Source organism: Cellulomonas sp. SLBN-39 (genome assembly GCF_006715865.1).
Classification (GTDB): domain Bacteria; phylum Actinomycetota; class Actinomycetes; order Actinomycetales; family Cellulomonadaceae; genus Cellulomonas.
On record NZ_VFOA01000001.1, the window covers coordinates 1,035,534 to 1,263,147 of the forward strand.

At 75.2% G+C, this 227,614-nt stretch carries 212 protein-coding genes, 2 tRNA genes, 1 pseudogene and 2 riboswitches (2 of these 217 only partly in view); of the genes and pseudogenes, 120 read left to right on the forward strand and 95 right to left on the reverse strand.

The genetic code is table 11. From position 1 onward, the window contains the following. Both FBY24_RS04675 and FBY24_RS19095 read right to left on the reverse strand, forming a co-directional pair. A protein-coding gene (locus FBY24_RS04675; RefSeq protein WP_142158499.1) for a DUF2188 domain-containing protein crosses the window boundary here: on the reverse strand, positions 1-62 show its 5' end (the start). The gene continues 160 nt to the left of window position 1, outside the view; the window shows 62 of its 222 coding nt (coding positions 1-62); it begins with the start codon at positions 60-62; its stop codon lies off the left edge, out of view. A 1-nt stretch (position 63) separates the two neighbouring features. Then, a complete protein-coding gene (locus tag FBY24_RS19095) occupies positions 64-231 on the reverse strand; it encodes a hypothetical protein (RefSeq protein ID WP_174243465.1) in 168 nt (55 codons plus the stop codon). A gap of 120 nt (positions 232-351) precedes the next feature. Here FBY24_RS19095 and FBY24_RS04680 point away from each other — a divergent pair, with 120 nt between their 5' ends. Together FBY24_RS04680 and FBY24_RS04685 are read left to right on the forward strand one after the other, a co-directional pair. Continuing rightward, the gene (locus FBY24_RS04680; protein WP_142158501.1) at positions 352-729 is read left to right on the forward strand and encodes a helix-turn-helix transcriptional regulator; all 378 of its coding nucleotides are present in this window, start codon (positions 352-354) and stop codon (positions 727-729) included. 3 nt (positions 730-732) lie between these two features. Further along, positions 733-1,305: an ImmA/IrrE family metallo-endopeptidase gene (locus FBY24_RS04685; protein WP_142158503.1), complete on the forward strand. Its 573-nt coding sequence runs from the start codon at positions 733-735 to the stop codon at positions 1,303-1,305. A gap of 258 nt (positions 1,306-1,563) precedes the next feature. On the opposite strand, the gene FBY24_RS04695 is transcribed toward FBY24_RS04685, so the two are convergent. Then, positions 1,564-1,653, reverse strand: a tRNA-Ser gene (locus FBY24_RS04695). A 77-nt stretch (positions 1,654-1,730) separates the two neighbouring features. Continuing rightward, positions 1,731-2,999, reverse strand: coding sequence for a threonine/serine exporter ThrE family protein (locus FBY24_RS04700; protein ID WP_142158505.1), 1,269 nt, complete (start codon positions 2,997-2,999; stop codon positions 1,731-1,733). Positions 3,000-3,195: 196 nt separating this feature from the next. On the opposite strand from FBY24_RS04700, the gene FBY24_RS04705 reads away from it, so the two are divergent. The 4 genes from FBY24_RS04705 to FBY24_RS04720 are packed head-to-tail and all read left to right on the forward strand — an operon-like array spanning position 3,196 to position 6,701. After that, positions 3,196-4,014 (forward strand): SDR family oxidoreductase, encoded by an 819-nt coding sequence (locus tag FBY24_RS04705; protein ID WP_142158507.1) that lies wholly within the window; start codon positions 3,196-3,198, stop codon positions 4,012-4,014. Next, complete coding sequence (locus FBY24_RS04710; RefSeq protein ID WP_160158429.1) at positions 4,011-4,649, forward strand: TetR/AcrR family transcriptional regulator; 639 nt, start codon at positions 4,011-4,013, stop codon at positions 4,647-4,649. The genes FBY24_RS04705 and FBY24_RS04710 overlap by 4 nt, the downstream gene beginning before the upstream one ends. After that, the gene (locus FBY24_RS04715) at positions 4,639-5,427 is read left to right on the forward strand and encodes a hypothetical protein (protein ID WP_142158511.1); all 789 of its coding nucleotides are present in this window, start codon (positions 4,639-4,641) and stop codon (positions 5,425-5,427) included. The genes FBY24_RS04710 and FBY24_RS04715 overlap by 11 nt, the downstream gene beginning before the upstream one ends. A gap of 8 nt (positions 5,428-5,435) precedes the next feature. Then, entirely contained in the window at positions 5,436-6,701 is a 1,266-nt protein-coding gene (locus FBY24_RS04720; RefSeq protein ID WP_142158513.1) for an aminotransferase class III-fold pyridoxal phosphate-dependent enzyme, read from the forward strand. Between the two features lie 18 nt (positions 6,702-6,719). Here FBY24_RS04720 and FBY24_RS04725 read toward each other — a convergent pair whose 3' ends face one another. Then, the gene (locus FBY24_RS04725; protein ID WP_142158516.1) at positions 6,720-7,796 is read right to left on the reverse strand and encodes a hypothetical protein; all 1,077 of its coding nucleotides are present in this window, start codon (positions 7,794-7,796) and stop codon (positions 6,720-6,722) included. Positions 7,797-7,856: 60 nt separating this feature from the next. Between FBY24_RS04725 and FBY24_RS04730 the strand changes: the two genes are divergently transcribed. Continuing rightward, positions 7,857-8,246, forward strand: coding sequence for a YchJ family protein (locus FBY24_RS04730; RefSeq protein ID WP_140459457.1), 390 nt, complete (start codon positions 7,857-7,859; stop codon positions 8,244-8,246). A gap of 12 nt (positions 8,247-8,258) precedes the next feature. On the opposite strand, the gene FBY24_RS04735 is transcribed toward FBY24_RS04730, so the two are convergent. Continuing rightward, positions 8,259-8,561 (reverse strand): hypothetical protein, encoded by a 303-nt coding sequence (locus FBY24_RS04735; RefSeq protein WP_140459456.1) that lies wholly within the window; start codon positions 8,559-8,561, stop codon positions 8,259-8,261. 273 nt (positions 8,562-8,834) lie between these two features. Here FBY24_RS04735 and FBY24_RS04740 point away from each other — a divergent pair, with 273 nt between their 5' ends. The 5 genes from FBY24_RS04740 (at position 8,835) to FBY24_RS04760 (ending at position 12,974) form a co-directional block, all read left to right on the forward strand. Further along, entirely contained in the window at positions 8,835-9,656 is an 822-nt protein-coding gene (locus tag FBY24_RS04740) for an amino acid ABC transporter substrate-binding protein (protein WP_142158518.1), read from the forward strand. Between the two features lie 51 nt (positions 9,657-9,707). Continuing rightward, positions 9,708-10,331 carry an amino acid ABC transporter permease gene (locus FBY24_RS04745; RefSeq protein WP_142163178.1) on the forward strand — a complete coding sequence of 208 codons (624 nt, stop codon included), beginning with the start codon at positions 9,708-9,710 and terminating at the stop codon, positions 10,329-10,331. Continuing rightward, positions 10,318-11,118 (forward strand): amino acid ABC transporter ATP-binding protein, encoded by an 801-nt coding sequence (locus FBY24_RS04750; RefSeq protein WP_142158520.1) that lies wholly within the window; start codon positions 10,318-10,320, stop codon positions 11,116-11,118. The genes FBY24_RS04745 and FBY24_RS04750 overlap by 14 nt, the downstream gene beginning before the upstream one ends. Before the next feature lie 193 nt (positions 11,119-11,311). Next, positions 11,312-12,058: a DUF6338 family protein gene (locus tag FBY24_RS04755; protein ID WP_142158522.1), complete on the forward strand. Its 747-nt coding sequence runs from the start codon at positions 11,312-11,314 to the stop codon at positions 12,056-12,058. Positions 12,059-12,098: 40 nt separating this feature from the next. After that, positions 12,099-12,974 (forward strand): alpha/beta hydrolase, encoded by an 876-nt coding sequence (locus tag FBY24_RS04760; RefSeq protein WP_142158524.1) that lies wholly within the window; start codon positions 12,099-12,101, stop codon positions 12,972-12,974. Positions 12,975-12,984: 10 nt separating this feature from the next. Here the strand turns inward: FBY24_RS04760 and FBY24_RS04765 are convergent. Then, positions 12,985-13,077: transfer RNA gene (locus FBY24_RS04765), tRNA-Ser, on the reverse strand. Between the two features lie 165 nt (positions 13,078-13,242). On the opposite strand from FBY24_RS04765, the gene FBY24_RS04770 reads away from it, so the two are divergent. The 5 genes from FBY24_RS04770 (at position 13,243) to FBY24_RS04790 (ending at position 19,261) form a co-directional block, all read left to right on the forward strand. Continuing rightward, a complete protein-coding gene (locus tag FBY24_RS04770) occupies positions 13,243-14,367 on the forward strand; it encodes a right-handed parallel beta-helix repeat-containing protein (RefSeq protein ID WP_142158526.1) in 1,125 nt (374 codons plus the stop codon). Positions 14,368-14,461: 94 nt separating this feature from the next. Then, positions 14,462-15,577 carry a hypothetical protein gene (locus tag FBY24_RS04775; protein ID WP_142158528.1) on the forward strand — a complete coding sequence of 372 codons (1,116 nt, stop codon included), beginning with the start codon at positions 14,462-14,464 and terminating at the stop codon, positions 15,575-15,577. Positions 15,578-15,693: 116 nt separating this feature from the next. Further along, positions 15,694-16,818 carry a hypothetical protein gene (locus FBY24_RS04780; RefSeq protein WP_142158530.1) on the forward strand — a complete coding sequence of 375 codons (1,125 nt, stop codon included), beginning with the start codon at positions 15,694-15,696 and terminating at the stop codon, positions 16,816-16,818. A 115-nt stretch (positions 16,819-16,933) separates the two neighbouring features. Continuing rightward, a complete protein-coding gene (locus FBY24_RS04785; protein ID WP_142158532.1) occupies positions 16,934-18,067 on the forward strand; it encodes a hypothetical protein in 1,134 nt (377 codons plus the stop codon). Between the two features lie 66 nt (positions 18,068-18,133). Beyond that, positions 18,134-19,261 (forward strand): hypothetical protein, encoded by a 1,128-nt coding sequence (locus FBY24_RS04790; RefSeq protein WP_142158534.1) that lies wholly within the window; start codon positions 18,134-18,136, stop codon positions 19,259-19,261. Positions 19,262-19,309: 48 nt separating this feature from the next. On the opposite strand, the gene FBY24_RS04795 is transcribed toward FBY24_RS04790, so the two are convergent. From FBY24_RS04795 to FBY24_RS04825, 7 genes are all read right to left on the reverse strand, one after another. Continuing rightward, a complete protein-coding gene (locus tag FBY24_RS04795; RefSeq protein ID WP_142158536.1) occupies positions 19,310-19,639 on the reverse strand; it encodes a hypothetical protein in 330 nt (109 codons plus the stop codon). Between the two features lie 74 nt (positions 19,640-19,713). Further along, positions 19,714-20,082: a thioredoxin gene (trxA, locus tag FBY24_RS04800; protein ID WP_142158538.1), complete on the reverse strand. Its 369-nt coding sequence runs from the start codon at positions 20,080-20,082 to the stop codon at positions 19,714-19,716. 93 nt (positions 20,083-20,175) lie between these two features. Further along, a complete protein-coding gene (locus FBY24_RS04805) occupies positions 20,176-20,649 on the reverse strand; it encodes a YbaK/EbsC family protein (protein ID WP_142158540.1) in 474 nt (157 codons plus the stop codon). A gap of 104 nt (positions 20,650-20,753) precedes the next feature. Further along, a complete protein-coding gene (locus tag FBY24_RS04810; RefSeq protein WP_140459443.1) occupies positions 20,754-21,365 on the reverse strand; it encodes an ATP/GTP-binding protein in 612 nt (203 codons plus the stop codon). Beyond that, positions 21,346-21,723: a DUF742 domain-containing protein gene (locus tag FBY24_RS04815; RefSeq protein ID WP_140459442.1), complete on the reverse strand. Its 378-nt coding sequence runs from the start codon at positions 21,721-21,723 to the stop codon at positions 21,346-21,348. Before FBY24_RS04815 ends, FBY24_RS04810 begins: the two co-directional genes overlap by 20 nt. A 16-nt stretch (positions 21,724-21,739) precedes the next feature. Further along, positions 21,740-22,189: a roadblock/LC7 domain-containing protein gene (locus tag FBY24_RS04820; protein ID WP_142158543.1), complete on the reverse strand. Its 450-nt coding sequence runs from the start codon at positions 22,187-22,189 to the stop codon at positions 21,740-21,742. An 88-nt stretch (positions 22,190-22,277) separates the two neighbouring features. After that, positions 22,278-26,444 carry an ATP-binding protein gene (locus tag FBY24_RS04825; RefSeq protein WP_160158430.1) on the reverse strand — a complete coding sequence of 1,389 codons (4,167 nt, stop codon included), beginning with the start codon at positions 26,442-26,444 and terminating at the stop codon, positions 22,278-22,280. Positions 26,445-26,700: 256 nt separating this feature from the next. Between FBY24_RS04825 and FBY24_RS04830 the strand changes: the two genes are divergently transcribed. Then, the gene (locus FBY24_RS04830) at positions 26,701-27,681 is read left to right on the forward strand and encodes an NAD(P)H-quinone oxidoreductase (RefSeq protein WP_142158547.1); all 981 of its coding nucleotides are present in this window, start codon (positions 26,701-26,703) and stop codon (positions 27,679-27,681) included. A 50-nt stretch (positions 27,682-27,731) separates the two neighbouring features. On the opposite strand, the gene FBY24_RS04835 is transcribed toward FBY24_RS04830, so the two are convergent. After that, positions 27,732-28,964: an AGE family epimerase/isomerase gene (locus FBY24_RS04835; RefSeq protein WP_142158549.1), complete on the reverse strand. Its 1,233-nt coding sequence runs from the start codon at positions 28,962-28,964 to the stop codon at positions 27,732-27,734. 111 nt (positions 28,965-29,075) lie between these two features. Between FBY24_RS04835 and FBY24_RS04840 the strand changes: the two genes are divergently transcribed. Next, positions 29,076-29,675, forward strand: a complete 600-nt coding sequence (locus FBY24_RS04840) for a bacterial proteasome activator family protein (protein ID WP_142158551.1) — start codon at positions 29,076-29,078, stop codon at positions 29,673-29,675. 27 nt (positions 29,676-29,702) lie between these two features. Here the strand turns inward: FBY24_RS04840 and FBY24_RS04845 are convergent, their stop codons facing one another. The 6 genes from FBY24_RS04845 to serS form a co-directional block, all read right to left on the reverse strand. Next, the gene (locus FBY24_RS04845; protein WP_142158553.1) at positions 29,703-30,596 is read right to left on the reverse strand and encodes a DMT family transporter; all 894 of its coding nucleotides are present in this window, start codon (positions 30,594-30,596) and stop codon (positions 29,703-29,705) included. Positions 30,597-30,732: 136 nt separating this feature from the next. Then, on the reverse strand, positions 30,733-31,653 hold the full coding sequence (locus FBY24_RS04850; RefSeq protein ID WP_142158555.1) for a carbohydrate ABC transporter permease: 921 nt from the start codon (positions 31,651-31,653) through the stop codon (positions 30,733-30,735). Then, positions 31,650-32,609 (reverse strand): carbohydrate ABC transporter permease, encoded by a 960-nt coding sequence (locus FBY24_RS04855; RefSeq protein ID WP_142163180.1) that lies wholly within the window; start codon positions 32,607-32,609, stop codon positions 31,650-31,652. Before FBY24_RS04855 ends, FBY24_RS04850 begins: the two co-directional genes overlap by 4 nt. A 244-nt stretch (positions 32,610-32,853) precedes the next feature. Then, positions 32,854-34,236: an ABC transporter substrate-binding protein gene (locus FBY24_RS04860; RefSeq protein WP_142158557.1), complete on the reverse strand. Its 1,383-nt coding sequence runs from the start codon at positions 34,234-34,236 to the stop codon at positions 32,854-32,856. Positions 34,237-34,558: 322 nt separating this feature from the next. Next, positions 34,559-35,356, reverse strand: coding sequence for an HAD family hydrolase (locus FBY24_RS04865; RefSeq protein WP_142158559.1), 798 nt, complete (start codon positions 35,354-35,356; stop codon positions 34,559-34,561). Then, a complete protein-coding gene (gene serS, locus FBY24_RS04870; RefSeq protein WP_142158561.1) occupies positions 35,353-36,639 on the reverse strand; it encodes a serine--tRNA ligase in 1,287 nt (428 codons plus the stop codon). The genes FBY24_RS04865 and serS overlap by 4 nt, the downstream gene beginning before the upstream one ends. A 120-nt stretch (positions 36,640-36,759) precedes the next feature. Between serS and FBY24_RS04875 the strand changes: the two genes are divergently transcribed. Further along, positions 36,760-37,911, forward strand: coding sequence for a diacylglycerol kinase family protein (locus FBY24_RS04875; protein ID WP_142158563.1), 1,152 nt, complete (start codon positions 36,760-36,762; stop codon positions 37,909-37,911). Here FBY24_RS04875 and FBY24_RS04880 read toward each other — a convergent pair. Next, positions 37,892-39,235: an MFS transporter gene (locus tag FBY24_RS04880; RefSeq protein WP_142158565.1), complete on the reverse strand. Its 1,344-nt coding sequence runs from the start codon at positions 39,233-39,235 to the stop codon at positions 37,892-37,894. The two genes, FBY24_RS04875 and FBY24_RS04880, sit on opposite strands and share 20 nt — an antisense overlap. Next, a riboswitch (TPP riboswitch) is annotated at positions 39,224-39,332 on the reverse strand. (Overlaps the previous gene by 12 nt.) Positions 39,333-39,438: 106 nt before the next feature. Here FBY24_RS04880 and FBY24_RS04885 point away from each other — a divergent pair. Then, a complete protein-coding gene (locus FBY24_RS04885) occupies positions 39,439-40,824 on the forward strand; it encodes a histidine kinase (protein WP_142158567.1) in 1,386 nt (461 codons plus the stop codon). A 2-nt stretch (positions 40,825-40,826) separates the two neighbouring features. Further along, a complete protein-coding gene (locus FBY24_RS04890) occupies positions 40,827-41,492 on the forward strand; it encodes a response regulator transcription factor (protein WP_255432227.1) in 666 nt (221 codons plus the stop codon). Between the two features lie 13 nt (positions 41,493-41,505). Here the strand turns inward: FBY24_RS04890 and pheA are convergent, their stop codons facing one another. After that, complete coding sequence (gene pheA / locus FBY24_RS04895) at positions 41,506-42,462, reverse strand: prephenate dehydratase (RefSeq protein ID WP_142163182.1); 957 nt, start codon at positions 42,460-42,462, stop codon at positions 41,506-41,508. Between the two features lie 153 nt (positions 42,463-42,615). Here pheA and FBY24_RS18915 point away from each other — a divergent pair, with 153 nt between their 5' ends. Beyond that, on the forward strand, positions 42,616-44,979 hold the full coding sequence (locus tag FBY24_RS18915; RefSeq protein WP_160158431.1) for a hypothetical protein: 2,364 nt from the start codon (positions 42,616-42,618) through the stop codon (positions 44,977-44,979). Here FBY24_RS18915 and FBY24_RS04905 read toward each other — a convergent pair. Further along, positions 44,900-45,730 carry a glycosyltransferase family 2 protein gene (locus FBY24_RS04905; RefSeq protein ID WP_370510970.1) on the reverse strand — a complete coding sequence of 277 codons (831 nt, stop codon included), beginning with the start codon at positions 45,728-45,730 and terminating at the stop codon, positions 44,900-44,902. The two genes, FBY24_RS18915 and FBY24_RS04905, sit on opposite strands and share 80 nt — an antisense overlap. A gap of 88 nt (positions 45,731-45,818) precedes the next feature. Then, positions 45,819-46,640 (reverse strand): DUF5926 family protein, encoded by an 822-nt coding sequence (locus tag FBY24_RS04910; RefSeq protein WP_142158569.1) that lies wholly within the window; start codon positions 46,638-46,640, stop codon positions 45,819-45,821. 433 nt (positions 46,641-47,073) lie between these two features. Between FBY24_RS04910 and FBY24_RS04915 the strand changes: the two genes are divergently transcribed. From FBY24_RS04915 to pgm, 4 genes are all read left to right on the forward strand, one after another. Continuing rightward, positions 47,074-48,054 (forward strand): diacylglycerol kinase family protein, encoded by a 981-nt coding sequence (locus FBY24_RS04915; RefSeq protein WP_142158571.1) that lies wholly within the window; start codon positions 47,074-47,076, stop codon positions 48,052-48,054. 40 nt (positions 48,055-48,094) lie between these two features. Continuing rightward, positions 48,095-48,346, forward strand: coding sequence for a type II toxin-antitoxin system Phd/YefM family antitoxin (locus FBY24_RS04920; protein WP_142158573.1), 252 nt, complete (start codon positions 48,095-48,097; stop codon positions 48,344-48,346). A 7-nt stretch (positions 48,347-48,353) separates the two neighbouring features. Further along, the gene (locus FBY24_RS04925) at positions 48,354-48,629 is read left to right on the forward strand and encodes a Txe/YoeB family addiction module toxin (RefSeq protein WP_142158575.1); all 276 of its coding nucleotides are present in this window, start codon (positions 48,354-48,356) and stop codon (positions 48,627-48,629) included. A gap of 65 nt (positions 48,630-48,694) precedes the next feature. Beyond that, positions 48,695-50,380: a phosphoglucomutase (alpha-D-glucose-1,6-bisphosphate-dependent) gene (gene pgm / locus FBY24_RS04930; RefSeq protein ID WP_142158577.1), complete on the forward strand. Its 1,686-nt coding sequence runs from the start codon at positions 48,695-48,697 to the stop codon at positions 50,378-50,380. Between the two features lie 143 nt (positions 50,381-50,523). On the opposite strand, the gene FBY24_RS04935 is transcribed toward pgm, so the two are convergent. The 3 genes from FBY24_RS04935 to FBY24_RS04945 are packed head-to-tail and all read right to left on the reverse strand — an operon-like array spanning position 50,524 to position 55,410. Beyond that, positions 50,524-51,894, reverse strand: a complete 1,371-nt coding sequence (locus FBY24_RS04935; RefSeq protein ID WP_142158579.1) for a UDP-glucose/GDP-mannose dehydrogenase family protein — start codon at positions 51,892-51,894, stop codon at positions 50,524-50,526. Between the two features lie 11 nt (positions 51,895-51,905). After that, positions 51,906-53,876 (reverse strand): glycoside hydrolase family 26 protein, encoded by a 1,971-nt coding sequence (locus tag FBY24_RS04940; protein ID WP_174243466.1) that lies wholly within the window; start codon positions 53,874-53,876, stop codon positions 51,906-51,908. Further along, on the reverse strand, positions 53,869-55,410 hold the full coding sequence (locus tag FBY24_RS04945) for a glycosyltransferase family 2 protein (protein ID WP_142158581.1): 1,542 nt from the start codon (positions 55,408-55,410) through the stop codon (positions 53,869-53,871). Before FBY24_RS04945 ends, FBY24_RS04940 begins: the two co-directional genes overlap by 8 nt. Before the next feature lie 542 nt (positions 55,411-55,952). Between FBY24_RS04945 and FBY24_RS04950 the strand changes: the two genes are divergently transcribed. Together FBY24_RS04950 and FBY24_RS04955 are read left to right on the forward strand one after the other, a co-directional pair. Then, complete coding sequence (locus FBY24_RS04950) at positions 55,953-57,179, forward strand: MFS transporter (RefSeq protein WP_142158584.1); 1,227 nt, start codon at positions 55,953-55,955, stop codon at positions 57,177-57,179. A 10-nt stretch (positions 57,180-57,189) separates the two neighbouring features. Then, positions 57,190-58,227 (forward strand): phosphotransferase family protein, encoded by a 1,038-nt coding sequence (locus FBY24_RS04955; protein WP_142158586.1) that lies wholly within the window; start codon positions 57,190-57,192, stop codon positions 58,225-58,227. 30 nt (positions 58,228-58,257) lie between these two features. Here FBY24_RS04955 and FBY24_RS04960 read toward each other — a convergent pair whose 3' ends face one another. Next, entirely contained in the window at positions 58,258-58,557 is a 300-nt protein-coding gene (locus FBY24_RS04960; protein ID WP_186343254.1) for a YtxH domain-containing protein, read from the reverse strand. Positions 58,558-58,752: 195 nt separating this feature from the next. On the opposite strand from FBY24_RS04960, the gene FBY24_RS04965 reads away from it, so the two are divergent. Genes FBY24_RS04965 through FBY24_RS04975 form a run of 3 tightly spaced genes read left to right on the forward strand, consistent with a single transcriptional unit; the run spans position 58,753 to position 62,463 of the window. Next, positions 58,753-60,477 carry a sodium:proton antiporter gene (locus FBY24_RS04965; RefSeq protein WP_142158588.1) on the forward strand — a complete coding sequence of 575 codons (1,725 nt, stop codon included), beginning with the start codon at positions 58,753-58,755 and terminating at the stop codon, positions 60,475-60,477. Between the two features lie 46 nt (positions 60,478-60,523). Continuing rightward, the gene (locus tag FBY24_RS04970; protein ID WP_142158590.1) at positions 60,524-61,105 is read left to right on the forward strand and encodes a sugar O-acetyltransferase; all 582 of its coding nucleotides are present in this window, start codon (positions 60,524-60,526) and stop codon (positions 61,103-61,105) included. 8 nt (positions 61,106-61,113) lie between these two features. Beyond that, a complete protein-coding gene (locus FBY24_RS04975; RefSeq protein WP_142158592.1) occupies positions 61,114-62,463 on the forward strand; it encodes a hypothetical protein in 1,350 nt (449 codons plus the stop codon). A 19-nt stretch (positions 62,464-62,482) separates the two neighbouring features. On the opposite strand, the gene FBY24_RS04980 is transcribed toward FBY24_RS04975, so the two are convergent. Beyond that, positions 62,483-62,902 (reverse strand): hypothetical protein, encoded by a 420-nt coding sequence (locus tag FBY24_RS04980; RefSeq protein WP_142158595.1) that lies wholly within the window; start codon positions 62,900-62,902, stop codon positions 62,483-62,485. A 185-nt stretch (positions 62,903-63,087) separates the two neighbouring features. On the opposite strand from FBY24_RS04980, the gene FBY24_RS04985 reads away from it, so the two are divergent. Further along, positions 63,088-65,259 (forward strand): MMPL family transporter, encoded by a 2,172-nt coding sequence (locus tag FBY24_RS04985; RefSeq protein ID WP_142158596.1) that lies wholly within the window; start codon positions 63,088-63,090, stop codon positions 65,257-65,259. An 85-nt stretch (positions 65,260-65,344) separates the two neighbouring features. Here the strand turns inward: FBY24_RS04985 and FBY24_RS04990 are convergent, their stop codons facing one another. Next, entirely contained in the window at positions 65,345-67,252 is a 1,908-nt protein-coding gene (locus tag FBY24_RS04990) for a sigma-70 family RNA polymerase sigma factor (RefSeq protein WP_142158598.1), read from the reverse strand. A gap of 113 nt (positions 67,253-67,365) precedes the next feature. Beyond that, entirely contained in the window at positions 67,366-68,850 is a 1,485-nt protein-coding gene (locus FBY24_RS04995; RefSeq protein ID WP_142158601.1) for a glycoside hydrolase family 43 protein, read from the reverse strand. A 379-nt stretch (positions 68,851-69,229) separates the two neighbouring features. On the opposite strand from FBY24_RS04995, the gene FBY24_RS05000 reads away from it, so the two are divergent. The 4 genes from FBY24_RS05000 to FBY24_RS05015 all read left to right on the forward strand — a co-directional run bounded on the left by FBY24_RS05000 (position 69,230) and on the right by FBY24_RS05015 (position 74,617). Beyond that, positions 69,230-70,861, forward strand: a complete 1,632-nt coding sequence (locus FBY24_RS05000) for an ABC transporter substrate-binding protein (protein WP_142158603.1) — start codon at positions 69,230-69,232, stop codon at positions 70,859-70,861. A gap of 174 nt (positions 70,862-71,035) precedes the next feature. Next, positions 71,036-71,962 (forward strand): ABC transporter permease, encoded by a 927-nt coding sequence (locus tag FBY24_RS05005; protein ID WP_142158605.1) that lies wholly within the window; start codon positions 71,036-71,038, stop codon positions 71,960-71,962. Next, a complete protein-coding gene (locus FBY24_RS05010) occupies positions 71,955-72,914 on the forward strand; it encodes an ABC transporter permease (protein ID WP_142158607.1) in 960 nt (319 codons plus the stop codon). The genes FBY24_RS05005 and FBY24_RS05010 overlap by 8 nt, the downstream gene beginning before the upstream one ends. Then, a complete protein-coding gene (locus FBY24_RS05015) occupies positions 72,911-74,617 on the forward strand; it encodes an ABC transporter ATP-binding protein (RefSeq protein WP_142158609.1) in 1,707 nt (568 codons plus the stop codon). Before FBY24_RS05010 ends, FBY24_RS05015 begins: the two co-directional genes overlap by 4 nt. A 102-nt stretch (positions 74,618-74,719) precedes the next feature. Here the strand turns inward: FBY24_RS05015 and FBY24_RS19375 are convergent, their stop codons facing one another. Genes FBY24_RS19375 through FBY24_RS05030 form a run of 3 tightly spaced genes read right to left on the reverse strand, consistent with a single transcriptional unit; the run spans position 74,720 to position 77,371 of the window. Then, positions 74,720-75,352, reverse strand: a complete 633-nt coding sequence (locus tag FBY24_RS19375) for a TetR/AcrR family transcriptional regulator (RefSeq protein WP_142158612.1) — start codon at positions 75,350-75,352, stop codon at positions 74,720-74,722. A gap of 40 nt (positions 75,353-75,392) precedes the next feature. After that, a complete protein-coding gene (locus tag FBY24_RS05025) occupies positions 75,393-76,676 on the reverse strand; it encodes an ABC transporter permease (RefSeq protein WP_142158614.1) in 1,284 nt (427 codons plus the stop codon). Next, positions 76,673-77,371, reverse strand: coding sequence for an ABC transporter ATP-binding protein (locus FBY24_RS05030; protein WP_255432228.1), 699 nt, complete (start codon positions 77,369-77,371; stop codon positions 76,673-76,675). The genes FBY24_RS05025 and FBY24_RS05030 overlap by 4 nt, the downstream gene beginning before the upstream one ends. Before the next feature lie 97 nt (positions 77,372-77,468). Here FBY24_RS05030 and FBY24_RS05035 point away from each other — a divergent pair, with 97 nt between their 5' ends. The 4 genes from FBY24_RS05035 to FBY24_RS05050 all read left to right on the forward strand — a co-directional run bounded on the left by FBY24_RS05035 (position 77,469) and on the right by FBY24_RS05050 (position 80,620). After that, the gene (locus FBY24_RS05035) at positions 77,469-77,996 is read left to right on the forward strand and encodes a toxin-antitoxin system HicB family antitoxin (protein WP_142158616.1); all 528 of its coding nucleotides are present in this window, start codon (positions 77,469-77,471) and stop codon (positions 77,994-77,996) included. Positions 77,997-78,070: 74 nt separating this feature from the next. Further along, positions 78,071-78,913, forward strand: a complete 843-nt coding sequence (locus FBY24_RS05040; RefSeq protein WP_142158618.1) for a DUF4097 family beta strand repeat-containing protein — start codon at positions 78,071-78,073, stop codon at positions 78,911-78,913. A gap of 91 nt (positions 78,914-79,004) precedes the next feature. Continuing rightward, positions 79,005-79,796 (forward strand): ABC transporter ATP-binding protein, encoded by a 792-nt coding sequence (locus FBY24_RS05045; protein WP_142158620.1) that lies wholly within the window; start codon positions 79,005-79,007, stop codon positions 79,794-79,796. Further along, entirely contained in the window at positions 79,796-80,620 is an 825-nt protein-coding gene (locus FBY24_RS05050) for an ABC transporter permease (protein ID WP_142158622.1), read from the forward strand. Before FBY24_RS05045 ends, FBY24_RS05050 begins: the two co-directional genes overlap by 1 nt. An 11-nt stretch (positions 80,621-80,631) precedes the next feature. On the opposite strand, the gene FBY24_RS05055 is transcribed toward FBY24_RS05050, so the two are convergent. Both FBY24_RS05055 and FBY24_RS05060 read right to left on the reverse strand, forming a co-directional pair. After that, positions 80,632-82,011: a heparan-alpha-glucosaminide N-acetyltransferase domain-containing protein gene (locus FBY24_RS05055; protein ID WP_255432229.1), complete on the reverse strand. Its 1,380-nt coding sequence runs from the start codon at positions 82,009-82,011 to the stop codon at positions 80,632-80,634. Positions 82,012-82,097: 86 nt separating this feature from the next. Beyond that, a complete protein-coding gene (locus tag FBY24_RS05060) occupies positions 82,098-82,895 on the reverse strand; it encodes an SDR family oxidoreductase (RefSeq protein WP_142158624.1) in 798 nt (265 codons plus the stop codon). A 73-nt stretch (positions 82,896-82,968) separates the two neighbouring features. On the opposite strand from FBY24_RS05060, the gene FBY24_RS05065 reads away from it, so the two are divergent. Beyond that, positions 82,969-83,574: a TetR/AcrR family transcriptional regulator gene (locus tag FBY24_RS05065; protein WP_160158432.1), complete on the forward strand. Its 606-nt coding sequence runs from the start codon at positions 82,969-82,971 to the stop codon at positions 83,572-83,574. Here FBY24_RS05065 and FBY24_RS05070 read toward each other — a convergent pair. Beyond that, positions 83,543-85,279 (reverse strand): GMC family oxidoreductase, encoded by a 1,737-nt coding sequence (locus tag FBY24_RS05070; protein ID WP_142158628.1) that lies wholly within the window; start codon positions 85,277-85,279, stop codon positions 83,543-83,545. The genes FBY24_RS05065 and FBY24_RS05070 overlap by 32 nt on opposite strands. Before the next feature lie 182 nt (positions 85,280-85,461). On the opposite strand from FBY24_RS05070, the gene FBY24_RS05075 reads away from it, so the two are divergent. Beyond that, positions 85,462-86,046 (forward strand): type IV toxin-antitoxin system AbiEi family antitoxin domain-containing protein, encoded by a 585-nt coding sequence (locus FBY24_RS05075; RefSeq protein ID WP_222117203.1) that lies wholly within the window; start codon positions 85,462-85,464, stop codon positions 86,044-86,046. Here the strand turns inward: FBY24_RS05075 and FBY24_RS19380 are convergent. Continuing rightward, positions 86,034-86,279 (reverse strand): hypothetical protein, encoded by a 246-nt coding sequence (locus FBY24_RS19380; protein WP_255432230.1) that lies wholly within the window; start codon positions 86,277-86,279, stop codon positions 86,034-86,036. The genes FBY24_RS05075 and FBY24_RS19380 overlap by 13 nt on opposite strands. Here FBY24_RS19380 and FBY24_RS19750 point away from each other — a divergent pair. The 5 genes from FBY24_RS19750 to FBY24_RS05100 all read left to right on the forward strand — a co-directional run bounded on the left by FBY24_RS19750 (position 86,196) and on the right by FBY24_RS05100 (position 88,973). Then, positions 86,196-86,432, forward strand: coding sequence for a hypothetical protein (locus tag FBY24_RS19750; RefSeq protein ID WP_370511022.1), 237 nt, complete (start codon positions 86,196-86,198; stop codon positions 86,430-86,432). The genes FBY24_RS19380 and FBY24_RS19750 overlap by 84 nt on opposite strands. Further along, positions 86,330-86,926 (forward strand): nucleotidyl transferase AbiEii/AbiGii toxin family protein, encoded by a 597-nt coding sequence (locus tag FBY24_RS05085; protein ID WP_160158434.1) that lies wholly within the window; start codon positions 86,330-86,332, stop codon positions 86,924-86,926. Before FBY24_RS19750 ends, FBY24_RS05085 begins: the two co-directional genes overlap by 103 nt. A 49-nt stretch (positions 86,927-86,975) precedes the next feature. After that, positions 86,976-87,266 carry a DUF1905 domain-containing protein gene (locus FBY24_RS05090; protein WP_142158636.1) on the forward strand — a complete coding sequence of 97 codons (291 nt, stop codon included), beginning with the start codon at positions 86,976-86,978 and terminating at the stop codon, positions 87,264-87,266. A 104-nt stretch (positions 87,267-87,370) separates the two neighbouring features. Beyond that, complete coding sequence (locus FBY24_RS05095; protein WP_222117204.1) at positions 87,371-87,685, forward strand: helix-turn-helix domain-containing protein; 315 nt, start codon at positions 87,371-87,373, stop codon at positions 87,683-87,685. Then, a complete protein-coding gene (locus FBY24_RS05100) occupies positions 87,666-88,973 on the forward strand; it encodes a type II toxin-antitoxin system HipA family toxin (RefSeq protein WP_142158640.1) in 1,308 nt (435 codons plus the stop codon). Before FBY24_RS05095 ends, FBY24_RS05100 begins: the two co-directional genes overlap by 20 nt. Before the next feature lie 22 nt (positions 88,974-88,995). Here the strand turns inward: FBY24_RS05100 and FBY24_RS05105 are convergent, their stop codons facing one another. The 7 genes from FBY24_RS05105 to FBY24_RS05135 all read right to left on the reverse strand — a co-directional run bounded on the left by FBY24_RS05105 (position 88,996) and on the right by FBY24_RS05135 (position 95,249). Further along, positions 88,996-89,568: a VanZ family protein gene (locus tag FBY24_RS05105; protein ID WP_142158642.1), complete on the reverse strand. Its 573-nt coding sequence runs from the start codon at positions 89,566-89,568 to the stop codon at positions 88,996-88,998. 150 nt (positions 89,569-89,718) lie between these two features. Then, on the reverse strand, positions 89,719-90,624 hold the full coding sequence (locus tag FBY24_RS05110) for a siderophore-interacting protein (RefSeq protein ID WP_142163190.1): 906 nt from the start codon (positions 90,622-90,624) through the stop codon (positions 89,719-89,721). A 136-nt stretch (positions 90,625-90,760) separates the two neighbouring features. After that, positions 90,761-91,165 (reverse strand): hypothetical protein, encoded by a 405-nt coding sequence (locus tag FBY24_RS05115; protein WP_142158644.1) that lies wholly within the window; start codon positions 91,163-91,165, stop codon positions 90,761-90,763. Between the two features lie 76 nt (positions 91,166-91,241). Further along, positions 91,242-92,393 (reverse strand): VIT1/CCC1 transporter family protein, encoded by a 1,152-nt coding sequence (locus tag FBY24_RS05120; RefSeq protein ID WP_142158646.1) that lies wholly within the window; start codon positions 92,391-92,393, stop codon positions 91,242-91,244. Positions 92,394-92,409: 16 nt separating this feature from the next. Beyond that, a complete protein-coding gene (locus FBY24_RS05125) occupies positions 92,410-93,405 on the reverse strand; it encodes a TIGR03557 family F420-dependent LLM class oxidoreductase (protein ID WP_142158648.1) in 996 nt (331 codons plus the stop codon). A gap of 61 nt (positions 93,406-93,466) precedes the next feature. Continuing rightward, complete coding sequence (locus FBY24_RS05130; protein ID WP_142158650.1) at positions 93,467-94,585, reverse strand: Gfo/Idh/MocA family protein; 1,119 nt, start codon at positions 94,583-94,585, stop codon at positions 93,467-93,469. Between the two features lie 67 nt (positions 94,586-94,652). Then, complete coding sequence (locus tag FBY24_RS05135) at positions 94,653-95,249, reverse strand: hypothetical protein (protein ID WP_255432231.1); 597 nt, start codon at positions 95,247-95,249, stop codon at positions 94,653-94,655. 141 nt (positions 95,250-95,390) lie between these two features. Between FBY24_RS05135 and FBY24_RS05140 the strand changes: the two genes are divergently transcribed. Next, positions 95,391-96,662, forward strand: coding sequence for a sensor histidine kinase (locus tag FBY24_RS05140; protein ID WP_142158652.1), 1,272 nt, complete (start codon positions 95,391-95,393; stop codon positions 96,660-96,662). Next, on the forward strand, positions 96,659-97,327 hold the full coding sequence (locus tag FBY24_RS05145) for a response regulator transcription factor (RefSeq protein WP_142158654.1): 669 nt from the start codon (positions 96,659-96,661) through the stop codon (positions 97,325-97,327). Before FBY24_RS05140 ends, FBY24_RS05145 begins: the two co-directional genes overlap by 4 nt. Before the next feature lie 78 nt (positions 97,328-97,405). Here the strand turns inward: FBY24_RS05145 and FBY24_RS05150 are convergent, their stop codons facing one another. Beyond that, positions 97,406-98,263: an SDR family oxidoreductase gene (locus FBY24_RS05150; protein ID WP_142158655.1), complete on the reverse strand. Its 858-nt coding sequence runs from the start codon at positions 98,261-98,263 to the stop codon at positions 97,406-97,408. 246 nt (positions 98,264-98,509) lie between these two features. Here FBY24_RS05150 and FBY24_RS05155 point away from each other — a divergent pair, with 246 nt between their 5' ends. The 7 genes from FBY24_RS05155 to FBY24_RS05180 all read left to right on the forward strand — a co-directional run bounded on the left by FBY24_RS05155 (position 98,510) and on the right by FBY24_RS05180 (position 106,748). Continuing rightward, complete coding sequence (locus tag FBY24_RS05155; protein ID WP_142163194.1) at positions 98,510-98,878, forward strand: helix-turn-helix domain-containing protein; 369 nt, start codon at positions 98,510-98,512, stop codon at positions 98,876-98,878. A gap of 62 nt (positions 98,879-98,940) precedes the next feature. Continuing rightward, positions 98,941-99,972, forward strand: a complete 1,032-nt coding sequence (locus tag FBY24_RS05160) for a TIGR03885 family FMN-dependent LLM class oxidoreductase (RefSeq protein WP_142158656.1) — start codon at positions 98,941-98,943, stop codon at positions 99,970-99,972. Continuing rightward, positions 99,969-101,663 (forward strand): alpha-amylase family protein, encoded by a 1,695-nt coding sequence (locus FBY24_RS05165; protein ID WP_142158657.1) that lies wholly within the window; start codon positions 99,969-99,971, stop codon positions 101,661-101,663. The genes FBY24_RS05160 and FBY24_RS05165 overlap by 4 nt, the downstream gene beginning before the upstream one ends. A gap of 75 nt (positions 101,664-101,738) precedes the next feature. Further along, positions 101,739-102,344, forward strand: coding sequence for a response regulator transcription factor (locus FBY24_RS05170; RefSeq protein ID WP_142158659.1), 606 nt, complete (start codon positions 101,739-101,741; stop codon positions 102,342-102,344). Between the two features lie 122 nt (positions 102,345-102,466). Beyond that, positions 102,467-103,159: a hypothetical protein gene (locus FBY24_RS05175; RefSeq protein ID WP_142158661.1), complete on the forward strand. Its 693-nt coding sequence runs from the start codon at positions 102,467-102,469 to the stop codon at positions 103,157-103,159. Next, complete coding sequence (locus FBY24_RS18920; RefSeq protein ID WP_160158435.1) at positions 103,156-104,247, forward strand: hypothetical protein; 1,092 nt, start codon at positions 103,156-103,158, stop codon at positions 104,245-104,247. The genes FBY24_RS05175 and FBY24_RS18920 overlap by 4 nt, the downstream gene beginning before the upstream one ends. Then, a complete protein-coding gene (locus FBY24_RS05180) occupies positions 104,244-106,748 on the forward strand; it encodes a lanthionine synthetase LanC family protein (RefSeq protein ID WP_160158436.1) in 2,505 nt (834 codons plus the stop codon). The genes FBY24_RS18920 and FBY24_RS05180 overlap by 4 nt, the downstream gene beginning before the upstream one ends. A gap of 49 nt (positions 106,749-106,797) precedes the next feature. On the opposite strand, the gene FBY24_RS19210 is transcribed toward FBY24_RS05180, so the two are convergent. Together FBY24_RS19210 and FBY24_RS19385 are read right to left on the reverse strand one after the other, a co-directional pair. Then, a complete protein-coding gene (locus FBY24_RS19210; protein ID WP_222117205.1) occupies positions 106,798-107,793 on the reverse strand; it encodes a hypothetical protein in 996 nt (331 codons plus the stop codon). 282 nt (positions 107,794-108,075) lie between these two features. Then, a complete protein-coding gene (locus tag FBY24_RS19385; RefSeq protein ID WP_255432232.1) occupies positions 108,076-108,207 on the reverse strand; it encodes a hypothetical protein in 132 nt (43 codons plus the stop codon). Positions 108,208-108,466: 259 nt separating this feature from the next. Here FBY24_RS19385 and FBY24_RS05190 point away from each other — a divergent pair, with 259 nt between their 5' ends. The 3 genes from FBY24_RS05190 (at position 108,467) to FBY24_RS05200 (ending at position 112,057) form a co-directional block, all read left to right on the forward strand. Next, positions 108,467-109,453, forward strand: coding sequence for an FKBP-type peptidyl-prolyl cis-trans isomerase (locus FBY24_RS05190; RefSeq protein WP_142158665.1), 987 nt, complete (start codon positions 108,467-108,469; stop codon positions 109,451-109,453). 149 nt (positions 109,454-109,602) lie between these two features. Beyond that, the gene (locus FBY24_RS05195; protein WP_142158667.1) at positions 109,603-111,660 is read left to right on the forward strand and encodes an elongation factor G; all 2,058 of its coding nucleotides are present in this window, start codon (positions 109,603-109,605) and stop codon (positions 111,658-111,660) included. A 25-nt stretch (positions 111,661-111,685) separates the two neighbouring features. Beyond that, complete coding sequence (locus tag FBY24_RS05200) at positions 111,686-112,057, forward strand: nucleotide pyrophosphohydrolase (protein WP_142158669.1); 372 nt, start codon at positions 111,686-111,688, stop codon at positions 112,055-112,057. A gap of 39 nt (positions 112,058-112,096) precedes the next feature. Here FBY24_RS05200 and FBY24_RS05205 read toward each other — a convergent pair whose 3' ends face one another. Beyond that, the gene (locus FBY24_RS05205; protein ID WP_142158671.1) at positions 112,097-114,679 is read right to left on the reverse strand and encodes an ABC transporter permease; all 2,583 of its coding nucleotides are present in this window, start codon (positions 114,677-114,679) and stop codon (positions 112,097-112,099) included. Next, entirely contained in the window at positions 114,679-115,482 is an 804-nt protein-coding gene (locus FBY24_RS05210; protein WP_142158673.1) for an ABC transporter ATP-binding protein, read from the reverse strand. The genes FBY24_RS05205 and FBY24_RS05210 overlap by 1 nt, the downstream gene beginning before the upstream one ends. 247 nt (positions 115,483-115,729) lie before the next feature. Here FBY24_RS05210 and FBY24_RS05215 point away from each other — a divergent pair, with 247 nt between their 5' ends. The 3 genes from FBY24_RS05215 to FBY24_RS05225 are packed head-to-tail and all read left to right on the forward strand — an operon-like array spanning position 115,730 to position 117,551. Continuing rightward, a complete protein-coding gene (locus FBY24_RS05215; protein WP_142158675.1) occupies positions 115,730-115,975 on the forward strand; it encodes a hypothetical protein in 246 nt (81 codons plus the stop codon). Between the two features lie 9 nt (positions 115,976-115,984). Beyond that, complete coding sequence (locus FBY24_RS05220) at positions 115,985-116,602, forward strand: L-threonylcarbamoyladenylate synthase (RefSeq protein WP_142158677.1); 618 nt, start codon at positions 115,985-115,987, stop codon at positions 116,600-116,602. A 28-nt stretch (positions 116,603-116,630) separates the two neighbouring features. Then, positions 116,631-117,551 carry a hypothetical protein gene (locus tag FBY24_RS05225; RefSeq protein WP_142158678.1) on the forward strand — a complete coding sequence of 307 codons (921 nt, stop codon included), beginning with the start codon at positions 116,631-116,633 and terminating at the stop codon, positions 117,549-117,551. Positions 117,552-117,626: 75 nt separating this feature from the next. Here the strand turns inward: FBY24_RS05225 and FBY24_RS05230 are convergent, their stop codons facing one another. Continuing rightward, the gene (locus tag FBY24_RS05230) at positions 117,627-119,462 is read right to left on the reverse strand and encodes a PKD domain-containing protein (protein WP_142158680.1); all 1,836 of its coding nucleotides are present in this window, start codon (positions 119,460-119,462) and stop codon (positions 117,627-117,629) included. Between the two features lie 12 nt (positions 119,463-119,474). Beyond that, positions 119,475-119,549: riboswitch (cyclic di-GMP riboswitch) on the reverse strand. A 198-nt stretch (positions 119,550-119,747) separates the two neighbouring features. On the opposite strand from FBY24_RS05230, the gene FBY24_RS05235 reads away from it, so the two are divergent. The 4 genes from FBY24_RS05235 (at position 119,748) to FBY24_RS05250 (ending at position 127,795) form a co-directional block, all read left to right on the forward strand. Beyond that, complete coding sequence (locus FBY24_RS05235) at positions 119,748-120,524, forward strand: uracil-DNA glycosylase (RefSeq protein WP_142158682.1); 777 nt, start codon at positions 119,748-119,750, stop codon at positions 120,522-120,524. 112 nt (positions 120,525-120,636) lie between these two features. After that, the gene (locus tag FBY24_RS05240) at positions 120,637-122,829 is read left to right on the forward strand and encodes a bifunctional UDP-sugar hydrolase/5'-nucleotidase (RefSeq protein ID WP_255432233.1); all 2,193 of its coding nucleotides are present in this window, start codon (positions 120,637-120,639) and stop codon (positions 122,827-122,829) included. A 265-nt stretch (positions 122,830-123,094) separates the two neighbouring features. After that, the gene (locus tag FBY24_RS05245; protein ID WP_142158684.1) at positions 123,095-126,823 is read left to right on the forward strand and encodes a choice-of-anchor I family protein; all 3,729 of its coding nucleotides are present in this window, start codon (positions 123,095-123,097) and stop codon (positions 126,821-126,823) included. 156 nt (positions 126,824-126,979) lie between these two features. Next, positions 126,980-127,795 (forward strand): DUF4184 family protein, encoded by an 816-nt coding sequence (locus FBY24_RS05250; RefSeq protein WP_255432234.1) that lies wholly within the window; start codon positions 126,980-126,982, stop codon positions 127,793-127,795. Positions 127,796-127,828: 33 nt separating this feature from the next. Here FBY24_RS05250 and FBY24_RS05255 read toward each other — a convergent pair whose 3' ends face one another. From FBY24_RS05255 to FBY24_RS05265, 3 genes are all read right to left on the reverse strand, one after another. Further along, the gene (locus tag FBY24_RS05255) at positions 127,829-128,479 is read right to left on the reverse strand and encodes an SDR family oxidoreductase (protein ID WP_142158686.1); all 651 of its coding nucleotides are present in this window, start codon (positions 128,477-128,479) and stop codon (positions 127,829-127,831) included. After that, entirely contained in the window at positions 128,479-129,372 is an 894-nt protein-coding gene (locus FBY24_RS05260) for an SDR family oxidoreductase (RefSeq protein ID WP_140459361.1), read from the reverse strand. The genes FBY24_RS05255 and FBY24_RS05260 overlap by 1 nt, the downstream gene beginning before the upstream one ends. Positions 129,373-129,629: 257 nt before the next feature. After that, positions 129,630-130,517 (reverse strand): hypothetical protein, encoded by an 888-nt coding sequence (locus FBY24_RS05265; RefSeq protein WP_142158688.1) that lies wholly within the window; start codon positions 130,515-130,517, stop codon positions 129,630-129,632. Positions 130,518-130,771: 254 nt separating this feature from the next. Here FBY24_RS05265 and FBY24_RS05270 point away from each other — a divergent pair, with 254 nt between their 5' ends. After that, positions 130,772-131,692, forward strand: coding sequence for a 1,4-beta-xylanase (locus FBY24_RS05270; protein ID WP_142163198.1), 921 nt, complete (start codon positions 130,772-130,774; stop codon positions 131,690-131,692). 6 nt (positions 131,693-131,698) lie between these two features. Here the strand turns inward: FBY24_RS05270 and FBY24_RS05275 are convergent, their stop codons facing one another. Then, the gene (locus tag FBY24_RS05275) at positions 131,699-131,902 is read right to left on the reverse strand and encodes a hypothetical protein (protein WP_160158438.1); all 204 of its coding nucleotides are present in this window, start codon (positions 131,900-131,902) and stop codon (positions 131,699-131,701) included. A 94-nt stretch (positions 131,903-131,996) separates the two neighbouring features. Between FBY24_RS05275 and FBY24_RS05280 the strand changes: the two genes are divergently transcribed. From FBY24_RS05280 to FBY24_RS05290, 3 genes are all read left to right on the forward strand, one after another. After that, a complete protein-coding gene (locus FBY24_RS05280; protein ID WP_255432235.1) occupies positions 131,997-132,875 on the forward strand; it encodes a dihydrodipicolinate synthase family protein in 879 nt (292 codons plus the stop codon). A 49-nt stretch (positions 132,876-132,924) separates the two neighbouring features. After that, positions 132,925-136,728, forward strand: coding sequence for a bifunctional RecB family nuclease/DEAD/DEAH box helicase (locus FBY24_RS05285; protein ID WP_174243467.1), 3,804 nt, complete (start codon positions 132,925-132,927; stop codon positions 136,726-136,728). 119 nt (positions 136,729-136,847) lie between these two features. Next, on the forward strand, positions 136,848-137,246 hold the full coding sequence (locus FBY24_RS05290) for a hypothetical protein (RefSeq protein WP_142158693.1): 399 nt from the start codon (positions 136,848-136,850) through the stop codon (positions 137,244-137,246). A 25-nt stretch (positions 137,247-137,271) separates the two neighbouring features. On the opposite strand, the gene FBY24_RS05295 is transcribed toward FBY24_RS05290, so the two are convergent. Continuing rightward, positions 137,272-138,522 carry an RDD family protein gene (locus FBY24_RS05295; protein WP_142158695.1) on the reverse strand — a complete coding sequence of 417 codons (1,251 nt, stop codon included), beginning with the start codon at positions 138,520-138,522 and terminating at the stop codon, positions 137,272-137,274. Between the two features lie 131 nt (positions 138,523-138,653). Here FBY24_RS05295 and FBY24_RS05300 point away from each other — a divergent pair, with 131 nt between their 5' ends. Then, complete coding sequence (locus FBY24_RS05300; protein ID WP_142158697.1) at positions 138,654-138,839, forward strand: antitoxin; 186 nt, start codon at positions 138,654-138,656, stop codon at positions 138,837-138,839. Positions 138,840-138,914: 75 nt separating this feature from the next. Here the strand turns inward: FBY24_RS05300 and FBY24_RS05305 are convergent, their stop codons facing one another. Further along, entirely contained in the window at positions 138,915-139,760 is an 846-nt protein-coding gene (locus tag FBY24_RS05305) for an NAD(P)H-binding protein (RefSeq protein WP_142158699.1), read from the reverse strand. Positions 139,761-139,906: 146 nt separating this feature from the next. On the opposite strand from FBY24_RS05305, the pseudogene FBY24_RS05310 reads away from it, so the two are divergent. Further along, a pseudogene (locus FBY24_RS05310) lies at positions 139,907-140,824 on the forward strand (AraC family transcriptional regulator); the annotation flags it as partial. A 53-nt stretch (positions 140,825-140,877) separates the two neighbouring features. On the opposite strand, the gene FBY24_RS05315 reads toward FBY24_RS05310, so the two are convergent. Further along, on the reverse strand, positions 140,878-142,275 hold the full coding sequence (locus FBY24_RS05315; RefSeq protein WP_142158701.1) for an MFS transporter: 1,398 nt from the start codon (positions 142,273-142,275) through the stop codon (positions 140,878-140,880). A 340-nt stretch (positions 142,276-142,615) separates the two neighbouring features. Between FBY24_RS05315 and FBY24_RS05320 the strand changes: the two genes are divergently transcribed. Together FBY24_RS05320 and FBY24_RS05325 are read left to right on the forward strand one after the other, a co-directional pair. After that, positions 142,616-144,829: a glycoside hydrolase domain-containing protein gene (locus tag FBY24_RS05320; RefSeq protein WP_142158703.1), complete on the forward strand. Its 2,214-nt coding sequence runs from the start codon at positions 142,616-142,618 to the stop codon at positions 144,827-144,829. A 136-nt stretch (positions 144,830-144,965) separates the two neighbouring features. Next, positions 144,966-146,273 carry a glycosyltransferase gene (locus FBY24_RS05325; protein ID WP_142158705.1) on the forward strand — a complete coding sequence of 436 codons (1,308 nt, stop codon included), beginning with the start codon at positions 144,966-144,968 and terminating at the stop codon, positions 146,271-146,273. Positions 146,274-146,618: 345 nt separating this feature from the next. On the opposite strand, the gene FBY24_RS05330 is transcribed toward FBY24_RS05325, so the two are convergent. The 5 genes from FBY24_RS05330 to FBY24_RS05350 form a co-directional block, all read right to left on the reverse strand. Continuing rightward, positions 146,619-146,933, reverse strand: coding sequence for a hypothetical protein (locus FBY24_RS05330; protein WP_142158707.1), 315 nt, complete (start codon positions 146,931-146,933; stop codon positions 146,619-146,621). Continuing rightward, on the reverse strand, positions 146,930-147,490 hold the full coding sequence (locus tag FBY24_RS05335; protein ID WP_142158709.1) for a helix-turn-helix domain-containing protein: 561 nt from the start codon (positions 147,488-147,490) through the stop codon (positions 146,930-146,932). The genes FBY24_RS05330 and FBY24_RS05335 overlap by 4 nt, the downstream gene beginning before the upstream one ends. 17 nt (positions 147,491-147,507) lie before the next feature. Further along, positions 147,508-149,619 (reverse strand): hypothetical protein, encoded by a 2,112-nt coding sequence (locus FBY24_RS05340; RefSeq protein WP_142158711.1) that lies wholly within the window; start codon positions 149,617-149,619, stop codon positions 147,508-147,510. Next, a complete protein-coding gene (locus FBY24_RS05345; RefSeq protein ID WP_255432236.1) occupies positions 149,616-150,263 on the reverse strand; it encodes an ABC transporter ATP-binding protein in 648 nt (215 codons plus the stop codon). The genes FBY24_RS05340 and FBY24_RS05345 overlap by 4 nt, the downstream gene beginning before the upstream one ends. Before the next feature lie 173 nt (positions 150,264-150,436). Beyond that, on the reverse strand, positions 150,437-151,126 hold the full coding sequence (locus tag FBY24_RS05350) for a hypothetical protein (protein WP_142158713.1): 690 nt from the start codon (positions 151,124-151,126) through the stop codon (positions 150,437-150,439). A 339-nt stretch (positions 151,127-151,465) separates the two neighbouring features. Here FBY24_RS05350 and FBY24_RS05355 point away from each other — a divergent pair, with 339 nt between their 5' ends. Continuing rightward, positions 151,466-151,858, forward strand: a complete 393-nt coding sequence (locus FBY24_RS05355; RefSeq protein ID WP_222117206.1) for an endonuclease V — start codon at positions 151,466-151,468, stop codon at positions 151,856-151,858. Then, on the forward strand, positions 151,855-151,995 hold the full coding sequence (locus FBY24_RS19215) for a hypothetical protein (RefSeq protein WP_222117207.1): 141 nt from the start codon (positions 151,855-151,857) through the stop codon (positions 151,993-151,995). The genes FBY24_RS05355 and FBY24_RS19215 overlap by 4 nt, the downstream gene beginning before the upstream one ends. 32 nt (positions 151,996-152,027) lie before the next feature. On the opposite strand, the gene FBY24_RS05360 is transcribed toward FBY24_RS19215, so the two are convergent. Together FBY24_RS05360 and FBY24_RS05365 are read right to left on the reverse strand one after the other, a co-directional pair. Then, entirely contained in the window at positions 152,028-152,369 is a 342-nt protein-coding gene (locus FBY24_RS05360) for a YciI family protein (protein WP_142158715.1), read from the reverse strand. Positions 152,370-152,491: 122 nt separating this feature from the next. Further along, positions 152,492-154,090, reverse strand: coding sequence for a methyl-accepting chemotaxis protein (locus FBY24_RS05365; protein ID WP_142158717.1), 1,599 nt, complete (start codon positions 154,088-154,090; stop codon positions 152,492-152,494). A 197-nt stretch (positions 154,091-154,287) separates the two neighbouring features. On the opposite strand from FBY24_RS05365, the gene FBY24_RS05370 reads away from it, so the two are divergent. Next, positions 154,288-155,028 carry a hypothetical protein gene (locus FBY24_RS05370; RefSeq protein WP_142158719.1) on the forward strand — a complete coding sequence of 247 codons (741 nt, stop codon included), beginning with the start codon at positions 154,288-154,290 and terminating at the stop codon, positions 155,026-155,028. Then, the gene (locus tag FBY24_RS05375) at positions 155,025-156,056 is read left to right on the forward strand and encodes a TIGR00341 family protein (RefSeq protein ID WP_142158721.1); all 1,032 of its coding nucleotides are present in this window, start codon (positions 155,025-155,027) and stop codon (positions 156,054-156,056) included. The genes FBY24_RS05370 and FBY24_RS05375 overlap by 4 nt, the downstream gene beginning before the upstream one ends. A gap of 21 nt (positions 156,057-156,077) precedes the next feature. Here the strand turns inward: FBY24_RS05375 and FBY24_RS05380 are convergent, their stop codons facing one another. From FBY24_RS05380 to FBY24_RS05410, 7 genes are all read right to left on the reverse strand, one after another. Continuing rightward, entirely contained in the window at positions 156,078-158,144 is a 2,067-nt protein-coding gene (locus FBY24_RS05380; protein ID WP_142158723.1) for a bifunctional lysylphosphatidylglycerol flippase/synthetase MprF, read from the reverse strand. Positions 158,145-158,249: 105 nt separating this feature from the next. Beyond that, on the reverse strand, positions 158,250-158,906 hold the full coding sequence (locus FBY24_RS05385; protein ID WP_142158725.1) for a hypothetical protein: 657 nt from the start codon (positions 158,904-158,906) through the stop codon (positions 158,250-158,252). 25 nt (positions 158,907-158,931) lie between these two features. Beyond that, the gene (gene gtfA, locus FBY24_RS05390; RefSeq protein ID WP_142158727.1) at positions 158,932-160,407 is read right to left on the reverse strand and encodes a sucrose phosphorylase; all 1,476 of its coding nucleotides are present in this window, start codon (positions 160,405-160,407) and stop codon (positions 158,932-158,934) included. Positions 160,408-160,490: 83 nt separating this feature from the next. Further along, complete coding sequence (locus tag FBY24_RS05395) at positions 160,491-161,471, reverse strand: alpha/beta hydrolase (protein ID WP_142158729.1); 981 nt, start codon at positions 161,469-161,471, stop codon at positions 160,491-160,493. Then, complete coding sequence (locus FBY24_RS05400; protein WP_140459343.1) at positions 161,468-162,292, reverse strand: carbohydrate ABC transporter permease; 825 nt, start codon at positions 162,290-162,292, stop codon at positions 161,468-161,470. Before FBY24_RS05400 ends, FBY24_RS05395 begins: the two co-directional genes overlap by 4 nt. Next, positions 162,289-163,257 carry a carbohydrate ABC transporter permease gene (locus tag FBY24_RS05405; protein WP_142158731.1) on the reverse strand — a complete coding sequence of 323 codons (969 nt, stop codon included), beginning with the start codon at positions 163,255-163,257 and terminating at the stop codon, positions 162,289-162,291. Before FBY24_RS05405 ends, FBY24_RS05400 begins: the two co-directional genes overlap by 4 nt. Next, a complete protein-coding gene (locus FBY24_RS05410; RefSeq protein ID WP_255432237.1) occupies positions 163,257-164,618 on the reverse strand; it encodes an ABC transporter substrate-binding protein in 1,362 nt (453 codons plus the stop codon). The genes FBY24_RS05405 and FBY24_RS05410 overlap by 1 nt, the downstream gene beginning before the upstream one ends. Positions 164,619-164,873: 255 nt before the next feature. Here FBY24_RS05410 and FBY24_RS05415 point away from each other — a divergent pair, with 255 nt between their 5' ends. Genes FBY24_RS05415 through FBY24_RS05425 form a run of 3 tightly spaced genes read left to right on the forward strand, consistent with a single transcriptional unit; the run spans position 164,874 to position 166,594 of the window. Beyond that, positions 164,874-165,932, forward strand: a complete 1,059-nt coding sequence (locus FBY24_RS05415; protein WP_255432238.1) for a LacI family DNA-binding transcriptional regulator — start codon at positions 164,874-164,876, stop codon at positions 165,930-165,932. Positions 165,933-165,992: 60 nt separating this feature from the next. After that, positions 165,993-166,226 (forward strand): type II toxin-antitoxin system Phd/YefM family antitoxin, encoded by a 234-nt coding sequence (locus tag FBY24_RS05420; protein ID WP_222117208.1) that lies wholly within the window; start codon positions 165,993-165,995, stop codon positions 166,224-166,226. Then, on the forward strand, positions 166,223-166,594 hold the full coding sequence (locus FBY24_RS05425) for a type II toxin-antitoxin system VapC family toxin (protein WP_142158738.1): 372 nt from the start codon (positions 166,223-166,225) through the stop codon (positions 166,592-166,594). The genes FBY24_RS05420 and FBY24_RS05425 overlap by 4 nt, the downstream gene beginning before the upstream one ends. 29 nt (positions 166,595-166,623) lie before the next feature. Here the strand turns inward: FBY24_RS05425 and FBY24_RS05430 are convergent, their stop codons facing one another. From FBY24_RS05430 to FBY24_RS05445, 4 genes are all read right to left on the reverse strand, one after another. Further along, entirely contained in the window at positions 166,624-168,381 is a 1,758-nt protein-coding gene (locus tag FBY24_RS05430; RefSeq protein WP_142158740.1) for a beta-galactosidase family protein, read from the reverse strand. Positions 168,382-168,472: 91 nt separating this feature from the next. Next, complete coding sequence (locus FBY24_RS05435; protein WP_142158743.1) at positions 168,473-169,795, reverse strand: ABC transporter substrate-binding protein; 1,323 nt, start codon at positions 169,793-169,795, stop codon at positions 168,473-168,475. A 73-nt stretch (positions 169,796-169,868) separates the two neighbouring features. Continuing rightward, positions 169,869-170,786 carry a carbohydrate ABC transporter permease gene (locus FBY24_RS05440; RefSeq protein WP_142158745.1) on the reverse strand — a complete coding sequence of 306 codons (918 nt, stop codon included), beginning with the start codon at positions 170,784-170,786 and terminating at the stop codon, positions 169,869-169,871. A 3-nt stretch (positions 170,787-170,789) separates the two neighbouring features. Further along, positions 170,790-171,755: a carbohydrate ABC transporter permease gene (locus FBY24_RS05445; protein WP_142158747.1), complete on the reverse strand. Its 966-nt coding sequence runs from the start codon at positions 171,753-171,755 to the stop codon at positions 170,790-170,792. A gap of 152 nt (positions 171,756-171,907) precedes the next feature. On the opposite strand from FBY24_RS05445, the gene FBY24_RS05450 reads away from it, so the two are divergent. From FBY24_RS05450 to FBY24_RS05460, 3 genes are all read left to right on the forward strand, one after another. Continuing rightward, on the forward strand, positions 171,908-172,939 hold the full coding sequence (locus FBY24_RS05450; RefSeq protein WP_255432240.1) for a LacI family DNA-binding transcriptional regulator: 1,032 nt from the start codon (positions 171,908-171,910) through the stop codon (positions 172,937-172,939). 229 nt (positions 172,940-173,168) lie between these two features. Next, complete coding sequence (locus FBY24_RS05455; protein WP_142158751.1) at positions 173,169-175,172, forward strand: bifunctional diguanylate cyclase/phosphodiesterase; 2,004 nt, start codon at positions 173,169-173,171, stop codon at positions 175,170-175,172. Between the two features lie 49 nt (positions 175,173-175,221). Next, positions 175,222-175,947 (forward strand): ParA family protein, encoded by a 726-nt coding sequence (locus tag FBY24_RS05460; RefSeq protein WP_142158753.1) that lies wholly within the window; start codon positions 175,222-175,224, stop codon positions 175,945-175,947. 10 nt (positions 175,948-175,957) lie between these two features. Here the strand turns inward: FBY24_RS05460 and map are convergent, their stop codons facing one another. After that, on the reverse strand, positions 175,958-176,731 hold the full coding sequence (gene map, locus FBY24_RS05465; RefSeq protein WP_142158755.1) for a type I methionyl aminopeptidase: 774 nt from the start codon (positions 176,729-176,731) through the stop codon (positions 175,958-175,960). 93 nt (positions 176,732-176,824) lie between these two features. On the opposite strand from map, the gene FBY24_RS05470 reads away from it, so the two are divergent. Further along, complete coding sequence (locus FBY24_RS05470) at positions 176,825-177,109, forward strand: helix-turn-helix domain-containing protein (protein WP_142158757.1); 285 nt, start codon at positions 176,825-176,827, stop codon at positions 177,107-177,109. 66 nt (positions 177,110-177,175) lie between these two features. Here the strand turns inward: FBY24_RS05470 and FBY24_RS05475 are convergent, their stop codons facing one another. Both FBY24_RS05475 and FBY24_RS05480 read right to left on the reverse strand, forming a co-directional pair. Beyond that, a complete protein-coding gene (locus FBY24_RS05475; protein WP_142158759.1) occupies positions 177,176-179,272 on the reverse strand; it encodes a UvrD-helicase domain-containing protein in 2,097 nt (698 codons plus the stop codon). Positions 179,273-179,414: 142 nt separating this feature from the next. Next, positions 179,415-180,740, reverse strand: a complete 1,326-nt coding sequence (locus FBY24_RS05480) for an MFS transporter (protein WP_142158761.1) — start codon at positions 180,738-180,740, stop codon at positions 179,415-179,417. Between the two features lie 222 nt (positions 180,741-180,962). On the opposite strand from FBY24_RS05480, the gene FBY24_RS05485 reads away from it, so the two are divergent. Together FBY24_RS05485 and FBY24_RS05490 are read left to right on the forward strand one after the other, a co-directional pair. Next, positions 180,963-181,787 (forward strand): hypothetical protein, encoded by an 825-nt coding sequence (locus tag FBY24_RS05485; RefSeq protein ID WP_142158763.1) that lies wholly within the window; start codon positions 180,963-180,965, stop codon positions 181,785-181,787. 64 nt (positions 181,788-181,851) lie between these two features. Beyond that, positions 181,852-182,742 (forward strand): DUF1524 domain-containing protein, encoded by an 891-nt coding sequence (locus FBY24_RS05490; protein ID WP_255432241.1) that lies wholly within the window; start codon positions 181,852-181,854, stop codon positions 182,740-182,742. Between the two features lie 47 nt (positions 182,743-182,789). Here FBY24_RS05490 and FBY24_RS05495 read toward each other — a convergent pair whose 3' ends face one another. Beyond that, a complete protein-coding gene (locus FBY24_RS05495) occupies positions 182,790-183,593 on the reverse strand; it encodes a TetR/AcrR family transcriptional regulator (RefSeq protein WP_142158765.1) in 804 nt (267 codons plus the stop codon). A 132-nt stretch (positions 183,594-183,725) separates the two neighbouring features. On the opposite strand from FBY24_RS05495, the gene FBY24_RS05500 reads away from it, so the two are divergent. Together FBY24_RS05500 and FBY24_RS05505 are read left to right on the forward strand one after the other, a co-directional pair. Further along, entirely contained in the window at positions 183,726-184,718 is a 993-nt protein-coding gene (locus tag FBY24_RS05500) for an ABC transporter ATP-binding protein (protein ID WP_142158767.1), read from the forward strand. Then, positions 184,715-185,506: an ABC transporter permease gene (locus FBY24_RS05505; protein WP_142158769.1), complete on the forward strand. Its 792-nt coding sequence runs from the start codon at positions 184,715-184,717 to the stop codon at positions 185,504-185,506. Before FBY24_RS05500 ends, FBY24_RS05505 begins: the two co-directional genes overlap by 4 nt. A 91-nt stretch (positions 185,507-185,597) precedes the next feature. Here the strand turns inward: FBY24_RS05505 and FBY24_RS05510 are convergent, their stop codons facing one another. Beyond that, positions 185,598-186,926 carry an FxLYD domain-containing protein gene (locus tag FBY24_RS05510; protein WP_142158771.1) on the reverse strand — a complete coding sequence of 443 codons (1,329 nt, stop codon included), beginning with the start codon at positions 186,924-186,926 and terminating at the stop codon, positions 185,598-185,600. Positions 186,927-187,123: 197 nt separating this feature from the next. Next, the gene (locus FBY24_RS05515) at positions 187,124-188,695 is read right to left on the reverse strand and encodes an MATE family efflux transporter (RefSeq protein ID WP_142158773.1); all 1,572 of its coding nucleotides are present in this window, start codon (positions 188,693-188,695) and stop codon (positions 187,124-187,126) included. Between the two features lie 294 nt (positions 188,696-188,989). Here FBY24_RS05515 and FBY24_RS05520 point away from each other — a divergent pair, with 294 nt between their 5' ends. Further along, complete coding sequence (locus FBY24_RS05520) at positions 188,990-189,688, forward strand: nuclease-related domain-containing protein (RefSeq protein ID WP_142158775.1); 699 nt, start codon at positions 188,990-188,992, stop codon at positions 189,686-189,688. A 6-nt stretch (positions 189,689-189,694) separates the two neighbouring features. Here FBY24_RS05520 and FBY24_RS05525 read toward each other — a convergent pair whose 3' ends face one another. From FBY24_RS05525 to FBY24_RS05540, 4 genes are all read right to left on the reverse strand, one after another. After that, positions 189,695-190,615 (reverse strand): hypothetical protein, encoded by a 921-nt coding sequence (locus FBY24_RS05525; protein ID WP_142158776.1) that lies wholly within the window; start codon positions 190,613-190,615, stop codon positions 189,695-189,697. Next, on the reverse strand, positions 190,612-191,439 hold the full coding sequence (locus FBY24_RS05530) for a hypothetical protein (RefSeq protein WP_142158778.1): 828 nt from the start codon (positions 191,437-191,439) through the stop codon (positions 190,612-190,614). The genes FBY24_RS05525 and FBY24_RS05530 overlap by 4 nt, the downstream gene beginning before the upstream one ends. A gap of 151 nt (positions 191,440-191,590) precedes the next feature. Beyond that, positions 191,591-192,685 (reverse strand): DUF1266 domain-containing protein, encoded by a 1,095-nt coding sequence (locus FBY24_RS05535; RefSeq protein ID WP_142158780.1) that lies wholly within the window; start codon positions 192,683-192,685, stop codon positions 191,591-191,593. Positions 192,686-192,764: 79 nt separating this feature from the next. Then, positions 192,765-193,106 (reverse strand): hypothetical protein, encoded by a 342-nt coding sequence (locus FBY24_RS05540; RefSeq protein ID WP_140459316.1) that lies wholly within the window; start codon positions 193,104-193,106, stop codon positions 192,765-192,767. A gap of 172 nt (positions 193,107-193,278) precedes the next feature. On the opposite strand from FBY24_RS05540, the gene FBY24_RS05545 reads away from it, so the two are divergent. The 3 genes from FBY24_RS05545 to FBY24_RS05555 all read left to right on the forward strand — a co-directional run bounded on the left by FBY24_RS05545 (position 193,279) and on the right by FBY24_RS05555 (position 196,456). Next, entirely contained in the window at positions 193,279-194,508 is a 1,230-nt protein-coding gene (locus tag FBY24_RS05545) for a hypothetical protein (RefSeq protein ID WP_142158782.1), read from the forward strand. Positions 194,509-194,745: 237 nt separating this feature from the next. Continuing rightward, positions 194,746-195,630 carry a type IV toxin-antitoxin system AbiEi family antitoxin gene (locus tag FBY24_RS05550; protein ID WP_160158439.1) on the forward strand — a complete coding sequence of 295 codons (885 nt, stop codon included), beginning with the start codon at positions 194,746-194,748 and terminating at the stop codon, positions 195,628-195,630. A 154-nt stretch (positions 195,631-195,784) separates the two neighbouring features. Continuing rightward, on the forward strand, positions 195,785-196,456 hold the full coding sequence (locus tag FBY24_RS05555; RefSeq protein WP_142158786.1) for a hypothetical protein: 672 nt from the start codon (positions 195,785-195,787) through the stop codon (positions 196,454-196,456). A 2-nt stretch (positions 196,457-196,458) separates the two neighbouring features. Here the strand turns inward: FBY24_RS05555 and FBY24_RS05560 are convergent, their stop codons facing one another. After that, positions 196,459-197,736, reverse strand: a complete 1,278-nt coding sequence (locus tag FBY24_RS05560; protein WP_142158788.1) for a hypothetical protein — start codon at positions 197,734-197,736, stop codon at positions 196,459-196,461. A gap of 181 nt (positions 197,737-197,917) precedes the next feature. Here FBY24_RS05560 and FBY24_RS05565 point away from each other — a divergent pair, with 181 nt between their 5' ends. Beyond that, positions 197,918-198,355 (forward strand): helix-turn-helix domain-containing protein, encoded by a 438-nt coding sequence (locus tag FBY24_RS05565; RefSeq protein ID WP_174243468.1) that lies wholly within the window; start codon positions 197,918-197,920, stop codon positions 198,353-198,355. 84 nt (positions 198,356-198,439) lie between these two features. On the opposite strand, the gene FBY24_RS05570 is transcribed toward FBY24_RS05565, so the two are convergent. Beyond that, positions 198,440-200,329, reverse strand: a complete 1,890-nt coding sequence (locus FBY24_RS05570; RefSeq protein WP_142158789.1) for a DUF2075 domain-containing protein — start codon at positions 200,327-200,329, stop codon at positions 198,440-198,442. A 493-nt stretch (positions 200,330-200,822) separates the two neighbouring features. Here FBY24_RS05570 and FBY24_RS19390 point away from each other — a divergent pair, with 493 nt between their 5' ends. The 10 genes from FBY24_RS19390 to FBY24_RS05620 all read left to right on the forward strand — a co-directional run bounded on the left by FBY24_RS19390 (position 200,823) and on the right by FBY24_RS05620 (position 207,606). Next, positions 200,823-201,272, forward strand: a complete 450-nt coding sequence (locus FBY24_RS19390; protein ID WP_255432242.1) for an excalibur calcium-binding domain-containing protein — start codon at positions 200,823-200,825, stop codon at positions 201,270-201,272. Between the two features lie 254 nt (positions 201,273-201,526). Continuing rightward, entirely contained in the window at positions 201,527-202,093 is a 567-nt protein-coding gene (locus FBY24_RS05580) for a DUF6318 family protein (protein WP_142158791.1), read from the forward strand. Then, positions 202,090-202,977, forward strand: a complete 888-nt coding sequence (locus FBY24_RS05585; RefSeq protein WP_255432243.1) for a PKD domain-containing protein — start codon at positions 202,090-202,092, stop codon at positions 202,975-202,977. Before FBY24_RS05580 ends, FBY24_RS05585 begins: the two co-directional genes overlap by 4 nt. A 59-nt stretch (positions 202,978-203,036) precedes the next feature. Then, positions 203,037-203,591, forward strand: coding sequence for a GNAT family N-acetyltransferase (locus FBY24_RS05590; protein WP_142158793.1), 555 nt, complete (start codon positions 203,037-203,039; stop codon positions 203,589-203,591). A gap of 12 nt (positions 203,592-203,603) precedes the next feature. Then, complete coding sequence (locus FBY24_RS05595) at positions 203,604-204,068, forward strand: hemerythrin domain-containing protein (RefSeq protein ID WP_142158795.1); 465 nt, start codon at positions 203,604-203,606, stop codon at positions 204,066-204,068. Positions 204,069-204,183: 115 nt separating this feature from the next. After that, complete coding sequence (locus FBY24_RS05600; protein WP_142158797.1) at positions 204,184-205,191, forward strand: hypothetical protein; 1,008 nt, start codon at positions 204,184-204,186, stop codon at positions 205,189-205,191. Continuing rightward, positions 205,188-205,637: a hypothetical protein gene (locus FBY24_RS05605; RefSeq protein WP_142158799.1), complete on the forward strand. Its 450-nt coding sequence runs from the start codon at positions 205,188-205,190 to the stop codon at positions 205,635-205,637. The genes FBY24_RS05600 and FBY24_RS05605 overlap by 4 nt, the downstream gene beginning before the upstream one ends. Beyond that, positions 205,622-205,957, forward strand: a complete 336-nt coding sequence (locus FBY24_RS05610) for a hypothetical protein (RefSeq protein ID WP_142158801.1) — start codon at positions 205,622-205,624, stop codon at positions 205,955-205,957. The genes FBY24_RS05605 and FBY24_RS05610 overlap by 16 nt, the downstream gene beginning before the upstream one ends. A gap of 147 nt (positions 205,958-206,104) precedes the next feature. Beyond that, positions 206,105-206,716: a DUF6318 family protein gene (locus FBY24_RS05615; protein ID WP_142158803.1), complete on the forward strand. Its 612-nt coding sequence runs from the start codon at positions 206,105-206,107 to the stop codon at positions 206,714-206,716. Beyond that, positions 206,713-207,606 (forward strand): hypothetical protein, encoded by an 894-nt coding sequence (locus tag FBY24_RS05620; RefSeq protein WP_255432244.1) that lies wholly within the window; start codon positions 206,713-206,715, stop codon positions 207,604-207,606. Before FBY24_RS05615 ends, FBY24_RS05620 begins: the two co-directional genes overlap by 4 nt. Before the next feature lie 63 nt (positions 207,607-207,669). Here FBY24_RS05620 and FBY24_RS05625 read toward each other — a convergent pair whose 3' ends face one another. After that, positions 207,670-208,443 (reverse strand): EI24 domain-containing protein, encoded by a 774-nt coding sequence (locus FBY24_RS05625; RefSeq protein WP_142158805.1) that lies wholly within the window; start codon positions 208,441-208,443, stop codon positions 207,670-207,672. Between the two features lie 274 nt (positions 208,444-208,717). Between FBY24_RS05625 and FBY24_RS05630 the strand changes: the two genes are divergently transcribed. After that, a complete protein-coding gene (locus FBY24_RS05630; protein WP_255432245.1) occupies positions 208,718-209,686 on the forward strand; it encodes an ADP-ribosylglycohydrolase family protein in 969 nt (322 codons plus the stop codon). Positions 209,687-209,843: 157 nt separating this feature from the next. Here FBY24_RS05630 and FBY24_RS05635 read toward each other — a convergent pair whose 3' ends face one another. Beyond that, the gene (locus FBY24_RS05635) at positions 209,844-210,023 is read right to left on the reverse strand and encodes a hypothetical protein (RefSeq protein ID WP_370510971.1); all 180 of its coding nucleotides are present in this window, start codon (positions 210,021-210,023) and stop codon (positions 209,844-209,846) included. Positions 210,024-210,196: 173 nt separating this feature from the next. Between FBY24_RS05635 and FBY24_RS05640 the strand changes: the two genes are divergently transcribed. From FBY24_RS05640 to FBY24_RS05660, 5 genes are all read left to right on the forward strand, one after another. After that, positions 210,197-210,622, forward strand: a complete 426-nt coding sequence (locus FBY24_RS05640; RefSeq protein WP_142158810.1) for a VOC family protein — start codon at positions 210,197-210,199, stop codon at positions 210,620-210,622. 62 nt (positions 210,623-210,684) lie between these two features. Continuing rightward, complete coding sequence (locus FBY24_RS05645; protein ID WP_142158813.1) at positions 210,685-211,881, forward strand: TIGR04053 family radical SAM/SPASM domain-containing protein; 1,197 nt, start codon at positions 210,685-210,687, stop codon at positions 211,879-211,881. A gap of 63 nt (positions 211,882-211,944) precedes the next feature. Beyond that, the gene (locus FBY24_RS05650; RefSeq protein ID WP_255432246.1) at positions 211,945-212,817 is read left to right on the forward strand and encodes an ABC transporter ATP-binding protein; all 873 of its coding nucleotides are present in this window, start codon (positions 211,945-211,947) and stop codon (positions 212,815-212,817) included. Beyond that, on the forward strand, positions 212,814-213,692 hold the full coding sequence (locus FBY24_RS05655) for an ABC transporter permease (RefSeq protein ID WP_142158815.1): 879 nt from the start codon (positions 212,814-212,816) through the stop codon (positions 213,690-213,692). Before FBY24_RS05650 ends, FBY24_RS05655 begins: the two co-directional genes overlap by 4 nt. Before the next feature lie 2 nt (positions 213,693-213,694). Beyond that, positions 213,695-213,940: a helix-turn-helix transcriptional regulator gene (locus tag FBY24_RS05660; RefSeq protein ID WP_142158817.1), complete on the forward strand. Its 246-nt coding sequence runs from the start codon at positions 213,695-213,697 to the stop codon at positions 213,938-213,940. Positions 213,941-214,440: 500 nt separating this feature from the next. Here FBY24_RS05660 and FBY24_RS05665 read toward each other — a convergent pair whose 3' ends face one another. After that, entirely contained in the window at positions 214,441-215,982 is a 1,542-nt protein-coding gene (locus tag FBY24_RS05665) for a M20/M25/M40 family metallo-hydrolase (protein ID WP_255432247.1), read from the reverse strand. Positions 215,983-216,200: 218 nt separating this feature from the next. Here FBY24_RS05665 and FBY24_RS05670 point away from each other — a divergent pair, with 218 nt between their 5' ends. From FBY24_RS05670 to FBY24_RS05685, 5 genes are all read left to right on the forward strand, one after another. Beyond that, positions 216,201-217,394 (forward strand): cobalamin-independent methionine synthase II family protein, encoded by a 1,194-nt coding sequence (locus FBY24_RS05670; protein WP_142158819.1) that lies wholly within the window; start codon positions 216,201-216,203, stop codon positions 217,392-217,394. 363 nt (positions 217,395-217,757) lie between these two features. Next, positions 217,758-218,183: a class Ib ribonucleoside-diphosphate reductase assembly flavoprotein NrdI gene (nrdI, locus tag FBY24_RS05675; protein WP_140459299.1), complete on the forward strand. Its 426-nt coding sequence runs from the start codon at positions 217,758-217,760 to the stop codon at positions 218,181-218,183. Positions 218,184-218,252: 69 nt separating this feature from the next. Further along, complete coding sequence (locus tag FBY24_RS19395; RefSeq protein ID WP_255432248.1) at positions 218,253-218,387, forward strand: hypothetical protein; 135 nt, start codon at positions 218,253-218,255, stop codon at positions 218,385-218,387. Between the two features lie 49 nt (positions 218,388-218,436). Then, a complete protein-coding gene (locus tag FBY24_RS05680; protein WP_142158821.1) occupies positions 218,437-219,057 on the forward strand; it encodes a GntR family transcriptional regulator in 621 nt (206 codons plus the stop codon). A 248-nt stretch (positions 219,058-219,305) separates the two neighbouring features. Further along, positions 219,306-220,328, forward strand: a complete 1,023-nt coding sequence (locus FBY24_RS05685; protein ID WP_142158823.1) for a 1-aminocyclopropane-1-carboxylate deaminase — start codon at positions 219,306-219,308, stop codon at positions 220,326-220,328. Positions 220,329-220,374: 46 nt separating this feature from the next. Here the strand turns inward: FBY24_RS05685 and FBY24_RS05690 are convergent, their stop codons facing one another. Further along, positions 220,375-220,656 (reverse strand): isoamylase early set domain-containing protein, encoded by a 282-nt coding sequence (locus FBY24_RS05690; protein ID WP_142158825.1) that lies wholly within the window; start codon positions 220,654-220,656, stop codon positions 220,375-220,377. A 387-nt stretch (positions 220,657-221,043) separates the two neighbouring features. Here FBY24_RS05690 and FBY24_RS05695 point away from each other — a divergent pair, with 387 nt between their 5' ends. From FBY24_RS05695 to FBY24_RS05705, 3 genes are read left to right on the forward strand one after another with little or no spacing between them, the layout of a single operon-like run. Then, the gene (locus FBY24_RS05695) at positions 221,044-221,646 is read left to right on the forward strand and encodes a DUF4956 domain-containing protein (RefSeq protein ID WP_142158827.1); all 603 of its coding nucleotides are present in this window, start codon (positions 221,044-221,046) and stop codon (positions 221,644-221,646) included. Further along, the gene (locus tag FBY24_RS05700) at positions 221,643-222,509 is read left to right on the forward strand and encodes a polyphosphate polymerase domain-containing protein (protein ID WP_255432249.1); all 867 of its coding nucleotides are present in this window, start codon (positions 221,643-221,645) and stop codon (positions 222,507-222,509) included. Before FBY24_RS05695 ends, FBY24_RS05700 begins: the two co-directional genes overlap by 4 nt. A 55-nt stretch (positions 222,510-222,564) precedes the next feature. Next, the gene (locus tag FBY24_RS05705; protein ID WP_142158829.1) at positions 222,565-224,403 is read left to right on the forward strand and encodes a carbohydrate-binding domain-containing protein; all 1,839 of its coding nucleotides are present in this window, start codon (positions 222,565-222,567) and stop codon (positions 224,401-224,403) included. Positions 224,404-224,601: 198 nt separating this feature from the next. On the opposite strand, the gene FBY24_RS05710 is transcribed toward FBY24_RS05705, so the two are convergent. Further along, positions 224,602-225,894: an alpha/beta fold hydrolase gene (locus FBY24_RS05710; RefSeq protein ID WP_255432250.1), complete on the reverse strand. Its 1,293-nt coding sequence runs from the start codon at positions 225,892-225,894 to the stop codon at positions 224,602-224,604. Positions 225,895-225,953: 59 nt separating this feature from the next. Between FBY24_RS05710 and FBY24_RS05715 the strand changes: the two genes are divergently transcribed. Beyond that, positions 225,954-227,408 (forward strand): ATP-binding protein, encoded by a 1,455-nt coding sequence (locus FBY24_RS05715; protein ID WP_142158831.1) that lies wholly within the window; start codon positions 225,954-225,956, stop codon positions 227,406-227,408. A 47-nt stretch (positions 227,409-227,455) separates the two neighbouring features. Here FBY24_RS05715 and FBY24_RS05720 read toward each other — a convergent pair whose 3' ends face one another. Further along, positions 227,456-227,614, reverse strand: the 3' end of a protein-coding gene (locus FBY24_RS05720; RefSeq protein ID WP_255432251.1) for a glycoside hydrolase family 31 protein. The gene runs 2,286 nt beyond the window's last position; only the last 159 of its 2,445 coding nucleotides appear in the window; the start codon falls outside the window, past its right edge — the gene reads right to left on this strand; its stop codon occupies positions 227,456-227,458.

The window sequence follows — 227,614 nt, forward strand, 5'->3', positions numbered from 1 at the left end:
GACGTGTGGGTGACGTGCCACTGGCTCGTCTTGTACACGACGTCGTAGCGCTTCCTGGCCATCTCACTTCTCCTTCCGGACGCCCTTGAACGGGCCTCCGCTCGTCTTGCCGTCCATGAAGCGGCCCGTCGAGCCGTCCCGCTTCGTGAAGATGCCGGTGCGCGGGTTGCGCGTCTGGGACCGGCCAGTCACCGCACCGCGGCGGAAGCCGCCGCCTGTGTTCTTTGCCATCTCTGACTCCTAACCTTGTTGCTCGACTGAAACAGTGCATCGACACCGTAGCACCGCGTGTTTCAGTACTGCAACACTGGATCGGCTGTCGTAGGATCGAGTCGTGGAGGACCCCCGACGATGAGCCCGACGATCGACTTGGCCCAACTGACCGGCGTGCTGGAGGCACGCATCACTGCAGACGACCTCTCGTGGAGACAGGCCGCCGGCAAGATCGGCGTGAGCCCGGCGCTGCTGTCACGCCTGCGCAACGGCCAACAGCCAGACCTGACGAGCTACGCGAAGATCGTGCGCTGGCTCGACATGTCCGCTGACGAGTTCCTGCGCACACCTGCTCCATCCGTACGCGGCGAGGCAGAGCAGAAGGAACTCACGAGTGAAGTGAGCGCGTTGCTTCGCGCTCGGTCAGACCTATCGGAGAGCGACAAGCGCTACCTCGAGGAGATCTTCCGAGCCACGCTTACGCACGTCCGCTCGGCCAAACGCGGCGAAGGGTAGCCCGTGGCAAGCAAGGCTTCCCTGCAGCGCCTCGCGGCGGAAGTACGTCGAGAGATCAACCTCAAGAACTCGGAACCGTTCGATCCGGGCCGGTGGTCCCAGGAGTACGGCGTGCCGATCCTCAGCCTGGGCGAGATTCCCGCCTCACCTGAGGCAAGAGACCGGTTCGCTCGGGACGCACCCGGCAAGTGGTCGGCGGCCACGATCCGCGACGGCAGCGGGCACGTGGTGATCTACAACCACAGTCACGCGCCTGTTCGCGTGCTCTCCAACCTCGCGCACGAGGTCGCACACCTCATCGCCGAGCACGAGCTGTCGGCTGCATGGATCGACTCGGATGGACGATGCAAGGGCTCGTCGATCGCACAGGAGCGTGACGCGGCTGAACTCGCAGGCGCTCTCCTCGTCCCGATGGAGCAAGCCAGGTACCTCGCGATGCGAGGAGCCGACCCGGGCGCCGTCGCGGCTCAGTACAACGTCAGCCTCAAGATGGCTACCTGGCGGCTCGACGCGTCAGGTGGGCGACGCATCGCTGAGCGCGCACGAGCCCGCCGTGCCGCAGCAACGCTGCCCTAGACCGATGGCCCCGACCGCATCGACGCCAACGGCAGGCTCACACTGCGCGCCGCCGGACGCCTGCACCACATCGGCATCGGCCGAACCCACGCCCGAACCCCCGTGATCATGCTCATCGCCGACCTCGACGTCAGAGTCGTCCACGCCATCACGGGCGAACTCCTCCGCGAGCTCACCCTCGACTGCCAACCCCAACACCACAACAGGCCGGCCCCCTGAGGGTCCGGCCTGTTGCCGATGTCCTGCGACATCACACGGCGGAGACGGTGGGATTTGAACCCACGGAAGGGTTGACCCCTTCACGGCCTTAGCAGGGCCGCGCACTAGACCTGGCTATGCGACGTCTCCAAGTACGGCGTCAGGGTACCGGCCTACGGGCGGTGCGACCAAAGTGTCTGCGGGGCGCGTCGTGGCGGCGGTCGCGCTCAGTGCTCGAAGCCCCACTCGCGGTCGGTGACCATGCGGGCGACGGCGAGGCCGACGGACAGCGCGGTGACGATGAGCGCGGCCTGGACGCCGTACTCGAGGGCCTGCGTCACGTCGCCGTTGGACAGGTGGTAGACGGCCCGGTACGCGGGGACGCCGGGCACCATGATCGTCACGGCGGGGACGTAGACGGTGATCCGCGGGATGTTCAGCCGGGGGGCGATCCACGCGGCGAGCAGGCCGACGAGGAACGCCGCGACGGCGGCGGATGCCTGCGGGGGCCAGGCCAGGTCGACCACGGCGACGATCCGCAGCACGTTGGGCACGGCGGCGACGCCGGCGGCGACGAGGGCCATGCGCCACGGGCTGTTGAACATCAGGGCGAAGCCGAGCACGCCGACGAACGACGCGAGCAGCCGCAGGGCCAGCAGCGGGCCGGGGGCGATCTCGATCGGCATCGGCGGGTCGGGGCGCAGCCCGACGACGATGGACACGGCCCAGACGGCGAAGGCCGCGGACACGAAGATCATGACCGCCCAGGTCAGGCGGGCGACCCCGGCGGAGAAGTCGAGGCGGGCGAGGTCGAGGGCGCCGGTGACGAGCGGGAAGCCAGGGACGAGGAAGAGGGCCGCGGCGACGTACCCGGTCTCGTGGACACCACCGGTGGCGCCGACGGCGTGGAGCACCTGGACGAAGCCCAGGTACGCGGTGGCCGACAGCGTCGCGGCGAGCATGGTGACGCCGAACTGGTTGAGCCCGCGGTGCAGCAGCGTGCGGCGCAGGGCCTGGCCGAGGCCGGCGCCGACGAACGCACCGAGCACCTCGATGGGCCCGCCGTTGTTGAGGAACGCGAACGCCGCGCAGGCGATGGCCGCCCACAGGCCGTTGAGCACCACCGGGTACAGGGGCGGCTTGGCGGCGATGCGGTCGATCTCGGCGCTGACCTGCTCGACCGTGACGGGCGCCTGCGCCTCGACGCGCTGGGCGAGCAGCTCGAGCTCGGCGAGGCGGTCGGTGTTGACGCCGACGGTGCGGGACTCGGTGACCTCGGTGCGGAACGAGCGGCCGCGGTGCGAGGTCGTGGTGATCTCCGTGAGGGTCACGTGCGCCTCGTGCCGCTCGATGCCGAGCGCGCGGGCCACGCGGGCCATGGAGGCCTTGACGCGGTAGGAGCCGGTGCCGGCGGACAGGCTGAGCCGTCCGACGCGCAGCACCGTGCCCGAGCGTCGGATGAGCTCGAGCTCGTCGTCGTCCGGTGTCCTGGGCACGGGCCCATCATGGCGCCGCCCGCAGCCCGGCGGCAGGACGTCGGCCCCACCCCGGGCCCGGCGCGGTGCGAGACGCGTCACGTCCCGCGTTTCCGGCCCGTGAACTCTCGCCGGTCACCCTTGCCGCGGGCGGGGGCGGTGCGGGACCGTGGGCCCACTTGGTCGATCGACCAAGATTGTCGGACGGGGAGAGACCGTGACCGCACGCCGCACCGCCGTCGTCACCGGCGCCAGCTCGGGCCTCGGCGCCGGGATCGCCCGGGCCCTGGCTGCCCAGGACCACGACGTCGTGCTGGTCGCGCGCCGCGCGGACCGGCTGGAGGCCCTCGCCGACGAGCTGCGGGCCGCGCACGGGGTGGCCGCGCACGTCGTCGCCGTCGACCTCGCGGACCCCGCCGGGGCCGCCCGGGTCGCCGAGGCGGTCGGGCACCTGTCCCCCGACGTCCTGGTCAACGCCGCCGGGTTCGGCACCGCGGAGAACCTCGTCGACGAGGACCCCGCACGCATCGCCGAGGAGGTGGACGTCAACGTCCGGGCGCTGACCGTGCTGACGCGCCTGCTGCTGCCGTCGCTGCTGGCCTCGCCCGCGGGCCTGCTCGTCAACGTGTCCAGCACCGCGTCGTTCCAGCCGGTGCCGGGGCTGGCCGTCTACGCCGCGAGCAAGGCGTACGTGACGTCGCTGACCGAGGCGGTCTGGGCCGAGACCCGCGGCACGGCGCTCACGGTCGTGTGCCTGTGCCCCGGGCCGGCGGACACCGAGTTCTTCCAGGTCGCGGGCACCGACCGGTTCAAGGTCGGACAGGTCGTCACGGTCGAGCAGGTCGTCGACGTCACGATGCGCGCCGCCCGCGGCCGGGGCCCGCGGCCGACCGCGGTGGTCGGGTGGCGCAACCGCGTGACGTCCGTGCTCACGCCGCGGCTGCCGCGCCGGCTCGTGCTCACGGTGACGGCGCGCCTGACCGGTGCGTCCGCGCCGCGCGAGGCACCCGTGCCCGTCGGGGACGGGACGCCGTGACCGCGCGCCGGAGCGTCGAGGAGCGGCGCGCCCAGCTCGTCGAGGCCGCGGTGCGCGTGATCGCCCGCGACGGCGTCGCCGGCGCCTCGACGCGGGCCGTGACCACCGAGGCCGGCATCCCGCTGGGCCAGCTGCACTACGCCTTCGGCACCCGTGAGGCGCTGCTCGACGCGGTGATCGCGCACGTCACCGACACCGAGCGGATCGCCGTGCAGCACGCGCACGTGCCGCCCGGCGCGACGGGCCGCGACGCCCTCGCGCACCTGCTGCGCACCGGGTTCGAGGGGTACCTCGACCTGCTCGCCGCGGACCCGGCGCGCGAGACCGCGCTGCTCGACCTGTTCGTGCACAGCCTGCGCCGGGGCGACGCCGCGCCCGTGCCGCAGTACGTCACCTACTACGACGTCGCCGCCGAGACGCTCGCGCACGCCGCCGCCGTGACCGGGTGCACGTGGCGCGTCCCGCCCGCCGACGCCGCCCGCATGCTCGTCGTCACCCTCGACGGGCTGACCACGACGTGGCTGGCCGACCGCGACGACGCCGCCGCCCGCCGCGCCGCGGCCCTGCACGCCGACCTGCTCGCCGGCCTGGCCGACCCCACGCCCGCACCCGAAGGAGACGACCGTGCTCACTGACCTGGACCCCCGCGTGAGCGCGCACGTCAACGCGCACGCCGTGCTCGGCGCGATCCCCGCGCTCGTGGACCTCGCGCCCGACGCGCAGGCCCTGCTGAACGGGCTGCGCGCCCCGGTGGTGCTGCGCGTCGTCGCGCGCGGCGGGCCGAGCCTGACGCTGACCTTCCGGGCAGACGGTGTCGCGCCCGGGGCGGACGCCGCCGCGCAGGCCCGTCGCGCCCGCCGCGTCACGCTGCTGACCGTCTCCCCCGAGCACCTCAACGGCGTCGTCGCCGGCACCGCGCAGCCCGTGCCGATCGGCAGCCCGGCCGGCCTGGGCTTCCTCACCCGCGTGTTCGTGCCGATGAGCGCGCTGCTCGCCCGGTACCTGCGCCCCACGCCCGACGACCTCGCCGACCCCGCGTTCGCCCGCGCGTCGACCCTGCTGACGCTGACGGTCGCCGTCGCCGCGATCGCCGTGGTCGGCAACGAGGACCGCTCCGGCCGGTACTCCGCCGCGCACATGGCCGACGGCGCCGTGGACCTCGAGGTCGGCGACGAGCTGCGCTACCGGCTCGTGGCCCGCGACCACCACCTCGTCGTCGACCCGTCGCCGACCGGCCCGCCGCGGGCCGCGCTGCGGTTCGCCGACCTCGGCGTCGCGGGCGACGTGCTCACCGGCCGGTCGTCGGCCATGGCGTGCATCTGCGACGGCTCGCTCGCGATGCGCGGCTACATCCCCCTCGTCGACAACGTCTCGCGGATCCTCGACCGCGCCGGCCACTACCTCGGAGAGTGAGCGCCGCCATGACCACGCCCTACACGTACGAGAAGAGCCGGGCCGCGTTCGCCCGCGCCACCCGCGTCATCCCGTCCGGCATCTACGGCCACCAGGGCCCGTCGGAGGGCGTGTACGTGCCCCGCGAGGCGTTCCCGCTGTTCTCGGCGCGCGCCGAGGGCTCGCGGTTCTGGGACGTCGACGGCAACGAGTTCATCGACTACATGTGCGGCTACGGCCCCAACGTCCTCGGGTACCACGACCCCGACGTCGACGCCGCCGCGCAGGCCCAGGCGAAGCTCGAGGACGTCGTGACCATCCCGTCGACCGTCATGGTCGACTTCGCCGAGCTGCTCGTCGACACCGTGGCCAGCGCCGACTGGGCGTTCTTCGCGAAGAACGGCGGCGACACCACCACCCTCGCGGTCATGACGGCGCGCGCCGCGACCCGTCGCAAGAAGATCGTGCTGTTCGGCGGGTACTACCACGGGGTCGCGCCCTGGGCGCAGAAGCTCGACTACCCCGGGGTGCTCGAGGAGGACGTCGCGCACGTGCTGCACGCGCCGTGGAACGACCTGGCCGCGCTGCGCCGCCTGTTCTCCGAGCACCGCGGGCAGATCGCGGGCCTGGTCGCCCAGCCGTACATGCACGGCAACTTCGTCGACAACGTGCTGCCCGACCCCGGGTTCTGGCAGGGCGTGCGGCGTCTGTGCGACGAGCACGGCGTCGTCCTCGTCGTCGACGACGTGCGCGCCGGCTGGCGCCTCGACATCGCCGGCTCCGACCACTTCTACGGGTTCGAGGCCGACCTCATCTGCTTCTGCAAGGCCCTCGCCAACGGCTACAACGTGTCCGCGCTGTGCGGCAAGGACTCCCTCAAGGACGCCGTCTCGTCCCTGACGTACACCGGCTCGTACTGGATGAGCGCCGTGCCCTTCGCCGCCGGGATCGCCACCATCACCAAGCTGCGCGACACCGACGCCACCACCCGGTTCCGCGCCCTCGGCACCCGTCTCACCGACGGCCTCGTCAGCGCGGCCCGCGAGCACGGCTTCACGCTCGTCGCGTCCGGCGAGCCCGCCCTGTTCTACCTGCGCCTCGCCGACGACGACTCCCTCGGCCTGCACCAGGCGTGGATCGCCCAGATGGTCCGCCGCGGCGCCTTCCTCACCTCCCACCACAACCACTTCGTCAACGCCGCCCTCACCGAGGCCGACGTCGACCGCACCGTCGAGATCGCCCACGAGGCCTTCACCGCCGTCCGCGCCGACCGCCCCCTGCCCGTGAGGGTGTGACGCCTGACAGCACCGCCGCTAGCCCTCCGGGCCGTCGACGCGGTCGCGGGCGCGGTCGGCGGCGGAGGTGGCGCGGTCCAGGGTGCGCTGCGCGACGCGGACGGCCTTCTCCTGCTGGCGGGCGTGCTGCTGGGCGGTGACGAGGCGCTCGTCGGCGCGCGGCAGCGCGGAGCGGGCCTCGGCGAGGCGGCGGCGGACGTCCGCGAGCGCGCGGACCAGGTCCTCCTCGGCGCGGTAGGCCTCCTCGGAGGCGCGCTGCGCGTCCTCGAGGTCCCGGCGGGCGTCCTGGTCGGCGCGGGCGGCGTCGTCGTACCGGGTGCGGGCCTGCGCGAGGGTGTCCTCGGCGGCGGCGAGGGCCTCGGCGGCGCGGGCGCGCTCGCGCTCGGCGCGTTCCCGGTCGCGTGCGGCCCGGAGGCGCTCCTGCTCGGCGCGGCGGGTGGTGGCGTCGCCGCTCCGAGGGGTTGCGGGTCGTCCGGCGGGGCCGTCGGCGGCGGGTGGGGCGTCGTCGTCGGACGTGGTGGTGCCCTCGGTGCCGGACCGGCGACCAGGCGACGCGACGTCGACGTCCTGCTCGGCAGCGCCGTCGGAGCCCGTGCCGTCGGAGCCCGTGCCGTGAGGGCTCGCGCCGAAGCCGACGTGCTCCTGGGCGTGGGTCAGGGCGCCGGAGGTGACGGCCTGCGCGGCTGCGGGGTCGAGGAGGGCCGCGGTAAGGGTGCGCTCGACCTCCTGCGCGGCCGCGTCGGAGACCTTCTGCCCGGCGGCGGACGCGAGCCGGCGGGCCTGCTGGGCGAGGCCGGCGACGAGCTTGCGGCGCTGGGTGGTGAGCTCGCGCAGCGCGGGGCCGTCGAGGGTGCGCTCGGCCTCGCGCAGGCCCTCGCCGACGGCGCGGACCTGGTCGGCGAGCGAGGGGTCGTCGCGGACGAGGAGGTTGACGGCCCAGGCGGCGACGGTGGGCTTGCGCAGGGCGGCGATGCGGGCGGCGAGGTCGCGGTCGCCGGCGGTGCGCGCGGCGCGGGCGGCGGCGTCGCGGCGGGCCACGAAGTCGCCGAGCGGGCCGCCGTACAGGTCGTCGACGGCGTCCTCCCAGGCACCCATCGCCCCAGCGTGCCCGAGCACGGGCGGCGGGGCGCCCCGGCGCGCGGGCATGATCGGGGCATGGACCCGAGCCGCTGCCCCTGCCTGAGCGGTCTGCCGTACGCGGAGTGCTGCGGGCCGCTGCACGCGGGGCGGGTGGCGGCGGGCACGGCGGAGCAGCTCATGCGCTCGCGCTACAGCGCGTTCGCGGTGGGTGACGCGGACTACCTGGGCCGCACGTGGCACCCGTCGACGCGGCCGGCGGACCTGACGCCCGACCCGGACCTGCGCTGGTACCGGCTCGACGTGGTGATGACGCGGGCGGGCGGGCCGACGGACGACCACGGCGTGGTGGAGTTCCGTGCGTTCTACCGGCACCCGGACGGGCCGGGGTCGTTGCACGAGGTGAGCCGGTTCGTCCGGGAGCGCGGTGCGTGGCTCTACGTCGACGGGGCCGTGGACGGTCGCTGACCGACCGGTCGGTCAGTGCCGGGGTGCCCGGGTGGGCAGCCAGCGGTTGCCGTAGCGACGGGTGAGGCTGCCGTCGGTGGTCTCGGCGAGCTCGTCGAGGCGGCTGAGCACGGCCCAGGCGACCTTGCGGGCCTGCCCGTCGCCGGGGACCTCGAAGCGCACGGTGACGCGGGCCTGGCCGCGGACGACGCCGAGGTCGAAGGACTCGACGGTCGCGCCGGGGCGGGCGGCGTCGACGGCGGCGGGGAGCACGTCGGGGGCGGCGGTGCCGGGTCGCAGGAGGCCGATCGCGGCGGTCACGCGGTACGACGGCACGCGCCCAGCCTGCCACCCGCCGCGCGGCGTCCCGCATCGTGAGACGGATGCGGGAACCGGGCGCGAGACGTGCTGGCATCGGGCCATGACCAGCGCGCCCGTGCACCACGCGACCACCGTCGCGTGTCGCCGCTGCTGTCGTCGCTGAGCGCTCCCGCGCCGGCCCCCGCCCGACCCCGCGTCCCCTGACGCGCCCGTCCGGCCCCTCGTCCCTCGACGAGCCCCCCGCCACCACCCGTGGCAGACTCCCGCACCACCCAGCGAAGGACTCCCATGCGTCGCCGTCTGATCCCTGCCCTGCTCGCCGCCAGCACCCTCGCGCTCGGCCTGGCCGCCTGCTCCACCGCCGACGAGGCCGCCCCGACCGCCACCTCGGGCGGGCAGGACGACTCCCTGACCTCCGTGCAGGAGGCGGGCGTCATCGTCTTCGGCACCGAGGGCACGTACCGCCCGTTCTCGTACCACGAGGACGGCTCGGGCGAGCTGACCGGCTTCGACGTCGAGATCGCGCGTGCCGTGGCCGCCGAGCTCGGCGTCGAGGCGCAGTTCGAGGAGACCCAGTGGGACGCGATCTTCGCGGGCCTGGAGTCGGGCCGCTTCGACGCGATCGCCAACCAGGTCTCCATCACGCCCGAGCGCGAGGAGGCGTACACGTTCTCCGCGCCGTACACCTTCAGCCGCGGCGTCGTCGTGGTGCCCGAGGACGACACGTCGATCACGTCGTTCGCCGACCTGGACGGCAAGACCACCGCGCAGTCGCTGACGAGCAACTGGTACACGCTCGCCGAGGAGTCCGGGGCGAACGTCGAGGCCGTCGAGGGCTGGGCGCAGGCCGTCGCCCTCGTGCAGCAGGGGCGGGTCGCCGCGACGATCAACGACGAGCTGACGTTCCTCGACCACGAGACGCAGACCGGCGGTGACGGCCTGAAGGTCGCCGCCGAGACCGAGGACGTGTCGCGCCAGGCGTTCGCGTTCGCCGCCGGCTCGCAGGAGCTGGCCGACGCGGTCGACGAGGCCTTGGCCTCGCTCGCCGAGGACGGCACGCTCGCGGAGATCTCGCAGACGTACTTCGGCGCCGACGTCACCCAGGAGTAGCCGACAGTGGAGGCACCGGACTGGGGGCTGGCGGCGTCGTCGCTGCTGCCGATGATCAGCGGCGCCGTCCGCGGCACCATCCCGCTCGCGCTCGTGTCGTTCGCGGGCGGGATGGTGATCGCCGTGGCCGTGGCGCTCATGCGGCTGTCGCGGCGGCGGGTCGTGTCCTGGCCCGCGCGCGCCTACGTGTCCGTGGTCCGGGGCACGCCGCTGCTGGTGCAGCTCTTCGTGATCTTCTACGGGCTGCCGTCGATCGGTCTGCTCATCGACCCGTGGCCGAGCGCCGTCATCGCGTTCTCCATCAACGTCGGCGGGTACGCCGCGGAGATCGTGCGCGCCGCGATCCTCTCGGTGCCCCGCGGGCAGTGGGAGGCCGCGTACGTCGTCGGCATGTCGCACCGCACGGCGCTGGTGCGCGTGATCCTCCCGCAGGCCGCCCGGGTGTCCGTGCCGCCGCTGTCCAACACGTTCATCTCCCTGGTCAAGGACACCTCGCTCGCCTCGCTCATCCTGGTGACCGAGCTGTTCCGCGAGGCCCAGCAGATCGCCGCGTTCAGCCAGGAGTTCATGGCCCTGTACGTGCAGGCCGCGGCCCTGTACTGGGTGATCTGCCTGGCGCTGTCCGCGGTGCAGGGCCGGCTCGAGACGAGGCTGGAGCGTCATGTCGCGACCTGAGGACCACCCCGTCGAGGACGCCCCGACGGCGGACGAGCCGCTGCTCACCGTCACCGGGGTGCGCAAGGCCTTCGGCAGCACGCAGGTGCTCGACGGCGTCGACCTGACCGTGCACCGCGGCGACGTCGTCGCCGTCATCGGCGCGTCCGGCTCCGGCAAGACGACCCTGCTGCGCTGCCTCAACGGCCTGGAGACCCCCGACGCCGGCGTCGTCGCGATGTCCGGCGGGCCCCGCGTCGACTTCGCGACCCGCCCGCCGCGACGTGCCGTGCACGCGCTGCGCGACCGGTCCGGGATGGTGTTCCAGCAGCACAACCTCTTCCCGCACCGGACGGTGCTGCAGAACGTCACCGAGGGTCCCGTCGTCGTGCAGAAGCGGCCCGCCGCGGAGGCCGTCGCCGAGGCCGAGGCCCTCCTCGCGCGCGTCGGGCTGGCCGACAAGCGCGACGCCTACCCGGCCCAGCTCTCCGGCGGGCAGCAGCAGCGCGTCGGCATCGTCCGCGCCCTGGCCCTGCACCCCGACCTGCTGCTCTTCGACGAGCCGACGTCCGCGCTCGACCCCGAGCTCGTCGGCGAGGTCCTCGGCCTCATCCTCGAGCTCGCACGCGAGGGCTGGACGATGGTGATCGTCACCCACGAGCTGCAGTTCGCCCGCGAGGTCGCGGACACCGTGGTGTTCGTCGACCAGGGCCGGGTGCTGGAGCAGGGCCCGCCCGACCAGGTGCTCCGCGAGCCCGTCGAGGAGCGGACCCGCCAGTTCGTCCGGCGCCTCCTGCACCCGTTCTGACGGAGCCTGGACACCGCACCGGCACCCGGAGGAGCATGCGGACGTCCAGGACGTCGCGCACCGGGGGGTCGGCCATGCCGGACAGGAAGAAGTCGTTCGACGACCTGGACGAGGCCGTCCAGGTCGCCGCGAAGGACGCGCAGCACGACGGGACCGTGGACCCGATGGGCTACGGCGGGGGCGGCGGCGCCTGATGCCCGAGTCCTGGGGTGGTCTGGTCGCGCTGCTCGGCCTGGTCACCCCCGGGCTGGTCTACCGGGCACGCCGCGAGCGGCGGCACCCCGCCCGGCGCGAGACCGCCTTCCGGGAGACCGCGGGGATCGCGCTGGCCAGCCTCGTGCTCACCGGCGCCTCGCTCGTCGTCGTCGGCGCCCTGGCGGAGGTCGTCCCGTGGCTGCCCGACGTCGGGCGCTGGCTGACGGAGCCGTCGTACGGGGGCGAGCACTACCGGCAGGTCGCGGTCTTCGTGCTGCTCGTCGTGGGCCTCGCCTGCGGTCTGGCCGTCGGCGCCGACCAGGTCGAGGCCGCCACGGCGCACCGGCGCGCGTCCCGGCCGGGCGGCCAGGACGACACCCCGACCAGCACCCGGCAGCGCCTGACCGGCATCCACGCGATGCGGCGCGCGACCACGACCGAGGTCCCCGCGGGCGCCCGCACGTGGCTGTGGGTGGCGCTCGACGACGGCACGCACCTCAAGGGCCTGCACCGCGGCTCCGACGCCGGGGAGACCGACGGGGCCCCGGAGATCCTGCTCGGCCACCCGCTGCGCTGGGCGGCCCCGGCCGCGGCCGGCGCACCGCTGGTGTGGACCGAGCTGCCCGGCGTGTGGGACTCCGTCGTCGTGCCGCGCGGGCGCGCCCAGTTCGTGGTCGTGGAGTACCTCGACGCCGACGGCAACGCCGTGCACCCCACCGGGCCGGAGGGCACGCCGCGCGGCTGAACCGCGGCACCACGCCGGACGGACCCGGCAGGATCGCCCCATGGCAGCAGCGCAGCTCCCCACCCTCGACGGCAGCGCCCCGCACGCGCGCGGCGTCGTCCACCTCGGCGTCCCCTACGCCGAGCGGTCCGGTCGCACCCTGCACCTGCAGGTGCTGTGGCCGCCGCTGGAGGACGAGGACTCCCCCGCCACGTTCCCCACGGTCGTGTACGTGCAGGGCTCCGGCTGGCGCGAGCAGATGCTCGGACGCACGCTCCTCGAGCTCGGCGAGCTCGCCCGCCGCGGGTACGTCGTCGCGGTCGTCGAGCACCGGCCGTCGGTGGTCGCACCCTTCCCCGCCCAGGTCCAGGACGCCCGCAGCGCCGTGCGGTTCCTGCGCGAGCACGCCACCACCTACCGCGTCGACCCCGCGTGGATGGTCCTGGCCGGCGACTCCTCCGGCGGCCACACCGCGGTGATGACCATGCTCACCGACGGCGACCCTGCGTACTCCGACGAGCCGACCCCCGAGCCGCTCGGCCTGCGCGCCGTCGTCGACCTGTCCGGCCCCACCGACATCGCCCACCTCGACCCCGACCCGACGAGCACCGCGCACACCGCCCCCGACAGCCCCGAGGGCCTGCTGCTCGGCGGCGTCGACGTGCGGGACTACCCCGACCGCGCGGCCGCGGCCACGCCGATGACGCACGTGCGCCCCGCGTCCGAGGTCACGCTGCCGCCGCTGCTGATCCTGCACGGCGACGCCGACGACGTCGTGCCGTTCGGGCACAGCGTGCTGCTGCACGACGCCCTGCGCGACGCCGGCCACCGCGTGACCCTCTACCGGCTGACCGGCGCGGGCCACGGCACCGGCGGGTTCTGGGCACCGGCGACCCTCGACGTCGTCGACGCCTTCCTGCGCACCGCGACGGCGTGATCGCGGGGTGTGGCGGAGGGCAAGGGATTCGAACCCTTGAGTACGGGGTCACCGCACTAACGGTTTTCAAGACCGTCGCTTTCGGCCGCTCAGCCAGCCCTCCTGGCTCGCGGGACCCTAGCAGAGCACCCGCTGCCCGGCCCGGGCGGCGCACGACCGAGCACGGTTCACCCGGGACGTGGCCGGCGCCGGCTGGCGGCCGACGCGCGGGCCTGCCCACACTGGCCGCGCAGCGCCGCAGGGGGCGACGCCGCACCCAGGGGGAACCATGCGCACCACCACCGCGGCCGCCGTCCTCGTCGCCGGCGTCTGCGCGACGCTCGTCGCCGGACCGGCCCACGCCGCCGGACCGGGACCGTCGTGCGGCGACACGCTCACGCAGGACACCGTCCTCACCGCGGACCTGACCTGCGCCGCGGGCGACGGGCTCGTCCTGTCACCGGGCGTGACGCTCGACCTCGGCGGCCACGCGCTCACCGGCCACGGCCGGTCCGCCGGGTCCGGCGTCGTCGCTCCGGCGCAGGGGGTCGTCACGGTCACCAACGGCGTCGTCCGCGGGTGGCACCGGGGCATCACCGCCCACGAGGCCCCCGGCGCGCCGGCGCCGGAGGGGCTCGGCGGCACGCTCTACGTCGACCGGGTGGTCGTCGAGGACACGACCTACGGGATCCGGGCGCGCGGGCGCGTCGACGGGCAGCACAAGCGGGTCGTCGTCGACCGCTCGACCATCCGTGGCGACGGCAACGGCACGGGCATCCTCGTCCACCACGGCACGGTCGACGCCCGCCGCAGCACCGTGCAGCGCCACGCCGTCGGGATCCAGGCGGGCGAGTCGCGGGTGACGCTGAGCCGGTCCGTCGTGCGGGACAACGGCACGGGTGCCGCCACCGAGCAGACCCGCCTGGAGATCACGTCCTCCTCCCTCGTCGGGAACCGGTTCGGCGTCTACACGAGCTACGCGGACGACCTCTTCGTCAGCCACGCGGAGCTGCTGCACAACGGGCGCGGGCTCTTCCTCGCAGCCTCCGACGGCACTGCACGCGTGCAGGACACGACGTTCGCGGGCAACGAGGTCGGCATCGACCAGACGGGCAACCTGGCCCTCGTGCGGCGGGTGACGTTCCGCGAGAACGGCACCGGGTACCGCGTCGCGGCCGGCGCCTGGGCGGGGCCGTGGCAGCAGATGAGCGAGGTCGTCGACAGCACGTTCACCGGCGGCGGGGACGGGCTCGTCTCGGCCCAGGAGGGGCTGCGGGTCGGCGGCAACCGGGCGTCGGACAACACCGGTCGCGGCATCCACGCCCCCGGCGCCGCCGACCTCGGCGGCAACATCGCGTCGGGCAACGGGACCGAGCCGCAGTGCGTCGGGGTCTCCTGCACGCCCGGCGGCTGACCGGGCCCGCCTCGCCCAGGCGTCCCCGTCCTGGCGCGCCTACCCTGGCAGGGCGGCGTCGCAGGGGGCGGCGCGCACCCAGGGGGACACCGCCATGCGCACTTCCACCACCCTGCCTGCACTCGTCCTGGCCGTCGGCGCGACGCTCGCCGCGGGCCCCGCGCAGGCCGCACCGGGGCCCGCGTGCGGGGACACGCTCACGCAGGACACCGTCCTGACCCGCAACCTCACCTGCCCGTCCGGCGACGGGCTGTGGCTCGAACCCGGCGTCACCCTCGACCTCGGCGGCAAGGTGCTCGCCGGGCACGACGGCGGCAGCGGCGTCGTCGCCCCGTCCACGGGCGACGTCGCGATCGTCAACGGCGTCATCGCCGGCTGGGGCACCGGGGTGACGGGCTGGGACCCCGGACAGGACGAGACCGGCGCCTGGCCGGAGCTGAGCGGGACGGTGCTGCTGGACGGGGTCGTCATCCGCGGGGCCCGCATCGCCGTCTGGGCCTCAGGACGCCTCTACAGGTCCGAGCACAAGCACGTCGACATCGTCCGCTCGACCCTCCGGAACAACGTCTTCGGGCTCATGGCGTTCGGCGGTTCGGCGAGGTTCGACCGGTCGACGGTCCGCGACAGCCGCTACGGCGTCTTCGGCCGGCAGGCGACCATCGCCCTGGACCGGTCCGTCGTACGGGGCAACACCGTCGGCTACTGGAGCACCGGCGAGACCACGCTCACGCTCACGTCGACGGCGCTCCTCTTCAACACGAGAGGGCTGTCCCCCGCCGATGGCGACGTCATCACCATCGACAGCTCGGACGTGCGGGGCCACGACCTCGCGCTCGACCTTGCGGGGCGGGGCGCCTCGGTCGAGCTGACCGCAACCACCCTGACCCGCAACGAGGTCGCGGTGCACGCCTCCGACTCGTTGCGCGTGGAGGGATCGACCTTCCACGAGAACGACGTCGCCGTCACGGTCACGGACGGCGGTTCCGGCGGCGTGGCAGATCCCGTCGAGGTCGTGGGCTCGACCTTCTCGGACGGGGGCGACGGGCTGGTCGCCGAGGTCCCCGGCGTCCGCGTGGGCGGGAGCACGGCGACGGGCAACGCACGCCACGGGATCCACGCCCCCGGTGCCATCGACCTCGGCGGCAACACCGCCTCAGGGAACGGGACCGAGCCGCAGTGCGTCGGGGTCTCCTGCACCCCGGGCGGCTGACGAGACGTTTTCACCCGGGCGAACCGGGGCATCGGGGACTTTCCGCCCCGCGCGGGCCGGACCACACTGGCGACGCGACGCCGCAGGGGGCGGCGCGCGCCCAGGGGGACACCGCCATGCGCACTTCCACCGCCCTGCCCGCACTCGTCCTGGCCGTCGGCGCGACGCTGGCCGCAGGCCCCGCGCACGCCGCACCGGGGCCCGCGTGCGGGGACACCCTCACGCGGGACACCGTGCTCACCCGCAACCTCACCTGCCCGTCCGGCGACGGCCTCTGGCTCGCCCCCGGCGTGACCCTCGACCTCGGTGGCAAGGTGCTCGCCGGGCACGACGGCGGCAACGGCGTCGTCGCCCCGCCCTCGGGCGACGTCACCGTGACCAACGGCGTGATCGCCGGGTGGCGCACCGGCCTGACGGCGGACGACCCCGGGTACGACCCGGAGACGGGCGAGTGGGTCGAGCTCGGCGGCACGGTCCACGTGGACCGCGTCGTGCTGCGCGACAACGGCACGGGCATCGACGGCACGGGGCGGCTCTACGGGCAGAAGAAGCTGTTCACCGTGGACCGCTCGACGCTGCGGGGCAACGTCACGGGGTTCGCCACGACCGGCGGGTACGGGTCGTTCCACCGCACGACGCTGCGCGACAACGGGGTGGCGCTCTACGCCAACACCGGCGGCGTCGCGGTGAGCCGGTCGGTCCTGCGCGACAACGACTACGCCTTCTCCGGCGGCGGCGAGTCCGGGATCACCGTCACGTCGACGGCCGTGCTCGACAACCGCATCGGCTTCCAGGCGTGGTTCATGGACTCCGTCGAGATCACCCGGTCCGAGGTCCGCGGTCACGACGTCGCGCTCGACATCGCCGGCGACGCCGGCTACACGAAGGTCCACGACACGACGCTGACCGGCAACGACGTGGCGGTCGACGTGCAGGGCAGCCCGTTCGAGGTGCGACGCTCGACGTTCCGGAAGAACGGCGTGGCCGTCCGCTCCGCCGAGAACTCCTGGCCCGACGCCCCGTTCGACCGCACCGCCGAGGTCACGGGCAGCACGTTCGCGGACGGCGGTGACGGTCTCGTGTCGCAGTTCGCGGGCATGAAGGTGGGCGGCAACACGGCGACGGGCAACACGGGCCGCGGCATCCACGCGCCGGGTGCACAGGACCTCGGCGGCAACACCGCGCGCGGCAACGGCACCGAGCCGCAGTGCGTGGGCGTCGTGTGCGCCCCGGCGGGCTGAGGGACGCGTTTCACCCGGGAATCGCGCGATCCGGGACTTACCACCCTGGCGCGGACGTGGTCACACTGGCGACGCAGCGTCGCAGGGGGCGACGTGCACCCAGGGGGACATCGCCATGCGCACTTCCACCGCCCTGCCCGCGCTCGTCCTGGCCGTCGGTGCGACGCTCGTCGCCGGCCCGGTGCAGGCGGCACCGCCCGGTCCTGCGTGCGGGGAGCACCTGACCGTGGACACCGTGCTCACCCGCAACCTCACCTGCACGTCCGGCGACGGGCTCACGCTGGCGCCGGGCGTCACGCTCGACCTCGGCGGCAAGGTGCTCACCGGGCACGACGCCGGGCGCGGGGTCGTCGGGCCGCCCACCGGGGACGTGACGGTCACCAACGGCGTCGTGACCGGGTGGGGCACCGGGGTGACGGCCGACGACCTCACGGGCACCGACCCGGAGACGGGCGACGACCTGGAGCTCGACGGCACCGTCCGCGTCGTCGGCGTCGTGGTGCGGGACAACGGCACCGGCGTCGACGGCACCGGCCGGCTCTACGACAGCTTCAAGACGTTCGAGGTCGACCGGTCGACGCTGCGGGGCAACGGCACCGGGTTCTCCACGGTCGGCGGGTACGGCACGTTCACGCGCACGACGCTGCGGGACAACGACGTCGCCCTCTCCGCGAACACCGGCGGTGTGCGGCTGGAGCGCTCGGTGGTGCGCGACAACGGCACCGGGTTCGACAGCGGCGGCGAGGCGGGGATCGACCTGGTGTCGACCGCGTTCCTCGGCAACGACGTCGGGATCCGCACGGGGTTCATGGACTTCGTCACCGTCGAGCGGTCGGAGCTGAGCCGCAACGGCACGGCCATCGACCACGGGCCCGGCGGGTCGTACCTGCGGGTGCAGGACACGACGTTCGCGTCGAACGGCACGGGCGTGGCCGCGCACGGCGACGAGATGGCGATCACCGGCTCGACGTTCCGGAAGAACGACGTCGGCGTGTCCGTCGAGCCGGACAGCTGGCCCGACGCCCCGTGGGAGCGGGTCACCTCGATCGTCGGCAGCACCTTCGTCGACGGCGGCGACGGCCTGCTCTCGCAGTGGGAGGGCGCACAGATCGGCGACAACTCTGCGACCGGCAACGAGCGGTGGGGCATCCACGCCCCCGGCGCGGACGACCTCGGGCTGAACTCCGCGTCCGGCAACGGCAACGAGCCCCAGTGCGTCGGGGTGGTCTGCGCACCGACCGCGCCCTGAGGCCCACCGGTGCGCCTGCTGCCCCGCAGGCGCACCGGCCCACCCCGCCCCACCCCGGAGACCACCATGCGCATCACCACGGCCCTGCCCGGCCTCGCCCTGGTCGCGGTCGCGGCGCTCGGGGCGGGGCCCGCCCACGCAGCACCCGCGGGGCCGGCCTGCGGCGACACGCTCACCGTCGACACGGTCCTCACCGCCGACCTGACCTGCGCCGAGGGGGTCGGGCTGCGCCTGGGCCCGGGCGTCACGCTCGACCTCGACGGCCACGTGCTGCGGGGCGGGAGCCTGCGGCAGACCGGCGTCGTGGTGCCCGCGGGCGGCGACGTGACGATCACCGACGGCGTGATCACGTTCTGGGGCGCCGCCGTCGCCGACCACGTGTACGACGGGGACCCGGACGTCGGGGCGCCGGGACCGCTCGGCGGCACGGTCCACCTCGACCGGGTGGTCGTGCGGGACGGCCTCTACGGCGTCCGCACCGTCGCGCACGAGGACGGGTCCGCCACGACGGTGGACGTCGACCGCTCGACGTTCTCCCTGGTCACCGCCCCGCTCTGGATCGACGGCGGCGTGCTGGAGCTGCGGCGCTCGACGCTGCGCGACAACGGCTCCGCGATCGCCCTCCAGGGCGGTCGGGCGACGATCACGCGGTCGGTGCTGCGCTCCAACGACGGCGCCGTGAACGTCAGCGAGGGCGGCTCGGCAGTCGTCCGATCCACCGCCTTCCTCGGCAACGCCGCCGCCGTCGAGACGTGGTCGGGCGGGTCCGCCGACGTGCGCAGGTCGGAGATCCGGGACAGCACGACCGCGGTCCGGCTCAACGCGGGATCCGGGTCGACGGTCGTCACGGACGTCTCGATCACCGGCGGCAGCCGCGGGATCCAGGCCGAGGGCGGGACGCTCGTCGTCGAGCGCGTGCACCTTGCCGACCACACGGACGAGTCCGTGGTCCTCTTCGCTCCCCCGGCCGGGCAGGTGGCGTCGGCGCGGATCGTGAGGAGCACGTTCCACGACGGCGGTGACGGCGTCGTCTCGGCCTGGGGCGCCGGCCTGAGCCTTGGCGGCAGCACCGCGACCGGGAACGCCGGCTGGGGCGTCCACGCGCCCGGGGCCGTCGACCTCGGGGGCAACGCCGCCGGGGGCAACGGCCGCGAGCCGCAGTGCGTCGGGGTCGTCTGCGCCGCAGCGCCCTGACGGCCCGCCGCTGCCCGCCACCCGGCCGCCGGCGGGCTGCGCCGGACGTCAGGGGCGGCGGCAGGCCCGCTCGGCCGCGCCCCGACGGCGCAGGAGCCCGACGCCGACGACCGCCAGCGCGGCGAGCGCCATGGTCACCTGCTGCGGGGCGGCCGCGAGGAGGCCTGCGGCACCGACGACGCTCAGCCCGGACGCCGCGTCGCACGGGCCGCAGCCGAGCACGTCGGCGGCGCGCTGCCCGCGCGCGGGCACGTACCCGGCGAGCAGCACGGCACCGGCCACGGCCGTCAGCGCCACCACGACCGCCCACGCCGCGCCGGGCACGGGCAGTCCACCGCCCGCGGCCACCAGCAGCACGAGCAGCACGGGGACCAGCACGGCCCCGACCACGACCCGCCGGGGCGACGGCGCCCGCCGGGCCGCGCGTGCCGGTGGTGCGAGGACGTCCACCGTCAGCGCGCGGCCGTCTCGGCGGCGACCTGGCGCCGCACCTCGTCCATGTCGAGCGCGCGGGCCTGCTGCACGAGGTCCTCGAGCGCGGACGCCGGCAGCGCGCCGGGCTGCGAGAACAGCGGGATGCCGTCGCGGAAGATCATGAGGGTCGGGATCGACGAGATGCCGGCCGCTCCGGCGAGGGCCTGCTCCGCCTCGGTGTCGACCTTGGCGAACACCACGTCGGGGTGCGCCTGCGACGCAGCCTCGAAGACGGGCGCGAACATGCGGCACGGGCCGCACCAGGACGCCCACCAGTCGACGAGGACGATGCCGTCCTGCTGCACGGTGGCTGTGAAGGTCTCGGACGTGAGCTCGACGGTGGACATGGCCCCTCCTGGTGGTCGACGACGACGAGCATACCCCCCCGGGTATGCTCGCGTCGGGTGACGCTGCTGGCACCGCCCGCGCCGGGGCGCCCGTCAGGGCAGTCGCGAGACCGTCACCCAACCCGGGTCGCCGGTCACGTGCGCGAGCTCGTCGCACGTCAGCTCGATGGCCGACGCCGCGTCGCCGCACGCCGGGAAGACGCTCGCGAACCGCCGCAGCGACGTGTCGAGCCGCACCGTCGCGGACGGCGGGTTGCCGAACGGGCACACCCCGCCGGGGGCGTGCCCGGTGAGCTCCTCGACCTCGTCGCCGCCGAGCATCCGGGCCTTGACGCCGAACGCCGCCCGGAACGCCGCGTTGTCGACCCGCGCGTCGCCGGCGACCACGACGAGCAGGGCGGTCCCGGGCTCCGGACCGCGGAAGCTCAGGGTCTTGGCGATGCGCGCCGGCTCGACGCCCAGCGCCTGCGCCGCCAGCTCGACCGTCGCGCTCGACCGCTCCGTCACGATCACGTCGTCGGCGCGGCCGAAGCGCGCCAGGTGGGCCCGGGCGAGGTCGATGGACACGGGGCGACCCTAGACGACGAGCACCGGGTCGCCGCGGCACGCCCGTGGACGCGCCGACGGCCGCCTCCCGGGCGGGGAGGCGGCCGTCGTGGCGGAGCAGGAGGTCAGCGCGAGCGCAGACGCTCCATGGCGAGCTGCACGAGCGCGATGAGCGCCTGCTTGGTCGCCGCACGCGAACGCGCGTCCGTGTAGAGCACCGGCACGTGGGCGGGGATCGCGAGCGCCTCGCGCACGTCCTCGAGCTGGTGCTTGGCGATGCCGTCGAAGCAGTTCACGCCGACGACGAACGGGATGCCGCGCGACTCGAAGTAGTCGACGGCCGGGAAGCACTGGTCCAGACGGTCCGTGTCGACCAGGACGACGGCGCCGATCGCACCGCGCACCAGGTCGTCCCACATGAAGAGGAACCGGTCCTGGCCGGGCGTGCCGAACAGGTACAGCCACAGCTGGCCCGGCAGCGCGATGCGGCCGAAGTCCATCGCGACCGTGGTCGTGTTCTTGCGCTCGGTCTGGCCACCGGCGTCGTCGACGCCGACCGAGTGCTCGGTCATCGCGGCCTCGGTGTTCATGGGCTCGATGTCGGAGATCGACCCGATGAAGGTCGTCTTGCCGACGGCGAAGCCACCGGCGACGACGATCTTGACGACTGTGGGGGCAACTGCGCCGGCGTTCCCCGCCGGAGCGGCGACGGCGGCGTCAGAGGGCGGAAATGCCATTGAGAACACTCTCCAGCACGCTCAGGGACAGGGCGGGGGACTCACCGGTGTTGACCTCGACCGGCTGTGAGGTGTGCACGCGCACGTAGTTGGCGTCGGTGAGGTCGGACACGAGGATCCGTACCACACCGATCGGCAGGTGCAGCAGCGCACTGAGCTCGGCCACGGAGATGTAGCCGGCGGAGGCGTGCTGGATGATGGCCCGCTTCTCGGGCGGGAGGCCGGTACCCGCCACGGCGCCCGGCATGACCTCGACCAGTGCCTCCAGGGGCAGGTCGGACCGTGCAGAACGCACGCGGCCGCCGGTCACGGCGTAGGGCCGGACCGTGCGGGCCTCGTACTCGATGTGCTCGCTCATGTGCGAGGACCTGGCCTCAGGCCACCGGGGCGCGCGTGGCGCCGTCGACAGGGAGCTGGCCGCGCATCTCGGAGATGAGCTGCGGGGTCAGGGTGGCCTCGGTCCGCGAGACGAGCATCGCCATCTCGTAGCCGATGAGGCCGACGTCGCAGCTGGAGTCCGCCACGACGGCGAGGACGGAGCCGTTCGAGACGCTCATGGTGAAGAGGAACAAGTTGTCCATCTCCACGATCGCCTGGCGCACCTCCCCCGCACGGAGCTGGCGCGCAGCGCCACGGGTCAGGCTCGACATCCCGGACACGATGGCCCCGAGCGTGTCGCCGCTGGTGCGGTCGAGCTGCTCGGACATGGCCATGAGCAGACCGTCGGCCGACACCACGAGCGTGTGGCGAGTGCCGGGCACGGTCCGGACGAAGTTGTCCAGGAGCCAGCCGAAGTTGGCTGCCTCGGTGCTGAGCGCGGTCACACTTCCTCCTTCATGGTGCAGTCAGGGCCGACTGCGGGCTGGGACACCCCGGCGGTGCGGACACCGTCGGGAACGGGGTTGGCGAGGGTCACGACGGGCCACCTTCCTGGCCGTTGGTCGCCGCGCGGCGTCCGCGCGACGTTCCGGACTGGAAGCTCGAGAGCCGCGAACGCAGCTGCTCGGCATCACGCTCGACCGGCTGCTCCTCGGAGAGGGGCGGTGCGGCCGGGACGGCGCTGGGAACACGCCGGGTCAACTGCTCCGCGCTGCCGCCGAGGGCGCTCGGCCGGTAGGCCGAGAGCTGGCTGAGCTCGGAGAGAGCCTGCTCCTGGATGTCCGACCGCAGCGCCAGCATGGCCGCCACCTCGTCGTCCAGGGTGCCGATGCGCGGGGCGACCGACGGCTGCGGGGCGACCGCCTGCGGGGCGGAGGCCGGCTGTCGCGGCCCCGACCACTCGGGCGGGCTCCACGAGCCGGCGCTCGCCGGCGCGGGCGTGGCCGCCGGGGGCGACCAGGTCGGCGCGCCCCAGGAGCGCTCGGCCGGGGCCGGCTCCGGGGTCGTCGGGGCGGACCAGGCAGGGCTGTCCGTGACCGCGGGTGTCGGGTCGGAGTACGGCGTGCCGTCCTCCTTGCGCCGCGTGAACATCTGGCCCCATCGTCCCCGCTTCGGGGAGTCGTCACCAGCGGACTCGCCGGTCGGGGCCCACGCGGGCGGCTCGCCCGTGGTGGACGTGACCGCGTCGGCGGCCTCGACGGGCGTGAACATCTGCGTCGGCTGCTCGACCGGCGCCGGCGACCAGGCCGGGGCGGCCTGCTGCGGAGCGGGCTGCGACCAGGCGGGTGCTGCCGCGGGGGCCGGGGTCGGCGCCCACGCGGGGGCGGCGGCCTCGGGCTGCGGGGCAGCAGGCTGCTCGGGGGCCCACGCCGGGGCGGCGGGCTGCTCGGGCGCCCACGCCGGGGCGGCGGGCTGCTCGTCGGCCTGCCAGACCGGCGCCTGCCACTGCTCGGCCGGGGCCGGCTGCTCGGCGACGGGCTGCTCGGGCGCCCAGCCCTGGCCCTCGTAGGCGGGGGCGGCGGGCTCCGCGTAGCCGTTGTGCGCCGGCTCGGCCGCGTAGCCGTTGTGCACCGGCTCGGCCGCGTAGCCGTTGTGCGCCGGCTCGTGGTGGGCGGGCTGCGCACCGGCAGCGGGGTCCGGGACGACCGGCATCGAGCCGGTGTGCCACGACCGGGCCTCGTCGAGCGAGTGCTCGAAGGGCACGTACGGCGCCGTGTAGCTGACCACGGGCTGCTCGGACGTGGCGGCCCAGCCGGAGTAGCCGCTGTACGCGGTGAACGTCGGCGCGGGCGTGTCCTGGGCGGGGGCCGCAGGCTCGTCGGACCACGACGGGGCCCAGGTCTGCTCGGCGGGCTGCTCGGACCACGACTGCGCGGGGACGGGCTGCGGGGCCCAGGTCTCCTCGTCCGTCTCCGGCTCGGCGGGCTGCGCCGGCGCCTGCTGCCAGGACTGCGCGGCGGGCTCCTGCTGCTCCCACGACGGGGTCTCGGCGGGCTGGTCCCACGAGGGGGTCGCGGCGGGCTGGTCCCACGAGGACGTCTCGGCCTGCTGCTCCCACGCGGGGGCGGCGGGCTGCTCCCAGGACGGGGCCGGGGCGTGCTGCGGCTCCGCGGCGGGCGCGTCGGCGTACGTCGGACCCCAGGCCTGGGCGGCCGGCTCGGCCGGCTGCTCCCACTGCTGCGGCGCGGGCGCCGCGGGCTCGGCCGGGGCGGACGCCGCGGGCTCGCGCCACGAAGGCACGGGCCACCCGTTGGACTGCGGCTCCTCGTCGGGGACGAGGCCGGGGACGGACATCGACGTGCCGGTCTCGGCCTGGGTGCCTGCACGCCCACGGAAGCCGGAGAACAGCCCCGCACGCGCGGCCGGGTCGGCTGGGGGCGCGACCTTCGGCGCCTCGGGCTCGGGCTCGGCGGCCCAGGCGGGCGTCGCCGACCGGGTCCGGCTCGGCAGACCGGTGGCGGTCTGCCGCACGACCTGCGCGGGCGACCACTCGCCGGTGTCCACGCCGAGGTCGGGCGACAGGTTGGTGGCCTGGGCCTCGGGCAGGACGATGTTGTCCTCGTCGAACGTCTTGCGCGACCGCGACGGGAGCGCCGCACCGCCCTGCGTCGGCGCGGGGCCGACCGGCTGACGGGTGGGCTGCTCGGGGACGGCGGGCGAGAAGCCCGTGTCGTCGCCACGACGGCGGCGCGGCAGGCCCAGCTGGGTCTCGCCGTCGGTCAGGGCGCCCAGGTCGACCTCGCGCACCTCGGGGGCCTCGACGGCGCCGTAGGGCGTCTGGACGGCGGGCGTCACGGCCGAGGGGGCCGGCGACGTCGGCGCGAGCTGGTTGACCTCGTTGGCCGAGAACAGCGTGCTCGGGAAGCGGACGACCGCCTCCGTGCCCGTGCCGCCGGCGCGCTTGCGGAGGGTGACCTCCGCGCCGAGGCGCTGGGCGAGGCGGCCGACCACGAAGAGGCCGAGGCGCTGGGCGCCCAGGGCGTCCGAGGCGGAGACCGACGCGATCTTGTGGTTCGCCGCCTCGATCTCGTTGTCGGCCATGCCGAGGCCCTGGTCGGCGATCGTGACCACGACGCTGCCGCCGGTCACGCCGGTGGAGACGACGACGGGCGTCTCGGGCTCCGAGAAGACCGTGGCGTTCTCGAGGATCTCGGCCAGCAGGTGCGCCGCGGACAGCGCGTTGAAGCCGAGCATGTGCGGGTCGACCTGCAGGTCGAGCTCGACGCGGTCGTACTGCTCGATCTCGGAGGAGGCGGTACGGATGACGTCCGAGAGCGGCATGGCGTCGCGCAGACGACGACCGGAGTCGATGCCGGCGAGCACCAGGAGGGACTCGGCGTTACGACGCATCCGGGTCGCGAGGTGGTCGAGGCGGAAGAGGTTCGCCAGCGTGCCGGGGTCCTCCTCGGCGCGCTCGAGGGAGTCGATGAACGACAGCTGCCGGTTCAGGAGGACCTGGTCGCGGCGGGCGACGTTGACGAACATCTCGGCGATGGAGCCACGCAGCGCGGCCTGCTCCTGGGCGACCTGGATGGTCGTGGCGTTCACGGAGTTGAAGGCCTGGGCCAGCCGGCCGACCTCGTCCTGCGAGCGGACGGGGATCTGCGGGAGCTGGATGTCCGGGCCCTCGCCGGGGACGGCGACCTGCTCGACCAGGCGGGGCAGCTGCTCGCGCACCTCGCCGGCGGCGCTGGTGAGGCGGCGCAGCGGGACGACGATCGAGCGGCCGACGCTGGTGGCCAGGACGAAGGACAGGATCGCGGCGGCGAGGGCGATGAGGACGGTGAAGACCGTCTGCTCCTGGGCGGCGGACTCGATGTCCGCGGCCTCGGTGTTGGCGGCCTCGTTCACGCCGGTGCTGACGGCCCGCAGGGCGTCGAGCTGGTTGACCGTCTCCGACGTCCACGTCTCGGACTGGATGTTGGTCGAGATCGCGGCCTGGTTGCCCTGGGAGAAGATCTGCCGGGCCGAGCGCAGGGTCGGCGTCGGGTAGTCGCTGCCGACCGCGAGGTCGGGGACCCCGAGGGTCTCGACGGCCACCTGCGCCTCGCCGCGCGCCAGCTCGGTCTGCGTGGACTGGTTGGTGAACGTACGGGCCAGGGCGGGGCTCGAGGCCACGGCACCCTTGAGCTCGACACCGGTGACGTACTCGTTGATGATCGCGTCGACCAGCTGGTTCAGGGTCAGCGTCGCCGTGACGTGCGCGGCCAGGTCGCGGTCCTCGAGGGCGTTCGCGAGGGACTGGAGCGAGGCCTGCTGCAGGTTGACGATCTGCTGGAAGCCGTTCTTGATGACCGCGCGCTGCGAGTTGTCGTCGACGCGGGTGCGGACCGTGGGCAGCGCCTCCTGGTAGGCCTTCTGGGCCTCCTGGAAGTCCGCGACCACGTTGTCCGGGAACTGGTCCAGGTCGATCTCCGCGGTCACTGCCGCGGCGTCGTCCAGGGCCGCGTCCGTCACCTCGCGGGCGTCGGTCACAGCCGCCTCGTCCGCGTAGGTGAGCGAGAGCGTGCGCTCCTGCTGGAAGGCGTCCGTGAGGGGCGCCAGGGCCTCGATGGCCCGGATGACCTGGTGGCTCGCTCGTGCGTACTGGAGGTTCTGCCACGCGGTGAGGGAGATGTAGCCACCCATCCCGAAGACGACCAGCATGGGCACGGCGAGGACCGCCAAGACCTTGGCGCGGATGCCGAGCCGTCGCAGCATGTCAGTCCTTTCGTTCCGCCCGACCGCGGACGTGTGATGCGGTTGCCGTCCGCGTCCGACGCGTGAGCCACACCGGTGGTGACTCCCGTCTGGCGTCTCATCGGTTCCTGGACGGCGGACCATTAGCCCGCGGCAGAGTTTGCCACGGACGTCACCCGATCCGATACGGGACGAACTGTCCTTCTCGTCCAGTTCTGCACCTGCGTCTTCGCAGGTGCGCGCGACGGACCCCCGCGCGGCGACTAGCGTCGTGCGGGTGCGTGCCGTCGTCGTGACCGGTCCCGGAGGCCCCGAGCAGCTGCGCGTCGCGGACGTGCCCGACCCGGTCGTCGGCCGCGGCGACCTCCTGCTGGACGTCGTCGCCGCCGGCGTGAACCGCGCGGACCTGCTGCAACGCGCAGGACACTACCCCCCTCCGCCCGGCGCCCCGGCGTGGCCGGGCCTGGAGGCGTCCGGGGTCGTCGTCGAGGTCGGCGACGACGTCGACGGCTGGCGCGTGGGCGACCGCGCGGCCGTGCTGCTGGCCGGCGGCGGGTACGCGACCCGCGTGGCCGTGCCGGCGGCCCTCGCGCTGCGGCTCCCGCCCGACGCGGGGCTGCCGCTGGTGGACGCCGCCGCGCTGCCGGAGGCCCTGGCCACCTTCTGGTCCAACGCGCGCGCGGCCCGCCTGGCCCCGGGCGAGACGCTCCTCGTGCACGGCGGGTCCGGGGGCGTGGGCACGGTCGCCGTGCAGCTGGCCCGGACGCTGGGCGTGCGGGTGCTGGCGACCGCGGGCGGCCCGCAGCGGTGCGCCGCCGTGCGGGCGCTCGGGGCCGACGTCGTCGTCGACCACCGCGCGCGACGCGTGCGCGAGGACGTGCTCGCCGCGACGGACGGGCGCGGCGTCGACGTGGTGCTCGACGTCCTGGGCGCCGGTGCGCTCGGGGAGAACGTGCGGATGCTCGCCGAGGGCGGGCGGCTCGTCGTCATCGGGCTGCAGCAGGGCCGCCGCGGCGAGCTGGACCTGCCCGCGCTGATGTCGCGCCGCGGGTCGGTGCTCGCCACCACGCTGCGGGACCGCCCCGCCGCGCAGAAGGCAGCGATCATGGCCGAGGTGCGGGAGCAGGCGTGGCCCGCGGTGCTCGACGGCCGGGTGCGCCCGGTCGTGCACGACCGCCTGCCGCTGGCACGGGCCGCCGACGCGCACCGGCTGCTGGAGGGCGGCGGCGTGCTCGGCAAGCTCCTGCTGACGGCCTGACGACCTGACGACCTGACGCGGCCGGCGTCCTGCCGGTCGCGCCCGCGGCCTCAGCCGAGCAGACCCGCGGCGAGGGCCGGGGCGATCACGGGCGTCAGCGGCAGCCGCGGCACGAGCGTGGCCTGCACCGCGTGGTAGAGGTCGGCCTTCCCGGCCCAGACGGTGCGCGACACCGTGTTGTCGGTGCCGAGCTCGTGCCACCACGAGCCGCCGTCACGGTCGAGCAGGTGCTCGCCGACGTACTCCCACCAGTCGGTGTAGAGGTCGTCGAACCGGGCCTCGCCCGTCGCGGCGTGCAGCGTGGCCGCGGCGGCGACGGCCTCGGCGGCCACCCAGTGCATGCGCTCGCGCACGACGGGCCGGCCCTGCCAGTCCACCGTGTAGACGAAGCCGGGGGCGCCGTCGACGTCCCAGCCCTCGCGGACGCCGGCGTCGAACAGGCCGACCGCGTCGTCGAGCATCCAGGCGGGCGGCTCGTCGCCGCGGGCGGCGAGCGCGGCGCGGGCGTGCAGGGTCAGGCGCGCCCACTCGAACCAGTGGCCGATCGTCGCGCCGTAGGGACGGAAGGGGTGCGCGGGGACGTCCGCGTTGTACTCCAGGTCCGCGGTCCACGTGGCGTCGAAGTGCTCGGGCAGGCGCCACGCGTTGCCGGCGGCGAACCCGTGCACCACGCGCGTGAGGATCCGCACGGCCCGGTCGAGCCACCGGCGGTCGCCGGTGACGTCGGCGGCGGCGAGGTACGCCTCGACCGTGTGCATGTTGGCGTTGACGCCGCGGTACGGGTCGAGGGTGGTGAACGTGCGGTCCCACTGCTCGACGACCATGCCCGCCTCGTCGTCCCAGAACCGCAGCTCCTGCACCGCCAGCGCGGCGTCCAGCAGCTCGCGCGCACCGGGGCGCCCGGCGGCGGCGGCGCTGGACGAGGCGAGGACGACGAAAGCGTGCGGGTAGGCGGCCTTGTCGGTGTCGCGCGGGGTGCCGTCGCGCTCGACCTCGGCGTACCAGCCGCCGTGCTCCGCGTCGCGGAACAGCCCGGCGAGCGCCGCGACGCCGTGGTCGACGAGGGCCGCGGACCCCGGCCGGCCGGCGAGGTGGGCGAGCGCGTACACGTGCGTCATGCGGCACGTGATCCACAGCTCGACGGGTCCGACCTCGGGCTCCCCCGTCTCGGACAGCCGCGCGAACCCGCCGCCGGGGAGCCGCGACGCGCGGCCGAACTCCCACAGCCGGTCGGACTCGGCCTCGAGCCAACGAAGGTGCGCCGGTGTGCTCAGCCACGCCATGGCGCCACCCTAGTCCCGCCGCGGCGGGCGCGGCGGGACCTGCGGACGACGCGGCCGGTCGCTCACCCGTGCGGGCCTGCGGCCCGGCGGCGAGCGGGGCACAATGCCCGCGTGGACGAGACCGCGCACCCGGACGACGACCGGCACGACGGAGCGGCGCACGCGCCCGGCCTGCACGAGCCCGGCGTGGTGGTCGTCCCCGCCGGGGACGGCGCGGCGCAGGAGCCGGCCGCCGCGCGCGACGAGGACGTCGCGTCGATGGTCGAGCAGCCCGCCAAGGTGATGCGGATCGGCACGATGATCAAGCAGCTGCTCGAGGAGGTGCGCAGCGCACCGCTGGACGACGCCGCGCGCGTGCGGCTGGCGGAGATCCACGCGCGGTCGCTGCGCGAGCTGGAGGACGGCCTGTCCCCCGAGCTCGTGGCCGAGCTGCACCGCATCGCGCTGCCGTTCTCGCAGGAGGCGAGCCCGTCGGACGCGGAGCTGCGGGTCGCGCAGGCGCAGCTCGTCGGCTGGCTGGAGGGGCTGTTCCACGGGATCCAGACGGCGCTGGTGGCGCAGCAGATGGCTGCGCAGGCGCAGCTGACGCAGATGCGGCGCGCGCTGCCGCCGGGTCACCTGCCCGACGGTCACGGCGTGCCGGGCATGCCGGGGCGGCACCAGGGCGAGGCCCCGGACGACCTGCGCCCGTCGACCGGCCAGTACCTCTAGCCGCTCCGCCGCCCGGCCGCGACGCGGTCAGGGCGTGCCGGGCGGGGGCAGCACGTCGGGTGCGTCGTCGGGCCCGGTGCCCGCGCCCGCCGAGGTGCCCGCGGCCAGGGCGATCGCGCCCGAGACGAGCACCAGGCCGACGACCTCGATGCCGTGCGGCCACTGCTGCAGCGCGAGCGCGCCGACCACCGCGGCGGTGGCGGGCAGCAGCGCCAGCAGCACCGCGAACGTGGCGGCGCTGACGCGGCGCAGCACGACCTGCTCCAGCGCGTACGGCACGACCGACGAGCAGACGGCGATGGCGACCACGAGCAGCGCGAGCCGCACGTCCTGCAGGACGGGTGCGGCACCCCCGGCGAGGAACGGGGCGAAGACGACCGCGCCCACGGTCATCGCGACGGCCAGCCCGCTGGCGCCCGGGGCGCCGGACCGCGCGACGCGGCGGCCCAGCAGGATGTACCCGGCCCAGCACAGCGCCGAGACGCCGATGGCGACGAGCCCGACGACGGCGCCGGGGCCCGTGTCGAGGCTGACCCCGGCGAGCAGCACGACGCCGACGGCGGCGACGGCGATCGCGACGCGGTCGCGCCAGCCGCGGCCGGTGACGGCGGCGACGGCCACGGGCCCGGCGAACTCCAGCGCGACGGCGGTGCCGAGCGGCAGGTGCTCGATCGCGACGTAGAACGCCACGTTCATCGTCGCGAGCACGACGCCGAAGCCGGCGGTGACGGCGAGGTGGCGGCGGTCGCGCAGCGCGGGCACCCGCCAGGGCCGCAGCCAGGCGACGAGGACGAGCGCGGACACCGCGATCCGCAGCCACGCGACGGTCGCCGCGGGCAGGGCCGCGAACAGGCCGACGGCCAGCGCCGCCCCGACGTACTGCGTCAGCCCGGACAGGACGAACAGCAGCGGGGCGGGCACCGGCCCAGGCTAGGGGCTGCCCTCGTCCCGTGCGTGCAGCCGGGCGGCCCGCGCGCCGCCGGGGGTGGGGCCCCCTCGACCCCGCCCCCGGCGACGCGCGCCCGCCCGGGGCTCCGGGCCGGGCGGGCGCGCGGGCTCAGCCCTTGACGGACCCTGCGAGCAGGCCGCGCACGAAGTAGCGCTGCAGGGCGAGGAACACGACGAGCGGCACCACGAGGGCGATGAAGGCCCCGGAGCTGAGCAGGTGCCACTCGGTGCCACGGGTGCCGGCGAGCTCGGCGACGCGCACCGTCAGCGGGGCCACGTTCTGGCTGTTGCCGAAGGTCAGGCCGACGAGCAGGTCGTTCCACACCCACAGGAACTGGAAGATCCCGAACGAGGCGATGGCGGGCACCAGGAGCGGGAACATCACGGAGAAGAAGATCCGGACGTGCCCGGCACCGTCGACCCGTGCAGCCTCGACGAGCGAGGCGGGGATGTCCTTCATGAAGTTGTGCAGCAGGAAGATCGCCAGCGGCAGCGCGAAGATCGAGTGCGACAGCCACACGGTCCAGAACGTGCCGTCGATGCCGAGGCTGACGTAGGTGCGCAGCAGCGGGATGAGCGTGACCTGGATCGGCACGATCTGCAGCGTGAACACGGCGATGAACAGCAGGCCCCGTCCCCGGAACGGGATCCACGCGAACGCGTAGGCCGCGAGCAGGGCGATCGAGATGGGGATGACCACGGCGGGCAGCGTGATGACGATGCTGTTGATGAAGTACGTCGAGAACGCCGTCGACGAGCCGTTGAGCACGGTGTCGTAGTTGTCGAGCGTGACGTTCGGGTCGGCGAACCACGTCCACCACCCGGACCCGACGATGTCGGCCTCGGGGCGGAACGAGGTGATGAGGAGCCCGAAGGTCGGGATCGTCCACAGGACGGCGATGACGATGGCGGCGAAGGACGCCCAGGGCGAGCTGATCTTGCCCTGGGCGGCGATCGCGCGGCGCTCGAGGCGGCTGATCCGGCGCTTCCCGCCCGTCTCGACGGTCGGCTCGGTGCTGACGGCGCTCATCGGATCTCCTCCGCCCGGCGCAGCTGGCGCACGTTGTACGCGACGATCGGGATGACGAGCACGAAGAGGATGACCGCCAGCGCGGCCCCCATGCCCGTGTTCCGCTGCACGAAGCTCTGCCGGTAGAACTCGTTGGCGACCACGGACGTCTCGAAGTTGCCGCCGGTCATGGTGCGGACGATGTCGAAGACCTTGAGCGTGCCCATCGCGATGGTCGTGACGACCACCACGAGCGCGGGCCGGATGCTCGGCACGGTGATGAACCGGAACATCCGCAGCCCGCCGAGGCCGTCGAGCCGCGCGGCCTCGACGATGTCGTCGGGGATCGCCTTGATGGCGGCCGAGAGCACGGTCATCGCGAACCCGGCCTGGATCCAGATCATGACGACGATGAGGAAGAACGAGTTCAGCGGCGGGCTGAGCAGGAACTGCTGCGGCTCCAGCCCCAGCCACACGAGCAGCTGGTTCATCAGGCCGATCTGCGCGGGCTGGAACTCCGCGGGGACGTTCTCCAGCACCGGCCGGTACTCGTACACGAAGCGCCAGATGATCGACGCGCCGACCATCGAGATGGCCATGGGCAGGAAGACGAGCGTCTTGGCGAACTTCTCGAACCGGGTGCGGTCGACGAGCACGGCGTACACGAGCCCGATGAACGTGGCCACGATCGGCACGACCACGACCCACACGGCCGTGTTGCGCAGCACGATCTGGAACTCGTTCTGGGTGAACGCCTGGACGTAGTTGTCCGCGCCGACGAAGTTCTGCCCGTTGCGGTCGTAGAACGAGGCCCGGATCGTGTCGATCGCGGGCCACACGAGTCCGAACAGGATCATCGCGACGGTCGGCAGCAGGAACGCCGCGGCCACCGCCCAGGACGGCAGACGCTTGGCGCGCTCGACGAGGAGCAGGACCAGGCCCATGACGACCACGAACAGCGCGATCGCCACGATCATGAGGAAGAACTTCTCGCCCGGCGTCCGGGCGGTGAGCAGGAAGTCGGGCAGGACGGCGAGCCGTTCCACGGCACCCTCCGGTGGTGGTGCGCCGGCGACGGTGCCGGCGAGGGGCTGACAGTGCGGGTCCGAACGTGCAGGTCACCTCGGTCGCGACGTGCTCCGAGAGTACGCGCGGGGGCCCGCCCGGCAACCGGACGGGCCCCCTGCGTCGTGGCGGCGGGTCAGGCCGTCACGGGCGCGCTCACGGCCACGCGGCCTCGATGGAGTCGAGGACGGCGTCGTCGGACTTGTCGTTCGCGATCCAGGCCGTCATCTCCGTCCAGAACGCACCGGCGCCGACGGCGGCGGGCATGAGGTCGGATGCGTCGAACCGGAACTCCTGCTCGGTGTCGGCCAGCAGCTCGGCGGAGAGCTGGTCGATCTCCGACGTCAGGTTGGCCGGGTCGAGACCGCTGTTCGCGGACACCCAGCCGCCGCTCGGGGTGGCGATCGCCTTGGCGTTGCTCCACTCCGGGCTGGTCAGGTACGCCTGGAACGCGGCGACCTCGGGACGGTCGGCGAACGCGGCGACGAACTCGCCGCCACCGAGCAGCGGGCGCGTGTCGGCGTCCGGGCCCGGCAGGTAGAACGCGAACACGTCGCCGTCGGACGAGACGTCGGTGCCCTCGGGCCAGTTGGCCGCGTAGAACGACGCCTGGCGGTGCATGAAGCACAGCCCGTTGGTGAGGATGGGCAGGCCGCCGTCCTGGAACGTGGTCGACGCGATGGAGGACACGTCGCCGAGCCCGCCGTTCACGTACTCGTCGTTCTTGAGGATGGAGCCGACCTCACCGAGCGCGTCGGCGATCTGCGGGTCGTTGAAGGGGATCTCGTGGTTGATCCACTGGTCGTAGACGTCGCCGCCGGCGGTCCGCAGGACGAGGTCCTCGAGCCAGTCGGTGGCGGGCCAGCCGGTCGCGTCGCCCGAGCCGATGCCCGCGCACCAGGGCTTCTTGCCCTCGGCGGAGTGGTCGGCGACGATCTGGTCGGACAGCGCGATGAGCTCGTCCCAGGTGGTCGGGACCTCGTAGCCGTTCTCCTCGAACACCGCCGGCGAGTACCAGACGAACGACTTCACGTTGGCGCCGAGCGGGGCGCCGTAGAACGTCCCGTCGACCGTGCCGTACCCCTTCCAGGACGCGGCGTAGAACTCGTCGACGTTGGCCTCGGCGGCCTCCGAGACGGGCGCGACCGCGTCGGGGAAGTCCCCGACGATGGTCTGCAGCAGGCCCGGCTGCGGGATGTAGGCGATGTCCGGGGGGTTGCCGGCCTCGAGGCGCACCAGCAGCTGCGCCTCGAACTCCTTGGACCCCTCGTAGGCGACGGTCGCCCCGGTGCACTCCTCGAACGGCTTGTACGAGTCGATGTGCGGCTGGTCCTCGGGCGCGACGATCGAGGTGTAGACCGAGACCGTGGTGCCGGACAGGTCGCCGTACTGCTCGAAGGCGGCGCAGTCGGTGTCTCCCCCGGCCGCCGTGTCGTCGTCGCCGGGCGTGTCGCCACCCGAGCATGCGGTGATCAGCAGGCCCAGGCCGGCGACGGATGCCACCAGGGCCGTCCCGCGCCTGCGGGTGATGCGGTTCATGTGTCCTCCACGTCGTCGTGGTGCCATGTGGTGCCGTGCGAGCGCTGCCGCCGGCGGCGCCACTGTCGATGCAACTGTCTTTCCGCAAGGCCTGCAAGGCCAGACAGCCGTTCTGCGGTCACGAACTGGTCACATCTGGGCACCCGGGTGCAGAAGGCGCTTTCCGTGCGCGGTCACAGGCACCGAGATGACGTCAGGTCAGGTCAGAGGGTGAAAACCCGTCCCGAGTCATGGCACGGGCGGGCGCCCGCAGCAGCGCCGGCGGGGCGCTCCCCCGCGGGTCGGCACGGCGTGCTCGTGGTGCCGCTGCTGCGCCGGGCGGTCAGCGCAGGACGCGGTGCAGGATCTCGAGCGCACCGTCGTCGTCGATGGTGCCGGTGACCTCGTCCGCCACGGCACGCACCTTCTCGCTCGCGTGCCCCATCGCCACCCCGCACGCCGCCCAGCGCAGCATCTCCAGGTCGTTGTCGCCGTCGCCGACCGCGAGGGTCTCGAACGGCTCGACGCCCAGCTCGCGCCGCACCTCCTCCAGCGCGGACGCCTTGGACACCCCGCCCGGGGTCAGGTCCAGCCAGGCGCTCCACCCGACGGCGTACGACACCTCGTGCAGCCCGACGCGCTCGACCAGGTCGTGGAACTCCTCGGGCGTGCTGCCCGGCGCGCGGATGACCACCCGGGTCGCCGGGGCGGCCGTGAGCTGCTCGAACGGCACGAGGGTGTGCTCGCCGCTGATCTCCCCCTCGGGGAACGGCGCCGAGATCAGGAACCCGCGGCCGACGTCCTCGACGGCGAACAGCGCGTCGGGCAGCTCCAGCGCGATGGTCCGCAGCGCCGGGCCCGGGTCGAACGTCACGGCCCGCTCGACGACGTACCCGTCCGGGTGCTCGACGTCCAGGCGGGCGACGACCGCCCCGTTCGAGCACACCACGGGCCCGGTGGTCAGGCCCAGGTCGCGCGCGACCTCGGTGGCCGAGTGCGCCGACCGGCCCGTCGCGAGCACCACGTGCACACCCGCCTCGACCAGCGCAGTCACGGCGGCACGGACCTCGGGCGAGATGACGCCCGCGTGGCTCATCAGCGTGCCGTCGACGTCGAGCGCGACGAGGCGGGTGCGGCTCATCGTCCGACCACCGGCTCGAGCACCTCGAGGCCCCCGAGGTACGGGCGCAGCCCCTCGGGCACCCGCACCGACCCGTCGGCCTGCTGGTGGTTCTCGAGGATCGCGACGATCCAGCGGGTCGTGGCGAGCGTGCCGTTGAGCGTGGCGACCGTGCGGGTGCCGTCCTCGGTGCGCTCGCGCACCCCCAGCCGGCGGGCCTGGAAGGTCGTGCAGTTGGAGGTCGACGTGACCTCCATCCAGCGCTGCTGGCTGGGCAGCCACGCCTCGCAGTCGAACTTGCGCGCCGCGCTCGAGCCCAGGTCGCCGGCCGCCACGTCGATCACGCGGTACGGCAGGTCGACGAGGGCGAGCATCTCCTTCTCGAAGTCGAGGATGCGCCGGTGCTCGGCCGCCGCGTCCTCGGGCCGCGTCCACACGAACGCCTCGACCTTGTGGAACTGGTGCACGCGGATGATCCCGCGGGTGTCCTTGCCGTACGAGCCGGCCTCGCGCCGGTAGCAGGCGCTCCAGCCCGCGTACCGCAGCGGACCGTCGGCCAGGTCGAGGATCTCCCCGCCGTGGAAGCCCGCGAGCGCGACCTCGCTGGTGCCGACGAGGTACAGGTCGTCGGCCTCCAGGCGGTACACCTCGTCGGCGTGCGCGCCGAGGAACCCGGTGCCGGCCATGACCTCGGGCTTGACCAGCGTCGGGGTGATGGTCGGCGAGAACCCGTGCCGCATGGCCAGGTCCATCGCGGCGTTGAGCAGCGCGAGCTCGAGGCGGGCGCCGATGCCGGTGAGGAAGTAGAAGCGGGCGCCGGAGACCTTCGCGCCGCGCTCGGTGTCGATGGCACGCAGGCCCTCGCCGAGGTCGAGGTGGTCCTTGACGACGAAGTCCGGGCCGTACTCGGCGGCGAGGTCGCGCGGGGTGCCGACGTGCTCCAGGACGACGAAGTCCTTCTCGCCGCCGGCCGGCACGCCGTCCTCGACGACGTTGCCGATGCGACGGGCCAGCTCGGTGGCGCGCTCCTCGGCGGCGTCCGCGTCGGCCTGGAGGGCCTTGACCCGCTCGGCCAGCGCCTTGGTGTGCGCGAGCAGCGCCTGCTTCTCCTCGCCCTGCGCGCGGGCGACGAGCTTGCCGTGGGACTTCTGCTCGGCCCGCAGCGACTCGAACTCCGTCAGCGCGGAGCGCCGGCGCGCGTCGGCGTCGAGCACCTCGTCGACGAGGTGCGGGGACTCGCCGCGGGCCACCTGGCTGGCGCGCACGACGTCGGGGTCCTCCCGCAGGAGCCGCAGATCGATCACCCCCCGACCCTACCGACCTCGACCGGGCCGCACCGCCCGCGCACGCCGTGGCCGGGCGTCGCGGGCGGGCCCGTCGCGCGCCGACCTGCGGCGACGGTGCCCCGGGGGTACGTTCACGCCATGTCGTGGGTCGAGTGGGTCGCTGTCCTCGCCGGCGTCCTGGCGCTCGCCGCGCTCGGCCTGGGTCTGTGGGTGTACCGCCAGCAGCTGTCGCTGCTCGCGCGCCTGCACCCGGGCCACGCGCGCACCGAGGAGCCTGAGGCGCCCGCGGAGCGGGAGGGTGAGCGGCGTCTGGTGGCGTTCGTGGCGAACCCGTCGAAGCCCGACGTGGCCGCCCTGCGCTCCGCCGTCTACAAGGCCGCGTCGGAGCGGTACCTGCCCGAGCCGATGTGGCTCGAGACCACCGTGGAGGACCCGGGCGTCGGGCAGGCGCGGCAGGCCGTCGCGGCGGGGGCGGACATCGTCGTGGCGGTCGGTGGCGACGGGACGGTGCGGGCGGTCGCCGAGGCGCTGGCCGGCACGGGCGTGCCGATGGGCCTCATGCCGCTCGGTACGGGCAACCTGCTGGCCCGCAACCTCGACATCCCCCTGAACGACCCCATCGCCGCGATGCACCTGGCGATCGACGGGGTCGACAAGCCGATCGACGTCGGCTGGCTGCGGGTGCTGCGGTGGGAGTCGCAGATGGACGACGACGTGGCCGAGGCCGCGGACGACCTGCCCGCCGACACCGACGCGCCGCGCGACCACATCTTCCTCGTCATCGCCGGGCTGGGCTTCGACGCCGCGATGGTCGCGGACGCCGACGAGCAGCTCAAGGCCAAGGTCGGCTGGATCGCCTACTTCGTCGCCGGTGTGCGGCACCTGCACGGGCGGCGCCTCAAGGTGCGCCTGCGCCTGGACGACCAGCCCACCCAGACGGTGCGCGTGCGGTCGCTGCTGGTGGGCAACTGCGGGCGCCTGCCGGGCGGCATCACGCTGCTGCCCGACGCGGTGCTCGACGACGGCGTCCTCGACATCGCGGCCATCGACACCCGCGGCGGGATCGCGGGCTGGGCGCAGCTCTTCGGCGAGGTCGTGCTCCAGGGTGTCGGGGTGCGCAACGAGCTGCCGAACAAGATCGGCCGCATCGACCACGCCCGCGCGCGGAACGTGCGGATCGCCGTGCCGGGCGGCGAGCACGTGCAGGTCGACGGCGACATCGTCGGCCGCGCCACCGCGATCAGCGCCCGCGTCGACCCGGGCGCCCTCGTCATGCGCGTCGCGGGCTGACCTCGGGCACCTGCTCGACCACGGGCGGGGCGACCGCGGCCCCGACCAGCACGAGGACGCCCGCGAGCGCGAGGAGCGCCGCGACGGGGACCACCGGGCCGGCCGCGTCCTGCAGGGGCGGCAGGTAGAACGGGTAGAGCGACGGCAGGACGATCGACATGCTGTACGCCGTGCCGTACCCGCTGGAGCGCACGCCGGGCGGGAACTGCTCGACGAGCCAGGCGCCGACCGGCCCGTACACGGACACGGTGACGACCTGCAGCGCGACGACCGCGAGGACGAGCCCGGCCCCCGTCGCCGGGCCGAGGGCGGCGAGGTAGGCGGCGGGGGCGAGCACCGCGGACGCGGCCCCGAACCCGAGGAAGAACCGGCGCCGCCCGACGCGCGTGGACAGGTGCCCGCAGGCGAGCATCGTGACGGCGGACGCGGCCGTGCCGGCGAGCATCACGGCGGTCACGTGCACGGCGTCGAGCTCGCGGACGGCCCCGAGCTGGGCGGTGAGCACCGCGACGGCCATCGCGGTGAACAGCCAGAGGCCGGTCATCATGACGAACAGACGGCGCAGCCGGTGCCGCTGCGCGCCGACGAGCACCTCGGCGAGCGGTCCCCGGGCTGCGGTCCCGGGCGCCGCGTCGACGGCGGCCGGCACGGGCCCGGGGGCGGGCGCGTCCTGCACGTGCCGGGAGTAGTGGACGAGCGCGACGAGGGCCAGCCCGGCGCCGACGACGAACGGCACCCGCCACCCCCACGCGGCGTACCCGTCCTCGCCGAGCACGGCGAGCAGCCCGAGCACCAGCACGGCGATGGTCGCGTTGGCGGCGGGCGACATCGCCATGATCGCGCCGCTGACCAGGCCGCGCCGCGAGGGTGCGGTCCACTCGATCGCCAACGGCACCCCCGCGGTGTACCCGCCGCCCACGAAGAACCCGCACACCACGCGCAGCGCGACGACCACCGCGAGCGTGGCCGTCGGCCCGAGCAGCGCCGCGGGGACGACCGCCACCAGCAGCGTCGCGACCGCGAGACCGGCCAGGCTGGTGCGCGCGACCACGGTCCGCCCCGCCCGGTCGGCCCACGACCCGAGCACCGCCGCACCCACCGGCCGGGCCAGCAGCGTCGCGACCAGCACGAGGCCCGCGTGCGCGACCGCGTCGCCCGGGCCGTAGAGCGTCGCGGTCACCGGCGCGAGCGCGATGACCGGCAGGAAGATGTCGAACTGGTCGACGTAGTTGCCGAGGACCCCGCCCCGCACGGCGGCACGCGCAGGGTCGGGGACGGCACCCGGCTGGGCGGGTGCGGACACGGCAGGACGTGGCTGAGGCATGGTGCTCCCTACGCCGGCATGACCCGGACAGGTTCGACGGTCGACGGCCCCGAGCCGTCCTCTCAGCCCGCTGGTGCGGGCTCCCGTGCAACGAAGACCCCGGCACGCTAGCGCACACCGCCTACCGGCTGCCCTGTTCTCGGGCTCGGATCTCCCCCGCAGGTGGGTGGTGCACGCATACCCGGGCCCCCGACGATCGAGTCGTGAGCACACCCCTCCTCGCCCCGCCGCCCGAGCCCGCTGCTGCCCCGCGAGGCGCGCTCGCCGCGCGCCTGCTGGCGCCAGACCGTCGGCCGGCGGCACTCGCCCTCGTCGTCGCGACGTCGCTGGCCGTCGTCGTGGTCGTCGAGACCGCGCGGACGTCCGTCGTCGACCCGTACCGGCGGATCACGACTGTCGACGGGGAGGTCGCCGTCTGGGGGAGTGCGCCGTCGTGGGTCGACCCGGTGCGGGACGCTGCCCCGTGGCTGAGCGATGCCCTGCCCGTCCTGGCGTGGCTCGGTGCGCTCAGCGTCGTGGCAGGCCTGTTCATCGCCGTACGCGACCCGGTTCCCGCGGTGGTGCTGGCAGCCTTGCCCGTGGTGCTCTGCACCCTCCTGGCGGGGACTTTCCTGCTCTCCTGGTGGTGGGGCCTCGCGGGTGTCGCCGTGGTGACGGCCGTCCGGCGTCTGCGGTCCGCGGTGCCCACGTACGTGCTGGCTGTCGGGGCCGTCGCGGCGTTCAACGCTGAGCCGTCGATGGCGATCCTCACGAGCGGTGGCCCCGTGCACGCGACCGGAGGCCCCGCCGGGTGGTGGACCGTCGTCGGATTCGCCGCGTACCTCGGCGCGGCCGTCACCGTCGCCGCCGCCCTGGGCGCCGCCCTGCGGTACGGCGCCGCGACGGCGTGGGCGCGCGCGGTGGGACGACGGGCCGAGCTGGACCGGTCCGTCACGGCCGAGCGGTCCCGCCTGGCGCGGGACCTGCACGACGTGGTCGCCCACCACATGTCGCTCGCGGCCGTGCGCGCGGAGAGCGCCCCCTTCGTCCACCCCGACCTCGACGGGCGGGCCACGGACGTGCTCCGCTCCGTCGCCTCCGACGCCCGTAGCGCCCTGGCCGAGCTGCGGCAGGTGATCGCCGTGCTGGAGCGGGCGCAGGATGCACCGGCAGCGCCGCAGGCCGGGGTCGCCGACGTGGACGCGCTCGTCGATGCTGCCCGGACGGCCGGTCAGGACGTCGTCATGATCGGCCGCTGGGACGGCGTCCCCGCGACGACGGGGTACGTGTTGTACCGCGTGGTGCAGGAAGCGCTGAGCAACGCACGACGGCATGCCCCGGGGTCGTCCGTAGCCGTCATCGCGACTTCGCGCGACGGCGGGGTGGGAGTCGTCGTCGAGAACGCCGCGAACCATCCCGCCGACGAGCCCGGCACTGGACTCATAGGCATGCGCGAACGGGTCGCTGCGCTGGGTGGGACCGTCACCGCGGGCGCGGTCGACGGTGCCTTCCGGCTGGTCGTCGACCTGCCGACGGGTGACTGTTCAGACGCCATCCTCGCTGCAGACGGAGCGGCTGGGCGACGCCTGCCCACTGGAGGCCAGGAGTGACAGTGCTCGCCGGCACCGCGTCACCTGTCACCCGCGTCGTGGTGGCCGACGACCAGGACGTCGTCCGGGAAGGGATCGCGGCGATGCTCGACGCGTCGCCCGACCTTGAGGTGGTCGGCACGGCCGCGGACGGCCGCGCGGCAGTCGACCTGGTGGCCCGCACCCGTCCCGACCTCGCCCTGCTCGACGTCCGGATGCCTGTCATGGACGGTATCTCCGCCACAGGGCTGATCGTCGCCGCCCACCCGACGATTCGGGTCCTCGTGCTCACCACGTACGACCTCGACGAGTACGTCGACCGGGCGCTCGCGGCGGGCGCCGGAGGCTTCGTGCTCAAGGACTCACCGGTGGGCGACCTCGTCGACGCGGTCAGGCTCGTCGCGGGCGGCGCCATGCTGCTCGGCCCACGCGTGAACCGGCGTGCCGTCGCAGGGCCGGACCGGCAGGCGTGGAAAGCGCTGGTGGAGACCCTGACGCCACGGGAGCGGGACGTGCTCGACGGCCTCATGCGGGGCCTGTCGAACACGGAGATCGCCGCTGAGCTCGTCGTGGCGGAGGAGACGGTCAAGTCCCATGTCTCGGAGGTGCTGCGCAAGACGGGGTGCCGCGACCGTGTCCAGGTCGTCGTCGCCGCCTATCGCGGCCAGGTGCCGACGACGGCACGTTGATGCCGCCCGTCGCTCAGGTCGCCTCGCCGGTGCGGACGCGGCGGAGCCAGTCGCGGGCGGCGACGAAGTCCTCGTCGGCGGTGCCCAGGTGCACGGTCGGGGCGACGGCGTCGGCGCGCGGGTAGGAGCCGAGGAACCGGACGTAGGGGCAGCGGCGGCGCAGGCCCATGATCGCCTCGCCCATGCGCTCGTCGGTGATGTGGCCCTCGGCGTCGATGGAGAACGAGTAGCGGCCGAGGGCGTCGCCGATGGGGCGGGACTCGATGCGGGACAGGTTGACGCCGCGCGCGGCGAACTGCTCGAGCATGGCCAGCAGGGCGCCGGCCTCGTTGTCGGGCAGGTGCACCACGAGCGTCGTCTTGTCGGTGCCCGTGGGGGCCGGGACCTCGCCGGGGGGGCCGACGACGACGAAGCGGGTCTGCGCGGACGGGTTGTCCGCGACGTGCTCGGCGAGGGGCACCAGGCCGTACGTGTGCACGGCCGCGGGCGGCACGAGGGCGGCGTCGAAGGCCAGCGACGCGGCGGCGTCCGGGCCGCCGGCGGCGAGGGTGTCGGCGAGCATCGCGGCCGGGGCGGTGTTGCTGGTCGCGGGCACGTGGACCGCGCCCGGCAGGGTCGCGGCCAGCCAGCGGCGGCACTGCACCCAGGCGTGCGGGTGGGCGCTGACCCGGCGGACGTCCGCGAGGGCCGTGCCGGGGGCCGCGACGAGCGTGAACTGCACCGGCACGAGCATCTCGCGCAGCAGCACCAGGGGGTTGCCGGTCGCGAGGGCGTCCAGGGTGGCGGTGACGCCGCCCTCGGCGGTCGACTCGATCGCGACGACGGCACGGTCGGCGTCGCCGGAGCGCACGGCGGCGAGCGCGGAGCCGACGTCGGTCTGCGGCAGGTAGTGCGCGTCCTCGGGGGCGGCGACCTGGCGCAGCGCCTCCTCGGTGAAGGTGCCCGCGGGCCCCAGGTACGCGTAGCGCAGCACCGGCACGGCGTCCTCCCCTCCGTCGTCGCCCCCGCGCGGGGCGGGGTTCGGCGGCCGACGGCCGGAGGTGCTGTGCAGAGCCCGTGAGGGCTCGGCGGCACCGGTCCGCGCGGCCCCGACGAGCGTAGTGCCCGCACGTAGGCTGGGCCGGTGCCCCGATCCCTGCGCGCGCTGAGCGCTGCCCTGCTCGCCGCGTCGGCCGCGCTGACCGCGACGCTCGGGCTCGTCACCGCCCCCGCCGCGTCCGCCGCGACGCGCGACGAGGAGGCCGGCGCGCCGGGGCCGGTCGTGCTCGTCGGCGTCGCCGGGCTGCGGTGGGACGACGTGGGTTCGTTGACGACGCCCGCGCTGTGGGAGCTCGCGCACGACGGCGCGGTGGGTGCGGTGGCGGCGCGGTCGGTCACGACGCGGTCGTGCCCGGCCGACGGGTGGCTCGCCGTCTCGGCGGGCAACCGGGCGTCGGACCTGCCCGCCGACGACGGCACGTGCCGGGCGCTGCGCGAGCCCGGCGAGTCCGGCCAGGTGCCCGGGTGGGACGACTACCTGACGTCCGCCGCCGGGCAGTCGTACGGTGCCGAGCCGGGGCTGCTCGGCGACGTGCTCGCGGAGGCGGGCGCCACGGCGCTGGGCATCGGTCCCGGCGCGGCGATCGCGCTCGCCGGGTCGGACGGCGTCCCGGTCGGGGACCACCTGCGCTCCCCCTCGACCCCGACGCAGCTGCGCCAGGCCGTGCGCGACGCCGAGGCCGACCTCGTCGTCGTCGACGCAGGGCAGATCCGCGACCCCGGGCACGCGACCGCACCGCGCGCCTCGGCACCCGAGCCCGACCCGTCCGACGACGCCGACGGAGCGACCGGCGGGGACCTGCTGGGCGGGGGCCTGACCGACGACGAGTCGCTGCCCGGCTCGGAGTCCATCGTCGAGCCGACGCGGGCGCAGCAGGCCGTGACGATCGACCAGGACGTCGACGCGGTGCTGTCCGCCCTGCGCGGCGAGAACGCCACCGTGCTGCTGGTCTCGCTCGCCGACTCGGGGCGGGTCGCGCTGCAGCTCGCCGCGTTCACCGGCCCGCGGGCCGAGGGCGACCCGTACGCGTCCGCGCTGCTCACGTCGGGATCGACCCGCCAGGCCGGCGTCGTGCAGACCGTCGACGTGACGCCCACGCTGCTGGCGCTGCTCGGCGTCGACGCCCCCGCGCTGCCGGGTGCGGAGATCCGTCCGACCGCAGGCCCGGCGACGGGCGGCGCGCGCATGGCCGAGCTCGTCGACATCCAGGAGCAGGCGTCCGCGATCACCCGGGTCTCGGGGGGCTTCTCCGCCCAGCTGGTGCTCGCGCAGGCCGCGCTGTTCGTGGCCGCGGCGATCGCGCTGACCCGGCGCGGCCGCGGCGACCGCCGCCCGCTCAGCGCGGTGCTGCGGGTGCTGAAGGTCGCGGCGCTCGCGCTCGGCAGCGCACCGGTCGCCTCGTTCCTCGCCGGCCTCGTGCCGTGGTGGCGGGCGGACCGGCCCGCCCAGGCGTTCTGGGCGACGGTGCTGGCCTTCACCGCCGCCATCACCGTGCTCGCCCTGGCCGGTCCGTGGCGGCGGCACGTGCTCGGGCCCGCGGGCGTCGTCGCCGGGGTGACGGTCGTCGTCCTCGTGCTCGACGCGTTCACCGGATCGCACCTGGTGGTCGACTCGCCGATGGGTGCGCACCGCATCATGGCCGCCCGGTTCTACGGCATGAGCAACCAGGCGTTCGCGCTGATCACCGCCGCGGGCGTGCTGTTCGCGGTGGTCGTGGCGGACATGCTGCTGCGTGCCGGGCGCCGGCGGGCCGCGCTGGCGTCGGTCGTGGCGATCGGCCTGGTGCTCGTCGTCGCCGACGGCGCACCGCAGTTCGGTGCGGACTTCGGCGGGCCGCCCGCGATCCTCGTGGCGTTCGCGATGCTCGCGGTCGCCGTCAGCGGGCGGCGCGTCTCGTGGCGGGTCGTGCTCGCCGTCGGTGCGATCAGCGTCGCCGTGGTGCTCGGGTTCGCGGTGCTCGACTGGCTGCGCCCGCCCGCGGACCGCACCCACCTGGGCCGCTTCTTCGCCACCGTGCTCGACGGCGGCCTGTGGGACGTGGTGTGGCGCAAGATCTCCGCCAACCTGCGGATCCTCACGTCGTGGCGGTACCTGCTGCTCGTCGTCACGGGTGTGGCGCTGACGTGGCTGGTGCTGGCCGGCCCGCGGGCGCGCGGCGGTCGGCTGCTCGGCGACGGCTCACCGCTGGCCGGGCTCCAGCGCGCCTACCCGCTGCTGCGGGCCGCGGTCGCCGCGACGGGCGTGGCGCTCACCGTGGGCTTCCTCATCAACGACTCCGGGATCGTCGTGCCGGCCACCGGCATCGCCGTCGCCGTGCCGTGCCTGGTCGCCGCCGCCGCGCAGTGGCGGCGCGAGGACCCGGACGGGCTCAACGACCCGGGCGACGCTCCCCCGGTGCCAGGCTCTGCCGCACAGCCCCCGCCGCAGCCCGTGCCCGACGCGCGTTGACCGCGATCTGCACGTCGCGGTACTGCGCGGCACGGTGCAGCTGGCCCTTGAGGTCGCTGCCGGACGGCCGGTGCTTGAGCTCGCACGGCACCTCCAGCACCCGGAAGCCCTGACGCAGCAGGTCGATCGTCATGCCGACCTCGACACCCCAGCCGTGCGCCAGCGGCGTCGCGGCCTCGAACGCCTCCCGCGTCAGGCAGCGCATGCCCGACAGCGGCTGCACGGGCGTCCAGCCGGTCATCGAGACGATGGCCCGCCGGGCCGCGCCGACGACCAGCCCGCGGCCACCGGCACCGGGCTGCGGCGGGAGCGTCGCGATGGTGATGTCCGCCAGCCCCTCGAGCACCGGCGGCACCAGCGGTGCGGTGTTCACGGCCGTCTCGGCGAGGTCGCCGTCGATGAACAGCAGCGTGCGCGGCGGGCGCTCGGGCGCGTCCCGCATCGCCACGACGGCCGCGCCGGTCTCCATCGCCGCGGCCTTGCCCCGGTTGTGCGAGTGCCGCACCACCACGGCACCGGCCTCGCGGGCGACGTGCTGGGTGTTGTCCTCGGACCCGTCGTCGACGACGAGCACGAGGTCGACCGACGGGATGGCCCGTGCCGAGCGGACCGTCGCCGCGATCCGGCGGGACTCGTCCTTGGCGGGGATGATCACCGCGACCCTGCGGCGCTGCCGCCCGCGTGCGGCGGTCCGCGCAGGCTCGACCGTCCCGGCGGCCTCGTCGGCCGTGCTGCTGCCCTGGCGCGTCACGGCTCCACCCTAACGATGCTGCAGGCCCGGGCGCGCGTCGGCCCGCCCCGCGGCGCCGGTGGGCGCCCGGGGCGGGCCGACGTCACGATCAGCGCAGCGTGACCTGGCGGGCGACGAGACCGGCGCGGGCGCGGCGGGCGTTGGCGTCGAGCGGTGCGGTGTCCGCCATGGCGGCGGCGAGCGCCGGCGCGAACTGGGCGAGAGGGCCCTCGACGTCCTCGGCCTCGGAGCCGCGCGCCAGCTCCCACACCGGCACGACGATGCCGGCGGCACGGAAGTACCCGATGAACTTGGCGCCGTCGAAGCCGGACTCGCGGCGGCCGTGCAGGCGCGCGAGACCGTCGAGCACGACCTGCTCGTCCTCGCCCTGCGCCCAGCGCACGTACTCGCGCGCGCCCATGCGGCACCAGTAGGCCGAGCCCACGGCGGCGAGGCGGCGCGTGTCGATGATGCCGGCGTCGGCCTCCTCGATGGCCGCGCCGAGCTCCGGCGTCACCTCGGTGGACGGGTCGAGCCAGTACGCGAACGACTCCTGGACGGTGACCTCGAACGACACGTCGAGGTCGAGGACGTCCTGCAGGCGGGGCCCGGGGGTCGGCAGGCCGGTGTGCTCGATCGCGGTGCCCGGCTCGGCGTCGAGCGCCAGGAGCAGCGCGGTCGCGACGTCGCGGCTGGCGTCGCCCGAGCTCGTGCCGGTCTGCAGCGCGACGAGCACGGTGCCGTCGGCGCGGTGCAGGGCGGGCCAGCCGTTGGGCAGGACGGTCGTCACGACGACGTCGCGGGAGCCGTGCTCGGCGGTCGTGCGGGCGGTCGCCGTCGCAGCCGGGACGAGCTCGCGCAGCGCGACCCAGTCGGGCTCACCGGGCAGGCCCTCGAAGGGACGGAGGACGAAGAGGTCGTGAGCAGCCACGGCCCCAGGCTACCGACCCGATCCGCACCCACCACCCGCTCCCCACCCCGTCATCCCTGGCGCCCCGACCGACCCCCACCTCCGCCGACCCCGTCATCCCTCGCACCACCGGCACCGGCCGCACCATCGACGACGGGGTCGGCGGGGGCAGGGTGGCGAGCGCACGACCCCCAGCGCACGCCGACACCGTCTTCTGTGGCGCCACGACAGTTCGAGGCACCGCAGATGACGGGGTCGGTGGGAGGGCGGGGCCGGGCGGGTGGGGCGGTCGTGGGCACCGGGTGGGCACAGGTGGGGCAGAGGGTGGGCCCAGGTGGGGCGGGGAGGATCGGGGCGCCGCCGGACGGGGGTGGGCAGCCGGGGCCGGGTGGCCCATCATGTGCACGCGACGGCCGACGCCGGCCCCGTCGCCCGACACCCGCAGGAGGACCCGATGACCGCCGCCGCCCGGCGCACCGTCGACGCACCGGGCCCGACCGCGCCGGTCGGGCCGGCCGTCGTCGTGGTCAACGCGCGCTCGCGCCGCGGGGCCGCGCTGCACCACCGGGTGGCGCCGGCGCTCGAACGTCGTGGGGTCGAGGTCAGCGCCGTGCACGTGGTGCACGACCCGGGTGCCGAGCTGCCCGAGCTGCTCCCCCGCGTGCTGGCCGACACCCCGCCGCTGCTCGTCGTGGGCTCGGGCGACGGGACGCTGGCCGCCGTCGTCGACCACCTCGCGGGCCGGTCGACGGTGCTGGGCTACCTGCCGCTGGGCACCACCAACAACACCGGTCGCAGCCTGGGGCTGCCGCTGCGGCTGGACGCGGCCCTCGACGTGATCGCGCACGGGCGCACGGTGCCGGTCGACCTGGCGCGGGCCGGCGACGACTGGTTCGCGAACCTCGTCAGCGTCGGGCTGTCGTCGGAGGTCGCGGGGCGCACCCCGCACCTGCTCAAGCGGCACCTGGGTCGCACCGCGTACGCGGTCACCGCGGCCCGGGCCCTGCTCACGCACCAGCCGTTCGAGGCGCAGATCACCGCGGACGACCGCACGTGGACCGTGCGCACGCACCAGCTCAACGTGGCGAACGGGCGCGTGCACGCCGGCACCCCGATCGCCGTCGACGCGGGCATCGACGACCGGCTCCTCGTGGCGTACGCGCTGGGGGGCGCCGGGCGGGCGTCGGTGGTCAGCGCCGCAGCGCTGCACGCGTCGACGCCGTGGCGGCCGATGCACCACAAGCGGTTCGTCACCGGCGCGACCGTGCACGTCGTGACGGACCGCACCCTGCGCCTCGACGTCGACGGCGAGCTCACGGACGTGGTCGGCCCGGACCACCCGCTGGTCGTGCGCGTCGACGCGGGCGCGATGCAGGTGCGCGTGCCCCACGGCTTCGTCCGCCGCGACCCCCTGGCCCGCGAGCGCACTCCCTGACGGCTCGGGTGTACGCTTTCACGTACACCCGGGAGGTGCCATGAAGACCATGTCGTTCTCGCAGTCGCGCGCGCGGTACGCGCAGACGCTCGACTCCGTCGTCGACGACCGCGAGGAGGTCGTCATCACCCGGGCGGGGCACGAGCCCGTCGTCATCGTCTCCCTCGCCGACTACCAGTCGTTGAAGGAGACCGCCTACCTCCTCCAGAACCCCGCGAACGCCCGACGGCTGCTCCGCTCGATCGAGCGCCTCGAGGCAGGCGGGGGCACCGTGCACGAGCTCACGGAGTGACGTCGGCGTGAAGTTCGTCTTCGACGGGTCCGCCTGGGACGACTACGTCCACTGGCAGACCGAGGACCGGCGCGTCCTCAAGCGCATCAACCAGCTCCTGCGCGACATCGCCCGGGGCGCGGTCGACGGCACACCGCACGAGGGCATCGGCAAGCCCGAGGCCCTCAAGCACGGGCTGCACGGGTACTGGTCGCGGCGCATCACGGACGAGCACCGCCTCGTCTACAAGGTCGTCGGCGACGAGCTGCGCGTGGCCGCCTGCCGGTTTCACTACGAGGACTGAGGCGCGGCACGGACGACGCGCGCGAACGGGTGCGCGCAGGGCCCCGGGTGGGCGAGGATCGAGCCATGGACCCGCGCGCCGGAACCCTCGCCCAGCCCTCCGACCTCGTCGACCTCGACGCGCTGCTCAGCGCCTACGCCGACCGCCAGCCCGACCTCGACGACCCCGCCCAGCGGGTCGTCTTCGGCACGTCGGGCCACCGCGGCTCGGCCCTCGACGGCGCCTTCAACGAGGCGCACATCGTCGCGATCACCGCGGCCATCGTGGAGTACCGCCGCGGGCAGGGCACCGACGGTCCCCTGTTCATCGGGCGCGACACGCACGCGCTGTCGGAGCCCGCGTGGGCCACGGCGCTGGAGGTGCTCGCGGCCGCCGAGGTCGAGGTGCACGTCGACGCCCGCGACTCGTGGACGCCGACGCCCGCGGTGTCGCTGGCGATCCTGCGGCACAACGGCGCCGGCACGTCCGAGGGCGTGCGCACCCGCGGCCCGGGCCTGGCCGACGGGATCGTCGTGACCCCGTCGCACAACCCCCCGCGCGACGGCGGGTTCAAGTACAACCCGCCGCACGGCGGCCCCGCGGGGTCCGAGGCGACGGGGTGGATCGCGGACCGCGCGAACGAGATCCTGCGGTCGGGGTCGCGCCAGGTGCCCCGGGTGCCGCTGGCCCGCGCGCTGGCCGCGTCGACGACGCGCAAGCACGACTACCTGTCGTCGTACGTCGACGACCTCGCCAACGTCGTGGACCTCGAGGCGATCCGCACGGCGGGCGTGCGGATCGGCGCGGACCCCCTCGGCGGGGCGTCGGTGGAGTACTGGGGCGCGATCGGCGAGCGGTACGGCCTGGACCTGACGGTCGTGAACCCGCACGTGGACCCGCGCTGGTCGTTCATGACGCTGGACTGGGACGGCAAGATCCGCATGGACTGCTCGTCGCCGTACGCGATGGCGTCGCTGTTGGAGCGGATGCGCCCGGGTGCGGACGGCACGGCGCCGTTCGACATCGCCACGGGCAACGACGCGGACTCCGACCGGCACGGCATCGTCACGCCCGACGCGGGCCTGATGAACCCGAACCACTACCTCGCGGTGGCGATCTCCTACCTGTTCTCCGGCGCGCGCCCCGGCTGGCCGGCGGACGCCGCGATCGGCAAGACCCTGGTCTCGTCGTCGCTGATCGACCGGGTCGCGGGCTCGCTGGGCCGGCGCCTGCTCGAGGTGCCCGTGGGCTTCAAGTGGTTCGTGCCCGGGCTAGTCGACGGGTCCGTCGGCTTCGGTGGCGAGGAGTCCGCCGGGGCGTCGTTCCTGCGCACCGACGGCACCGTGTGGACCACGGACAAGGACGGGATCCTGCCCGCGCTGCTGGCGTCGGAGATCCTCGCGACCACGGGCAAGAGCCCGTCGCAGCACCACGCGGAGCTGGTCGACCGGTTCGGCGCGTCGCACTACGCCCGCGTCGACGCGCCCGCGACGCGCGAGCAGAAGGCCACGCTGGCGGCGCTGTCGCCCGAGCAGGTGACCGCGACCGAGCTCGCCGGGGAGGCCATCACGGCCCGGCTGACGCGGGCGCCGGGCAACGACGCCTCGATCGGCGGCCTCAAGGTGACCACCGAGAACGCGTGGTTCGCGGCCCGCCCGTCGGGCACCGAGGACGTCTACAAGATCTACGCCGAGTCGTTCGTCTCGGCCGAGCACCTCGCCCAGGTGCAGGAGGCCGCCAAGCAGGTGGTCTCGCAGGCCCTGGGCGGCTGACGTGCACCGGCGGCGGCACCCGAGGGTGCCGCCGCCGGGCCGGTCTCCCGCCGGCTGGCCCCCCTGCCCGGGAACGGCACCACCTGCGGGAGGACGTCGGCGCCCGGACCCTCACGGGTCCGGGCGCCGTCCACGGGTGTGCGTCAGGCCGCCAGGCGGCCCAGCCCCGTGAACTGCCACCCCGCCGAACGCCAGCGGTCGACGGGGAGCTTGCCGCGCGCGTCGATCACGCGCGGGACCTGGGTGAGCGCGGCGAGACGCTCGGGGTCGGCCTGCACGAACTCGTCCCACTCGGTCAGGACGAGCACGACGTCGGCACCCTCGACGGCCTCCTCGGCGCTCGTCGCGTACGCGAGCGTCGGGAACAGGCGCCGGGCGGTGTCGCCGGCCTCGGGGTCGAAGACCGTGACCTGGGCGCCGCGCAGGTGCAGGGCGGCCGCGACGTTCAGCGCCGGCGAGTCGCGCACGTCGTCCGTGAGCGGCTTGAACGCCGCCCCGAGGACGCCCACGCGCTTGTTCAGCACCGAGCCCTCGCACGCCTCGAGGGTCATGTCGACGACCCGCTCGCGCTGGCCCATGTTGATCTCGTCGACCTGCTGCAGCAGGCCCGACGCACGGTAGGCGCCGAGCTCGTTGGCGCGGTGCATGAGCGCCCGGATGTCCTTGGGCAGGCACCCGCCGCCGAAGCCGAGGCCCGCGTCGAGGAACTGCCGGCCGATGCGCTTGTCGTGGCCGAGCGCGTCGGCGAGCACCGTGACGTCGGCCCCGGCGGCCTCGCACACCCCGGCGATCGCGTTGATGAACGAGATCTTGGTGGCGAGGAACGCGTTGGCGCTGACCTTGACGAGCTCGGCCGTGGGCAGGTCCGTGACGACGACGGGCGTGCCCTCGGCGATGGGGCCGGCGTAGACGCGCCGCAGCACGCGCTCGGCCCGCTCGGACGCGCCGCCCAGGACGATGCGGTCCGGGTGCAGCGTGTCCTCGACGGCCTTGCCCTCGCGCAGGAACTCCGGGTTCCAGATGAGCTCGACGTCCAGGCCCGCGGGCGCCTGGTCGGCGACGAGGCCGCGCAGCCGGGCGGCGGTGCCGACCGGGACGGTCGACTTGCCGACGATCACGGCGTCCTTGGTGAGGTGGCGCGCGATCGCGGTGGTCGCGGCCTCGACGAAGCGCAGGTCGGCGGCGTGCGACGTGCGCTGCTGCGGGGTGCCGACGCACACGAAGTGCACGTCGCCCTGCGCGACCGCGGACGCCACGTCCGTGGTGAAGCGCAGGCGGCCCGTGGCGAGGTTCTTCTCCAGCAGGGTGTCGAGCCCGGGCTCGAAGAACGGCACCTTGCCGGCCTGCAGGGCCTCGACCTTGTGCGGGTCGGTGTCGACGCCGGTGACGTCGAAGCCGAGCTCGGCCATGGCGACCGCGTGGGTGGCGCCGAGGTAGCCGGTGCCGAGGACGGTGATCCGCGGCTGCTCGGTGGTCTCGGCGGCCGGGGTGGTGCGGGAGGTCTTGGTGCTCATCGTCGGTCTCCTCAGGGTGCGGTGGTGGCGAGGGGCGCGGGCGTCACGGCGCTCGCGTCGTCCGGCTCGGTGGCGGGCTCCGGCGTCGGTGCGGACGTCGGCTCCGGGGCCAGCTCGTCCGTGGGCGTCGGTCCCGGCGTCGCGGGGACGGTCGCCCCCGGCGTGGCCGGTTCGGGCTCCGGGGTCGGGCCGGACGGAGCCGGCGCGGGCGTGGTGGGCGCGGGCGTGGTGGGCTCGGGCGTGGTGGGCTCGGGCGTGGTGGGCTCGGGCGTGGTGGGCTCGGTGGTCGGCGCCGCGAGCGTCGCCATCACCGTGCCCGTGACGAACCCGGCGGCCGGGTTCGCGATGCCCGCCCTGAACGCCGCGAGCGAGTCGGCGCGGGACGTGATGCGCCAGTCGTTCGTGGTCCGCTCGCCCTGCACGTAGGACGTGACCGCGTGGTGGAAGTACGCGACCCCGATGATGTCGGCGTTCCTGGGCTCCGCCAGGGACGTGAACATCGACTCGAACCACTGCGGCTTCTTGCCGCTGATCTCCGTCGCCCCGACCTCCGCGAGCAGGATGGGCTTGTCGGTGAAGGAGCGCAGCTGGTCCAGCGTGCGGTCGAACGTGTAGTCGAACGTCGGCGGCTGGTTCTTGTCGAACGGCGGCCGGTAGTAGCCCGACAGGCCGACCCAGTCGACGTACTCGTCCCCGGGGTAGAGGCTGCGCGTGTACTCGACGGGCTTGTTGACCGCGGGGAGCCGGTTGACGATGTTCGGGGCCCAGACCCAGATCACGTACGCGTTGGCGCCCTCGGCCTCGAAGATGTCGTGCACGTGGCGCCACATCTTCACGTAGTCGCCGCGGTTGTTGCCGTTGACGGGCGCACCGTCGCTGGTCTGCTCGGACCACGGGTACCAGCCGCTGTTCATCTCGTGGTTGAGACGGATCGCCACGGGGAGCTTGAGCTTCGCGACGTCCCGGGCGTACTTGCGCAGGTACGCGTCGTGGTCGCCCTCGATGATCCGCGGCAGCGAGTACTCGGGCTCGTCGACGACGTCGTTCTCGGCGAGCATCGGGCGCGACTCCCACGTGAGCAGGGGCAGGTCGCCCTGCGCCCACGAGCGGGTGACGGCGTCGGCCCGGAAGTCCGAGTCCCAGCCCTGGAAGTAGCCGGCCATGTTCGGCGAGACGCCGACCTTCGTCGCCACGTCGTTGTACTCCGACCAGTTGAACGGCGACTGGAGCGTGTACAGCCCGAAGTAGCGCTGGTCGGGCGCGAGCAGCTCGGACAGGCGCGGTGCGGTGGGCTTCGGCGGGTTCTTCGCCGCGTCCCGCTCCTTGCGCAGCGCGTCGGCCTGGGCCTTCTGCCGCGCCGCCTCCTCCTTGGCCTTCTGCTCCCGGGCGTAGGCGGCCCGCAGGCGCGCCTCCTCGTCGGCCCTCTGCGCGGCCAGCGCGTCGCGCGACGCCCGGGCCGCGGCCGCCTGCTGCTGCGCGAGCTGCTCGCGGACCTGCGCCCCCTCGGCGCGCCCGAGCGCGTCGGCGGCGGCACGCTCGGCCGCGGCCTTGGCCCGGCCGCGCTGGGCGGCGGCGGCACGCTCGGCGGCCGCCTTCTGCCGGCCCTCCTCCGCGGCCTTCTCGCGCTCCGCCGCGGCCTTCTCCTTGCCGCGCTTCTCGGCGGCGGCCTTCTCCGCCGCCGCCTTCTCGGCGCCGCTGGCCTGGCCCTCGGCCCGCTCGCGCGCGGCCTTCTCCTGCCAGGACTCGATGTCGGAGATCTGGGCGTCACGGTCCTCGAGGATCGCGCGCAGGTCCGCGTTCTCCTGCGCGAGCTGCGCCTCGGCCTCGGTCATCGTGGCGCCCGGCCCGGCGGACCGCGGCGACATCCAGACCAGGCCCGTGACCAGGCCCAGCGCCACGGCGACCACGAGGGCACCCAGGCGGGCGGCGAAGCCCAGGCGCCCGGTCATCGTCCACCAGTGCGTCACGCGGCGCTCAGACATACACCACCGCCATTGCTGCGAACATCGCGAGACCGATCAGGTAGGGCACGAGGACCTGGAGGTTGCGCCGCGGCCGCGCGGGCACCGGCTCCTCCACCTCGGTGCGGGTACGGGTGCGGGTGCGCAGCGCGAGCCGCGCGTCGGTGTCGAGCTCGTCGTCGGGGCGGCGCGCACCTCCGACGGCGGGCGTGCCGTGCGGGGGCGTGCGGTCCACGAGGTCGCGGGGCGCGTGCGGGTCGACCGCCTCGAGCTCGGCGATGAGGTCGCCGTTGCCGGCGTCGTCCTTGCTGCCCACGTACGCCCCGGCACGGGTGCCCCATCCGGCGACGTGCGCCATGCGGAAGAAGCCCAGCAGGCGGATCGGCATGAGGAACAGCGTCGAGACGATGATGAAGACCGGCAGCCGGAAGAAGTCCGAGGGCTTCTCCTGCAGGTGCCGGATCTGCCGGATCGCCATGGACAGCACCGACGAGACGACCATGAGCCCGACGACCCAGGCGATGCCCTGCACGCCCGTCGTCGTCTCGAGGATCGCCTGGTAGAGGTTGATCCCCGTGCCGGAGACGGCGCGGTAGACCCAGCCGGCGATCGTCCCGAACAGCAGGAACGGCAGGACGATGTCGGTGAGGAAGAAGATCGCCAGCACCGGCGCGTGCCCGATCATCCAGGGCAGCATGCGCAGGGTGTTGTACTGGCTCCCGCGCGACCAGCGCAGCTGCTGCTTGAAGAGCTTCTTCACCTGCAGCGGCGCGTCGGTGTAGACGAGGCTCGAGTACTGGTAGACGGTCTTGTAGCCGGCCTTCAGCGTGAGGTTCGTCAGCGTCCGGTCGTCGGAGACCTCGAGGAACACCCCGAGGAACTTCTCCGTCATGAACGCGTCCATGACCTGCACGAGGATGCGCCGCCGGAAGGCGATGGTGCGGCCCGGCAGGCAGCCGACCTGACCGAGGTACGACTGCGCGGGCATCGAGTACAGCGCGCGGGTGTTCTCCAGCCAGTCCGCCCAGCGGGTGATCCACGAGCGCTCGGGCTCGAGGATCCGCTGCCGGGTGGTGACGCCGCCGACGTTGGGGTCGGCGAACGGCTTGACCAGCTCCGGCAGCGTGCCGTCGGTCCAGACCGTGTCGGAGTCGACGAGCACGGTGATCTCGCCGCGCGACATCTGCGTGCCGATCTTCACGGCGTTGCGCTTGCCGGGGATCGGGGTGTGGACGCGCTGGACGAGACCGCCGAACTCGTCGCACACGGCCTCGAGCCCGGGGTTCGGTGCGCCGTTGATGACGACGATGACCTCGTCGGGCTCCTGGTCGACGATCCGCTGGAGGACGTCGCGGAACAGGTCGAGCGGCTCGTCGACGACGGGGATGACCACGCTCGTCGAGACGTCGTAGGGGGCCGTCGCCGGGCGGTACCGCCGCGACAGGACGACCTTGAGGATCCACAGCGCCCACACGAGGCCCGAGAACACCGCGAACAGGTAGATCTCGCTCTGGCCCTCGAACATGTGACGCAGTTGGAGGATGAAGATGAACATGGCGCTCCTCGCGCTCGCCGGGCAGGGGAGTACTGATCGACGCCGTCGGCGATGCAGCGGGAGACGCAGCGGGATGCCTCGGCAGCCGGCGTCGGTGGAGGCCCGCACGGGCCCCGGTCCCCCGACCGGTCTGACGCCTGCGGCGACGCGCCCGGCTGGTGCACCGGGCGCGCGTCGCGGCCATCCCCCCGGTGCCGCTGGGTGCGGCACCCCTCGGTCGGGGTGCACCCACCATGACTTGCCTGAGTCACTGATGTAAAGCCCGCCATGAGAACTCTGCGTGAACGCTCCGTCCGGTTTGCGGGCCCCCCAAAACAGGACATCTACGACGACGCCGCTGGTCAGAGGGCCGCCAGAACGGACGATTCGTGTGAACGACGTGTTTCGTGACACCATCCACGATGTGGGCAGAACGGGCGTCCAAGTCACAATCCATTGAGGCGCTCGTCACACCGCATATCGGACACTTGTCACAGAGCCTGTGAGGAAGCCGACCCCGACCGGGGTCGGCGACCGGGTCGGCGCGGTGCGAGAGTGGGCCCGTGCTCCAGCCCTATCGGGACGTCCTCGCGCGCCCCGGCGCGCTCGCGTTCTCCGCCACCGGTGCGGTCGCGCGGATGCCCATGTCGATGGTCGGCATCGGGATCGTCCTCCTCGTCGCCGCGCTCTACGACTCCTACGCCATGGCCGGTCGGGTCTCCGCGGCCTTCGTCGTCGCGCAGGCCGTCTGCTCCCCGCAGATCGGGCGGCTCGTCGACCGGTTCGGGCAGGCCCGGGTCATGCGCCCCGCGCTCGTCGCGTCCGCCGCCGGCATCGTCGGGCTCGTGACCGCCGCGCTGACCGGCGCCCCCGAGGCGGTCCTCTACGTGCCCGCCGTCGTCGCCGGCGCCACCATCGGCTCGTTCGGCTCCCTCGTGCGGGCCCGCTGGAGCGCGCTGCTCGGCGCCGACCCCCGCCGCGTGCACACCGCGTTCTCGCTGGAGTCGGCGCTCGACGAGCTCGTGTTCGTCGTCGGCCCCGTGCTGGCGACCGTGCTGGCCACCGGCGTGCACCCCGCCGCCGGCCTGGCCGTGCCCGTGGCGGCCATGCTCGTCGGCGGTCTGGCGTTCCTCGGCCAGCGCGGCACCGAGCCGCCGCCCGCGCCCGCGCACGAGCCGCGCGCCCGCGGCACCGTGCTGCGGCACCCCGCGATGGTCGTGCTCGTCGTCGCGTTCGTCGCGATGGGCGCCATCTTCGGGGCCACCGACGTGTCCACCGTCGCGTTCGCCGAGGAGGCCGGCGCCCCCGGCCTGGCCGGCGTCGTCCTCGCCGTCTTCGCCCTCGGGTCCCTGATCTCCGGGCTGCTGTACGGCGCCCGCCACTGGGTCGCCCCGCTCCCCCGCCGGTTCGTCCTCGGCATGGTCGCCCTCGCCGTCGGCGTCGGGGCGTTCGTGCTGGCCCAGTCCCTCGCCGTGCTGGCCGCGGTGATGTTCGTGGTCGGGTTCGCCATCGCCCCGTCGCTGATCAACGGCAACGCGCTCGTGCAGGACATCGTGCCGCCCGGGCGGCTCACCGAGGGCCTGACGTGGGTCGGCACCGGGCTGGGCGTCGGCGTCTCGATCGGCTCGTCCGTGGCGGGCGCGCGGATCGACGCCGCCGGTGCGCACGCCGGGTTCCTCGTCGTCGTCGCCGCGGGCGCCCTCGCCCTGGTCACGACCCTGGCCGCGTGGCCGACGCTGCACCGCACGTCGGTCGCCGCACCGGCCGACGCCGTGCCCGGGACGCCCTAGCCTGGCGGCCGTGAGCACCGTCGCCACCGACCCCGGCACCGTCGACCCCCGCACCGTCGACCGGCTGCGTCGCGTCCTCGCGCCGCTGGGCACGCTCGAGCACGCGGAGCGCCTCACCGGCGGGACGTTCGCGACCACCTACCGCGCCCGCCTCGCCGACGGCACGCGCGTCGTGGTCAAGACCGCCCCCACCGACGCCACCCGGCTCATGACCTACGAGCACGACCTCGTCCGGACCGAGGCCCGCGTGTACGCGCTGGCCGCCGGGCACCCCGGGGTGCGCACCCCCGCGCTGCTGGCCACCGACCTGACCCGGACGGTGCTGCCGGGCGACGTCGTGGTCGCCGCGCACCTGCCCGGCGTGCCCTGGGCCGAGGCCGACCTCCCGCCCGACGACGCCCGCACCGCTCGGCTGCGTCGCGAGCTCGGCGCCGTGATGGCCCACCTGCACGCGGTCGACGGGCCCGCGTTCGGGTACCTCGGCGCCGTCGAGGCCGCCGGCGGCCCCGCCGACCCACCCGGCACGCGGCTGCACGGGCGCACCTGGCCGGAGGCGTTCGGGCGCGTCGTCGGGGCGATCCTCGCCGACGCGCGGGCGTGGGACGTGACCGTGCCCGCGGACGCGGTGCGGGCCGCCCTCGCCGCGCACCACGACGCGCTCGCCGCCGTCACGCGCCCGGTCCTCGTGCACGGCGACCTGTGGCCCGGCAACGTGTTCGTCGACCCCGCCACGGGGGCGCTCACCGGCGTGATCGACGCCGAGCGCGCCCTGTGGGCCGACCCGCTGCTCGAGCTCGTCGGCGCCGACCCGTGGACCCTCGGCCCGCCGTCGGCCGACGTGCTGGCCGGGTACGCGGGCGTCGCGCCGCTCGACACGACGAGCGACGCCGCGCGCACCCGGATGCTGCTGTACCGCCTCCACACCGCCCTCGTGCTGCGCGTGGAGGGCGCCCCGCGGGGCTACGCGCCCGAGGCCGTCGCGTGGTGCCGCCGCACGGCCGAGCGGACGTGGGCGTGGGCGTTCGACGAGCTGGCCGCGCTGCGCTGAGCCGCGGTCCGGCGCGTCCGGCCCGACCCGTCAGATCCGGGCCGCGGGGTCCGCGTCGGCCGGGTCCGCCGGCCGCTGCCAGGTGGTGGACGTCCCGTCCGTGAACCGTGCCCTCGCCGCGGCGACGGCCTTGTCCTTGAGCGCGACGCCCTGCGTGCGCGCGACCTGCGACGCCTTCTCCTCCGCGTCCCTGACGTAGCCCTGCACGCGCGGGTCGGCCCACACGTCCGCGGCCCAGCCCTTGACGCGCGCGAGCTGCTCGCGCCCCGCGGGCGTGCCCAGCAGGTAGCCGACACCGGCGCCGACGACGAACGCTGCCTTGCCCTTCATGGGACCTCCGGGTGTGCTCGTGACCGCACGACCGGGACCGGACGTGCGGAGGGGGTGGGGCGGCGCACCGTGCTCGACGCCGCCGCAGGCACCGAGCGTAGGCGCGCCCGGACGTGTCCGCACGGGCACGCGGCGTAGGTTCGACGCGGGCCGGCGGGCACCCGACCGGCCGGGAGCACCGGGAGGGAGGCACCCATGGAGCTGCTGGTGGCCGGGGTTCTGGCCGTGCTCGCGACCGTCGCCGTCACGTCCTTCGCGCCGCGGGTGGGCGTGGCCGCACCGCTGCTGCTCCTGCTGCTCGGCACGGCCGTGAGCTTCCTGCCGTTCGTCCCGGCCGTCGAGGTGGACCCGGAGATCGTGCTCGGGGTGGTCCTGCCGCCGCTGCTGTACTCGTCGGCCGCGACGATCCCCACCATGGAGCTGCGCCGCGACCTGCGGACGGTCTCGGCCTTCTCCGTCCTGCTCGTGGTGACCTCCGCGCTGGCCGTCGGGTTCGTGCTCGACGCCGTGGTCCCCGGCATCGGGCTGGCCACCGGGATCGCGATCGGTGCGGTCGTCTCGCCCACCGACGCCGTCGCCACGTCCGTCGTGCGCAAGGCCGGGGTCTCGCCGCGGATCGTGACCGTGCTCGAGGGCGAGTCGCTGCTCAACGACGCGTCGGCCCTCGTGCTCCTGCGTTCAGCCGTCGTCGCGACCGCCGGGACCGTCGGCCTGCTGGAGGTCGGCGGGGACTTCCTCTTCGCCGTCGCCGCGGCCGTGGCCGTGGGCTACGTGGTCGGGCGCCTGCACGTCTGGGCGCGCGCGCACATCACCCAGACCACCTCGACCGTCGCGATCTCGTTCGTCGTGCCCTTCGTCGCGTACCTGCCCGCGGAGCACCTCGGGGCGTCGGGGCTGGTCGCGGCCGTGACCGCGGGCCTGGTGACGGGCCGCGCGGCGCACACCGCCCTGAGCGCGCAGGACCGCGTGACCGAGCGCGCCGTCTGGCGCACCCTCGAGCTGCTGCTCGAGAGCGCGGTGTTCCTGCTCATGGGCGTGCAGCTCTTCGGCCTCGTGGAGGACGTGCGCGACGCCCACGGCAGCCTGTGGGTGGCCCTCGGGTACGGGGTGCTGACCGCGACGATCGTCGTCGTCGTGCGGTCGCTCTTCGTGGGGGCGTCGGTCTGGGAGCTCGCCCGACGCGCCCGGCGCATCCCCGAGATGCGCGACTGGCTCACGCAGGCCCAGGAGCGGCTCGACGCCGGCGACGTGCCCGTGGTGCCGGGCGGGCGCCCCCGGGCGGGCGCGAGCCCCAGCCCTGAGCGCGTCGAGGCCGTCGGGCGCCGCGTGCGGCGGCGGCTCGCCGACATCGACTACCTCACGGCCGAGGCGTTCGGGCCGCGGGAGGCCGCGCTGCTCGTGTGGGCCGGCATGCGCGGCGCCGTGACGCTCGCCGCCGCGCAGTCGCTGCCGTCGGACACCCCGCAGCGCTCCCTGCTGGTGCTGGTCGCCTTCGTCGTCGCGGCGGGGACGCTGCTCGTGCAGGGCGCCACGCTGCCGTGGCTCGTGCGTCGCCTCGGGCTCGGCGCCCGGGCCGACGACGACGCCGCCGCCCTGGTCGCGCTGCGCGCCGAGGTCCGCGACGCCGCGCTCGCCCACCTGCAGGACCCCGCCCTGGTCCGCCCCGACGGTCGCCCGTACGACACGGGCGTGCTCGACCGCGCCCGGGCCGGGCTGGCCGCGGTCGACGCCGCCATGGACGACGAGGACGCCGCGCCGGTCCGCGCGCAGGTCCACCAGCTGATGGTCGAGCTCGTGCAGGCCCAGCGTGCCGAGCTGCTGCGCCTGCGGGACCGCGGGGTGCACTCGTCCGCGGCCCTCGACCGGGCGCTGGACGAGGTCGACGCCGTGCAGATCGGCCTGGAGATGCGCGGTCCGTGACGTGCCGCGGCCCGGAGGTGGGCGCGCGTCGGTAGCGTCACCGCCCATGGCCGACTACTTCGCGGGCGACCCGCGCACGAACCACGAGCGGATGCTCGCCGGCGACCTCTACGTGGCGGACGACCCGGCGATCGAGGCGGCGTTCCAGCGGGCCCTGCGCCTGTCGGACGCGTACCACCGGGCGTTCCTCGCCGACCCGGCCGCGGCGCGCCCGCTGCTCGTCGAGCTGCTCGGCGAGGTCGGCGACGACGTCGTGGTCCGCCCGCCGCTGCGCGTCGACTACGGCTCGCGCATCCGCATCGGGGCGCGCACGTTCGTCAACTTCCACCTCACGGCCCTCGACGTCGCGGACATCACCATCGGCGCGGACTGCCAGATCGGCCCGAACGTGCAGCTGCTGACCCCGACGCACCCGGTCGACCCGCAGCCGCGGCGCGACAAGCTCGAGGCGGCCCAGCCCATCACCCTCGGCGACAACGTGTGGCTCGGCGGCGGCGTGATCGTGTGCCCGGGCGTCACCATCGGTGACAACACGGTCGTCGGCGCCGGGTCGGTGGTCGTGCGCGACCTGCCGGCGAACGTCGTCGCGGTGGGCAACCCCGCGCGCGTCGTCCGCGAGAGCATCTGAGCCGCGCCGTGGACGGCGACCCGCGGGCCGACGCGACCGAGGTGATGGCCCGGTGGCGGCGCGTCGAGCGGCGCACCGCGCACGACCCGGGCTCGGGGCTGCGGCTGCCCGATGTCACCGACGCGACGCGCGCGGACGCCGACGTGCTCGCCGCGGCGGGGCACCCCCACGACGCCGTCCACCGGTACACCCACGACGGCGCGCTCGCCGCGCTGCGGGACGCGGGACGCACCTGGGACCTGCCGGGCGCCGCGGCCGCGTGGACGGCCGGGCTGTGGTCGGCGCCGTGGACGTGGCGCAGCGCGCTGACCGGCCACCTGCTCGCGACGACGCTGCCCGGGCACGCGTACGACCCGTACCCGTCCGGCAGCCCGTGCCGGGTGTGCGGCGCCGCCGCGGAGGGCGCCCTGGCCGCGACCGCCGAGCACGTGCTGCGCCTGGGCGGGGGTGCGCCGATCGACGGGGCCGTGCCCGAGCACGCCCTGGCCCTGGCCGGCCTCGCCGACCTGCCCCGGCCCGAGCCCACCGAGCACGACCGGTGGACGCTGCGCGCGGTCCTCACCGTGCTGCGCGCCCTGCCGCCCGGCACCCGGTACGCCGCGGCCCGCACGGCACTGACACGCGCCCGGCTGCTCGACACGTCGGCGCCGCACGCCTACGGGGCGGTGCTCGAGGAGCTCGCGCTGGTCGGCGCGGTCGCCCCGACGGCGCACCCCGGCCTGGCCGTGCGCTGGTCCGACTACGCCGAGCGCGACCGGCGGCCGAGCGTGCGCGTCGAGGTGCAGGCGCCGCTGGCCTGGTGGTCGTCCTCCGACGGGCTGCGCGAGGACGTGCTGGAGCACGTCTTCACGGGGTTCGCCACGGGCGACGTGGACCTCGACGGCCCGCGCCCGACGCCCGAGCCGGCACGCGGCGCGACCGTCGTCGGTGCGCTGCCCGCCCGGCTGCGGGCCCTGGACCGGACGGGGCGCACCACCGCCGTCCCGCGGTCCGTCGGCGACGGGCCGCCCGCCGTGGGCGACGTGTGGGCCGTGCGGGTCCCGGGCGACCGGTGGGTCACGTGCCGGGTGGCCGCCACCGACGTCGCGGGCGGGCGGCCCTACGCGCAGGTCGAGATGCTCGCCGGCGTGCACGACGCGTTCCCCGCGGCGGCGGACGTCGACCTGCGCGCGCAGCCGCGCCGCGACGGGCGCTGGCACGCGTGGGTGCACTCCCTCGACCGCACCCCGCACGTGCGGCGGATCGCGCAGGGCACGGCTGCCCCGGCGTCGCCGCTCCCGCCCGCGACGGGCGCCGAGCGGCACCCCGCCAAGGCCCTGGCCCACCTCGCGGGCTGGTGCTGGCCCGAGCTCGTCTGACACCCGGCCCGACGGCAGGTCAGGAGTCGGGCTCGAGCTCGCACCACACGCGACGGCCCGGCACGCCGACGCGCTCGACGCCCCACACGTCCGCGCGGCGCAGAGCCCGCAGCGCCCGCGGCGAGGGCAGCACCCGGCTCGCCGGGTCCTCGACCGTCAGTCGGACGGTCCCGCCGTGGACGTCGAGACCCACGTACAGCACCGACCCCGCCCGCGCACCCCCGGCGGCGTCGCGCAGCAGCACCACGGCGAGCAGGCGCAGCCGCAGCAGCGCCGCGGGCGGGGCACCCAGCAGCCGGGCGCGGGCCACGACCCAGCGCCGGGCGTGCACCACGCCCCACGCGTCGGCGGTCACCGCCAGGGTGCCCGCGCGGTCGGGGTGCAGCTGGTGCACCACGGCGTCCCGCTGCGGGGCAGGGATCTGCAGGCTCGTGCTCACGGTGGCCTCCTCGGCGTCGACGACGGCCCCAGCGTGGCCGGGCGCCGCGGCGACGTCGTCGTCCGCACGGCGCGAGGTCCCTGCTGCGGACGCAGCAGGCAGGTCGCTGCGTCCGGCCGACGACGCGGCACCCCCCGCCGACGGAGCCTGGTCGCGGTCGATCCCTGCTGCGAAAGGTCCCTGCCATGTCCGCTCTCGCCCGTTGGTGCCACCAGCACCGCCGGCTCGTCCTCGCCGGGTGGGTCCTCGCGATCCTCGGCCTCGCCGCCGCCACCCTGAGCCTCGGTGCGTCCTTCCGGACCGCGCAGACGCTGCCGGACTCCGACTCCGCCCGCGCGTACGCGCTCCTCGAGGAGGCCGGCGCCTCCTCGTCCACCACCGACGGCACCGTCGTGTGGCGCTCCACCGGTCCGGTCGACGCCCCGGGTGTCCAGGACGAGATCGCCACGCTGCTCGCGCAGGTCGCGGCGGTCCCGGGCGTGGAGTCGGTCACCTCGCCCTACGCGCCCGAGGGCGCCGCGCAGGTGAACGCCGTCGAGCGCACCGCGTTCGCGACCGTCGCCGTCACCGACGACGTGGACGTGCAGCAGGTGCGCGACGTCGTCGAGGCCGCGGCACCCGCCGACCTCGACGTCGCCGTCGGCGGGCAGGGGTTCAGCGAGCTGCCCGAGCCGTCGCACGGCACCGAGGTGATCGGGCTGCTCGCGGCCCTCGTGATCCTGCTGCTCGTGCTGCGCTCCGGCTGGGCCGCGACCCTGCCCGTCCTCACCGGCGTCGTCGGGGTCGTCGCGTCGCTGCTCGTCGTGACGCTCGCGTCCCACGTGGTCGACCTCGACTCGACGTCGCTGACCATGGCCGCCCTGGTCGGCCTGGGCGTCGGCATCGACTACGCCCTGTTCATCGTGAACCGGCACCGCAAGGCGCTGCTGGCCGGTGCGGACGTCGAGGAGGCCGTGGCCCAGGCCGTCACGACGTCGGGCCGGGCCGTCGTCTTCGCCGGCCTCACCGTGGTGGTGGCGCTGCTGGGCATGGCCGTCGTCGGCCTCGGCGTGCTCACCGGCATGGGCCAGGCCGCCGCCGTGACGGTCGCCTTCACCGTGGCCGCCGCGGTCACCCTGCTGCCCGCGCTGCTGGGCGTGCTCGGCCACCGGGTGCTCTCGCGCCGGCAGCGGGCCGCGCTCGCCGCCGGCGAGGTCGCCACCGACCACCGCCCCGGGCGCACGCCCGTCTCCGCCCGCTGGGCCGTCGCCCTGCAGCGGGCCCCGCGCCGCGTCGTGGCCGGTGCCCTCGTGCTGCTCGTCGCGCTCGCCGTGCCCGCCCTGTCGCTGCGGGTCGGGGACCCCGACGCGTCGAGCGACCCGGTCGGGTCGCCGAGCCGCACCTACGCCGACCTCATGACCCCCGCCTTCGGGGCCGGCGTCGACGCACCGCTCGTGCTGGCCGCCCGGACGCCCGACGCGGCGTCCGCCCGGGCGTTCGAGGCGCTCGTCGCGCAGGTCGCCGAGGAGCCGGGCGTCGCCGCCGTCCGGGCCGCCCCCGTGCAGGACGGTCAGACGGTCGCCGTGGCCGGCGTCGTCCCCACGACGAGCGCGCAGACCGTCGAGACGGAGGACCTGGTGCTCGCCCTGCGCGACGACCTCGTGCCCGCCGCCGCTGCGGGCACGGCGCTCGAGGTCCACGTCGGCGGGGCGGCCGCCACCAGCCACGACCTGTCGGCCGCCCTGATGGGCCGCCTCCCCCTGTACCTCGGCCTGGTGGCCCTGCTCGGGTTCGTGCTGCTGGCCGTCGCGTTCCGCAGCGTCCTGGTGCCGCTGGTGGGCGCCGTGACGAACCTCGTGACGCTGGCGGTGGGCCTCGGCGCCGTGACCGCGATCTACCAGTGGGGCTGGGGCAGCGAGCTGCTCGGCGTGGGGTCCGCGGCACCGGTGATGTACATCGTCCCGGTCATCGTCGTCGGCGTGATGTTCGGGCTGTCGATGGACTACCAGGTCTTCCTCGTCTCACGGATGCACGAGGAGTGGGTGCGCACCCGCGACCACGCCCGCGCCGTGCGGGTCGGCGTGGCCGAGACGGGCCGGGTCGTCGCGGCGGCCGCCGCGATCATGCTCAGCGTCTTCGCGTCCTTCGGCCTGACGCCCGAGCGGATCGTGTCGTCGATCGGGATGGGGCTCGCGATCGCGGTGCTGGTCGACGCGTTCGTGGTGCGGATGGCGCTCGTGCCGGCCCTCATGCACCTCCTGGGCCGCGCCACCTGGTGGTACCCGCGGTGGGCGGACCGCATCACGCCGCACCTGTCCGTCGAGGGCCCCGCCCCGACGCCGACGGTCCCGACCGCCGTCCCGGTCCCCGCACCCTGACCGCTGCCCGCGGGCAGGTGCCGTCCGCCGCGACCCGTGGCGGACGGCACCTGTCCTCCGGCCGGGGGGAGGGGTCGGCGCGGGGTCAGCCGGCGGCGCGGTAGGCCCGGCCCGCCTGCGTCGGCGTCGAGGCGTCCGTGTACAGGCCGTACGCGGCCGAGTCGCCGACCGCGGGGAGCCCGAACCACGCGTACCGCTCCACGTGGGCGCGCTGCTCGAACCCGGCCGTCGTGCCCTCGACGAACGTCGCGAGCTGGTCGCCCGTCGGGTACGCCGGGCCGCCGGCGAAGTCGATCAGCCCGTACTCGGTGACCCACACCGGCAGCCCGTAGCGGGCGTGCACCGCGTCGACGTACGCGAGCAGCTGGTCGACGGCCGCGGGCGAGAAGTCCGAGCCGTACCAGTGCAGCGTCACGAAGTCGACGCGCAGCCCCTGCTCCTGCGCACCCGACATGAACCGGTCGAGCCAGCCGCCGGGCGTGTCGGCGCCCCACGCGACCGCCGGGCTGCCCAGCCGCAGGCCGGTCGCCTCCAGGCGCGGCCACGCCTCCAGCGCCTCCTCGACGCTCATCGCCGACTGCTCGCCGAGGTCGGGCTCGTTGAAGCCCAGCAGCACGTCGCCCTCCGCGGCCGCCTGCGCGAGCGTCGCGTCCGTGACGTGGTCGCGGCCCCAGATCATCGGCACGAACTCCACGCCCTCGGGCGCGGGCATGGTGTCGTCCGTCGGCGACCAGTTGTAGAACCAGCCGGCGCCGACGTCCTGCAGCGCGCCCGCGACGCCGTCCCACTGCCACGTCGCGACGCCCTTCTTCGCCGACGCAGCCGCGGCCACGACCGGGGCGGGCGCGGGCGTCGGGGACGGGTCCGGGGTGGGGGTGGGCGTCGGCTCCGGCGTCGGGGACGGGGTGGGCGTCGGCGTCGGCGTGGCGACGACGGACGTCGAGGTCCGGCGGGGGGTGGGCGAGGCCGTCGGGCGTGGCGTCGGCGTGGACGACGCCACCGCCTGCGGCGGACGATCCTGCCCGCGCTGCACCGCCACCGCGGCACCTCCACCGGTGACCAGGGCCGCCGCGAGCACGGCCACCAGGGTCTTCTTGCCGATCGCGAGGCCCGCCGCGGTCGCGACGCCGGGCGCGGACGACGACGCGCCCACCGTGGCGGAGGACGCGGCACCGGGGGACGCCGCACCCGTCGACGCCGCTGCGCCCGCCCCGGCGAGGTGCGCCCCGGCCGCGCCGAGCGCCTGCGGCCACGGCACCAGGGCGAGCCCGCCGAGCAGCCGCTCGGCCGCGACGAGGCCCGTGCCGGCGTCCGCGCAGCCGGCGCACCCGCGCACGTGACGGGCCACCCGCTTGCGCCACAGCGCGTCCGGCCGGCCGTCCCACCCGGCCGTCACCTCCTCCAGGCCCGGGCACCGCGGCGAGGCGGCGAGCGCCCGCACCACCGTGCGCGCCTGGTCGAGCCGGCCCTTCATGCGCTGCACGCGCACCGCCGTGTGCGCGCGGGACGCGCCCGTCGCGCGCACGACCTCGTCGCGCGTCAGGTGCCCCGAGGCCTCGAGCCACCACAGCGACAGCAGCTCGCGGTTCTCCTCGTCGAGCCACCGCGTGGCCTGCGCGACCTCGCGCCGCTGCCCCGTCAGCTCCAGACGGGCGATGGTCACGTCGGCGAAGTCGGCGCCGGGGTCGCCGGGCTCCTCGGCCGGCAGCCCGCGGGGCGCGGTCGCCTGCGCCCGCGAGCGCTCGCGCACCTGGCGCACCGTGATCGCGGCGAGCCACGACCGGTACGCCGCCGGGTCGCGCAGCTCGCCGATGCCGCGCAGCACCCGCAGCATCGTGTCCTGCACGACGTCGTCGACGTCGGCGTGCCCGCGCAGCGCCCGCCCGACGATCGAGTAGACGAGCGGGAGGCTGCCGGCCACGAGCCGGTCGACGGCGTCGGGGTCGCCGGCACGGGCTGCCAGCACCGTCGCGGTGTCGGTCGAGAACGCCATGGGATCGGACCTCCTGCGTGGGCGTCGAGGATCGCACGGGCCGCCGCGCACGACGGCCACGCACCAGGAGACGGCCGGGGAGCGCGCGGATAACCAGAACGTGGCGACCGGTTCTACGCGGGGTCCGGCTCCGCGTGCCCCACGTGCTCGAACGCCAGGACGGCGAGCTCGCCACGCTCGCGCACCAGGCCGACGGTCCTGCCCGTGAACCCGCCGGCCACCTCCGTCGACAGGTACCGCCCGTCGAGGGTGCCCAGCACGACCCGACCCTCGGGTCCGTCGACGGCGGCGACGACCTCGTCGGGCCCGTGCTCGCGGCTGTGGACGGGTGCCGGTGAGGGGTGCACGTCGATCTCGAGGACCGTGGCCGGGGTGTGCGGGGCCTCGCCGAGGACCGCCGTGACCGACCCGATCCGGGCGACCGCCCGCACCCGGCCGCCGTCGACCTCGAGCGTCAGCGCGTGCCGCGGGTCGATCCGCAGCTCGAGCCCGCCGACGCCCGCCGACGCGTCGACGCGGGCCCGGGTGGTGGTCGCGGTGCGCTCCTGCCGCACGCCGACGAACGTGCGCGGCCCCCGCCCGGCGAGGACCCAGCGGCCGTCGGCCCGGTGCAGCACGTCGGCGGGGAACACGCCCGCACCGACCCAGGACGGCCCGGGACCGTCGGCGTCCAGCCCCACCACGACCCGCGGCACTGCGGCCGGCTGCACGGGCGTCGTCGGGTGCGGCCACCCGTCGACCCACGCGACGTCGACCGCGAACGTCTCGCGCCCCAGGACGTGCCAGCCCGGGAACGACCCGGCCGGCCGCACGCCGAGGAAGACCATCGCCCACGTGCCGTCGGGACGGCGCACCAGGTCGGCGTGCCCGGTGCTCTGCACGGGGCTCGCGGTGCCGCGGGCGGTGAGCACGGGGTTGCCGGCCCACCCCTCGTAGGGGCCGTCGGGCGCGTCGGAGCGGGCGACCACGACCGCGTGCCCCTGGGCGGTGCCGCCCTCGGCGGCCAGCAGGTACCAGCGGCCGTCGACCCGGTGCAGGTGCGGCCCCTCGACGTCCTTCCCGCCGGCGCCGGACCACAGCAGGCGCGGCTCGGTCAGCAGCCGGCCGGTCGCGGGGTCGAGCACGGCCTGACGGATGCCCGCGTCGGACCAGGTGAGGTAGCAGGTGCCGTCGTCGTCCCAGGCGAGGTCCGGGTCGATGCCGCCGGCCCCGGGGATCCGCACGGGCGCGGACCACGGGCCGGCGGCGTCGTCGGCCGTGACGAGCAGGTGGCCGGGACCGTCGGAGACGTTCGTGGTGACGAGCCAGAACCGGCCGTCGTGGTGGCGCAGGGTGGGGGCGTAGATCCCGCCGGAGGGGCCCACGCCGTCCAGCCGCAGCTGCTCCGGGCGCGTCAGCGCGTGCCCGACGGGCTCCCACGTCACGAGGTCCCCCGACCGGAAGAGCGGGACGCCGGGCGCGTGCTCGAAGCTGGAGCACGCGAGGACGAAGGTGCTGCCGACCCGGCAGACCGTCGGGTCGGGGTGGTACCCGGCCAGCAGCGGCCGCACCGGCAGCCGCGTGGCGGGGAGGACGTCGGACCGGGGCTGCGCTGCCATGCGCCGAGCATGCCACCGGGTGTCCGGCCGCGGTGCCGGCTCCCCTTCTCCGGGTCGCTCGGACGGCCGCGCGGGGTCGCTCTCCGGGCCGCACGAACCACCCGGACGGCGCCTCGCGCACCGGCTGACGGTCGGGTACCTTGCCGCGTCCGGCCCCCGTGTGAGGAGCCGCACAGCGTGTGTAACGAGACCGGTCCTCAGGTTTCGGGCCTGTTAAGTGTCCGTCCCGAATCGGTAACTCCGGCCGGTCGCGGCGAAATCGCAGCCATAGTCTCTGGCGGTCCACATCGCGGATCCCGCCGCACCGGCCCCTGAGACGGGGCGGGTGCGCGTCCGACGGCGGCACACCCCCTCGTGCCGCCTCGCACCGGAGGTACACATGAAGTTCGCGCGCTCCGCCCGGCTGACAGCCCTCGGGCTCGCCGGCGCCCTCGCCCTCGCCGCGTGCGCGTCGGGGACCGACGCCGCCACGGAGGACGAGGCGACCACCGGCCCCAGCACCGGGATCGTCACGGTCAGCAACGGCGAGCCCCAGAACCCGCTGATCCCGACGATGACGAACGAGACCTACGGCTCGTCCGTCGTCCAGAGCCTCTTCGCCGGCCTCGTGTACTACGACGCCGACGGCGCCATGCACAACGAGGTCGCCGAGTCGATCAGCTCCGAGGACAACATCACCTGGACGATCACGATCGCCGACGGCTGGACGTTCTCCGACGGCACCGCCGTCACGGCGGACAGCTTCGCCCGCGCCTGGGACTACGGGGCCGCGCTGGACAACGCGCAGAACCTCTCGTACTTCTTCGAGCCCATCAAGGGCTTCTCCTACGACGCGAACACCTCCCTCATCGAGGCCGGCGGCCTGACGGTGCAGGACGAGAGCACCCTCGTCGTCACGCTGAACCAGCCCGAGTCGGACTTCCCGCTGCGCCTGGGCTACTCCGCCTTCTTCCCGCTGCCCGAGTCCTTCTTCGAGGACCCGGCCGCGTTCGGCGAGGCCCCCGTCGGCAACGGCCCGTACGTGCTCGAGTCGTGGGAGCACGACGCGGTCATCACGCTCGCGCCCAACCCGGAGTACGCCGGCAGCCGCGTGCCGCAGAACGGCGGCGTCGAGCTCCTCGCCTACACCGACGAGGACTCCGCGTACAACGACCTGCTCGGCGGCCAGCTCGACGTCATCAAGAACGTGCCCGCCTCGGCGTTCGCCACGTTCGAGAGCGAGCTCGACGGCCGGTCGGCGAACCAGCCGGCCGCGGTCATCCAGACCCTGACGGTGCCCGAGTGGCTGCCCGAGTTCCAGGGCGAGGCCGGCCTCCTGCGCCGCGAGGCGATCTCGCACGCGATCAACCGCCTCGAGATCACCGCGACGATCTTCGCCGGCTCGCGGACCCCCGCGACCGACTACACGTCGCCGGTCATCGACGGCTGGAACGAGGAGATCACGGGCAACGACGTGCTCCAGTTCGACGCGGACAAGGCCGCCGAGCTGTGGGCGCAGGCCGAGGAGATCTCCCCGGTCGGCGGCGACTACAAGCTCCAGATCGCGTCCAACGCCGACTCGGACCACCAGACCTGGATCGACGCGGTCTGCAACGGCATCCGCACCAACCTGGAGATCGAGTGCGAGTTCTTCCCGTACCCGACCTTCGACGAGTTCCTCGACGCCCGTGACTCCGGCACCGTCCCCGGCCTGTTCCGGTCGGGCTGGCAGGCGGACTACCCCGCGATGAGCAACTTCCTCGGCCCGATCTACGGCACCGGGGCCGGCTCGAACGACGGCCAGTGGTCGAACGCCGCGTTCGACGAGACCCTCAAGGCCGCCGCGGGCGCGCCGTCGCAGGCCGAGGCCGTCGCGCTGTACATGGACGCCGAGACGATCCTCTTCGAGAACCTCCCGGGCATCCCGCTGTGGTACAACAACGCCACCGGCGGCTGGGCGGACACGGTCGACAACGTGCAGTTCGGGTGGGACTCCGACCCGATCCTGTACTCGATCACCAAGTCCGAGTGACCTTCACCGCCGGTGGGCGGGGCCGACGAGGCCCCGCCCACCGGCGGACGCACGACGGCACGGGCGCGGGCGGGAACCCTCCACACGGGGACCCGCCCGCACCCGCGTCCGCGGCAGCGCCACCTGCACGCTCGCCGCAGCACCCGGACTGGACGACGAAAGCGACACCCTGGCATGCGTTGGTACATCGGCCGCAGACTCCTGCAGGTCATCCCGGTCTTCCTCGGAGCGACGCTCCTGCTCTACGCGCTCGTGTTCCTGCGCCCCGGCGACCCCGTGGCCGCGCTGGGCGGCGAGCGCGGCCTCCCCGAGGCGGTGCAGGAGCAGATCCGCGCCGAGTTCCACCTCGACGAGCCGTTCCTCGTGCAGTACCTGCTCTACCTCAAGGGCATCTTCACCCTCGACTTCGGGGTGACGTTCAGCGGGCGCGAGGTGGCCGAGGTCATCGCGCAGGCCCTGCCCGTGACGTTCCAGCTCGCGCTGATGGCGCTCGTCATCGAGGCCGTCTTCGGGATCGGGTTCGGCCTCTGGGCCGGCCTGCGCAAGGGCGGGTTCTTCGACTCGACCGTGCTGGTGCTCAGCCTCCTCGTGATCGCCGTGCCGACGTTCGTCATCGGCTTCGTCATGCAGATCGTCGTGGGCGTCAACCTCGGGTGGCTGCCCATCACCGCGGGCCGCGACCCCGACGTCGTCAGCCTGCTCATGCCGGCCATGGTGCTGGCGGCGACGTCGTTCGCGTACGTGCTGCGGCTGACCCGCACGTCCGTGCAGGAGAACCTGTCCGCCGACTTCGTGCGGACCGCCCGCGCCAAGGGGCTCTCGCGGTCCCAGGTCACGAGCCGCCACGTGCTGCGCAACTCGCTCATCCCCGTCGTGACGTTCCTCGGCGCCGACATCGGCGCACTCATGGGCGGTGCGATCGTGACCGAGGGCATCTTCAACATCCGCGGCGTCGGCGGCACGCTCTACGAGGCGATCACCCGCGGCGAGAACGCGACCGTCGTCTCCCTGACCACCGTGCTCGTGCTCGTGTACATCGCGGCCAACCTGCTGGTCGACCTGCTGTACGCCGCGCTGGACCCGAGGATCCGATATGCCTGAGACCCCCCGCCCCCGCACCACCCCGCTGCCCGGGCAGGAGCACTACGCCCGCCCGGCCGAGCGCGACCTCGGCGCGGTCGACGCGCTGACCACGACCGCCGCCCCGTCGGGGTTCTGGTCCGACGCCTGGCACGACGTGCGCCGCAAGCCCCTCTTCTGGGTCTCCGCCACGCTCATCCTGCTGGTCCTGCTCGTCGCGTCGTTCCCCACCCTGTTCAGCGCGATCGACCCGCGCACGTGCTCCCTGGCGGACGCCCTGGGGGCGCCGCGCGGGGGCCACCCGTTCGGCTTCGACCGGCAGGGCTGCGACATCTACTCCCGCACGGTCCACGGCGCGCGCGCGTCCGTGACCGTCGGCGTCCTCACCACCGCGATCGTCGTGGTGGTCGGCACGCTCCTCGGTGCGGTCGCCGGCTACGTCGGCGGCTGGGCCGACACCCTGCTGTCGCGCCTGACCGACATCTTCTTCGCCATCCCGCTGGTCCTCGCGGCCATCGTCATCATGAGCCTGTCGACGCAGCGCACGGCGCTGACCGTCGCGATCGTGCTCGCGTCGTTCGGCTGGACGTCGATCGCCCGGATCGCGCGCGGCACCGTCATGTCGGTGAAGAACAACGAGTTCGTGACCGCCGCCCGCTCGCTGGGCATGGGGCGGACCGCGATCCTCTTCCGGCACGTGCTGCCGAACGCCGCCGCGCCGATCATCGTCTACGCGACCGTCGCCCTGGGCACCTTCATCGTCGCGGAGGCCACGCTGAGCTTCCTGGGGATCGGGCTGCCGCCGTCGACCGTCTCGTGGGGCGGCGACATCTCGCAGGGGCAGGTCGCGATCCGCACCAACCCGGAGATCCTCCTGTTCCCCGCCGGCGCGCTCGCCCTGACAGTGCTCGGCTTCATCATGATGGGCGACGTCGTGCGCGACGCCCTCGACCCGAAGGCACGCACCCGATGAGCGCCACCGCCCCCCGCCACCCCGGTCAGCCCGAGCCGCTGCTCGAGATCCGTGGGCTCGAGGTGTCGTTCAGCACCGCCGCCGGACCCGTGCACGCCGTCCGCGGCGCGGACCTCACGGTGTACCCGGGCCAGTCGGTCGCGATCGTCGGCGAGTCCGGCTCCGGAAAGTCGACGACCGCGCACGCGATCATCGACCTGCTGCCCGGCACCGGGAAGGTCACCGGCGGCTCGATCCGGTTCGCCGGGCGCGAGCTCGTCGGCCTGCCCCGCACCGAGGTCGAGGCGCTGCGCGGTGCGCAGATCGGCCTCGTCCCGCAGGACCCGATGTCCAACCTCAACCCCGTGTGGCGCGTCGGCACGCAGGTCGAGGAGGCGCTGCGCGCCAACGGGTTCCGCGGCGGCCGCGCCGACCGGCAGCGCCGGGTCGCCGAGCTGCTCACCGAGGCGGGCCTGCCGGACGCGGAGCGTCGCGCGAAGCAGTACCCGCACGAGTTCTCCGGCGGTATGCGTCAGCGGGCGCTCATCGCGATCGGCCTGGCGTCTCGCCCGCAGCTGCTCGTCGCCGACGAGCCGACGTCCGCCCTGGACGTCACCGTGCAGCGGCAGATCCTGGACCACCTCGACACGCTCACGCAGGAGCTCGGTACGGCCGTCCTCTTCATCACCCACGACCTGGGCCTCGCCGCCGAGCGCGCCGAGCACGTCGTGGTGATGTACCGCGGGCAGGTCGTCGAGTCCGGCCCGGCCCGGCAGATCCTCACCGAGCCGCAGCACCCGTACACGCGTCGGCTCATCGCGTCCGCGCCGTCGCTGGCGTCGCGGCGCATCCAGGTCGCGCACGAGCACGGCCGGACGGCTGACGAGCTCCTGGCCCGCCACGGGGGCTCGGGGGCGGCCGGCGGCGGCGACATCATCGTGGCGAAGGACCTGACGAAGGTCTTCACGATGCGGGGCCGGGGCGCCAAGGACCTCACCGCGGTGGACAACGTGAGCTTCACGCTCGGCAAGGGCCGCACGCTGGCCCTCGTCGGGGAGTCCGGGTCGGGCAAGTCCACCGCGGCGAACATGGTGCTCGGGCTGCTGGAGCCGACGTCGGGCTCCGTCACGTTCGACGGCGTCGACATCGCCCGCACCGGCCGGCGCGACCAGCTGGCCCTGCGCCGGCGCATCCAGCCGGTGTTCCAGAACCCGTACGGGTCGCTGGACCCGCAGTACTCGATCTTCCGCACCCTGACCGAGCCGCTGCGCGTGCACCGCGTGGGCACGCCCCGGTCGCGGGAGAAGCGCGTGCGCCAGCTGCTCGACATGGTGGCGCTGCCGCACAGCACGATGCGGCGGTTCCCCAACGAGCTGTCCGGCGGGCAGCGCCAGCGCGTGGCCATCGCGCGGGCGCTGGCGCTGCAGCCCGAGGTCGTGGTGCTCGACGAGGCCGTCTCCGCCCTCGACGTGCTCGTGCAGGCGCAGATCCTCGACCTGCTCGCCGACCTGCAGCGCGACCTCGGTCTCGCGTACCTGTTCATCACGCACGACCTCGCGGTGGTGCGGCAGATCGCCGACGCGGTCGTCGTGATGCGCGACGGCAAGGTCGTCGAGCACGCGTCGACCGACGAGGTGTTCGACCACCCGCGCGAGCAGTACACGCGCGACCTGCTCTCCGCCATCCCCGGCGCGAGCCTGACGGTCCCGACGCCCGGGGCCTGACCGCCCGACGTCGGACGCCCGGCCCCTCCACCCGGAGGGGCCGGGCGTCCGTCGTCCGGTGCACGAGAGCCCGGCACCGGGAGGGCGCCGGGCGCAGTGCCGTCAGAACAGCCGGTCCCCGAGGTCGCCGAGCAGGGCGACCACGGAGCGCGCCTCGTCGCGGGGGTCGACGGCCTCGCCGGCTGCCACCGCCAGCGCCCCGCGGTGCAGCAGCGCCGCAGCCAGGGTGGCGACCGCCGCCGCGGTGGCCGGTCGTCGCTCGGCCGGCACCCCGAGCGACGCGAGCTTGAGCTCGATGAGCCCCCGGACCTCGGCCTCGAGGGGCGCCAGGCGCTGAGCCTGCCCCAGCAGGAGCTCCGGGGAGGCGGCGACGGCCCGCAGGCGGGCGGACCGGACCTCGGGCTCGCCGTCGACGTCGGGGAGGCCGACGACCCCCAGGACACCGGTGAGCAGGCGGGCCTGCGGGTCGGCCAGCCACTCCCGAGCCGCCTGCTCGTCGACCGAGGGGACGGCCGAGCCGAGGATCGCGTCCTCCTTGGTGGCGAAGTGGTGGAAGAACGTCCGCTCGCTCACGCCCGCCGCAGCGCAGATGCGCGCGACGGTCACCGCCGGGAGGCCGTGCTCCTCGACCAGGAGCACCGCGGCCCGCTCGACCCGGGCCGCTGTGGCCGCGCCGCGGGCGTTGCGCCGCGGGGGTCGCGCGCGCCGGGTGCCACCCGGGGGGGTCGTCGGCACGTCGTCGGTCTGCGTCGGTCCGTGCGTCACTCGCCGCCCCTCATTCGTAGCGCAGCGCGGTGATGGGGTCCTGCCGCGCAGCACGTCTGGCGGGGAGCGTACCGGCGAGCAGCGCGATCACGACGATGAGCGCGAGGACGCCGAGGATGCCGCCGGGCTCGAACCGCAGCAGCGTCAGGCCGGCCAGGTCGGCCAGCGGACCCGCGGCGAGGGCGCCGCTGACGGCGCTCCCGACGAGCACGGCGAGGCCCACGCCCAGCGCCGCGCCGAGCAGCCCGATGAGCCCGGCCTCCAGCGTGAAGAGCGCGAAGATGCGTCGTGGCGCCATGCCGAGCGCCTTCATCAGGCCGATCTCGCGCGTGCGCTCCTGCACGCTCATGAGCAGCGTGTTGACGATCCCGAAGCCCGCCGCGAGAAGCGCGACCATCGCGAACGCGTCCAGGACCCCGGTGATGCCGGCGATCACGGTGGTGATGAGCCCCAGCTGGTCCTCGACGGTCTGACCCTGCAGGCCGAGGTCCGCCACGCGCTGCTTGACGACGTCGACGTCCTGCGCCGTGCCGTCGAGACGGGCCGTGGCCGCCACGTACCGGCCGGGCGAGCCGACGCCCGCGTCCTGCAGGGCCGCGAGCTCGTCGAGCAGGTCGGCGCCGACCGCTGCGCCGGAGCTGAGCAGCCCGGGGCGCGAGACCCCGACGACGACGGCGTCGACCGCGTGCTGCACGCCCGTGAGGTCGGTGAGCGTGAGGGTGACGGTCTCGCCGAGGGCCGACGTCGCGTCGCCGAGCCCGAGGGGGGTGACGTAGTCCGCGGGCAGGACGATGCCGTCGGTGACTCCCGCGTCCGCCAGCTGCCTGCCGGCCTCGAGGTCGGCGCGGGCCACGGCCCCGGTCGGGGAGAGCGTCAGCACGTACCGCTCGGAGGTGGGGGTGCTGACGTGGTCGAGGGCGACGCCGCGCACGGGCCGGACGTCGCGCAGCCCGTCCACCTCCTCGAGCTGGGCGATGCTCGCGTCGGTGAGCAGGTCGGCGCTGCCCGCCCCCGGGAGGCCGGACGAGCCGGACGCCGTGGCCGTGGACCGCGTGGGGTCGTGCAGGGCGGGCCCGTCGCCCGCCTCGGCGGCGGCCGCGGTGACGACGAGGACGTCCTCGGCACCGAGCGTCTCCACCTGGCGGGTCACGTAGTCCGTGACGCCCGCGCCGACGGCGGTCGTCAGGGACAGCGTGAAGGCCCCGACGACGAGGGCGAGGACCGTGAGCGTCGTCCGCAGGCGCGCACGGCGCACGTTCCGCCACGCCGTGCGGGCGAGGTCGGCGGCCCTCATGCGGCCACCGCCGTCACCAGACGACCGTCCTGCACGTGCAGCCGCCGGTCGCACCGGGCGGCGAGCTCCTCGTCGTGGGTGACGAGGACGACCGTGATCCCGTCCCGGTGGAGCTCGAAGAGCTCGTCCGCGACCTGCGCACCCGTGGCCGAGTCGAGGTTCCCGGTGGGCTCGTCCGCGAAGACCACGGAGGGCTGCCCGACGAGCGCACGGCTGAGCACGACGCGCTGCTTCTGCCCGCCGGACAGGTCGGTGGCCCGGTTGGCCGCCTTGTCCGCGAGGCCGAACCGTTCGAGCAGCTCCATCCCCCGCCGGCGACGCCGGGCCGCCGGGACCCCGGCGATCGTCAGGGGCAGCACGACGTTGTCGAGCACGGACTCCGCGGGGTTGAGGAAGAACTGCTGGAACACGAAGCCGAAGCGCTCGTTGCGCAGGCGCTGCACGTCCGTGGCGCGCAGGGCCCGGGTCGGCGCGCCGTCGACGAGCAGCTCTCCCTCGTCCGGGCTGTCGAGCAGGGCGAGCAGGTGCATGAGCGTGGACTTGCCGGAGCCGGACTTGCCGACCACGGCGACGGACTCCCCGGCGTCGACGCGCATGGACACGTCGTCGAGGGCGTGGAACCGGCCGGGGCCCGAGCCGTACCACCGGTGGACGTGCCGGGCTTCGAGGACGGGTGGCGATGCTGGAGCAGACATGGCAGCCAGTGTCCTCATTAATTGCAGCAACTGCAATGAATGAGGAGGGTGAGAAACGGGGGTTGCCCTGACACCACAATGGTGTCAGAGTGGTGTCATGGACCTCACGCGCTACGTCGACGACCTGCAGCACCGCCTGGCCACCGCGGCCGACGCCGGCGGCGACGACGCCCGTGAGCTCGCGCTGCGCCTGACGGCACCGCTCGACGCCGCCGTGCGCCTCGTCCTGCTCGACGCGCTCTCGGCCGCGGCCGGAGAGATCTCCGCCGAGCTCGCCCCCGGGTCGGTCGACGTGCGGCTGCGCGCCGGCGAGCCCGAGTTCGTCGTCGCGCCCGGGCCCCGCCCCGTCGCCGGCACACCGTCGCCGGGCCCCGTGCCGAGCCCGACGCCTCCGGCGGTCGCCCCCGCCCTCGACGCCGACGGCGCCACGACCCGCACCACGCTCCGCCTGCCCGACCACCTCAAGACCCAGGTCGAGACCGCCGCCGCCCACGAGGGCGTCTCGGTCAACACGTGGCTCGTGCGCGCCGTCGCGGCGGCGCTCGAGCAGTCGTCCGGCCCCGCGGCGACCCGGCCCGGCGCACCGCAGCGCAGCACGAACCACGTCACCGGCTGGGTGCGCTGACCGCGCGCACCGCAGCACACCGCCGCCGCACCGGCGGACCCCACCGCACGTCCCGCCCACGCCCTGGAGCCGTCATGCCCACGTTCCCCGCCCCCGCCCCCCTGCCCGTCGTCGTCGACGTGCCCTTCGGCAACCTGCACGTGGTCGCCGGCGAGCGCGACGACGTCGTCGTCACCGTCCTGCCTGCCGACCCGAGGAAGGCCGGCTCGGTGCGCGCCGCGCAGGAGACGCGCGTCGAGCACGACGGTCGCACGGTCAGCATCGTCTACCCCTCGCCGTGGAAGCAGTACGTGCTGCCGTTCGCCGCAGGTGGCGCGGTCGTGACCGTCGAGGTCCCCACCGGGTCCGACCTGCGCGGCAAGGCCGGCTCGCTGCACGCCGAGGGACGGTTCGGGTCCGTCGGGCTCACCCTCAACGGCGGCGACGCCCGCGTCGAGGAGGCCGCCGACGTCACGCTCAAGGTCACGGCCGGCTCGGTCGTGCTGGGCCGCGTCACCGGCGCGCTGGACGTGCGGGCGAGCGCGGGGTCGGTGCGGGTCGCCGAGGTGGCGGGCGAGGGCACGATCCGCGCCGCCAACGGCACCGTCACCGTCGGCACCGTCACCGGCGCGCTGACGGTGGCCGGGGCGCACGCCGACGTCTCCGTCGACCGGCTCGAGGGCACCCTCGTCGCGAAGGCCGCGCACGCCGGGATCGGCGTCGGCGCGGTCGCGTCCGGCAGCGCCACGCTCACCACGTCGTACGGGTCCATCGACGTCGGCGTCCCCGAGGGCACCGCCGCGTGGCTCGACGCGTCGTCCGAGCACGGCACCGTGCGCAACCAGCTCCTGCCCACCGAGGGGCCCGTCGAGGACGAGGCCACGGCCGAGATCCGTGCCAGCACCGGCTACGGCAACGTCGTGGTCCGCCGCCCCTGACCTGCACGGCCCCCGCCCGGGGGCGTCCCGCACCGGCACCGTCGCGCCCGCCCGGCGCCGCCCGAGCACCACCACCGAGAGGAGCTCCGCCATGCCCAGACCCGGCCCGACCCCGCCCGCACCGACCACGCCCGACCACCTCGCCGTGGACGTCCGCGGCCTGCGCAAGTCCTACGGCGACCAGACCGTGCTCGACGGCGTCGACCTCGCTGTCCGCGCCGGCACCGTCACCGCGCTGCTCGGCCCCAACGGCGCCGGCAAGACCACCACGGTGGGCATCCTGTCGACGCTCCTGACCGCCGACGGCGGCACGGCCCGCGTCGCGGGGCACGACGTGACGTCGGCACCGGAGGCGGTGCGCGCGTCGATCGGCGTCACCGGGCAGGCGTCGGCCGTCGACGACCTGCTCACGGGCACGGAGAACCTGCGCCTCATGGCGTCCCTGCACCACCTGGGCCGTCACGAGGGGCGCGCCCGCGCCGACGCGCTGCTCGACCGGTTCGGGCTCGCCGAGGCCGCCCGCAGGCCCGTCGCGACGTGGTCCGGCGGCATGCGCCGCAAGCTCGACCTGGCGATGACGCTCGTCGGGGAGCCCGCGGTGGTGTTCCTCGACGAGCCGACCACAGGCCTGGACCCGCGCAGCCGCCGCGCGCTGTGGGACGAGGTGCGGGCCCTCGTGGCCGCCGGCACGACGATCCTGCTGACCACGCAGTACCTCGAGGAGGCCGATCACCTGGCCGACCGCGTCGCCGTGCTCGACGGCGGGCGGGTCGTCGCCGAGGGCACCCCCGAGGAGCTGAAGCACGCCCACGACGCCGGGTCCCTCGACGACGTGTTCCTGCGCCTGACCGAGCCCACGACGACCACGACGGAGGTGGCCTGATGACCACGCTGACGACCGCCCCGACCGCCGGCGCCCGGCCGCTGGCCGACACCCTGACGATGCTGCGGCGCAACCTGCTGCGCGCGGTGCGCTACCCCGGGCTGACCGGGTTCACCGTCGGGGTGCCGATCGCCCTGCTGCTGCTGTTCGTCTTCGTGTTCGGCGGCGCGTTCGGCGCCGGCGTCGCACCGGGCGTCACCCCCGGCGCGGACGGGCGGGCCGCGTACCTCGACTACATCACCCCCGCGATCCTGCTGTTCGCGGTCGTCGGGGCCGCGCAGAGCGTGGCCATCACCGCCGCCATGGACGCCACCAGCGGGATCATGGCGCGCTTCAAGACCATGGCGATCTCGCCGGGCTCCGTGCTCGGCGGACCCGTGCTCGGCACCGCCGTGCAGGGGCTCGTCGCCTCGGTGCTGGTGCTCGGCGTGGCGGTCGCGCTCGGGTTCCGGCCCACGCCCACGCCGCTCGGCTGGGTCGGGCTGGTCGCCCTGACGCTCGTGCTCACCGCCGCGCTGAGCTGGCTCTGCGTCGCGCTGGGCCTGGCCGCCCCGTCGGTCGAGACCGCGTCGAACACGCCCATGCTGCTGACGGCGCTGCCGTTCCTCGGCAGCGGCTTCGTGCCGGTCGAGACCATGCCGACGGGCGTGCGGTGGTTCGCCGAGCACCAGCCGTTCACGCCGATCATCGAGACCGTCCGGGCGCTGCTCGCCGGCACGACGCCGGGCGCGTCGACCGCCGTGCAGGCCGTGGTGTGGACCGTCGTCATCGGGGTGCTCGGCCACGCCTGGTCGCGCGCGCTGTACCGCCGCGAGCGCCGCTGACGCAGCGCCCGCTACGGCGTCTGCTCCGGCTCCGGCGCGACCTCGGGCACCGGCGCCGGGGCCGGGGCGCCCTTCACGCCGGCCGCGGCGGCGGACACGCGGGCCGTCAGGGTCTCCAGCGGGCCCCGGCCGACCAGCACGGCCCAGACGCTCGCGGCCAGGGCCAGCGCCCCGGCCATGAGCAGCCAGTACAGGTTCGGGCGCTGGGCCACGGCCGTCTCGCCGAGCGTGGCCACGAGCACGACGTGCAGCGAGTACGCGGTCAGCGGCATCGAGCCCAGCGCCGCGACGGGCAGGAGCACCCAGCGCAGCGGACGCCCGACGAGCAGGCACAGACCCAGCACCGCGAGCGCGAACCCGGCCGACCCGACGACCTCGGGCGTGCCGCCGCTGTGCGGGGACACGGACAGGGCCTGGGTCGCGGCCGACGCGAGGAGGGCGGGCACGTCCGGTCCGGCGTCCTCGCCCTCGTCGTCGAGCGAACCCTCGTCGACCAGGCCGTCGTCCGTCATGGCGCCCGGCGGGTAGCAGGAGACCCACTCGTCCTCCCAGACGTCGCAGTCGAGGCCGGTGAGGTCGACGTCCTCGCCGGGCACCGTCGTCGAGGTGGAGGACGAGGACCAGGAGGAGGAGGACGAGGACGACGAGCCGCCACCGGTCACGCCGGAGGCGAGGGATCCGGCGCCGAACCCGACGACCGCGAGGACCACCCCGACGCCGACGAGGCCGGCCGCGACGCGCGACGACCGCAGGTCGAGCCGGCCGACGGCCATGCCGAGCATCATGAGCGCGAGCCACACGGTGGCGGGGTAGACGCCCATGAGGACGAGGTCGGTGCCGGGCCCGGAGCCGAGGGCCACGGACTGCACCAGCGCGAGCGTCACGGGCCCGAGCAGCGCGAGGCCCGCGGCGACGAGCAGCAGGCGCCGCTGCGACCAGCGGACGAGCGGGATCGCGGCGACGAACAGCACGCCGTAGAGGGTGAGGATCACCGCGACGGGGCCGGAGACGAGCTCGACGAGGAGGCCGATGACGAAGATCGCGGCTCCGCGGCCGAGGAGCTGGAGCCGGACGGTGCGGACGCGGTCGGCGTCGGCGTCGCGCACGCCGCGGGTGAGCAGGGCCAGCGAGACGCCCGCGACGACGGCGAACAGCAGCGAGGAGCGTCCGTGCACGACGCCGCCCCAGGTGCTCGGGTCGGACCAGACCAGCTCGGGCACGTCGCCGACGTGCGCGCCGATCATGCCGATGACCGCGAGGCCGCGGGCGACGTCGAGGCCGACGACGCGCGGCGGGCGGCCGAAGCCCACGAGGCGGTCGCGCACGCCGTCGCGACGACGGTGCACGGGCGGGACGGCGGCGGTCGGCAGGCCGGGCGCGAGGGCTGTCACGTGCGGGACGCTAGCGGCACGGGGCCGGCCGCCACCTCGCCCACCAGGAGGAGTGGTCGTCCACCCCCGGGTGGACGACCACGGCGTCACCCTCCTGCCCGGCGGGCGAGGGTGCCCATGAGCCGGACGACGGCACGCCGGGGCAGGAACCGGGCGGCGTGGGCGAGCGGGGCGCCGTTGGTGATGACCGAGGGGCGGCGTGCGCCCTTGTCGAGGGTGGCGAGGGCCTTGGCCACCACGTCCTGCGGGAGGATGCGCCGGGTGCCGAAGTCGGCGGACTGGCTGCCGGCGACGTCGAAGAACTCGGTCTTCATCGCCCCGGGGGCGATCGCCAGGACGCGCAGCCCCGTGCCGCGCGCCTCTTCCCAGAGCGACTCCGTCAGGCTCAGGACGAAGGCCTTCGACGCGCCGTAGGTGCTGAGGTACGGGGTCGGGACGAACCCGAGCAGGCTGGCGACGTTGACCAGGATCCCGTCACCCTGCTGCACGAAGGTGTCGAAGTAGGCGTGGCTGAGGTCGACGAGGGCGGCGACGTTGAGGGCCAGGAGCTGCTGGAGACGCTCGGGGTCCTCGGCGCCGAAGGGGTTGTGGGTGCCGAACCCGGCGTTGTTGACCAGGCCGGTGGCGACGATGCCGCGGGCCTCGAGCTCGGCACGCAGCGCGCGCCCGGCGTCGGGGCGGTCGAGCTCGCGGGCGAGGACCGTGACGGCGACGCCGTGGCGGGTGCGGAGCTCGTCGGCGAGGGCGGCGAGGCGGTCCTCGCGGCGGGCGACGAGCACGAGGGCGGCTCCGCGGGCGGCGAGCGCGCGGGCGAACTCGGCACCGAGCCCGGCGCTGGCCCCGGTGACGACGACGGTCTGACGGGTGTAGTCGATGGCGTTCATGCCGTGCACTATAGGCACCTCGTTGCACGCAGTGCACATTGCTTCACCCGGAGCATCGATCTACGGTGGTCGCATGCCCCCGAGCGCCACCCCGATCCGCCAGCAGACCCGCGCCGTGGTGCGGTCGCTCCTCGCCCAGACCGCCATGCGCCTGTTCGCCGAGCGGGGCTACGACCGCACCACCGTCGAGGACGTCGCCGCCGCCGCGGGCGTGTCACGCCGGACCCTGTTCAACTACTTCCGCACCAAGGAGGACCTGGCCCTCAGCAGCCTGTCCGAGCAGGGCGAGGCCATCGCCGACCGCTTCGCCGAGCGCCCCGCCGACGAGGACCTGTGGGAGTCGTTCGGGCACGCGTTCGCCGTGCTCGACGAGATCCCCACCACCCGCGAGAACCGGCTCGAGCTGCTCGACCTGCTGTTCGGCCACGAGGCGCTGCGCGCCGGGTTCGCCGAGAAGGGCGCGCGGTGGACGGACCTCCTGGCCCCCCTGGTGGCCGCCCGGATGCCCGCGTCGCCGACCCGTGACTTCGAGGCGCGCGCCGTCGCGGCGACGGCCGTCAGCTGCCTGCAGATCTCGACCGAGGAGTGGCTGCGGCAGCGGGGCGCGACCGCGCCGCCGGTGCTGTTCGACCAGGCGGTCGCCGCCGTCAGGGGCCGGCAGCGGGGCGCTGGGGCGTGAGTCGCAGCGCCGCGGGCGCGGTGCGGGGCACAGCGGGTCGCCGGGGCGCGACCGGCTCGACCCGGCGGTAGGGGGCCCCGGGCGCGGGGCGCGGGTCGGGCTCGCCGGCGTTCGGCCACAGCGCGCAGGCGCGCTCGGCGAGGGCGGTGATGGTCAGCGACGGGTTGACGCCGGGGTTGGCGGGGACGGTCGAGCCGTCCATGACGTGCAGCCCCGGGTACCCGAACACTCGGTGGTAGGGGTCGACGACGCCGCGGTCGGGGGTGGCGGCGAGGACGCAGCCGCCGAGGAAGTGCGCGGTCATGGGCACGTCGACGACGTCGCCGAGGCTGCTCATGGCGGTGCCGTCGAGGTGCGCGGCCATCCGCCGGTAGGCGGCGTCGGCCTGCGGGATCCAGGTGGGGTTCGGCTCCCCCTCGCCCGGGGCGGAGGTGAGCCGCCACCCGCCGAGCAGGGTGCGGCGCGGGCGGACCGTGAGCGACCCGTCGCCGGTCTGCATGACCAGGCCGATCATGCCGCGCTGCGACCAGGACCCGATGCCCACCAGGCCCGACGCGGCCCGCAGCGGGTGCCGCAGCAGCTGGCCCACCCAGCGCACGGGCCGTGGCACACGACCGCCGCCCTCGGTCAGCAGGGTGGCGAGCAGGCCCATGAGGTTGGACCCGCGCCCGTAGCGCACCGGCTCGAGGTGCGTGCGCTCGTCGAGCCAGACCGAGGAGGTGATGGCGACCCCCTGGTGCAGGGACGGGTGCCGCCGCCAGCCGCGCAGCCGGCGGACGGCCCCGCCGAGGGACTCGGAGTTGGTGCGGGTCAGGTGCCCCAGCCGGTCGGACAGTCCCGGCAGGGTGCCGTCGGCGCGGAGCCGGTGCAGCAGCGCCTGCGTGCCCCACGCGCCCGCCGCGACGACGACCTGGTCGGCCACGATCGTGGTGCCCGGCCCGCGCCGCCCCCTCGGCCCCGGGGTCGGGACGGTGCCGACGACCCAGCGGCCGTCCGCGCGCGGGCGCAGGGTGCGGACCGTGGTGTCGGGGACGATGCGCGCACCGGCGTGCTCGGCGAGCCACAGGTAGTTGGTCTCCAGGGTGTTCTTGGCGCCGTGCCGGCACCCGGTCATGCACTCCCCGCACTGCGTGCACCCGCGCCGCTGCGGCCCCGCGCCGCCGAAGAACGGGTCCGGCACCGCCTCCCCCGGCGCCCCGAACACCACGCCGACCGGCGCCCGCCGGTACGTCCCCTCGACGCCGAGGTCGCGCGCGACGGCCCGGACCACGTCGTCCGCGGGCGTCGTCGTGGGGTTCTCGACGACGCCGAGCATCCGCCGTGCCTGGTCGTACGCCGGCGTGAGCTCCGCACGCCAGTCCGTGACGCCCGCCCACTGCGGGTCGGTGAAGAACGCGTCGCCCTGCGGCTCGTACAGCGTGTTCGCGTACACCAGCGACCCGCCGCCGACGCCCGCACCGGCGAGCACCACGACGTCCGGCAGCACGTGGATCCGCTGGATCCCCCGGCACCCCAGCCGTGGCGCCCACAGGAACCGGCGCACGTCCCACGACGTGCGCGGCAGCGTCTGCGCCGTGAACCGGCGCCCGGCCTCCAGGACCGTGACGCGGTACCCCTTCTCCGTCAGGCGCAGCGCCGCGACCGACCCGCCGAACCCCGACCCGACCACCACCACGTGCGGCCGCGCGTCCTGCCCGCTCGTCACGCCCACCTCCGGCCCCGTCGCCGCCGACCACCCGGCCGGTCCCGCGATCGTAGGCGCAGCCCGTCCTCGTCGCGTCCAGCTCACCTGTGGCTGGAGGACGCCACTGGCAAGGACGCCGTGGTGTCGCCTATTGTCTACAGCTAGGTTTATCTGCATACAAGGAGCGACGAGAGGACGCGTCTGTGCACCGGATCGCAGCGCTACCCACGCATCCCTTCACCCTGGAGGACGCGTCAGCCGCCGGGATCAGCGCACGCACCGTCCAACGGCTGGCAACCGCGGGCCTCCTCGTCCGGCTCGGACGCGGCCTCTACCAACGACCTGAGACGGACGTCGACGACACCGACCTCTGCACCGCCGCGACCCGAGCCCCGGACGCGACGCTCTGCCTGACGTCTGCACTCGTCCACCACGGCCTCGTCGACGACATCCCGGCACGCATCGACCTTGCGCTCCCGCGGGGTGCGCGCCGCCCCGCAGGCCCTCCCACGGTCCAGTGGCACCTGTTCGACGCCAAGACCTTCACCGTCGGACGCACGTCGCTGGAGATCGACGGAACGCGCACGAGCGTCGGCCTGTACTCCGCCGAACGGTCGATCGTCGATGCCTTCCGGCTGCGCGACGTCGTCGGGTACGAGACAGGGATCGAGGCGCTGCGCACCTGGCTCCGCCGCCGCGGGAGCGCACCGGCCGCACTGCTGAGCATCGCCCGCACCCTGCCCCGTGCGCAGGGGCCACTACGAGAGGCGCTGAACTACCTCGCATGAGACCAGGACAGACGCACTCCGCGCTGAAGCGCGTGGCCACCGAGCAGCAGCGCCCTTTCGGCGAGATCGTCACGCTGTACGCACTTGAGCGGTTCCTTGCGCGCCTGACCCAGACGCGCCATCGCGACGACTTCGTGCTGAAGGGCGGCGTGCTGCTCGCTGCGTACGGGCTCAGACGCCCCACCCGTGACATCGACGCCCAGCTCGTCGACCAGGCTCTCGACGAGGCGCACCTGCTGACCGTCGTACGGGTCGCGCCGACGTGCCGGCCGAGGACGCACTCGTGCTGCACGTCGAGGACGCCTGGGTCGAGCAGATCCGAGACGAGGACGAGTACACGGGCCTCCGCGTGCACGTCCCGGCTCACGTGCACACGTTCGACGTGAAGACCTTCAAGATCGACGTGTCCACAGGCGACCCGATCACCCCGGGCGTCGAGAACGTCGACATGCCGACGATCCTCGGCGGGCAGGCGCTGACCGTGCGCGCCCACCCGCTGCCGACCGTCGTCGCCGAGAAGACCGTCACCATGCTGCAACGGGGGGTCTCCAGCACGCGCTGGCGCGACCTCATGGACGTGGTGCCCCTCGCCCGGGCTCGCCCGTTCTCCGCGGGCGAGGTCGCGGCCGCAGCGGCCGCGACGGCACTGCACCGCGGCGTCACGCTCGAGCCGCTCGCGCCCCACCTCATCGGGTATGGCGCGCTCGGGCAGCGCAAGTGGAGCGCGTGGCGGCAGAGGTGGCAGCTGGAGGACAGGACCGAGCCCGCGCTCGACGACCAGGCCGCACTGGTGGTCGCGTTCGTCGACCCGATCTACTCCGGCCAGGTGCCCAGTGACGCGCGCTGGAGCCCCGACGACGACCTGTGGCGCGATCACTGACGCGCGCGTCCGATCAGCGGCACCACCACCCGTCTCCTACGGTGCAGGGATGACTGCTGAGCAGATGACCTTCGAGACGACCATCGGCGTGCAGGTCAAGGGCGAGACCTGGAGCTGCGTCGAGATCCCGGGGTCCGCGGACTTCTTCGGGACGGGCAGGACCGTCCGCGTCGACGCGACCGTGGACGACGTCACCCTGGAGAACGTCGGCGCGATGGTCACCGGCACGGGCGGGCACATGGTGTCGCTCAGCGCCAAGGTCCGCAAGCAGCTCGGCAAGGACGTCGGCGACCCCGTGCACGTCACGATCACCGCCCGGACGCGCCCCCCAAACAGTTGATGCACCGCAACCTCGGTGACATACTTTTTATCTAAGAGATCCTCAGGTGCAAAGTATGTAGGCGAGGGATGATGGGGCGTCAACGGGTCGGGCCGAGCAGGGCCGTGGTCGAGGCCCTCCGGCTGCTGGGTACGCAGATCCGGCAGGCACGCATCGCCCGCGAGTGGACGCGCGAGGAGCTGGCCGACCGGATCGGGGTCTCCGCGCCGACGCTCGCACGGATCGAGGACGGCTACCCCGGGGTCTCGGCCGGCAACCTCCTGATGGCGGCCGCGGCGACCGGGGTCCCGCTGTACGGGACCGACGACCCCGACGAGCTCGCTCGCATGCGCCGTCGCGGCGAGGAACGCCTCGCCCTGCTGCCCCGCGCCGTGCGGCACCGCGCTGACGAGGACGCCGATGTCGACCTCGACTTCTGACGTCGCCTACGTGTGGGTGTGGCTCCCGGGGCAGACGGAGCCCGTGCCGGCGGGCGTGCTCCGGCGCCGCGGTACGCGCTACGTGTTCCAGTACGGCCGCCGGTACCTCGAGCGGCCCGACGCGATCAGCCTGTACACCCCCACGCTGCCTCTGCGGCCCGGCTGGATCGAGCCGCCCGACGACTGGGTCGTCGCCCCGAACCTCCGCGATGCGGCACCGGACGCCTGGGGGCGCCGCGTGATCCTCGACCGGATCGCGGGCGACCGGGGCCGCGACGCCGACGTCGACCAGCTGGACGAGCTGACGTACATGCTGGAGTCGGGGTCCAACCGCATCGGCGGCATCGACTTCCAGCCGACACCCACGGCGTACGTCGCCCGGGACGACGTCGCGCAGCTCGACGAGCTCTACGACGCGGCAACCGCGCTGGAGGAGGGGCGACCGCTCAGCGACGCCCTGCGACGCGCCCTGGAGTCCGGCACCGCGATCGGCGGCGCACGCCCGAAGGCCTACCTCCGCGACGGCGGCCGCGAGCTGATCGCGAAGTTCGCCTCCAGCACCGACGTGCTCCCCATGGTCCAGGCCGAGGCTGCGGCGATCGTCATGGCCGGAGCGGCCGGCATCGACGTCCCTGCTGCCCGGGTCGTCCGGTCCCGGGGCAGGTACGCGCTCGTGATGGACCGCTTCGACCGCCCCGAGACCGGTGGACGCCGCATCGTGATCAGCGCCATGACGATGGTCGGGGCGGGCGAGACGCTCGTCCCCGACGGCTCCTACCCGGACATCCTCGACGCCCTGCGCTCCCACGGCGCCGACGGGTCCGCCGCCGAGCAGCTGTTCCGCCGCATCGCCTTCAGCATCGCCATCACCAACACCGACGACCACCTGCGCAACCACGCCGCGTTCTGGGACGGCCGCACCCTCGCCCTGACCCCCGCGTACGACCTGAGCCCGTCGAGCCGCTCCGGGGACAGCGCCAGCCTCACCCTCGCGTACGACCGCGACGGAGGTCGTCGCGCCGACCTCGCGGGACTCGCCCGCGCGGCGCACGTGTACGGCCTCTCGACGCCTCGCGCGCGCGAGGTCATCGACGAGGTCGTCGAGGCCGTGCACGACTCGTGGCCGCGCGCGGCCGACCACGCCGAGCTCACCCGGGCGCAGCAGGACCGGCTCTGGGGCACCCAGTTCCTGCACCGCTCGATCTTCTACGACTACGGCAAGCACCTCGTCGACCACCCGGACGGCCCGACGGTCCGGATCGGGATCACGAGCAGCCACGGAAGCTGAGAGAGCCCCGAGCGCGATCGGCCTAGACCGGTGCCGGGGCGGCGAGGGGTCGGGGCCCGTCTGCCCAGCGGAACCGGTCGACCAGCGCGGCGGCCCCGGGTACCCGGACGAGCGCCGCGAGCACGCCGTACCCGACCACGCCGCCGAGGACGTTGAGCACCAGGTCGTTCAGGTCGGCGATGTGCCCGCCGCCCAGCGCGTGGGCCGTGACGTACTGGGTGGCCTCGATGCCCAGGCTGATGGACGCAGCGACCAGCACCGTGCGCCGCCACGAGGGGCGGGCGGTCAGCAGCGGCACCAGCATCCCCAGCGGCACGAACACCGCGACGTTGATCAGCGCGTCGTCCAGCTGGTACCCGGCGAGCGGCGCGAGGGCCAGGTGGCTCGTCCAGCCGCCGTGGCGCGCCGGCTTGTCCAGGAAGATCGGGAAGACGGTGTTCGCCACGATCCCGGCGGCGTACACCCCCAGCGTCAGCGCGACCGCGGCGCGCGGTGCCGTGAGCCGCCCGCGCCGGGCCAGCGGCACGAGAGCCACGGCGACGACCAGCACGGCCAGGGGGACGACGACGGGCAGGACGGGGACCTGACGGAACACGGGGGACGGACCTCTCGGGCGCGGGCGCGGCAGCGCGCCGGCATGATCCGGCGACAGGCCACCGTCGCACCGACCGGCGGGTCGGGGCATCGCCCCGTGGACGGACGGAGCCGTCCGCCGTGTCCGGCCGTCGGATGACGGCCGGCCGCGTCAGCTGCCCTCGGAGCGGCCCTGACGCCAGTAGCCCATGAACGCGACGGCCTTGCGGTCGACGCCGCAGTCGCGGACGAGGTGGCGGCGCAGGGTCTTGATGACGCCGGCCTCGCCGGCGAGCCAGGCGTACAGGTGGGCCTCGTCGGCCAGCGGGGTGTGGGTGGTGTAGTCCACCGGGACCTCCCACAGCAGGCCGTTGTCGACGTCGACGTCCTCGAGGTCGACGTCGACCGCCGGGGCCTGGCCGGGCAGGAGGCGCGCGCAGGCGGCCTGGACGGCGGGCACGAGGAGCTCGCCGTGGGGGCGGCCGTCGCGGCCGTACCAGCGGACCGTGACACCCGCGGGGGCGCCGAGGTCGATGCGGTCGAGCGAGGACGGCATCTCGATGAGGACCTCGCCGCGGGCGTCGGCGGGCAGGCGCTCGACGATGCCGGAGATCGCCGGGAGGGCGGTCTCGTCGCCGGCGATGAGGAGGCGGTCGGTGCGGGCCGGGGGGACGAAGTCGACGCCGCCGTGCGGGCCGTCCCACTCGGCGTTCGGGCCGAGGATCACGAGGTCGTCGCCGAGGCGGCACGCGGACGCCCACGCGGAGGCCGGGCCGGTGTCGCCGTGCAGGACGACGTCGACGTCGAGCTCGCGCACCACGTGCCGGACGCCACGGGCGGTGTACGTGCGGATGGGGTGTCGGCGGTCGTCGGGCAGCTCGCGGTAGCGGCCGTACCAGTCGGCGGTCGAACCCAGGCCGAGAAGGTCCGTGTAGGGCGCGTCCTGGAGCGGCAGGAAGAACTTGATCCGCTGGTCGAACCCGTTGTCGGCGAACAGGTGCAGGTCGTCGCCCGTGAAGGTGAGCCGCACGACGCTGGGGCACAGCTGACGCATGGCCGCGACGCGGACGTGGAACATCCGGAACGGCAGCGTGGTGGGGGCCTCGACGGCGACGGTGGCAGTCACGGCGTCAGCATAAGGTGAGGCTTACCTGATGCCGCAACCCCTGGTGACCTGGTTCACGTCACGAGCGTGCTGGTTCAGCGCTCGACCGTCACTGTCGCATCGTCCTCGGCCGGCTCGACGCGGACTGCTGCGGGCCCGTCCGACGCCTCGTCGGGGACGACACCACCACCTCGAACGCACCGTCGTCCTGGGCGTCGGCGACCGCGAGGTCGACGGTGGTCGAGCCCTGCACCCAGACGACCGTGACCCGGTCTTGGCCGACGTCCGTGGGCTGCGGGACGGGCGTGCCGTCGGCGATGCCAGGGTTGTCGAGGCACTGCGTGACGTAGCCCTCGCCTGTGACGGTCAGGCTGTCGCCGGGAGCAACCGTCTCCGGGGACGCCGTGACCCGGGGTGCCGCGCACGACGACTCCACCGCGGCACCGGCGACGGGTGCGCAGCCCGCGAGCGCGAGCGCCGCCACCGCCACGACGGACCTGGCAGGACGCGGCACGGGCGCTCCCTTCATCGACGTCCGCCCCAGGGTCCCACGCGCCTCACGGCGCAGCGGATCCCGCCCCGGCGCGGGGTCAACCGACGGCGCCGGTGCCGAAGGCGAGGCCGAGGGCGTAGGTGGCCGCGGCGGCGCCGTAGCCGATGGCGAGCTGGCGCAGGGCGCGACGCACGGGCGAGGCGCCCGAGAGCAGACCCACGACCGATCCGGTCGCGAGCAGCGCGAGGCCGACGAGGCCCGCGGACCACAGCACCGCGGTCAGCCCCTCGGCGCCCAGGAGGTACGGGACGACGGGGATCGCGGCACCCGTGGCGAAGAAGCAGAAGCTCGCACCGGCGGCGCCCCAGGCGGTGCCGACGGACTCGTGCTCGTCGACCACGGGGGCCACGGCCGCGTCCGGGTCGAGGACCGGCGCCGGGGTCGAGCCCGGCAGCGGCGTCGACGTGCGCAGCAGCGACCCCGTGACGCCCTGCTGCGCCTCCCACTGCGCGAGCGACGTCAGCACCACGTCCGCGCGTGCCTGCGCGTCGGGGGCGGGCATGCCGCGGGCCCGGTAGACGAGGGCGAGCTCGTTGGCGTCGACGTCCAGGTGCGCCAGCGCCGCGGCCGCGGTCGCCGCGGGGCGGGACGCCTCGAGCAGCTCGCGCTGGCTGCGCACCGAGACGTACTCCCCCGCGCCCATCGACAGCGCCCCGGCGAGCAGGCCCGCCAGGCCCGTGAGCAGCACCGTGCCGGTGCCGACGCCGGACGCGCCGATGCCCAGCACCAGCGCGAGGTTGCTGACGAGACCGTCGTTGGCGCCGAACACCGCGGCCCGGAACGTGCCCGAGATCTGCTGCCGGCCGCGCATGGCCAGGCCGCGCACGACCTCCTCGTGGATCTGCTCGTCGGCGACCATGCGGGGTGTCGCCTCGGCGTCCGTCGCGTACGACGAGCGGGCCTCGGCCCGCTGCGCGAGGGCGAGCACCCACACCGAGCCGAACCGGCGCGCGAACGCCCCGAGCGTGCGCGAGCGCCACCCCGCGCGCAGCGGCCGGCCCACGTCGTCGCCGAGCAGCTCGAGCCAGTGCGCCTCGTGCCGGGCCTCTGCCGCCGCGAGCGCGAGCAGGATCTCCCGCTCCTCGCCGGTGCGGCGGGCGGCCAGGTCGCGGTAGACGGCGGCCTCGGCGCGCTCGTCGGCGAGGTTGCGCCGCCAGCGCCGCAGCTCCGCACGGCTCGGTCCGGTCATCGAGGCAGCCCGGCCGTCAGGCCGACGGCGCGGCGGCGCGGAGCTTGTCGAGCAGGGGGCCCGCGGCCTCGTCGAGGAAGCGCTGCTGGCCCTCGTCGCCGACCTGCACGAGCGCGACGTCGGTGAAGCCCGCCTCCCAGTAGGCGCTGACGGCCTCGACGATGCCGTCCAGGTCGGGGCCGCACGGGATGGACTCCGCGACGTCCTCGGGGCGGACGAACTGGCTGGCCGCGTCGAAGGCCTCGGTGGTGGGCAGGTCGGCGTTGACGCGCCAGCCGCCGCCGAACCAGCGGAACTGCTCGTGGGCGCGGGCGACGGCGCGCTCGCGGTCCGGGTCCCAGCTGATGGGGATCTGGCCGACCTTGCGCGAGCGGGGGCCGCCGACGCCGGCGGCGTTGCGGACCTCGTCCCACTGCTCGACGAGGTCGGCCTCGGGCTGGACGGCCACGAGGTGGTCGGCGAGCGGCGCGAACCGCTCGACGGACTGGCCGCCGGAGACGGCGACGCCGATCTCGACGCGCTCCTCGGGCAGGTCCCAGACCTTGGCGGAGTCGACACGGAAGTGCACGCCCTGCCAGGTCAGGCGCTCGCCGGCGAGCAGCGCGCGGATGATCTCCAGGGACTCCTCGAGCATGTCGTGCCGCTCGCCGACGGCGGGCCAGCGCTCGCCGACGACGTGCTCGTTGAGGTTCTCGCCCGAGCCGAGGCCGAGGGTGAAGCGGTTGTCGGACAGCAGGCCGAGGGTCGCGGCCTTCTGCGCGACGACGACGGGGTGGTACCGGACGGTCGGGCAGGTCACGTACGTCATGAGGTCGAGGCGCTCGGTGGCCTGCGCGACGGCGCCCAGCAGCGACCACGCGTACGAGGCGTGCCCCTGCTCGTCGAGCCACGGGAAGTAGTGGTCGGAGGAGACGGCGAAGTCGAAGCCCAGTCGGTCGGCGGCCTGCGCGTAGCGGACCAGCTCGCGCGGGCCGGACTGCTCGGTCATCAGGGTGTAGCCGAAACGCGTCATGCCCCGACGATGGCCCGGACGGCGGCCGTCGGCATCTCGAACGGGCGGGCGCGCCCCGCGGTCAGTCGTGCGCCCACGCCTCCGCGACGGTCGTCACGGGCCCCCCGGTGCGCGCCGACTCCTCGACGGCCAGGCCGAGCAGGTGGTCCTGGCAGCCGTCGGCCAGCGGGTACGGGGCGGGGGCGTCGCCGCGGACCCACGCGCCCGTGCCGTCGAGCAGGTGCGCGACCGCGAGGTCGTCGTCGGCGAGGCGCGCACCGACGAAGGGGTTGCGGTAGAGCACGCGCCCGTCGAACGACACGTGCTCGAGGTCGAACCCGTCGAGGTCCTGCTCGATCCCGGACTGGCGGCGCACCAGGGGCGACGTCAGCCAGGTGCGCTCGTCGACCCAGCGGGTGACGGTGTCGTCGACGATCTCGCCGTGGGAGCCGCGCACGACGATCCGGTTGGTGCGCAGCGGGTTGTGCCACTGGTTGTCGGTGAAGTCGTAGAGGACGTGCCGCCCGTCGCCCAGGTCGATCGTCGCGAGGATCGTGCGGGCCGGCTGCGGGGCGGTCGCCCCCGTGCGGGCGTCGCGGCCCACGGGGTCGACGAGCGGTGCGGTGAACGCGCGCGCGTGGACGGTCGCGGGCCCGCGCCCGGCACCGAGGAGCCGGCGGGCCAGGCCGACCGCGTGGTACAGGTGCGTGGAGGAGACCTGCACGCTGGTGGGCTCGCCGATGACGCCGTCGGCGACGAGCGCACGACGCGCCTGGTGGGCGGGCATGAACGGCGAGTGCTCGGCGACCTGCACGAGCCCCGCCGACCCGACGTCGGCCCACAGGTCGCGCAGGCCCTCGACGTCGGGCGCGGGCGGGGTCTCGGCGAGCACGGGCACGGACGCGTCCACGAGCTCGCGGACGACGTCGGGCGTCACGGGCCAGGGCGTCGCCGTCACGACCAGCTCGGGGCGGTCCGGCGAGCGACCCGCACCCGGCAGGTCCCCGGTGACGAGCTCGGTGACGGTGCGCACCGTCGGCACGCCCCACGCGGCCTCGACCTGGGCGCCGCGCTCGGCGGTGCGCGTCACGACGCCCGTGCACGTGAACCGCTCGGGCATCAGGCGGGCCATCCGGACGAAGAACTCCGCGCGCCAGCCGGAGCCGACGACACCGAACCGGACCGGGGTGGGTGCAGGCATCGACCGTCCTCGTCGTCGAGCGGGGCGTGGACCACGACCCTAAGCCCGCACCCGGCCCCGCGGCCCGTCAGCGGACGGGTGCGTCCTCCTGCTCCCGGTCGCCGGCGCCGCCGTCGGCGACCAGCTGCCACAGCGGCCCGAGGACGCCCCACGCGACCATGACGACCGTGGCCCGCCCCGCCCACCCGAGCAGCACCTCGCGCTGGTCGGGGGCCGTCGCGACCAGCATGAGCACCCCCAGGAGGCCGCAGGCCACGGCCCAGGCCAGCACGACCCGGCCCCACAGCCACCACTCGTGGCGCAGCCGCGCGGTGCCGCGCGCGGGCGGGCGCGGCGGGCGGGGCCCGTCGAAGAACCGGTACGCCACCCACCCGTCGACCTTCTCGACCGTCCACCGCCCGAACGCGACCGTGTACCCGAGGTACAGCGCGGCCAGGCCGTGCGTCCACGTGGGCTCGCTGCCGCGCAGCAGGTCGCCGACCGTGGCGACGAGCAGCACCACCTCGATCGCCGGCTCGCACAGCAGCAGCACGGTCGACAGGCGCCGCCGCCCGAGCACGTACCGCGCGAGCACCGCCGCGACCAGGAACACCCAGAAGGCGACCTCGCAGGCCACCACGAGCGCGGCCACCGGGTTGTCGCGCACCCACTCGATCATCGTCATGGCGCCACCGTCGCGCAGCCCGCGCGGCGCCCGCGTCCGGCGGACGGACCGGCCTGCCTGTCACGGACCGGTCCGTCCCGACGAGGACGTCTCCTCCGTCCGGAGGAGAGCACCCGGCCACGGGTCTGCTGTCATGGAGCCGTGCTCGTCGCCCAGGGTCGCCGCGCCGCGCTCGCCGTGAGCCGGTGGTGGTCGGCGCGCGCCTCGGGCGCCACCGACCGGGCGGACGCGCTCGGGCTGCTCGCGCTCGGGCTGGCGCTGCTCGCGCTCGACGTCGGCGGGGTCGGCCCGACGAGCCCCGTGCTCGACGTGCCCGCACCCCGGGCCTGGCAGGGGGCGCTGCTGCTCGCGGCGACGCTGCTGCTGGCGTCGAAGCGCCGGCGCCCGGTCGCCGTGCTCGTCGCCGTGGCGGTGCTGGGCGTGGTCGACGCCCTGCTCGGCGGCGGGCTCGGGATGTACCTCGTGCTGTTCGACGCGCTGTTCGCGGTGGCCGTGCACGCGTCGGCCCGCGCACGACGGTGCACGCAGGGCGTGGTCGGCGCCGGGGTGCTGGCCGGGGCCGTCGCCGCCGTCGTCGCGGGCCTGACGGCACGGGACGTGGTCCAGGTCGTCCTCGTGCTGGTCGCGATGTTCCTCACGCCGTTCTGGTGGGGCGGCGACGTGCGGCGCACCGCGGAGCTGGCCCGCTCGGAGGCACGCCGCGCCGACCTCGAGCGCGAGCGCGCCGACCTCGCACGTGCGCACGCCGACGACGCCGCCCGGATCGCGGCGCTCGACCGCGCGACGGCCGTCCAGGACGAGCGGGCCGGCATGGCGCGCGACCTGCACGACGCCGTCGCGGGCCACCTGGCCGCGGTGGCCATCCACGCGGAGGCGGCCCTGGCCCGCCCCGCGGACCCTGCGCAGGACCGGACCGCGCTCCGGGCCGTGCGCGCCGGGGCGCTCGACGCCCTCACCGAGATGCGCGCGATGATCCTGGTGCTGCGCGCCGGCGCAGGGGTCGACGCCCTGCCGGCTCCGCCCGGCCTGGACCAGGTCGGCGCGCTCGACGTCGACCTGGGAGGCACCACGCTGCCCACCGTCTCGGCCGCCGTCGGTCAGACCGCCTACCGCATCGCCCAGGAGGCCGTCACGAACGCGCACAAGCACGGGTCCGGTCGTCCGGTCCTGACCGCCCGGACGTCCGGCGGCACGCTGCACCTGGAGGTCCGCAACGCCGTCCCCGTGCCGGTCGGTGGGCGCCGCGACCCGGCACGCGACCTCCCGTCGTCCGCGTCCGGCCTGGCGTCGATGCGCGAGCGCGCCGCGGTGCTGGGCGGCGGCGTCACCGCCGGCACCGAGGAGGGCACCTGGGTCGTGCGGGCGCGGCTCCCGCTCGACCCCGCCCCCGCGACCGGTGAGGTGCCGTCGTGACCGCGCCGGTCCGGGTGCTGCTCGCGGACGACCACGGCGCCGTCCGCGCCGGTCTGCGCCTCATGCTGGAGCAGTCCGGCGTCCTGGAGGTGGTCGGCGAGGCCGGGGACGGGGACGTCGCCGTCCGTCAGGCGCGCGCCCTGCGCCCGGACGTCGTGCTCATGGACGTGCGCATGCCCGGCACCGACGGCGTCACCGCCACCGCCACGATCGTCGCCGAGGGCCTCGCCGACGTGGTCGCGCTGACGACGTTCGACCTCGACGAGTACGTCGTCGGCATGGTGCGCGCCGGGGCGGCGGGGTTCCTGCTGAAGTCCGTCGGTGCGGCCGAGCTCGTGGACGCCGTCCGCCGCGTCGCCGCCGGCGAAGGGGTGCTCGCCCCCGAGGTCACGCGCCGCCTGCTCGACGCCGTCGCGGGACGCGGCGGCCTCGTCCCCGCCGCGCAGGCGGCCGTGACCGAGGAGGACCCGCGCCTGGCGGTGCTCACCGCCAGGGAGCGGGACGTGCTGGGTGGCCTGGGCGAGGGCCTGTCGAACGCGGAGCTGGCCGACCGCCTCGGCGTCTCGCCGACGACCGTGAAGTCGCACGTCAGCCACGTGCTGGCCAAGCTGGGCGTGCGGTCCCGGCTCCAGGCGGGCGTGCTCGCGCGCGACCTGCTGCCCTGAGCGGGGACCGTCCGCCGGACCCGGGGTGGCGCCGCCTGTCGCGGGCGGGCCGGTCCGGGTCCGGCGGCGGGAGCGACCTCAGGCGAGGATCGCTCGGACCGCGTCGACGAGGGGGGTCGTCGGGCGGCCGATCAGGGTGCGCAGGGTGTCGGTGGCGTCGGCGAGGTCGCCGCGGGCGATGTCGGCGTCGAGCGTGATGACGAAGCCGACCGTGCCCTCGTCGAGGCCGACGGAGCGCAGGATCTGCGCGTGCTCGTCGGTGCTCACGGCGCGGTACGTGACGGGCCGGCCGAGGACCTCGGCCGCGGCGGCGGCGAGCTCGTGGTGGGTCCACGCGACGTCGCCGGACAGCTCGTAGGCCTGGCCGGCGTGGCCGGTGCCCGTGAGGACGGCGACGGCGCCGGCCGCGTAGTCGGCGCGCGTGGCGGAGGCGACGCGGCCCTCGCCCACCGACGCGACGATCTCGCCGGTCGCGGCGGCCTGCTGGAGGGCCTGGGCGTAGTTCTCGGTGTACCAGTTGTTGCGGAGCACGGTCACGGGCAGGCCGGACGCGGCGAGCAGCTCCTCGGTGGCCTTGTGCTCGGGCGCGAGCACGAGGTCGGACGTGTCGGCGTGGGCGGCGCTGGTGTAGACGAGGTGCTGGACACCCGCGGCGACGGCGGCGTCGATGACGACGCGGTGCTGGGCGAGCCGCTGGCCGACCTCGCTGCTGGAGACGAGGAGCACCTTCTCGGCGCCCGCGAGCGCGGCCGCGACCGTGGCGGGGTCGGTGTAGTCGAGCGTGACGACGCGCACGCCGCGGGCGGCGAGGTCGGCGAGCCGGTCGGTGGAGCGGCCGCCTGCGACGACGTCGGCGGGGGCGACGCCTGCGTCGAGCAGGCCCTCGACGACGAGACGGCCGAGCTGGCCGGTGGCTCCGGTGACGACGATCGACATGGGGTGCTCCTCGGTGGTTCTGCCGGTGCGGACCACCCGCACCGTCACGGGTCAGAACGTGGGGTGCGGCGTAGGCTTTCCCGATCGACGGTGCCCACTTCCTGGTTGGGTACGCACCTGGAGGTGAGCATGGAGGTCACGACGATGCCGCCGCGCGCCGATGTGGCGACGGTCACATCCACGCGCCCGGTGGCCGGGGCTCCGGGTCCGGACGGCGGTGCGCCCACGCCCACGGCGCTGCAGCAGATGCTGGCCACCCACCACCTGCCGGCGGCGTGCCCGAGCCGGGTGGTGCTCGACCACGTGACCAGCCGGTGGGGCGTGCTCGTGATCGTCGCGCTCTCGCACGGCGGGATGCGCTGGGGCGAGCTGCGACGGACCGTCGAGGGCGTCAGCGAGAAGATGCTCGCGCAGACGCTACGGACCCTGGAGGCGGACGGGTTCGTGGACCGCACCGTGGCCGCGACCGTGCCGCCGCGCGTGGACTACGCGCTCACGCCGCTCGGCCACGAGCTGGCCGCGCACCTGCTGCCGCTCATGGGCTGGATCGTGGACCACGCGGACGCGATCGTCGCCGGCCGCGCCACCGGCACCCGCCCGGGCACCGCCCCCTGACACCGCGCCCGGCACCGCACTCGACGGGCGGGACGGGCGTCCAGCGGGTAGGAAAGTGCGGCATGGTGCGCGTCGGTCTCCACTCCTCCCACGAGCAGGTCCATCCCTCGGCCCTGCTCTCCACCGTCCAGCTCGCCGAGCAGCGTGGCTTCGACGCCGCGATGTGCTCGGACCACTGGGCCCCCTGGTCGGCCACGCAGGGGCACTCCGGGTTCGCCTGGACGTGGCTCGGTGCGGCGATGGCGACGACGTCGCTGCCGTTCGGGGTCGTCAACGCCCCCGGGCAGCGGTACCACCCGGCGATCATCGCCCAGGCGGCGGCGACGCTGGCCGCGATGCACCCGGGGCGGTTCTGGGTCGCGCTCGGCTCGGGCGAGAACATGAACGAGCACATCACCGGCGACGGGTGGCCCGCCAAGCACGTGCGTGACGCCCGGCTCGTGGAGTGCGTCGAGATCATCCGGGCGCTGCTGGCCGGCGAGGAGGTCACCTACGAGGGCCTCGTGCGCGTGGACCGCGCCAAGCTGTGGACGCTGCCGGACGTCGCGCCGCTGCTGATCGGTCCCGCGGTCACCGCGACGACCGCGGCGGCGCACGCGCGCTGGGCGGACGGGCTGGTCACGGTCAACCAGGACCCGGCCGCGCTGCGGGCCGTGGTCGACGCGTACCGGGACGCGGGCGGGCGGGGCGAGATCGCGCTGCAGGTGCACGTGGCGTACGCGCCGGACCCCGACGAGGCGTTCCGGATCGCGCGCGAGCAGTGGGCGGGCAACGCGGTGGGACCGCCGGTGGCGTGGGACCTGGACACCCCGGAGGCGTTCGACCAGATCGCGCCGAAGGTGTCCGAGGACGTGATCCGCTCGTCGGTGCTGGTCGACCACGAGCCGGCGCGGCTGGCCGAGCGCGTCGCCGCGCTGGTGGAGATCGGCTTCGACGCGGTGTACCTGCACCAGGTCGTCACGGACGTCGTGCCGTCGGACGAGAAGCACCCCGACGCGGCCCCGACGAGCACGCCCCGTTCGGCGTCGCTCGAGGCGTTCGTGGACGTCGCCGCGGAGCACCTGCTGCCCGTGCTGCGGGAGGTGCGCGCGTGAGGATCCGCGACACCGGCGACCTGTGGTGGAAGAACGCGGTCGTGTACTGCCTGGACGTCGAGACGTACATGGACTGGGACGACGACGGGGTCGGCGACCTGCCGGGCCTCGTGCAGCGCATCGACCACCTCGCCGAGCTCGGCGTGACGTGCCTGTGGCTGATGCCGTTCTACCCGACGGCCGACAAGGACGACGGGTACGACATCACCGACTACTACGGCGTCGACCCGCGCCTGGGCGACGCCGGCGACCTCGTCGAGCTGATCCGCACCGCGAAGGACCGCGGGATCCGGGTCATCGCGGACCTCGTCGTCAACCACACGTCCGACAAGCACCCGTGGTTCCGCTCGGCCCGCCGCTCGAAGGACTCCCCGTACCGCGACTGGTACGTGTGGCGGGAGGACCCGCCGCCGGACACGAAGGACGAGGTCGTCTTCCCCGACAAGGAGGACGGCATCTGGACGTACGACGAGCAGGCGGGCGCCTGGTACCGGCACCGGTTCTACCGGCACCAGCCGGACCTGAACACCGCCAACCCGAAGGTCCGGGACGCGGTCGTCAAGATGGTCGGCTACTGGGCGGAGCTGGGGCTGTCGGGGTTCCGGGTCGACGCCGTGCCGTTCTTCCTCGCCGACGTCGCCGACGACCCCGACGACGCGATCGAGCACCCGCACGAGTTCCTGCAGGACCTGCGGGCGTTCCTGTCCCGCCGGGTCGGGGACTCGATCCTCATGGGCGAGGTCAACCTGCCCTACGACGAGCAGCGGCTGTTCTTCGGCGACCACGACCACGACGGCGACCACGAGGGCGAGGAGCTGAACCTGCAGTTCGACTTCGTCCTCATGCAGCAGATGTACCTGGCGCTGGCCCGCCAGGACGCCGGCCCGGTCGCCGCGACGCTGGCCGCGCGGCCGGCGATCCCCCGCGACGCGCAGTGGGCGACGTTCGTGCGCAACCACGACGAGCTCACGCTCGACAAGCTCACCGACGACGAGCGCGCCGAGGTGTTCGCCGCGTTCGGCCCCGACGAGGACCACCAGCTGTACGGGCGGGGCCTGCGCCGCCGGCTGCCGCCGATGCTCGACGGCGACCCGCGGCGGGTGCGGATGGTCTACTCCCTGCTCTTCGCGCTGCCCGGCACCCCGGTGCTGTTCTACGGCGAGGAGATCGGCATGGGCGAGAACCTCGCCGCCGAGGGCCGCCTCGCGGTGCGCACCCCCATGCAGTGGACCGCGGGCAAGAACGGCGGGTTCTCCGCCGCGGCGCCGTCCCGGCTGTCCGGGCCCGTCGTCGAGGGCGCCTACGGACCCGCGCACGTCAACGTGTCCGACCAGCGGCGCGACCCCGCGTCGCTGCTGTCGTTCGTGCAGCTGCTGGCCCGCCGGTACCGCGAGTGCCCCGAGCTGGGGTGGACCGAGCGCGCCGAGATCCTCGACCAGCCGCACGCGTCCGTGCTCGCGCACCGATCGACCTGGCAGGACGCGTCGACGGTGCTGCTGCACAACCTGGGCCCCGAGTCGGTGACCGTCCCGCTGCACCTGCCCGACACCGACGAGCGGTGCCGCCTCGTGGACCTGCTGCAGGACGACGAGCACCACCCCGACGCCCACGGCCGCCTCGACGTCGAGCTCGACGGGTACGGGTACCGCTGGCTGCGGGTCGTGCACCCGGACTCCCGCCGCCTGCTCTGACCCACCCGGTATCTCCTCGGCAGGTGGGCGCTCCTCCTGCCGAGGGGATACCACCAGGGGGACGGAGGGCCGGGCATGGACGCCGCAGACGTCCTGGTCGTCGACGACGCGACGCTCGCACGCAGCTGCCTCGTCGAGGTCGTGCGCGGCTCGCCGTGCGTGGGCACCGTGCGCGCGTGCGCGCCCCGCCCCGACCCGCTCGCCGCCGGCCTGCCGGACCTGCTCGTCGTGCGGCCCGCCGCGGACCCGCTCGCCGCGCGGCGCCTGCTCGCCCTGTGGGCCGGGGCTCCGCTCGTCCTGCTCGTCGACGACGCCGTCGACGAGCCCGGTGCCACCGCCCGACCGACCGACGGGCCGTGGGTGCGCGTGCTCGGCACGCACGCCGACGCGGACGACCTGCGCGCCGCCGTGTGCGCCGCGCTCGGGCACCGCAGCGCTCCGGCGGTGGCGCCCACCCACCTGACGCCCCGCGAGCGCGAGGTCATGCGCCTGCTCGGCGACGGCCTGACGAACCGGGAGATCGCCCGCCTGCTCGTGCTGGAGGAGCGGACGGTGAAGAACCACGTGCACAACCTGCTGCGCAAGCTCGGGGTGCGGCACCGCGGCGAGGCCGCCGCACTCCTCGACGGCGCCGCCGTGCCGCCCGTCGCGCACCTGCACGCGGTCGCGCACCACCGCTGAGGCGGTCCTTTTCTGGTCCTTTTTCGGGCCCGGTCTGGGCCTGCCGGCCCGGGTGGCGGCGTCCCTAGCGTCGTGACGGGAGGCCCGCACCGGTGCGGGCCGCTGGGGAGAGCGAGGACGCCATGACGTTCCGGTACAAGGACCTGCTGGTCACCGTGCTGCCGCCGGGGCTGCGGGCGGCCGACTGCACGAACGACTCGGTGTGCGGGGGTGCGTGCAGCAACCAGCACTCCGACTGTCCCGGCGGGTGCAGCAACGCCGCGAGCGACTTCCACACCACGGGCTGCAACGACTGGCGGATCAACCCCGCGGACTTCCGCGAGCTGCAGGTGCTGCTGCGGCACGCGAGCGAGCAGGTCGACCTCGTGCAGGCCGCCGGGCGCGACCCCGCGGCCGGGCTGCCGCAGGACGCCGAGGAGCGCGAGCTGCTCGCCGCGCAGGTCGAGGAGTCCGTCGCGGTGCTGCAGGAGGTCGGCGAGGCGGACCGCGTGGAGGGGTTCGCCGGGGCGTTCCGGGTCCGGGACCTGCTGGTCTCGGTGCTGCCGGGGGTCGGCGCGCTCTGCGACGGCGGCACCAGCTCGTGCCCGGGCGGGTGCAGCGGCTCGTCGACGAAGTTCCCGCGGGACCCCGCCGAGGCGGTCGTGCTGCCGCCGATCGAGCAGGTGCACGCGCTGCTGCAGTACGCGCTTGCGCGCACCGAGGCGGCGATGGCGGAGCGCTCGGCGGCGCTGACCTCCCGCGAGCAGGCCGAGGGCCTGACCGGGCGGCTCAAGGGCCTGGCCGAGGACCTGCGCACCGGGGCCACGGCGCCGTGAGCGGCGCGGCGACCGCCGACGTGCGGACCACCGGCCGGTACGACGTGGTCCGCACGCCCGACCTGGCCCCGCACGAGCGCGCCGCCGTGGCGCCGCTCGCCGCGGACCCGGCGGTCGCCGCGTTCCTGCGCCCGCGTGCCCCGGGCGCCACCTGGAAGGCCGTCGACGCGACCGTGCTGGCCGTGCTGGAATGGCCGGGCGCGCCGGCGCCCGCGGACGTCGTGGACCGGCTCGTGGTCGACGGCGTCCTCGAGCGCCGCCGCGACGAGGGCTGGACCACCGGACCCGCGGCGGACGGGGCGACGCTGCCCCCGGGCGACGCGCGCGAGGCCGTACGGCACGCGGCCCGCCTGCTCGCCGCGGGCGTCCACGACGTCGACGTGCTGGCCCGCCGCCTCTACGTGCACGGGACCCTGCCCGCCACGGCCCGGTGGCGCGCCGCACCCGCCGGGCCCGACGCCACGACCCACCGCCTGCTGCTGGGCCGCCCGCAGGTGCGGGCCGTGCTCGACGGCTGGCGGCACGGGTCCGACGCGCACTGGGTGCGGTGGTGGCGCCCCGGGACCGGGCCGCGCCGGCCCCTGCAGGACAAGGCGTACGTGTGCGTGCCGCCCGACCACCTGCCCGACGCGTTCGCCGCCACGGTGAGCGTGCTCGCCACGCACGTGCCTCCGGGCGACGCCGCCGCCGTGAAGGTCGGCACCGGGCTGCGCGGCGCCCTGCGGCCCGACCGGCTCGTCGTGCACGGGCTGCGACCGGCAGCCGTCGACGCGCTCGCCCGGGCCGTCGACGACGCGTGCGGCGACGTCGACCCGACACCGCTGCCGTTCACCGGCCGCCCGGGCAACCGGGTGCGCACGGGCACCGACCCCGCCGAGCCACCGCTCGCGTGGCTGTCGCCGAGCTGGCGCTCGCACGTCTGCCGGCTGGTCGCGCGCGCGCTGCTCGACACCGGGGACGCGGACGACCCGACGGCCGTCGTCGCCGCACGGCTCCGCGCGGACGGCGTCGACCCCGTCCGGTGGGAGCCCGCGCACCCGGGGACCGCGCGGACCGCACCCCCGGCACCGGCAGGAGCGGCCCGGTGACCGCCACGGCGCCCGGCCCGGTGCTGCCGGGCCAGGTGCTGCTCGGACCGCTGCGGGTCGACGACGACGCCGTCGTCGTCGCGCTCGACACCCTCGACGACGACGCCCGGCGCGACCTGGGCGCACGGCCCGGCGAGGTCGCGGTGGGCCACCTGCGCTCGCGGGACGGGTCGACGGTGCTCGACGCCGACGCCGCCGCGGTGCTCGCAGACTTCCGCACGCCCCGCACGGTCGTGGACGTGACGCTGCGGCACGCCGCCCGCACGGGCCGGGCCGCGCAGGACGTGCTCGCGGACGTCGCGGCGCTGGCCGCCCGCCTGGTGGGCCGCGGCGTGCTCGTGCCGCCCGGGCACGTGGGCGTCGTCCCGCCCGCACCCGGCGACGTGGTCGGGCCGTGGACGGTCCGCACCGCGGTGCAGGCCACCGTCGACGGCTGGGTCGCCCGCGCCACCGGCGCCCGGGACGGCCTGGACGGCCCAAGGGACGCCGGGGCGACGTCGGGCGGCGCGGACGTCGCCCTCAAGGTCGCGACCACGGCCGACGCCGCCCGCGTGCTCGACCGCGAGCACGCCCTGCTGGACGCGCTCGTGCGCGCCGGCTGCCCCGCGGTCGCCGGGCCGCCCGCCTCGGGGGAAGACGCGGGACGCCGGTGGCTCGCGGTGCCGTGGGTGCCGGGGCGCACGCTCGACGTCGCCGCCGCCGAGGCCCGGAGCGCAGGTCCCGCCGCCGTGCGGGCGCTGGTGGTCGCCGTGGCCCGGACGTTCGCCGCGCTGCACGCGGCGGGTGTCGTGCACGGCGACGTGCACCCGCGCAACGTGCTCGTCCACGACGGACGCGCGGTGCTCGTCGACCTCGGCAACGCCCGCTCCGGCGACGACGTGCCCCGGGGACGGGGCGGTGTCGCGGCGTACCACGAGCCCGAGCTGGCGGCGGCGCTTCTCGCCGGCGAGGAACCGCCGCCGCCGACCGTCGCGGGCGAGGTCTTCGCGCTCGGCGCGCTGCTGCGCGAGGTCGTCACGGGTCGGCCGTGGGTGCGCACGGGCGACGAGCGGCGCGCCCTGCTCGCCGCCGTCGCAGATCCCGCGCCGGCGTCGTTCAAGGCCGACGGCGCACCCGCCTGGCCCGGGCTCGACCAGGTGCTGCGACGGGCGCTGGCCCGGGCGCCGCACGACCGGTGGCCCGACGCGGCGACCCTCGCGCAGGCCCTGGCCGACGCCCCCGCTCCCCCGGCCACCCGTCCGGCGCCGTCGGGGCCGGCGTCCGCGGGCGCGACGGGCCGCGCCCGCGCCGGGTCCCCGGCCCACGCCGACGCCGGGTCCCCGGCCCACGCGCTCGCCCGCGCGACCCGACGGCGCTACGCCCCCGACGGACCCGCCTGGCGCGGGCCGCTCGGGCCACCGCGGGCCACCGTCGCGTTCGGGTCCGCCGGGGTCGCGCTGCACTGGTGGCGCCTCGCGCAGCACGACGCCGCCCGGGGCGACGCCGCGGAGGCCGCCGCCGGGGTCGCGCACGCCGACGCCTGGGCGCAGCGCGCCGTCGCCGAGCTCGCCGACCCCCAGGGCGTCAGCGCGCCCGCGCTCGACCTCGACCCCGCACGCGTCGGCCCGCGCTCGACGCTGCACGCCGCGCCGGGCGTCCACCTCGTGGCCGGGCTGGTGGCCGCCGCCGCGGGCGACGTCGCGTCCGGCGACACGCACCTGGCCGCCGCGCTCGACCTGTGGGAGGGCTCCGCCGACGGCCCCCTCGACGGCGACGCCGCGCTCGGCCACCCCGCGGTGCTGACGGGTCTCGCGCTGCTCGTCGAGCACCGCGGCCCCGCGGGCCCGGCCGACCCTGCGGCGGGCGACGTCGTCCCGGCCGTCGCCCGTGCCCGCGCCCTGGGCGACGACCTCGCGGCACGGCTCGCCGACGGGCTGCAGGAGCCCGCGCCCCCGGGGGCGTTCCTCGGCCTGGCGCACGGGCGCGCCGGGCAGGTGCACGCCGTGCTGCGCTGGGCGCAGGCCGTGCGCGGCGGCGTCCCGGACCCCGCCCGCGACGAGCTCGACCGGCTGCGCGCCGCCGCCCACCCCCGCGGCCCGGGGCGGCTGGTCTGGCCCCGGCACGCCGGCGGCGACCCCGCGCAGACGTGGCCCGGCTGGTGCCACGGCGGCGCGGGCCACGCGCTCCTGTGGGCGCTCGCGCACCGGCTGAGCGACGACCCGGCCGACCTGGCCGTCGCCGCGGCCGCCGCGTCCGGGGCCCTCGCCGCGGCCGGGCAGGCGTCCGCGACGCTGTGCTGCGGCGCCGCGGGCGTCGGCTACGCGTGCCTCGACCTGCACCGCGCCACGGGCGAGCCGCGGTGGCGGACCGCCGCGCAGACCCTCGCGGACGTCGCCGCGACCCGCGCGCACGCCCCCGGCACCGTGCCCGGCAGCCTCATGAAGGGGGACCTCGGTGCCGCCACGCTGGCCGAGGACGTGCGCTCGGCCGCACCGTCGGGCTTCCCGCTGCTCAGCACCTGACGCGACGCCCGCGCAGCACCGGGTCCGGCGCCGCGGGGTCCGGCGCCGCTCAGGCCAGGCGCCTGCGGACGAGGACCAGCGCGCCGCCCGTCGCGACCAGGCCGGCCGCCGCCAGCAGCACCGGCCGGGCGTCGGGACCGGTCGTCGCGAGGGCGCCGGAACCGCCCGCAGCGGCCAGGACCTCCGCCCGGGACGCGGTGCCGTCGGCGTCGGTGCCCGTGACGGTGACGACCTCGCCGGGCTGCGCCGGTGCCACGGGGGTCACCGGCCCGGGGTCGACCGTGCCGGGGACCTCGGGGGCGTCAGGGTCGGTCGGCTCCGGCCCGTCGGGGCTGTCCGGGCCGACCGGCTCCGTCGGGTCGACGGGGTCCACCGGTTCGACGGGATCCACCGGGTCGACGGGATCCACGGGGTCCACGGGATCCACCGGGTCCACCGGGTCGACCGGGTCGACCGGGTCGACCGGGTCGACCGGGTCGACCGGGTCGACCGGGTCGACCGGGTCGACCGGGTCGACCGGATCCACAGGGTCCACCGGGTCCACCGGGTCGACGGGGTCGACGGGGTCGACCGGGGTCGTCGGGTCGGGCACGCAGTACGACCAGCCGCGCTCGTCGACGCCGCCGCGACCCTCGTTGTTCTCGCCGAAGTGGTACGAGAACCCGTTGCTCTCGGTCCACCCCACGCACATGCCGGCCGTCAGTCCGAAGCGGTCCCACGGCACGACGGTGGCGCCGACGAGGTCGCGGTTCACGTCGACGTTGAGGTTCTGCGCACCGGGCACGTTGATGTTGACGTACCCGTTCGCGGGCATCGGGTCCCGCAGGTGCAGGCCGTCGGCCTCCCACCAGAACGGCCGCTCGACGTCGTGCGGGTAGCTCTCCGGCACGGCGCGCGCGGACGACGTCACGTCCGTGACCGATGCGGTCGCGCCGCCCGGGCCGTCGGTGGCGGCCGTCGTGGCGGCCGAGGCGCCACCGGCGCCGACGACGACCAGCGCGAGCGCCGTCACGGTGGCGAGCGCCGTCGAGGTGATCCTTCTCATGCGTCCTCCTCAGGGGATGTCCGCCGGCGGGCGGCGGAGGTTCCGCACGGGCGACGTGCCCGTGCGGGCGGTCGGGCGGGGTGGTCGGGCGTCGACGGGTCGCGGCCGCACCGGCCGGCACCGACCGACGCGGCCGGTCGCCGACGCACCGGGCAGCCACGGTCCGGCGGGCGCGCCACGGTCAGGGCCCGGCGGGGCCCGGCGTGCGTGCCTGTCGTGGGTGCCTGTCGTGCGTGCCAGGCGTGCGTTCCAGGCGTGCGTGCCGGGTGTGCGTGCCAGGCGTCAGCGACGACGACCGGGGTCGACGGTCGGGCCCGAGGGGCGGACCGGTCGTCGACGGCGGGCGACGGGCGGGTCGGGGACGACCGTGCAGATGCCCTCGGGGACGCGCGTCGGTGCGGCGGTCGTGCTCATGGCGCCACCCCCTGCGCGTCGGTTCCGTCCGGTACGCACCAGTCTCTGTCACGCATCCGCGACAGATGGGGGACGGACGTCCTGGACGGCCGTCCTGGTGACGCAGACCACCCGCCGCGGACCCCGGGCGACCGGACCCGGACCCGGGGACCGAAAGGTTTCAGGGGCCGGACGCTCGACACGCGCCCAGGTTCGTCGCGTAGCGTGCGCAGGTCCGCCGCCCCTGATCGGGCGGGACCTGAGATCGACGGAGGACCCCGTGCGCCGCACGACCACCGCCCGAACGACCGCGCGTCGCGTCGCCGCCGCCGCGCTCGCCCTCACCGTGGGCGTGACGCTCGCGGCGTGCGGCGGCGCCAGCGGCGAGGCCGAGCCGACCGCGTCGGCCACCGCCACCGACGACGCCTCCGTCTCCCAGGACGCGGAGCCTACGGCCGAGGACGTCGCGCTCCTCGAGGCCGTCGAGATCACCGGCGACGCGGGCGCCAAGCCCACCGTCGAGCTCCCCGAGACGCCGTTCGAGGTCACCGCACCCGTGGCCCGCCTGGTCGCCGAGGGCGACGGCGACGCGGTCGAGATCGGCGACCTGCTCTCCATGCAGACCACCGGCATCTCCGGCGCCGACGGCTCCGACCTCGGCTCCACCTACGACGGCGGCACGCCGGAGTCGGTCGAGCTGACCGAGGCCACGCTGTTCGCGACGCTCTTCGAGGCCCTGCAGGGCGCGAAGATCGGTGCGCGCGTGGTGTTCGCGGTGCCGCAGGACGGCGGCGCGGTCGTGGCCGTGGCCGACCTCGTCGGCGCCACCAAGGTGCTCGAGCGCGCCGAGGGCGAGGCCGTGGCCCCCGCCGACGGCCTGCCGACCGTCACCCTCGCGGACGACGGTGCGCCGTCGATCGAGGCCGCCGACGGCGACGCCCCGACCGAGCTCGTCGTGCAGCCCCTCATCGAGGGCGACGGCGCGACGGTCGAGGAGGGCCAGAACGTCATCGTGAAGTACACCGGCTGGCTCTGGGACGGCACGCAGTTCGACTCGTCGTGGGAGAGCGGCAGCACGTTCACCGTCGCCGGCGTGGGCGCCGCGCAGGTCATCGACGGCTGGAACGAGGGCCTCGTCGGGCAGAAGGTCGGCAGCCAGGTGCTGCTCGTCGTGCCGCCGGACAAGGGCTACGGGGACGCCGAGCAGGGCACCATCCCCGCCAACTCGACGCTGGTGTTCGTCGTCGACGTGCTCGCCGCCAGCTGACCGCAGCACCACCGCGCGGGCCGGGCTCCTCACGGGGCCCGGCCCGCGGCACGTCCGGGTGAGAACCGCGCCACGGGACCCTCGTCCTGCCGTCCGGGGCCCCGCCGCCCTACGCTGGCGGGACCATCGGCTCCAGCGTGGGAGTAGGCATGGACCAGGCAACGACGCCCAGGATCCGCACCGTGGCGCTGCTGGGCGCCTCGGGCGCCGGCAAGACGACACTGACCGAGGCGCTGCTGCACCGCGCCGGCGTGCTCACCCGGGCCGGCCGGGTCGAGGACGGCAGCACGGTCAGCGACCACGAGCCCGAGGAGATCGCGCGCGGCGTGTCCCTCGGCCTCGGCGTCGCCCCGTTCGGCTGGACCGCCGACGACGGGTCGACGTACGACGTGACGCTGCTCGACACCCCGGGCGCGCTGGACTTCGCGGGCGTGGTCGACGCGGCGCTCACCGCCGCCGACCTGGCGCTCGTCGTGGTCAGCGCGGTCGACGGCGTGCAGGCCGGCACGCACCTGGCGTGGGAGGCCGCGGGCGCCGCGGGCGTGCCGCGGATGGTCGTGGTGACCAAGGAGGACAAGGCGCGCGCCGACTTCCACCACGTGCTCGACGACCTGCGGGCCGCGTTCGGGCCGACGCTGGTGCCGCTCGAGCTGCCCGTGGGCGAGGAGCAGGCGTTCGGCGGGGTCGCGGACGTGCTCAGCGAGCAGGGGTTCGCCTACGACGCGGACGGCACGCACCACGTGCAGGCCCTGCCCGCGGAGGTCGCCGCGGAGGAGCACCGCCTGCACGAGGAGGTCACCGAGGAGATCGTCGCGCACGACGACGACCAGCTGGAGCGGTACCTCGCGGGCGAGGAGCCGACGGCGGCCGAGCTGGAGCGCACGCTCGCGCACGAGGTCCGCGACGGGCAGGCCGTGCCCGTGCTCGTCGTCTCCGGGCTGACGGGCGTGGGCGTCGACCGGCTGGCCGACCTGCTGTGCGAGCTGGGCCCGGGGCCCGGCGACCGGCGCGTGAGCGTCCTGGCCGGCACCACCGAGGTCGAGGTCGGTGTCGACCCGGACGGTCCGGCGCTCGTGCACGTGTTCCGCACGGTCGCGGACCCGTTCGTCGGGCAGGTGACGCTGTTCCGCGTGCTGTCCGGCACCGTGCGGCCCGGCGACCGGCTGGTCTGCACCAGCACGCACGTCGAGGAGCGGGTCTCGGGGCTGTTCCGGCTGCGCGGCAAGGAGCACCTGCCGGTCGACGCGGCGCGCGCGGGCGAGGTCGCGGCCGTCGCCAAGCTCACCGGCACGCCGACGGGGGCGCTGCTGGCGACCAAGGGATCGCCGGGCGTGGCGTGCACGGCCCGGCCGCCGCGCGAGCGGCAGCGCGTGTACGCCCTGGCGCTGGAGCCCGTGACGCAGTCCGACGACGACCGGCTCTCCGCCGCGCTGGCCCGCCTGGTGGGCGACGACCCCACCCTCGCGGTCGACCGCACCGGCGACCGCACGGTCCTGCGGGGCCTGGGCGACACGCACCTGGCGGTCGCGCTGGAGCGGCTCGCGCGGGTGTTCGGCGTGCACGTGACGACGGCACCCGTGCCCGTGGGCTACCGCGAGACGATCGCGCGGTCCGTCGAGGTCGAGGGCCGGCTGAAGAAGCAGTCCGGCGGGCACGGGCAGTTCGCGGTCGTGAAGATGCGGGTCTCGCCGCTGCCGCGTGGCGCCGGGCTGGAGTTCGTCGACCGGGTCGTGGGCGGGGCGATCCCGCGCACCTACCTGCCCGCGGTGGAGCGTGGCGTGCACGAGGCCATGGCCGCCGGCGGCCCGCACGGCTTCCCGGTGGTGGACGTGCGCGTCGAGGTCGTCGACGGCAAGGCCCACTCGGTCGACTCGTCCGACATGGCGTTCCGCACGGCCGCGTCGATCGGCCTCAAGGAGGCGCTGGCCACGGCGGGCACGACGGTGCTCGAGCCCGTGTGCCGGGTGCACGTCACCGTGCCGTCGACCGTGCAGGGCGACGTCATGAGCGACCTGTCCGCGCGGCGCGGCCGCATCACCGACACCGTCGCGCAGGACGGCGGCTCCGTGGTCGTCGAGGCCACGGTGCCGGAGGCGGAGCTCGCCCGGTACGTGCTGGACCTGCGCTCCCTGACCGGTGGGCGCGCGGACCTGCGCGTCGAGCCCGACCACTACGAGCCCTGCCCGGAGCACCTCACCCCCGCCTGACCGCTCCCCGCGCGAGGATGGGGGCATGGCGGACGGGACCGACGACGACGTGACGGACGTGGCCGGGCTGACCCGCCTGGTGCGGGAGTTCTCGCGCGAGCGCGACTGGGAGCAGTTCCACGACCCCAAGTCGCTGGTCCTCGCGCTCGTCGGCGAGGTCGGGGAGCTGGCCGAGCTGTTCCAGTGGGTGCCCGCCGACGAGGCCGCGGCCCGCTTCGCCGCACCCGAGCGCCGGCAGCGCGCGGGCGAGGAGATGGCCGACGTCCTGGTCTACCTGCTGCGCCTCGCGGACGTCCTCGACGTCGACCTCGCGGCGGCGGCGCAGGCCAAGATCGCCGCGGCCCGCACCCGGTTCCCCGCCGACGCCGTGCGCGGCACCGCGCCCGAGAAGCGCTGAGCGGCGGGGCCGGGTCGCACGGGCCCGGCCCCGTCCCGCTCACTCCGAGGCGATCGCGTCCAGGGCGCGCAGACGGGCGGCGCGGGTCGCGGGCCACAGGGCCGCGAGCACCCCGACCACCACGGCCAGGCCGACCATCGTCGCGATCTGGTCCCACGGCAGCACGAGCTGGTCGAGCCCGTCCTCGGCGTAGACCCGCGGCAGCGCGGACGCGAGCCCGACCCCGACCGCGAGGCCCAGCACCGTGCCGAGCACGGCCGTCAGCACCGACTCGATCGTCACCGTGCCCGCGAGCTGGAGCCGGCCGAGGCCGACGGCCCGCAGCAGCCCGATCTCGCGCGTCCGCTCGATGACGGACAGGGCGAGGGTGTTGACGATCCCGAGCACCGCGATCACCAGCGACAGCCCGAGCAGCGCGTAGAGGATCACGAGCAGCTGGTCCACCTGGGCGGCCATCGCGTCGACGAACTCGTCCTGGTCCTGCACGGAGACGACGACGTACGGCGCGACGGCGTCGGCCACGGCGGTGCGCAGGTCGTCCAGGCCCACGCCGGGTGCGGCGTCGAGGAAGACCGTGTCGACCTGCGGCTCGGTGACGAGCGCGTCGAGCACGTCCCGGGTCACGACCACGGACGCGCCGACCACCTGCGTGTCGACGACGGCCACGACGTCGAGGTCGCGGCTGCCCTCGCCGGCGCGCACGGTGACGGTGTCGCCGACGGCCCACCCGTCGCCGGCCGTCTGGGAGTTGATCACCGCGGTGCCGTCGGCGAGGTCGTCGGTGCTGCCGTCCTCGACGTCGACGAGCAGCGCCCCGCCGAGCACGCCGGGCTCGAGGCCGACGACGTACGACGCGTCGTCGTCCGTCGGGGCCGCACCGGGTTCCGCGGAGACGGCGGCGGTGCCGAAGGCCAGCGGCGCGGACGCCCCCACCTCGGGCAGCGCGGCGACGTCGTCGACGGCCCCGGCCGGGATGATCTGGTTGGCCGAGCGCAGCACGAGGTCCGCGTCGGTCGAGCTCTCGACGACGCTCGCCAGGGACTGCTGCGCGGACGCGGCGATCACGGAGACGGCACCGACGAGGGCCATGCCGATGACCAGGGCCCCGGCGGTGCCGGCGGTGCGCCGGGGGTTGCGCACGACGTTGCCCTGCGCGAGCCGCCCCATCGGGGGCAGCAGCCGCACGAACGGCACGGTGAGCACGCGCAGCACGGCGCGGGCGACGGTCGGCGACGCGACGAGCACGCCGACGAGCACCGCCGCGGCCCCGCCGCCGAGCAGCAGCTCGGCCTGGTCGGTCGTGGGCCGCACGGCGGCGGACGCCACCGCCGCTGCCCCGGCGAGCGCGACGAGACCGCCGAGCACGGCGCGCAGGCGCAGCGACCGCTCGGGCACGGTGACGTCGCCGCGCATCGCCTCGACCGGCGCCACGAGGGCCGCGGTGCGGGCCGGCACGGCCGCGGCGACCGCGGAGACCACCGTGCCGAGCACGAGGCACAGCACCACGGTCGGCACCTCGAGCGGCACGTCACCCGTGAGGTCCATGCCGACCTGCGCGAGCACGACCCGCAGCACCGAGACCAGGCCCAGGCCGCCGAGCACCCCGAGCGCGGACCCCACGAGCCCGACCACGACGGCCTGGCCGACGACCACGGTGAACACCTGCGCGGGCGAGGCGCCCACGGCCCGCAGCAGCGCGAACTCGCGCACCCGCTGCCGCACCGACATCGCGAAGGTGTTGGCGATGAGGAACGCCCCGACGAACAGCGACACCACGGCGAAGACCAGCAGGAACGTGGTGACGAAGCCGAGGAGCTGGTCGATGTCCGCCTGCAGGTCGGCGCGCACCGAGGAGCCGGTGACGGCCTCGGCGGAGCCGGCGGCCCCCGCGTCCGCGAGCACCGTGCTGCCGTCGAGCGCCGCGCCCACCGCGTCGGCCAGCACCTGCTCGTCCGTCCCGTCGGTGCCGTACACGGACACGGTGCTGACCAGGCCCTCGGGGGCGAACGCCGCGAGCGCCGCGTCGTGGTCGAGGAAGACGAGCGTCGCGCCCGCCATCGGCCCGCCCGCGGACACCTCCCCGACGACCTCGACCTCGACGACCTCGCCCGCGACGACGACGTCGGTGCGGTCGCCGAGCGCCAGCCCGGACGACTCGAGCGTGGCGACCTCGAGCGCGACCTCGTCGGCGGCGGCCGGGCCGCGGCCCTGCAGGACCGTCAGCGACGGGTCCCGCTCGTCGAAGCCGATGCCGATGCTCGGGGCCTGCGTGGACTGCACGGCCGTGCCGTCGGCTCCGACGAGCACGACCGGGCCGGCCAGGTCGGGCAGCGCGACGTCGACGCCGTCGACGTCTGCGACCTCGTCGACCAGCGCGATCGGCACGGGGGTGCGCGCCTCGCCGATCGACTCCTCGCCCCCGCCGCCGGGCAGCGGGTCGGTGCCGCGCACGTAGACCTCGGCGGGCGCCTGCGCGTCGACGATCCCGTGGAAGGTGTCGGACATCATCGTGCGCAGCGCGAAGGTGCCGGCGACGAAGGCGACGCCGAGCGCGACGGCCAGCACCGACAGCGCGAACCGGACGGCGTGCGCGCGCACGCCCCGCAGCGTGACCCGCAGCATCAGCGCACCCGCGCGGCGGCGGTCACGGCGGGGGCCGTGGCAGCGGCGTGACGCGCGGTGCGCGCGTCGGCGTCGGCGCGGCTCAGGGCGCCCAGGCGCTCGAGGACGGCGTCGGGCGTCGGGTCGAGCAGCTCGTCGACGATGCGTCCGTCGGCGAGGAAGAGCACGCGGTCCGCGTACGACGCGGCCGTCGGGTCGTGCGTGACCATGACGACGGACTGGCCGAGGTCGTCGACGCTGCGGCGCAGGAACGTCAGCACCTCGCGGGCCGACGCGGAGTCGAGGTTGCCCGTGGGCTCGTCGGCGAACACGACCGCCGGCCGCGTCACGAGGGCGCGGGCGCACGCGACGCGCTGCTGCTGCCCGCCGGACAGCTCGGACGGCTTGTGCCCGAGCCGGTCGGTGAGGCCGACGGCCCGCACGACGGCGTCGAGGTGGTCCTGGTCGACCGGCCGGCGCGCGATGTCCGCGGGCAGGGTGATGTTCTCCAGCGCCGTCAGGGTCGGCACGAGGTTGAACGCCTGGAACACGAAGCCCAGGCGGTCCCGGCGCAGCTTCGTCAGGCGGCGCTCCGACATCGCGGAGACCTCCTGCCCGTCGACGACGACGGTGCCGGACGTGGGGCGGTCGAGGCCCGCCATGCAGTGCATGAGCGTGGACTTGCCGGAGCCCGAGGGGCCCATCGTGGCGGTCAGGCGGCCGCGCTCGAAGTCGACGTCGACGCCGTCGAGCGCGCGGACCGCCGTCTCCCCGGTGCCGTAGGTGCGGGTGAGCGCACGGGCGCTCGCGATCGGGCTCGTCATCGTCTGGTCCTCGGCTCGTGCTCTGCGGGTCCGGGCGCGGCGTGCGGCCCGACGGGTGTCATGGTCGATCGTCCACCCCGGCGCGGGGCGGCGCATCGGTGAGGAACCCTGGGAGCCCCCTGAGCGTCGCGGGGGTCGTCCCGGGGTGGGGCCGGGGGGTTTTCCGGGTGTCGCCGTCGACGGGCAGCCACCAGGATGGGGACGTGCCCCGCCCGGGGTGTCCTCGCAGGTCGTCGGAAGGTCGGTCGTGCTCACCACGCTCACGAAGTCGGTCGCGGTCCTCGCCGCCGCGGTGCTCGGCGCGACCCTGGGGCTCGCCGCCCGGGGCGTGGACGCGGCGCTGGCGCGCGTGCCCGCCCCGGCGACCCGTGCCGTCGGCCCGGCGCAGCCCGGACCGGCGCCGCTGCTGGTGACCGCGACGCCGTCGGCGGTGCCCGACGGGACGACGGGCACCACGGTCCTGCGGGGCGCGGAGGTCCCGCCGACGTCCTAGCCTGACGTCATGGCCCGCTACCTCGACGTGCACCCGCACGACCCGCAGCCGCGCGCGATCGCGCAGACCGTCGCCCTGCTGCGCGAGGGCGCCGTCGTCGCCTACCCGACGGACTCGATGTACGCCCTGGGCACGCGGGTCGAGAACCCCGACGGGCTCGAGCGCATCCGGCGCATCCGGCACCTGGACGACAAGCACCACTTCACGCTGGTGTGCGCCGACTTCGCCCAGCTCGGCCAGCTCGTGCACCTGGACAACAGCGCGTTCCGCGCGATCAAGGCCGCGACGCCCGGCCCGTACACGTTCATCCTCCAGGCCACCCCCGAGGTGCCGCGCCGGCTCGCCCACCCCAAGAAGCGGTCGGTCGGCGTGCGCATCCCCGACCACCCCGTCGCGCAGGCGATCCTGCACGAGCTCGGCGAGCCGCTGCTGTCGAGCTCCCTGGTCGTCCCCGGCGCCGAGTGGCCGATGACCGAGGGCTGGCAGATCAAGGAGGAGCTCGACGCGGTGCTGGACGCCGTCGTCGACGCGGGCGACTGCGGGACCGAGCCGACCACGGTGGTGGACTGGACCTCCGGCACGCCCGAGGTCGTGCGCGCGGGCGCGGGCGACCCCGACCGGTTCTGACGGCGCACCGGCACCGCGCGGAGGAGACGTGGACGAACCGGCAGCCGACCTGGCAGGGGGCGGCGGCGAGCGCGTCGGGCGGCTGCCGCGCCCGCTGCGGACGGGCCGCTTCGCCACCCGGGACGGGGTGGAGAGCCCCGTGCACGCCCCGCGCGGGGACCCTCGCGTCGCGTGGCACGAGCTCGAGCGGCTCGTCGAGGTGACCACCTGGATCCTGGGGCCGCACCGGTACCCGCTGGTGCTCGCGAGGCCCGACGACGGCGGCCCCGAGCTCCTCGTCGACTGGTACCCGCCGGACCGGTGGCCGCCGCCGTTCGACGACGTCGCCACGGGGCAGCCCCCGTACCTGCGGCACGACCAGTACGACATGCGGACCACCGGGGTGGTGCGACCCGACGAGGTCCTCGACGCCGTCGAGGTCGTCGAGGAGCTGGACCCCGCCGTGTGGGCGACCCGGCCGCCGCCACCGCGACCGCCGGGCCCGAGCCTCCCGACGGGACCGCCGCGGGTCCTGCGGCCCGGACGGCGTCGCACCCCAGCCGCCGCACCCGCGGCGCCACCGCTCCCCCGCCCCTCGGGGGTGTACGCCGACCTCGACGGGCAGACGTACGCGGCCGTGTCGGCGCACAAGCCGCGCCTGCGGCTGCTCGCCCCCGGGCAGGGGCCCGTGCCCGCGGGGTTCGAGGAGGACGGCCGGGGTGTCCGGAGCCGGCTGGTGCCTCGCACCGCGGTGACGCGGATCGTCCGGGTGACGACGTGGGCGCGCTGGCGCGGGCACGAGGTCGAGGTCGTCCAGGTGAGCGACGGCCGCGTCCGCGTGCAGGGCTGGACGTACCCGCCCCCGGACGAGCCGGCCGTGGGGACGCCGGAGAACACGTACTGGGAGGTGTGGACCGCGCCGCAGGAGCTCGACGCGGTCCGGGAGGACGTCGTCGAGGTGCCGCGCTGACGGCGGTGCCCGGCCCAGCGACGACGGACCGCCCGTGCCCGGGGGCGCGCGGCGGTCCGTCGTCGTGCGTGCCGGTCAGGACGTGGTGCGGAAGGTCTGCACGGGGCCGTAGGTGGTGCCGTGGGCGTTCTGGGCGACCACGCGGTAGTAGTGCGTCGTCGCCGGGGCGAGCCCGCTGACGGCGGCCGTGGTGGACATGTCGTAGCCGACGGCGGCCATCGTGACGGCCGTGGTCTTCTTGCCGAGGGCGGACGTCGTGCCGTGCTCGAACCACACGGTGCTCGCGGCGTGCCGGGTGTTGACGTTGGCTCCGAGCGTCGTCGTGGTCCGGGTGGTGCCCGACGCCCAGGACTTCGCCGTGGTGGGCCTGCCCGCGGTGCTGAAGCTCGTGGTCCGCACGGTGCTGCCCGCGTCGGTCGTGGCCGTGACCCGGACCTGGTAGGTCGTCGACGGCGTCAGCCCGGTGGCCCGGCCCACGACCGTGGCCGCCCACGTCACGGCGGGGACGGCGGTCGTGGTGCTCGCGCCGTAGGCGGTGGTGGTGCCCCACTCGAACCGCGTGCTGCCGGCCAGCCCGTTGGGGTTGACCCACGCGGTCAGGTCGCTGCTCGTCGTGGTGATGGCCTTGGCGGACGTGGACAGCGTGGGCAGGGCGACGGCGCTGACGCCGACGGTGTCGACGGACGTCAGGCCGCGGGCGTCGGTGACGGTGAGCCGGGCCGTGCGGGTGCCGGCCGTGGTGTACGTGTGGGTCAGGTCGGACGGGGGCGTGCCGGTGCCGGTGCGCGCCGCGGAGCCGTCGCCGGGCTCGAACCGCCACGACGCGACCCCGGTGCCGGTCGTGGACAGGGACCCGGCGCTGCGGGAGGCGTCGAACCGCACCGCGAGCGGGGCGGGGCCGTGCACGGTCGAGGGCTGCAGCCACGCGCTGGGCACGCCGTGCGCGGCCGGCACGGTGGCGGCGTCCTTGAACCCGCTCATCGAGGTCGCGCTCGAGTCGACCCACCACGGGCAGGTCCCGTGCTGCTGGAAGTACACGACGGCCTTGATCTCAGGCCACGAGGCGAGCGTCTGCATGGACTCGCGCATCCACGTGGCCTTGCGCGTCGGGTTCGCCGGGTCCTCCGACGAGCCCCACTCGGCGAGCATCAGCGGCTTGCCGCGGGCCCGCCCGAACTCGCGGAACGGGCCGGCGATCTCGGCCATCGGCCGCCAGGCGGCGGGCACGTGCGACGCGCAGCCGAACCAGTTGTAGGCGTCCAGCCCGAGCCAGTCGACGACGTCGTCGCCGGGGTAGAACTCGGCCGCCGTCGGCCCCGAGGTCGTCTTGATGAAGACGGTCGGCGTGACGATCCACGTCCACACGACGTTGGTCACGCCCTGCGCGCGGAACGTCTCCACGTAGTGCCGCCAGGCGGCCCGGAAGTCGGCGCCGGTGCCGTGGGCGGGCGCGTAGTCGGGCTCGTGGTGGAACGTCAGGAAGACGGGCACCCCGAGCGACCTGATGCCCGCCGCCTGGCTGCGGATGCGGGCGTCGTGGTCGCCGCGTGCGACCGACGCCCACGACAGCCGCGAGCCGTCGCGCAGCCGCGGCTCGATCGACAGCACGGGTGTGCGACCCTCGGCCAGGCCCGCCTGCACGACCGGCGGCGGCATGGTGTCGTCCCACAGGCTGTACGTGCGCTGCAGGTCGAGACGACGGTCGATCTTCTGCTCGAACCCGGCGTAGGCGGCCTCGACGGTGGGCTCGGACCGCTTGGCGACGAACGCGCCGAACAGCATCCCCTCGTCGGGCGCCACGTCCGGCGGGCCGGCGGCCGACGCCCCGGTGGGGGTCAGCAGGACCGCGGCGAGCGCCACGGCGACGGCGGTGGTGACCAGCTTCCGGACATGCGTGCGCGCTGCGTGCATGACGCCCCCTCGTTCGGCAGCCTGGCGGACCGCGTGGGCCCCATGGCTTTGCGACCCCGCCTCGCGACGGGTGTGCCCTTTCGTGATCCCGACACCGTAGGAACCGCGCGACGGTGCGGCAAGGGTCCCAGGCGGGGGACCGGATGCGACGATTCGGTCATCCAGACCGACGTCGCAGCGTGGGGCGCTGCGGCGCCTCGCGGGTTTCACCCGCGACACACCCGTCCTGGGACGACATGAACGCGCGCTCAGTGGTAAAAGCCTGCGGTCGGGGAGGATGCCGGGATGACCGGACGAGGAGCCCCGCACGACGCGTCCTCCGTGGCCCGTGCCGCGGCCGCGTGCGGCGACGTCGCCGCGCTCGACGCCGCCGTCACCGGCTGCCGCGCGTGCCCGCGCCTGGTGGCCTGGCGCGAGGACGTCGCCGCGCACCCGCGGGCCGCCTTCCGCGGGCAGGAGTACTGGGGCCGTCCCGTCCCGGGCTTCGGCGACCCGGACGCCGGGGTGCTCGTCGTCGGGCTCGCGCCGGCCGCGCACGGCGCCAACCGCACGGGCCGCATGTTCACCGGCGACCGGTCCGGCGACTTCCTGTTCGCCGCCATGCACCGGGTCGGCCTCGCGTCGCAGCCCACCTCGGTCTCCCGCGGCGACGGCCTGGAGCTGCACGGCGTGCGCGTCACCGCACCGGTGCGCTGCGCGCCGCCCGCCAACGCCCCGACGCCCGCGGAGCGCCGCACGTGCGGGCCGTGGCTGGACCGCGAGCTCGCGCTGGTGGCGCCGCGGGTGGTCGTCGTCCTCGGCGGCTTCGGCTGGCAGGCGGTCCTCGCGACGCTCGCCGAGCAGGGCTGGGCGGTGCCGCGCCCGCGGCCGTCGTTCGCGCACGGCGCGGAGGTGACGCTGCGCAGGTCAGGGGCGCCGGACGCGCTGACGCTGCTCGGGTGCTTCCACGTCAGCCAGCAGAACACGTTCACCGGGCGGCTGACGCCGCCCATGCTCGACGCGGTGCTCCGGCGGGCGCAGGCGATCGCCCGGACAGGTGCGGACGCGGACCCGGAAGAGTGACCCCGGCGGCGTTCACACGCCCGTATCCTCCCGGTCTGTCCCTCGTCACACCCCACCCCTAGCGTCCGTGGGTCTCGCCGGACGTGCCGGCACCCCTGAAGGAAGGACCACCGTGGCCGCACCGCGACCGCAGGAGCCTCGCGCCCGACTGACCAGGACGGTCACGTCGTGCGCGCTCGCCGCCGCCCTGATCCCGACCGCGCTCGTCCCGGCCGTCGCGTCACCGGTGGCGGCCGCCCCGGCCGACGGCACGGTCGACCTGCAGCTGCTGGGCGTCAACGACGTGCACGGCCGCCTCGAGCCCGACCTGCGCAGCGGTGTCGCGGGCCTGCCCGTGCTGGCCGGTGCGGTCGCACAGCTGCGGGCCGAGAACCCCGCGACGGTGCTGGTCTCGGCGGGCGACACCATCGGCGCGTCCACGTTCACGTCGTTCATCGCGCAGGACTCCCCCACGATCGAGGCGTTCAACGCCGCGGGCCTGGCGGTCTCGGCGGCCGGCAACCACGAGTTCGACCGCGGGTTCGCGGACCTCGCAGGCCGTGTCGCCGACGAGGCGGACTTCCCGATCCTCGGCGCGAACGTCTACGCGAAGGGCACGCAGGACCCCGTCCTGCCGGAGTCGTGGGTGACGACCGTCGAGGGCGTCACGATCGGCTTCGTCGGCGTCGTCACCGCGCAGACGCCGTCGCTGGTGTCGCCCGCGGGCATCGCGGACCTGGACTTCGGGGACCCCGTCGAGGCGCTGGACCGGGTGTCGGCCGAGCTCGCCGACGAGGTCGACGTCGTCGTGGGTCTCGTGCACGAGGGCGCCGAGACGACCTCGTGCGCGCAGATCGGCGCGGCCGACGACGCGTTCGGGCGGGTCGTGCGCGAGACGTCCGCCGACGTCGACGTGATCTTCTCCGGCCACACGCACCTGGGCTACGCGTGCGCGTTCGACGTCGCGGGCTCGGACGTGCAGCGCCCGGTCGTGCAGGGCGGGCAGTACGGCTCGCACCTGGCGCGGGTCCGCCTGACCTGGGACACCGCCGCCGAGGAGGTCGTCGGGGTCGCGACGGACCTGCTGCCGACCGTCGTCGGCGGCGCGCCGGCGTACCCGGCGGACCCCGCGGTGCAGGCGGTCGTCACCGCCGCGACGGCGGCCGCGGCCGAGGCCGGCGCGGTCGAGGTCGGCACCGCCACCGCCGCGATCCGCCGCGCGTACGTCGACGGCGTCGAGGACCGCGGGTCCGAGTCGAGCCTCGGCAGCCTCGTCGCGGACTCCCAGCGGTGGGCGACGAGCCGCGACAACCCCGCGTACGGGGGCGCCGAGACCGACCTGGCGTTCACCAACCCCGGCGGCCTGCGCGCCGACCTGCCGGCCGGCACCCTCACCTACCGCGACGTGGCCAACGTCCAGCCGTTCGCCAACACCCTCGTGGTGCTGGAGATGCGCGGGTCGCAGGTCCGCCAGGCGCTCGAGGAGCAGTGGCAGCCCGCCGGCTCGACGCGCCCCAAGCTGTACCTCGGCACGTCCGGCAACCTCACGTACACGTACCTGGAGGAGGCCGAGCGCGGCGCGCACATCACGTCCGTCACGGTCGACGGCGAGCCGCTCGACCCGACGGCCACGTACCGCGTCGCGGTCAACTCGTTCCTCGCGTCCGGCGGCGACGGCTTCGCGGCCTTCGCCGAGGCGGCGTCCCGGGCCGACTCCGGGCAGATCGACCTCGAGGCCGTCGTGTCCTACGTCGCGGCGCACAGCCCGATCACGCCGCCGGAGCTGGGCCGCTCGATCGTCTCGACCGGCTCGGAGCCGACCCCCGTGCCGACCACCCCCGCCCCGAGCCCGACCCCGACGCCCACGGCGGGGCCGACCACGCCGGCCCCGAGCCCGACCGTCACCCCGACGCCGACGCCGACCACCGGGGCGGACTGGGTGCGGGTCGACCTGCGCACCGGGCAGGTGCGCGTCGGCGGCGTGCTGCGGGCGACCCTGACGGGCCTGGAGCCCGGGCAGCGCGTCACGGCGACCGTCTACTCGACCCCGGTGGAGATCGGCACGTTCACCGCCGACGCGGACGGCGAGATCGCGATCGCGTGGACCGTCCCGTCGTCGCTGCCCGTGGGTGAGCACCGCCTCGTGCTGACGTCCGACGGCCTGGACCCGGTGGAGGTCGAGCTCGAGGTGCTCGCCGCCACGAGCGAGGCGCTGGCCGCGACGGGCGCGACGCTCGCGTCCGCGCTGCTCGTGGCGCTGGCCCTGCTGGGCGCCGGCGCCGGCGTGCTGCACCTGCGCCGCCGCGCGGCGGGCCGCACGGCCTGACGCACCCTCGACGGCCCGGTCCCCGCGCGGGGCCGGGCCGTCGGCGTCCCTGGCCCCGGGCCCGGACTCGCCCCCGGGGCGGGGCCTGGGACCCCGTGGGCGGCGGGACACCAGGTCACCCGGACGGGCGACCTCCACCACGGGCCCGCACGCAGTCCATCGGGCGTTCACCTGCCCGACCCGTCCCGGTCCCTCCCGCTTCGTGACCCGCACCTAGCGTCCTCGCGTCCGCCGGACCGGCGGCCCCCTGCGAGGAAGGACCTCCGTGAGCGACCAGCGCCCCGCGCACCCGTCACGCTCCCGACGGCTCACCGCCACGCTCGCGACGACGGCCCTGGCCGCCACGACCCTGGTCACGGGTGCGCTGGTCGCGCCCGCCACGGCGTCGGTCGTCGCCGAGCCGGTGCGGCACGCCGCCGACGACGCGTCCGTGCGCCTGACCCCGGTCGGCACGTACGCCACCGGCCTGTTCGACCAGGCCTCCGCCGAGATCGTCGTGCACCACGCGGCGACGCAGCGCCTGCTGGTGGTCAACGCCGAGTCCGGGCAGGTCGACGTGCTCGACGCGTCCGACCCCACCGCCCCGACGAAGGTCGGCACGATCGCCGTGGCCGGGGTCGTCGACGCCGAGGGCACGACGATCCCCGCGGGCGCTGCCGTGAACTCCGTCGCGGTGCGCGCCGACGGCCTCGTCGCGGTCGCCGTGGAGCACGCGACCAAGACGGAGCGCGGCTGGGTGGCGTTCGTCGACGCGGCGACGCTCGACGTGCTGGGCGCCGTGCGCGCCGGCGCGCTGCCCGACAAGGTGTCGATCTCTCCCGACGGCGCCTGGGCGGTCAGCGCCGACGAGGGCGAGCCGGCGGACGACTACTCCACCGACCCGGCGGGCTCCGTGACGGTCGTGGCGCTGCCGGGAACCGTCACGGCCCCCGGGCAGGACGCGGTCCGCACGGCGGGCTTCGAGGCGTACGACGCGGACGGTGCGCTGCCCGAGGGCGTGCGCGTCTTCGGGCCCGTCGGCCCGGGGTACCCCCCGGTGCTGCCGTCGCTGAACCTGGAGCCCGAGTACGTCGAGGTCGTCGGCGGCACCGCCTACGTGACGCTCCAGGAGGCGAACGCGATCGCGACGGTCGACCTGGCGTCGGCCACGGTCACGGACCTGTGGGCGCTGGGCACGCAGGACCACGGCGACGTCGCGCTCGACCCGTCGGACCGTGACGGCGGCGTCGCGCTGCGCACGTTCGAGGGCCTGCGCGGCATGTACCAGCCCGACGCGATCACCTCGTACGAGGCGGGCGGGGCCACGTACCTCGTCACCGCGAACGAGGGCGACGTGCGCGAGTGGGGCGACTACGTCGAGTCCGCCCGCGTGAAGGACCTCGGCGACGACGGCCTCGCACCGGTGTGCGCCCCGCTCGCCGGGCTGACCGGTGACGCGGACCTGGGCCGCCTCAACGTCTCGACGGCGTCGGGCCTGTCGGAGGACGGCTCCTGCTACGCCGAGCTGCACGCGTTCGGGTCGCGGTCGTTCTCGATCTGGTCGACCGACGGCACGCGGGTGTACGACTCGGGGTCCTCGTTCGAGCAGGTCACGGCCGCGGCCGCGCCCGAGGCGTTCAACTCGAACCACACGGTCACGAACCTCGAGGGTCGCAGCGACGACAAGGGCCCCGAGCCGGAGGCCGTCGCGGTCGGCGAGGTCGGCGGGCGCACGTACGCGTTCGTCGGGTTCGAGCGCGTGGGCGGCGTCGCCGTCTACGACGTCACGGACCCCGCCGACGTGGCCTACGTCAGCTACGTCAACAACCGGGACCTGTCGGTGTCCGTCGAGGACGGCGGCGACCTGGCCGCCGCCGGCGACCTCGGGCCGGAGTCGATCGCGTTCATCTCCGCCGAGGACTCCCCGACGGGGGCGCCGCTGCTCGCCGTGGGCAACGAGGTGTCCGGCACCACGACGCTCTTCGCCGTCGAGACCGACGGCACCGTGGAGCTGCAGCTGCTGGGCATCAACGACTTCCACGGGCGGATCGAGGCCGGGTCCGGCGGGGTCGCCGGTGCGGCCGTCCTGGCCGGGGCCGTCGACGAGCTCCGCGCGGAGAACCCCGCGACGGTCTTCGTCTCCGCGGGCGACAACGTGGGCGCGTCGACGTTCACGTCGTTCATCGCCCAGGACCGGCCGACGATCGACGCGCTGAACGCCACCGGCCTGGAGGTCACGGCGGTGGGCAACCACGAGCTCGACGGCGGCTTCGACGACCTGGTCGACCGGATCGCCCCCGCGTCGGACTACCCGCACCTGGGCGCCAACGTGTACCGCGCGGGCGCCGACGAGCCGGCGCTGCCCGAGTACGAGGTCGTCGAGCGTGACGGCGTCCGGATCGGTTTCGTCGGCGTGGTCACCGAGCAGACGGCGACGCTCGTCTCCCCCGCGGGCATCGCGGGCATCACGTTCGGCGACCCCGTCGAGGCCCTCGACCGGGTCGCGGCACGCCTGCACGCCGAGGACCTGGCGGACGTCGTCGTGGCGCTCGTCCACGACGGCGCGGAGTCGAGCGTGTGCGAGGACGTCGAGGCCGCGGACGACGCGTTCGGCCGGCTCGTGCGCGAGACCTCGGCCGACGTGGACGCGATCTTCTCCGGCCACACGCACCGCGCGTACGCGTGCACGTTCGACGTCGAGGGCTCCGACGTGCCCCGGCCCGTCGTGCAGGGCGGCCAGTACGGCACGCACCTGGCGCAGGTCGGCCTCACGTGGGACGCGGCCGCGGGCGAGCTCGTCGCGGCGTCGGCGGACGTGCTGCCGCTCGTCGTCGACGGCGCCCCCGCCTACCCGGCCGACCCCGACGTGCAGGCGGTCGTCGACGCGGCCGTCGCCGACGCCCAGGACGCCGGGTCCGTCGAGGTCGGCTCGATCACGGCCGACATCACGCGGGCCACGACGGCCGACGGATCCGAGGACCGAGGCGCGGAGTCGTCGCTGGGCAACCTCGTCGCGGACGTCCAGCTGTGGGCGACGAGCGAGGACAACCCCGCCTACGGCGGCGAGCCCGCGGACGTGGCCGTGATGAACCCGGGCGGGCTGCGTGCCGACCTGCGCTTCGGCGAGGACGGCACGCTGACCTACCGGGACGTCGCCGCGGTCCAGCCGTTCGCGAACACCCTGGTGGTCGCCGAGCTCACCGGCGAGCAGCTGGTCGACGTGCTCGAGGAGCAGTGGCAGCCCGACGGCGCGACCCGCCCGAAGCTGCACCTCGGCGTCTCGGCGAACCTGCGGTACGAGTACGTCGTGGACGCCCCGCGCGGCGAGCACGTCGTCTCCGTCGAGGTCGACGGCGCGCCCGTCGACCCGGACGCGACCTACCGCGTGGCGGTGAACTCGTTCCTCGCCTCCGGCGGCGACGCGTTCTCCACCTTCACGCAGGCCGCGTCCCGCACCGACTCCGGGCAGGTCGACCTCGCGGCGACGGTCGCCTACGTGCAGGCGCACAGCCCGGTCGAGCCGGCGTCCACGGGGCGCGCGGTGGTCACGGTCGGCGGCGACGACGACGGCAGCCCGACGCCGTCGCCCACGCCGGCACCGACCGCGCCGGACGCCGGGGCGGGCTGGGTCACGATCGACCTCGGTGCGGTCGAGGTGCGGCGCGGCGGCGAGCTGCGCGCGGACCTCATGGGCCTCGAGCCCGGGCAGCGCGTCACCGTCACGGCCCGCTCGACGCCGACGGTGATCGGCACGTTCACCGCGGACGCCGACGGGCAGGTGCTGGTGCGCTGGCGCGTGCCGGCGGACTTCCCGCTGGGCGAGCACACGCTCGAGGTGACGTCCCAGGGCCTGGACCCCGCGTCGGCGACGTTCGAGGTGCTGGCCGCGTCCGCACCGGGCGGCGCGCTCGCCTCGACGGGCGCGACCGTGCTGGTCGCGCTGCTCACGGCCCTCGGCCTGCTCGGTGCCGGCGGCGGCATCCTCTGGTGGCGCCGCCGCGCGGCGGCCGCCTGACCGCACCAGCACCACGGACGGCCCGGCCCCCGCGCCCGCGGGGCCGGGCCGTCCGTCCGCTGCGCCCGGTCGACGGCGCCGGGAGGACCCGGAGGCCGGACCGGTCCGACCACGGGGGGACGCGGCGGCGCGCGGCGCTCGTCGATGATCCTCGGCGTGCCCTTCACGCTCGCCCATCCCGCCGCGGTGCTGCCGCTCGTCCGCGGCCCGCTCGTCCCCGCGGCCCTCGTCGCGGGCAGCCTGAGCCCCGACGTCCCGTACTTCGTGCCCGCGCCCCGGTACGCCGGCGCCTGGTACGAGCCGTTCGTCAACGCGACGACGACCCACGCCTGGCCCGGGGCACTCACGGTGGCCGTCCCCACGGCCGTCGTGCTGCTGGCCCTGTGGTGGGTCGTCCGGGCGCCGCTCGCGGATCTGCTCGTCCCGCCCGCGGACGCCGCTCCGGGCGACGCCCGGCACGACCTGCGACCCGGGCGGGCCGCGGCGCAGGCGGGATGGGTGGTGGTGTCGCTGGTCCTCGGCGTCCTGACCCACGTCGTGTGGGACTCCTTCACCCACGGCGACGGCGTCGTCGTGCAGCACGTCGCCTGGCTGCGCGAGCCGCTGGTCGGCGACGTGCCCGCGGGCCGGGTCCTGCAGCACGTCAGCACCGCCGTCGGCCTCGGCGTGCTCGCCGTGTGGGCTGCCCGGCGCGTGGTCCGGTGGCACGCCGCGGGCGGGCGTCCCGCCCCTCGGGGGGTGGTCGTCGCCGGTGCGCTCGGGCTGATCGGTGCTGGCGCCGGCACCCTCGCGGCCGTCGGGGCGCACGAGCCGGGCGCAGGTGTGGAGCACGCCCTGGCGGCTGCGGCGACGGGAGGTGGGGCGGTCGTCGCAGCCGCGGTGCTGCTCGGTGCCGTCGTGTGGCACGTGCACCGCGCCGCCACGCGTGCGACCACGCGGGCGGGCGGCGCCGACGTCCCCTCGGCGCCCTGAGGGCGCGGGCACCGAGGGGCGGCGGCCTGCCCGTCAGAGGGCGGCGATCGCCTCGTCGACCCGCAGGTGCCCGCTGACCAGCTCGAGCTGCCGCCCGACGGTGGACGGCTCGGCGAGCACGGCGGCGAGCACGAGCGCGACGTCCGCCCGCGGCACGTCGCCGGGCTCGACCGTCTCGGCGAGGGCGACCCGGGCGGTGCCGGGGTCGTCGGTCAGCCGGCCGGGGCGCACGATCGTCCAGTCGAGGCCGCTGGCGCGCAGGTACCGGTCGGCGTCGCGCTTGGCCGTGACGTACGCCGCCCAGACCTCGCCCGCGTCGGGCCCGACCGGCGTGTCGACTCCGATGGCGCTGACCTGCACGAACCGCTGCACGCCGGCGCGGCGGGCGCCGTCGACGGACTTGGTCGAGCCCTCCAGGTCCACGGTCCGCTTGCGGGCCACGTCGCCGTCGGGCCCCGCACCGGCCGCGAACACGACGGCGTCGGCGCGGGCGAACGCCGCCGCGTACCCGTCGACGTCCGCCGCCTCCAGGTCGAGCATCGCGGGCGTGGCACCGGCCAGCGCGAGCTCGTCGGCGTGCTCCTGACGCCGGACAAGCGGCACCACGGTGTCGCCGCGCGCGAGCAGCAGCGGCAGCAGGTGCCGGGCGATCTGACCGTGGCCGCCGACGATCACGACGCGCATCAGGCCGTCTTCCCGCCGGTGACGAGGATCCGGTCCCCGGTGACGTAGCTGGACTCCTGCGAGGCGAGGAACACGTACGCGGGGGCGAGCTCGGCCGGCTGGCCGGCGCGGCCCATCGGGGTGTCGGCGCCGAACTGGTCGACCTTCTCGGCGTCCATGGTCGCCGGGATCAGCGGCGTCCAGATCGGCCCCGGGCACACCGCGTTCACGCGGATGCCGTCGTCGGCGAGCTGGGCCGCGAGGCCCTTCGTGAAGTTGAGGATGGCGGCCTTGGTGGACGCGTAGTCCAGCAGGCCGGGGCTGGGGTCGAACGCCTGGATGGAGCTGGTGTTGATGATCGCCGAGCCCGCACCCAGGTGCTTCAGGGCGGCACGGGTGATCCAGAACATCGCGTAGACGTTGGTCTTGAGCACCCGGTCGAGCTGCTCGGTGGTGATGTCGGCCAGGCCGCCGGGCTGAGCCATCTGGTACGCCGCGTTGTTGACCAGCACGTCCAGGCCCCCGAGCCCCTCGACGGCGCGCTCGACGAGCTCTCCGCAGAACGCCTCGTCGCGGATGTCCCCGGGCAGCAGCACCGCGGTGCGGCGGGCCTCGTGCACCCAGCGGGCGGTCTCGCGCGCGTCGTCCTCCTCCTCGGGCAGGTAGCTGATCGCGATGTCCGCGCCCTCGCGCGCGAACGCGATCGCGACGGCCCGTCCGATGCCGGAGTCACCGCCGGTGATCAGCACCTTGCGACCGTCGAGCCGCCCCGAGCCCCGGTAGCTGAACTCGCCGTGGTCGGGCTGGGTGTCCATGTCGTCGGTGCGCCCCGGGTGCTCGATCTGCTCGCCCGACTGGGCCTCGGGACCGGGGTGCTGCGTGGTCGGGTCCTGGGGTGTCGTCTGATCGCTCATGCGTTCCATCGTGCGTGCCCGGCCCCGCTCCGGCATCTGGGCGCCCCGCCACCACCCTGCCGCCCGTGCACCCGCCCCCCGCCGACCCCGTCATCCCTGACGCCGCCCCGCCCCCACCCACCGCAGATGACGGGCTGGCCTCCTCAAGGTCCACCACTGCACCCGCCGACCCCGTCATCCGTGCCGTCCACGACCCCCGGAGCGGCGCAGATCACGGGGTCGGCGGGCCGGGGGCGGGCGACGGGCTGAGGGCGACGTCAGGCGGGCGGGTGCGCCCGGCGGCGCAGGACGAGGGCTGCGCCGGTCACCAGGGCGGTGAGCGCCAGCAGGACGAGGAGCGCGGGAAGCAGCGCGACGAGATGCGTCGTCGCGCTGGATCCGACCGTGGCCTCGCCGACCGCCTGTTCCCTCGCCGGTTCGACGACCTCGTCGGCGACGAGCCGCAGGGCCCCGTCGTTCTCCTCGACCGTGAACCGGTGCGTCCTCGACCAGTGCGCCAGGACGTCCTCGCCGGTGCCGTCGCTGGTCACGAGCTCGGTGAGCACCCCGGCCTCGACGACCTGGCGGTCGCCGGTACGCGTCACCACGACCGCCCCGACCAGGGTCGTGGCCGACTCGGTGATCGCCAGGCCCTCGGCGGCGAACTCCTCCCGGTCGTCCTGCGCGGCGGCGACCATCGCGGGCGGGGCGTCGACGTCCATGCCGTCCGGGAGCGTGCCGGCGCGGACGCGGTCGACGTCGGCGAGCGCCGCGAGCAGCAGGTCCTCGACCGGCCGAGGGGCGGCACCCGCACCGGCGTCGGGCGGGGCGACGCCGACCTCGGACTCCTCGGGCGTCCCCTCCGGTCCTGGGGTCGCCGCCGGCGCGTCGTCCGGCGCGGGCACGTCGTCCGGCGACGGCACGTCGTCCGGCGACGGCACGTCGTCCGGTGACGCCACGTCGTCCGGTGACGGCACGAGCGCTGCCTCAGGTGCGGCGGGGTCTCCGGGCGGGGCGGGCGTCGCGACCGGGGTGGCCGGTCCGAGCCGGGTGGACGCCCCGGACGCCCCGCGGACGGACGCCGAGGCCGCGGCCCCCGGTGGCGGGCCCGCGACGGCCACGAGCGCGACGACGGCGCAGAGGACGACGGTGCTCGGACGGCCCACAGCTCCCCCTGGTTCGGCGCACGACGCACGGCGAGGTGCCCCGCCACACCCGCAACCTAGCGCCACGTCCCGCCGGGCCCGGGCCCTCGGACCTGTATCAGGCCGACCGCGGGGCCGGACCAGACTTTGTTCGATGGGCGAAGAAAGGGTAGCGTCGCGGCGACGCCGACGAAGGAGCCGCCGTGAACACCTCGCCCGCCACTCCCCCGCCCGGTGCGCCGGACGACGACCTCCTCGGCGGGTACGTCGCCGGCATGACCTGGGGGTGGACCGGCGGAGGCCGCGGCACCTGGACGGGGCCCGCGGCCGACGCGTCGATGGACGCCATGGTCGACCGCCTCGGCGTCACCTGGGTGACGCTGGCGTTCGGCGCGCTCCAGGACACCCCGCAGTCCACGACGATAGCGTGGCGCGAGGCGCCCACACCCACGGACGACGAGGTCCGCACCGCGATCCGGGCGGCCCACGCGCGCGGCCTGCGGGTCTGCCTCAAGCCGGTCGTCAACGTCCGCAACGGCACCTGGCGCGCGCACATCGCGTTCTTCGACGTCGACGTGCCGTGCGAGCCCACGTGGGCGCAGTGGTTCGCCGCGTACACGGAGTTCATGACGCACTACGCGCGGATCGCCGCCGAGGAGGGTGTCGCCATGCTCTGCGTGGGCTGCGAGATGGTGCAGTCCGACAAGCGCGAGGACGAGTGGCGGGCCCTCGTGGCCGCGGTCCGCGCCGAGTACGACGGCCTCGTCACGTACAACTGCGACAAGTACCAGGAGGGCGCCGTCCGCTGGTGGGACGCGGTCGACGTCGTCTCGTCGTCCGGCTACTACCCCGTGGACGACTGGGAGGCCCAGCTCGACCGCATCGAGCCCGTGGTGCGCGCGACCGGCAAGCCCTTCCTGTTCCTCGAGGCCGGCTGCCCCAGCCGGGAGGGCTCCCCCGCGCTGCCCAACGACTGGGCGCTGCCGGGCGCCCCCTCCGGCGAGGCGCAGCGCGAGTGGTACGAGGCGGCGTTCGCCGCGTGCGCGCGGCGCGACTGGGTGCGCGGCTTCATGCTCTGGGACTGGCCGACGCCGCTCTACCCGGCGACGGACGCCGCCACGGACGACGACTACTGCCCGTACGCCAAGCCCGCCGAGACGACGATCCGCGACGCGTTCGCCGAAGCATCGGCCTGACCGGCGTCACCCCCGCCGGCGGACCCCGACGACGACGGCCGTCACCGCCACCAGCAGCGCGCCGGATCCCGCGAGCGCGGCGCCCCAGCCCCGCGTGAGCACGGCCCGGGCCGCGACCTCGTCCGCGGGGCCGTAGCCGGACCAGGCCCCGGTGCGCACGAGCAGCAGCACCCCGACGACCGCCAGGGCCAGACCGAGCCCCGCCACCACCGCCGAGGCCCTACGCTCACGCCTGGTCACAGGTCGACCCTGCCGGAGCGTGCAGGTTCCCGACAACCCCCTTGGAGCACCCGTGTTCGCCGGTGTGAGCGCCTTCCCCCTGACCCCTGTGCGCGACGAGGAGCTCGACGAGGACGCCCTCGGGCTGCTCGTCGCGCGCGCCGCCGAGGCCGGGGTGGACTCCGTCGGGGTGCTCGGGTCCACCGGCAACGCCCCGTACCTCTCGGTCGACGAGCGGCGCCGCGTCGTCGAGCGCGCGGTCCTCGAGGCCGGTGACGTGCCCGTGCTGGCCGGCGTCGGGGCGCTGCGGTCGACGGACGTGGTGGCGCTCGCGCTCGACGCGGCCGACGCCGGCGCCGCCGGCATGCTGCTCGCGCCCGTGTCGTACCACCCGCTCACCGAGGCGGAGGTGCTGGGGCTGTACGAGGACGTGACGTCCGCGGTCCCGCTGCCGCTGGTCGTCTACGAGAACCCCCGGACCACCGGGGTGACGTTCTCCGACGTCCTGTGGCGGGACGTCGCGGCGCTGCCCCACGTGGTCGCCGTCAAGTCGCCGGGCGTGCCGGGCGGCGTCCAGGCCGCGCAGGCCCGTGTGGCGCACCTGCGCTCGCTCGTGCCGTCGCACGTGGGCGTCGGGGCGTCGGGGGACGCGGTCGCCGTCGCGGCCCTCGCCGCCGGGGCGGACACCTGGTGGTCGGTGCTCGCCGGAGTCGCGCCGGGCGTCGCGGTGCGGCTGGCGCGCGCGGTGCGCACGGGCGACGACGAGCTCGTCGCCGCCCTGACGGACGCCCTGGGGCCTGCGCTCGACCTCATCACCAGGCGTGGCGGCGTGCGCGTCGCGGCCGCGCTCGCGGAGCACCGCGGCTTCGTCGACGGTCCGTGCCTTCCCCGCCCGCTGCGCGGCCTCGACGGTGCCGAGACGGCGACGGCGGACGCGGCCCTCGCGGCGGCCGAGCGGCTCTGACACGCACGGGCCCGGCGCTGCTGTGGGCGGGCCTGCGTAGCCTGCCGGGGTGATCCTGCTCGACGACGGCACCCTGACGATCTCGGCCAGCGACCTGGTGGCCGCGGCCGGGTGCGAGTACGCGGTGCTGCGGGCGCTGGACGCCCGGCTGGGGCGCGGCGGGGCGGTCGTCACGGAGACGGACGCGATGCTCGACCGGGTCGCGCGCCTCGGCGACGAGCACGAGCAGCGGGTGCTGCGGGCGCTGGTCGCCGAGCACGGGGTGTGGGCGCCGGGACGCACGGGCGGGGTCGCGCAGCTGGCGGCGCCGCGACGGCCGGACGTGCGGGCGGACCTGGAGGCCGCGCACGCCGCGACGCTCGGGCGGCTGGGCGCAGGGGCCGACGGGACGGGGCGCCCGGACGTGGTGCACCAGGCGACGTTCTTCGACGGCCGGTTCACCGGGCGGTCGGACTTCCTGGTCCGCACCCGTACGGACGGGTCCGGCACGGGCGGCGGCGCGGCGGGCGGCGAGGCGTGGGCCGTGCTCGACGCGAAGCTCGCGCGCAACGCCCGGCCGACGGCGCTGCTGCAGGTCGCGGCCTACGCGGACCTGCTCGCGTCCGCGGGCGTGCCGGTGGCGCGGGAGGTCGTGCTGGTGCTGGGCGACGACGCCCGCAGCACCCACGCGGTGGCCGACCTCGTGCCGGTCTACCGCGAGCGGCGCGCCCAGCTGGAGGCGCTGCTCGACGCCCACGTCGCCGCCGGGGGTGCGGTGGTGTGGGGCGCGGACGGGCACCGGGCGTGCGGGCGGTGCGCGCTGTGCGTCGAGCAGCTCGAGGCGGTGCGGGACGTCACGCTGGCGGCCGGCGTGTACGAGCGGCACCGCCCGCTGCTGCACGCGGCGGGCGTGACGACGCTCGACGCGCTGGCCGCCCTCGGCGACGGTGCCGAGGTCGAGGGTCTGAGCCCGGCGGTGCTGGACCGGATGCGGCTGCAGGCGCGGCTGCAGGTCGAGCAGGAGCGGACCAACGACGACCCGGCGCACCCGGTGCACGTGCCCGCGCAGGTGCCGCACCCGGAGGCCGTCGCGGCGCTGCTGCCGCCCGCGGACCCGGGCGACGTGTTCTTCGACTTCGAGGGCGACCCGCTCTGGTACGACCCGGCGCTGGCCGCGACGGGCGACGCGTGGGGGCTGGAGTACCTGTTCGGGGTCGTGGAGGCACCCGAGGCACCAGGGGCGGAGCCGCGGTTCGTGCCGTTCTGGGCCCACGACCGCGGCGAGGAGCGCGCGGCGCTGCGGGCGTTCCTCGACTACCTCGCGCAGCGGCGCGCCCGGTTCCCGCACCTGCACGTCTACCACTACGCGGCGTACGAGAAGACGGCGCTGCTGCGGCTCGCGGGCCGGCACGGCGAGGGCGAGGCGGAGGTCGACGCGCTGCTGCGCGAGGGGGTGCTGGTCGACCTGTACGCGGCCGTGAAGGCGGGCGTGCGGACGGGGCAGCGGTCGTACTCGTTGAAGAAGCTCGAGCCGCTGTACATGGACGCGGGGCGCGGCGACGGTGTGACGACGGCGGCCGACTCGATCGTGGAGTACGCGGAGGCGGTCGCGGCGCGGGTCGCCGGGCGTGAGGAGGAGTGGGCGCGGCGCATCGCCGCGATCGCCGACTACAACCGGTACGACTGCCTGTCGACGCTGGGGCTGCGGGACTGGCTGCTGGCACGCCTGGCGGAGCAGGGTCACGGCCCGACGCGCCCGGTGGTGCTCGACCCCGAGGCGGCCGCGCGTGCGGCGGAGCTCGCCGAGCCGGACCCGCTGGAGGAGGCGCTGCTCGCGGTCGCCGGCCCCGGTCCGGGCGAGGGCGTGGTGCGCAGCCCGCAGCGCCAGGCGGTCGCGCTGGTCGCTGCGGCGCTGCGGTACCACCAGCGCGAGGACAAGCCCTTCTGGTGGGGCCACTACGACCGCCTGTCGGCGCACCCGTCGGACTGGGCGGAGCGGCGCAACGTGCTGGTCGTCGAGCGCGGCGAGGTGGTCGAGGACTGGCACGTGCCGGTGGGCAAGAAGGTGCCGCACCGGCTGCTGCGGCTGGTGGGTCGGCTGGAGCCGGGCAGCGAGCTGCGGGCGGGCGCCCGGGCCGTCGGCCTGTACGACCCGCCGGTGCCGGCGGGCATGAAGACCACGACGGAGGCGCCGCGCGGCTGGTGCGACCGCATGACGGTGCTGGACGTGACGGCCGAGGGCGAGGGCCGCGGTGTGCGGGACGTGCTGCGCGTCCTGGAGACGCGCGCGCAGACCTCGGAGCCGTTCGACGCGCTGCCGATGGCGCTGGCGCCGACCGCTCCGATCGCGACCGGGCCGCTGCGCACGGCGATCCGGTCGCTGGCGACGCGGGTCGCCGCGACCGTGGGCCTGGTGGACCCGGCGACCACCGTGACAGCCCCCGGTGCAGGGAGCGGCGGTGTGGAGGCCGGGGCGGGCGAGCCGGTGCTGCCGCGGTCGGCCGCGCTCGACCTCGCGTGCCGCCGGGCACCACGGACCCGGTCCGGGGGGCCGCTGCCCGCGACGGACGACGGCCCGCTGGAGCAGGTGCTGGTGCGGGCGCTGCTGGACCTCGACGACTCCTACCTCGCGGTGCAGGGGCCGCCCGGCACCGGCAAGACGTACACGGGCGCCCGCGTCGTGGCGGCGCTGGTGGCGCACGGGTGGCGCGTGGGCGTCGTCGCGCAGTCGCACGCGGTGGTGGAGAACATGCTCGCGGCCGTCGTGGCCGCGGGCGTCGACGGCGCCGACGTCGCGAAGAAGGCACCGACCGACGCCGCGGACCGTGACCCCGTGGCGTGGACGTGGGTGCCGGACCGCGGGTTCGGTGCGTTCTGGGCGGCGCACCCGGGCGGTCCCGGCCGGGGGGCGGTGCTGGGCGGCACGGCGTGGGACCTGACGAACGCGGGGCGGCTGCCCGACGCGCCGCTCGACCTGCTCGTCGTCGACGAGGCCGGGCAGCTCGCGCTCGCGACGACCTTCGCGGTCGCCGGGGCGGCGCGCAACCTGCTGCTGCTCGGCGACCCGCAGCAGCTGCCGCAGGTCAGCCAGGGCGTGCACCCCGAGCCCGTGGACCGCTCCGCGCTGGGCTGGCTCACCGACGGGCACGACACCCTGCCCGCGCACCTGGGGTACTTCCTGCCCGTCACGCACCGCATGCACCCGCGCCTGTGCGCGGCGGTCTCGACGCTCTCGTACGAGGGTCGGCTGACCTCGGCGCCCGGTGCGGCGGCGCGCGAGCTCGAGGGGGTGGAACCGGGGGTGCACGGCGTCCTCGTCGAGCACGAGGGCAACGCGGTGCGGTCGCCGGAGGAGGCGGCCGCGGTGGTCGCCCTGGTGGCGGACCTCGTGGGGCGCGTGTGGCACGACCCTGCCGCCGGGGTGCCGGTGCGTGCGCTGGCGCCCGAGGACGTGCTCGTCGTCGCCGCGTACAACGCCCAGGTGTGGACGGTGCGCCGCGCGCTCGACGAGGCCGGGCTCCCGGGCGTGCGCGCGGGCACGGTCGACAAGTTCCAGGGGCAGCAGGCGCCCGTGGTCGTCGTGACCACCGCCGCGTCGTCACCGGCGCAGGTGCCCCGCGGCCTGGACTTCCTGCTCGACCGCAACCGGCTCAACGTGGCCGTGTCGCGCGGTCAGTGGGCGGCGTTCGTCGTGCGCAGCACCCGACTGACGCACACCCTGCCGCACCGCCCCGAGTCGCTGGCCCGGCTGGGCGCGTTCATCGGCCTGACCGCCTCGCGCGTCGCGGGCGGACCGTCGCCGGCCGCCACGCCCACCGGCCCGTCGCCCGACCGGGTGACGGGCGACGGGGCACGCACCGCCGTGCCCACGTAGCCTCGCCGTCGACGCCGGCACCACGCCGGTGTCGCCCACCCGCGCGCGGCACCGTCGCGCACGGGCCACCACGCGGACGACGCGCAGGTCCACCGGGGGACCGCGAGGAGGAGCAACCGATGATCGTCGAGGAGTTCGAGCAGGTGCGGGTGGCGCTGCAGGCCGAGGCCGAGCACGTGTCCACGTCCCTGACCGCCACCCAGGAGCACGCGCTGGCCGCGGTCGACGCCGCGATCGACGAGGCGCGGGCGACGCTCGCGACGCTCGACGAGCGTGTCCGGGCGGCCATCGCCCAGGAGCGCGCCGAGGTGTTCGCGGCCGTGCACGCCCAGGCGCAGGCCGCGTGGACCGACGACGAGCCGTGGGCCGGACCGGCGGCACCGGCCGACGAGGACGGCGACCTGGTCGACGTGCAGGAGCCCGCGGCGCTCGACGCCGAGGACCTGCACCCCGGCACGGCCGAGGAGCGGCCCGCGACGGACCCGGACGACCACGACGGCGGTCTCCCGCGGGAGTGACCCGCGGCCCGCGACGCCCGGCGCGTCAGCCCTCGCGCACCACCACGGTGCGGCAGAGCTTGTCGGAGAACGTCTGCCGCTGGGCGTCCCACAACGGCCAGAGGTAGCCCAGGCCGAGCAGCGCCTGGTCCACGACGTGGCCGACGTCGCGCACGAACGCCCACCACAGGCCGACGGGCTGCATCGTGTCGCGCTTCACCAGCCGCAGGCCGCAGACCCGCTTGCCGAGCGACCGACCGGTGCGCCCCTGCGCGACGACCCGGTTGGCCACCCACAGGACGAACGTCAGCAGCAGCCCGACCATGGCGGTCGTGCTCGTGCCCTCGGACGCCTGTGCGAGCGCGAGCGTCGGGTCGGCAGCGCCGGTGGCGGCCACCATGTCCAGGACCACCGCGACGGTGTACGGGATCGAGACCGCGATCTCGTCCACGAGGCGGGCCAGCACGCGCCAGCCCCAGTGCGCGAGGCGGGGCGGACCCCACGGGGCGAGGTTCGCCGTGCCGCCCCAGGCCGCGGTGCTCGCGCTGGGGTAGGCGGCACCGGGGCGCAGCCCGGTGCCGGCCGTGGACCAGGTGCCGCCCGACGCGCCGGCGGGCGGGGCACCCCACCCGGGCGCGGCCCCCGGGCGGGCGGCGACGGGTGGCGAGGTCGGGGGGGTCGGCGCTGCGACGGGGAAGTTGGGCGGCGGACCGCCCGCCGTGACCAGTCCGGGGTGCGCCGCCGGCTGCGCCGCGTGGGGCGCCGAGGGCTGCGGCGGGTACGGGTGGACCTGCCCGGGCTGGGCGAACCAGCCCGCCGGGGCGGACGCGGGGGCGACGGGGCCTCCGCCGGGCCCGACCGGACCCGGCTGAGCAGCGCCCTGCGGGCGCACGGCGCCTGGCGGCGTGGAGCCCGGCTGCGCAGGGCCGGGCTGTCCGAGGCCGGACGGACGGACGGCACCGGGCTGGGTCGGGCCCGTGGGCCGGACGGCGCCGGGAGCGGCCGCGAAGGGGCGCACCGCCGGGGCGGGTCCCCCGCCCGGGTGCTGGAGGACGGCCTGGTGCACGGTGGCCGGCGGCCCGGCCGGCACGGGACGCGCGGCCGGCTGCGCGGCGGACGGCCCCGCGGCGTGCTGCGCGGTCGACGGCCCCGCGACGTGCTGCCGGGGCGCCGGGCCCGCGGCACCGGGCGCGGGTCGCAGGTGCTCGGTCCAGGCGCGCCCGTCGAACCACCGCTCGGCACCGGGCGTCACACCGTCGCCGTACCAGCCCGCGCGGGGGCCGTCGGAAGTCGTCATACGGACGACATCGGCACGCACCCCCGCACGGATGAGCCCATCGCCCCGCCCGGGTGCCGCCGGCCGTGACGGCCCGCACACTGGGCGTGGGCCCGCGGACCGCGGGTGGACAACCACGGGAGGTGCGGGTCATGGGGCTCGACGATCTGGTGCACAAGGCCAAGGGCGCCCTCGCCGGGCACGAGGACAAGGCGAAGGACGCGCTCGACAAGGCGGCCGACGCGGTGAAGGCGCGCACGGACGACGGCACGGACGCGAAGGTCGACGACGTCGTCGCGAAGGCCAAGGACTACCTCGACCGGCAGAAGCGCTCCTGAGGCCGCCGCGCCCCGGGCCTGCACCCTCGGCCCGGGGCGCGGTGCCCGCTCGCCGGGCACCACGCGGGCCGTGGGTCAGCCCGGCAGGTCGGCGGTCCGCCAGGCGTCGCGCTCGCGGCGGGCGAACGCGGCCAGGTCGGTGGCGTCGCGGCCCAGCGCCCGGCGCACGCCGTCGGTGACGGCCTCGCCGCGGCCGTCGAGCACCTCGGTGAACAGGTAGGCGAGCAGCGCGACGGCGTCCTCGGGCACGCCGTGCGCCCGCAGCCCGGCGGTGAACTCCTCGAGCGTCACGGGCACGAGCTCGACGGGCCGCCCGGCCGCGTGCGCGAGGACCGCCGCGGCCTCGGCGAACGTGACGGCCCGCGGCCCGGTGAGCTCGTGCACGAGCCCGCGGTGCGCGTCGTCGGTGAGGGCGGCGACGGCGACGTCCGCGACGTCCTCGAGGTCGACGAACGGCTCGCGCACGTCGCCGACCGGCAGGACGACGCGCCCGGCGCGGACGTCGTCGAGGAGGAACGACTCGCTGAAGTTCTGGGCGAAGAACGCGCAGCGGACCACGGTGGCGCCGTCGAACGCGGCCTGGACGAGCCGCTCGGCCCGCTGCGCCTCGGTCTCGCCGCGGCCGGAGAGCAGCACGAGGCGGTGCACGTGCAGGTGCTGCGCGAGCGCGGCGAGGCGCTCGACGGTCTCCGGGGCGCCGGGCACGGCGAGGTCGGGGGCGTAGGCGACGTAGACGGCCCCGGCCCCGTCGAGCGCGGGCTCCCAGGTGGCGGCGTCGTCCCAGTCGAACCGGGTCGTGCCGGTGCGGGACGCGGCGCGCACGGGGACGCCGCGGGCGTGCAGGCGGTCGACGACACGGCGGCCGGTCTTGCCGGTCGCGCCGATCACGGTGACGGGTCGCGGGGTGGGCTCGGTGGTCATGGTCGCTCCTGGGTGGGTCCGGCTCGGGCGGGGTGTGCCGCCGGGGTCCAGGCAACCGCGGCCCGGCGAGACGATCCATGGCCGCGACGATCTGTGGCATACGTGATCGTCTCGTCATCGGTGCGGGGCGTGGCTAGGGTGGCCGGGTGGACGTCGTCTCCGGGCTGCTGGACGGGCCGCGCGCGCGGGACGCGTTCCTGCTGCGCAGCCACCTGCGGGCACCGTGGTCGATGCGGGTGGAGGACGGGTCGCCGCTGACGGTGCTGCCGGTGGTGCGCGGCAGCGCGTGGGTGGGGGCGGCGGACCGGCCGGACGACCCGGGCGTGCACCTGGACGCCGGTGACGTGGTGCTGCTGCGCGGGCCGGGGCACTACGTCGTCGCGGACGGCCCCTCGACGCCCCTGCAGGTCGTGGTCGGCCCGGAGCCGGACGCGTGCCGCCCCGTGGGCGGGGGACCCTCGCCCATGCGGGTGCTGGGTGTGCGCGCGTGGGGCAACGACCCCGACGGCCCGACGGTGCTGGTCACGGGCACGTACCCGGTGCACGGCGCGGTGGGGCGGCGGGTGCTGCGGGCGCTGCCGGAGCGGCTGGTGCTGCGCCGCGACGAGGTCGACGGTGCGCTGGTCGACCTGTTCGCGCGCGAGGTGGTGCGGGACCTGCCGGGGCAGGAGTCGGTGCTGGACCGGCTGCTGGACCTGGTGCTGCTGCAGTGCCTGCGCAGCTGGCTGGCCCGGCCCGGGGCGCCGGGCTGGTACCGCGCCGACGCGGACCCGGCGGTGGGCCGGGCGCTGCGGGCGCTGCACCACGCCCCGCAGCGCCCGTGGACGGTCCAGGCCCTGGCCCGCGAGGTCGGACTGTCCCGCGCGGCGTTCGCGCGGCGCTTCACGGCCCTGGTCGGCGAGCCGCCGATGACGTACCTGACGGGCTGGCGCCTGGACCTCGCGGCGGACCTGCTGCTCGAGCCCGACGCGACCCTCGCGTCGGTGGCCCGGGCGGTGGGCTACGGGACGCCGTTCGCGCTGAGCGCGGCGTTCACGCGGGTGCGGGGGGTCAGCCCGGCGCAGCACCGCGCGCGCGGCGACGGCTGGGGGCCGGCCGCCGCGCGCGGCACCGGCGGTCAGTCGAGCCGGGCGCCCGCGCGCTCGGGCAGCGCGAGCGCACCGGCCGCGGCGACGACGAACACGGCCGCGAACACCCCGAACAGCAGCCCGGTGCCGCCGAGGTCGCGCAACGGCGGCACGGCCAGCGGCGCGACGATCGACGCGATCCGCCCGACGCCGGCCGCCCAGCCGGCGCCCGTGGTGCGCACGGCCGTCGGGTAGAGCTCGGGCGTCACCGCGTAGAGCGCACCCCAGGCGCCGAGGTTGAAGAACGACAGCAGCAGGCCGGCGCCGATGATCTGACCGTCGCCGGACGCGACCGCGAACAGCCCCGCGGCGACGGCGGAGCCGACGAGGAACGCGGCGAGCGTGCGCCGCCGTCCCCACGTCTCGACGAGGAACGCCGCCGCCGCGTACCCGGGCAGCTGGCCCAGGGTGATGATCAGGGTGAACTCGAACGACCGGACCAGCGTGTGCCCGTCGGCGTGCAGGAGCGACGGCAGCCAGATGAACGCGCCGTAGTACGAGAAGTTCACGGTGAACCAGACGACCCACAGCGCGGCGGTGCTGCGCCGCGCGCCCGGGGCCCAGAGCGCGGCGAGGCGGGCCCGGGCGGTCGTCGGCACGTCCGCAGGGGCGTCGGGCGGCACCGCGTCCACGCCCGCGTCCCCGGCGGCCGCGTCGCGCACCTGCGCACCCGTGCGCCCGTCGTGCCCCACGGCCCGCGAGCCCTCGAACGCGGCCACCACCTGCTCGGCCTCGTCGTGCCGGCCGCGCTGCTCGAGGAACCGCACGGACTCCGGCAGCCCGCGCCGCACCACCACGGCGTACAGCGCCGGCACCGCGCCGAGCGCGAGGGCCCACCGCCACCCGTCGTCGCCCAGCGGCACGACGAGGTAGCCGACGAGCGCGGCGAGGATCCACCCCACCGCCCAGAAGGACTCCAGGACGACGACGGCACGCCCGCGGATGCGCGGCGGCGCGAACTCGCTGACCAGCGTCGACGCGACGGGGAGCTCGGCGCCCAGGCCCAGCCCGACGACGAACCGCAGCACCAGCAGCACCGCGACGGACCCCGCGAGCGCCGACGCGCCCGTCGCCAGCCCGTAGACGAGCAGGGTCAGCGCGAAGACCTGCCGGCGGCCCACGCGGTCGGCGAGCAGCCCGCCGAGGGTGGCGCCGACGGCCATGCCGAGGAACCCGGCGGACGCGACCCACGACAGGTCGGCGGCCGGCACCTTCCAGACGACGACGAGCTGGGCGATGACGTACGAGATGAGGCCGACGTCCATGGCGTCGAAGAGCCAGCCGACGCCGGAGCCGGTGAGCAGGCGCAGGTGCCGGCGGGTGACGGGCAGCGCGTCGAGGCGGTGCGTGCGGCTGGTCGCGGGCGCGGCGGGCTGCGGGTCGGTCACGGCGTGCTCCTCGTGCTCGCGGGCTCGGTCGGTGCGGCGCCGCGGGGTGCGCCGGGGCGTCACCGCCTCGTCGCACGCACCGCATCGTGGTCCCCGCAGGGGCGCGGCACCACCTGACGAACGTCCTGCGAGACACGGCGGGGCGTCCGCGGGACGACGGCCGGACGGCCGGCGAGGGCCGGGCGGTCACGTGCCCGCAACCTGCCGGACACACCCGGCTCGTACGGTCGCGCGACCCCGGCATGGACAGGGGCGGGCACGGCGCGCGACGCTGTGCCCCGCACGACCGGTGACGGCACGACGGATGCCCTGCACGACGACGAGGTGAGGAGGGCCGACGATGTTCGACCAGGTCGACCCGTTCATCGGCACGGAGGCGACGAGCCTGCCGGCGCCGTCGGGCCTCGCCGCGACGTGGTGGTGGCCCAAGCCGCAGGTCGGCAACACGCACCCGGGGGCCACGTACCCGTTCGGGATGGTGTCGGCGTGCGCGTACTCGGGGGCGTACCCCACGGGGTACGGGCGGTACGACCTGTCGACGGAGGGCCTGCCGCCGGTGCTGCACGACCGGCAGGTGGCCAGCGGGTTCACGCACTTCCAGCAGTCGGGGACGGGCGCGATCCGCAAGTACTACAACTACTTCCGGGTCACGCCGATGCTGCGGCCGCTGGACGACCTGGGGCAGACGTGGGACGTGCTGGAGGAGGAGGCGTCGCCCGGGTACTACGCGGCGACGCTGAGCTCGGGCATCCGCGCGGAGATCACGGTCGGCCCGAAGTCCGCGGTGCACCGGTACACGTTCCCCGCGCACCAGGACGCGCGCCTGGTCATCGACTTCTCGCTCGGCGGGCTCGACATCCCGTACGGGCGGACGGTGCCGCTGCGCGCGCACCTGGGGTCGGTGGCGCCGGGGGTCGCGGAGGGCGAGATCGTCGTCGAGGGTGCGCCGCTGGCGGTGCACGTGGAGTGCGACGCCCCGCACTGGCGGCAGATGCTCTGGTACGACCGTCGGCTGATGCCGGGCGGCACGCGCCTGGACTTCGACCGGATCCGCCCGACGACGCTGCGCCCGTTCGGGCTGATGTGGGCGGGGCCGACGGAGGCGGGGCAGACCGTCGAGCTGCGGTTCGGGTTCTCGTTGCGCGGGGTGGACCAGGCGCACCAGACCCTCGTGGCGGAGTGCGGCCCGGGGCCCGACACGTTCGACGCGCGCCGGCAGCGCACGGAGACGGTGTGGCGCCAGCACCTCGACAAGGTCGTCGTCGACACCCCGTCGTCGGAGAAGCGCACGGTCATGGCGACGGCGCTGTACCACTCGCTGATCAAGCCGTGCCTGGCGATGGACGAGTCGCCGTTCTGGCCGACGCCGGGGCCGTTCGCGTTCGACCTGTCGACGATGTGGGACATCTACCGCACGCACCTGCCGCTGATGACGGCGCTGGTGCCTGAGAGGTCCGTGGAGCTGGCGAACGCGCTGCTGCAGATCGCCGAGGAGGAGGGCAACTTCCCCATCGGGTACCGCATGGCGCGCGGCGCGGACCGGTTCTCCCGGCAGGGATCGGCGCTCGCGCACACCTTCCTGGCGGACCTGTGCGCCCTCGGGCTGCCGGGCGTCGACTGGGACTGGGCGCTGGTGCACATGCACAACGACCTGCGGCGCACGTACGGCGAGGACTTCCTGCTGCGCGGCAAGGCGCACCCGATCAGCCACACCCTCGACATCGCGTTCGGGTACTGGTGCACGGCCGTGGTCGCGGGGCGGGTGGGCGACCGCACGCTCGTCGACCAGTTCGGTCCGCTGGCGGCGCGCTGGGTCAACGCGTACGCGTCGGACGGGCTGCTCGCGGACTCGACGTTCTACGAGGGCGGCAAGTGGAACTACTCGTTCCGGCTGATGCACGACATGGCCGCCCGCATCGCGCTGACCGGCGGTGACGGACCGTTCGTCGACATGCTCGACCGGTTCTTCGGGTTCGGTGCCGACCCGGTGGTGCAGCCCGGCCTGGCGCCCGGGCTCGACGAGCTGACCGCCGGGTACGCCCTGGACCGGTTCGAGGGGCTGAACAACGAGCCCGACATGGAGGCCCCCTGGGCGTACATGTACGCCGGGCGGCCCGACCGGACCGCGCAGGTCGTCCACGACGTCGTCCAGCAGCAGTTCTCGACGGGCCGCGGCGGGCTGCCGGGCAACGACGACTCCGGCGGGTTGTCGTCCTGGTACGTGTGGGCCACCCTGGGTCTGTTCCCCGTCGCGGGGCAGAACACGTACCTCGTGAACGCACCGGCGTGGCGCGAGGCACGCATCGACGTCGGCGACCGCCCGCTGGCGATCGAGACCACCGGGTTCGTCGAGCCCGAGCCGGGCGGTCCCGCACAGTTCGTGCAGCAGGTCCACCTCGACGGCGAGCCCCTGGACCGGCCGTACCTCACCGGCGCCGAGCTCCACTCCGGCGGCCGTCTGCTCATCGCCCTCGGGCCGGAGCCGTCCCGCTGGGGCACCACGCACCGACCACCGAGCGCGCCCACGCCGCACGGCGCGGGGCGCCACACCTGACCCGCACGAGCCCGCCGGTCACCGACCGGCACCTCCTCCCCCACGACCGACGCACCCGGAACCGCCCGGGGACCGCCGGCGTTGACCCCCCGACCGTGCGGCCCGTCGCCAGCACACCGACCGAGAGGACGAGGCCGTGACCACCACCGCCGCCCGCCCCGACCGCCGCCTCGTCATCGTGGTGCGCGCCGACCCCGTGATCTGCGGCCACTCCGGCGAGGCCCGCAACCTCGCCGAGGCCGCCCTGCACCGGGGCTTCGACGAGGTCCGCATCGTGACCTGGCCCGTCGACCGCCTCCAGCAGGCCGGGCTCCCCCTCAAGCCCCTCGACGGCGTCCTGCCGTACAGCGACGGCATCGTCGTCGAGCGCCCCGCCCCCGTCGGCGACTACAAGGTCCCCGACGGCCGCTGGCTCGCCGGTCTCACCGGCCGCCTCGTCGAGCTCTTCACGGACGGCGTCCCCACCGTCGCCCTGTCGCTGTACCTGTCCCCGCACGCCACGGCCGTCGCCGACGCCGTCCAGGTCGCCCGCCGCACCGGCCTGCCCGTCGACGTCATCACCGTCGCCGAGGCCGTCGGCTCCGACGTCACCAACGTGGTCCGCGCGTGCGTCGAGGAGGACCGGTTCGGTGCCGCCGCGCACGTCCTCGCGCACTACCTCTCGCACGACGTGTGCCTGGCCGTGTCCCGGTACACCCGCGACCTGATCATCAGCGAGTCCGAGGCGATCGACGCCAAGCACGGCACCCGGTTCGCCGACCAGTTCCGCGAGCGCGTCGAGATCTCCTACCCGGCGATCGACGTGGGCGACTACCTGGCCCGCGACGAGGACGCCACGGACGCCGCCCTGGCGGCCCGCGGCCTGACCCGCGGCGGGTACGTGCTGTTCCTGTCGCGCCTCGCGCACGCCAAGGGCGTGGACGACCTCATCGAGGGCTTCGTGCGCTCGGGCGCGCCGGCGGCCGGGCAGCGTCTGGTCGTGGCGGGCAACGGCCCGCAGGCCGACGAGCTGGCCGCGCTCGCGCAGGCCAGCGGGCACGGCGACCTCATCACGTTCCTGCACGACGTCCCCGACGACGAGAAGGGCCACCTCATGGCCGGCTGCACGGCGTTCGTGCTGCCGTCCAAGCCGCGCCCGGAGTTCGTCGAGACGTTCGGCATCGCGCTGGTGGAGAAGATGCTCTCCGGCGGCGGACCGGTCATCACGACCGACACCGGCGGCATCGGCGAGGCCGTGGGCGACACCGCGACGATCGTGCCCGTGTCCGACCCGGACGCGATCGCCGCGGCCCTCGACGACGTCCTGGCGATGTCGGAGGAGGACCGCGCCGCGGCCGCGGACCGCGCCCGGGAGTACGCCCTGCAGTTCGACCGCGCCGTGGTGCTCGACAAGATCCTCGACCACGTCGCCGCCCTGGCCCCGGCCCCGGCCCTCACGGCCTGACGGCCCGCTCCCGCGTCGCAGCGGCGGCCCCGCCCCGGGCGACCGCCGCTGCGACGCCGACGACCAGCCGACGGCGCTATCGAGCTCCTCGCGGAACGGTGGCGAGGCCCAGGGCGTCCCAGTGGGCGCAGTGCGGGACCAACCACCTCACGGCGACGTCCCGGACCTCCTCGGGCACGTCCGTGAGCTGCACCCTGTCCAGCACCACGTTCGGGTCGACCATCCGGTGGACGATCAACGCACGGACGAACTCCTGGTCCTTCTACCGGTGCACGATGATCTTCGCGGCGCAGAGGTCGTCCGGATCGAGGCACAGGCCGGTGGCGCCCTGCGTGCGCGGTCCGGTCACCGGAAGCAGGCGGTCGACCCACCCGGGGGCCAGCTGCTCGTCGTCCGCCCCACGCCCTGGATGGAGAAGCCGTGGGTCTGGTGGAAGTCCGAGAGCTCTCCGATCGCGCCGTCCAGGACGTCCGCGAGGCTCTCCGTGTCGTCGTCGTGCCTCGGGCACACGTCGACCTCGACCGAGGCGGTCGCCTCGTCGGGCAGCTCGTCCGCCTCCCACGTGCCCAGGATCGACTGCGACCCGACGACGATCACCCGGTCCTGCGCGAGGATCGTCGTCGAGGCGCGGATCGCGTGCTCCAGCTGGGTGCGGTTCACCGGCGGGCCCGGGCGATCGCCGTCATGCGTTCGTCCTGGGTCAGGACGCCGGCGAACGGGCTGACCTGACGCAGGTCGATCCCGTGCTCGTCCTGGGCGAGCGCCAGCTCCAGCACTGCCCGGGTCGAGGTCCGCAGCGCACGCTCCCACTCGTCGACCCAGCCCGCGGCCTGCGTGCCGCGGACGTTCTCGCGCACCTTCGGCAGGTTCTCGAGGGCCTTCGCCCGTACCTCGGCCGGGTCACGGCGCATCTTGCGCGCCACGGCGCGGTGAAGCTCGAGGGACACCCGCTCCTCCCGCCGTGGGAGCACCGCTGCCGCGGTCGTGGCACTGCTCGCGCGTCGACGCACGGTGCGCGTCGGGACGTCCGGGACGCGGAGCGGCGCCTCCAGCGCGGCGAGCACCGCGAGGGCCGTGCGAAGCGTGGACCCCTGACCGCCTTCGAGCCGTCGCACCGCCGTGACGCTGACCCCGGCCGCCTCGGCGAGGTCGCGCTGGTCGAGGTCACGGCTCAGACGCAGCTCTCGCACGCGCTCCCCGATCTCCCTCTCGTCCATGGATCGAGGCTACGTGACTATCGTCTGAAAATGAACGACAGCCATGCCGAGGACGTCGCCGCAGCGGCCTCGCCCCGGGCGACCGTTGCTGCGACACCGACGACCAGCACCCCGCCGCCCGCGAGCGCGGCGAGGCTGCTGACGTCGAGGCGGTACGCGGACGCGATCGCGAGGTACGCCTGGGCGGCGGCGGTGGCGACCACCGCGGCGACCAGCACCGCGATCGCCGCGGTCACCGCCGCCGTCGTCGTGGCGACCTGCCGCGCGACGGGTGCCGGTGTGCCGAGCAGCTCGAGGCGGGTGTCGTACGTCCGGGCCGTGAGCAGCAGGGTGACGGTCGTCGGGGCGAGCCCGAGCAGCAGGCACGCGAGCAGGAGCGCGCGCAGGCGCGGCAGGACGGTCAGGGTGGTCACGTCCCCGGCCGCGGGCACGAAGTCCGCGATCGGGGCGACCGTCAGCACCTGCGTCTCCCAGTCCTCGAGGTCGGGGACGGGCATCTGAAGGTAGTGGTGACGGCGCGACGAGCCGTCGGGTGCGGCGTCGGTCGGCGGCGAGGTGATGACGACGCCCTCGGCGCCGACCGGTCCGAGGGGCAGGAGCTCGCCGCTCTCGCCCGGGGTGCCGATGCCGCCGGGCGGGTAGGTCCGGCCGTCGACGCACCCGTCGCCGTCGGGTGTGACGACCGCGCCGTGCACCGCCTGGAGTGCGGCGCAGGTGGCGCGCAGCCGGGTCGTCCCGTCCGCGTCCTGCTCGGCGAGGACGCCGTCGCGGCTGGCGAGCATGGCGACCTGCTGCGCCTGGTCGGTGTCGAGGGAGTACAGCGACGCGGTCCAGACGCCGCCGCGGGGCGGCTGCCCGGTGTCGTCGATGACGAGGACCGCCGCGCCGGCGAGCGAGAACACCGAGGCGAGCACGGCGACGGCCGCGGTCTGGCTGACGAGCCGACCCGGCCGTGACTGCGCCCCGCGGACCGCGAGGAGCACCGCGACGGGGACGCCCTGCGGCAGGCGACGCCCGACCGCGCGGGCGAGCGCGACCGCGAGGAAGGGGGCCGTGACCAGGGCGACCACGACGGCGGTGACGTACGTGAGCAGGACGCCCGCCGACGGTGCGGCGACGACGCCCCCCGCCCAGCGGACGGCCACCAGCGCGAGCAGCACGCCGACGGCGACCACGCCCACCGGCGCGGCCCACGCGGGCACCCATCCGCCCTCGTGCCGCACGTCGACCTCCGCGCGCCCGCCCGGGCGCACCGCGAGGCCGGTGGTCACGGCTGCCAGGGCGAGGGCGGCCGCGACCACGGCGCCGGCAGCCGGCACCGCCCCGAGCCACGTCGGGGCGAACACGTCGGTGCCGAACCACCCGCGCGGACCGCCCGCCTGGACGGCGAGCGTCCCGGCCAGTGCACCGCCGAGCAGCCCGGGTGCCGAGCGGGCCACGGCGGCGCCCGCGGCGATCCAGGTGAGGGTCCGCCGGGGCGCGCCGACGAGCGCCAGCACGGCGGCCTGGGGCCGGATCCGGTGCGCCTGCCGGACGGCGACCGCGGCCACCGACGCCGCGGCGGGCAGCAGCACCAGCAGGGCGACGAGGAGCCGCGCCGGGCCCACGGGCAGGCCGTCCGGGGTGTCGGCGCCGGGACGGCCCCAGCCGGCGCCCCGGAAGGGCAGCGCGGCGCGCGCGTCGGCCGCGACGACCTGCAGCGACTGCGGACTCGTCAGGGCCCGCTCCGGGAGCACGCCGACGACCTCCCCGGGGACACGCGCCGCGAGGCTGGGCGCGGTGACGAGCGCCCGCGCCAGGGCCGGGGACACCAGCGCCTCGCCGTCGGCCAGCGGGTCCGTCCGGCCAGGGACCGCGGGGGCGTCCGGTGACACGACGAGCGTGCGCAGCGTGCTGCCGTCGTGGTGGCTCGTGGTCACCCCCCAGGCGAACCCGCCCGTGGCGGGTGCGGCACCGGGCGTCGTCGCCTCCGCCCGCTCCGCCGGCTGCGCCAGGGCCACGACGAGGGACAGCGCGACCACCGCGACGGCGGCAGCGAGCGCGAGGACGACGTGGGCCGCGGCACGCTCGCCCGACGGGGCCGACGCGTGCAGCCGGGCACCCAGGCGGGCGGCGTCCCACCGCCTCACGCGGCGTCCTCGACGACGTGCCCGTCGTGCACGTGGAGCCTGCGGTCCATGCGTGCCGCGAGCGCGGGGTTGTGCGTGACCATCACGAGCGCGCACCCCGCCCGCGACGTCGCCCGCACGAGCAGGTCGACGACGGTCGACGAGCTGGTCTCGTCGAGCGCACCGGTCGGCTCGTCGGCGAACACCACCGCGGGCCCGTGGACCACGGCACGGGCGACCGCGGCCCGCTGCTGCTGCCCGCCGGACACCTCCGCCGGGCGACGACCACCCGTCTCGGCGTCGATGCCGAGCGCGTCGAGCACCCCGCCCGCGCGACCGGCCGCCTCGCGGGCGGGCACGCCGGCCAGGCGCAGCGGCAGCTCGACGTTCTCGCGCAGCGAGAGCTCGTCGAGCAGGCCGCCGTCCTGCAGCACGAACCCGAACGTGCGCAGCCGCAGCTCGGCGAGGCGGTCCCGGCCGGCACGGGCGAGGTCCTCGCCCCACAGCTCGACGACCCCGCCGGTCGGACGACGCAGCCCCGCCATGCAGGCCAGCAGCGTGGACTTGCCCGCGCCGCTGGGCCCGAGCAGCGCCACCGTCTCCCCCTCGCGCACCGCGAGCGTCGCGCCCCGCAGGACGGGGTCACGGCCGTAGGAGAAGCTCACGTCCCGGAGCCCCAGCAGGACGGCGTCCGTCGGGGACGGTCGGACGTGCGCGGCGCGGCGCACCTCCCGGGCAGCACGGGCGGACGGTCGCGGCACACCCGGATCATTCCGCGGTCTCCACGACCGGCACCAGGCATCGACTACTCGGCTGCACGTCACCGGGACGCCTCTGCTCAGGGCTGGGCTTCAGGATGGTCGCCACGGGTCGTGGCGTGCCGCCTGCCGACGGGCGTCCCGCCGCGTGCACGAGACGGACCCCATGCGGTCGGCGCGCCGGTGGCTGCCCGGGTCGGAGCGGTGCGCGGCTGCAGCGCCAGCCTCACCCGCGCCAACCCGTCCGCAGCGCCGGCTGCTGCGGCCCACGGCCGCGGGTCCTCGGCCATCACGCGGACGATCAGGTCGCGGGCGCGCCCGAGCTCTCGGGGCCCGTCGTGCTCGGCCAGGTCGGCGGCGACCAGCAGCAGCGGCACAGGGCGTCCAGGCAGCAGGGGTGCTGCGTGCAGCCACACGTTGGCGTCGGACGGGTTCGCGGGCACGAGCAGGTGCTCGACGCAGACGGCATCGAGGTCGTCGGCGTGCACGTACGCCTCGACCTGGTGCCGCGCCGACATCCCCGAGCGGGGATCGCTCACACCGGAGAGGGTCAGCCGGGGGTCGCCGAGAAGACCGTCCGGTGCGGTGGAGTGCAGCTCGTGGCGCTCGGCGCGGGAGGCCACCCAGGACCGCAGGAGCAGCTCGGGTGCAGGATCGCGAGCGAGGACGTCGTGACGGGCTCGCAGGCGGTGGGCCTCGTCGTGGCGGAGCCAGGGTGCGCGGCGCCCCTCACCCAGCTCGGCCAGCGCCCAGGCGGTGCGGGGGCTCATCGGGCGTCCGCGGCGGGGGGCGGACGGAAGCGAGGCGACGTCGACGAGCCACCGGCCCGCGACCTTGCGTGCGTCGATCCTGCCGGCATCGATCAGCTGACGGGTGCGAGCAGGCGTGACGCCGAGCATGTGCGCTGCCTGCGGAACCCCGACCTCCTGCATAGGCACAACTCTATTCTTGACGCAAGGCTTGTGTATAGACGACTGCCAGACGTCCGCACGTGGCAGGCGCAGGGACGCACTGCGGCCCATGGACCGGCCAGCGCGGGAGGCTGCGAAGATGCGCACCGTGACCACCCGTGACGACCCCGCCCCTGCCGCGCAGGGAGCAGCGAGGACGTGAGTCTCCCGATGATCGTCGGTGCGGTCGACGTCCACTACGACGATGCGGGTGGCGCGACGGCGGCGCTGGTCGTCTGCGGCGAGCCGCGGCTCGCGGCGGTGACGTCCGAGCACGTGACCCGCATCGACCGCGTCGCACCGTACGAGCCGGGGGCGCTGTACCGGCGCGAGCTGCCGTGCATCGAGGCGGTCGTGGCACTGGGCCCGCCGCTCGACCTCCTCGTGGTCGACGGCTACGCCACGCTCGACGCCGGGGGCGGCCCGGGCTCGGTGCCCGGGCCGCGGACGCGCTCGGGATCCCCGTCGTCGGGGTCGCCAAGACCCCGTTCCGCGCCGCGACGCACGCGGTCGAGGTCCGCCGCGGCGCCGCGACGCGACCCCTGTACGTGACCACGGCGGGCGGGTTCGACCTCGACGAGGCTGCACGTCTCGTGGCGGCGATGGCCGGGCCGTACCGGATCCCGACGGCGCTGGCGCGGGCGGACCACCTGGCCCGCGGGCGCGACGCCCCGCCTGTAGTGCGCTGAGCCCCGCCGCGCGGGCGCCGACGCAGGTCCGGCTACCGGACGACCCGGACCTCCTGGGGCCAGCCGCAGCCCTCCGCGAGCTTCCCCGCCCACAGCTTGGCCGTCTCCAGGTCGGGGACGTCGATGACGGTGATGCCGCCCAGGTACTCGGTGGTCTCGGTGTAGGGGCCGTCGGTGATGGTCACGGTGCCGCTGGTGGCGTCGGCGGTGAACGCGTCGGCCATGTTCTCGTCGAGGCCGCCGGCGAAGACGAGGACCCCGGCCTCCTCCATCTCGCGGACGACCGCGTTGCTGGGCTCGACGCGGCTCAGGAACCACTCGACGGGGTGGTCGCCGACCCACTGCTGCTGGAAGTAGATGGCGTACTGGGTCATGTCGCTCCTCCTGCCCGGGGCGCCCGGTGCGGCCCGTCCTCATCCTGACGGGCGGGGCCCGCCGGTTTCGACAGGTCGGTCGAGCCGGCGGGTCCCGCAGGGTGCGGTGCGGCCCGGCGCCGTCAGAACGTGAACGTCGAGACCCGGTCGCGCAGGTCGCGGGAGAGGCCGGCGAGCTCGGCGACCTGGTCGGAGACGGCCCCGACGGCCTGGGTGCTGGACTGGGCGGCGGTCGCGACGCCGGTGATGTTCGTGGCGATCTCGCCGGAGCCGGTGGCGGCCTCGGCGACGGAGCGGGACATCTCGTTGGTCGTGGCGGTCTGCTCCTCGACCGCGGAGGCGATGGTGAGCTGGTAGTCGTTGATCGAGGCGATGATCGCGCCGATCTGCGCGATCGCGTCGACGGCGCCGGCGGTGTCGTGCTGGATGGTCTCGACGCGCTGGGCGATGTCCTCGGTGGCCTTGGCGGTCTCCTGCGCGAGCTCCTTGACCTCGCCGGCGACGACCGCGAAGCCCTTGCCCGCCTCCCCCGCGCGGGCGGCCTCGATGGTCGCGTTGAGGGCCAGCAGGTTCGTCTGCTCGGCGATCTGCGTGATGACCTTGACGACGGCGCCGATCTCCTGGGACGACGCGCCGAGGCGGGCGACCTGCGCGTTCGTCTGCTCGGCGACGCCGGTGGCCTGGCCGGCGACCTTCGCCGCCTCGGTCGCGTTCTGCGCGATCTCGCGGATCGACGCGCCCATCTCCTCGGCGCCGGCGGCGACGGCCTGCACGTTGCGGCTGACCTGCTCCGCGGCGGCGGCGACCACGCCCGCCTGCGCCGACGTCTCCTCCGAGCCGGCCGCCACCTGGGACGACGACGTGGACAGCTGCTCGGCGGAGACCGCCACGGACGCGGCGGTGCGCACGACGTCGGAGAGGGTCGCGCGCAGGGCGTCCTGGGCGGTCGAGAGCGAGCGGGCCATCTGCCCGACCTCGTCGGACGCCCGCACGTCCGCACGGACGGTCAGGTCGCCGCGCGCGAGGGCGTCGACGGCGACCTGCAGCGAGACGACGGAGCGTCGCAGCGCGCCCGCGAACCACAGGCCCATGACGACGAGGATCGCGATGCCCGTGCTCAGCACGACGCCGATGAGGACGAGCGCGCGCGTGGCGGCGGCGTCGGCGGACGCCGCGAGGTCGGCCAGCGCGACGGTCACGTGCTCCTCGACGGCGCTGAGGGACTCGACCATCTCGCCGCCGACGGCGCCGAGGTCGTCGCGGGCCGCCTGGAACCCGGCGCGGTCACCGGCCCGGGCGGGCACCACGAGCTCCTGCTCGACGCCGGTGCGGTACGCGTCGAGCGCGGTGACGAAGGTCGCGAACTCGGCGGGCAGCTCCGCGCCGGACGCCTCGTAGGCGTCGGTGAAGGTGCCGACGGCCTCGTCGAGCGCCGCGCTGGCGTCGCCGTACGCGGCGACCTTCTCCTCGACGTCCCCGCCGACGAAGATCCCGATGACGGAGACGGAGTTGCGCATCCCCCACAGGGCGTCCTTGAGGTCGCGCAGCGACGCGGACACCGACGTCTGCGTCTGCGCCATCTCGGCGGTCGTGGCGCGCAGGTTGCTCGTGCTCGCCATGGCGACGAGACCGAGCGTGAGGGCGACCGCGGTCGCTGCGGCGACGATGCCGAGCACCTTGGTGCGGACGGAGAGCTTGACGGTGGTTCCGGACGGCGTCATGACGGCTCCAGGGGCGAGGTCGCGGCTGCTGTGCCGCTCGTCACACCCATCGGTCTGATCCGCGCCGGTTCGTACTGGACAGCCGTATGACTTGCGACACAGGTGCTGGCACCTGAGCCCTGGCGGCGCCGGTGACGGGGTCCTAGTGTCGGGCCAGCGGGGCGCCGGGGTGCGTCCCCGCCGACCGGGGGGTCGCCGTGGGCGGGTGGTACGCCGAGCACGCCGCGGGGACGGGACGCGCGCCCGCCCTGTGGCTGCTGGTCGGTTTCGCGGTCGCGTTCGCGCTCACGCGGGCGGTGACGCGGCGCATCCGCGCGGCGCGCGAGCGGCCCGTCCCGGCGGGGGCGCCGCGCCGGCAGCTGCTGCGCGACGTGAGCATCGGCGGTGTGCACGTGCACCACCAGGTGTGGGGCATGGTGCTGCTGCTCGTCGCGGGCATGCTGCAGTTCCGGTACGCGCCGGGCACCCCGTGGACGGAGGTGCTGGCGCTGCTGTTCGGCGTCGGGGCCGCGCTGGTGCTCGACGAGTTCGCGCTGCTGCTGCACGTCGACGACGTGTACTGGGCGGCCGAGGGTCAGCGGTCCGTGGACGCGGTGCTGCTCACGCTCGTGCTCGGCGGCGCGCTGCTGCTGGGCACGTCACCGATCGGCGTGAGCCGCGACGACGCGTCGTCGGGGTGGGAGCTGACCCTGCTCGTGGTCGCGCACGTGGGGTTCGCGCTGGTCTGCGCGGTGAAGGGCAAGCTCCCGACGGCGATGGTCGGGCTGGTCGTGCCGCTCGTCGCGACCGTCGGGGCGCTGCGCCTGGCCCGGCCGACCTCGCCGTGGGCGCGACGACGCTACGACGAGCGCCGGCTGGCCCGGGCCCGTCAGCGGTTCGACCGGTACGACGCACGCGTCGAGCGCGTGCGAGACCTCGTGGGAGGACGCCCGACATGACCGACGCACCCGCACCCGCCGACCCGCAGCCCTGGCTGCTGCGGACCGTGCTGCCCGCCACGCAGCGCCGCACCGCCGCCGAGCTGGCGGACGAGCTGGACCTCGGCGCCGCCGGGGCGCACGACAAGCGGTCGGCGTTCTGGACGATGCTGACGCTCGCGTCGGTCGTCGCGACCGCCGGCGTGCTGGGCGACTCCACGGCCACCGTCATCGGCGCCATGATCATCGCGCCGCTGTCGACGCCGATCATGGGGATCGCCCTGGGCGTGGCCACGGGCTCGCGCCGGACGTCGTTCCGGTCGATCGGGTTCGTCGCGGCGGGCACGGCGCTCGTGGTGGCCGTCGGGGCCCTCGCGTCGGTGGCCGTCCCCGCGACGTCCGACCTGCTGGCGAACAGCCAGATCGCCGCCCGCACCTCCCCGGGCCTGCTCGACCTGGTGGCGGCCATGGCGACGGGCGTCGCGGGTGCGGTGGCGCTCGCGCGGCGCGACGTCGCCGCGGTGCTGCCGGGTGTCGCGATCGCCATCTCCCTGGTCCCGCCGCTGGCCGTGGTCGGCGTCTGCCTGGGCCGGGGCGCGGTCGGCCTGGCGCTGGGCGCCCTGGTGCTGTTCGCGTCGAACCTGCTCGCCCTGGTGCTGGCCGGCACGCTGCTGTTCGCGGCCGTGGCGGCGGGCGGCGGCCGTGACGGGCGGCGCGGCGAGCACCGGCGCGCGTACGTCGCGATCGGCGCCCTGCTGCTGGTGGTGGGGGTGCCGCTGCTGGCGAACACCGCGGCCGGCTACCTGCTGCACGTGCTGACCGCACGCGTGCAGACCGCCGCCGACGCGTGGGTGCAGCAGGTGCCCGGCGCCGAGGTCGTCGGTGTCGACCTCGTCTCCGACGAGCTGCACGTGCAGGTGCGCACGCCCGACCCCGACCCGCCGGTCGCCAGGCTGCTCGACGCGCTCGAGGGCCAGGTGCCCGCGGGCCTGGACGTCGTCGTCGTCACCGAGCAGGGCGAGCGCATCGAGGTCGGCACCACCCGCTGACGCCCCGGTCACGGCGCCGGGTCAGCGCGCCACCGACCGTGCGACCGTCGCCACGTCGCCCGGGCCCAGGTCGGGCACGTACGCGCGCACGAGGGCCAGACCGACCGCGGGCAGCGCCGACTCGTCGGGCACGACCAGGTGCAGCGGCTCGTGCCGGGGGTGGAACTTCTGCTTGAACGCGTGCAGCGACGAGAACCCGTACACCGGCTCGAGCCGCCCGGCCAGGAGGGTCAGGGCACGGTCGACGGGCGTCGGGCCGCCCGGCGACGTCAGCTCCCCGGCCAGCGGCGCACCGGACAACGACGCCACCAGCGCACCCTCGTCGCGGAACGTCAGGCACGCCTGCGCGATGAGCAGCTCCATGGTCGGGCGGGCGGCGTCGGGCGCGCGGCGCATGACGTCGAGCGTCCAGCCGACCACGGCCCCGCCGTCGCCGTGCACCGGCAGCCAGCTCGTCACGCCGTGCACGCGCTCGTCGGCGTCGACGGCCAGGCCCACGCGCACGGCCGGGTCGAGCGCCTCGCGCACCCCGCCGAGCGTGAAGCCCATCTCCGGCAGGTCGGACTCCGCGACCCACGCCGCCGAGAGCACCTCGACCTGGGCGCGCAGCCCGGGCGCGGCGTCCCGCAGGGTGACGAGGCGGTGCTCCAGGCCCGTCTTCGCGGCCTGGTTCAGCGCCGTGCGCACGTTCTGCCACGGCTTGCCCCGCAGCTCCAGGCCCGGCAGGTCGACGAGCGCCTCCTCCGCGACCTGCACGACGAGCCAGCCGCGGGCCCGCGCGACGTCCGCGACCTGTGTCGTCGCGGAGAAGAACGCCGGGACGAGGCCCGCGTCCACGGCCGACCGCGCGAACGCCTCGACGACGCCCGCCCGGTCGGCCGCCGGCGCGACGGGATCGCCGAGGACCAGCGCGACGCCCGCGTGCCGCTGGTACGCCACGTAGCCGTCGACTCCCGGGGCACGCCACCAGGTCAGCCCCGGCCACGTGGTCATCCACGCGATCCGGCTCGCCGAGCCGGTACGCGCCAGGACGCGGCGCGCCTGGTCGGCGTCCAGGTCGTCGGCGCCCCCGACCGGGGCACGCCGTGCGGCGAGGAAGTCGGCACGGCGGGTGAGCAGCAGCGCCAGCGTCGCGACGTCCAGGGCGAGGGAGACGACGAGCGCCGCACCGGCCGGGTCGGGCTCGCCGACGAGCTCGAACGCGACCAGCAGGGTCGCCGCGAGCAGCCCGCCCACCGCGGTGAGCGTCACGGCGACCCGCCACCACGCGCGCCTGCCCCGGCGCAGCCCGGCGGCGACGGCCAGGTCGAGCGTCACGGCGACGGCTGCCGACACCGCCGACCCCGTCCCCAGCGACCCCAGGGGCCCGGCCTGCGGCGCGGCGACGGCGGTCACCACCACGACCACGGCGGACACGAGGAAGTACCCGGCGGCCACCGACCGGGTCGCGTGCGGCGTGTCCGGCGCCGGCGCCCGGTCGCGCAGCTGCCCCGACCAGACGGTCCCCGCCAGCAGCCCGACGCCGGCGCCGACCAGGTGCACCACGTCGGCGAACGCGCCGAGCACGACGGCCAGCACGCCGACGAGCGCGAGCAGCACCGCGAGCGCCCGGCCGCGCCACGGTGCGCGCAGCGTGAGCACGGCCGCCGCGGTGGCGGCGAGGACCCCGCCGCTGGGGCCGACGTCGAGGGTCCGGGCGGTGGTCTGCGCCCACGTCCAGGAGGTGCGGGCCAGCGCGGCCAGCAGCGCGGTGGTGCCGAGCACGGCGACGACGTGCCCGCCGACGGTCAGCACGGCGGTGCGGGCGGTCCCCAGCCTCCGCTCGGCGAACGCGACGAGCAGGAAGGCGCCCGCCAGCGTCGGCGCGTACGACTGCGGGGTGGCGGCGACGACGAAGCCGGTGACGGGCGTCCACCAGCGGCCCTCGGCGAGCGCGGGCACGCCGTACGCGACGTGGTCCCACGCGGTGGTGCCCTCCAGCGGCCGCCAGAGGGCGCCGGTCGCGACGCCCGCCACGAGCAGCGCCCCGACCAGCCCGACCGTGAACGGCACCCGCCCCACGACCTGCCGCACCCGTGCACCAGCCACGCGCCACCCCCTGGCGTGCCCGGCCGCCCGGTCGGGTCGGTCGGGTCGCTCACGAGCATGCCGCGACAGGCGGCGCGGCGTCGAGGGGTCCGGGGCGGGCCGGCGTCAGGCGGTGCGGCGGCTGCGGGCGCGCAGCGCCCACCAGACGATGCCGCCGGCGAGCACGGGCACGCCCACGACCCCCAGGCCGATGGCCAGGAACATGCCCAGCACGGAGCCGAAGATGTTCCGCAGGAACGGTGCGAAGTCCCGGTCGGGGGCGAGGAGGACGTGCGCGTCGGCGACGCTCGCGGGCGGTACGGCGACGGTGTAGGTGCCGGTCTCGGGGGCGGTGAACGCCCCGACGGTCTCGGCCGACCACTGCCCGACGGTCGACTCCATGTCGACGCCGGGCGACCGGTCGGCGGCCACGACCTCCCCGGACGGGGTCTGCAGGAGGACGTCACCGTCGAGGGTCGCTTCGTCGGCGTCGGCGGGGACGACGAGGTGCACGGCGTACCGCTCGCCGGCCTCGAGCTCGACGGTCCCGGCGCCGGGCGCGTCGATCTCGGCGACCACGGCGTCGCCGGCCCGGCCGTCGAGGCGCAGCACCCCGGAGGACGCGGTGCCGACCAGCAGCACGGTCGTGGCGACGCCGGCGACGACAGCGCCGACCAGCAGGACCGCACCGACGACGGTGAGCCAGACGGGTCCGACGAGCGAGGGCCGGCGCGCCGCCGTCGCCGGTGGGGTCGCGGGTCCGGGCGGCGGGGTCGGGGTCACGTCGCCACGGTAGTCCCGCCGGGGTCTACGGGAGGTCGCTGTGGCGCAGGACCGTGCGCTCGCCGTCGGGGCCGGTGGCCCGCAGCGCGAAGGTCGCGTCGGCCACGTCGAGGTCGAGGGTCACGTGCTCGCCGCCGGCGGTCCAGCGCAGGGTCGCGCGGGTGCCGTCGACGTGCCACGCGTGCTCGCCGGCGAAGGCCGGGTGCGCGGCGCGCAGGCGCAGCGCGGCGAGCTGGGCGCGCACGACGGGTCGGGCCAGGGCGGCGTCGACCTCGTCCGGGGTGTACCGGTGGCGGTTGACGTCGCGACCCACGCCGGTGGCGGCGAGCAGGTCCGTGTCGTTCCCGCCGGCGAGCAGGCCGACGTAGTAGACCTGCGGGACGCCGGGCACGAGGAGCTGCACGAGCCGGGCCAGCAGGTAACGGCGGTCGTCGCGGGCGAGCGCGTCGTAGAACGTGCAGTTGACCTGGTAGAGGTCGAGGTTCGACGCGGCGGCGCCGGTCGCCAGCCGCGACGTGCCGCCGGACGCGTCGTGGATCGCCTCGACGAGCGCGTCGATCTTCTCCGGCGCCAGCAGCCCGGGCTCGCCGGGGCGCAGGTCGGACGGGCCGACGTCGACGATCCCGATGCCGTCGTGGGTGTCCAGCACCGTCACGGCGTTGGTCGGGCGGATCGCGAACCAGCCGGCGAGGGGCGCGAGGTCGGCGGCGGTCAGCGCGTGCAGCACCAGCGGCGGCAGCGCGAAGTCGTAGACCAGGTCGACCGAGCGGGCGATGTCGATCTGCTGGGTGTGGTGCCCGTGCACCTCGACGAGCACCTGCGCGCCGCGGGCGTGCGCGAGCTCGACGATGCGCGCGGTGTATGCGTCGGTCGCCGGGGTCATGAAGCAGTCGGTGCCCGCCTCCTTGCCGGTGTACCCCACGGCGTCCAGGCGCAGCATCCGCACGCCTCCGGACGTCAGCGCCTCCACCACGTCGGTCAGGTAGTCCCACGCCTGGGTGGTGCGCAGGTCGATGTCGACCTGGTCGGGCGTGAACGTGGTCCACACGAGCCGGCGCCGCCCGCCCAGGGTCATGACGGTGAACGGCAGGCCCGGCCGGGGACGGTAGATGCGCGCCAGGTCCTCCTCGGTCGCGCCGTCGGGGAACACGGCGTCGAGCGTGAGGAACATCGGCGCGTGCGGGGACGCGTCGCCGCGCTCGCGCACGTCGACGAACCGCTCGGAGTCCGCCGAGACGTGGTTGACGATGACGTCGGCCATGACCGTTCGGCCCGCGGCGAGGGCGCGCACGTCGTCCCAGGTGCCGAGGCGGGGGTCGACCTGCGTGTGGTCCTGCGGGTCGAAGCCGGCGTCGGCGCCGTCGAACGGCGGGTAGAACGGCAGCACGTGCACGCCGTCGAACGCGCCGGCCAGCGGCCCGTCGAGCAGGGCGCGCAGGCCGCGCAGGTCGCCGGCGAGGCGGTCGGCGTAGGTGATCAGCTGAGGTCCGTGGTGGGTCACGGTGCGGGCTCCGTCGGGGTTCGTCGACCGGGGTCGGGGCCGCGCCGCCCTCCCCGGGGGGTGTGGGGAGGACGACGCGGCGATCAGGAGGCCGGTGCGGTGCTGCGTCGCAGCAGCCGGTCCAGCCAGCGGGTGCGCGCCTGGCGCGCGTCGATCGAGAGGGCGGCGTCCGGCACGAGGCCGTCGAAGCCGTGGCAGCCGCCGGGCCACACGTGCAGCTCGGCGTCCCCGCCGTCGGCCCAGATGCGGGCCGCGAACTGCACGCACTCGTCACGGAACGTCTCGGCGGAGCCGACGTCCACGTACGCGGGCGGCAGCCCGCCCAGGTGCCGGGCGCGCGCGGGCGAGGCGGTGGCCGGCGTGGCCGGGCCCCCGGCCGCGTCCCCGAGGTACGCCGCCCAGGCGGTCGCGTTCGCGGTGCGGTCCCACGTGCCGACGCCGGCCATCTGGTACCCGGACGCGGAGTCGTTGCGGTCGTCGAGCATCGGGCAGACCAGCAGCTGCCCCGCCAGGGTCGGCCAGCCGCGCTGCCGGGCCAGCAGCGCGACGGCCGCCGCCAGGCCGCCGCCGGCGCTGACGCCGGTGACGACGACGCGGGCCGGGTCGACCCCGAGCTCCTCGGCGTGCGCGACGAGCCAGCTCAGCGCCGCGTACGCGTCCTCGACGGCCGCCGGGTACGGGTCCTCGGGCGCGAGCCGGTAGTCGACCGACGCCACGGCGCACCCAGGGTGCAGCGCCGCGGCCGCCGCGACGTCGTCCGCGACCGTGCCGACCACGAGCCCGCCCCCGTGCAGGTGCAGCAGCACCGGCACGGGGCCGGACGTGCCACGCGGGCGCAGCAGCGCGACACGCACGCCGCCGCCGGGCCCGCGGGCCTCGTGCCAGGTCAGGTCGCGGGCCGCCGCCGCGGCGACCTCCGTCAGGTCCGGCGGGGTCGCCCTGGCCCGCAGACCGGCGATCTCGTCGGGCGCGAGCGTCGTCACGACGTCGTCGGGGCGCGCGGCGAGGACCGCGCCCACCTCGGGGTCGAACGGCGGGCGCGCCGTGGTGGTGCTGGTCGTCATCCCTTGAGCGCTCCCTGCATGAGCGCGGAGACGAACCGGCGCTGGAACACGAGGAACACGATCAGCGTGGGCGTGAGGATGAGCAGCGACCCCGCGCACAGCAGGGGAACGTCGGTGCCCCACTGGCCCTGGAACGCGCCGAGGGCCCCGGCCATCGTGCGCTTGGCCGGGTCGTCGACGAGCACGACCGCGAGCAGGAACTGGTTCCACGTCCACAGGAACAGCAGGATCCCGAGGGACGACAGCGCCGGGACGGACAGCGGCACGTGGATCCGCGAGAAGAGCGCCCAGGTGCCGGCGCCGTCGATGCGGGCTGCCTCGGACAGCTCCTCGGGCATCGTGACGAAGTGCGCGCGCATCCACATGACCGCGAACGGCATGTACAGGCCGATGAGCGGCAGGATGATCGCCCACCGGGTGTTCAGCAGCCCCAGGTCCCGCATCTGGTAGTACAGCGGCACGATGACGGCCTGGAACGGCAGCGTCAGGCCGAGCACGAACGTCAGGAAGATCGCGCGGTGCCCCGGCGGGCGCAGGTGCCCCAGCGAGAACCCCGCGAGGGTGGCGATGAGCAGCGCGACGGGCACGACGCCGATCTCGATGAGCAGGCTCGACCAGAGCAGCGCGCCCATGTCGGCCGCGGTGAACGCGTCGACGAAGTTCGACCAGTAGGGCGTCTCCGGCCACTCCAGGCCCGACGGGTACGTGCCGGGCGCGTGCAGCGCGGTGACGAAGAGGCTGATGAACGGGACGATCGTCACGACCATGAGCACGACGAGCAGGACGCGGCTGAGCCACGTCTCGCGGGCGGAGACGATCACCGGTCACTCTCCCTGGTCAGCCGCTGGATCGGCAGGACGACGGCCAGGACCAGCGCCATGAAGACGACGGCCAGCGCGGACGCCTGCCCGACCTCCCGGCTGAAGAAGCCGAGGTAGTAGATCTCCAGGCCCGGCACGAGCGTGGAGTTCGCCGGCCCGCCCTGGGTCGAGATGTAGACGATGTCGAACGCGGCGAGCGCCGAGATCACCGTGACGGTGACGCAGACGCCGATCTCCTGCCGGACGCTGGGCAGCGTGATCGCGAAGAACTCGCGGACCGCGCCGGCCCCGTCGATGCGTGCCGCCTCGTACAGCGACGGGTCGATCTTGGCCATGCCGGCGAGCAGCAGGAGCATGCACAGGCCGAGCGCGACCCAGGCGCCGATGACGCCGACCGCGGGCAGCGCCGTGCTCGTGTCGCCGAGCCAGGCCCGGGTCAGCGCGTCGAGCCCGATGCCGCGCAGCAGCTCGTTGACCAGGCCGTCGGACGCGAGCAGCCAGGTCCACATGATGCCGGCGGCGACGAGCGGGATGACCTGCGGCAGGAACAGGACCGTGCGCGAGACCAGCGCGAGCCGGCTGGTGGCGAACTTGCGGATCGTCGCGGCCGTCAGCAGGCCCAGGAGGACCGGGACGAAGCTGAAGTAGACGATGAGCTCGAGCGCGTTGCCGATCGACCCGAGCATCTCGGGGTTGTCGACGAGCCGGCGGTAGTTCTCGGCACCGACCCACGTGGACTCGGTGACGCCGTTCCAGTCGTAGAAGGAGTACTGCACCGTCAGCACCAGGGGGCGCAGCACGAACGCTGCGTAGGCCACCGCCGCCGGGACCACGAGGCCGAGCGCCACCCAGCCCCGGCGCAGGCGCCGTGCCCGGAGGGCACGGCGCCTGGCCTCGGCGCTGGTCGACGACTGCTCGGAGACCTCGCGGCGACCGGTCGTGCCGGTCGTCCGCGTCTGCATCATCAGCCGCCGATCTCGCTCTCGTAGTCCGCCTGGACGGCCGCGAGCAGGCCCGCCGCGTCGATCTCGCCGGCCACGAGCTTCTGCAGGTTCGGGGTCCAGCTCTTGGCGTAGATCGCCCCGGTGGCGTTCGCGATGAACTCCATCGCGCCGTCGTCCTCGCCGATGGTGGCGCCGGCCGCGAGGGTCTGAGCGGTCACGGTGTCGTCGGCGACCTCGGGGAGGAACGCGTCGGCCGGGCCCATGGGGTGCGAGCCGCCGACCTCGACGGAGATGGTGCGGGCCGTCTCGTCCGTCGCGACCCAGTCGAGGAAGTACGCGGCGCACTCGGGGTGCTCGGCCCGAGCGGAGATCCCGTACGTCAGCGGCGCGGACATGGCGCCGACCTCGCCGCCCTGCTCGACGGGCGGCACGAGGAAGAACCCGACGTTGCCGGGCATCTGGGTGTCGAGGTTCCCCGACTCCCAGTCGCCGTTGAAGATGAACAGGCTCTCGCCGTCGATGAAGCGGCTCATCATCATCGAGTAGTCGAGGGAGTTGACGTCGTCGGCGAAGTAGCCGGCCTCGATCCACCGCTGCAGGTGCGCGGCGGCCTCGACGGTCGTCGGGGTGTCGATCGTCGCGCCGGGCTGCTGGTAGGTCCAGGAGTTGATCTCCGCGGGCTCGCCGTACGAGGCCATGAGGCCCTGGAGCGGGAACGCGAGCCCGCCCGTGGCGCCGCCGTTGAACTGCGCGATGGGCGTGATGCCCGCGGCCTTCGCCTTCGCGAGCGCGTCGTCGAGCTCGGCGAGGGTCTCCGGGGCGCCCGTCATGCCGATCTGCGCCGCGAGCTCCTTGTTGTAGAAGACGCCGGTCATCGAGAAGTTCAGGCCCATCGCGTAGAGCGGGCCGCTGCCGCGGCGCCCGTCCTCGTCGACGCGCATCTGCTCGAGCTGCGACGCGGGCCACTCGTCCCAGCCGAAGGCCTCGGCGGCGGCGTCCAGGTCGTAGAGCAGGCCGTCGGCGGCGAGCTCGGACACCTGGGGCAGGCGCATGAGGTCGGGCGGGTTGTCGGCCAGCACGCGGGGCGCGTTCTGGGTAATGACGGCGAACTGGTCCTCGCGCACGTCGAACGTGACGTTCGGGTGCTGGACCGTGAACTCGTCGAACAGCTCCTGGGCGAGCGGGAAGCCCGTCTCCACGTAGGCGCTGAGCGTCACGTCCTCGGTGCCGCAGGTCATGTCGCCCGTGGCCACGGCGTCGGCGGTGCCGTCGTCGGTCGTGCTCGCGCCAGGTGCGCTGCACGCGGTCACGGTGATGAGCCCCGCGAGGCACACGGACGCGGTCGCGACCGCGCGCCGGGACCTTCCAGTCGTTCGAGACACCGGTGTCTCCCTTTCGTCCGTCGGGGCTCCCGGAGGGGGTGGGAACCCCGTGCTAAATCGGCTTAGCATGAGGATGCTCGCCACTGGACGGGGTGGCTGTCAAGGCGACGGGAGGTCACAGATGCATCACGCACCGCGGACCGCCGCCCGGTCCCGGACGCCCGCCCGGGCCGCACCCCGACGGGTGCTCGCCGAGGGCGCCGGGCGTCGACCCGGGCCGCGGCACCCTAGGATCCGGGCGACGGGAGGACCGACGTGAGCCGCAGACGCGTGACCCTGGCGGACGTCGCACGCACCGCGGCGGTGTCGTCGACGACGGCCTCGCTCGTGCTGTCCGGGCGCGGCGACGAGCTGCGGATCTCCCAGGCCGTGCAGGACCGCGTGCGCGCCGCGGCGGCCGAGCTGGGCTACCGGCCGAACGCCGTCTCGATCGGCCTGCGCAAGGGCACGACCCGCACCCTCGGGCTCGTCTCCGACACCGTCGCGACCTCCCCCATGGCCGGCGACATGATCAAGGGCGCCATCGAGGCCGCCCGTGACCACGGCTACATGCTGTTCATCGGCGAGACCGAGGGCGACCCCGCCACCGAGAGCGCGCTCATCGAGGCCATGCAGGACCGCCAGGTCGACGGCATCGCGCTGACCTCGATGTTCACCCGCACCCGCACGGTCCCGGCGGCGCTGGAGCTGACGCCCACGGTGCTGCTCAACACCCTCGCCGACGGCCCCACCCGGGCGCCCGCCGTGATCCCCGACGAGCTCGAGGCCGGCCGCGGTGCCGCCCGCCTGCTCCTCGAGCACGGCCACCGCGAGGTCCACCTCGTCGGCGCCGGCCCCCTGCCCGAGCACATGCCGCCCGACACCGTCGCCGGCGTCGAGCGGCTGGCCGGCATGCGCGAGGTGCTGGCCGCGGAAGGGCTCGCCCCGGCGTCGGGGCGCGTGTGCGACGCGTGGGTGCCGGCCCACGGGTTCGCCGCGATGCAGGAGCTGCTCGCCGCCCCCGGGCCACCGCCCCGCGCCGTCGTCTGCTTCAACGACTACCTCGCGTTCGGCGTCTACCAGGCGCTCGGCGAGGCCGGTCTGCGCGTGCCCGACGACGTCTCCGTCGTCTCGTTCGACAGCTACCCCATCGCCGAGTGGGTGCGCCCGGGCCTGACGACCTTCGAGATCCCCCACGAGCAGCTGGGGCGGCGCGCGGTCGAGCTCCTGCTCCACGAGATCCGCACGCCCCGCGGCGACCAGCCCACCGGCCCGGGCCCCGTGCACCGCATCCCCATGCCCCTGCGCGTCCGCGGCTCGGTCGCCCGTGCCTGACCCGCGGAACTGCGCGAACCTCATCTTGACCAGATAGACCAGGATGGCCATGCTGGTGTGATGAGCGAGATGAGCATCTACGACGCGAAGACGCACCTGTCGCGCGTCGTCGCGCTCGCCGAGGCGGGCGAGGAGACGGTGATCACCAAGCACGGCCGCCCGGTGGCCCGCGTCGTCCCGCTGCACCCGCGCGCCGCCCGCCGGACTCCTGGCGCCCTGCGTGGTCAGATCACCATGTCGGAGGACTTCGACGACCTCGACGCCCAGGACCTGGCGGACTGGTACGGCGCGTGAGGATCCTCGCCGACACGCACGTGCTGCTGTGGTGGCTCGGCGACGACCCGCGCCTGCCCGACCGCCACCGGACGTCGCTGTCGGACGGCGCGACCGAGGTGCTCTACTCGGCCGTGAGCATCGCCGAGATCGCGATCAAGACGTCACTGGGCAAGCTCGTGGCACCGGCGGACCTCGTGAGGGCGCTCGACGACGAAGGCTTCACCCCGCTCCCGCTGCGGCCCGCGCACGCGGCCGCGCTGCGCGACCTCCCCTGGCACCATCGCGATCCCTTCGACCGCATGCTGGTCGCCCAGGCGATGGTCGAGGACGTCGCGCTGGCCTCGGTCGATGCGCGCGTCGCCGCGTACGACGTGCGCATCGTCTGACCGCCTCGCCGCTGCCCCTCGCAACCCCCTCAGTGCTCGGTGTGGCCCAGGTCGGGGGCGTCGACCAGGTGCAGGGCGCCGTCGGGGGCGCCGAGCAGCTCGAGCACGACGACGCGGTCGCCGCGGCCGGTGACCAGGGGACCCGGCGCGTAGAGCGTGGTCTGCGGCCCCTTCGACCAGTACCGGCCCAGGGACGTGCCGTTGACCCAGACGACGCCCTTGCCCCACCCGCGGGTGGAGACGAACAGGTCGGCGACGGGCAGGTCGGCCTCGTAGACGGTGAACGACGGGCCGGGCAGGGGCGCGTGGGTCGCGGGGGCGTCGGACGCCAGGCCGGGGGCCGCGGCGATCGCGTCGACGTCCACGGGCAGCACCCGCCAGCCGGTCAGCGGAGCGCCGCCGAGGGTCGCGGGGCCGATCAGCCCCTTGGGCTCGCCGATGCGGGGGCCGTAGTTGACGCGGCCCTGGTCCTCGACGAGCACGTCCAGGCGCGCAGCACCGGCGGGCAGGGTGATCGACGTGGCCCGCTCGGACCGGTCGACGACGCCGACCTGCCGACCGTCGAGGAACACCTGCGCGCGGTCGCGGACCTCGCCGAACGCCAGCACGGCGGGGGCGTCGAGGTCGACGTGCGTGCGGTGCAGGACGAAGCCGTGCGCGGCGCCGACCTGGTCGTGCGTCGGCACGTCGTGCGCGTCGACCCAGCCGTCGAGCCCGGCGACCGCGGTCCACAGGTCGACGGTGCGACCCTGCGGCACCGTCAGCGCGGGCGCGGGCCGGCGGGTGGGCGCGGTCTCGTCGGCGAGCGGCGTGTAGCGGCCGAGCACCTCGCGGAACGCGTCGTACTTGGCGGTCCGGGTGCCGTCCTCGGCGATCGGGGCGTCGTAGTCGTACGACGTGACGGTCGGCTGGTAGACGCCCTTGTCGTTGGCGCCGTTGGTGAACCCGGCGTTGGTGCCGCCATGGACCATGTAGATGTTCACGGACCCGCCGGCGGCGAGCAGCGCGTCGAGGTCGGCGGCCGAGGCAGCGGCGTCGGTGGTGTGGTGGTGGGCGCCCCAGTGGTCGAACCAGCCGCACCAGAACTCCATGCACATCAGCGGCCCGGTGGGCTGGTGGCGGCGCAGGATCTCCAGGCGCTCGGCGGTGCGCGAGCCGAAGGTCGCGGTGCGGTGCAGCTCGGGCAGGCCGCCGCGCTCGAGCATCGCGTCGTCGGCCTGGTCGCACGTCAGCAGCGGCACGTCGATCCCCTGGGCGCGGTTGATCGCGACGAGCGCGCGCAGGTAGTCCTTGTCGTCGCCGTAGGCGCCGTACTCGTTCTCCACCTGCACGGCGATCACGGGCCCGCCACGGGTCACCTGACGCTCGGCGACGATCGGCAGCACGTGCTCGAGGTACTGCTGCACGGCCTTCATGTACGTCGGCTCGTTGCGGCGCACGCCCACGCCGGGCATGGCGAACAGCCACGCGGGGAACCCGCCGTTGTCCCACTCGGCGCAGATGTACGGGCCGGGGCGCACGATCGCGTGCATGCCCTCGGCGGCGACGAGGTCGAGGAACCGGCCGAGGTCGCGCGGCCCGGTCGTGTCGAACACGTCGGGCGTCGGCGCGTGCACGTTCCACGCCACGTAGGTCTCGATGGTGTTGAGACCCATGAGGCGCGCGGACCGGATCCGGTCGGCCCACAGGTCGGGGTGCACGCGGAAGTAGTGCAGCGCGCCCGAGAGGACCTGGTGCGGCTGACCGTCGAGCAGGAAGTCGTGCTCGCCGATCTCGAACGTCGGCATGGGTGCCTCCTGGTGGAGCGGGCGCGGGAAGGGTGCGGGAGCAGGACGCAGGCGGTGGCGCGGGGGTGCGCCACCGCCTGCGTGGGGCCGGTCAGTCGACCGTGAAGCCCTGGTCGTTGCCGTATGTGATCGAGGCGTCCTGCCAGTCGGCGAGGCCGTCGGTGATCGTCGTGCCGGAGACGTACGCCTGGCCGACCGTGTCGTTGAAGATCGAGTTGGCGTAGACCTGGAAGGGCAGGTACTGCCAGCCCTCGACGACGTCGGCCGCCGACTGCGCGAGGACCTCGTTGATCTTCTGGCCGCCGAAGTACTCCGACTCCTGGCTCAGGAACTCCTCGGACTCCAGGTCCGCGACGGTCGCGGGGAAGCCGCCGCCGTCGAGACGGATCTGGACGCCGTCGCCGGCGGACGCGAACTCCAGGAAGTCGTACGCCAGGGCCTTGTTCTCGGAGGCCTCGGTGACGGACATCGCCGACCCGCCGTTCTCGGCGGTGTCGGACGCGCCCTCGGTCCACTGCGGCATGGGCGCGACGCGCCAGTCGCCGGCCGCGTCCGGCACGCCGGACTCGAAGTTGCCGGGCATCCAGGCGCCGATGGTCAGCGTGGCGATGCTGCCGTCACCCAGGCCCTGGTACCACTCGTCGCTCCACGACGAGATGGGGGCGACGAGCTCCTCCTCGACGAGCTGCTGCCACGTCTCGGCGAAGGCCGTCGAGCCCTCGTCGGTGAAGTCGATCGTCACGTCGGTGCCGTCGACCGTGTAGGGCTGGCCGCCGGCCTGCCAGATCATCGACGTCGTGAAGCCGGCGTCGCCGGTGTCGTTGGTGATGTAGATGCTCGGGTCGGCCTCGTGCAGCGCGCGGGCGGCCTCGACGTACGCGTCCCACGTCTCGGGGACCTCGATGCCGTGCTCCTCGAACACCGTGGCGTTGTAGAACAGCGCCATCGGGCCGGAGTCGAGCGGCAGGCCGTAGATGCCCTCGCCCTGCTGGACGGCGCTCCACGGGCCGGGGGTGAACGTGCCGTCGAGCTCGGCGGCGCCGAGCTCGCTGACGTCCGCCAGGGACTCGCCGATCGCGAACTGCGGCAGCGCGTAGTACTCGATCTGCGCGAGGTCGGGCACGCCCGAGCCGGCGGCGATCGCGTTCTGCAGGGCGGTGTACTGGTCGTTGCCGGTGCCGGCGTTGACGACCTCGATCGTCACGCCGTCGTGGGCCTCCATGTACGCCTCGGCGATGGGCTCGACCGTCGGGTCCCAGGCCCAGACGGTGAGCTCGCCGCCCTCCTCGGCCGCGGCCTCGGGGTCGGCCGTGCCGCCGCCGGAGCACGCGGTCAGCGTGAGGGCGAGCGCGCCGGCCACGGCGGCGCCGCGCAGCGCCGTGCGGCGCAGGGTGGTGCGGGTCGAGCGGGTCATCAGGTGTCCTCCAACGTCGTCGTACGGGAACCGGAGAGGGGGTCGGTCGGGGCGGGGCGGGGGCGCGGGGCCCTCACTCCTTGACGGAGCCGGCCGCGAGGCCGGACTGCCAGTAGCGCTGCAGGAAGAGGAAGGCGACCACCAGCGGCACGATGGTCAGCACGGCGCCGGTGATGACGAGGTTGAAGATCGCCTCGCCGCCCGCGGTGGCGGCCTGCGCGTTCCACGCGTTGAGGCCGAGCGTCAGCGGGTACCAGTCGGGGTCCTTGAGCATGATGAGCGGCAGGAAGTAGTTGTTCCACGTCGCGACCATCGTGAAGAGCAGCACCGTGACGATGCCCGGGGCCAGCAGCGGCAGGCAGATCTGGGCGAACGTGCGGGCCTCGCCGGCGCCGTCCATGCGGGCGGCCTCGAGCAGCTCGGTGGGGATCGCCTCGGCGGCGAAGGTCCACATCAGGTACAGCCCGAACGGCGAGATCAGCGACGGGATGATGACCGACCACGGGGTGTTGGTCAGGCCCATCTGGCTGAACATGAGGAACGTGGGCACGGCCAGCGCGGTGCCGGGCACGGCCACGGCGCCGATGACGGTGGCGAACACGCCCTTCTTGCCGGGGAAGTCGAACTTGGCCAGCCCGTACCCGCCGAGCACGGCGAGCGCGGTCGCGCCGCCGGCACCGAGCACCACGTACAGGAGCGTGTTGGCGAACCAGCGCACGAAGATGCCGTCGTCGTAGGTCAGGGTCTGCCCGATGTTGCTGAACAGGGCGAACGAGTCGCCGAACCACAGGCCGAAGGACGAGAACAGGTCGGCCTGCGTCTTGGTCGCGTTCACGAGCAGCCACGCCAGCGGCAGCAGCGAGTAGACGAGCACGATCCCGGTGAGGACCGTCAGCAGCGGGCTGCGGCGGGGACGGTCGGCGGAGAAGCCGCGGGCCCGGCGCAGACGCGGCCCGGTGGACCGGCGGGGGGTCACGGTGGTGGTGGTCATCGCTCACGCCTCCTTGCGCATGCCGCGCAGCTGGACGACGTAGGCGATCACCATCGTGAGCAGGCCCATGATGATGGCCACGGTGGCCGAGTAGTTGTACTGCTGGCCGGAGAAGGACAGCGAGTACGCGTACAGGTTCGGCGTGAAGTACGTGGTGATCGCGTTCGGCGCCAGCGCCTGCAGGATGCTGGGCTCGTTGAACAGCTGGAAGCTGCCGATGATGGAGAAGATGGTCGCGATGACGAGCGCGCCGCGGATCGCGGGGAGCTTGATCGCCCGGATCACGCGCCACTGCCCGGCGCCGTCGATCTGCGCCGCCTCGTACAGCGAGGTGGGGATCGTGCGCAGCGCGGAGTAGAAGATCAGCATGTTGTAGCCGACGAACTCCCAGGTCACGATGTTGCCGATCGCGGCGAGCACGAGGTCCGGGGCGAGCGGGTTCGGCAGCGCGACGCCGAGGGCGTCGTTGATGTTGCCGACCAGGCCGAACCGGGTGCCGTACATGAAGCCCCACATGAGGGTGGCGACGACGGCCGGCACGGCGTAGGGCAGGAAGATCGAGATGCGGAAGAAGTCCCGCCCGAACAGCCGCCCGGAGTCCAGCGCCAGCGCCACCAGCAGGGCGATGCCGAGCATCACGGGCACCTGCACCAGGAGGAAGAGGCTGACCCGCCCGAGGGCCGCCCACAGCTGGGCGTCGCCGAACGCGCGGGCGTAGTTCTCGAACCCCACGAACGTCGTGCCGCCGATGAGCTGCGTGCGGAACACGCTGAGGTAGATCGAGTACGCGATCGGGGCGAGGAAGACGAGGGCGAAGACCGCCATGAAGGGGCCGACGAACCCCCAGCCGGACCACGAGCGGCGGCGGGCGGGGCGCGGCGTCGGGCCGGCGGAGACGGCGGCCGCGGGCGGCACGGCGGTCTGGGTCACGGGCACTCCTTCGTGGCGCCGAGATGTTGACGTCACCATTGGCGGGTGCAGGAACGTTCGCACCCCGCGCCGGGGGCTGTCAATCCGGACGACGGCGCTCCAGGTCACAAGATGGTGACGTCACCATCCGTCATGGCAGGACATGACGGGTGGCACCCGATGGTGACGTCGCCATGGCTATGCTGTCCCGCATGTCGCAGGGGACGCACGCGCGGGGCCGCACCGGCCCGTCCATCGCCGACGTCGCACGCCTGGCGGGCGTCTCGCAGCAGACCGTGTCCCGGGTGTCGACGGGCGCCACCAACGTCCGTGCGCAGACCCGCGAGCGCGTGCTCGCCGCCATGGACCAGCTCGGCTACAGCCCCAACCACGCGGCCCGCGCGCTGCGGTCGGGCTCGTTCGGCACGATCGGGCTGATCGCGCACCGGCTCACCCGTACCGGGGAGTCGCGCACGTTCGAGGGCGTCGTCGAGGCCGCCCGGCAGCACGGGTACACGGTGACGCTGGTCGACGTGCGCACGCCGTCGTCGTCGGACGTGTCGGACGCCGCGCGGCGCCTGGGCCACCAGGCCATCGACGGGCTGGTCGTCATCCGGGCGGAGGACGCCACGCCAGCGACGCTGGCGCTGCCGCCGCGGCTGCCCGTGGTGGTGTCGGACTCGCGGTTCATCGGGCACCACCCGGCGGTGGGTACCGACCAGGCCGAGGGGGCCGCGCTGGCGGTGCAGCACCTGCTCGACCTGGGTCACCCGACCGTGCACCACCTGGGCGGGCCGGAGGACTCGACGCCGGCCCGGGTGCGGGCCGACGCGTGGCGCACCCGTCTGCGGGCCGCGGGGCGCGAGGTCCCGGCCGTCGTGCACGGCGACTGGTCGGCGGCGTCGGGGTACGCGCACGGCGCGCGGCTGGCCCTCGACCCGGACGTGACCGCGGTCTTCTGCGCGAACGACGAGATGGCCGCGGGCCTCGTGCGGGCGCTGCACGAGCACGGGCGCGACGTGCCGGGCGACGTCTCGGTGGTGGGCTTCGACGACATCCCGATGGCGGACTACCTGTGGCCGCCGCTGACCACGGTGCGGCAGGACTTCACGGCGATCGGGTCGGAGCTGGTCGAGCTGCTGATGCAGCAGATCCGTGAGCGCACCACGCTCAGCGGGCACCACGTGGTGGTGCCGACGACGCTGGTGGTGCGCGCGAGCACGGCGCCCCCGCGCGCCCGGTAACCGCTCCCCGGCGCGTCCCGGGGACCAGACGTACGTCCGACCAGGTCATAGCACCCCCGGGGAGCGGGTGAACCTGCTGGTCTCCTGCGTCACCCGGGGTCATGCTGGTGCGGTGGACGGTCATCGACGCCCGTCGGGACCGTCATGTGCGACGGGGTGACGGCTGGGGGGAACAGACCGGGTGGTCGAACGGATCAGCGCTTTCGACAGACGCGCGGGCGGGGTGGCGGTGGCCGCCTGGTCGGTCGTGCTGCTCGTCCTGGTGTCCTTCGGGCTGACCGTCGCGACCGTCCAGGCGGGGGCCCGGACGGACCAGGAGACGGCGGCGGCCCGCACGGTCGTGCGCGACGCCCGCGAGGTCCAGGCGGTCCTGCTCGACGCCGAGACGGGCCAGCGCGGCTACCTCATCACGCAGGACAGGAGCTTCCTGGAGCCCTACGCCACGGCCGACGCCCGGCTCGCGCAGGCGCTGGCGTCCCTGGAGGCGGCCTCCGACCAGCTCGGCGGCGTGCACCCCGGGCTGCTCGAGGTGCTGGCGCGCGTCAAGCTCGACCACCTGGAGACCGCGGTCGAGCTGACGAAGCGGGGACGCGCGGACGACGCCGCCACGCTGGTCGCGTCGGGCGCGGGCAGGCGGGTGATGGACGACGTGCGGGACGAGGCGGCGCGGGTGATCGCCGACGCCGCGCAGATCGCCGACGCCGGTGCGACGCGGTCCGTGCGGCTGCGGGCGCTGGCCACCACGACGGGCGCGCTGTCGGTGCTGAGCGTCCTCGCCCTGGTGGTGCTGCTGCTGCGGCACCAGACGCGCCTGGAGCGCGAGCAGGCGGCCTCCGAGCTGGAGGCCCGCGAGGCGGTGGGACGCCTGGAGCGGCTGTCGACGCAGGACGCGCTGACCGGGCTGATGCTGCGGCGCCCGGCGGAGGAGGAGCTGGCCCGGGCGCTGGCGCGCAGCCGCCGCGACGGGACGGGCCTGGCGGTCGTGCTGTGCGACGTCGACCGGTTCACCGAGCTGAACTCGCGGCTGGGCAGCGGCGGCGGGGACGCGGTGCTGGTCGCCGCGGTGCAGGCGCTGACCGCGATGACGGGGGCCGCGGACCTGCTGGCCCGGGCGGGGCCGGACGAGATCCTGCTGGTCGTGGAGCCGGTCGCGTCGGTGGCGGACGCGGAGCAGATCGCGCGGCGGGTGGCCGAGGCCGTCGAGCTCGACGTCGAGGTCGACGGGCAGACGGTGGCGACGTCGGCGTCGGTGGGGCTGGTGGTCGTGGGCCTGGGCGTGGACCCGCCGGGCCCGGCACCGGGCGTGCCCGCGACGACGGCGCAGGTGCTCTCGGCGGCGGACGAGGCGACGAACGGCGCCAAGCAGGCCGGCGGGCGGCGGGTGCACCTCTTCGACCCCGCGACCGACGTGGTGCGCGGTGCGCACTACCGGATCGTCGGCGAGCTGCGGCAGGCGCTGGAGGACCCGGCGGCGGGCGGGCTGTGGGTCGCCTACCAGCCGCTGGTCGACCTGATGGACGACCAGGTGTTCGCGTTCGAGGCGCTGGTGCGCTGGGAGCACCCGGACCGCGGGCCGCTGCCGCCGGGACAGTTCGTGCCGCACGTCGAGGCGTCGGAGCTGATCGTCGCGCTCGACCGGCACGTGCTGCTCACCGCGACGCACCAGGTGGCGCACTGGAACGCCGAGCGCCGGCGCCGGGGGCTGCCGCCGCTGCGGGTGTCGGTGAACTGCGCGCCGCGCACGCTGGCCGACCCGGGCCTGGTCAGCACCGTGAAGGACGCGCTCGCCGAGTCGGGGCTGGCGCCGACGTCGCTGGTGCTGGAGATCACCGAGAGCGCGGTCGTGCAGGCGACCCGGGTGGTCGCGGACCGGCTGGCGACGCTCGTGGACCTGGGCGTGACCATCGCGCTCGACGACTTCGGCACGGGGTACTCGTCGTTGTCCTACCTGACGCACCTGCCGATCGGGATGATCAAGATCGACCGCTCGCTGGTGCAGGACCTGGGCTCGTCCGCGGCCGACGAGGCCGTGGTGTCGGCGATCTCGAGCCTGGCGCGGCGCCTGGGGCAGGTCGTGCTGGCCGAGGGCGTCGAGGACCAGACGCAGCTGGACCGGGCGATGGCGCTCGGGTGCCGGTTCGCCCAGGGGTACCACCTCGGCAGGCCGGCGCCGGCGCGCGAGCTGACGCTCGTGGCCGTCCCGCTCGCCGTGCCGCACGTCCGCGCCGGCTGAGCGGGCGACCCCCTCCCCACGCCGGGGCCGGGGGGTCTAGCGTCTGGCCATGCGGGTGGTGGCGGTCTTCAGCGTCAAGGGCGGGGTCGGCAAGACGACCGCCGCGGTGAACCTCGCCTACGAGGCGGCCGCGCACGGCGAGACCCTGCTGTGGGACCTCGACCCGCAGGGCGGCGCGACGTGGCTGCTGGACGTCAAGCCGAAGCTGCGCGGCGGCGCGCCCGCTCTGGTCACCGGTGCCACGCACCCCGTCGCGGGCGTGCGGCAGACGGCCTGGGAGACCCTCGACGTGCTCCCCGCGGACGGCACGTACCGGTCGCTGGACGTGGTGCTGGACGACGCGAAGCGGTCCCGCAGCCGCGTGCACCGCACGCTCACGACGCTCCGGGGCACCTACCGCACGGTCGTCCTGGACTGCCCGGCGGGCTCGTCCCTCGTCGCGGCGAACGTGGTGCGGGCCGCCGACGTGGTGGTGGTGCCGCTGGTGCCGGGGCCGTTGACGCTGCGCAGCCTGGAGCAGGTGCGGCAGGTCGTGGCCGAGCGCGACCCCGCCCCGCCGGTCGTGGGGTTCCTCAGCATGGTCGACCGGCGGCGCGTCGCGCACCGGCAGGTGCTGGCGGACCTGCCCGAGGGTGTCGTCGACGTCGTCGTGCCCGCCGCCGCGGTGGTCGAGCGCATGGGGGCGGAGCGGCGCCCCCTGGCCGCGTTCGCACCCGGCACCCCGGCCGCCCTCGCCTACCGCCGCCTGTGGAAGAAGGTCCGCGCAGCCGCGTGAGGCGCGCCGCTCAGGCGGACGGGCTGGTGAGGACCTCGACGCCGTCCTCGGTGATCGCGACGGTGTGCTCGCTGTGCGCGGTGCGGCAGCCGGTCGCGCTGCGCAGCGTCCAGCCGTCGTCGTCGGTGACGAGCTCGTCGGTGTCGGCCATGACCCACGGCTCGAGCGCCAGCAGCAGGCCCGGGCGCAGGCGGTACCCGCGGCCGGGGCGGCCGGTGTTGGGCACGTGCGGGTCCTGGTGCATGGTCGAGCCGATGCCGTGCCCGCCGAACTCGGTGTTGACCGGGTACCCCGCCGCGGTGAGCACCGTGCCGATGGCGTGCGAGACGTCCCCGAGGCGCACCCCGGGCCCCGCGGCGGCGATCCCCGCCGCCAGCGCCCGCTCGGTCGCCTCGATCAGCGCGAGGCTCTGCGGCGGGCGGGTCTCGCCGACGACGAAGCTGATCGCGGAGTCCGCGGCGATGCCGTCCTGGAGCACGGCGATGTCGAGGGTCAGCAGGTCGCCGTCGGCGAGCCGGTAGCGGTGCGGCAGGCCGTGCAGCACCCCGTCGTTGACGGACGTGCAGACGTGGTGGCCGAAGGGGCCGCGGCCGAACGACGGCGCGTAGTCGACGTAGCAGGACTGCGCGCCGGCGTCGGCGATCAGCTCGCGGGCCCACCGGTCGATCTCGAGCAGGTCGGTGCCGACGGTGGTGCGGTCCCTCAGGGTCTGCAGGATGTCGCCGACGAGGGCGCCGCTGACGCGGGCGCGGTCGAGCTCGGTGGGGGTGAGGATCTCGATCACGGGGCGACCTTCTCGGTGGTGCGGCTCGTCGGGGACGACGTCGATCCCGGTAAGACTATCCCGGTATCAGAATCCCGGGACTACGCTCGGGGCATGGTCCGGCTGCCGCTCACCCCCGCCGACGTCGCCCGCGGGCAGCGCCTGGGCGCCCTGCTCCGCGAGGCCCGCGGCACCCGCTCCATGCTCGACGTCGCGCTCGACGCCGGCGTCTCCCCCGAGACGCTCCGCAAGATCGAGTCGGGCCGCGTCGCGACCCCCGCGTTCCCCACCGTCGCCGCGATCGCCGGCGCCCTGGGCCTGTCCCTCGACGCGGTCTGGGCGCAGATCACCGCCCCCGACACCGCCACGGACCGCACCCGCGAACCCCTGGCCTCCTAGACCCGCCTCATCGACGAGCTGGACCGCCGCTCGCTCTGACGCGCTGGGCAGCGAACGGCGCGGCGATCAGACGGTCGCCACCCACAGGCCGTCGCGGGCGCGGGTCATCGCGACGTAGAGCTCGCGGCGACGGTGCTCACGGCGCTCGCGCGCCACGTCGTCCAGCCCGCCCGAGCTCCGGTCCAGCCACTCGGCGGCGACGTCGGCGAGCAGGACGTGCGCGAGCTCCAGGCCCTTGGCGTGCTTGACCGCCCCGACGCGCACGGCGTCGACGTCCGACCCGTCGTGCTGCTCCAGCCGCACCACGTGCAGACCCGCGCGGCGCAGGTGCTGCACGGCGTGGTCGGCACCGGCGCGCGAGAGCGCCAGCACGCCGACCTGCCCGAGCGGCACGCCCGCCGTCACGAGCTCCTGCACGTGCCGGACCAGGCGCGCGGTGCGGTCCACCTCGTTCGCGCAGCGCACCCACACCGGCGACGGTCCCTGCCGCTGCACCGGTGCGCACGTGTCGCCGGTCTGCTCGGTGCCGTCGACGTCCGGGAAGGTCTCCCCCGCGACCAGCGTCGACGCCAGCTGCAGCACCTGCGCGGTGCTGCGGTGGTGCACGTCGAGCACGGTGGTGCGGGCGCCGACGTCGATGCCCGCCTCGTCGAGGGCGAACCCGCCCGGGTACACGGTCTGCTGCCCGTCGCCGACCAGCGTCAGCCCGTCCGGCGCGTCGCCCACGAGCCCGTGCAGCAGGCGCAGCGCGACGGTCGACAGGTCCTGCACCTCGTCGACCACGACGGCGGCGTACCGGCCCGGCTCCGGGCGGGCCGCGAGCTCGGCCTGCGCGAGCGCCACCTGGTCCGCGAGGTCGTGCACGCCCCGGTCCGCCAGACCGCGCGCGTAGGCCTCGTGCAGGTCCCACACCACGCGGCGGGCCGGTCCGTCGAGCTGGTGGCGCCGGCCACGGCGCGGCAGCATCGCGTACTGCTCGAACCGCGTCAGCCCGCGGCCCTTGATGACGTGCGTGACCTCGTCGTGCCAGTAGACCTGGTCGTGGTCCTCGTCGTCGATGACGCTGCCCGCGCCGACCTGCCCCCAGGCGGTGGTCCACGCGGCGGTGATGAGGGACGCGTCGATGCGGCACGCGACGCCACGCTCGGCCAGCACGCGCGCGGCGACCTCGTGCACGCCCGCGACCTCGACCGCGTCGGCGACGTCGGGCGCCAGCCGGGCCAGCAGGGGGCGCAGCGTCGCGGGGAGCGTGCGCGTGTACGTGGTCAGCAGGACCGCCCCCTGCCGGGCGCGCGCCAGGTACGCGGCGCGGTGCAGCGCCACGACCGTCTTGCCGGTGCCCACGGCGCCGCGGATCCGCGACGGACCGTTGCACGAGCGGCGCACCGCGTGCGCCTGCGCGGGGTCGAGCCAGGTCATCCACGGCTCGACGTCGACCACCTCGGGCACGGCGGCTGCGGCACCCGTCACCGGCGCCGCCGGGGGCGCGGGGACCACGACCTCCGCCGCCGGCTCGGGACGCGGGGCGGGCAGCGCCGGGTCGCCGCCCGGACGGGCGGTGGTGGCCAGCAGGTGGTCCCGCAGGGCGGTGGTCTGGGCGGCCGTCAGCCGGCGGCCCCGCGACTCGACGACGCGGACCACGTCGCGCTCGCCGACCACGCGGACGGGGCCGACGCGCTCGTCGACGCCCTCGCGCCCCACGACGACCGCGAGCGCCTGGACCTCGCCGGGCGCGAGACCCAGCTCCGCCAGCTCGGCCTCGGTGCGGTAGGCGCGGTCGGCCAGCGAGAACAGCTCGTCGGTGACGTCGGGCGTGACCCCCTCGTCGCCGACCGGCCAGGTGGTCGTGGCGACGACGTGGACGCCTGCGGGCCCGACGACGGTCACGGCGGGCCGTGCGCGGCGCGAGCCGCCGGGCGCGTCGGGCACGACGTGGTGGCCGCGGGCGGCGAGCGGTGCCACGACGCCCAGCAGCCGCTGCTGGGCGGCCGCGCCGGCCCAGGCCTGCACGGCAGCCGCGGCACGGCTGCGGCGGTCGGTGGAGCGCGCGGGCGGCGCCTGCGGCCCGGGCCCGCCGGTGCCGGGCACGTCGCTCCCGGGCGCGTCGACGGGCCGGGCGTCCACGGCGGTGGCGTCCGGTGCTGTGCTGTCCCCTGCGGGCATGTGGTGGTCCTCCCGCGCCACCCATCGGCCGGGGCGGGTGACCTGTGAGCGCTCGCGCCGTGGCGCTGCGCGCGACGCCACGGGCGGCGTCGGTCAGCGGCCGGTCGGAGGCCTGTCGGGGGCCGGTCAGGACCCGGTCAGGTCAGGGGCCGGCCGGCGGGTCGACGTGGGGCGCGACGGACGGCGTGCTGGGCGGCGCGGCGTCCTCCGCCGCCGCGGCGGCGCGCCCGCGACGGCCGAGCGGGCCGGGGACCCCGCCGAACCGGGGTGCGGCGACGACCGCGGGGACCATGAGCAGCGCGGGCACGAGGAACGCGGGACCGAGGCCCGTCGTCTCGGACAGCAGTCCCAGGACGACCGCGCCGAGCGTGGCGCCGACGTAGTTGAACAGGTTGATGCGTGCGACGACCTGGTCGAGGCGCTCGGGCGCGAGCTCGCCGGCGGCGGAGAACGCGAGCGGCACGAGCGAGCCGGTGCCGACGCCGGTGAGCGCGAACCCGACCACCGCGACCGTCGGGCTGGGCACGAGGGCCACGAGCAGCAGGCCCACGACGCCGACGCTCGCGCACGCCGCGACCACGGCGGCGCGGCCGACGCGGCGCACCAGCGGGTCGCCGAGCAGGCGGGTCACGAGGACCGCGGCCTGGTAGGCCGCGTACCCGAGGGGCGCGACCGCCCCGGGGGCCACGAGCGTGTCGTGCAGGTAGACGGTGCTCCAGCTGGACACGGCGGAGTCCGCGACGAAGGCGATGGCGACCATGGCGCCGAACAGCCAGATACCGGCGCGCGGCAGCGGGGGCGGGGCAGGTGCACCGGCGGCGCCGGGCGCTGCGGCGTCGGACGTCGCCTCCGCCGCGGCGACGGGCGTGGTCTGGGCGGTCGTGAGCAGCGACGTGCGGGCGGCGAGCGCGACGCCCGCGGCCACCGCGGCGGCGACGAGCAGGGCCGTGATCGCCCCGCGCTCGGTGCCGAGCCGCGTCAGCCCGGACTGCGTGAGCGCGGCGGTGATCGCCGCCGCGGTCAGGCACGCGAACAGCGTCGACATGATCGACCGCCCGACGGCCCGCTGGAGCGCGACGCCCTGCATGTTGCCCGCCGCGTCGACCATGCCGAGCCCGAGCGAGAACACCGTGAACGCGGCGACCAGCGGCGGCACGGACGTCGCGGTGGTGACCAGGCCGAGGCCGACGGCCTGGGCGAGCAGCCCCGCCACGAGCGCGAGCCGGCTGGCCCGTCGGGTCGCGATCCGCTCCGCCAGCACCGAGCCCGCGGCCGCGAGCAGCGCGCCCATCAGCAGGACCAGCGAGATCGTCGCGTCGTCGATGCCGGTGCGCAGCTTGAGCCCGGGCAGCGCGGTGACGACCGTCGCGTACCCGAAGCCCTGCGCCGCGTACGAGGCGCCGACGGCCACGCGGGCGCGCACGGTCGCGACCCCGGACGTCGTGGTGGTCGTGCTGGCGTCGGTCATCGCGGGAGAACCCCCTGGTGCGCGCGGGACGGGTGCCCTGCGGAGGCTACGGGCGGCGGCGCCCGTGCGGGAGGGGTTCGCAGGTCTCGTTACGTGCCGGACCCCTGACCAGGTCGGCCCGTCACGTGCCGGACACGTGGCGCGCGGGCCCGGTGACGCGCGTCTCGGGCGCGACCGCTCACGCCCGGGCCCCCGCGGCCGATGGCACGACCGGGAGGTGCCATGACCGAGCAGTGGTTCACGGCGATGCACCCGGTCCAGGACCGGGCACGGGAGGCCGCGCGTCGGCACGCGCTGGAGTCGGGCGCGGTCGTCGACGCCTCCGTGGTGCGTCGCGGCGAGACGGAGCGGCGCATCTGGTCGGCCCGCATGGACGACGAGCGCGGTGTCGACGCCGTCCTCGCCGGGCTGCGCGCCGACGGGTGGCTCACGGTCACCGGCGTCGCCTGGCCCGGGCGTCCGCTCGGCCTGCTCGACCGCGTGCTGGTCGGCCCCGGCGGTGTCGTCGTCCTCGAGGTCGACGGCCCCGCCACGCCCCCGCGCCGCGCGTTCCGCCGGACCGGCCGTGCCCGCACCCCGGACGTGCGCGAGCGCGCAGCAGCCGCGGCGGGTGCGATCAGCGCCGTGCTCGCGCCCGCGCACCGCACCGCCGTGCGTGCCCTCGTGTGCCGCACCGAGCACCTCACCGACCCGGCCCTGCCGGGCGGCACCGCCGCGGACGCCGCCGGCACGCCGGTCGTGCACCGCGCGCAGCTCGCCGACCACCTGCTGGCGCTGCCCGGCCGGCTCACCGCGGCCGAGGTCGAGGGCCTCGCGGCCCTGCTCGCCACCCGCCAGGGCGCGCAGGTGCCCGACGTCGTGACGACCGCGGCGTTCGCGGTGCCGGGCCCGTGGCGGCGCTGGCGGCTGGCCCGCCACCGTGCGCGGACCGAGCGGCTGGCGTGGCGGCAGGAGCGCCGCGGCCCCCTCCCGGTGGTGCTGGGCGTCGCCGGCACGCTGACGGTGGCGGCCGCGCTCATGGCCCCGCTGGCCGGTCTGGCCGGCTGACCCCCGGGCTCCCGCGCGGTCGTCCGCCCCCGCGCGCGGGTCCCAGCGCGGATACTTCGTGCCTGTGACCTCCCCCTCCGCACCGTCACCCGTCCGCCCCTCCCCCGCGGCGCGCACGCTCGTCGTCGTCCTCGCCGTGCTCGGCCTGGCCGCCTGCGACCCGGCGCTGGGCGCCACGAGCACCGGGTCGGACCCCACCGGTGCCGCCGGCAGCGCGCTCGCTGCGGCCCGGGACCTCACCGTCAAGGGCCGCGCCCCCATGACGGGGTACGACCGCGAGCTGTTCTCGTACGGCTCGGTCGACGTCGACGAGAACGGCTGCGACGCCCGCAACGACGTCCTCGCGCGCGACCTCGACGACGTGACGTACAAGGCCGGCACCCGGGACTGCGTGGTCGCCTCGGGCACCCTGCAGGACCCGTACTCCGGCGAGGAGATCGCCTTCACGCGGGGGCAGGACACGTCGAGCGCGGTGCAGATCGACCACGTCGTCGCGCTGGCGGACGCGTGGCAGAAGGGCGCCCAGCAGTGGGACGAGGCGACGCGGGAGGCGTTCGGCAACGACCCGATGAACCTGGTCGCCGTCGACGGGCCGCTGAACAACGCCAAGGGCTCGGGCGACACGGCGACGTGGCTGCCGCCCAACCGCGCGGCCCGCTGCGGGTACGTGGCGCGGCAGGTCGCGGTGAAGCAGACCTACGACGTGTGGGTGACGGCCGCCGAGCAGGACGCGATGGTCGAGGTGCTGAGCACGTGCCCGGACGAGCCGCTGCCGACGTCGGACGCGTCGTGGTGGCCGGAGGGTGCGGACGCGGACGCCGCGCCGGCGGAGGACGACGTGCACTACGCGACGTGCGCCGACGCCCGTGCGGCAGGAGCGGCGCCGCTGCACGAGGGCGAGCCCGGCTACCGGGCCGAGATGGACGGCGACGGCGACGGCACCGCCTGCGAGTAGCCCGGCCGGCCCGGTCGCGGCGGGGACCACCCTGCCGCGACCGGCGTTCAGCCCAGGAGACGGGCGATGACGCGCGCGGCGGCGCGCGGGGAGAGCCGCTCGGACCGGGTCAGACGCCCCTCGAGGGCGGCGACGTTGAGCACGGAGATCACGGCGAGCGCGGTGTCGTAGTCGTCCTGCGTGGTGCCGGGCTCGGCGGCGGCGCCCTGCCGGGCGCGGCGGACCTCGGCGACCTGGTCGGCGAGCACCTCGTGCGAGCGCACGTGCAGCTCGGCGAGGTCGCTCGACGCGTCGGGGTGGCGCAGGCCGTAGGCGAGGAACTCCAGGGAGAGCAGGACGCGGGGGTCGTCCTGGGTGCCGCAGAGCCAGTCGGTGACGGCGTCCTGGTCGACGCCGTCGACGCTCACCCCCGGGATGGTGGCGTCGGGGGCGTCGATGCTCAGGTCGAGCTGCTCGCGGGCCAGGGCGAGGAACACCTCCTCCTTGGAGGCGAAGTGCGCGTACAGGGCGCCCTTGGTGTACCCGGCGGCGGCGGCGATGTCGCCGACGGACGCGCCCTCGTACCCCTTCTCGGCGATGACGCGGGCGGCGGCCGCCAGCAGGTCGGCGCGGGTCCGCTCGACCTTCGCGCGGCGGCGCTCGTCGGCGCGCGGGCCGCCGGTGGCGCGCGTGACGCCCTCGGACGCCTCGGCGAGCCCGCGGGACGCCTCGCGCAGGCTCGCGGCGATGGTCTCGGAGACCTCGGGGACGACCTGGCGGGCCTGCTCGCCGAGCAGCCGGGTGAGCTGGGCGGTCGCGTCCGCGAGCGCCCGGGTCGCGGCGCTGAGGGACTCGTCGGTGTCGCGGGCCATGCGCCGAGCCTAGCCGAGGCCCATACCGCCCGGTACCCGACCCCGTACCGATCGGAACATCCCTCTTGATACCTACCGGTATGCAGGACTACGGTCGATCGCGTACCGGTCGGAACTTCCAGGAGGTGGGACATGGGCACGGACGACGTGCTCACCGTCCGCGGGCTGCGCAAGCGGTACCGGGGGCGGCAGGGCGTGCAGGCCAACGACGGCATCGACCTCGACGTCGCCGCGGGGCAGGTCGTCGGGCTGCTAGGCCACAACGGCGCCGGCAAGTCCACGCTCGTGCACCAGGTGGTGGGCATCGTGCGGCCCGACTCCGGCAGCATCACGCTCGACGGCGTCGACGCCGTGGCCCGCCCCGACCTCGCGCGCCGCGCCGCGACCGTGCAGGCCCAGGCCAACGTGCCGATCACCGGCCTGACCCCCCGGCGCGCGATCGAGCTGGTCGGGCGGATCCGACGCGGCGACCGCGCCACCGTGCGCCGCCGGACCGAGGAGCTGCTCGACGCCCTCGACCTGGGCCCCTGGGCGGACACCCCGGCGGAGAAGGTCTCCGGCGGCATCGCGCGCCTGACCGCCTTCGCCATGACCGCCGTGCAGCCCGGCCGGCTGGTGGTCCTCGACGAGCCCACCAACGACGTCGACCCCGTGCGCCGGCGCCTGCTGTGGCAGCAGATCCGGGGCCTGGCCGACGCCGGGCACGGCGTCCTGCTGGTCACGCACAACGTCCGCGAGGCCGAACGGGTCGTCGACCACCTCGCGATCCTCGACCGCGGCGTCGTCCTCGCCTCCGACACCCCCGCCGGCCTCACCGCGTCGCTGCGCGGGTCGCTGACCGTCGAGGTCGACGTCGCGCCCGGCACCGTGCTGACCTGGCACCCCGCCGTCCGGGTCACCAGCACCGGCCGCCTGCGGGAGGCCGGCACCGTGCCCGCGGCCCGCGCCGCCGACGTCGTGGCGTGGGCGCAGGCCGAGGTCGACGCCGGGCGGCTCGAGCGGTACGCCCTGACGCCCGCGTCGCTCGAGGACGTCTACGTCGCGCTCGTCGGCGACGAGCGCCGCGCCGACCACCACGACCCTGCCGACCCGTCGCGCCCCGCACCGCAGGAGGACGCCGCATGAGCACCCTGACGCCCACCGCCGCACCCCCGCGCACCGCCACGCACCGCCCGGGGTGGGACGCGGTGCAGCAGACCGGCCTGCTCGTGCAGTGGCAGCTGCGCCGGCAGGCCCAGTTCCTGCCCCTCATGGTCGTCGTGCAGGTGTTCCTCGCCGTCACCACCGTCATCGGGTACGGGCTGCTCGTCGGCGACCCCGACCCGCGCACGGCCCTCTACCTGGCCACCGGCGCGCCGACCATCACGCTCGTGACCATCGGGCTCGTCGTGACCCCGCAGCTGCTGTCGCAGGCGCGGGTGGAGGGCAGCCTCGACTGGATGCGCACCCTGCCCGTGCCGCGCAGCGCGTTCCTCGTCGCAGACCTCACCGTGTGGACGCTGCTCGCGCTGCCCGGCATGGTCCTGGGCGTCGTCACCGGCGCCCTGCGGTTCGACCTGACCCTGACGCCCGCGTGGTGGGTCGTCCCCGCGTCCGTGCTCGTCTCCCTGACCGCCGCCGCGGTGGGGTACGCCATGGCGTCGCTGCTGGCGCCGGCCCTGGCGCAGCTGCTCACGCAGGCGCTGGTGTTCGTCGTGCTGCTGTTCTCGCCCGTGTCCTACCCGGCCGAGCGCATGCCCGACTGGCTGGCGCAGGCCCACCGGTGGCTGCCGATCGAGCCGATGGCCCAGCTCGTGCGCGCCGGCCTCGCGCCCGAGGAGTTCACGATGCCGGGCCGGTCCCTGGTCGTGCTCCTCGTGTGGTGCGCGGCCTCCGTGACGGGCGCGACCCTGGCCCTGCGCCGCCGCGCCTGACGGCCCGTAGGGGCGTCAGGCAGCGACGGCCGCACCGCCGGCACCCCGGGTGCGGGACGCACGACGCGTCCCGCACCCGGGTGGCGCCCGGTCAGGCGCTCCCGTACGCCTCGTACGTCGTGCCCGCCTCCATGACCTCGTAGAACGTCGCGTCGAACGTGCCCGTGCCGTCCGCCGCGAGCTCGTCGACCCACCCGCGGGCCGCGCCCACGACGGTGCCGTCCGTGTCCCGGGCGAGGACGACGACCTGCACGTAGACCATCTCGGGGTCGACACCCGTCGCGGTCACCGCGCCGGTCACGGTCGTGGAGTAGTCGTCCGAGGTCGCCGCGAGGTCCGACGTCGAGACGGCGGGCAGGTCGGTCGCGTACCGGGCCTCGGCGACGTCGGGCAGCACGACCTCGACGCGGTCCACCGGGGTGTCCCCGACCTCGTAGATGACGCCGGTCAGCGCCGACACGCCCGACGACGCCGACGAGTACGCGTCGTCGGTGGCCAGCACGGTGCCGTCGGCGGCGAGCGCCTGGATCTCGAGCACCGAGTACGGGAACGAGTGCTCCGGGTTCGGGTTGTCGATCACGACCGCGTACCACCACGACGTCTCGTCGTAGACCTCCTGGCCGAACGCGACCTCGACGACCTCGACCGGCTCGGCGGGCGGCCCGTCCGGCGTCGGGTCCGTCAGCGCGGGGTAGTCGTACGGGTCGACGTCGGAGCCGGCGCCCGACCAGCCCTGGGTGAAGCCGTCGACGAAGTCCTGGCGGATCCCGGCGTAGGCCACGTGCGTCACGCCGACCACGAGCAGCGCGACCAGCGAGACCGCGACCGCGGCGACCGCGACGCCCTTGCCTCCGCGGGTGCCGCGCACGGCGCCGACGAGCGCGGGGATGCCGACGGCGAGCGCCACGAGGGCCAGCAGCGCACCCACGTACTGCAGGAACGGGATCCACGACGGCAGCAGCCCGAGCACCGCAAGGACCAGCGCGGTGATCGCCAGCCCGGCGCGCGGGCCGGACCGCGGGGCCGGCGCACCGGCGTACCCGGGCGGCGGCGCGGCGTAGGGGCCCGCGGTCGGCGCGCCGTACGGAGCCGAGGGCGCGCCGGGGGTCGGGGTGCCGTACGGGGCCGGGACGGGCGGGACCCCGGCGACGGCCGGGGGCAGGAACCCGCCGGGCGGGGTGGGGGGCGTGGCAGGCGCCGCGGGGCCGGGCGGCGGCACGGGGGCCGACGGCGCGACGACAGGCTCGGGCTGCGGTGCGGGGGCGGCGGCGGGCGGGCCGTACGGCGACGGCATCGAGCACAGGCCCGGGGTGCCGAAGGGCGGGGGTGCGGCAGGGCCGTCGTCCGGGGTCCCCGGGGGCGGCGGCGGGACCGCCGGGGCCGGGGGCTGCTCGGGCGAGCCCGGCTCAGGGGTGCTCACGGACAGGGCTCCTCGCGCTGGGGGTGCCGCGGTCGACGTGCCGACGGCCCGCACAGGGTGCCAGCCGCCGACGCCCCGGCACCGCCGCCGTCCACAGCACCACCCGGCCCCGGGCGGCGTGTCGGGGTCGACACGCCGCCCGATCACCCGAACGTGCGTCCAGCTTCCGAGCCTCGTCACGTCACCGCGTGACGCGCTCAGCCCGTCGTGCGGTCGCGCGAGAGCCGCTCCTCGGGGTCGGCGCACCGCTGCGCGGGCACACCCTGCCCGTCCCGCGCGGGCACGTCCCAGCGCGGGTCGGCCGGGTCGTCGTCCCACGGCGTCGCCCCGGGGTCGGCGCGCACCGCGTCGACGTCGGGCACCACCGTGTCGAGCACGGCCGAGCCCTGCGCGGGGCCCTCGAGGACGAACGTCTCCGGGGTGTCCCCGCCGGTGACGGGCGCGAGGTCGAGCCTCTTCTGCGCCCGCACGTACGCGGGCACGAGCAGCACGACGGCGCCGATCCACGCCAGCGGGTTGCCCCACACCACGCCGTCGTAGCCGTACGCGGCACCGAGCACGACGGCGGCGCCGACGCGGCACACCAGCTCGACCACGCCCGTCGCGGTCGGCACCACCGTGTGCCCGAGCCCCTGCAGGGCGCCGCGCAGCACGAACAGCACGCCGAGCACCACGTAGAGCGCGCCGTTGACGAGCAGGAAGTGCGCGGCCATGCCGACCACCCGCTCCTCGCCCGGGCCCACGAACGCCGAGACGATGGGTGCACCGGCGGCGACGAGCACGGCCCCGAGCAGCACCGAGCCGCCGACCGCGATCCACGACGCCTGCACGACACCGGCGCGGATCCGGTCCGGGCGCCCGCCGCCGTGGTTCTGCGCGACGAACATCGACACCGCCAGCCCGAGGGACGCGAGCAGCGCGACCGCCAGCCCGTCCACGCGCGCCGCCGTGGTGTACGCGGCGACGGCGTCGGAGCCGAGCTCGTTGAGCCGCACCTGCACGGCCAGCGTGCCGATCGCGATGATCGACGCCTGGAACCCCATCGGCAGGCCCAGGTGCAGGTGGCGGCCCAGGTCGGCGCGCGCGGCCCGCCAGTCGCCGCGCCGCACGTGCAGCACGGGCACGCGCCGGCGCACGTACTCCAGGCACAGCACCACGGAGACCGCCTGGGAGACGATCGTCGCGAGCGCCGCCCCGGCCACGCCCATGCCGAGCCACGGCACGGCGACCACGACGAGGACGACGTTGAGCACGCACGCGAGCGTGAGGAAGATCAGCGGCGTGCGGGAGTCCCCGATCGCACGGACGACCGCCGACAGGTAGTTGAAGAACATGATCGCGCTGGCGCCGAGGAAGCTGACCACCGCGAACGTCGTGGCCATCGGCAGCAGCTCAGCCGGGGTCTGCAGCGCGCGCAGCGCGGGCCCGGCGAGCAGCGGCGCGGCCACGGTCAGCACGACGCTCGTCGCGGCCGTGAGCATGGTGCCCGCGGCCACCGAGCGGCGGACCCCGTCGAGGTCGCCCGCGCCGAAGGCCTGCGCCGTCGGGATGGCGAAGCCCGAGGTCATGCCCCACGCGAAGCCGAGGAGCAGGAACAGCAGGGACCCCGTCGCGCCGACCGCCGCGAGGGCGTCGACGCCGAGGACGCGGCCCACGACGATCGCGTCGGCGACGTGGTAGAGCTGCTGGACGACGTTGCCGACCAGCAGGGGGACGGCGAAGAGCAGGATGACGTGCCAGGGGCGACCGGCGGTGAGGACCTTGGGCATGACGGGGGTCTCCGGAATCGGAGGGACGGGGCTGGGGGTGTCGCGGTGGCCGGTCGTGCCGGTCGCGGCTGCCCTCGATCGTATCGATACGACACAGGGCGGAGTGAAGTCCTTTCCGCCGGTCGGTGGATGCCCAGTGCGTCACACCCAGCCCGTCGCGCCGGACGCTCCGCGGGTCGCGGCGCAGGCCCCGGCGGGGCGGCCGGGCTCGGACGGGTGACGTGCGCGCCGCACGCGTGTGATCACCCGGCCCCGATCCTCCAGACGCCGGGGTCGTCGGCCGATCCCCGAGGCATGGTGATGAGGGAGACGGACGGCACCGACGGGCGCGCACCCCGGCACGCCCGCACCCCGGAGCACGAGGCCGGCGCACCGGCCGGTCCCCTCACCACGTCGGCCCCCGCACCGTCCACGTCGACGGGCGACCCCCGCCCCGCCGCCACCCTCCCCACCCCCGGCGGCGCGCCGGACGACGACGCGTCCCAGCTCGTGGCCGAGATCCTCGACACCCTCGCCGACGACGGCTGGACGATGCTGCACGACCTCACGTGGCCCGACCGCCCCCACGCCGTCATCGACCACGTGGCCGTGGGCCCCGCGGGCATCGTCGTCGTGGCGTCACGGCACGGCGCCATGACCTCCCGCCTGCTGCGCGAGAGCGGCTACGGGAGGTCCGCCGCCGTCGAGCGCGTCGCGCAGGCCGCCGCCGCGATCACCGCGACCCTGCCGCCCCGGCACCGGTCCGCCGTCCGCGCCGTGCTGTGCGCCTCCACCGGCCCGATGCCCGTCGTCATCAACGGCGTGCCCGTCGTCTCCGCCCACCGCCTGCCCGAGCTGCTGCACGTGCTGCCGCCGCGCCTGTCCCCGTTCGGCGTGCGCGACGCCCTGCGCGTGGTCCGCACCGCGTCGTCGTCGGGCGGACGCCGCCCCTGGTGGTCGCTGGGCACGGAGCCCGGCGAGGGCGCCGACCTGCCCGGCGACCCGACGGACTGACCGGGGTCACGCGCACTGGCCGGCACGCACGCCGGAGACCACCACGTCGCCGAGCGCCGGTGCGCGGTCGTTGCCCGTGCACACCAGGTCGTCCGCGACCCGCAGCGCGTCCAGCACCACCGCCGGTCCCGTGCCGTCCAGCACGCGGACGGTCCCGGCGACCCGTACCGGGTTCACCGTCGACCCCGGCGCGCACCGCCCGTCCAGCGCCCGCCCGCCCAGCCGCAGGGCCTCCGGCCCGCCGCGCGCACCCCGGACCTCGAGGTCCGTCCCCACCGCGGACGCGCACACCTCGCCCCCACGCACGTCGACCAGCCGCACGCCGGCGGCGAACGTCGACGCGACGAACGACGGCCGCGCGTCGCGCACCTGCACCCAGCCGCCGACCCACGTGCCCCGCAGGTGGGCGCCGGCGATGTGCTCGCCGTCGGTCCCCCGCACGTCGACCGCCCCGAAGAGGCGCGAGCGCCAGACCCCGAACGCGCCGATCCGGCCCTCCACGTCGCCGCGCACCGTCGAGTCCTCCACCGCGACCGTGCCGGCGCCGTCCATCCGCAGGTCGCCGACGACCTCGACGTGCCGCAGCACCACCAGGCCGCTGCGGGCCAGGACGACGTCGCCGCCGACGTGCGCGTCCTCGAGCTGCAACCAGCTGACGGACGGCGCCACGTGCACGTCGCCGTCGACCCGCAGCCGGGTGAGCGTGACGTCCTCGACGCCGGTGAGCACGTGCACGTCGCCGCGCACGACCAGCCCGGGCGCGACGCACCCCTGCGCGACCACCACGTCGCCCGGCGCGGGCGAGACCGGGGCGACGCCCTGCTCGCAGACCTGCGTGGGCGCGGCCGACGCGGCACCCTGCCCCGCCGCGACGAGCAGCAGGGCCAGGGCGACGCCCGCCGCGCGACGGGCGCCCCGCGCGCTCATGCGCACTGCCCCGACCGGGTGCCCTGCACGACGGTGCGCACCACCGTGGGCGGCGGTGCGGAGCCCTCGCACCCCAGGTCGCCCGCGACGACCAGGTCGGCGACCGTGACCGGTGCCGCGTTCTCCCGCAGCCGCACCGAGCCGCCGACCGTGGCGGGGGTCTGCGCCGGACCGGGCACGCACCGGCCCAGGTGCACCGGGCCGCCCAGCCGGACCGGCCCCTGGGCCCGCTGGACGAGGACGGACGCGCCCGTGCGGGTGCCGCACACCTCCGCGAGCACCGGGCGGGTGAGGGTCGTCCCCTGCGCGAGGGTCGACCCGAGGAGCCGCGGCTGCCCGCCCACCAGGGAGACCCAGCCGCCGAACCACGACCCCCGCAGCCACAGGTCGGCCGACGGTGCGCGCGTCGGGGCGTCGAGCCGCACCGGCCCGTGCACGACCGACCGCACGACCCACAGCGCGCGCCCCACCGTCCCGCGCAGCTCGCCGTCGAGCACGACGCGCTCCAGGTAGGCGTTGCCGGGGGCGTCGAGCGTGACGTCGGCCCCGACCTGCGCCCCCACCACCGAGACGTCGGTGCCGCGCCCCAGGTGCACGGACCCGCCGACCACGACGTCCTGCAGCGCGGCCCACCCCACGTCGGGGGCCACACGCACGTCGCCGTCCACCCGGGTGCCGACCGCCTCGCACCCGGCACCGAGCAGGAGGTCGCCGGCGACGGCCGGCGGGGGTGGTGCGCCGGCGGAGCACACGACGTCGGCACCTGCCGCCCGGGGCGGAACCGCCGTCGCCGGCCCGCCGCCGAGGAGCACGACCGCCACCACGGTCGCGCACGCGACCACCCGGTGCCGTGCTCTCGTCGTCGCCCTCGGTCGCACGTCGCCCCCCCCTGCGTCGCGTCCGTCGCGGCCCATCGTCACGCCTCGACGACGACCACGCGACAAGGACGGGCGACCTGGTCGGGCAGGGGCGGCCTCAGGGAGTCCGCTCGCCCGGGGCGGTCACCCGCATGAGCCGCACGCTGTCGGGCAGGGCGTCGACGTCGCCGGGCGCCGGCCACGGCAGGGCCTTCGACGGCCAGCGCGAGGACCGGTAGTCCGCCAGCACCGCGTCGAACGCCTGCACCGCACCCAGGGAGTCCTCCGTGAACGCGTGGCCCAGGCGCACCTCGTCCCAGTACTCCTGCCATGACGAGAACAGCGTGAACGCGACGTCGCCGGCACGCTCCACGTGGGACCACGCCTGGTCCTCCGTGAGGTACCCGGCCATCCACGCGAGCCGCGCGAACGCCACGGTGAGCATGACGTCCTTGGCCCACAGCAGGCGGGCCGGCGCGTCCGGGTCGGCCGGCACGCCCCGGGCCGCGACCTCATCACGCGTCAGCCCGGTCAGCGCGCTGACCCGCGTGAGCACCTCGTCCCGGCTGGGCCCGCCGAGGGCGTCGACGAACGGCAGGCTGACGCTGCGGTCGAGGAACGCCCGGCCCAGGGCGTCGAGCGCGGCGTCCGTGCCGGCGACCTTGTGGTCGCGGTCCATGGCGCCGCGCAGGGCCGCCGTGCGGTGCAGCGGCAGCGTCAGGTACGGACCACGGCCGCGGGGCGGCACGGGCACGCGCCCGGCCAGGCGCACCTCGCACGGCCAGTGCTCCAGCGAGTGGTTCCAGGCGCCGATCTGGTAGTCCGCGAGCGCGTCGAGGGCCAGCAGCTGCTGCTGGCGCAGCGTCAGGGGCGGGACCCGGCCGGCGCGCAGGTAGTGCTGCTGCTCGCGCCGCGGCAGCGCCCAGTCCGCGACGCCGACGACCGTGCGCACCGCCGCCGCGAGCAGCGCCACGAGCACGAGCGCGGCGAGCAGGAACCCGGGGTCGGCGAGCCCGTCGGGCGCGACGAGCGGCAGCACCCACGGCTCGGCGACCAGCACCGCGAGCACGAGCAGCACCGCGACGACGACGGCGCCGAGCGTGCGCGCCCGGTCGGCGGGGGTGCCGCGGCGGGCCTCGCGCACGCGCCGTCCGCTGCCCGGGTGCACGCCCACGGGGAAGGCACGGTCCCCGGGGTGGTTCTGCAGCAGCACGCGGCGATCGTAGTCACCGCACGTCACGGGCCGGTCCGGGCGGCCGGCACGACCGCGGTCGTCCGGGCCGGGCGTCCGGTCAGTCCGCGGGCGGGTCCGTCAGGGCGCGCAGGGCGGCGTCGACGGTGCGGTCGCGGCGGGTGCGGGCGGTGTGCAGCTCGACGACGTCGGCCGCCAGGTCGCGCGGGACGTCGCCGTGCAGGGTGCCGACGGAGAAGGTCTCGCCCGCCGCGACGGACGCGAGCACCTGCGTGAGCAGCGCGCCGAGCATCGCCGGCAGAGGCACGGCCACGCCGCCGTCGTGCGCGACCCAGCGGTCCACGACGCCCGTCCCACCGGCCGCGAGCACGGCGGCGGCCTGCCGGCGCTCGGGCTCGGTGACGAGGATCGTGCGGGTGCGGGTGGTGCTCGGAGCGGGCATGGTCGCCTCCTTCATGGGCGGACCTCCAGGGTGCGCCCGGGCGGGGCGGGCGGCCAACACCTTTCGTCGCCGTCGTGCGGCGTGGCGGGCCGCGGCGGGCCCGTGGTGCGGCGCACGTGTGCGAACGTGGACGGGCCTCAAGCACGGGGCCTGGCGGGACGATCGAGAACGGGTGAGCGTGCCGAGCGACGACCTTCCGCGGTCCCCGACGGGCCGGGTGCCGCAGTGGGTGCGCGACGAGGCCACCGGGCAGGCCGTGCCGGTCGGCTGGAGCGCGCCACCACCACCGCAGCGCCGGGACGGGCTCGGTGCGGCCGCGCGGGCCATGATCGCCGTGGTCGTCGTCGCGCTCGTCGGCGTCGTCGGTGTCACCCTCGCCCCGGGGGTGCTGACCGCCGCGGGCGTGACGGTGCGGGGCATCAACGCCCCGCGGATCCCGGCCCCGACGCCCGCGCTGGTGGCCCTCGGCGACGAGGCGTTCCTCACCGACGCGGGCCGTGACCTGCTGTACCTGTCCCGGGCCGAGCTGCTCGGCGCCGCGGACTTCGCCGGCCGGTGCGACGACCGGGGCTGGCTCGGAGCGTCCGCGACGCCCCGGGCCGACGGCACGGTCGGGTGCTACTGGCCCGACGACGGCAGCATCGTCGTCTACCGCCCGGACGACGAGCGGCTGCACGGCTCGGTCGTCGAGACCGTCGCGCACGAGGTGCTGCACGCGGCGTGGGACACGCTGACCCGCGACGAGCAGGCCGTCGCGACCGCGCTGCTGGCCGTGGAGGTCGCGGCCCTCGACCCCGCCGACCCGGTGCACGAGCAGATCGCCGGGTCCGTCGGCGACCACCCCGAGGCGACGGCCACCGAGCACTTCGCGTACCTGGGCACGCAGGTGTGGCGCGACGGCGGGCTCGACCCGCAGCTGGAGCGGATCTACGCCCGGTTCGTCGCGGACCGGGCCGCGCTCGTCGGGGTGCACACCGCCTGGACGGGACGGCTCGACGACCTCGAGGCCGAGATCACGGCCGCGCAGGAGTCGTTCGAGCAGCGGTACACCGCCGACGCGCAGACCCGCGCGCAGCACGCCGCCGACACCGCGACCGTCCAGGCGTACCGCGAGCTCCTCGACGCCAAGGACGCCGAGGTCGCGGCCCTCGCGCCCGCGCAGCGCGAGCGCGTGCTGCTCTCGTGGACGTGGCACGACGGCACCGAGCTGCCCATGGCCCCGGCCGCGACGACGCTCGCCGCCGCCCGCGCGCTGCTCGCCCGCGACGACGCCGACCTGGCCGCGCGCGCGGCGCCGCTCGCGGCGGCCGAGGCGGAGCTCGCCGCCGAGGAGACCCGCGTCACCGCGATGGTCGACGACTACAACGCCCTCATCACCCAGCTCGACCCGACGTCTCGCTAGCACGCACATGAGCCCTTCGGACGCAGAGTGCTGTGCATCACCTCATTAACTAGTACGGTTAATAACGTGCTCCCTGACAACAAGCGCCATGTCGTCACGGTGCGCCGACTGCTCGAGCGGACGCTCGGGTCCCGCGCCTCCGTGACCGAAGCAGCAGGCCGCGTCGAGGTACGGGCACCTGACGGCTCACTGGTCCGGCTCTTCCCGGTCGGCGCGGGAGCCGGGTACCCGCAGGACGTGCGACGCACACTCCCCCTCCTCGGCGACGTCCCCGCAGGAGACGTCGCCGTTCTCGTCGCGCGTCGCGCGTCGCCCGGCGCCCGCACACTGCTCGACGAGCACCGACTCAGCTGGGTCGACGAGGCCGGCAACGCCCGCGTCGCCGCCGGGCCACTCACGGTCGCGGTCGACGCACCCCCGCCGGTCGGGAGGTCTGCACCGGAGGGTGTGCGGTGGACGGATGCGTCCGGGGCGGTCGCCGAGCTCGTGCTGGGCGACGCCGTGCGCATCGGGACGGACTCCCCCGTCGACGCCGGGTCGTCGCTCGCCCGCAGGATCGGCACCACGCCACCGGTCGTCACCCGCGCCCTGCAGGGGTTCGACGCCGAAGGGTGGTGCCGCAGGTCCGGTGCGGCGCGGGGCCCGGGAGCGGTGCGCCACATCACTGATCCCGGCGCCATGCTGAGCGCGTGGGCCGCGTGGTGCACGACCCGTCGACGCACGTCGACCCTCGCACACACGCTCATGCCGGACGTCGACGCGTGGATCCAGGGCCTCGAAGCACAGTGGCCCGCCGGTCGGTGGGCCGTCACCGGTGAGGCCGCCGCCGCACACCGCGCCCCCTTCCTCTCGCGTGTCACCATCGTGGACATCTACCTGGCCCCGGACGCCTACGACGAGCACCTCGACGACCTCCTCGACGCCGCCCGGCTACGACCGGTCGACGCCGGGGGACGGGTGCGCGTCCTGCGCGCGGACCCGTACGTCCTCCGGCTCGTCGACCGCGACGGGTCCGCCCCTCCCCTCGTCCCGGACGTCCGCGTGTACGCCGACCTGCTCCGCACCGGCGTCCGCGGCGAGGAAGCCGCGACCGAGCTCCGCGACCGTCGGATCGGTTTCTGATGCGCACCTCCCGCTCACGCGCGCAGGCAGAACGGGCGCTCGGGCTCCTGCTGGCGCAGATCGACGGACGCCGCAGCGACTTCACGATCGTCGGCGGCCTCACCCCCCGCTCCTGGCACCCGTGGAGGATGCCCCCCACCAAGGCACGGTCGACGTGGACCTCGCCCTCGATCTCGCTCCCGTCTACGACCGGGACGAGCAGGACTTCGGCTGGCTGGAACGCGCCCTCGTCGCGGCGGGCTTCGCCCCGTCGGGCCAGGGTCGGGCGTGGCGCTGGACCATCCGTCAGGACGACGTCGACGTCCACCTGGACGTGCTCTGCGACGTGCTGGACAGCGCGGGCCAGGAGCTCGCCCTGCCCGGCACCCGGGTCGTGACGGCGATGAACCTGCCCGGACCGGCGGCGGCGCTCGGCGACGCGACCGAGCGGCCGCTGCGCATCGGCGTCGTCGACGACGCGACCATCCAGGTCCGCTACGCGGGTCTCGGCGGCTACCTCCTCGCCAAGGCGTCGGCGGTGGTCGGGAGACGGGCACCCAAGGACGCCTACGACCTGGCGTTCGTCGTCCTCCACAACCCCGGCGGTCCGACGGCAGCCGGCACGGCCGCGCGGAAGGCCCTGCCCGCGGACCGCTCGCACGACTTCGCGGCGACGTTCCGCGGGGCCCTGGCACGCCTCCTCGACGTCGACGGCAGCGACCTTCTCTCCTACGCCGAGCAACGCCGGCTCGACGGCGAGACGACAGATCCGCTGCTCATCCGGCAGGACGTCGCGGCGGCCGCCGACGCGTGCCTGACTGCCTTCGATGCGCAGGTCCGAGCCTGACGTCACGGGCTCGGCAACGTGTACCCGTACGTCGTGGGGGTCAGGGTGCCCGCGTCCGGGTCCCACGGGAGCACGCGCAGGTGGCCCGTGCCGGGGACGGCGGCGCCCGCCTCGTCGAGCACCACGCCCGCGAGGACGCCGAGCACGCACGCGTCCGGGTGGGCGCGGGCGTGCTCGACCTCCTCGTCGGTGACCAGCACGTGGTCGGCGGCGGTCTGCGTGCCGGTGGCCGTCAGGTAGCGGGTCTGCTGGCCGCGGGTGGCCACGGCGTCGTACGGCTGGGTGGTGCGCGTGTCCTCGACCTGCCACCCGTCGGCCACGAAGTGCTGCACGAGCCGCTCCCACGCGGCGTCCTCGACGGCCCGGCGCCGCGCGGGCGCCGGCTCACGCCCGCGGCCCGCCCGCACCCGGTCGGCCACCACCGCCGACGTGCGGTGCTCCGCCCACAGCGCCTCCAGGCCCACGAGCGCGTCCGGGCTGATCTGCAGCCCGCTCTCCATCGGCGTCCACACCCCCGCCGGCACCCGCGTCCGCAGCACGTCGAGCGGCAGCACGTCCTCCGCGCCCAGCACCGTGTCCCAGTCCACGAGCGCGTGGTACCGCACCCCGGCGCCGTCCCCGACGGGCAGCACGGCCACCGCCGAGCGGAACACCCCGCTCGCCACCACGCCCCGCGGCCCCGCGCCCTGCCGCAGCAGGAACGCCCGGTCCCCCGGGGCGATCCCCGCCGAGCGGCTGCCCGTCGACCACTGCGCCTTGTACAGCCGGCCGTGCGCCGTCGCCTCCGCCGCCGCGAGCACCCCGCCCTCCGACCACTCCCACCGGTCCGGGTCGTACGTCAGCAGGAACCCCGCCCGCACCGGGCGCCCCGCAGCCCGCGGCGACGGGGGCGCCGGGGCCACCGCGGCCCGCTCCGCCTCGGACGTGTCCAGCACCGCGACCGCGTCGTCGCCCGCCGGCACCGCCGCCCCCAGCAGCGCCAGCGCCACCGGGTGGTCCGCCGCCAGCACCTGCCCCGTCAGCGCCTTCATCGGCGACGTCCCCGCCACGTGCACCTGCGCCCCGTCGAGGCACGCCACCACCTGCACGCACCCCTCGAACGACAGCGTCGCGAACCGCTGCCCCGCGAGCTGCGCGTCGCTCAGCGGCCAGATCCCCCGGTTCGCCTCCCACAGCTCGGCGGCCGAGCGCGCTGGGTCCCAGCCCGTCCACGTCCGCCCCATGGGGTCGACGTCCGCGTCGACGTCCCGCACCGGTGCGAGCGTGAAGTTGATCGCCACCTAGGCATGGTGCTGGACGCACCGCCGGATCCCCCGCAGATCGACGGCGTTTCACCCGCGGACGCCGACGCGATGAGGACTGTGTTGGATGGGGCCGCGGTCACCCTTCTGGTCATTGCAGTTGTGAGTGCAACGGTCTTGCGGTTGCATCTGAACACCAGCCCGCGTCACTGGAGTGATCATGGCGACCTCGGTCGACTCCACCACCCGTCTCTTCGCCGACGCGCGCGAGGTCGACCTCGCGCGCGACGTGCTCGGCACGCTCACCGGCCCCGCCGGCTACCTTTCCGTCGGGCGCGACGACGTCGCCCCCCACCCCGTCCCGCCCGAGGTCGGCCGGCTGATCCAGCAGGTGCTGGAAGCGATCGCGTCCGGATCGACCATCACCGTCTCGGCGGTCCCGAGCGAGGTCACCACGTCCACCGCCGCAGCGATGCTCGGCATCTCCCGGCCGACCCTCATGAAGATGGTCAAGGACGGCACCCTCCCGGCGCACAAGGTCGGCACTCACACCCGCCTGCGCACCGGCGACGTCCACGCCGCCCTCCGCGCCCGCCGCGAGCGCGAGCGCGCCGCCTTCGCCGCACTCCTCAAGCTCGAGGGCGACGACGACGAGTGATCTACGGCACCCGAAAGGCGCTCTGCCCGGCGACCCAGGGGCACGCGGTGGACATCGTGCAGGGCCTCAGCCCTCATCGACGCTTCAGTCCAACGGTGCCGCGTTGACGAGACTCCTCAGGTATGCCCGTGTCTCATCGTCGACGGAGTAGATGACGGTTCCGACCATGCCGCGCGTCAGGAGCACCTTGTAGACGTGGCGCACCAAGCGGTCGAAGGTGGCGTCGTCGACCGCCTTGCGTGACCTGAAGTCCGGGTCGCGGTTGTGGTCGCGCTGCGCGACCCAGCGGTCATCCCGCCACACCAGGTCGGGGCCGAGGATCACGCCGTTCCACGAGTACTCGAAACCCTGTGCGGTGTAGACGCACCCGACCTGGCCGAAGCCGCCGTCCCCCGTCGCCCAGAGCGCCGATGGCGGCGCTCCTCCCACCGCGCGGTCACCCCGCAGGTTCCAAGGTCGCTTCCACTCTCCGATCACGACGTCGTCGACGAGGGTGCCATCGGGGCGGGGATCGCTCCATGGCCAGCAGTACCCGGCAGTCATGCGCGAGTTGAGACCTGCACCAAGCTCCCGCAGCAGCCGCTGCTCGAGTTCCTCGGGCGAGTCGACGACCTCCACCGTGAAGGCGTCCTCGTCCCGCCAGACCACCGGGCCTGCACCGTCAAGTCCGAGGAGACGCACGACCCAGTCCAGGTAAGCCTCGCTGCCACCCGATCGATACTGGCCCTCGAGGTCGATCTTCACGACGGGGATGTCTCGAACCCGTGCATGAGCCTCGATCTCCGCCACCGAGCCCATCTCGCCCGGACGCACCACCTGGAACTGGTCGAGCAGGAACACCGGGACGCGGGCAGCGTCGAAGAGCTCGTCGACCTGGGGGCGCGCCGTGGCGCGCACCTCCTTGCGTGTGTACCGGTTTACGGAGGTGATGCGGAGCCTGTGCGCCTCGTCGAGCACAAGGACGTCCAGGCCGTTCTTGTCGGCGGTCATGAAGCTGTTGAAGTAGGCGAACAGGTTCTTCGTCCGCGAGGAGCCCTTGCCCGCGATCTGGCGCAAGGTCTGCGTGAACGACCGCGATCCCGTCGCATGCATCACGGTGTGCCCCGAGCGCGCCAGCTCGCCCAGCAGCGACAGGGCAATGACGCTCTTGCCACTGCCAGGCCCCCCGGAGATGACCACGGCCGTCTTGCGGTCGGAGTCGCGCGCGCGCTGAACCTCCGCCAGCACCCTCTCGAAGGCGACACGCTGCTCGTCGAGCAGGACGAACTGCTCACGCTCCCGCACCTCGCGCGCCGCGACCGACATCAGCTGGCGTGACGGCGCCACCCGCGACCCGAGCAGGTCGTCGGCGGCGCGGACCCCGGAGTCGGGCGCGAGTCGGGACCGCAGCCACTCGTGGAGGTCCGACCTCCTCTGCCCCGTGAAGACGGGCGACCTCGCGCCCGCCTGCACACGCCGCAGATCGCGCACCGAGTCCTCGGATGCGTTGTGCAGGTATGCGGCGCCGCGGATCGCCTCGTCGTCGTCCGCCAGGACCCGGACGAAGTCGCGGAGGTAGTCGACGTACCCGTCGACCTGAAGCGCCGGGTGCAGGGCCGGGCGGTACGGGGCACCGGGCACGTCGACCAGCGTGTCGCTGTCCTCCCACCGCATCGCAGAGGACCACTGCTTCAGCTCGAGGACGACATAGGAGTGCCGACCGGTACGGGGGTGCACGCCGGCGAGGACGACGTCAGTTCGCTTGCTCGTGAGCGGCAGCCGCGTCTCGAGGAGGACATGTACCGCACCGAGACCTGCCTCCCGCAGGTCGTTGGCGATCAGGGGGATCGAGGCACGCCACGACCGCCTCTCGCCTTCTCCGGTCCGCCCGACGCCTTCAGACCGCAGGAACTGGGCGAGCGCTTCCTCGATGATCGACGGACTTGCGTCCGTCTGCGCGACAAGCTCGGCGGCGCTGCGACGAAGCGCATGCACGTGGACGTCCCCCAGGCAGCACGAATGAACGTGCGGGGGGACATGTCGACGCTGGGCAAGCCGCCGAAGTCCGTCGATCCGCTGACCTAGGAAGGTTACCGCCGCGACGGACGCTGATCACTGACCTGCGGAAAGGGGCACTTCGGCCGGATCGCGGACTGTCCCGCAGGCCGCCGGAATTCACCCGGCGGCCCCTCCCCCGAAGACCGACGACCGGATAGGACTGGTACCCGGACGACGAGGGGGCATCTCGATGGCACGACGGTTCAATCCCGCTCCCGGCTGGCCGACGCCACCCGAGGGATGGGCACCGCCGCGCGGTTGGGCCCCCGACCCGTCATGGCCACCGGCACCCGACGGCTGGGAGCTGTGGCTCGACACGCCGCAGACAGACAGGCGTGGCGTCGTCGTCGCGGCAGGATGCGCCGGTCTCGTTCTTGGCGTGCTCCTCGGCGCGGGCGCCGTCTCAGGAGACGCCCGGGAGGACACAGGGATGGTTCTCGTGGCCGAGAGCGCGGGGAGGTCAGAGCTCGCGCAAGCGCAGGACGAGAGCGTCCGGCTGGCCGCGCAGCTTGACGAGAAGCAGGCTGAGATCGCCGCGCTTGAGGAGGCACTGGAGTCGGCGGAGGAGGCGCTGCTCGACATTGACGCGCGGAGTGCCGAGCTCGACGACCGGCAGGCCGAGCTCGAGAGCGCCGCCGCCGACCTTGACGCGCGGGCTGCAGAGATCGCGACCGCGGAAGCGGCACTCGTCGCGCGATCCGCACAGGTGGATGCGGCGGCAGCCGCGGCCTCGCGCCCGAACGATCCCCCTGCCGCAGGCCCGGTGTACTTCGAGAACTGCGACGCTGCGCGCGCGGCCGGCGCAGCACCTGTCCGCGCAGGCGACCCCGGGTATGCAAGCCACCTCGACCGCGACGACGACGGCGTCGGATGCGAGTGAGCGCGTCGGTGATCGGCCAGCCCGGTACGGCCGCGGAGGAGAGCCTGGCGGGACGGTGGTGACCTCGACGCGCACGACGGACGGGACCGGCGCTTGAGCGGCCCCTCTACCTGGGGTCAGACTGCGGCGAGCGCACGCCCCCTGGCTCGGCGGGCCGCGCGATGTCGCCCATACCGGTGAACCTCCGCGTTCTCATCGTCCACAGATCGGCTCCAGGCTGCTGGGGAGAGGGGCCGAACCGGTACGTTCCCGGCATGCGAGCCGACGGAAGCCGACGACGACCGCGCGCCCTCGTGCCCGCCGCAGCCCTGCTCCTCGGCGCGCTGACCGCCTGCTCCCCCGGCACCGCCATTCCGCCCGCAGCGACCGCCGCCGCGACGACACCAGCACCGACTGAGACGACCAGCCCGACCGCCGAGCCGACTCCGGACGCCACCACCCCGCCCGAGCGCCCCGTGGCGATGGACTCCGCCACCGCCGACGGCGCGGCAGCCGCCGCCACCTACTTCACCAGCCTGACGAACTACGCGTTCACGACGTCAGACTTCGAGGAGTGGGACACCCTTGTGGCGGACGACTGCATCACCTGCAACGCACTGCGAGCCGACGACACCTCGGATGAGGATGGGGCTGGCCTCCTGGAGGTCACCGCGGCGAGCGGGATCGAGATCGACCCTGGACGCTGGTACTCGGCCACGCTCGACGTCTCTCAGGACAACGCCGGCGGCGGAGGGACGGATGAGTTCCGGTTCCTTTACGCGCTGAGCTACGACGATGGCTGGACCATCGAGGCGCTGGACGTCACCGAGCGCGAGCCGTGACGGTAGCCCGCACCCTGCTGGGATTCACCTCGATCGTCGCCCTGATCGCGCTCATGGCGAGTCCAGCGCTCGCTGGACTCCCCGACGTCTCAGGCGTCGTCGGAGAGGACAACCAGTCCGCATACCTGCACGCCCGCGAGTCGGAGGCTGCGTCGAAGCGCAACAGCGCGATCCCCGCTGGCGAGCGGTTGTTCGAGTACATGCGGACCGTGGCGTGCCGTGAGGCAGCGGGGATGTGGGTCATCGGCAACCCCGACGGGACCTGCCCACCAGGGGTCGGCGCTGCCGGAGCCGCCGCCTGCGAGGGGGACTCGATCGTGCTGCCCATGTGGCGGCGCGAGCGCGCGACCCCCGCGTCGGCGTGGGGTAACTGGGTGCAGATCGACGTCGGCGGGTGCGGGGCGGACCTGCTGCCCGAGCTCACCGCCGAGGACTTCCGACGCCTCCCCATCCCCGCGCCGGTGCTCACGCTGCAGCCTGACCGCGGGTGGGTGCTGGTCAACAAGGAGACGGTCGTGATGACCGACCCCACACCGGCGACCCTCACGACGAACCTGCTCGGCTACGACATCCAGGTCCAGGCGACACCGACGACCTACACCTACGACTTCGGCGACGGCACCGCCCCGCTGGTCACCACCAGCCCCGGGCACGCCTGGCCGGACCACGACACGGCCCACGTCTACGGCGCTCCGGGCTCGGTCTCGATCACCCTGACGACCACCTGGTCCGGCCGCTACCTCATCGAAGGCACCACCCAGTGGCGCGACGTCGACGGCACCGCCCAGACCACCACCACCAGCGACCCGTTCACGATCGAGGAGCGCACCAGCCGCCTCGTCGCCGAGCTCTGCTCCGCCACACCACGCCCACCGGACTGCTGACGCCCCGCAGGCGCGCAATCCGCTCGCGCCAGACAGTGCGGGAGCGGCACGCTGCGGCCATGACCGTCACGCCTCGCACCTCGACCCTGCAGCTCCGCCGGCTCACCGCCGGGGACGAGGACCAGGTCCGCGAGGCCGAGCGCGAGCTCGCCGCCGACGGCTTCGAGTTCCTCGCCGGGCACGGGGGCCGACCCTTCGCAGAGCAGCTCGCCGCGCTCGATGCCGAGGCGCGCGGCACCGACCTGCCGGCGGGGCGGGTGCCGGCGACGTTCCTCGTCGGGGTCGTCGACGGCGTCATTGTCGGCCGAGTGAGCGTCCGGCACCGGCTCAACGCGTGGCTCGCGCAGCACGGCGGCCACATCGGGTACGCGGTCCGCCCCGCCTACCGGCGCCAGGGGCACGCGACCGCGCTGCTGCGCGCGGGGCTCGCGCACTGCGCGGACCTGGGCATCGACCGCGCGCTCGTCACCTGCGCCGACACCAACGTGGCGTCGGCCCGCACGATCGAGCGGTGCGGCGGCGTCCTGCAGGACGTGATCGACAGGCACGACAACCGACCCCTCCGCCGCTACCTCGTCCCGACCGCCCTTCTCGCCGTCGGCTCACGGGGCTAGCGTCGGGACCACATGCCGAAACACGACACGACCCGCCTGATCGCCTGGGACCGCGAGCTCCGCGCCGTCCACACCCGGCTCCGCCAGAGCCTGCAGATCGCGCGCGACGCGATCGACGAGGACGGACCCCGGTCCGCGGACCTCCGCCTGTTCTGCACGGGCTTCTGCACCGCGCTCGACGGCCACCACCGCCGCGAGGACGACACGATGTTCCCCGAGATCCTGGCCGCGCGCCACGACCTCGCCGACGTCCTGCGCGAGCTGACCCGCGACCACCACATGCTCGCCCACCTGCTGGGCGAGCTGCAGCGCGCCGTCGACGCCGACCACGACACCGCCACCCTGCACCGTCACCTCGACGGCATCGAGGCCGTGATGGAGACGCACTTCCGGTACGAGGAGAAGCGCCTGCTCGACCCGCTGGCCACCCTCGCCAGCACGCACGACCCGCAGCAGATGCTCGGCCCTCTCGCATAGCGCGACCGATCGCACCTGCGCTCGTCTGGTCAGGTCCCGCTCCTGTGCCGGCGAGCGCCACCGGCGGGACGATGCGCAGGGCTACGATATAAGCATTAGCGGCTGGAGGTCAGGAATGCTTATCAGGGAACCGTGGGCAGACCTGGCCTCGGGTCACGGCATCGTGCTGGCCTCGTCGACCCCCGGGGCGAAGGGCGGGCACGTCCGCCTCAGCGGCGAGACGCTCCCGAGCACGGAGTACGTCGTCCACCGGTTCGGGCGCGCACCGAACCGTCAGGACGTGCTCACCATCCACGCGTCGTGGCACCAGGGCCCGGAAGCGGCGCCCCCTGCACGTGCCCTCATCGTCGCCCCCTCCGCAGGGTCTTCGGCGCTCACCGTGGCGCAGCGCCTCGGCATCTCGATGCTCGTCGTCGACCCGTCCGGCGCCCCCCTCCGGGGAGTGCTGGTCGGCGCGGACGGCTCCATCCACCCGATCGAGACCGCGACCACACGCGTGCCACGACGCCCGAGCGGGCGGGTGCCGTGGGCGACGTTCGAGGCCGCCCTCCAGCTCCTCGCAGCGCCCGCACCGACGCAGGCAGACCTGGCCGCACGCGTCGGTGTGTCGCAGCCGCGGATCGCCCAGGCGATCTCCGGATGGGGCTCCCTCGTGCGCCGGGACCCGTCAGGGTGGCACGCGGAAGACGGCCTCGCCGACTGGCTCGTCGAGCACTACCCCACGTCCCCCCGCGTCACGTTCTCGTGGCTGACGCTGGACGCACCGGTGCCGGCAGCCGAGGCAATCGCCTCGTACCTGGCGTCGCTCCACGTCGACCACGCCGTGACCGGCGACGTCGCGGCCGATCGCCTCGCGCCCTGGGCCCGGCCCCGCACCGTGCGCGTGTGGGCACGATCGATCCCCGACCTCACCCCGCTGGGACTGACCCCCGCGCCGTCAGCGTCCGCCAACGTCGTCATCGCCGTCCCCGCCGACCCGTACACGCTCAGCCGCGCGCGCGAGGTCGCCGGCATGCGCGTCTCGGACCCGTGGCGCGTCTGGCTCGATCTCAAGCAGCACGACGCCACCGACGCGGCCACCCACCTCGCGGCGTCGCTGCGCGAGGAGGCGGCGTCAGCATGAGCCCGCTGGTCCTGAGCTCGATGTCCGCAGCGACGGACGCAGCGTGGCTGGCCGCGGCCGACGTCTCGGCCGTCGCCCACGAACTCGGGGCGGAGTACCGCCTCATCGGGGGCATCGCCATCTCCTTGCTCGTCCACCATCACGGCGTCGGTCCGGGCGTGCCCGACCGCGACACCGCCGACGCGGACATGGGGGTGCTTTTCGAGGTCCTCTCCGACGACCGGCTTCCCGGTGCGCTGCTGGCGCACGGCTACGCGCCGGTGGAGTCGAACCGTTTCCGACGGCGCACCGGCGGTCGCACCCTCGTCATCGATGTCCTCGGGCCATCATGGGAAGTCGGCTGGTCACCAACCAGCGGCACGGATCGCTCTACGTCGACGAGGTGCCGGGGCTCTTGGAGGCCCTCCGCCTCGAACCGACCCTCATCGAGGTGCAGGCGACGCTGACCACAGGTGAGACGACGACGTTCTCCGTCGCACTCCCCGACGTGTGTGCGGCGCTGATCCTCAAGGCCTACGCGTACCGCGGGCGGTTCGCTCCCCGCGATGCGCTGGACGTGTGGCGGCTGCTCGAGACCGCACGCCAGGCCGAGCTCGGCCGCGACGACTGGCCGACCGGGTCGGGCGCCCGTGACGCCGCGCACGTGCTTCACCAGTTCTTCGCCGCGCCCGGCGGACGGGGCGCGATGAGCGCGAGCCCCGACCCCGCCGTGCAGGCACGCGTGCGGGCCCTGGCGCTGGCCGTCGTACCGGCCCCGCTCACCTGACGCGCGCGCCGACGCGTGCCGATCGACGAGCGACGGCATCACGGGCAGACCTCAAGAGTCGCCCGTACCGGTGAACTCCACGCGCTCACCGTCCACAGATCGGCTCCAGGCTGCTGCAGGGCGCGGGCGAACCGGTACGTTCCCGGCATGCGAGCCGACGGAAGCCGACGACGACCGCGCGCCCTCGTGCCCGCCGCAGCCCTGCTCCTCGCCGCGCTCACCGCCTGCTCCCCCAGCACCACGACCCCGCCCGCCGCGACCACCGCGGCGGCGAGCCAGGCGCCGACAGAGACGGCGACGTCGACCGCTGAGCCCTCAGATGCCACCACGGTGGCGCCCGAGCGCCCCGAGGCGATGGCGACGCCCAGCGCGGACGGCGCCGCCGCCGCCGCCAGCTACTTCCTTCAGCTGTACCCGTACCTTCATGCCACCGGCGATCTTGCCGAGTGGAAGGAGATGTCTGCGGACGATTGCCAGTTCTGCAACAACGTCATTAACGACGTCGAGCAGATCTTCGCAGAGGGCAACAGGGGCAGTGGGTCCGAAGTTTCCGTCATAGCTTCCAAGGGCGTGGAGATCAGCGCACAGGACTCCTACTCGGCCACCATTGAACTCACCCAGGGCACCTCATACATCGTTCAAGAGAACGGCGATAGGGAGCCGAGCGGCGAATTCGGCGAGTACTCGATGTACTTTGCTCTGTGGTGGCGTGACGGATGGGTCGTCCGCGAGGTCGACGTGACCCGAGTGGACGGATGACGTCGCACCTGCGTCGGGGCATCGTGGCGGCAAGCCTCTCGCTGGCCGCTCTCCTCGGTGTAGCGACGAGCGCAGCCGGTGGAGAGTTCGAGTCCTACGGCGACGTCTCCGATGACCACCGTGCTGTCTCGCTGCACGTACGGGAGACGGAGGGGGACGCGCGGCGCAATGAGACGATCCCGGCTGGCGAGCGGTTGTTCGAGTACATGCGGACCGTGGCGTGCCGTGAGGCAGCGGGGATGTGGGTCATCGGGAACCCCGACGGGACATGCCCAGCCGGGATCGATGCCGCAGGTCAGGCCGCGTGCGAGGGGGACTCGATCGTGCTGCCCATGTGGCGGCGCGAGCGCGCGACACCTGCCTCGCCGTGGGGGAACTGGGTGCAGATCGACGTCGGCGGGTGCGGGGCCGACCTGCTACCCGAACTCACCGCCGAGGACTTCCGCCGACTCCCCATCCCCGCCCCGGTCCTCACGCTGCAGCCGGACCGGGGATGGGTGCTGGTCAACAAGGAGACGGTCGTGATGACCGACCCCACACCAGCAACCCTGACGACGAACCTGCTCGGCTACGACATCCAGGTCGAAGCCACGCCCACCACCTTCACCTACGACTTCGGCGACGGCACCGCACCGCTCGTGACCACCAGCCCGGGGCACGCCTGGCCCGACCACGACACCGCCCACGTCTACGGCTCCCCCGGCACCACGTCAATCACGCTGACGACCACCTGGTCCGGCCGCTACCTCATCGAGGGCACCACCCAGTGGCGCGACGTCGACGGCACCGCCCAGACCACCACGACCAGCACCCCGTTCACCATCGAGGAACGCACCAGCCGGCTCGTCGCCCAGCTCTGCTCCGCCACACCACGCCCACCGGACTGCTGACGCCCCTGACCTGCGCAGACGCGTTCGCAACCGGGCAGCGTCGACGCTGCGCCCGCTGACATGTCAGCGTTCGACGGTCACGCCGAGAGGCTGGGCGCTGCCAGCGGCGGGGGTAGCGCCGATGAGGCGGTGTGCGAGCAGGGTCGCGCCGGCGACGGCGGCGGGCATGGTCGCGACCGCGCCGCCGGGGACGAGGAAGCACAGCTGGGTGGCGGCGCCGAAGCCGAGTGCCAGCTTGCGGTTCCGGCGCAGGAGGTGGTTGCGGGTGCGGCGGTCGAGGCCGCGGGAGACGAGCGCGCGTGAGGTGAGCTCGTGCGCCAGCACCCACCCGGTGAGCGTCACGCCGGCGACCCAGCCGAGGACGGTGCCGATCAGCGGCAGCACACCGAGGAGGCCGGCGACCAGCGCGACGAGCAGACCGCGCGCGAGCAGCGTGAACCCGTCGACGGCACCCCGCCAGAACCCTGTGTCACCTGCGGGGACGCTCCCGGTGGCGTCGAGCTCGACGGCACGCCAGATGCGGTCGTAGAAGGGCTCGCCGACGGTGAGGGTCAGGGCGGTGAAGGTCACGACGACGAGCACGACGGCCGCGGCGAGCACCACGGCCTGCGCGGCGATCTCGGCGACCCGCTCCCAGAAGGGCGTCCAGTCGTCGGCGAACGGGGTGAGCCAGTCGCCGATCGGCCCGAGGTTGAGCACGAGGGTGCCGACGGCGGCCACGACGAGCAGGCCGACGATCGCGGCGGGGATGAGACCGAGCGCCATGGTGCTGGGCCGCCGCCGCCAGAAGGACCACCCGCCCAGGAGCATCCGGGCGCCGTCGAGGATCTCGTTCATCGCCCGGAGCGTACGACGCCTGTCCGCCGCGCGCCGCCGCAGCGTCCGTGCACCCGCTGGCAGGCACGAGAACCACCGCTGGCACCTCCCGCGCGGCGCCGCCGGGTGCGCTGCCGTCGTGGCTCCAGGGGGCTTCGCCGGGTCGGTCCTCCACTGCGACGAGGGCCCCGCGGCGCGCGCTGACCGGCAGCTTCACCACATCACGCCCCTGACCAGCACCTTTGTTCCACGTGGAACATGGGGCCTGCCGGGGCAGGCGTTACGGTGTCGCGCCGTGGACAGGATCGTGTGGTCGGAAGAGGTCGCGGACCGGGCGGCAGGGGTGCTGCTGGGGCAGGCGTTCGGCGACGCGCTGGGTGCGCCGTACGAGTTCGGACCGCCGCTCGGGGGCGACGAGCCGGTGGACCTCGTGGGCGGCGGCGCCTTCGGGTGGGCGCCGGGCGAGTGGACGGACGACACGCAGATGGCGGTCGCCGTGCTGGAGACCGCCGAGGACGCGGCGCGCGACGGGGTGCGGCTGGTGGACCGGCTCGACGCACTCGTGGGCCGGTGGGTCGACTGGTCGCGGAGCGCGGCCGACGTCGGCGCCCAGACGCGGCGGGTGCTCGACGCGTGCGTGGACGACCCGACGGCGGGGGCGGCCCGCGCGGCGGCCGACGCCCTGCACGAGCGGTTCGGGCGGTCGGGCGGCAACGGGTCGTTGATGCGGACGGCGCCGGTGGCGCTGGCGCACCTTGACGACGTGGACGCGATGGTCGAGGCCGCACGGGCGGTGAGCGCGCTGACGCACCACGACCCGGAGGCGGGTGACGCGTGCGTCCTGTGGTGCGCGGCGATCCGGCACGCGGCGCTCACCGGCGAGGCGGACGTCCGCGTGGGCCTGGCGCTGGTCCCGACCTCCCGACGCCCGGCGTGGGAGGCACGGATCGCGGACGCCGAGCAGCGCGGTCCGGCGTCGTTCGCCGCGAACGGGTGGGTCGTGGAGGCGTTCGGCGCCGCGTGGTCGGCGGTCGTGCGCACGCCCGGGCACGGGCCGGGGTACGTGCGGTCCGCGCTGGAGTGCGCGGTGCGCGGCGGGGCGGACGCCGACACGGTCGCGGCGATCGCCGGCGCGCTGGTGGGGGCACGGTCGGGGGCGACGGCGGTGCGGGCAGCGCTGGGGGCGCCGGTGCACGGGTGGCCCGGGCTCACGGGCGACGACCTCGCCCGCCGCGGGGCGGCGCTGGCGGCCCCGCGCGGCTGACAGGCAGGCGCGCACGACGACCCGGTGCACGCGTGCAGGTCGCACGACGAGCGGGTGCGCGACGGCCGGCGCGTCACACGCACGCGTCGGGGTTCGCGTGCGCGGAGGGCGCCGGCCGTCGGGTCCTGCGGGGGCCTGGCCGCTGCGGGTGGAGCGGTCAGCGACCGCCGAAGAGCTTGCCGAGGAACCCCTGCGCGGGCGCGGCGGCCTGCGGGGCGGACGCGGTGGCACCGTCGTGGCCGCCGCACCACTGGGCGGCCGGCACCTGCGCACGCACCGAGTCGACGTGCTGGCCGCACCCGTCCCAGGTCGTCTTGCCGCAGGTCGCACAGGTCACGGGGTAGCACATGGGGTCCTCCAGGGGTCGTCGCTTGCGTTCACCATACCCCCGGGGGTATGTGCTGTCGAGCGCGAGCACCCCGATGAGTTCGCGCGCCGCCACCGGTCGACCCCGTCAGGGTCGCCCTCCGCGCGGTCCCCCACCAGCCCGTCGCCCCGGAGGAGACCTCGATGGTCCAGCTCAACCCCTATCTCGGCTTCCGCGACACCGCACGCGAGGCCATGACGTTCTACGCCTCCGTGCTGGGCGGCGAGCCCACGTTCCGCACGTTCGGCGACGGGGGGATGTCGACCGACCCGGCCGACGCGGACAAGATCCTGCACTCCGAGCTGCGCCTGCCCGACGGCGGCGTGCTCATGGCCTCGGACGCACCGTCGTCCATGACGGACCTGCCGAGCGAGTCGTCGATCACGGTGTCCCTGAGCGGCGGCCCCGAGGACTCCGAGCGGCTGCACGGGGTGTTCGCACGGCTCGCCGAGGGCGGCACGCACGTGATGCCGCTCGACACGGCCCCGTGGGGCGACGAGTTCGGCATGTGCACCGACCGCTTCGGCACCGGGTGGATGGTGAGCGTGGCAGCCGCGCCGGCCGACTGAGGCGCAGGTCCGGGACCTGCGTCCCGGCCGTGGCGCGGCGGGCGGGTGTTGTGTCGGGAGGCATGCAGCGCAGCGCCCACGGCCCCGTCGTCCGCACCGTCCGCCACGACCCGGCCGACCGGCCGCTCCTCGTCATCTGGGAGGCCACCCGCGCGTGCGCGCTGTCGTGCGTGCACTGCCGGGCCGAGGCTCAGCCGCTGCGGCACCCGCGCGAGCTCACGACGGACGAGGCGACGGACCTCATGGCGCAGGTCGCGTCGTTCGGGCGCCCGTCGCCGATCTTCGTCATCACCGGCGGCGACTGCTTCGAGCGTGAGGACCTCGCCGAGCTGGTGCGCCGCGGCCGCGAGATGGGCCTGGCGGTGGCCGTGTCCCCGTCCGGGACCGCGAAGCTCGACCGGGCGGCGCTCGTGCGGCTGCAGGAGGCCGGCGTCACGGCGATGTCGCTGTCGCTGGACGGCGCGAGCGCGGCCGTGCACGACGGGTTCCGCCGCGTGCCGGGCACGTTCGACCGGACGGTGCAGGCCTGGGCGACGGCGCGCGAGCTGGGGCTGAAGGTGCAGGTCAACTCGACGATGTCGTCACGGACCGTGCACGAGCTGCCCGACCTGGCGGCGCTGGTGCGCGCGCAGGGCGCCATGACGTGGAGCGCGTTCATGCTCGTGCCGATGGGCCGCGGCACGGACCTGGGGGCGCTCAGCGCGCAGCAGGCCGAGGACGTCATGAACTACCTGTACGACCTGGGCCCGCACCTGCCGGTCAAGACGACGGAGGGGCACCACTTCCGCCGCGTCTCGCTGCAGCGCGCCGTGCTGGCCGAGCGGGGCGTGGACCACGTGGCCGCGCTCGGGCTGGGCGAGCTGTACGCCGAGCTGACGGAGCGGACGGCGGCGTTCGGGTGGGGCGAGGGCGACAGGCGGCGGCGACCGCCCGTCAACGTCAACGCCGGGTACGGGTTCGTGTTCGTCTCGCACGTGGGCACCGTGCACCCGTCGGGGTTCCTGCCGGTGGCCGCGGGCGACGTGCGCGAGCAGCCGCTGCCCGACATCTACCGCACGTCCGCGCTGTTCACGGGCCTGCGCGACTCCTCCCGCCTGACGGGCCGGTGCGGGTCGTGCGAGTTCGGGCGGGTGTGCGGCGGCTCGCGGTCACGGGCGTACGCGTCGGGCGGCGACGTCCACGGCGAGGACCCGCTGTGCGGGTACGTGCCGGGGTCGTTCCCGTTCCCCGAGGACGTCGCCCAGCTCCTCTCGGCCTGAGCGCCTCCCGTGCACCTGTAGCGGATGCACGACGATATGTAGTAGACCTGCTACATGGAGACGATGACGCGACCAGCCATCCGCGCCAGCGGCCTGCGCATGTCGTACGGCGGCCGGCGCGTGCTCGACGACCTCGCGCTGACCGTCGGCACGGGCGAGGTCGTCGCGCTCCTCGGCCCCAACGGCGCGGGCAAGACCACCACCGTCGAGATCCTCGAGGGCTTCCGCCGCCGCGACGCCGGCACCGTCGAGGTGCTGGGCACGGACCCGGCGCACGGCGACGAGGCCTGGCGGGCGCGCGTCGGCGTGGTGCTGCAGTCCTGGCGGGACCACAAGCGGTGGCGGGTGCGCGCGCTGCTCGACCAGCTCGGCGCCGCCTACCGCCCGTACGGCGCGACCCGCCCCCGCCCCACCGACGAGCTGCTCGCCCGCGTGGGCCTGGAGTCCGCCGCCGGGCAGCGCGTGGGCACCCTGTCCGGCGGCCAGCGCCGCCGCCTCGACGTCGCCGTCGGCCTCGTCGGGCGCCCCGAGGTGCTGTTCCTCGACGAGCCCACCGCCGGCCTCGACCCCGCCGCCCGCCGCGAGTTCCACGAGCTGCTGCACGAGGTCGTCGACGACGGCGCCACCGTCCTGCTCACCACGCACGACCTCGCCGAGGCCGAGACCGTCGCCGACCGGATCCTGCTGCTCGTCGACGGCCGGCTCGTCGCCGACGGCAGCCCCGAGCAGCTCGCCCGCGACGTCGCCGGCCCGAGCGAGGTGCGCTGGACCGTCGGCGGCGTGCGGCACGTGCACGCCACCACCGACCCCGTCGCGTTCAGCCGGGCGCTGCTCACCGGCCCCGACGACGTCGAGGAGATCGAGGTCCGGCACGCGACGCTCGAGGACGCCTACCTCGCGCTCGTCCACGCGTCCGACCAGGAGGAGCACCGATGAGCACCGCGCACGGCACCGCTCGCCGCACCGCGGCGCCCGCCGTCCGGCTGGGCCTGCGCCGCGGCGTGACCGAGTTCGGGCACATGCTGCGCTCCCCCGAGGACGTCGGCTGGAACGTCGTCATCGGCGTCGCGCTCCTGGTCTACCTCGTCGCCAACCGCGACGTCATGCCCGGCGACGTCGGCGTGAGCATGCCGAACCTCGCGCTCCCCGGGATCCTGGCCTCGGCGATCATGTTCGGCATGACGATGGGACCGGGGTTCGCGCTGGCCACCGAGGTGGAGGACGGGACCGTGCTGCGGCTGCGCGCCACGCCGCACGGCACGGTCACCTACAGCGTCGGGATGCTCGTCGCGCAGGCGCTCGGCGCCGTGCCCATGCTGGTGATCCTGCTCGCCCCCTGGCCGCTGCTGCTGGGTGACCCGATGCACCAGGGACCCGGCGGCTGGCTGGCCCTGGTCGGCTGGCTGCTGCTCGGCACGCTCGCGGTGCTGCCGATCGGCGTCGTGCTGGGTGCGCTGGCCGGGCGCCCGTCCCGGGTCGTGCCGTTCGGCGTCGCCCCGGTGGTGGCGCTGGCCTTCGTCTCGGGGGTGTTCGCGCCGCCCACGTGGCTGCCGGGCTGGGCCCAGGACGTCGTGCAGGTGTTCCCGCTCTACTGGCTGGCGCACGGGATCCGCGGGACGAGCCTGCCCCCGGGCGCGGAGGCGCTGGAGATCGGCGGCACCTGGGAGCCCGGCCTGGCCGTGCTGGTGCTCGGCGCGTGGGCCGTGGCCGGCCTCGTCGTCGCCCCGCTCGTGCTGCGCCGCATCACGTCCCGGCAGAGCGCGTCGTCGCTGGCCGCGCGCCTGCAGGCGCACCTGCAGCGGACGGCCTGAGGGTGGCGCAGACCGGCGGCGAGACCGTCCACAACCGCATCAGCGTGCTGCGCGCGGAGCGCGGGGTCAGCCGGCGCGAGCTCGCCGACGCGCTCGGGGTGCACTACCAGACCGTGGGGTACCTGGAGCGGGGCGAGTACAGCCCGTCGCTGCACCTCGCGCTGCGGATCGCCGCGTTCTTCGACGTGCCCGTCGAGGTCGTGTTCGCGCTGGAGCCGTTCGCGCGGATCGGCGCACCGGCCGAGTGACGTGGCGCGCGCACGTGACGACCACGGTGTCATCGCTCCCGGGACCGTGAGGGTCCGGGAGCACGGCGTCCGCGTCCGAGCACAGAGGTGTCCCCGGTTGGACGCGAGGCTGGGCGACCTGCGGACATACTGCACCTTTGCCACGTCTTGACGGAAGCCCCGGCGGCGATCCGTCACACATGCGTCACAATCGGACGGTCGTCCAGTCAGTGGTCAAGAACTCGTCAGATGAGACCCTTGTCATGGACGGGCGTCCGGTGCAGGATGGGCGCCGTCCTCCAGCGAGGCTGGGCGGCCGGACCAACGGGGACACGAGGGGACCGGTGTGCCACGGCACCCGGCGCAGGACCGCCCGCGCCCCGACGCCGGACGACGGCCCCTCCCTCCCTGCGCGCACCCCGCACGCACGGCGAGGGCCGACGGGGATCTCCCCCGCCGACCCTCGCGCCGATCACCTGCTGCGCCGTCGGCCCCTCACCGGGCCGGGCGCGACCGCCCGGTCAGGCGGCGTCCTCGAAGAGGCGCGCACCCTCGCCGTCCCCGTGCCGCCCCTTGCCGGGCTTCCACGGCTTGCCGTGGCCGCCCTGGTCGCCCGGGCCGGAGACGCCGTTGATCGCCGACGTGTCCTGCGCCAGGCTCGCCGTCGCGAACCCGACGGCCTTGGCCATGATGCCGAGCGCGGTCCGGTCGACGTTCGCCAGGTCGTCCTCGGGCGTGTGGTAGTTCGGGTCGTACGGGATGCCCGCGGTGCCGCCGAACAGCGCCACCTCCTCCTCCGTCTTGGACCCGTCCGCGCCCGTGAACAGGCCGGACGCGGGCACGCCGTTGACGATGAACGCCTGGTAGTCGGAGCGGCCCGAGAACTGCGAGTCGACCCACGGCTGGTCGATGCTGTCGAACCAGCCGGTGAAGACCTCCTCCGTGGCCACCGACCCGTCGGGCACCGGGACGGGCGCCGGGTAGGTCGACTCGTCCGCGTCGTACACGCCGATGACGTAGTTCGGCGAGCCGACCATGTCGAAGTTCAGGTACGTCGCGATGCGGTCGAGCTCCCCCTCCTGCGTCGCGAGCTCCTCGACGTACGCGGTCGAGCCGATGAGGCCGAGCTCCTCGGCGCCCCACCACGCGAACCGCACGGTGTTGTTGAGCTTCTTCTGCTTGGCCAGCTGCACGGCGACCTCGAGCACCACCGCGGAGCCGGTGCCGTTGTCGTTGATGCCCGCACCGTCCTCGACGCTGTCGAGGTGCGCGCCGAGCATGACGACGTTGTCGTCGCGGCCCTTGCGGGTCTCGGCGATGACGTTGAAGCTCTCCGCGGTCTCGGTCCGGAAGCGCGTGTCGAGGGTGACCTCGACGGGCCCGGCGGCGGCCGCGGCGACGATCGCCTGGCCGTCGGCCTGCGTGGCCCCCGCGACCGGGACGGTCACGAGCCCCTCGGCGCCGAGCGTGCCGAAGAGCATGCCCGTGGTGTTGTTGTAGACGACCACGCCGACCGCGCCGGCGGCCTCCGCGACGGTGGCCTTGGTGGCGAAGGGGCACGTGCCGCGGCTGACCACGGCGATCGTCCCCGCCACGTCGACGCCGGCCCACGCCTCCGGGGCGCAGCCGAGCGGGTCAGCCGGCACCGACACCGGTGCGGTCACGCCGCCCTCGGCGGTGCTGGGGGCGAACTCCATCTGGTCGACCTCGTAGGTCGCGCCGCCGGTCACCGTCAGCGAGGCGGCCTCGACGATCTCCTGGTCGAACGTGAACGGGTCGCGGGTGGTGGTGTACCCCGCCTTGCGCAAGGTGCGCTCCACGTACCGCGCGCTGTCCTCGTACCCGCTGGTCAGCGCCGCGCGGTTGCCGTCGTTGCGCTCGGCGACCCGCTCGAACGCCTCCAGGTGCCTCATGACCGCGCGGGTGCTGATCTGCTGGGCGAACCTCTCCGGCGACGTGCCGCCGCCTCGGCCGTGCGCGAGCGCGGGCGGCGCGGCGATCGCGCCCATCCCGAGCGCGAGCGCGACGACGCCCGCGAGGGTGGTGGTGCGTCGAGCTGACACGGTGGTGCCCCCTTCTCCACGGTGGGCCGCGACGTCGCTGCCGCGGCCGCCCCCGGCCTCACCCGGGACGCGGGTTCACCGTAGGCTCACGGGCGGCTCACAGTCACCACATGGGATGACATCGCGGTTACATCCATGTGACTTGGCGGCGCGTCGGCCGGCGCGGCGCGACGGACGTCCGGGGCGACCGGGTCGGGGCGGTCGTAGCATCGGCTGACGTGACCACCATCGCCACCACGCACGCCGGCTCGCTGCCCCGCACGCCCGAGCTCATCGCCGCCAACGCGGCCCGCGCCGCCGGCGAGCAGCGGCCCGACTGGGACGAGTTCCTGCAGGCGCAGGTGGTGGCGCTCGTACAGCGCCAGGTCGACCTGGGCATCACGGTCCCCGGCGACGGCGAGTACGGCAAGGCCATGAGCAGCACCGTCGACTTCGGCGCGTGGTGGTCCTACTCGTTCCAGCGCACCGGCGGGCTCTCGCTGGACACGTCCATGGACTGGGCCGTCGGGCGCCACCTGTCGACGCCTGGCCGCCTGCGCACCACCGGCTTCGTGCACCGTCGCGACCACCAGCGCTTCGCCGCGGCGTACGAGGACCCGACGTCCGGCGTCATGTCGGGCGAGGCCCCGACGAACTTCCCGAAGGCGACCGGCCCCCTCACCTACACGGGCCACGACGCCATCGCGGCCGACGTCGCGAACATGCGCGCCGCGCTCGACGCGACCGGCGCGACGTCGGGCTTCCTCACCTCGCTGGCCCCGGGCTCGGCGGCGCGGCTGGCAGACGAGCACTACGGCGACGACCGGGCGTACCTGTTCGCGTGGGCCGACGTGCTGCGCGAGGAGTACCGGGCGATCATCGACGCCGGCCTCGTGCTCCAGGTCGACGACCCCTCGATCGCCGAGAACTGGGACCAGATCGAGCCCGAACCGTCCCTCGACGACTACCTGGCCTTCACCCAGCTGCGGGTCGACGCGCTCAACCACGCGCTGCGCGGCCTGCCGAAGGACCGCATCCGGTTCCACCTGTGCTGGGGCTCCTGGCACGGCCCGCACACCACCGACCTGCCGATGAAGGACATCGTCGGCACGATGCTGCAGGTGCAGGCCGGGGCGTTCTCGTTCGAGGCCGCGAACGTGCGGCACGAGCACGAGTACCGCGTCTGGGACGACGTGGAGCTGCCCGCGGGCGCCGTGATCCTGCCCGGCGTCGTCTCGCACGCGACCAACGTGGTCGAGCACCCCGAGCTGGTGGCCGAGCGGATCGAGCGGTTCGCGTCCCGCGTGGGCCCCGAGAACGTCGTGGCCTCGACGGACTGCGGGCTCGGCGGCCGGGTCCACCCCCAGATCGCCTGGGCCAAGCTCGAGTCCCTGGCCGAGGGCGCCCGGATCGCCTCGTCCCGCCTCGCCTGACCCGAGCCCCGACCTGCCCTCCAGCCCTCACCCACCTCCCCTCCTCCCCGCCGTCCCCTCCCTCCTCCCGCTCCCCGTCATCGGTGACGCCCCACACCCGACCGACGCCACCGATCACGGCGTCGCCACCGGTGACGAGATCGACGATCCGAGCGACCCCGTGATCGGTGGCGCGGCTTGCGGGCGCGGCGCCACGGATGACGGGTCCACCCCTCGGACCTGCCGCCGAGTCCGTCATCGGTGGCGGGACGCCGTCTCGTCGCGCCACCGATGACGGGCTCGGCGGGGTGGGGGGTTGGGGGGTGGGTGGGGTGGGGACCATCGTCCTGGGGGGAGGGGTGGGACCCGGGGTGGGGTGGGTGGGTGCGTCGGACCCCCGTGTACTACTACTCGTCGGCCAGCGGGCTCGTGCGGACGTTCGCCGAGCGGCTGGACCGGCCGACGGCCAACCTCGCCGAGCGGGAGCACCGGCGCAGCGAGGTCGACGGGCCGTGGGTGCTGCTCACGCCGTCGTACAAGACCGGCAACGACGCGAACGACACGATCCCCGAGGGGGTGCGTCGCTTCCTGCGCTCCGCGCACAACCGGCGGCTGCTGGTGGGGGTGATGGGCTCGGGCAACCGCAACTTCGGCGCGTACTACCAGAAGGCGGCGCGCGAGGTCGCGGCCCGGTCCGGGCGGCCCGTGCTGTTCGAGTTCGAGCTGGCGGGCACGCGGTGGGACGTCGAGGAGGCCGAGCGCATCCTCACCGCGCTCGACGAGGCGCTCGACGCGCGCCACGCGTCCTGACCGGGCCGCCGCAGGCCCGGGTCGCGGGCGGCACCCGCCTCGGCGATGCTGGCCGCCGGGGGTGGTGGCATGAGCGGGCACGGGGAGCACGAGCCGTGGGGCGACGAGCGGCGCACGCGCCAGCTCGTCCGGGTGATCACCGGGCTCGCGGTCGTCATCGTGCTGGGCGCGGTGGTCGGGATGGTCTACGTCGTCCTCGGCTGAGCGGTTCGTGGGGCTTCCTCGCTGACATGTCAGTGGCTAACATGTCAGTGTGACGACCGCCGCCCGCAAGCCCCTGCTGCGCGAGGTCGCGACCGAGCGCCTGCGCGACGCCATCGTCGCCGGCGACCTCGCGCCCGGCGAGGTGGTCAAGGACGCCCAGCTCGCGCAGCGCCTCGGCATGACCGTGGCCCCCGTCCGCGACGCGCTCGCCCGGCTGGCCGACGAGGGCCTGGTCGAGTCCAAGCCGCAGAGCCACACCCGCGTGACACCGCTCGTGCTGCGGACGGTGCGGGACGCGCTGGCGGTGCTCCAGGTGGTGCACGAGCTGGTGGCGCGCGAGGCCGCCGACCTGGTCACGGAGGCCGACCTGGTGGCGATGCGCGCGGCGAACACGCGGTTCCGGTCCGCGGCGGCCGCGGGCGACGTGGAGGCCGCGGTCGCGGCGGACGACGCGCTGCACGGCGTGCTCGTGGACCGCTGCGGCAACCGTGCGGCCCGCGCCACGATCGCCCGGTGGACGCCGCTCGTGCGCCGCATCGAGCGCCGCCGGTTCACCCCCACGCACGGCGCGGAGTCCGCCGACCGGCACGACGAGCTCATCGCCGCGTGCGCTGCGCACGACCCGGACGCGGCCGCCGCGATCACCCGCACCATCTGGGCCTCCATCTAGCGCCTGCCGGCACTGACATGTCAGAGCAGGCTTCCTGACCGCCCTCCCCCGGACCGACAGCCACCGACCCCGCACCGCGCACCCGCCCACCTCCTCTCCGCCCGCGACTGACATGTCAGTGCCGAGCCCTCATTCCCACCCAGACCTGCCCGTACCCACCCCACCGCCGGACCCCGCCGGTCCCACCGGCGTCCCGCGACGAGCCACGCCCAGCACTGACATGTCAGCCCCGACCCCGGAGGACCCCGATGCCCACGCTCGCCGACCACGCCCGCTACCCGCTGCTCCTCGGCCCCTCACCCGTGCACCGCCTCGACCGCCTCACGCAGACCCTCGGCGGCGCCGCGGTGTGGGCCAAGCGCGAGGACGTCAGCTCGGGGATCGCCTACGGCGGCAACAAGACCCGCAAGCTCGAGTACCTCGTGGCCGACGCCCTCGCGCAGGGCTGCGACACGCTCGTCTCCATCGGCGGCGTCCAGTCCAACCACACGCGCCAGGTCGCCGCGGTCGCCGCCCGCGCGGGCCTGGCCTGCGTGCTCGTCCAGGAGTCGTGGGTCGACTGGCCCGACCCCGTGTACGACAAGGTCGGCAACATCCTGCTCTCGCGGCTCGCCGGTGCGGAGGTCCGCCTCGTGCGCGCCGGCTTCGACATCGGGTTCAAGGAGTCGTGGGAGCAGGCGCTCGCCGACGTCGTCGCGCGCGGCGGGAAGCCCTACGCCATCCCGGCCGGGGCGTCGGACCACCCGCTGGGCGGGCTCGGGTTCGCGTCGTGGGCGCACGAGGTCGCGGCGCAGGAGGCCGAGCTCGGCGTCTTCTTCGACACCGTCGTCGTCTGCTCGGTGACGGGGTCGACGCAGGCGGGGATGGTCGCGGGGTTCGCGCGCCTGGAGGAGCAGGGCGCGCGCCCGCGCCGCGTGCTCGGCGTCGACGCGTCCGCCAAGCCCGCGCAGACCCGTGACCAGGTGCTGCGCATCGCGCAGCGCACCGGTGCGCTCATCGGGCTGGAGCGCGAGCTCACGCCCGACGACGTCGAGCTCGACGAGCGCTTCCACGCGGGCACCTACGGGATCCCCGACGAGACGACCCTGGACGCGATGCGCCTGGCCGCCCGGACCGAGGGCATGATCACCGACCCCGTGTACGAGGGTAAGTCGATGGCCGCCACGATCGAGCTGGTCCGCAGCCGCGAGATCGACCCGGGCGCGACGGTCCTCTACGCCCACCTCGGCGGGCAGCCGGCGCTCAACGCGTACAGCGCGCTGTTCTCCTGAGCCGCACGCCGGGCCGCGACCCGCCCGTCGCGGCCCGGCGGCGCGCTCAGACCAGGACGACGGACCCGTCGGGGGTGATCTCGTCGGCGTCGGCGTCGTCGAACCACAGCCCCTGCGGGCCCAGGTAGCGGAACCGGACCTGGGAGCCGGCGGGGACGGTGACCGAGGCGCTGACGGTGCCGTTGGAGCGGCGGCGCAGCACGTGCTCGCCCGGCGTCCAGCCGTTGAACGTGCCGACGACGCTCACCGGTCCCTCGACGGTGTGCGCGGGCAGGGCGAAGGTCAGCGTGCACGTGGCCGATCGCGCGGACCGGGACTTCTTCAGCACGGCGGGCTCCTCGGGGTCAGGACGAGCACGGAACGGGGGAAGGTTCCCGCAGGAATGTTTCCTCCGCATGCCTCGCCGATGACTTCTGGGTGACGGGTCGGCGCGGGTGCGCGACCGACGCAAGAATCCGCACGGCACATTGCCGGACCGCGCGGAGCAGCATTTGCAGACTGCCGACGGATTCGGCGCCGGGCGCAGGACCAAAGACCCCCGGAATGCATTCCCGCGGCGCCGGCCGCGCGGGCCGGCCGGCGCGGCGCACGCGCCCCGGTCGCGATCCTGTGGCGCACCTCAGGCGTTCCACAGGGACGGCACAGGCTCGACGGGCTTCATGGTCGTCGTCCAGCCGAACGCCGGGTGGACGGCAGATGAACCCGGAGGCATCCCGTGCCCGACTACGCCCTCTTCGCGGCCGACCTGGTCGCCGTCACCATCCTCACCTTCGCGCTGTACTTCCCGCGGCACCGGCGCCGCGACCTCGTCGTCGCCTACCTGGGCGTCAACGTCGGCGTGCTCGCCGTGTCGGCCGCGCTCGGGTCGAGCACGGTGGGTGCGGGGCTCGGGCTCGGGCTGTTCGGCGTGCTGTCGATCATCCGCCTGCGGTCCACCGAGCTGGCGCAGAGCGAGGTGGCCTACTACTTCTCGGCGCTGGCGCTCGGTCTCATCGGCGGGCTCGGCGTGACGTCGCCGGCGATGGGCCTGGGCCTGATGGCCCTCATCCTCGTGACCATCGCGGTCGGCGACCACCCGCGCCTGCTGCGCCGGTACCGGTCGCAGACCATCGTGCTCGACCAGGCGTTCGCCGACGAGACGTCCCTGGTGGCCCACCTCGAGCGCCTGCTGGGCGCCCGCGTCCATGCCGCGAGCGTGCAGCGCCTCGACCTCGTCAACGACACCACCTGGGTCGACGTCCGCTACTCGTTGCACGGACGTGCAGTCGCGGCGCCGGTCGCCGAGCAGCCCGCACCCGCCGTGGTGGTGGCCCGGTGAGCCGCCTCGTGGACCTGCGCACGCACGTGCCGACGCTCACGCCGACGACGGGACGCCCGGCGGTGCTCGACGCCTTCACCACCATCGGCCTCGACGAGCTGCTCGAGCGGGCGAGCCTGCAGACCCGGGTCGACCGCAAGTACGTGGTGCCGCGGGCGGCCCTGGACGGGCTGCTCGGCGGCCTGGACGCGAGCACGCGGCTGCTGCGGATCGGCGGCGACGACACCTTCGCGTACGAGTCCGTGTACTTCGACACGGCGGACCTCGCCAGCTACCTCGGGGCGGCCCGGCGGCGCCGGCGGCGCTTCAAGGTCCGCACCCGCACGTACGTCGACTCCGACGAGTGCTTCGTCGAGGTCAAGACCCGCGGCCCCCGCGGCGCGACCGTGAAGAACCGGCTGCCGTACGACCCCGACGACCGGGACCGGCTCACGACGGAGGCCATGGGCTTCGCCGGCGACGTGCTGGACGACATGGACGTGCCGGCCCCGGACGACACCCTGTTCACCCCGACCCTCATCAGCCGGTACCGCCGCACGACGTTCCTGCTGCCGGGCGGTGCCGCCGACCCGTGGTCGCGGCCCGTGCCGGACGCCCGCATGACCGTCGACACGGACCTGAGCTGGACGACGCTCGGCCCCGAGGGCGTGCGGACCCTGCCCGTCCCGCACCTGGTGGTCGTCGAGACGAAGACGGGCTCGACCCCGTCCACCGCCGACCGCCTGCTGTGGCGGCACGGCCACCGGCCCGTGCGGATCTCGAAGTACGGCACCGGCATGGCCGCCCTGCACCCGCACCTGCCCGCGACGCCGTGGCGGCGCGTGCTCGCCACGCACGTCACGACGCCGCCCACCCCGCGCTGACCCGCGCACCCACCCTGATCCGCGCCACCGCGCGCCCCAGCACCTGGAGCACACCATGCGACGCACCACCGCCCGGCTCGCCCTCCCCGCCACCCTCGCCGCCCTGCTGCTGGCCGGGTGCACCGCCGCCAGCACCGCCTCCACCAGCACCGACGCGTCGTCGTCGTCCACCACGACGACGACGGTCACCGCCGCCGACGCGGACGTCACCGTCGAGGAGGCCCTCGCCGCGAACACGTCGTGGCAGGAGTCCGAGACCACCTGGGACGAGGCCGACGAGGTCGCGATCACCCTGGACGGCACCACCGCCACCTCCGACTCCGACGCGGTGAGCGTCGACGGCGGGACCGTGACGATCACCGCGGCCGGCACGTACCGGATCTCCGGGGAGCTCACCGACGGCCAGGTGGTCGTCGACACCCTCGACGAGGGCGTGGTCCGGATCGTCCTCGACGGCGCGGCCATCACGTCGTCGACGACGTCCCCGCTGCAGGTGACGACGGCCGACGAGGTCGTCGTGGTGCTCGCGGACGGCACGGCGAACAGCCTCACCGACGCGGTCGAGTACGTGTACGCCGAGGGGGTCGACGAGCCGAACGCCGCCCTGTTCTCCGCTGCGGACCTGACGATCACCGGCGAGGGCTCGCTGGACGTCACGGGGAACGCGTACGACGGCATCGCGTCGAAGGACGACCTCGTCATCGTCTCGGGGACCGTCACCGTGACGGCCGTCGACGACGGCGTGCGCGGCAAGGACGCGCTCGTCGTGCTCGGCGGCACCCTGACGATCGACGCGGGCGGCGACGGCCTGAAGTCGGACGACGACGAGGACGACACCCGCGGGTACGTGTACCTCGCGGACGGCACGGTGGACGTCACGGCGGGCGACGACGGCGTGACGGCGACGACCGACGTGATCGTCGGCGGCGGGGCGCTGTCGGTGGTCGCGGGCGGCGGCGCCTCGCAGGCCGCGACCGTCACCGAGGAGGTCTCCCCCAAGGGCGTCGCCGCGGGCGTCCTCGTGCTGGTCGGCGGCGGGCAGGTGCTCGTCGACGCCGCGGACGACGCGCTGCACTCCGACGGCGCCCTGACGGTCGCCGACGGCGACGTGCAGGTCGCGGCCGGCGACGACGGCGTGCACGCGGAGGTCGCGCTGACGATCGCCGGCGGCACGGTCGACGTCGCGCAGTCCTCCGAGGGGATCGAGGCGCAGGTGATCACCGTGTCCGGGGGCACGACCTCGGTGGTCGCGTCCGACGACGGCGTCAACGGGTCGGCGGCGTCGACCACCGAGACGACCGACACCACCGCAGACGGCGGCATGGGCGCCGGGGAGATGGGCGCGGTCGAGGGCGTCGAGGTCGTCATCAGCGGCGGCACGCTCGTCGTCGACGCCGAGGGCGACGGCCTGGACTCCAACGGGACCATGACGATCAGCGGCGGCACGGTGGTGGTCAACGGCCCGACGAACAGCGGCAACGGCTCGCTCGACGTCAACGGCACGTTCGAGGTCACGGGCGGGACGGTCCTGGCCGCGGGGTCGTCGGGCATGGCGCAGACCCCGTCCGCGGACTCCTCGCAGTCGTTCGTGTCGTTCACGTTCGCGCAGGCGCAGGGCGCCGGCGAGGTCCTGCAGGTGCTCGACGCGGACGGGAACGTGGTCGCGACGTTCGAGACCAGCAAGAGCGTCGGCAACGTCGTCTACTCCTCCGACGCGATCACCAGCGGCAGCGAGTACCAGCTCGCGGTCGGCGGCACGGCGTCCGGCGAGGACGTCGGCGGGCTGTACGCCGCGGGCGACGCGACCGGCGCGAGCGTCGCGGTGACCGGCACCGCGGGCGTCGAGTCCACCGGCATGGGTGGCGGCATGGGCGGCGGCGGTCGTCGCCCCTGAGACCCGGGGCCGGGCGGCGGCACGCTGACACCGCCGCCCGCCCCGCCCCCGTCCGCTGCGGCGCACCCGGTGCCCGACGCGGACCGGGCCACGCGCACACCCCCTGGTGCGCCGGCCCCGCGACGCCCCGACCCGCACGGGTCGGGGCGTCGTCGCGTCACCGCCCGGCCGGCGCAGCTGGTGGCCCGGCGGGGCGGCTCAGCGCCCGGTGACCGCCCAGCGGCCGGCCGTCATGTCCGCCAGCCGCGGCACGATCGTGTCGCCCGCCACGCGCAGCCCGTCGTGCAGGTGCTCGTTGGTGACCCACACCTGCGCGTTGCCCAGCCCCGACGCCGTGGTCAGCGCCAGGTCGAGGTCGACGTACGGGTCGTCGTAGTACTGCACCGCGGCGACGGGCACCTCGTTGGCGGCCAGCCGGTCGACGTCGTACAGCGCGGGCCAGTGCGTGCGGGCCGCGAGCTCGGCGGCCGCGCCGGCGAACGGCCGCAGCGCCGGGACCTGCGTGTACATCCACGGGAAGATCGCCTCGCCGGTGAGCTGCAGCGGGCGGGCGCCCGTCCCGAACGCCGCGTGCCGGGCGTGCTCCGCGTCGGCCGCCCAGCCGGGCGCGCGCTCGCCCTCGTGGTAGATGACCTCCTGCAGCACCGCGTACAGGGGGTTGGTGTCGAAGCCCGTGCGGTGCGCGACCTGCGCGAGGAACCCCGGCGCGGGCTCGCCGTGCCGGTCCAGCGCGGTGTCGAGCAGCCAGTGCAGGTCGTCGACGCCCGTGCTCATGCCCAGGGACATGCCGAGGGCCTGGAGGCGCTCGACGGTCAGCTCCTCCCCCGTCGGCAGCCGCACGCCGCCCGCGGCGACCCGGTCGGCGATCCGCGCCAGCACCTCGGTGTCGCCGGGGTGGGCGCGGTGCCAGGCGGTGTTGCGGGCGAGCTGGCGCGGGTACGTCGCGGCGTAGACGTCCTCCGCGGTGGCCCCGACGGGCGGCATCCCGCCGGTGATCCAGCACGCGTCGAGCGCGTGGGGGTGCCGCGAGAGGTACGTCAGCGTGAGGAACCCGCCGTACGACTGCCCGAGGGTCGTCCACCGGCGCCCGCCGTACACGGTGCGGCGCAGGTGCTCGGCGTCCTCGACGATCGCGTCGGCGCGGAAGCACGCCAGGTACTCGGCCGCCGTCCGGGCGTCGTCGAACGCGGCGACGTCCCCGGCGTCCACGCGCCCGGACCGGCCGGTGCCGCGCTGGTCGAGCAGCACCACCCGGTGCGTGCGCAGCAGCGACGACCAGAACCCGCCCGCCGGCATCGGCCGCGGCCCCATGCCGCCCGGTCCGCCCTGCAGGAACAGCACGAGCGGCAGGTCGTCGCCCGCGCGCTCGGGGTCGACGATCTCGCGGGCGAACACCTCCAGCGACCCGAAGCGGTGCGGGTCGTCCCGGTCCACCGGCACCTCGACGCGGTGCTCGCGCACCCGGAACCCGGTCATCGCGTACTCGTGCATCCCGTCAGCCTAGGAGCCAACTCCGGGAATTAACATACATCAGATGTATGCTACATCGCATGACTGCTACTTCGGGGGACGGGTTCTTCGGTCGCCGCGAGGTCCTTGCCGCGCTCGTCGCCCACCGGGACGCGGTCGCGCGCTCAGGCTCCGGCCGGATCGTCGCGGTTCGCGGGCGACGACAGGTCGGGAAGTCGACCGTCGTCGAACGCTTCGTCGAGACGTCCGGGACTCCGTACGCCTTCGTCACCGGCATCTTCCAGGCATCGCCGGCACAGCAGCTCGCCGATGCCACCGTCGCGCTTCAGGAGTCCCGCCACCCCTTCCCCGACGCGGAGCTGCTCACCCGCTCTCCCGCCGCGACCTGGCGCGACTGGTTCGGCCGACTCGCGATCGCGGCCCGATCGGGACCGGTCATCGCCGTTCTCGACGAGTTCCCGTGGATCGCCGCGGGCGAGCCCACCCTCGAGGGAGAGCTGCAGTCCCAGTGGGACCGCACGCTCGAGCGGCTCCCGGTGCTCCTCGTCCTCGTCGGCTCCGACGTCGCGATGATGGACGCGCTGGCGAGCCACGGGCGCCCCCTCTTCGGCCGCCTCTCGCCCCTGGTCGTGCCCGCCTTCACGCCGGCCGACGTCGCCGACGCGCTGCCCGGGCGCGACCCCGTCGAGGTGATCGACGCGTACCTCGTCACCGGCGGGTACCCGAGACTGGTCACCGACCTCGCTTCCGCCGGCACGAGCACCACGGACCACGTCGCGCACTCCCTCCAGGACGAGCTGAGCCCGCTCGTGACGACGGGCAGGATCAGCCTCGACGCCGAGTTCCCGGAGCCGCAGTTCGCCTACCAGGTGCTGTCTGCGATCGGCGCCAGCGACACCGCGAACCCGGGCTTCAAGGACCTCCTCGGCTCCGTCGGCGACGCCGCCGAGCGCAAGCGGGTCGAGACCGCCACGACCCGCGCGCTCGCCACGCTCACCGGGACGAAGCGCCTGATCGAGCGCGAGGCGCCCGCCTGGGCGGGCCCGGGCTCGCGTCTGCGGCGCTACCGCGTGACGGACCCCTACCTGCGCTTCTGGTTCCGCTACGTCGAGCGGAACGTGGACCGGATCGCCCGGGGGCGGTCCGACCTCGCCGTCGCGGCCTTCACCCGCGACTGGGAGACCTGGCGCGGGCAGAGCGTCGAGCCGGTCGTCCGCGACGCCCTGCGCCGGCTGGCGCGCGACGACGCCCGCCTGCCCGACGTCGAGGACGTCCAGGCCTGGTGGGTGCGCACGAACGAGGTCGAGGTCGACGTCGTCGCCCGCACCGCCACGAGGACCGCCCTTGTCGGCACCGTGAAGTGGCGCACCCGGGGCGCCGTGACGTCCGCGGAGGTGGAGCAGCTGCGCCGCCACCGGGAGCACGTGCCCCGGAGCGACGGCGCCCTCCTGGCTGCCATCAGCCCCGCCGGCGGCACTCCGCCCGGTGCGGACGTGTCCTTCTCGGCGGCCGACCTCATCACCGCCTGGCGCTGACGGCCACGTCCCTCACCGGACGAGCGGGGGGACGCGGGCGTCGCAGGTCAGCCCTGGGCCAGGAGGACCTCCTCGACGGCGGCGCGGACGGGCTCGGGGACGTCGAGGGCCGCGAGGTGCGCGAGGCGCGTGTGCAGGGGGCGGTCGGCGGTGACGACGTCGTGCACGCGGCGCTTGGTCTCGTAGGCGATCTGGGCGGCGTCGAG

What these genes read in the sequence shown, in the direction of transcription:
- FBY24_RS19095 (WP_174243465.1), bottom strand. Translation starts at nt 231, where the DNA reads ATGGCAAAGAACACAGGCGGCGGCTTCCGCCGCGGTGCGGTGACTGGC.
- FBY24_RS04680 (WP_142158501.1), top strand. Translation starts at nt 352, where the DNA reads ATGAGCCCGACGATCGACTTGGCCCAACTGACCGGCGTGCTGGAGGCA.
- FBY24_RS04720 (WP_142158513.1), top strand. Translation starts at nt 5,436, where the DNA reads ATGACCACGCCCTACACGTACGAGAAGAGCCGGGCCGCGTTCGCCCGC.
- FBY24_RS04725 (WP_142158516.1), bottom strand. Translation starts at nt 7,796, where the DNA reads ATGGGTGCCTGGGAGGACGCCGTCGACGACCTGTACGGCGGCCCGCTC.
- FBY24_RS04730 (WP_140459457.1), top strand. Translation starts at nt 7,857, where the DNA reads ATGGACCCGAGCCGCTGCCCCTGCCTGAGCGGTCTGCCGTACGCGGAG.
- FBY24_RS04740 (WP_142158518.1), top strand. Translation starts at nt 8,835, where the DNA reads ATGCGTCGCCGTCTGATCCCTGCCCTGCTCGCCGCCAGCACCCTCGCG.
- FBY24_RS04745 (WP_142163178.1), top strand. Translation starts at nt 9,708, where the DNA reads ATGATCAGCGGCGCCGTCCGCGGCACCATCCCGCTCGCGCTCGTGTCG.
- FBY24_RS04750 (WP_142158520.1), top strand. Translation starts at nt 10,318, where the DNA reads ATGTCGCGACCTGAGGACCACCCCGTCGAGGACGCCCCGACGGCGGAC.
- FBY24_RS04755 (WP_142158522.1), top strand. Translation starts at nt 11,312, where the DNA reads ATGCCCGAGTCCTGGGGTGGTCTGGTCGCGCTGCTCGGCCTGGTCACC.
- FBY24_RS04760 (WP_142158524.1), top strand. Translation starts at nt 12,099, where the DNA reads ATGGCAGCAGCGCAGCTCCCCACCCTCGACGGCAGCGCCCCGCACGCG.
- FBY24_RS04770 (WP_142158526.1), top strand. Translation starts at nt 13,243, where the DNA reads ATGCGCACCACCACCGCGGCCGCCGTCCTCGTCGCCGGCGTCTGCGCG.
- FBY24_RS04775 (WP_142158528.1), top strand. Translation starts at nt 14,462, where the DNA reads ATGCGCACTTCCACCACCCTGCCTGCACTCGTCCTGGCCGTCGGCGCG.
- FBY24_RS04780 (WP_142158530.1), top strand. Translation starts at nt 15,694, where the DNA reads ATGCGCACTTCCACCGCCCTGCCCGCACTCGTCCTGGCCGTCGGCGCG.
- FBY24_RS04785 (WP_142158532.1), top strand. Translation starts at nt 16,934, where the DNA reads ATGCGCACTTCCACCGCCCTGCCCGCGCTCGTCCTGGCCGTCGGTGCG.
- FBY24_RS04790 (WP_142158534.1), top strand. Translation starts at nt 18,134, where the DNA reads ATGCGCATCACCACGGCCCTGCCCGGCCTCGCCCTGGTCGCGGTCGCG.
- trxA (WP_142158538.1), bottom strand. Translation starts at nt 20,082, where the DNA reads ATGTCCACCGTCGAGCTCACGTCCGAGACCTTCACAGCCACCGTGCAG.
- FBY24_RS04810 (WP_140459443.1), bottom strand. Translation starts at nt 21,365, where the DNA reads ATGGCATTTCCGCCCTCTGACGCCGCCGTCGCCGCTCCGGCGGGGAAC.
- FBY24_RS04815 (WP_140459442.1), bottom strand. Translation starts at nt 21,723, where the DNA reads ATGAGCGAGCACATCGAGTACGAGGCCCGCACGGTCCGGCCCTACGCC.
- FBY24_RS04825 (WP_160158430.1), bottom strand. Translation starts at nt 26,444, where the DNA reads ATGCTGCGACGGCTCGGCATCCGCGCCAAGGTCTTGGCGGTCCTCGCC.
- FBY24_RS04835 (WP_142158549.1), bottom strand. Translation starts at nt 28,964, where the DNA reads ATGGCGTGGCTGAGCACACCGGCGCACCTTCGTTGGCTCGAGGCCGAG.
- FBY24_RS04850 (WP_142158555.1), bottom strand. Translation starts at nt 31,653, where the DNA reads ATGAGCGCCGTCAGCACCGAGCCGACCGTCGAGACGGGCGGGAAGCGC.
- FBY24_RS04855 (WP_142163180.1), bottom strand. Translation starts at nt 32,609, where the DNA reads ATGATCGTGGCGATCGCGCTGTTCGTGGTCGTCATGGGCCTGGTCCTG.
- FBY24_RS04860 (WP_142158557.1), bottom strand. Translation starts at nt 34,236, where the DNA reads ATGAACCGCATCACCCGCAGGCGCGGGACGGCCCTGGTGGCATCCGTC.
- FBY24_RS04865 (WP_142158559.1), bottom strand. Translation starts at nt 35,356, where the DNA reads ATGAGCCGCACCCGCCTCGTCGCGCTCGACGTCGACGGCACGCTGATG.
- FBY24_RS04875 (WP_142158563.1), top strand. Translation starts at nt 36,760, where the DNA reads ATGTCGTGGGTCGAGTGGGTCGCTGTCCTCGCCGGCGTCCTGGCGCTC.
- FBY24_RS04880 (WP_142158565.1), bottom strand. Translation starts at nt 39,235, where the DNA reads ATGCCTCAGCCACGTCCTGCCGTGTCCGCACCCGCCCAGCCGGGTGCC.
- FBY24_RS04915 (WP_142158571.1), top strand. Translation starts at nt 47,074, where the DNA reads ATGACCGCCGCCGCCCGGCGCACCGTCGACGCACCGGGCCCGACCGCG.
- FBY24_RS04920 (WP_142158573.1), top strand. Translation starts at nt 48,095, where the DNA reads ATGAAGACCATGTCGTTCTCGCAGTCGCGCGCGCGGTACGCGCAGACG.
- pgm (WP_142158577.1), top strand. Translation starts at nt 48,695, where the DNA reads ATGGACCCGCGCGCCGGAACCCTCGCCCAGCCCTCCGACCTCGTCGAC.
- FBY24_RS04935 (WP_142158579.1), bottom strand. Translation starts at nt 51,894, where the DNA reads ATGAGCACCAAGACCTCCCGCACCACCCCGGCCGCCGAGACCACCGAG.
- FBY24_RS04940 (WP_174243466.1), bottom strand. Translation starts at nt 53,876, where the DNA reads ATGTCTGAGCGCCGCGTGACGCACTGGTGGACGATGACCGGGCGCCTG.
- FBY24_RS04945 (WP_142158581.1), bottom strand. Translation starts at nt 55,410, where the DNA reads ATGTTCATCTTCATCCTCCAACTGCGTCACATGTTCGAGGGCCAGAGC.
- FBY24_RS04960 (WP_186343254.1), bottom strand. Translation starts at nt 58,557, where the DNA reads ATGAAGGGCAAGGCAGCGTTCGTCGTCGGCGCCGGTGTCGGCTACCTG.
- FBY24_RS04965 (WP_142158588.1), top strand. Translation starts at nt 58,753, where the DNA reads ATGGAGCTGCTGGTGGCCGGGGTTCTGGCCGTGCTCGCGACCGTCGCC.
- FBY24_RS04970 (WP_142158590.1), top strand. Translation starts at nt 60,524, where the DNA reads ATGGCCGACTACTTCGCGGGCGACCCGCGCACGAACCACGAGCGGATG.
- FBY24_RS04985 (WP_142158596.1), top strand. Translation starts at nt 63,088, where the DNA reads ATGTCCGCTCTCGCCCGTTGGTGCCACCAGCACCGCCGGCTCGTCCTC.
- FBY24_RS04990 (WP_142158598.1), bottom strand. Translation starts at nt 67,252, where the DNA reads ATGGCGTTCTCGACCGACACCGCGACGGTGCTGGCAGCCCGTGCCGGC.
- FBY24_RS04995 (WP_142158601.1), bottom strand. Translation starts at nt 68,850, where the DNA reads ATGGCAGCGCAGCCCCGGTCCGACGTCCTCCCCGCCACGCGGCTGCCG.
- FBY24_RS05000 (WP_142158603.1), top strand. Translation starts at nt 69,230, where the DNA reads ATGAAGTTCGCGCGCTCCGCCCGGCTGACAGCCCTCGGGCTCGCCGGC.
- FBY24_RS05005 (WP_142158605.1), top strand. Translation starts at nt 71,036, where the DNA reads ATGCGTTGGTACATCGGCCGCAGACTCCTGCAGGTCATCCCGGTCTTC.
- FBY24_RS05010 (WP_142158607.1), top strand. Translation starts at nt 71,955, where the DNA reads ATGCCTGAGACCCCCCGCCCCCGCACCACCCCGCTGCCCGGGCAGGAG.
- FBY24_RS05015 (WP_142158609.1), top strand. Translation starts at nt 72,911, where the DNA reads ATGAGCGCCACCGCCCCCCGCCACCCCGGTCAGCCCGAGCCGCTGCTC.
- FBY24_RS05025 (WP_142158614.1), bottom strand. Translation starts at nt 76,676, where the DNA reads ATGAGGGCCGCCGACCTCGCCCGCACGGCGTGGCGGAACGTGCGCCGT.
- FBY24_RS05030 (WP_255432228.1), bottom strand. Translation starts at nt 77,371, where the DNA reads ATGTCTGCTCCAGCATCGCCACCCGTCCTCGAAGCCCGGCACGTCCAC.
- FBY24_RS05035 (WP_142158616.1), top strand. Translation starts at nt 77,469, where the DNA reads ATGGACCTCACGCGCTACGTCGACGACCTGCAGCACCGCCTGGCCACC.
- FBY24_RS05040 (WP_142158618.1), top strand. Translation starts at nt 78,071, where the DNA reads ATGCCCACGTTCCCCGCCCCCGCCCCCCTGCCCGTCGTCGTCGACGTG.
- FBY24_RS05045 (WP_142158620.1), top strand. Translation starts at nt 79,005, where the DNA reads ATGCCCAGACCCGGCCCGACCCCGCCCGCACCGACCACGCCCGACCAC.
- FBY24_RS05050 (WP_142158622.1), top strand. Translation starts at nt 79,796, where the DNA reads ATGACCACGCTGACGACCGCCCCGACCGCCGGCGCCCGGCCGCTGGCC.
- FBY24_RS05060 (WP_142158624.1), bottom strand. Translation starts at nt 82,895, where the DNA reads ATGAACGCCATCGACTACACCCGTCAGACCGTCGTCGTCACCGGGGCC.
- FBY24_RS05065 (WP_160158432.1), top strand. Translation starts at nt 82,969, where the DNA reads ATGCCCCCGAGCGCCACCCCGATCCGCCAGCAGACCCGCGCCGTGGTG.
- FBY24_RS05090 (WP_142158636.1), top strand. Translation starts at nt 86,976, where the DNA reads ATGACTGCTGAGCAGATGACCTTCGAGACGACCATCGGCGTGCAGGTC.
- FBY24_RS05100 (WP_142158640.1), top strand. Translation starts at nt 87,666, where the DNA reads ATGTCGACCTCGACTTCTGACGTCGCCTACGTGTGGGTGTGGCTCCCG.
- FBY24_RS05110 (WP_142163190.1), bottom strand. Translation starts at nt 90,624, where the DNA reads ATGTTCCACGTCCGCGTCGCGGCCATGCGTCAGCTGTGCCCCAGCGTC.
- FBY24_RS05120 (WP_142158646.1), bottom strand. Translation starts at nt 92,393, where the DNA reads ATGACCGGACCGAGCCGTGCGGAGCTGCGGCGCTGGCGGCGCAACCTC.
- FBY24_RS05125 (WP_142158648.1), bottom strand. Translation starts at nt 93,405, where the DNA reads ATGACGCGTTTCGGCTACACCCTGATGACCGAGCAGTCCGGCCCGCGC.
- FBY24_RS05130 (WP_142158650.1), bottom strand. Translation starts at nt 94,585, where the DNA reads ATGCCTGCACCCACCCCGGTCCGGTTCGGTGTCGTCGGCTCCGGCTGG.
- FBY24_RS05135 (WP_255432231.1), bottom strand. Translation starts at nt 95,249, where the DNA reads ATGACGATGATCGAGTGGGTGCGCGACAACCCGGTGGCCGCGCTCGTG.
- FBY24_RS05150 (WP_142158655.1), bottom strand. Translation starts at nt 98,263, where the DNA reads ATGTCGATCGTCGTCACCGGAGCCACCGGCCAGCTCGGCCGTCTCGTC.
- FBY24_RS05155 (WP_142163194.1), top strand. Translation starts at nt 98,510, where the DNA reads ATGCTGGCCACCCACCACCTGCCGGCGGCGTGCCCGAGCCGGGTGGTG.
- FBY24_RS05160 (WP_142158656.1), top strand. Translation starts at nt 98,941, where the DNA reads ATGGTGCGCGTCGGTCTCCACTCCTCCCACGAGCAGGTCCATCCCTCG.
- FBY24_RS05170 (WP_142158659.1), top strand. Translation starts at nt 101,739, where the DNA reads ATGGACGCCGCAGACGTCCTGGTCGTCGACGACGCGACGCTCGCACGC.
- FBY24_RS05175 (WP_142158661.1), top strand. Translation starts at nt 102,467, where the DNA reads ATGACGTTCCGGTACAAGGACCTGCTGGTCACCGTGCTGCCGCCGGGG.
- FBY24_RS19210 (WP_222117205.1), bottom strand. Translation starts at nt 107,793, where the DNA reads ATGAGAAGGATCACCTCGACGGCGCTCGCCACCGTGACGGCGCTCGCG.
- FBY24_RS19385 (WP_255432232.1), bottom strand. Translation starts at nt 108,207, where the DNA reads ATGAGCACGACCGCCGCACCGACGCGCGTCCCCGAGGGCATCTGCACG.
- FBY24_RS05195 (WP_142158667.1), top strand. Translation starts at nt 109,603, where the DNA reads ATGGACCAGGCAACGACGCCCAGGATCCGCACCGTGGCGCTGCTGGGC.
- FBY24_RS05200 (WP_142158669.1), top strand. Translation starts at nt 111,686, where the DNA reads ATGGCGGACGGGACCGACGACGACGTGACGGACGTGGCCGGGCTGACC.
- FBY24_RS05205 (WP_142158671.1), bottom strand. Translation starts at nt 114,679, where the DNA reads ATGCTGCGGGTCACGCTGCGGGGCGTGCGCGCGCACGCCGTCCGGTTC.
- FBY24_RS05210 (WP_142158673.1), bottom strand. Translation starts at nt 115,482, where the DNA reads ATGACGAGCCCGATCGCGAGCGCCCGTGCGCTCACCCGCACCTACGGC.
- FBY24_RS05220 (WP_142158677.1), top strand. Translation starts at nt 115,985, where the DNA reads ATGGCCCGCTACCTCGACGTGCACCCGCACGACCCGCAGCCGCGCGCG.
- FBY24_RS05230 (WP_142158680.1), bottom strand. Translation starts at nt 119,462, where the DNA reads ATGCACGCAGCGCGCACGCATGTCCGGAAGCTGGTCACCACCGCCGTC.
- FBY24_RS05235 (WP_142158682.1), top strand. Translation starts at nt 119,748, where the DNA reads ATGACCGGACGAGGAGCCCCGCACGACGCGTCCTCCGTGGCCCGTGCC.
- FBY24_RS05255 (WP_142158686.1), bottom strand. Translation starts at nt 128,479, where the DNA reads ATGCGCGTCGTGATCGTCGGCGGCCACGGTCAGATCGCCCGGCACCTG.
- FBY24_RS05260 (WP_140459361.1), bottom strand. Translation starts at nt 129,372, where the DNA reads ATGAGCGATCAGACGACACCCCAGGACCCGACCACGCAGCACCCCGGT.
- FBY24_RS05270 (WP_142163198.1), top strand. Translation starts at nt 130,772, where the DNA reads ATGACCTGGGGGTGGACCGGCGGAGGCCGCGGCACCTGGACGGGGCCC.
- FBY24_RS05290 (WP_142158693.1), top strand. Translation starts at nt 136,848, where the DNA reads ATGATCGTCGAGGAGTTCGAGCAGGTGCGGGTGGCGCTGCAGGCCGAG.
- FBY24_RS05295 (WP_142158695.1), bottom strand. Translation starts at nt 138,522, where the DNA reads ATGACGACTTCCGACGGCCCCCGCGCGGGCTGGTACGGCGACGGTGTG.
- FBY24_RS05300 (WP_142158697.1), top strand. Translation starts at nt 138,654, where the DNA reads ATGGGGCTCGACGATCTGGTGCACAAGGCCAAGGGCGCCCTCGCCGGG.
- FBY24_RS05305 (WP_142158699.1), bottom strand. Translation starts at nt 139,760, where the DNA reads ATGACCACCGAGCCCACCCCGCGACCCGTCACCGTGATCGGCGCGACC.
- FBY24_RS05320 (WP_142158703.1), top strand. Translation starts at nt 142,616, where the DNA reads ATGTTCGACCAGGTCGACCCGTTCATCGGCACGGAGGCGACGAGCCTG.
- FBY24_RS05335 (WP_142158709.1), bottom strand. Translation starts at nt 147,490, where the DNA reads ATGGACGAGAGGGAGATCGGGGAGCGCGTGCGAGAGCTGCGTCTGAGC.
- FBY24_RS05350 (WP_142158713.1), bottom strand. Translation starts at nt 151,126, where the DNA reads ATGAGCCCCCGCACCGCCTGGGCGCTGGCCGAGCTGGGTGAGGGGCGC.
- FBY24_RS05360 (WP_142158715.1), bottom strand. Translation starts at nt 152,369, where the DNA reads ATGACCCAGTACGCCATCTACTTCCAGCAGCAGTGGGTCGGCGACCAC.
- FBY24_RS05365 (WP_142158717.1), bottom strand. Translation starts at nt 154,090, where the DNA reads ATGACGCCGTCCGGAACCACCGTCAAGCTCTCCGTCCGCACCAAGGTG.
- FBY24_RS05375 (WP_142158721.1), top strand. Translation starts at nt 155,025, where the DNA reads ATGACCGACGCACCCGCACCCGCCGACCCGCAGCCCTGGCTGCTGCGG.
- FBY24_RS05395 (WP_142158729.1), bottom strand. Translation starts at nt 161,471, where the DNA reads ATGACGACCAGCACCACCACGGCGCGCCCGCCGTTCGACCCCGAGGTG.
- FBY24_RS05405 (WP_142158731.1), bottom strand. Translation starts at nt 163,257, where the DNA reads ATGATGCAGACGCGGACGACCGGCACGACCGGTCGCCGCGAGGTCTCC.
- FBY24_RS05420 (WP_222117208.1), top strand. Translation starts at nt 165,993, where the DNA reads ATGAGCGAGATGAGCATCTACGACGCGAAGACGCACCTGTCGCGCGTC.
- FBY24_RS05430 (WP_142158740.1), bottom strand. Translation starts at nt 168,381, where the DNA reads ATGCCGACGTTCGAGATCGGCGAGCACGACTTCCTGCTCGACGGTCAG.
- FBY24_RS05435 (WP_142158743.1), bottom strand. Translation starts at nt 169,795, where the DNA reads ATGACCCGCTCGACCCGCACCACCCTGCGCCGCACGGCGCTGCGCGGC.
- FBY24_RS05440 (WP_142158745.1), bottom strand. Translation starts at nt 170,786, where the DNA reads ATGACCACCACCACCGTGACCCCCCGCCGGTCCACCGGGCCGCGTCTG.
- FBY24_RS05445 (WP_142158747.1), bottom strand. Translation starts at nt 171,755, where the DNA reads ATGGTGACGTCAACATCTCGGCGCCACGAAGGAGTGCCCGTGACCCAG.
- FBY24_RS05450 (WP_255432240.1), top strand. Translation starts at nt 171,908, where the DNA reads ATGTCGCAGGGGACGCACGCGCGGGGCCGCACCGGCCCGTCCATCGCC.
- FBY24_RS05460 (WP_142158753.1), top strand. Translation starts at nt 175,222, where the DNA reads ATGCGGGTGGTGGCGGTCTTCAGCGTCAAGGGCGGGGTCGGCAAGACG.
- FBY24_RS05470 (WP_142158757.1), top strand. Translation starts at nt 176,825, where the DNA reads ATGGTCCGGCTGCCGCTCACCCCCGCCGACGTCGCCCGCGGGCAGCGC.
- FBY24_RS05475 (WP_142158759.1), bottom strand. Translation starts at nt 179,272, where the DNA reads ATGCCCGCAGGGGACAGCACAGCACCGGACGCCACCGCCGTGGACGCC.
- FBY24_RS05480 (WP_142158761.1), bottom strand. Translation starts at nt 180,740, where the DNA reads ATGACCGACGCCAGCACGACCACCACGACGTCCGGGGTCGCGACCGTG.
- FBY24_RS05485 (WP_142158763.1), top strand. Translation starts at nt 180,963, where the DNA reads ATGACCGAGCAGTGGTTCACGGCGATGCACCCGGTCCAGGACCGGGCA.
- FBY24_RS05495 (WP_142158765.1), bottom strand. Translation starts at nt 183,593, where the DNA reads ATGGCCCGCGACACCGACGAGTCCCTCAGCGCCGCGACCCGGGCGCTC.
- FBY24_RS05500 (WP_142158767.1), top strand. Translation starts at nt 183,726, where the DNA reads ATGGGCACGGACGACGTGCTCACCGTCCGCGGGCTGCGCAAGCGGTAC.
- FBY24_RS05505 (WP_142158769.1), top strand. Translation starts at nt 184,715, where the DNA reads ATGAGCACCCTGACGCCCACCGCCGCACCCCCGCGCACCGCCACGCAC.
- FBY24_RS05515 (WP_142158773.1), bottom strand. Translation starts at nt 188,695, where the DNA reads ATGCCCAAGGTCCTCACCGCCGGTCGCCCCTGGCACGTCATCCTGCTC.
- FBY24_RS05520 (WP_142158775.1), top strand. Translation starts at nt 188,990, where the DNA reads ATGGTGATGAGGGAGACGGACGGCACCGACGGGCGCGCACCCCGGCAC.
- FBY24_RS05525 (WP_142158776.1), bottom strand. Translation starts at nt 190,615, where the DNA reads ATGAGCGCGCGGGGCGCCCGTCGCGCGGCGGGCGTCGCCCTGGCCCTG.
- FBY24_RS05540 (WP_140459316.1), bottom strand. Translation starts at nt 193,106, where the DNA reads ATGCCCGCTCCGAGCACCACCCGCACCCGCACGATCCTCGTCACCGAG.
- FBY24_RS05565 (WP_174243468.1), top strand. Translation starts at nt 197,918, where the DNA reads ATGGCGACCTCGGTCGACTCCACCACCCGTCTCTTCGCCGACGCGCGC.
- FBY24_RS19390 (WP_255432242.1), top strand. Translation starts at nt 200,823, where the DNA reads ATGGTTCTCGTGGCCGAGAGCGCGGGGAGGTCAGAGCTCGCGCAAGCG.
- FBY24_RS05580 (WP_142158791.1), top strand. Translation starts at nt 201,527, where the DNA reads ATGCGAGCCGACGGAAGCCGACGACGACCGCGCGCCCTCGTGCCCGCC.
- FBY24_RS05590 (WP_142158793.1), top strand. Translation starts at nt 203,037, where the DNA reads ATGACCGTCACGCCTCGCACCTCGACCCTGCAGCTCCGCCGGCTCACC.
- FBY24_RS05595 (WP_142158795.1), top strand. Translation starts at nt 203,604, where the DNA reads ATGCCGAAACACGACACGACCCGCCTGATCGCCTGGGACCGCGAGCTC.
- FBY24_RS05600 (WP_142158797.1), top strand. Translation starts at nt 204,184, where the DNA reads ATGCTTATCAGGGAACCGTGGGCAGACCTGGCCTCGGGTCACGGCATC.
- FBY24_RS05605 (WP_142158799.1), top strand. Translation starts at nt 205,188, where the DNA reads ATGAGCCCGCTGGTCCTGAGCTCGATGTCCGCAGCGACGGACGCAGCG.
- FBY24_RS05615 (WP_142158803.1), top strand. Translation starts at nt 206,105, where the DNA reads ATGCGAGCCGACGGAAGCCGACGACGACCGCGCGCCCTCGTGCCCGCC.
- FBY24_RS05620 (WP_255432244.1), top strand. Translation starts at nt 206,713, where the DNA reads ATGACGTCGCACCTGCGTCGGGGCATCGTGGCGGCAAGCCTCTCGCTG.
- FBY24_RS05625 (WP_142158805.1), bottom strand. Translation starts at nt 208,443, where the DNA reads ATGAACGAGATCCTCGACGGCGCCCGGATGCTCCTGGGCGGGTGGTCC.
- FBY24_RS05640 (WP_142158810.1), top strand. Translation starts at nt 210,197, where the DNA reads ATGGTCCAGCTCAACCCCTATCTCGGCTTCCGCGACACCGCACGCGAG.
- FBY24_RS05645 (WP_142158813.1), top strand. Translation starts at nt 210,685, where the DNA reads ATGCAGCGCAGCGCCCACGGCCCCGTCGTCCGCACCGTCCGCCACGAC.
- FBY24_RS05650 (WP_255432246.1), top strand. Translation starts at nt 211,945, where the DNA reads ATGACGCGACCAGCCATCCGCGCCAGCGGCCTGCGCATGTCGTACGGC.
- FBY24_RS05655 (WP_142158815.1), top strand. Translation starts at nt 212,814, where the DNA reads ATGAGCACCGCGCACGGCACCGCTCGCCGCACCGCGGCGCCCGCCGTC.
- FBY24_RS19395 (WP_255432248.1), top strand. Translation starts at nt 218,253, where the DNA reads ATGAGCGGGCACGGGGAGCACGAGCCGTGGGGCGACGAGCGGCGCACG.
- FBY24_RS05685 (WP_142158823.1), top strand. Translation starts at nt 219,306, where the DNA reads ATGCCCACGCTCGCCGACCACGCCCGCTACCCGCTGCTCCTCGGCCCC.
- FBY24_RS05705 (WP_142158829.1), top strand. Translation starts at nt 222,565, where the DNA reads ATGCGACGCACCACCGCCCGGCTCGCCCTCCCCGCCACCCTCGCCGCC.
- FBY24_RS05710 (WP_255432250.1), bottom strand. Translation starts at nt 225,894, where the DNA reads ATGCACGAGTACGCGATGACCGGGTTCCGGGTGCGCGAGCACCGCGTC.
- FBY24_RS05715 (WP_142158831.1), top strand. Translation starts at nt 225,954, where the DNA reads ATGACTGCTACTTCGGGGGACGGGTTCTTCGGTCGCCGCGAGGTCCTT.